Here is a 230,037-nt window from a genome sequence, read left to right as displayed (position 1 = left end):
GACGATTGCGCGCGCGATTGTCAGACGTCCCGAAATTTACATTTTTGACGATAATTTTTCAGCGCTGGATTACAAAACCGACGCCGATCTCAGACACGCGCTTCAAACGGAAATCAAAGACGCGGCGGTTCTCATCGTCGCGCAGCGCGTCGCAACAATTCGAAATGTTTCTAAAATTATCGTTTTGGATAACGGTGAGATTGCCGGAATCGGAACGGATGCCGAATTAACGGCAAACTGCGAAGTGTATCGAGAAATTGTCGCATCCCAAACCGGCAGCACGGAGGCGGAAGAATGAGCACGCCGCAAACATCACAGTCTCCAAAAGCGCAAAACCGCACGTTTACGGGACGGAAAAGAAAAGGTCCGGACGGCCCCGGCCCGGGATTTCTCGGAACGGTTGAAAAACCGAAAAATTTCAAGACAACGCTGAATCGATTGCTGGGATATTTAAAACCGCATCGAGTCGGAATCACGGTTGTTTTGGTTTTGGCGATTTTAAGCACGGCTTTTACAGTTTTAGCGCCGCTCGTCATCGGCGATATCATTAATGTTTTATTCGAAGGCATCGTCAACGGCGGCACCGAAGGTTTTTCAATTGATTATTCTTCCGTGACAACGCTGCTTCTTTTGCTGCTTGGTTTGTATGTCGGAAGCTCGCTTTTCGCGTACGCTCAGCAATATATTATGGCGAATGTGACGCAAAAAGTTGTTTCCGATTTGCGTTCCGAAGTCGGCTCGAAATTGTCGCGCCTGCGCCTGAAATATTACGATACTCACACGCACGGCGAAATCATGAGCCGGATTTTAAGCGACGTGGATACGATCAGCAATACGCTTCAGCAGGGCATTGTTCAGCTGATTACGGCAACGGTCACGCTTCTTGGGATTATTCTCATTATGCTTTATTTGAATCCGCTGCTGACGTTTATTTGCTTTATGATTCTGCCGATTTCGGCGGTTTTGACAAAAATGATTGTCAGCAAATCTCAGCCGTATTTTAAGCAGCAGCAGGAGATGATGGCGGATTTGAACGGTCATGTCGAAGAAATGTATACCGGTCACAAAATTATCAAAGCGTTCGGACAGGAGCGAAAAGCGTCGGAAAAGTTTGACGGCGTCAATGAGGGTTTGTATGATGTCGGCTGGAAGGCGCAGTTTATTTCGGGAATTGCGATGCCGGTTTTGTTTTCCGTTCAAAACATCGGTTATGTGATTGTTTGTATCGTCGGCTGTCTGTTTGTTTTGGCCGGCTCGATGAATATCGGAAACGTTCAGTCGTTTATTTTGTATTCCAAACAATTCACGCAGCCGATTACGCAAATTTCAACCGTGATTAATACGATTCAGTCAACGCTTGCGGCGGCCGAACACGTCTTTGAAATTTTGGACGAAGATGAGGAACTTCTTGATTCTCCGGATGCTGAAGATGTTGTTAATCCGAAAGGCGCGGTTGTTTTCGATCATGTTTCTTTCGGCTACGAGCCGGGAAAGCCTGTCATTCGTGATTTGAATCTTCAAATTTCGCCCGGCGAATCGGTTGCGATTGTCGGTCCGACCGGTGCCGGCAAAACAACAATTTTGAATTTGCTGATGCGGTTTTATGAAATTGACGGCGGCCGAATTTTGATTGACGGCACTGATATTACCCGATTGAAGCGCCATGATTTAAGAGACTTGTTCGGCATGGTTCTTCAAACGCCGTGGCTGTTTAACGGCACCGTTCGCGAAAATATTGCTTACGGCAACGAAGACGCGTCAAATGACGAAATCATTCAAGCCGCTGAAGCCGCGTATGCCGACATTTTTATTCGAAAGCTGCCGCACGGTTACGATACCGTCATTAACGAGGATGCTTCCAACATTTCGGAAGGCCAGAAGCAAATGCTGACCATTGCGCGAGCATTTCTCTCAGACCCCGTCATTTTGCTCTTAGATGAGGCGACAAGCAACGTTGACACGCTGACCGAGGTTCACATCAAGAACGCGATGGCGACGCTCATGAAGGGCAGAACAAGCTTTGTGATTGCGCACCGCCTCTCCACCGTTAAAAACGCGGATTTGATCCTGGTGATTAACAAAGGCGAAATTATCGAACAAGGCAGCCACGACGAATTAATGGCAGCCGACGGGTTTTACGCGATGCTTTACAACAGCCAGTTCAGCAGCGATAATTTAGACGAAACCTTTGAACAAGTTGAAAAGAAAATGTCGGAAAAATCTTCTTCCGACGTTTAATTTTCTATTTTATTTTTTGAAAACGAATTTTCGGTTTTGTTTAATTTTTTGAAAAAAAGGGCTTCATTTTTATTTCATATATCTTAAAAGCGGAGCGGCTCGCGCGCGGCGGCGCTGCCGGCGGCAGCTGTGCCGGGCGGCAGGTGACAGCAGCAACGGAAACAGCAAGGTAGCCGTGCGAAACGGAAACAGTAAGGTAGCAGAAGTAAATGTAATTTCTTAAAAATCTGTCTTTAATGACAAATTGTCATGAAAATGATATATCTATTGAAAATTACCTTAATAGTTTTAATTCAACATTTTTTAATCATTTTGAATTAATCATTCAATTTGAAAATTTTAAAAGAAAAACCAAACATTCGTTTTTCAAAAATTAATAAAAAAAGTGCCGGGTTTTCAATCTTTATTTTTGATTGAAAACCGGCGCCGGTTTCATTAAATTGAATGAAATTCAATGTTTGTTTTTTTGAAAAAATTTAAAAATTCGGAATAAATTCTATCATTTTATTCCGAAACAACACAGCAAAGATTTTTGACTTTTTCTTTTTCACCGACAACGGAAACGATATCGCCTTCGTGGAAGACAAATCTGCCGTCAGGGTTCATAATCGTTTCTTCATCGCGTTCAACGCCGACAACCAAACATTCCGATTTGTCGCGAATCGCGCAGTCGCAAAGCGGTTTTCCGAGAAGCGGCGAATCTTCTTCAACCACGAATTGCTGAAGAATGACTTCTTCCTCTTCTTTCTTTTCAGGCGCAATCGAATTGTCTTCAATTTCCTGACGGAACGCGCTCATCTGCTCATCCGTTCCGAGAACGATAATTTTGTCCCACGCGTAAACGCGCATGCTTCCGCCCGGAATGTTGTAGCGTTGATCGCCTCTGATGATTGAAACCACATTGACGCCGTATTTCCTGCGGAAATCGAGTTCCGCAAGTGTTTTTCCGATTGCCGGCGATTCCGGGTCAACTTCAAACGTGTCCATGTGAACATTTTCCAAATCCGAAACATCAGCTTCCTTTTTCAATTTGCTTTCACTGCGCTCGTTTAAATTTTTCAGGAAACGCTCTTCAAACATCGTGTATTGTTTTTGAAGCGTTTTTGACCAAAGCGCAAAAGCAATCGCGAAAATTACGAAAATAGCAACCATGCCGGCTTTTGATGTAAATTCCATGAAAATGACATAGCCGACAATCAACGCCGCGATAAGGAATCGAACCAGCATGAGCGAAAACAAATATCCTTTCTTGAAATTCGGGTCGTTCCAAAGCGTTTGGAAATTTTTCGTCTTCAACTTGCTCATCAAAAGCGCGCTTAAAAACGGTGCCATTACCACAAGCGTCGCAACGACTGAAATTAACGAACCCTGCCAGCCGCCAATTTTTTCATTGAAAAACGGCGAAATGTATGTCACGGATAAAATCGCAATCGCGACCAAAATAACGCTGTAAATGACGATGACGAAAATATTGGATTTTAAAACTTTTTTCCAAGTATTGTCTTTGTTCAAAGTTTTGCTTCCCGATCCGTAATTGTTCAAAAAGTTGCGCGCGCGCGCCGGCAATATTTTGTTAAATGCGTCGTAAGCGCGATCGGAATACTTAATCATATACGGCGATGTGAATGTCGTAATCACGGAAACCGCAATGACAACCGGGTACAAGAAATCGCTTGTAACTTTTAAACTCACACCAAGCGCGGCAATAATGAACGCGAATTCTCCGATTTGCGCGAGTGAAAATCCGGATTGCATGGAAACTTTTAAATTTTGTCCGGAAATCAAAACGCCGAAGCTTGAGAAGAATGCTTTTCCGAGAATTGTTGCGACCGTGATGATGATGATCGGGCCGGCGTAGTCAACCAAAACCTGCGGGTTGAGCATCATGCCGACGGACACGAAGAAGACGGCACCGAATAAGTCTTTAATCGGTTTTGTGACGTGTTCGATTTTTTCGCCGTCAATGGTTTCCGCGAGAATGGATCCCATGATAAACGCGCCGAGCGCGGATGAGAAATGCGCTTCGACGGAAAGGACGACCATTCCGAGACACAGTCCGATGCCGACAATCAAAAGCGTTTCATCATTCATGTATTTGCGGATATATTTGAAAATCGTCGGTAAAATGTAAATGCCGGCAATAAACACCAAAACCAGGAAGAAAACCATTTTTCCGACGCTTTCGATGAGTTCCATTCCGAGAGACGATTGCGCGAGAACGATTGCCGGGAGCAAAACCATCATTAAAATGGCGATTAAGTCTTCGACAACCAAAACGCCGAAAACGACGTTTGTGAATTTTTGTCCTCTGAGTTTCAAATCTTCAAAGGCTTTGATGATGATTGTTGTTGAAGAAAGCGCGAGCATGGAACCTAAAAATAAACTGTCCATATAATTCCAGCCCATTAAATAGCCGATTGCAAAACCGACGACCAGCATGGAAACGACTTCGGTAATCGCGGTAATTGAAGCCGTTCCGCCGACTTTCATCAACTTTTTGAAACTGAATTCCAAACCGAGACCGAAAAGAAGGAAAATAACGCCGATGTCGGCCCAAACGGAAATGTTTTCCGAATCGGATATGGACGGTATATACTGCCCGATGGTTTCGGGAAGATATCCGGCCAAATATCCGCTGATGAGCAGCCCGGCGACGATATAACCCAAAACAAGCGGTTGTTTGAAACGCTTGAAAATAAGCGTCATAACGCCGGCGGCAATTAAAATCAATGCTAAATCCATAATCAGCGGCGACAGTTCCATTGACATGACGTAATTCCTCAACGATTGTAAGTGTAAATGCGATTGTAAGTGTAAAATTAAAATTTCCAATAAGCCAAAAATAAAAAGAAAATAAAGATAGTGAATAATTAAATGTAAAACAAATTTTAAAACATTTTTGCTTGACAGGTTTACAATCGAAAATATTTTGTAAAAAATGTAGGTCAGACTTGTTTAATCTTTTTGAAAAATGCAGTTCGTTTCATTTGTTTTTTTTGAAAAATGAAAGTCAGAGTCGTTTGATTTTTTTAAAAAATGCAATTCGGGTTTGTTTTATTTTTTTGAAAAAATGGTGTGGCTCGCGCGCGGCGGCGCTGCCGACCGCAGTGTTGGCGGCAGGCGCGGTGCAAAACGGAAACAGTAAGGTAGCTAGGCAGAACGGAACCGGAAAGGTAGCTGTGCCACGTTCGCGAAGCGAACGGCTGTCATAAAAAAGAGAAAATGCACGCGCAAACGCAAACCACACGGTAATAACAGCAAACGCAAACAGTAAAGTAGCAGAAAATTCAAACAAAAACAATCGTTTCGTTTTTCATTTAATTTATGGTGGCGAATCTCCAACATCTCCTTTCACTCGCTTCGCTCGCGAAACTCGTCGTTGGAGGTGGTTATTTCGTTTTTCCATTCATTTTTTCAAAAACAAACATCGTTTTTTCTTAAATTTGAAAAAAATTGAACTCCGTTTTTCTTTAAAATTTTTGTAATTTTTTGAATTTTATCGGGAGTTCGGGTTTGATAAAATTATGAAAAACGATGTTTTGGTTTAATAACAAAATAAAAAAAGAGAGAAAAATAAAAAGAAATAGAAAAAATGAAAAGAAAAAAGAAATGAAAAGAAAGCTTAAGCTTTCTTCTCCTTGATACCGATTGTCATTTGTACGCCTTCGATATCCCAATCTTTCACTAAATCGCCGGCGACAGCGCCGGAGTTCAATGTTAATTCGCCGGCGCGAACTTCGTTTGCGATTGTTTCGGTCATGTCTTTGATTAAATCGGAAACGTGTTCGTCTTTAATTTCAATGGCGGCGGTGATTTGAGCGTCAACGGCTAAATCCAATTCTTTTCTCATGTCCTGAATTCTGCGAGTGACTTCTCTCGTGTATCCTTCGGATTCCAATTCTCTGGTCAGTTTCGCGTCAACGTAAACCATGCCGCAGTCGGATTCGCTGCCCGCGATTCCTTCCGGAATCAATTCCTCAAAGATGACCATTTCAGCCGTCACGGTGACGGTTGAGCCGTCAGCCAAGGAAAGTTCCATTTCTGCCACGTGATCGAAAACTTCTTTTAAAGATTTGGCGCCGGCTTCGATGAGCGCGTCAGCAACCTTTTTCGCGTCCTGTTTAAACGACGGACCGAGAACGCTTTGGTTCGGCGTCATCTGAACGTCCAAATCTTTCCAAGCTTCGCCGACAGCTAAAACCTGAACGTCTTTGGCATTGGTCTGCTCAAGTAAAACGTCTCTCAAATGCGTCAACGCAGCAGCCACGTTCTCATCGGTCGGAACGACAACGATTCTGGAAATCGGCCATCTCAGCTTGCGGCCGGCTTTTTGGCGCGCGTTGGAAGATGCTTCGACAACGTTTCTGACGATTTTCATGTGTTCTTCGAGTTCGGCGTTTACGAAAATTTCTTTCGCGGCCGGCCAATCGTTCATATGAACGGAAATCGGCGCGGTTTCATCGACATTTCTCACCAAATTCTGATACATGGTTTCCGACAAATATGGCATGAACGGCGCCGTTAATTTCGCAAGCGTCACATACGTTTCATAAAGCGTCGCGTACACCGCAAGCTTGTCCGGATCAGTCGCGTCTGTCCATGTTCTCGGACGAATCAGCTGAATATACCAGCGCGACAAGTCTTCCAAAATGAAATTAAACAAACTGCGAAGCGCCTTGTGAAGCATTTTTTCATCCATCGCCTCCGTCACTTCCGTAACAGTGGACTGCAAACGAGACAAAATCCATTTGTCTTCTTCGCGCATACTTCCCGTTAAGGATTCCGCCGGATGTTTCAGCGGATCAAAGTTGTCTAAAACCATGTAGGGCAGCGGGAATTTGTAAACATTCCAAAGAATGTTGACAGTTCTGTTGACGGTTGCGACATCGTCCCAAACGAATTTCAAATCATCCCACGGCGCGCTGGAAGAAAGCGAATAAGCGCGAAGAACGTCCGCGCCGTATTTTTCAATCACTTCATCGGGCGCGACAACATTTCCGAGACTCTTTGACATCTTTTTGCCGTCTTTATCCATCGTAAAGCCGTGCATCAAAACACTTTTGTACGGCGTTTTTCCGAATGCCGCCATGGATGCGCCGAGCTGAGAGTAGAACCAGCCGCGCGTTTGGTCGTGTCCTTCCGTGATAAAGTCCGCCGGCCACATCTTTTCAAAGCGTTCGGTTTCACCCGGGAAGCCGAGCGTTGCAAAAGACGCAACGGCTGAGTCAAACCAAACGTCAAACACATCTTTTGTTCGAACCATTTTGCCGCCGCACTCGCAATCCAAAACGACTTCATCGACATACGGGCGGTGAAGCTCAATATCGCCGGTCAGCTGCGCTTTCGTAATCAATTCCTTTTTCGTGCCGAAGACGGCGCGCTTTTTACAGTCGGGACAGGTCCAAATCGGAACCGGAATGCCCCAGTAGCGCTGGCGGGAAATGCACCAGTCGCGTGCATCGGCCACCCAGTCTCTGAAACGGGCGGATCCGGCCCACTCCGGCGTCCATTCGATGTCGTTGTCAATCGCGTTGAGCATTTCATCTTTGATTTTTCCGACATCCAAGAACCACTGTTCGGTCGCTAAATAGATGATTGCGGTTTTGCAGCGCCAGCAGTGTCCGTATCTGTGCGTGATTTTGCCCTGAGAAAGAAGCAAATCTTTGTTCTTCAAATCTTCAATAATCACGCTGTTGGCATCGCGAATGTTCATGCCGGCGTATTTTCCGGCTTCTTTGGTGTAAGATCCGTTTGAGCCGACCGGGCAGAAAATTGGAAGACCGTATTTGGTACCGACGCCGAAGTCGTCCAAACCGTGTCCGGGCGCGATGTGAACAATTCCGGTATTGTCCAATGAAACATAATCGGCCGGATAAACGGCGTGCGCCATTTCAGCCTGCGCCGGAACTTCGTCAGCCAGCGGCGCCGTGTATTCGAGGCCTTGAAGGTCGGCGCCTTTTTTCGTTTCAAGAATTTCGTGAGACGTATATTTGCCTCTTTTCATGATGAGCGGAACGGATTCTTTGCCGATGAGAAGTTTCTCGACTTTTCCGTCTTCGCGCGTTGCTTTCACGACAACGTATTCCGCGTCGGGATGAACGGCGGCGGCAACGTTTGACGGAATTGTCCACGGCGTTGTCGTCCAAATCACGACATAAAAATTCTCTTCGCCTTTGACGGGGAATTTGACGTAAATCGAATCGTCGTCGCGGTCCATGTATTCCACTTCAGAATCGGCGATTGCAGTCTCGCAGCGCGGGCACCAGTTGACAACACGCTTTCCTTCTTCCAAAAGGCTTTTCTCATGCGCTTTCTGAATGACCCACCAGGCAGCTTCGATGTATTCGTCTTTAAGCGTCATGTATGGATTGTCCCAGTCCATCCAAATGCCGAGCGCCTTAAACTGATTGGTCATGTCGCCTTTCTTTTCAATAGCAAAAGACTTACATTCTTGAATGAAATTGCCGACACCAAACGTTTCGATGTCTTTTTTGGACCGGAAGCCGAGTTTTTCTTCGACTTTCACTTCAATCGGCAGGCCGTGCATGTCCCAGCCGGGCGTGTCCGTGACAGCGTCGCCGTTCATGGATCTGTATCTTAAAATAGAATCTTTAATGACTTTGTTCCAGGCCGTTCCCATGTGAATATGTCCGGTTGTGTACGGCGGACCGTCCACGAAAAAGAATTTTTTCCCGTTCTTGCGCCCTTCGCGTGTTTTACGATACGCGTCGGTTTCATTCCAAAATTGGTTGACTTGTTCCTCAACCTTTTGGGTTTCGTATTTCTCCGGTATTTCCTGAAGCATAAGTAATCCTCAATTAATGATAAATTAACTAAATTAATGATAAATTTGAATCATAAAATAATTTGAAATTCGACTGCGGAAAATCAAAAATGAATTTACATTAATTTATATACTGACATATAAAGGTGTGGAACAAATACCGCCTTTTCTTAAAAATATTTCGAGAAAAAAAGTTTGCCGTATCAATCTTTGTTTGAAGTTTGAAAAGAAAATCTCAAAAAATACAAAGCAAAACAAAAAGCAAAACAAAAAGCAAAACAAAAAGCAAAACAAAAAGCAAAACAAAAAGCAAAACAAAAAGCAAACAAAAAGCAAACAAAAAGTAAAAACAAACACAAAAAAGTGAAACGCAAAAAACAAAAACCTAAAAACAAAAAAATGAAACACGAACGCAAACGTGAAAACAAAAGAAAAAGGCGAAAAGTAAATTTTTAAAAATTTATGTTTAACTTTCTTTGTTTTTGATTTCTTTAATCTCCCAGCCGTCTATGTTTTTCAATTCATTGAACAGTTGAATGATGTTGTGATCTTTTCCGCTCCAATAGAAATCTTTTTTCAGTATTTTTCCGTTTTGAAGCTCGTCAAAGAATGAGACGGTCAAACTGTAAACGGCTTTTTCCGATGAAAATGGAACATTAAAAGTAACACGGTATCGGCCGTCGTGACGGCCATAGGAAACGAGTGTATAGCCCATACGCTGATAATTTTGAATGTCATCAAAATCGCATGAAATTTCGGTTTCGTGGGTTGCCGAATTATCAATTGTGGAAATCGTTTTTAAAATCAGCCCGATTGAGTAATCCGAAACGCCTTGACGGCATTGAAGCGTGATCTTTCCGTATGTGCAGATTAAATCAATATCCGGATTGCCCATCTCAAAAGAAACAAGTGTTTGCGGATCAATTCCCGACAACTTGATTTTGACTCTTTCTGCTGACTGCAATTCCCGACCCAACACGATAAACACCGCAATAAAAATGATCAAAATTCGATAAATTTGTAACAATTCAATAAGACTTTATTTCAATTTAAAATAATTTGTTTATCAAAATTATCTCGCTTATTTAGCTTACAGGCTATATATTATTTTCCGAAACAAATAAACAAAGTCGGGAAAGTAAAACAAAAAACAAAACGAAAGACATGAAAACAAAATGAAAATAACAAAATGAAAATAATAAAATGAAAATAACAAAATGAAAAATAAAACAACTGAAAAACAAAATAATGAAAAGCAAACAAACAAAATAAATTAAACGAAAAACAAAATTAAATGAAAAGCTCAAAAAAATAAAAAGAAAAGTGCTGTGTCATTTGGTTGACACGAGCGTGCTGATAAGCGAGTTGTCTTTTCTAAGTGTTTTTAATTGGTTTGCCGGGCCGATAACGGTTAATTTCTGTTGGCCGGCATCTTTTTTGAAGAGTTTGCCGAGGAATGAAGGTCCTGCGTCATCGCGCGGGTAACTTTCGATTTCAAGACCGTAGAAATCTTCTTCGATTTCCGTCATTGTCATTTCAATCAGTTTTGCTTCTTCCATCGGGTCAAGGCCTTTTTCCAAGACCATAATTTTTCCTTTGCGGACTTCGTCAATAATGTAGCGCACTTTTTCAGTGGAGCCCATTCTGGAAAGTTTCGCGTCGGAAACCAAATCAAGTTGAATATCACTCATTTAAATCACCCGAATTGTTTTGCAATTGCTTCGTAGAAAGATTCCATATTTGTTCCTTCCATTGCGGAAATGCCGATGAACGGGTGCTGCGGGAATGCTTCTTTGATTGCTTCCGGATCTGCTTCGGGAAGGTCGATCTTGTTGGCGACAATCAAAAGCGGTAATTTGCGCGCTTCCATGTTGCCAATCACTGTCACGTTCACTTGCGTGTACGGGTTTTCGGTCGCGTCCATCACTAAGATGACGCCGTCCAAATCATCAAGCCATTTGACGGATTCGATAACGCCTTCCGTTGCTTCTTTGGAACGCTGTTTGGATTCTTTTTCGCCCATGCCTTCTTTCATAAAGTCGTGGAAGTCGATTTTTGTCGCCAAACCGGGTGTGTCAACGATGTCCAAACAGATTTTGCTGCCTCTGGATTCGATTTCCAATTTGTGGTGGCGCTGCGCTTTTCTGGTTTCGTGCGCAATGTGGGAAACGGAACCGACAGGTTCGGATTCTTCATCTTTCCAGTCTTTGATGATACGGTTTGCGAGTGTTGTTTTGCCGGCATTCGGCGGTCCGTAAATGCCGATGCATGCATTTTTCTTTTTAAACAATTTGCCGAAAAAATTTTTGAATTGAGAAATTACGCCCATATTTTTCCTCCAAAGGAAAATCAGAATATAAATTGAATCGTCTCTGTCAATTGAAATTTAAAATAAATCAAAATAGTTCAAAATTTAATTTTTAATCATTTTGACAAATATTAAAATTCAATTGAGATACAATTCTAATAAATTTTCAATAAAACATTATCGGCATTGTCTTATTTGATTTTGCCGATGAAATGTAATTAAGCAAAAATGTCACAGCTAGTATTTATAATTCATGTCAAAAACGAAACATCGGTTTTTCAAAAATAATGAAACCCGAACTCCCGATAAAATTCAAAAAATAAAAAAAATTAAGAAAAAACGGAGTTCAATTTTTTTCAAATTTAAAAAGTCGATGTTTGTTTTTGAAGAAAATAATTGAAAAGACAAAACAACCGCCTCCAACGACGAGTTTCTCGAGCGAAGCGAGTGAAAGGAGGCGTTGGAGATTCGCCACCAAGAACTGAATGAAAAAAACGACAACTGATTTTGTTTATTATTATTTATTCGCCTCATGGTTTGTTTGTTTGTTTGTGCCGTTGCCGTTTACATTTGTGCCTGTATCAGCTTCTTTCAAGTGCAGCCGTTCGCTTCGCGAACGTGGTACAGCTACCTTCCTGTTTGCGTTTGCTGCTGCTACCTTCCTGTTTCCGTTTTGCCCGGCTACCTTGCCGTTTACGTCTGCGTCTCTGCGCAGCAACCGCCGCGCAGCACCGCTGCCGCGCGCGAGCCGCTCCGCTTTTTAAAAATTAAAACGAAAAGCAATATTCGTTTTTAAAAAATTAAAACGAAAAGCAACATTCATTTTTTAAAAATTTAAATAAAAAACAACCTTTGTTTTTTAAAAAACAAAAAATAAAACAGCATCTGCTTTTCTAAAATTAAAATAAAAAAAGGAAAAAGAAATGAAGCGGCGAATTACCACTTCGTATCCGGCGAATCAATCGCGGCGTCAATCGCCACTTCACCGACATTTGCCGCGTAATCGACAATTCTGCCGATACTGTCAATGACGGTACGAATGCCGATCATCGTGCCGAATGACAAATCCGTCGTTTTGTCGAAATAACTGCGGTTAAAATGCGTAATGAACGTATCCATATCGGCTTTGCTTTCAATGACTTGATTCGCCAATCTCGGATTTAAAGTCACCAAAGATTCAACGGCTTTTTTGAACGTGTCGGCGGCGAATTCAGCCATTTTTCTGATTTCCGCAACTCTTTTATCATCTAATTCCGGATGGAAAAGAATAACGATTTGCGCGATTCTGTGAGAGTGGTCGGCAATTCTTTCAATCGGCGCCGCCGCCATTCTGTAATTGTGATATTCTTCAATGGACGCCTCGGCGGTGTCAACAAATCCGGTGCCGCATAAAATGGATTTGAATTGTTTTGAAATAACCATGTACAAGCGGTCAACTTCGTTATCTCTTTCCATAACGTCAGTTGCCAAGTCTAAATCGCAATTGGTAACGGCTAAAATACTGTCGTTAAACATGGACGTTGTAATTAAAGCCATTCTCTGAACCGCTTTTTTGATTGACAGTTCATTCGGGCTTAAAATATCCTGAATGATAACGAAATTCGAACTTTCTTCGATAATTTCCGGACCGATTAATTTATGACAAACCGCACGAAGCGTCTTCTTTTGATCAGCCGTAATTTTTGGAGACGTAAATTCAATAATATCGTAACCGGCTAAATAAGTTGCAATAAACGCTCTTTCCAAACCGTTTTCGTTGACATTTGTAATGTCAATGGTTTTTTTGCGGAGCGGTTTTGAATCGATAACGGGACTGATTAATAATTTGCCGTTCGGCTGCGGTTGAACACCGACACGCGCACCGGGCGTGATTCCGACTTTTTCAGCCCACTGCTTCGGCAGTGAAATAATGTAGGTTGAACCACCCGTTTGTTGTACTTTTCGAGTTTCCATTTTTATAAACACCTGTTTTTATTCTAACAATAAATATGGTTTAAAAATCATAATTATTTATAATATACAAGTTTCTCATTTATATCTATATTTCATAGGTTTATTAATTTCATACGGTCAATTATTGTCTTTATAAATAATTTATAAATAATTAAAATCATCGCTATAGAATCTTGATTTTTTTAAACCAATATCAGTTTAATACCAAATGTAAAATTTTTTAAATAAACGGATTATTTACGTTTATTAAACTCGAAATAACGGAAATTAAAAATGACAACAATTCAAAAAGGATACGGATGCGCTTTTGGCGGCGGAACGATTATTAACGCCGTTGCGTCTTGGAAAGGATGCGCTTACGCAACACAGCTGAAAACGTACGCGGAAGTTTGTTTAACGGATACAAAATCCGTAAAACCCGCATCATCAGATTGTTTTGTCCGCGGCTCAATTTCCGGAAATCCCGACGCTGACACGCGTTTAATTGAGCTTTGCGTTCAATCCGTTTTGGAACAATTTGATTGTTCTAAAGAAGCGCTTGTTTTGACAAAAAGCGAAATTCCGATTGCCGGCGGTTTAAAAAGCAGCAGCGCGGCGGCAAATGCTTCCGTTATTGCGGCGCTTGACGCAATCGGTGAAGATTTGTCGCCGGAAGAAATTATCAAGCTCGGCGTTTGCGCGGCAAAGGAAGCCGGCGTAACAATTACGGGCGCTTACGACGATGCATGCGCGTCTTTTTACGGCGGCGTTGCGGCAACAAATAACAAAACAATGGAATTGCTTCAAAGAAATGAATTTCATTATGATGTTTTAATTTTAAATCCCGGACAATCTTTCAGTGCCGAAACTGATGTCTCGCGCTCGGTTTTAATGAAAGATTTGGTTGACATCGCGTTTGAAATCGCGCTTTCGGGAGATTATAAAACCGCGATGAAGCTCAATGGTTTGATTTATTGCGGCGCGCTCGGTTTTGATCCCGAACCCGCCGTTTCGTGTATGGCAATCGGTGAGAAATTCGGCGTTGCCGCCGGATTGTCAGGAACCGGGCCGTCGTTTACGGCGCTTCTTCCGGTTGCCGAATCTTTGCCGGAAACTCAGCGAAAAGAGTTGGCGGTTGTTGTTTCAAAAATTAAAGAAAACTGGGCGGCTCAATTTCCGAACGGAAAAATTTACGAAACGAAAACGTGCAATTCAAATGCGCTTGAAGAAAGCCGCCGCTTTTCAGAATTTATGAAAACAAACCGCTTGGATTTGAAAAATACGGAAATTTCCGATTTGAAATTTTAATTTATTTTAACGAATCGTTTTTATTTTACCTTTGATTTCATGAGGCTGTCTGCTTGCCGCCGATGCTGTCAGGTTTGTGTTGCTGCTTGCAGCCGCAACATCCGCGCAGCGCCGCCGCGCGCGAACGCATCAATTTTTCAAAAATAAATACAAACGGAATCGGGTTCAATCCGATTATTTTTAAAATTCAAGCTCGGGTTTTATCAATATTGAATTTTCATTTCCAAATTTTAAAAGATGAAAGTTTATATGAAATGGATTTTTAAATTAAAGAGATCAAAAATCTTTTGATTTTATTTAAGACGGAGGAGATATTATGCCGACAGGGATGTTAGAAACAACGCGCGAAAAAATCAGATTAATCGACCGCGAAATTATTGAATTAATTGAGGTCAGAACAAATTTAGCCGGTGAAATTCTCTCCTCCAAAAAAGAAATGGGAAAGCCGATTATTGATGAAGATCAAATTCAAAGCGTTTTAGACCGCGCTTCCGGCTTAGCGGTTGAAAAAGGATTAGATGTTCATTCCGTTCATCAAATTTTTGAAATTTTGATTCAAATGAGCATCGACAAACAAAACGAATACAGCGGTAAATCAAAATATTGATTACCTTTTCCTTTCATTTTTTTGTTCCGTAATCCCGAATATGATTCCAGGCGCGAATCAACCGTTCTTTTTTCTCGCCGCCGATTTCGGATTCGTTGTATATGCTGATGTTTCGGCGATCAAACAAAATACGATCTTTTCCGACGGGGCAAACTTTTATACAAACGCCGCAGCGTGACGTTCCTTTTTTGCCGAGCTCATCCAAATAAGCGGCGCATCGGCTTTTATCAGTTTTAACGACCGGATACGTGTTTTTTGAATCCCCGCCGATTGCCTGAATCGGACAAAACTTGGAACATGCCATACAATCAATACACAAGCCGTTTTTTTCAAATTTCTTTTTTTGAGCAATCGATTTCTTTTGTTTCTTTTTCGAAACTCCGAGCTCGCTTTGCGTCGCCGCCGTTAAAATCGTTGCGAATCTGACTCTCGGGCCGTATTTTTTTGTCAAAAAGACATTATTTCGACCAAACGCGCCGAGTCCGGCATGATAAGCCGCATGCCGATGAGAAAACGCCGCCATCGGCTTTTCAATCAAAACAGACATTTCCGAATAACCGCCGCGCGCAGTCGGCATCGAAGCAAAACCCAGGCGGTTCAAAAATGAAGAAAGCGTTATAATTTCGTTTTCCAAAACGACATTTAAATTATTTTGGTGTTCATTATAATAAACGGAAGGTGTCGTTTCTAAAATCGGCAAAACAACCGGAACTCCGATAACAATTACCGTTTTTGCCTCCGGAAAGATGTTTGTCGGATAAAAATCAGGCGCTGTCGGATATTTTGTTTCTTTTTCCCAGGCAGAAACATCTGCAAAGCCGAAAATCGGCAGAATGCTTTGCTTTTTCTTTTGAGAAAGCAGGTCATAAAAACTTTTCATAATGCAATCCACCTTAATTTTATTATTTTGCCGCTAAAAAACGGGTTTTATTTTTGATAATTTTATTTTTTAATCATTTAATAAATCCAAAATACGAATCGCCAAGTGCGCGCCGTTTGCGCCGTTATCGACACCGACAGCCGCAACCGGAACGCCGGGCGGCATTTGCGTTACGGACAAAAGCGCGTCAAGCCCGCCAAGCTTCGCACTGACGGGAACGCCAATCACCGGTTTTTTGGTTTTAGAAGCGACAACGCCCGGCAAAGCCGCGGAAAGGCCGGCAATTGTGATAAAAACAAGCGCATCCGAATTTTTAATGTATTCGTCCAAATCATCGGGGTTTCTGTGCGCGGAAATAACAACAACTTCGTAAGTGTAATCTGTTTTTTCAAGAACTGCGACAGCCCTGTCTGAAATTGATCGGTCCGATTCGGAACCCATGATAATTGAAATTTGAACCATTTATTTGCCACCTGTATTATAAATCGTATTTAAAAGCCGTATTTTTAAAAAAATAAAATTTTAGGATCATTCAAAATAATTTTTAAATTTTGGAAACTAAATTTGTTTAAAATTAAATAAAACTTTAGTAGGCTTAACAAGAGCTTCTCTTAATTAAAACATAACGGTTTCATGCTTATTTTTTTTGAATTTGTCATTTCAAATTAATGAATCGTGACGCCTTTGACACCTTTAACGGCTCTGATTTTATCAACCAGGCTGCCCGGAATTTTTTTATCCGTAATAATTGTCAGCCTCGGCGCGTCATTTAAAAAAGGATCATCGGAAACCGTTTGCCGAATGCTGTAACCGGCCTCTGAAATCACGCTCGTAACGCCTGAAATAATGCCGATTTCAGCGCCGTCCTCCGGAATAATAATTACAACGCCTAAATTCAAATGCGGCGCAACTTCCGCTAAAAACGGAATAGATCGAACGTGTTTAAAAAAATCAAAAAGCGTTTCGTCTTCGATAATATGTTTGGCGGTTGCGTCCACAACACGGCGATCAACGCCGATTTCTTTTGCAATTTGGACATGGGGAATTTCAATGTTTCCCGATACGACTTTTCCGGCGCCGCTGACCTGAAATCCGCGTTCCAAAAGAAGTTTGACAACCTTCTCCTGCGCCGGATATTTTTCAAATTTCTGATGAATCGGTTCCCACATATTTTTATTCCTAATTTTAAGCAATTTTTTATTTTTGTTCATTGAAACAATGTACATTTATATCTATTTTTGTTCGATTTTAAACGTTTGTTTTAAGCAAAAGCCTTATACTTCTTTTTTAAGTTTAAATTCTGATGTCAAAACCCGATTCTAACCAATTGCCGGCTTTATTTCTTTCAACCGTTTCAAAGGAATATGCTCCCAAAGACGTTTCGACATCTCTGCGCGTTGAAAATGAGTCCGAAAAAATAAGACAAATGCTTCTCGGCAAACAGAAATCCATGCAAAAAACAATCGGTACCGCCGGATTTTCATGTTTGATGTGCGGCAAATGCTGCGAAAGAGCGGAAGATGACAATTCCGTTTACATTTTGCCGGCGGAAATTGAAAAAATTGAATCAAAAGGCTTTTCTCGATCCGATTTCATTTTGCCGCTTCTGCCGGATTTTTATAATGACAGCAATGATATTTCATCCTCGTTTCAATATTCGACTTTCACGGAAACGCTTCGCGCTTTATCGGAACAGATTGATGAACACGGCCGTATTCATACATTCGGCTGGATGCTTCAGCGAAAAGAAGACGGCAGCTGCATTTTTCTATCAGAATCGAAAAAATGCCTGATTTATGACATTCGTCCGGCATTGTGTCACACATATCCGTTTTTTGCGGATGAAAACGGTGTTTCCAAATGCGAATGTGAAGGATTGGAGTCCGTCAGCCGAACGGAACCGGATTTGACAAACGAATTAACAAAAGCGCTTCAAAATCGTGTCGTTGCCGATCAGGCGGATTATATTCAAACTTCCGCCGGAATTAAAGAATATTATGAGCAATTTACATTTAACAGCGAATGCGGAATTGCGATTTTTGAAGAAAATTTAAAGAAAAATGTTGTTTCTTTTGTTGTTTATGACGGGACAGGCGTTTACGCCGCCGAAATTCAATTGAAATAAAAAAATGAGATTTTAATTTTTTTGTTTACTGCTGTTGTTTTTCTGTTTGCTGTCACTATCTTCCTGATGCATTTGTATCTGCTTCTTTTGAGTACAGCCGTTCGCTTCGCGAACGGGGGGACTGCCTGTCACTGCCGCGGCAGGCAGCTGCCGGCCGCGCGCGTCTGCACCAACTTTCAAAAATTTAAGAAAAACCAACCCTTAATTTTTAATTCAAAAAATGAAAATTAATTCAAATTCATTAAAATGATATAAATTAAACAAAATCGAATAAAATCTAATTTTCATTCAATTTTTTATCATTTCATTCCTAAAATCCAACCGTTTTCTTTAAGCTCCTGCCGTTTTTCTTTGTATTTCTGATCAATTGCACCGACTAAATTCCAAAAATCTTTGGAGTGGTCTTTATGGCGAATGTGGCACAATTCGTGAACAATGACATAATCAATGATCGGCGTGTTTGCTTGAATTAAAATCCAATTTAATTTTATTTCGTTTTGATAAGTGCAGCAGCCCCATTTGCTTTTATAAGACGCGGCTTTGACGGATTTTGGTTTTTCCCCGAGTATGTCCAAATATTTTTCAGCGAAATAATCGACGCGGGACGCGAAAAAAACGTCAGCCTGCTCAATATAAAACAATTCAATTGCCTTTTTGATTCTTTTTTCTTTTTCCAAATCCGGCAAATCAATCATTTTTTGCGGCAAATAAACTTGAAGCTGACCGTCCAATAAATGAACCCGAATCTTTTTTTCATTATTATCATAAAACAGTTTCAGCGAATAAGTGCGCCCCATGTAATGAAAAATGCTGCCGTTTTCGTAAGTCTGTTTTGATTTTTGAAGCGCAGCTTCTTCCTTTTTGGAAGCTTTTTCGAGTAATTCCAAAATATTTTTCTCGTTTTCAAAAAGGACGGACTGAATTTCTTTAACAGAAAGAGAAGCCGGCGCGCGAACAAATAAAATCGGTTTTTTATGATTGTCGCCAATATTATCAATTTCAGATTCATAACGAACCGTATAACTGATCGTTTTTTTTCGTTTTTTAGAATAAATAATCACAGCATTCAGCTGAACGGAACCTGCCGAAATGGTTGTCTGTTCCGTTTTTTCCCCGGCGGCAGGTCGAACAGGCGGCATAGCTGTAAAAATTATTTAAAACGGCGCGCAAGCTCCGCCGAAATGTCGTCAGGCGTGACACCGCATTCAAAAAGCATAACCAACAAGTGGAAAAGCAAATCCGAAGTTTCATAGATGATTTCTTCTTTGTTCCCGTCTTTGACGGCGATAATCGTCTCAGTCGTTTCTTCGCCGACCTTTTCCAGTATTTTATTGATGCCTTTTGGATCGTTTAACAAAGCGCAGACGTATGAGCCTTCCGGCTGTTCGCGGCTGCGTTCTTCAATAATTTTGTAAATCGCGTTTAAAATGGATAAATCAACAATTTCCGACAATTTTATTTCTCCTGTTTTTGATAAATTGAATTTGAATTTTAATTTAAAACTTTTAAATTTTAAAGATTTTGAGATTAAATCTCTCTCGGATCCGTAATTTCGCCCGTGATTGCGGATGCGCCGGCCGTTGCCGGTGAACTCAAATAAACAAATGATTTGGGGCTGCCTTGGCGGCCGAGGAAGTTTCTGTTTGATGTGGAAAGACCGACTTCGCCGTCTCCCAAACGACCGAATGAGCCGCCCATACACGGGCCGCAGCACGGTGATTCAACAATCGCGCCCTTTTCCATTAATGTTTCAACATAACCGGCGCGATAAACTTTCATATATTCGGTTCGGGAAGCCGGAACAACAATTAAACGAACGCCTTTTGCAATCGGATCGTTGCCCATCACTTCCATCATGATTTGAATGTCTTCGAAACGGCCGTTTGTGCACGAACCGACGAAAATCTGATCGATGTGTGTTCCCTCAACTTCCGTTACAGGTTTTACATTATCGACATTGTGCGGACAGGCGACTTGCGGTTCAAGCTCTGAAATGTCGTAGCCGCGAACTTCTTTGAAGTGAGCGCCACTGTCGGATTTCCAGTTTGAATCCAATTTGAAATCGGGAATACGTTCTTTGAGATACGCTTCCGTTGTTTTGTCAGGCTCAATTAAACCTGCTTTGCCGCCCATTTCAATGGCCATGTTTGACATCGTCATTCTTTCGGAAATGGAAAGATTCTGAACGGTTTCGCCGGCAAATTCGGCGGCCATGTAACGCGCGCCTTCAACACCGACATCGCCGATTAAATGAAGAATCAAATCTTTGGAATAAACGTGTTTCGGAAGCTTTCCTTCAACATTAAAACGAATCGTTTCCGGAACTTTAAACCACAATTTTCCGGTCGCCAAAACCGCCGCCATGTCGGTTGAGCCGAGTCCGGTTGAAAACGCACCGAGTGAGCCGTAAGCGCAAGTATGGGAGTCTGAGCCGACAATCAAATCGCCGGGCAAAACATGACCTTTTTCGGGCAAAACCTGGTGGCAGACACCTTCATAAATGTCATAATTCAAAATGTTCTGCTCTTGCGCAAATTTTCTCAAATAAATGTGATTCTGCGCTGCATTAACAGAATCGGCAGGTGATTGGTGGTCGAAAATGATGACAATTTTTTCAGGATCCCAAACTTTCTTTTCTTCTTTTCCCGCCATAATTTCATAAAAACCTTTCACGGCGAGAGGTCCCGTAATATCGTGCGTCATCGCGCGATCAATACCTGCGACAACAAATTCGCCGGCTGAAACAGGTTTTCCGGCAGCTTTTGAAAAGATTTTTTCTGCGAGCGTCATCGGTTTATTTCCCATAATATATCACCTGAAACTTGAAATTAAATGTTATTTTTTGTTTTTGTTTTGCTTTTTCCGTTTTTTGTTTTTAATTATTACTTTTATTATTATCGGGTTCTACTTTTCTTTTCTTTAAATAGTTTATTAAATTAATTCAAATTCGATTCATTTTTATCATATATTTAAAAAATGAATGAAATTCATATAAATACTAAATCCGATTTATGCATATCAATTATTTTTCATTCTCATATTTATACATTATAATTTTATTTTTAATCTTTCTGAACACTGCTTGCGATTCATGTTTTTAAACGCAGTTGTATTTTGACAGCTATAACAAGTTTAATTTACTTCGCAGATGAACCAAATCTTTTATAAACCATGTTTTTGTAAAGAAATAAGAAGTTGTATTTTTATAAAGCTTAGTTGATTTACGGGAAATGGAAATTATGGATACGAAACGTTTGCTTATTCTCGGAACTTCTTCAGATGCCGGAAAAAGTTCCATCGTCACTGCTGTTTGTAAAATAATGTCTCGGGATTACAAAACCGCGCCGTTTAAAGCGCAAAACATGAGCTTAAATTCATGGGTTAACCCCGACGGCAAAGAAATCAGCTACGCGCAAGTCATTCAAGCATGGGCCGCAGGCGCCGATCCGATTCCCGAAATGAATCCCGTTGTTTTAAAACCCAAAGGCGACAGCTTTTCTCAAGTCATTGTTTTAGGCGAACACTACGCCGACCGCAGCGCCGGCAACTATTATGAGTCCATTGACGAAATGTCTGCGATTCTCGACGGCGCGCTTTCAAAATTAGATGAAAAATATGACGTGGTTGTTATGGAAGGCGCCGGCGGCGCCGCTGAAATTAATCTTTATGACCGCGACATTGTCAATGTCGGAACAGCCCGCATTACGAACGCGCCGATTATTATTGTCGGCGACATTGAGCGCGGCGGCGTTTTTGCAAGCCTTTACGGCACTTACATGCTTTTGCCGGAAGATATTCAAAAGAACATCAAAGGCTTTATCATTAACAAATTCCGCGGTGATCCCGAAATTTTAAGACCCGGATTAAAACAGCTTGAAGAAATGACAGGCGTTCCTGTTCTCGGAATTATGCCGTATTTCCGTTTAAGAATCCCCTCGGAAGATTCGATGTCTTTCCGTGAAAAAGAAGGCGCGGGAACAGTTCCGGATGAGAAGAAAAACAGCAACAATTCCGTTGAAATCGCCGTGATTCAATTCCCGAAAATTTCGCATTTCAACGATTATGAAATTTTGGAATCGCAGGCGCGCGTTAAATATATTGATATTTATGATTCACTCGGCGCGCCCGACTTGATTATTTTGCCGGGCTCGGGAACACCTTTAAAAGATTTGGAAGCGCTTCGCGAAAGCGGTATGGCCGACCAAATTTTAAGCAAAGCCGGAAGTGTTCCAATTATCGGAATCGGCGAAGGATATCAAATGCTCGGCGCAAAATTAACCGGTCCGGACGGCAAAATCATTGACGGTTTGGGTTTATTGGATATTGAAACCGTTTATGAAAAAGAAGAAGGCTACAGCGAAAAACCGGTTCGCGTTTCTTCAAAAGCCAAAGGCTGTACACCGTATTTAAAAGCCATTTGGGGCGAAACCGTTGACGGATTTAACGTTTACAGCGGCAAAGTGACAACAAAGTCACCGGTTTTTGAAAATGACGGCGCTTGCAGCGCAGACGGCCTGGTTCTCGGAACGTCAATGCACGGCTTTTTTGACAACAAAAACCTTCGCGTCGCTTTATTAAAATATTTGGCCGAGAAAAAAGGTGTTCCGTACGTCGAAGAAGACGGTTTTACGATACAGGACGGCTTTGAAGAATTAGCTCAAGTGTTTGAGAAGAATGTTGATGTTGAAGCGATTTACAAAATCATGGGGTTAAAATAAAGGTGTAATGCCTTTATTTTTGTTTTCATTTTGCTTTTTATTTTGTTTTTTACTTTTCATTTTTATTTTGTTTTCATTTTTGGTTTTTGATTTTATGTTTTTCAAATTTTGCTGTTTATTTTGGTTTTGATTTTTATTTTAGCTTTGTCATTTTATAAAAAATATAATTTATTGCACTTCATACGTTTTTTTATAATATAATTTATTATGGAATTACGAAACCTTTATATTGAAAAAGATTTACTGTATGCTTATCGTATAATTTTTATGTAAATCAAACAATTTTAATTATCTTTATCAATTATTGTTTGAATTGTGTATACAAGACACGGGTGACACGAAATGAAAGGAAAAGGACTTTTAAGCCTGATTACATATTCTGAAAAAAGAAAGGATTTGCTTTTTTTAATTGATGAAAAACCGCGTACGCTTTTTGAAATCAAAGAGTTTTTTAACGTTAAAACGCCGGAAATTTACCCGCGTATCAAAGAGTTGCTTGAAGCGGATTTGATTCAAAAGACAAACAACGAATATTATTTAACGCCGATCGGCAAAGTCATTTTGAAATACTACACGCCGCTCGTTGAAATTTTAAACGTTTTTGAAGAAACCAGCGACTTCTGGACCGACCACGACACAAACGCGATTCCGCACCACCTTTTGGAACGCTTCAACGAACTTGAAAACAGCATTTTGTTCCAGGATCCGTCCAAAAACGTTTTCGAGCAGAACAAAATCATTGTCGAAAAATTGGATTCCGCTCAGAAAATTTCCGGCATCGTTTCCGTTTTCATGCCGTCCAGTCTTGAAATGTTCCAAGAAATGACCGCAAACAAAACGCCGGCCAGAATCATCATGACGCAAGACGTTTTTGATAAATTCAGATTGGATTACAAAGATGTTCTTTTACAGTTCCTTTCCTTAAAAGACAATGAACTTTATTTAATGGACAGCGTCAACTTGTTTATCATTACAACCGAAGGCTTCCTTTACTTCTCTTTATTCTACAAGAACGGCCTTTACGACGCCCAGAAATATCTTGTTGCAACCGACAGCCGCTCCTTAAACTGGGGTAACGACTGCTTCAAATATTTCGTCGAACACGCCAAAAGAATTGAAAAATTAGAATAATTAAATCGGCAAATTGCCGATTTTTCCTTTCTTTTTTAATTTAACTGTTTTTGATATATTTTTTTCATTTATTCCGTTTTTAATTAATTTTTGAAATTTAGCCGTTTTCGGATATTTTTAAATATTTAACTAAATAGGATTTATCAATGAATAATTAATCAAAATTGATATATCTGTTTTTTTGAAATTTATGAATAATCGGATTCGGTTTGTTTGAAATTTGTGAAAGTTGGTGCAGACGCGCGCGCAGGGAACGGCAGGCGGCAGGCGGCAGGCGGCAGGCGGCAGGCGGCAGGCGACAGCGGCAGCCTCCCGTTCGCGAAGCGAACGGCTGCACTTAGAAGAAGATACAAACGACTTAGAAAATATAGCCGGCAGCAATACAAACAGCAAGGTAGCAACAGCAAACATAAACAATAAGATACCAACCGGTGAATAATAAAAATGGCACCAGCAAACAAAAAATAATAAAAAATGAGATTAAAAATGAGATGAAAATTAAAATAAAATTGAAAATAAAATCAGTCGATACATTTCACTTTATTAAAACCAAGGAAAAATGTTCCTTTCTCATTCGATTTTTCAAAATGATAAACTTCGCGAATATATTCATCGCTCGGCGTCGACGGTGATCCTAAAACCGCGTCTTCGACTTCAAGCTCGCCTAAATCACAAGGTTTCGGCGGCAGCACAACAATCGGTTTTCCGGTTTTGCCGACCGTGTTTGCTTTGTTCATAATGAACGTGCCGATTACCATGTAATCAGGATGCTCTTCATATTTGCAAATTTCTTCGGCAGAACAATCAAAGCCGATCATCTCGCCGTCTTGCATCATAATGACATTCGGCGGCTCCGGCCAAATATAATCTTTGTTTGTCGTAAAGCATAAGATATGTTCTCTTTTGAAAACTTCGGCAATTCCCTGATTATCGCCTTCGCCCATGCCCATTAAAACATTTCCTTTCGCATCCTCTTCAAGCTGTTCAATGCTTTTTTTGTCTTCATCTGTTAAAACAAATACGTCTTCAACGCCTTTGACCTGAAGCATATATTCTTTAACAGCCTCGACGAGTTCATCTTGAGTACTGCAATCACACATTGACATCTGATTCCTCCGTATCAAATTCAAAAATTGTATGTTCTAATATCGTTTTACTGGTATTTAAAAAATCTTCTTCAACAATAATTAAAACAATGATAAATAAGTAAAAATAAAAAACAAAAATAAACAAAATCCGAATAATAAAAAACTTAAATCTTCATTTCAATAATTTCGGCATTCTCAACCGTTTTTTGAACCATTTCGTCAATGTCGAACACAAACTTTTCCTCTTCGGAAACGGCCGCCGTCAAAATCGCTTTAACCTCAGGCTTTTCGGGAACTGCCAAACACTCTTTTCCGCCGTCGGAGCGAATCGAAATATCAAAAGTGCCGATTCTTTGCGCAATATCCACGATTTCCTGTTTATCAAACGCAAGCAGCGGATGATAAAGCGGCAAACTTAAACCGTAAGTTTCGGAAAGCATGTTTTCCGCCGTCTGCGACGCCACCTGGCCGAGTGATGATCCTGTAATAATGCCGCTTGCTTTTTCTTTATCCATGACGGCACCGGCAACTCTGAACATGAAACGTTTGCACATCAGGCAAATGTTTTTCGTTCCCGTCGTCTGCATCATTTTATCCATATATTCGCCGTTTTTAATGCGATAAATTTTTTGGCGGCGTCCGGGGGTCCATGAAAATAAAACTTTGGCGTTTTCAATCGCTTTTTCAGAAACGATTGACCCGGCGTATTGTTCGTTATCAAAGAAAACCGGAATAATTTCAATACCGCGTTTCATCATCAGCCAAGCCCCAACCGGTGAATCGATGCCGCCGGAAAGCAAAACAACCATTTTTCCTTGCGTTCCGGTCGGAAAGCCGCCTGGCCCTTTAATTGTTTCAAAATAAACGTAAGAATTGGTTTGACGCACTTCGACGAAAATTTCTTTATCCGGATTCGTTAAATCAACGGCAGGCGTTTTTCCGGAAGCTGCCAGCTTTTCCCAAATCGCATCGCCGCATTGCCTTGCGATTTCATTGGACGTAAACGAATGGTTTCCGGCGCGGCGTGCGCGAACAGCAAACGTTTCGCCGTCGGCAATCATCTTTTCACCGGTGTTTGCGCAAAATGCTGTAATTTCGGCCGGATCGGAAGAACACAAATAAGCCGAAGACACGCTGACGACACCGAAAACAAGCGCCGTTATTTTTGCGGCGGCCGGGTCTGAAGAATGAATGAAAATGCGGCCGAAATCGCGCTGAATTTTTGAAAAAGAAACATTATGATACTCAAGCATTTGCTGAATATTGTTTTTTAAAATTTGTTCATAACGGTCGCGAACGCCTTTGCTTTTTAAAGACAACTCACCGTAGCGGACAATTACAATTGTTTTTTCGGGCTGCCCGGATTCGAAATTTTCAGAATCCGATTCAACAGTCAATGAGTCAGCCGGCGGAATTGACATAATCTTTCTCTACGCGTCGTTTATTGATAAATGTAATTAACGAATATAATACAAAAAAACAGAAATAAAGTAGCCCGGCACGGATTCGAACCGAGGTTACAGGATCCAGAGTCCCGTATGATTGACCACTACACTACCGGGCTTCGTTGTTTTCAGAATTAAACAGACCCTACTATTGTAAAATCCTATAAATAGTTTTCCGCCTGATTGTTGTTTTGAAATAAATTTTGATGAAAGTTGAAAATAAAAAATAATTAATTAAAAATAATTAAAACGACAGAGTTTAATCGAATTTAATTAATACAAATTTTTTAAATCAATTATGATTAATTAAAAGATAATCTGATAAAAATATAAAAAATTAAAAGAAATAACGGATTCAATCTTCTTAATCCATTGATTCTTCACTGTTTTCCAAAATCGCTGTCCACCACCAGCGTGCCATGTCCATTAAATCTTTTGAAAATTGACCTGAAAGGTGATATTTTTTATTTTTGACACTGATTAAACCGGCGCCCGTCAATTTATTTCTCATTGAATAAAATGAGGCGCGGCTGACTTCCAAATATTCAATAATCATTTGCCATTCATCCGTTCGAAGCGGATTTCCTTCCTTTTGCCGGGATTCGACCAAATTTAAAAATTTTTGACCCCGAATGGCGGTTGCATCTTCCTGAAACAAGCGCCGCATTAAACTGTAATACGGATCGCGCGAGCTGCTGATTCTCGCGCTTGATTCGGATCGAATAACAATGGTTGTTGCCGTTTTTGGCGCATTTTTAACAATGGACATAACAGCTTATTAGCGTCCTTTGTTTTTATTTCTTTTTGATGTTTTAATTATAATCATAAAAATCGCAAAAGCGAATGAAAATGAATGGAAAATAGATGAAAAACGAAATGAGATCACATCACGTAACTGAAATAAAAAGATAAGAGTTTGTATTAAAAGCGCGCCGAATCAAAAGTGGCGTTTATTTTTCAGATCGCGCTGACATTTTTCAAACAATTATTTATCAAAGAGACATATTCATCTTTGACCGTGTAAACCGTTGGCGTTTTATAAGATTCCTTGTGGGATTTTAAAATGCCGACTTTGGATTGAATATATCCGATCATGGAAGCAACTTCGTTACGTGTGACCTGATATTCTTCAGACAGTAAGTCGTGGATTTGACCGACCGTGAATTCTTTGACTTTAACGAAAAGGCCTAAGAATTTTTTCCGGTAACCCGTGACATCTGCCGCAATGAATTGTTCAAGGCGTGACATAATGCTTTCTTTCAAAGACATAACAGATACCTCTGAAAATGTTAAAATATAAAACAATTTGAATTGAAAGTTAAGAAATCAGAAAAATTACAGACATTTAAGGTTTTTATCTGCAAAATTTCTATAATAAACTTCAATAGACTGCATCATATAAAAACTTATCACAAAAAAAGAATCGGTTCAATGATATTTCAAAAAGTTCAAAATTTTGATTTGTTCAAAAAATCAAATTAACTTCGAAAAAATGTTTCGAAGATTTTTACGATTAATGACAACTTTAAAATAAGTCAATTTTTAATAAATCAAAAATTTCAAAAACCGGAATTGCAATTTTTCAAAAAAACTAAAAAATTGGAAATATTTTATTTTGCTCAAATTTCTAATATTTTTAACAATGTCAAACAAATCAATTTACGAATTATTATAATTTTTAAAAGATAGTTCGAAATTATTAAAATATTCGACTATATTTATACAAATGAATTTGCATTCAAACATATAGGCTCAATATTCAAAAAAAGGCGTTAAAAATATAGGCAAATTTTCGAAAATTTGATCATTTTTTTGAGAAAAATTTCAAAAAAAAATTAGAAATAATCCGGTTTTTTAAAAATTTTAGTTTTAAAAATTCAGATTCTAATGACTGTATGAACGGACATTTTCTCATAAGAAAATTCTTCAAAAAACAGGTCTTTTCTAAACTCAGCCGTTCCAATGACTCTATGAATATACAAGATCTGAACGATTTAATGGGTATTTACTGCAAAAAAGATTATTTGAAATAATTTTGACAAAAATCAGATGTATATTCTTAAAGTCTTTGGAATTATTCGAATTTATTGAAACTCAAAAAAAATCGGAAAAATAAAATTGAAAAAAATTGAATCAAATTTTTAAAATTTTGAAAATTGAGAAAAAAGTCCGAAATTTGAGCTAAAAGTGTATTTTGGAAAAACTATGTTTTCAGGTAGTTTTTCAAAACGAATAATCTGTACGAAATATTTCAAAAAATGTGTTTAAATTAATAAATCTTAGAGAATATACTTTTAACTAAATTTATGAATTTATTTAGAAAGATTGAAATTTATTTTTGAAAATAAAAATTTTAAAAAATTAATTTTTCTTTAATCACGTCAAAAAATGAAATTTTGAAAATATTTTTGAATTATTTTATTAAAGGTTTTAAAAATTTAAAAAAATTGAAAGACTTGAAAATAATAATTTAAAAACAAAATTATATATTTAATTCGTGACTATTATTCTATAAAAACAGGTGATGAAATGATTTCAGAAATAAAGCCGGATTTTTCGGAAAACACGGATTTTTCAGAGCTGATGAAAGAATACAGCGAAGAGCTCGGCATTTTACAAAGAGAAGCAAAAGAGCTTGAAATTCCGCTGATTATCGTTTTTGAAGGGTGGTATGACATTTTCATCGGAGAAGTCATTAACCGCCAGCTTTTGCCGCTCGATTCACGCGGTTTTGATTTTCATTTCACAAACGCGCCGACATCTGAAGAAAATAAAATTCCTTTCATTTTCAGATTCGCGCGCAAAGTTCCGCCGAAAGGAAAAATCGCAATTTTCGATCGCAGTTGGTATATGCGCGGTTTAATCGAACACCTGCTTAACGATTCCGAAAAATTCGGATGTTCCAATTTAACACTCAAAACAAATCTGGAAACCGTTTTAACAAAACCGGCAAACAAAGAAGTTATTCATACAGCTCAATTCGATCATTTGATGAAAACAATCAATGATTTTGAAAAAACGCTTTATGACAACGGAACCCGATTCATCAAAATTTATTTGGGCGCGCGCAAAGAAAAACGCGCCGAAAGTCAAAAAGTTTGGAAAAAAATCATTCCTTATGATATTGATAAAAGATCGACGGAAAAAATTTATAAAAAAGACATCACCGTCATTAAAGAAGTTCTCGAGCAAACCAATACCGATTACGCGCCCTGGAATTTGTATTTTATCAATCAAGATATTGACGAAGCAGCAGCCGGCACAATGAAAATCATTATCGATCAAATGAAAAGCATTATTTTTGAAGCAAAATCAAAACAAATGCCTGATGCCGGTGTAAACTCAACGAACACAAAAACAACCGCTCACGAGATTATTCCCGGGCCGCTTGATTCCGTTGATTTGTCCAAAACCTGCGCGAAAAAAGAATACAAAAAGAAATTGAAAGAATATCAAAAAAAGCTTGCCTTTTCCCATTATTCTTTATACCTGAATAAAAAGCCGATGGTTTTGGTTTTTGAAGGCTGGGACGCTGCCGGCAAAGGCAGCAGCATCAAGCGCATCGTTCAGGCAATGAATCCGCGCTACTATCGCGTTATTCCAATCGGAACGCCGACAGATGTTGATAAAAAATATCATTATTTGTGGCGATTTTTAGACGGCGTTCCCCCCTGCGGCAAAACATCTATTTATGATCGAAGCTGGTACGGCCGCGTCATGGTCGAGCGCATCGAAAAATTATGCACGGAAGAAGAATGGAACCGCGCTTATGAAGAAATGAATCATTTCGAAAAAGCGATGACTGAAGACGGCATTATTGTGATAAAATTCTGGATGCACATCAGCAAAGAAAAACAATACGAACGCTTCGTCGCCCGTTCTTTAAATCCGCTGAAGCAATGGAAATTAACCGACGAAGACTGGCGCAATCGCGAAAAATGGGATAAATATTACAGCGCCGTCAATGAAATGATTGAAAAAACGAACACAGAAGATGCGCCGTGGGTCATTGTTGAAGCCAATGACAAACATTATGCTCGAATTAAAGTATTGAAAACAATTGTTGAAAGAATTGAAAAAGAATTAGGCAGCAAAATGGAAGAAATCGATATTCCTTCCGGCGATTAATTCTTTTTTCATCTTTCAATTTATTTTTTAATAATTAAAGCCCAAGTCCGTTTTTCATTTATTTTTTTAATGTGCAGCTCGCGCGCGGCAGCGTTGCCGAAAAGATTTATGAATTAATTTTTCAAGACCGGAATCCAAATTTCACTTTTGTAATCTTCTTTTATCATATCCGGTCCTTCATTCCATAAAATTTCCGGTCCGTCACATAATTCATATCCCGATTCTGGCAGCCATTCTGAATAAATTCTTGCCCAGGTTTCTTGAAGTGCGTCCGGAAATTTGCCGCAAACTGAAAAAACAGCCCATGTGTACGGCAAAATATCAAGTTTGTCAAATTGATTAACTTGATCCGGCAATTTTGACACGGCAACGCCGATGTATTGATCCAATTCGCTTCCTTCTAAAATCCGATCTTCAAAATTTGCAGAAACGTTTATAATTCCGACCGGTTCCGAATCACATAAACTTTTTAATTTGGAAACAATTTCAGGCGTCAGTTTTTCATAAACAGATTTCACTTGCGTATTGATGCCGTTAAACTGAAGTGTTATTCGTTTTCTGAAACCGATAATATGAAACGCTTCTTTTTGAACAATTTTGTAATTCATTTTAGTTCCTCCTTTCATTTGAATTTGAAATGTAATCGGTGTAAATATTTTGACGGTTGCTTCAGCATTCCGCGCTTTTGACGGTGGCAGACCGTGAAATGATTGGAATGCTTTTGTAAAAGCGTCAACTGATTCATAACCTAATTGTGATGATAAATCCGAAACTTTAACATCGGAATCTCTTAAAATTTCGGCGGCGCAGCTTAATTTTCTTAAACGGACATATTCGCCCGGCGGCATTCCTGCCAGAAATGAAAAAATGCGGCGGAAGTGATATTCGGAACAGCCGGCAATTTCAGCCGCTTTTGAAAAATCAATCTTAGTCAACAAACCGCTTTCAATATATTCCATTGCTTGATTCATCTGTTTGAAAGAATCCATATTTTCACCGAATCCAAACAGAAACCGAAACAATAAAAAGGTTCGCCCGTCATTTATATTGCACCTATTGACGGATTATTTTTTTAATTATTAAAAAAAGAAAAGCCGAAAATTAAATTTCGGCTTTTTGTTTTTATTTAAGTTATTCTTCATTTCTGTAAACGAAAAGGAAAACCGCAATCGCCATCACAAACAGAAGAATGACTGTCGGCGGCGCGATGCCTTCAATATCCGGTTTCTCGCCTTCAGGCGTAATCGGCTCTTCAAATCCGGAATTGCCCGAAACCGAACTGCTCTCTTCCGTCATGGTTACGCCGCCGGTTCCTGATCCGCCGGGATTCGGCGTCGGATTTCCGCCGCCTGAAAATTCAAAAACGGCATGAATGGTGTTGCTGCCGGAAGCCAATTCACAGTAATCAACGTCTGTTATTCCGCCAACAACTGTTTTTGTAAATGTGCTGCCGTCGCCCGCCGTCAAAGTAACAGATTTCAAAGACCAATTGTCAGCCGCCTCTGCAACAATTTCAATTGCCGGATCGCCGGAATTTAAAGTGATTGTCGTGTCTGTCGGATAATCTTTGAAATAAAATTCGCCGCTGCCTTCATATGAAATTGTCAAATCCAGCGGCTCCGTTTTCACTTTTTTAAGAAGGACGATACCATAACTTGAAGCGCTGCCGGTAACCGGAATTTCAAAAGACAAAACGTCGGCGTCTCGGATCGGACGGACAAGTTCGGTATCCTGAATATTTAAACCGCTATCCAATGCCGCGATAACAACAGCATATTCATTGACATTGATGTCTTCATTCATATTCGAAAGGCTTGTTGTCATGCCGACGGTTCCGCTTGTCTTGGTTGATGCCGCCCACAAACTGCTGTTCGCGTTGACATAGCCGCTGAGATCTGCCGAAACAGATGCGTCGGCAACAATATCGGTTTCCAAACTCGGTTTTAAAGTACCGAGCCACAAATCACGATTTTTGTCGCTGTCAAAGTAAACGGCTTGTTTAAAACCGATAATGTTTGACGTGTTTGATTTGTTTGTTTGAGAAACACCGACCAGCTTGTCACCAATTACCGCATTTTCTCCGATAAACACATAGTGGCCGGAATCTTTTGATGACGGCGCATTATTCGACGCGAAAATTGCAATATCATGGCCGTAGTGAATATTACTGTTGGAACCGATACCCGTCGCTTTATTGTTTTGAATTGTACCGCCGTTGAAAATAAAGCTTGATCCGTTGTTTGCGCGCTCTCGTCCGGAAATCCAAACACCGCCGCCGACAACCGCCTCGTTGTTTTCAATCGTGCCGCCGTTCATGATAAACTGTCCGTCTTTACAAACAGCAACACCACCGCCGCCGTAAACTACACCTGTGACGAGATTCGGAATAACAATACCTTCTTTGCTGGCTGTATATGTGCCGGTCGCTTTGTTTCCTGAAATCAGGCCGCCTTCCATAATGAATTTGGATTCATCATTCACAAAAACACCACCACCGCTGGCTTTAAACGCGGTTGTAACTTTATTTTCGATGATTTTTCCGGAACCATATAAAGTCGCGGTGCTGCTGCCGATTAAATAAACGCCGCCGCTGCTGTCATTTGTACAAGTGTTGTTTGAAATTTCACCGTAAATATCAATAACACAGTTCGTTCGCAAATAAATGGCACCCGCAAAACAATTTGTATTATTTGAAACCTTACTGCCCTCATACATTGTAATTTGAGCTTTCGGATATCCTCGAATTGCAGAACCGTCATTTGTTTTGGCATTAAAATTACATCCGTCAACAACACCGTAAAAATCCAATGTTGAACCGACGGATGCGGCAGTGATGTTCAAAGCGCTCTGTGATTTCGTTAATCCGGAAATTGTTCCCGTGAAATTCAGATAGCCGCCGTTGTGTACTTGAATGCCATCCATCACGTCATCAATGTCTGAAATTGTCCCGGTGAAATGAATTTCTCCTTTATTTAAAGCTGTGATAACTTTTGTAACATGAATGTCCGGGCCGGAAACTTCACCGTTAAACTGAATATTGAATTCTCCGCCACTGCCGGCATGGTTTGTTGCATTGATAATATTTTTCGCTGTGATTTCGGTCAATGTCGCGTTAAATGTCAAATCAGCATTGTTATACATCAAAATCAAATCTTGACTGAAACTTGAATCGGTTTTAATGATGCTGTTTTCTTCAACAATACACTTCGCGCCGTTCGTGATGTGAATCGCGGAAAGTCCGCCGGGATTGACAATCTGAGCGCCTTCGCCCAACACGATTGTTGTTTGTTCGGCGTAAGCGGATAAGACAGAATCGTAAATGCGCTGATTCCAGTCACTCGGATATTTACTTGCGCCGCCCGGCTCCATAATTGTCATGACGGCACGATCCGGATTGTTTGCGTCATCGAGAGTGATGTTTTTCAGCGTCACACTTGAAGACAATTCCGGTCTGCTCGGATCAGATATGGCAACTTCCAGCATACCCGGATTAAAAGTGCTTCTGACATTGTCCTGCGCCGGATTGAAATTCGCGCCGCGCGTGATTGTAATTGACGAATCAGCGCCTTGAATAATTAGATGTTTGTCAGAAATGTAAGCGCGTTTTGTCATTGTCAAATTTTCCATGACAATAATCGTATCTCCCGATGCCGCACCCTGCACAGCATCTTCGAGCGTATCATAATCTTGGCCTGAGCCGACACTCAGTTCGGCAGCCGCTCCGATGGGCAAACACAACAAAATTAAAATGAAGATGAATGCCGCAAAAATGATAGGTTTCATTTTTCTCCCCAGTTGTTTTTCGTTTTTGTTTTTCGTTTTTTTCGTTTTTATTAAATATATCGAATATAATCAGTTACATTAACAGTATAAATATATTAGTTGATGATATTACAGTAGTTCAATAATATAAAAAATTCGATGGATATTTAAATCTATCTGATAATATCATTTATCATTACATTTTCGTTATAAAAGTCATGACAAACAAGATTTTACAAAAAAGGAAACAGCAGCAAACTTTAAGAGCAAAAACCAAAATCAAAATTAACAGAAATTGAAAAATGAAAAATGAAAAAGAAAAAAATGAAAAAGAAAAAATGAAAAATGAAAAAGAAAAAACGAAGAATTATTCCTCTTCGTTTTCAATAATATCTAATTTTCCGGTATGCGGGTCAATTAAAAATCCGTAAACATGAACATCTTTTGGTATCAGCGGATGATTTTTAATTAAGGCTGTTGTTTCAGAAACCGACACAACCGGATTTTCAAAACCGCTCAGCCATTTGTGAATATCAATATTGTCAGACTTTATGCTTTCGATTTCGTCTTGCGTAATTCCGCGCTCTCCCATTTTTTGAATCAGCTGAGACGCTTCAAGTCCTTTCATACCGCAGCCGTAATGTCCGATGACCATAATTTCCCGAACGCCGAGTTCGTAAATCGCAACCAGCAAGCTTCTCATGACACTGCCGTACGGGTGTGTTACCATGGCGCCGGCATTCGTAATAATTTTAATGTCGCCGTTTTTAAAGTTCAATGCCGCCGGCAAGAGTTCTGTCAGCCGCGTGTCCATGCATGAAAGAACGGCGATTCTTTTATTCGGGAAACGTGTTGTATCGAATGATTCATACTGTTTGTCGGCAACGAATTTTTCATTGTGGCTGAGTATTTCATCAATAATGTAAGACATATTTCACTCCAAGTTACAATTGTTTTTAAGTGCAGGGGACGGGATTCGAACCCGCGGATCTCTACAGAACAGGGTCCTAAGCCCTGCGCCTTTGACCAAGCTCGGCAACCCCTGCAAGCGATTCCGTAAATGAAAAACAGAACAAAAGGGTCAAAAAACAATATTTAAACAATAATAATATCAATAAATGAAAAGAAAAATCCGAATTACTCGGATTTTTTCGTAATTTCTTCTTCCGTGAAATAGCAAGCGGGGTCGTCGCCCCAAACGTTGCCGGTCACAGCTTCGGCGCGGACGCGGAAGTTGCCGTTACAGACGTCCAGCCATTGGCAGCGCGCGCATTTGGGCGCGTTTGCGCGAAGCAAATCTTTGCGGTCTTTGAGGCCTGCCATTAACGGGTCGCTTGTGTCGGTCCAGATTTCGGAAAACTTTCTTTCGCGAACGTTTCCAAACGTGTAGTGGCGCCAAAACTGATCGGGGTGAACGTCGCCGTTCCAGGAAACGCAGCCGATTCCGATGCCGGTTGAGTTGCCTTGGTTCATTTCCAAAAGCTCATAAACGTCGGCGGCGCGTTCGGGATTTTCTTTTAAAAGGCGCATGTAAATGTAAGGTGCATCGCAATGATTATCAACGGTTAAAACTTCGGCCGGAAATCCTTTGGCGTGAAGCTCGGCGGTTTTGTCCATGATTAAATCGACAACCGCGCGCGTTTCTTCGTGCGTTAAGTCTTCTTCAATCATTTTGCTGCCGCGACCGGCGTAAACCAAATGATAGAAACAAATGCGCGGAATTTTTTCGCGTTCGAGGAAATCGAAAATCGCGGGAATTTCGCCGGCATTGTGTTTGTTAATCGTAAAGCGAAGGCCGACTTTAATACCTTCTTCCTGACAATTTCTGAGACCGACGATCGCTTCTTCAAAAGCGCCGTCGTGGCATCTGAAAAGGTCGTTGACTTCGGGCATGCCGTCTAAGGAAATGCCGACATAAGACAAGCCGACTTCTTTGAGCTGGCGCGCCTTTTCTTTTGTAATCAGCGTGCCGTTTGTTGAAATCACAGCGCGCATGCCTTTATCTTTCGCATATTGCGCGAGTTCGACTAAGTCTTCGCGAAGCAACGGCTCGCCGCCCGAAAATAAAATAACGGGTGACCCGAATTCCGCTAAATCGTCAATAAGTGCTTTCCCCTCTTCCGTTGTCAGTTCCGTTTTATCTTCAACACTCGGATCGACCGCCTGAGCATAGCAGTGGACGCATCCTAAGTTGCATCTTTTTGTCATATTCCATACGACAACAGGTTTTTTGTCTTTAGAAAACTGAAGCAGATGTGACGGTAACTTTTTTGAATCACGGTTATATCGAAGCGCGTCAGACGGCTCGACAGTTCCGCAATATAATTTAGAAATACCAATCATAGCCCTATCTTATACAATAATCATTAAAAACCTTTCTCAGAAAAAGATTGTTTACGCCGTTGACAATTTGTAAAATCAAAATTTGTTCGCCGCACTCACAAATATTCAATCAAATCAAAATTAAAATCAATTAAAACAAAATTAAAATTGAAATCAAATTAAAAACAAAATCAAATTAAAAACAAAAAATTGAAATTAAAAAATAATCGAAATAAGTTAAAGTAAACAAAGTTAATCAAAAACGAAGAATCAAAAACTAATTAATACAAAACAATTAATTTTTAAAAAATGAATTTTTGATTAAAAAACGTAAAATAACAAATATATCAAAAATAAAAATGCGGTTTTAAATAAATCATTTAAAACCGTAAATTCAAAAATCAGTAAACTGCGAGCTCGTTCATGACATCCGTCTTGGACAAAATGCCTTTCGGAATGCCGTCAACAGTTACAACAAGTTGGCCGATGTTGTATTTGTGGAACAGGCGAACGACGTCGTAAAGCTGCATTTCGCCGTCGACCGTTATGAGTTCTTTGGTCATCACGTCTTTTGCTTTGACATCTAATTTGTTCATTGCGACTGCTTTTGTCACATCGGTTGTTGTAATGACGCCGACAATTTTGCTGTTGTCTTCAACGGCTGCGCCGTGTAAGTTTTTGGCGATAAAATGGCGGGAAACTTCCTGAAGGTCCATGTCGCTTTTAACAGCAAGCGTGAGCGGTTTCATATAGAATTTGACATTCTTTTTCGGAAGGGAAACCATTTCCGTGATGTTGATTAAAATGAGGTTGTTGCTGTCATCGCGGCCGTAAACTTCACCGCGAACGGTGAGGCGGTTAACGGGGGTCGGTCCGACTTGAATTGTGTCGCCGGCATTGAAATCTTTGATGGTGCCGATGATTTTGACAACGCCTTTGCATTTTTCGGGATTGCGGACGGTTGTGAATGAAATTTCGGCGGTCGTTGTGTTGCTGACAGCCGTTCCGTTGCGGTAAACAGGAACAATCATTTCTTCGTCCATGACTTCGATGTCAAGCGCTTGATATGCTTCGCCGGTCGGGCGGTAACCGCCTTTGGGTCCGGGAACGCCTTCCACAAGGCCGAGCGCTTTTAAAAGCTGCATTTGGTTTCGAATCGTGCCGGGATTTCGGTGAATCAAATCCGCAATTTCTTCGCCTTTGACGGCAGATTCTTTTTGACGCTGCAAGTTAACTAAAGCCGTTAAAATATCTTTTTGAATCGCTGTTAAATCCATGGTATCACTTTGCTGATCCGCGCAAATAAATCAATTTTGATTGACGCGGGTCTTTTGAATGAGGTGATTAATTAATACATAATCAAATATGTAAATTACAATTAGGACATTTATCTATATAAATCCATTTTAAATGGTTTACAAATGACAAATAAATTTACACAACAGCAACCGACATTTTTATTCAAAATAAAAAATTATATCGTTTTTTCAAAAAATTAATTTTTCCCGTGTTTGTTATTTTTATTTAACATTTTTAATGAAAATTGATATGTCGTTTAAAGAATAAATTCGACTTGAAATTATTACACAAAATGATTTTTTTTGAAAAATTATACCATAATTTTTCGGCAATTTTTCAAAACTGAAATTGATTTTTCAAAAAATAATCAAACTTTTTGTTGTTTTATTTTTCTATTATATTTCATTTTTGTTTGCCTGCGCTGCTGCCTTATGTTGTGCTATTGCTAATTCATGTGTTTGCATTTACATCTGCTTCTTTTGAGTGCAGCCGTTCGCTTCGCGAACGTGGGCGCTGTTACCTTACTGTTTGCGTTTGCTGCCTCGCAGAAGTCGCGCCGCTGCCACCGCCGCGCGCGAACCGCATCATTTTTCAGAAATGACACAAAAACCAACCCTCGTTTTTAAAATAAACAAAAAATGATAAAGCAGTCGAAAAAATAAGAAAGCTTATCTACTTCATTTATCTATTTAGCGTTTCTAAAGAAGATTTAAGGTTTTATTATGATTTTTGAAAAAATTAAAACAATTCCGACGTCGGAGGAGCTTTTAGATAAAGCTTACAGCCGTTCCGTCAGAACAATGGCCGGCAAAACAATTGACGGGCCGACAACACGCTGCGAAGCCAATGAAGCGATGCTTTTGACCGCCGCCAACATTTTATCCGACAATTTGGGAAGCATTAACAAAATGTTTCCGAGTTTTGATCATATTTCTCCTTTTTATTATGATTTGGCCGACATTTTAATCGGTGTCGACGACTTAAAAAAAGCGTTGAACAACGTCAAATGGGCATCCGATAAAATTCACACGATGTCACGCGAATACATCGGCAAAATCCGCGGCAATAAAACCCCCGACGTTCCGAGAAAAGAGGCGTTCGGCCGTATGAGTTCAATTATCGGCTCCGTCAGCAAAGATTTGCTTCTGCTCGGCGAAGCCCGAAACATTCTCAGAAAACTCCCTGATGTCCGTGAAGAACCGACGATTATTGTCGCCGGGTACCCGAATGTCGGCAAATCCAGTTTTGTCAAAGCCGTCACAAATGCGACACCGGAAGTCGCTTCTTATCCGTTTACCACAAAAGGCATTTTGATCGGCCACATGGAACAAAACAACATCAGATACCAAATTATTGACACGCCCGGACTTTTAGACCGCCCGATGTCTGAGCGAAACGAAATCGAACTTCAGGCAATTACCGCTTTGCGCCGTTTAGACGCGATTGTCCTCATTCTCATCGACCCGAGCGAAAGCTGCGGCTACGACATTGACGCGCAATTAAAACTGGCGCATGAAATTCAAGAACAGTTTGCGATTCCGTCAATTATCGCCGCCAACAAATCCGATCGCGACGAATTTAAAAAACCGGATGAAATCGAATACGTCATTTCAACAATGACCGGCGAAGGCGTTGAATCACTTGTCGAAAAATTAATTGATATGCTGCCGAAAGTTGAACCCAAATTCGATGACATACCGCCGCTTCGCGACGGATTTTAAATTTGATTTCATTTTTAATTTTACAACTATTTTATTTTTGTTTATTTTTTGTTCATTTTTTGTTCATCATATTGTTTCTCTTGATTTGTAAAAATCGCATATAAACTCACCGAATTTTAAAATTTCAAAGAATATTTATACTGTTTGGAGTTTAATGTGTTTTACAGAAATTACAAAAATTGAAAAGAGGAAAAATCATGATTATTCAAGCCAGAAAATACATTGCAACGGGTTTTGATCCGAATGATGCCGAAATTATTTCAAATTTGATTGATGATTTGCTTCAAAAAGAAGAGTTTGTTACAGTTGATTTTACCGGCATTGATTTTTACTGCACCTATTTTTTTAATTCGGCATTCACATTCCGACTTGAAACAATGTCTCAGGAAGAATATGATTCAAAAATAAAAGTAATCGGCTTAACAGATGTGGGCGAAGCTGCTTACAGTTTATCATATGATAATTCTGCAGATTATTACCGTTTAACACCGGAAATGAGAATCGCTTATGATAACGATATTGAAGAAATGCTTGAAGAACTTTAATTTCAGCATTTTTTATTTTTAATTTGAGGAATTTAAAATGATACATAATATTTCATCAGCGATAGCTATCGATTCATCAGAAGAATTCTTTGTCGATACAAATATTCTTTATTTAGTTTATTTTAAAAAAACAAAAAACAGTATCACTAAAAAGAAAACTGATGCTTACACACAATTTATTTCAAAATTGAAACAAAACGGAAACAAATTATACGTTTCTTCTTTAAATTTACAAGAAATATTGCATGTCATTGAAAAGGCAGAATATCGAGATTATTGCCGCCAAAAACATTTAAAAATTAATTGGAAAACATATCGAAAAAACATCTCCGAAAGACAAAAAGTGCGTAAAAAACTGCATAATGCAATGCGTCAAATTAATTTAATTTATTCAATAACAGATGATTCTGTTCCTTGTTTAAATATTTGGGAATTTGTCAACACTTTTGAAAAACATCAATTTGATCCGATTGATTTTTTGACAGTTTATCCGAAATACAATACGGCAAATGAAACCGGTAAAAATTTCAATTACATAACAGACGATTCCGATTTTAAAAACAATATTCAATTTCAATCATCTGTTTTTATGAATATTTACACATATGAAAATTAAAAAACACACAAATAAAACAAACAAAATAGAAAAACAAACAAAACAGAAATGAAATAAAACAGAAAGAAGAGTCCTTAAAGAACTCTTCCCATAATTTCCAGCGCTTTTTCAATATCCGCCATTGAAGCGGCATAAGAAATGCGGATGTGGTCCGCGCCGTTTTCGCCGAATGCCGTTCCCGGCGTGACGACAACATCATTTTTCAAAAGATTGGCGGCGGCTTCGTCGCAATTTTTGACTTCGGGGAAAGCGTAGAATGCGCCCTGCGGCATCACACAATTGATTCCGATGTCATGAAGGCCTTTGATAAGGAAATCGCGTCTCATTTTGAATTGATTTTTCATAATCGCCACCGATTCCTGCGGGCCGGTGATTGCTTCAAGCGCGGCTTTTTGGCCGATTGAGCTAGCACAGGCCTGCAAATATTGATGCACTTTCAAAATTTGTCCGACATAATCGCCTTTGGCGGCCAAATATCCGACGCGCCAGCCGGTCATGGAATAACTTTTGGAAAACGCGTTGATTGTAACAGCATTGTCGGTAAATTGCGCGGGGCTCGTGTGCGTTCCTTCGTAAATGAAATATTCATAAACCTCGTCGGAAATGAGCGTGATGTTTTTATCATCGGCAATTTCGGCAAGCGCTTTGATGTCTTCTTTAGAAGAGACGGCACCGGTCGGGTTTCCGGGAGAATTGAGAATCAGCGCTTTGGTTTTCGGCGTGATTTTTTCAAGAACGTCGTTCGGGTCAACCGTTAAATCATCTTTCATTTTGACGCTGACATCTTTGCCGTTGAGCATATTGACAATGGATTTGTATGCCAGAAATCCGGGATTCGGGATTAACACTTCGTCGCCGGGGCTGACCAATGCCGCCGTTGTAATGTAAAGCGCTTCTGACGCGCCGGATGTGACCATCACTTGATCAGGCGTTACAGTGAATCCGTTTTCGCGCTTGAATTTGTCGCTGATTGCATTTCTGAGCTCGGGAGTGCCGAGACCTGCGGTGTAGCCGGTAAATCCTTCTTCAATGGCTTTGATGGCTGCGATTTTGATATTGTCAGGCGTATCAAAATCGGGCTGTCCGATTCCCAAATTAATCGCATTCGGACCGGCGGCTTCAAAGAGTTTTCGGATGCCGGAAATATTAATGTTTGAAACGCCTTCTGAAAATTGAATATTTGACATAATGATTCCTTTGATTCTTTTTTCAAATTTTAATCCTTTTGTTTTTTACTCGGTATTTGCGTGACGAGCTTTCATTTCGTCTTCAGTCACGCCGGTCAGGTCAATTAATTGCATGATGACGGAATCTAAGAAAACAAGCGCCAAGATTTCAAAAGACGTTCCCATCGGCGTTTTTGAAACCGTGCTTTCGGAAGCGTCGTCTTTGGATTTTGCCGGCAAAATCACATTGGTTGCAGGCAGCGCTTTTAAGTCGGATCCGTCTTTAGAGGTGACGGCAATGACAGATGCGCCGATGCTTTTGCATTTTTTGCCGATTTCAACCACCGATTTTGTGTTGCCGGATCCGGAGATTGCAACCAGCACATCACCGCTTGAAACGGCGGGTGTTACTGTGTCGCCGACAACGTACGCGTTAAATCCCATGTGCATGAGGCGCATTGCAAAAGCACGTCCCATCAGGCCCGAGCGGCCGGCACCGGCAATAAAAACGGCGTTTCCTTTTTCTTTGGCTGCTAAAAGAATCGCCAGCATTTCAGAAATATCATTTTCGGAAACAGCGTTTGCCGTTTCTTTAATTTGGTCCGCTAAAACATTCATCGTTTCAATAACTATTTTCGTTGACGCTGACGCGTCTTTTGATTGACAGCCGCATGATGACATAATGAGATCTCCCAAAGTTAAAATAAATTAATATCGTCTTAATTTCAAATCATATAAAAGAACCGCTTTAACGGAATGAAAATGAAAAATAAAAAATGGGTCAAGATAAGAATAAAGGATTTTCTCTCAAGATTTTTAGGATTTTTTGATATAAATCTTCATTCCTATAATTGTACCTAAATTCACATTCTTTTAAATGAAGATAAAAATACTTTTTATGAACTCCGCGATGTTTACTCATCCTGGATTTTGAATAGCCCCAGAATCCTTCAATCCCATTAATGTGACTTTTCCCATTTACAAATTCATTTTTCCCATGGTTTACTCGATAGTGCTTATTGTAGCCGACATCTACCAATCCGTCATATCCATGCCAATTATCAGAGTAAATAACACTTTCAAGGTCAACTTTTCCTCGAATGATTGATTGCAAAGTTGATTTAGAACAATCCGGAACGATCTCAGTATAGACTTTCCCATTCCTTTTTCTCATCCCAAAGACAATTGTTTTGCTGCCTGCACCACGCCCACGCTTTCCTTTTACCCGTCTCGGGCCAAAATAGGATTCATCAACTTCAATTTCTCCTTGGAAAGGGGATTCTGCTTCGCAGAATCCGGCAATCCGCTCGCGGATTGCCATGAGATATCTGTTGATCGTAATACGGCTTACACCTGTAATTTGGGATATTTGAGTTGCATCTAAATCCAGAACAAAAAGTTTTACAATTTGTCTAAATTTAGCTTCAGAAATTTTAGAACGAAAAATGTATTTATTTTTCATTTGCATAGTCATGATTTTAACACCAAGTTATATGGTTGTTCTTATCATGACCCTAAAAAATTAATGAAAAAAACGCGGAAATATTTCAAGAAATTGAATAAAATACTCCGCCAAAAAGAAACGAGAGCCGAGAAAAAGATAAAACCGATACCGTTTTATTCAATTTTCGCGGCGGTTCGGGTTCAAAAAGAAAAAAAGTCAGCATTTTTGATGCTCGGCAACGATCTTTCAAATAAAGAGTTGCCGGAAGAATTCAAAGTTGAAACAGATGAATTAACGGTTAATACAAATGTTTCCGTAAAAATTAAAAAATGGCATTAAATAAAAACGATTAAAAATAAATGAATTAATTAAATTTGAATAAAATTCAAATTAAATATCCAAAAGAATACAAAAATTGTAGGACAAATTCATTTTTTGAAAAAACGAAGCGGCAATTTTTATTATTTTTTGAAAAACTTGTGCGGCTCGCGCGCGGCGGCGCTGCCGGCAAACGGCAAACCTGTAAGGTAGCTGCGCCCCGTTCGCGAAGCGAACGGCTGCTCTTAAAAGGAACAGATGCTTTTGAAATGCAAGATTGCAACAGCACAGCAAACCCAAAAACATTTTCACTTCAATGCGTTTCTGCAATCGCTTTTTTAACTTTTTGATAACAGTCTTCAAATAATTGCTGATGACCGCCGCCAAGCGGAATCACGTCCAATTGATATTTGTCGGCAAACGATTGAATATTTTCTTTCACATTCGGCGTATAATGAAGGCCGGTTTCCAAATCGGCGACTTGTTTGTAGCCGGATGTTTCAAACATAAATTTATTCAATTTGTACATTTGTTCATCCGAAAAACCGGCGGCGGCTTGTCCGAAACCAAACAAATTCGTTGCCGCGTAAGATGCGTACATCGGCGTTAAAATGAAAGTGCCGACACCGTTAAAACTTTTTAAAACTTTGGCGTACGCTTCGCGGCCGCCGAGCGCACCGCCGATACAATCGTCAATGATAACGCCGTCTCTGTCTCTTAAAATAATGACAGGGCAGGAATCAGATTTAAAATCAGTTTCAACATCCGCTAAAACATTGCCGCAAAGCCCGTAAAACAAGAAAATCGAATTGACTTTCGGCATCATAATCGGAATGTTTTCATAAACGCGTTCCTTTAAGAGTTTCGGCGTTTCATGAAGTCCTAAATCCAATTGCCAAATAACGAGCGTTAAAACCCCGTTATCGCCGGAATCCTTCTCCGAATTCGGCAAATCTTCGACTTTTTGAACCAATCGATAAGAAATTTCAAGTGCGTTCAATTTTTGAATAAATTCTTCATGCTCGCCGTTTTCAATAACGACAACATCAGAAATATCAGAGTCTTTCTGAATCAAATAAACAATTTCGTCCTGAAGCATTTTGCAGGCTAAAATACCCATCACAGTCATTTGTACACTTCCGTGCGCCGAAAATTCGGCTTTGTCGGATAATAGCCACTCAATTCGTTTTTAAAATCGTTTTTTACAACAAACATAGGCAATAAAGCGTTGATACTACTTGAAGTTATTTCAGAAATGTAAATTTTTGTTTTTCATAAGTATAAATATTCATAAAAACCGAAGATTGGAATCGGTTGTCGGTTTTAAAATCCGAATCATCTGTGATGTAATTAAATTTTTTCCCGGATTGGTTTGCTGAAATATATTTTGAATAAGTGACTAAAAAATCAATCGGATCAAGACGATGTTCTTCAAAGGATTGAACAAATTGAAAAAGATCAGAATAAAAAACAGAATCTTCTGCAATGATATAATTTGAATTAATTTGCTGCATTGCATTAAGCAATTTATTTCGGACTTTTTGCCGTTCAAAAATATTTTTCCGATATGTTTTCCAATTTATTCTCATTCGATTTTGACGGCAAAAATCTCGATATTCTTCTTTTTCAATAACATGAAAAACTTCTTGCAAATTTAAAGAAGAAATATACAATTTGTTTCCATTTTGCTGTAATTTTAAAAGAAAATCTGTATAAGCTTCAATTTTTTCATCGTTTTCATTTTTTTCTAATTTTTTAAAATATACAGAATACAAAACATTTGTGTCAACAAAAAAAACATCCGATAAATCAATAGCTTCCGCTAACTGAATATTAAATATCATTCATATCCCTCAATTTTTCTGAATTGGTTTTTCAAAATTATTTTTTCAAAATCAAGTTCAGAGTTAATTAATCAATTCTTCAACCAATTCGGCAATTTCTTCATTACGGGCTTTCCTCATTTCAAACGGTATTTTGAAATAATCAACGGAATTGTCATATGATAAATTATAAGCGGCTGTCCCGGTTTTATTTAACCCGATGATTTTTATTTTAGAATCATACTCTTCCTGAGACATTGTGTCAAGCCGGAAAGTAAAACCTCTGTTAAAAAAATAAGTGCAATAAAAATCAATTCCGGAAAAATCAATTGTTACCGATTCTTCTTTTCGAAGCAAGTCATCAATTAAATTTGAAATTGTTTTTGCGTCATTGGAACCGAAACCTGTTGAAATGTAATTTTTCGCTTGAATTATCATTTATTTCACCTGAATTATTCAAACAATACATCTGTATAAATATTTTTTCAAATAGCTCTATTCGATACGTTTTTATACAAATTTTGAAACAAAACGAATTCAAAAATAAATTAAAAATATAAATGAAAGAACAAAAAAAGAAAAATAAATAAAAATTAAAAGGAAAAAATGGAATATTAAACCGTTGCCGCCATTTCTTTCAAATTAATTTTCTCTTTTAATTTTTGGTAACAATCATCAAAAATCTCTTGGCTACCGTGTTCCTCTAAATCAAATATTTTAAAATTATAAGTGTCGGCAAATTTTTGAAGCATCGGCAGCGTGTCTTTCGTGTAATGCAAACCCGTATCCAGCCGGCCGATTTGCTGATAATTGGACGCCTCGAACATAAATTTATTCATTTCAATCATTTGCTCTTCCGTAAGACCACCGCGATTCTTGCTGTAATTGAAAAATTCGTCCACCGTCGCTTCATACATAGGCGTGAAAATAAAAGTGCCGATGCTGTTAAAGCTGCGCAGCAAACTCAAATATTTCCGGCGGCCGCCGACTGTTGCGCCGATACAGTCATCAACGACTTCGCCGTCGGAATCGCGAAGAATAATAACCGGGCAAATGTCTTTGAAATCTTCTTCCACATGACCTAAAACATTGCCGCACAAACCGTAGAGCAAATAGATGCCGTCGACTTTTTTCGCGAAAAATTCCAAATCTTTGTACACTTCTTCTTTCAAAATCTTCGGCTGCTCATGAAGACCAAGTTTCAAATTCCAAACAATTAAAGAAACGTCGGCATCGTTTTGGCCGCCGCCGGCAGCCGTTTCATCTCCCCTGTCTTTTAAATCCGGGAACGAATCAATCATCGGCACGGTTGTATAAGAAATGCCGTTTTCATTCAATTTTTGAACAAATTCTTCATGTTCACCGTTTTCAACAACGGTCACGCCTTTAATATTCGAATCGTTTTGAATCAAATAAATAATTTCATCCTGAAGCATTTTGCAATTTAAAATACCGATTACGGGCATAGTTTTCACCTCTCATTTGAAAATTAAACAAACAAAAATTAAATGAAATTGATTTGCCCCCGCAAGAATAAATATTCGATTTAAATCTAAATAAATCTATTGATTTCAGAAAATTCATTTAAAAAAAGAGTCAATTGAATCGTTGTAACAGAATCAATTACATAAGAGATGAAATTAAAAAAGATTTAAAAAAAGAAAAATAAATTAAAACTGATTTAAAAAATCAGTTTTAAAATTTCAACCATTTTAAAATTTCAACCGTTTTTGAATTTCAAATATTTTTTGAATTTTTAGACGCCGAGGTTTTCGGCGCTTTTTTCTTCGCGCCGCCCTCTTTTTCATCAGATTTCGGCGGCGCTTTGACCGCTTTCTCCATAACCGGCTTCAAATATTGCGCCGTATAGCTTTTTTTGCTTTTCATGACTTCTTCGGGCGTTCCTTTGGCGATAATCTGGCCGCCGTCGTTGCCGCCTTCCGGGCCCAAATCGACAATGTAATCGGCGCATTTAATCACATCTAAATTGTGTTCAATGACAATCACCGTATTTCCCATATCGACAAGGTCGTTTAAAACCGAAATCAATTTTTTAACGTCATGGAAATGAAGGCCGGTCGTCGGCTCGTCCAGCAAATAAATCGTTCTGCCCGTCGCTTTCTTCGAAAGCTCGCGCGTCAGCTTAATGCGCTGCGCTTCGCCACCCGAAAGCGTTGTCGAACTCTGGCCAAGCTTAATGTAATCCAAACCGACGCGCGCAAGCGTATCCAATTTATCGTGAATGAACGGCACCTTTTTGAAATGTTCCAAAGCTTCGGCCACTGTCATATCCAAAACTTCCGCAATGGATTTGCCGTTGAATTTCACTTCAAGCGTTTCTTTATTGTAGCGCGTGCCTTTGCATTCCTCACACTCGACATAAACGTCCGGCAGGAAATTCATTTCAATTTTAATCAAACCGTCGCCCTGACACGCTTCACAGCGTCCGCCTTTCACATTAAATGAAAAACGCCCGGGCGCGTAGCCGCGCACTTTCGCCTCTTTCGTTCCGGCATAAATTTCACGGATTTTATCAAAAATCTTCGTATAAGTCGCAGGATTCGACCGCGGCGTCTTGCCGATCGGATCCTGGTCAATGACAATGACTTTGTCTATTTTCGTATCAAATTGAAGAGACGTATATTCGCCGCCTTCCATTTTGGAATGATAAAGCGCATGCATCAACGCCGGATAAAGTGTGTCGTAAACCAAAGTTGATTTGCCCGATCCCGAAACCCCGGTGACCGCCGTCAAAACGCCCGTCGGAATTTCCAAAGACAAATTTTTCAAATTGTTTGCTTTCGCACCTTTCAGGCGAATAAATTGATCGGAAGAACGTCTTTCTGCAGGAATCGGAATATATTCGACACCTGACAAATAGCGGCCTGTCAGCGATTCTTTATCCAAAATGATTTCATCCGGCGTTCCGGCAGAAACGACGTGACCGCCCGTGACACCGGCACCCGGACCCATATCAATCACGTAATCCGCGTTTAAAATTGTGTCTTCGTCGTGTTCGACAACGACCAGCGTGTTTCCCAAATCGCGCAGATGGCGAAGCGTTTCAATTAATTTGTTGTTGTCGCGCTGATGGAGACCGATTGACGGCTCGTCCAAAACATAAAGAACGCCTGTCAAATTCGAGCCGATTTGCGTTGCCAGCCGAATGCGCTGCGCTTCGCCGCCCGAAAGCGTTCCGGAATTTCGGAACAGCGTCAAATATCCGATGCCGACTTGCTGTAAAAAGTGAAGACGCGCCTGGATTTCTTTTAAAATTAAAGACGCGATTTCCTGCTGTTTTTCTGTCAGCGGCAATTTATCAAAGAAATCAATCGCTTCCGCGACGGATAATTTTGTCACGTCAATAATATTATAGCCGTCAATCTTAACCGACAGAACTTTTTTGCTCAATCTGTCGCCGTCGCAGGACGGGCACTTGGAAACGCGCATGAATTTTTCAAATTCCTGGCGGCGGTAATCGGATTCCGTTTGAGAATACAAACGAATACACTGCGGCATAACGCCTTCCCATTTGTTCATCGACGTGTAATTAAATTCACCGTTATTCATTTTCATATTAAATTTAATTTTGTCATCGGAACCGTACATCAAAGCGTTGTACTGTTCTTCTGTCAAATCCTGAATCGGCGTCAACGGTGAGAAACCGTAATGTTTGGCAACCGATGCCAAATGCTGCTGGCGATAGCCGTCAAAATAATTTTTATAAACCGCGACCGCGCCGTCGGCAATGGATAAACTGCGGTCGGGAATAATCAAATTTTCATCAAATTCCATTTTAAATCCAAGACCGTTGCACTCGGAACACGCGCCGAACGGGCTGTTGAATGAAAACATGCGCGGCTGAAGTTCTTCGTATGCCAAACCGCATTCGGGACAAGCCATTTTGGAAGAATAAGTCACTTCAATGATTTCATCGGCATCTTCGGCATCGGCATCGTCGCTAAATGAATTTTCATCAATCGTTCTCTTTTTGTGAACTTTTTGATACAATCCGCGCGTTCCTTTTTCTTTTCTAAAGGAATTCGGTTTTCCGACGACATAAACCAAACCGCCGGATCGTTCCGTCGCGCGTTCGCACGCTTCAACCAAACGCGAACGCTCGTTTTCATCGTCCACGTCAATGCGGTCAACGACGATGTCAATGTCATGCATTTTATAGCGTTCCAAATCGATTTCTTCATCGGTTCTGTAAATTTCGCCGTTAATGCGAACGCGCATAAAGCCTTCGGCATTCAAATCATGAATCAGCTGCTGATAAGTTCCTTTTTTCTTTCGGATAATCGGCGCGAAAATCGTCACCATGCCTTCGAATTCGGCAAAAACCAAATCCGCAATTTTTTCGGGCGACTGGGATTCGATTTTTAAATTGTGATCGGGACAATACGGCGTTCCGATGCGCGCGAAAAGCAAACGGAAGTAATCGTAAATTTCCGTGACCGTTCCGACTGTACTGCGCGGGTTTTTAGATGTCGTTTTCTGCTCGATTGAAATTGCCGGCGACAAGCCTTCGATGCTGTCCACATCGGGTTTATCCATAATGCCTAAAAACTGGCGAGCGTACGAAGAAAGAGATTCCACGTAGCGGCGCTGGCCTTCCGCGTAAATCGTGTCAAACGCCAATGTTGATTTTCCCGAACCGGAAACACCTGTGATAACCGTTAATTGATTTTTGGGTATGGTGACGGAGATGTTTTTGAGATTGTGTTCTCGGGCACCTTTGATAATAAGTTCGTTCATAATAAATCCTGATTTTGTTTTTTGAAAAGCAGCCATTTTAAAATAAATTTTGAAACGAATTTGAATGAATTTGAAACAGGTTTGAAATAAATTCAAAAACAAATTGCAATATCACAATTTATAAAAAAAATTTAGCTTAAAATTTTTTCAATAATTTTCAATATTATTGTTTTGACCGACAATAAAGAATAAAAACTTACGCTTTGTACGGTGAAAGTAATAAAAATAAAATGGCTTCATAAAAAATAATAAAAATAAAATGGCTTCATAAAAAAATATAAAATTAAAAAATAAAAAAACGTTTAAACTGTTATCGAATAGAGATTTGAAATGACAGCAATAAATCTAAATAACTTAAAAATATAACTACCGCTAATTCTTATAGATTCAATCTGAAAATTAAACAGAGTCGAATAATATATATGAATAAATATCCAATTGCACTCAAAACATTATAATTTAAAATTTGTTTTCGTTCTTTCAAATCAAATTTCCAAAATTATATATAACCAATTGGATATAATTAAAATTTAATCATTATTATTAATCAATTGACAGAGGTTAAAATATGGTAAAAACAGTTCAAAGAAAAATCACGTCCGCTTATTCTCTGTGGCTTTTCGCAGTATTTATTGTGATGGTTGCATATTTATTGTTTACAGGTAACATTTTCGACACATACGAAGATGCAATGCCTTGGATTATCGCATACATCGCTCTTGCAATTCTCGGCAATATCGCTATGCTTGTTGCGATGTACAAACTTTTAGTTCCGAATCAGGACGGTTTAAAGTTTGTCGCCGTTTATGAGATCCTTTTCGTCGTCATCCTTGCTTTGACCTACATTGTTATGGCTTTGCAAATGCTTCCGAACGGCTGGGGCAACATTAACTTTGAAACAATTCTGAACGCGGTTTTACCGTTCATGTTCATTTTGTTGACATTGGCTGAATTCGCTTTATCCAAGGGTCTTCGTTTAATGCCCATCAAAGCTTAATACGAATAAAACCATAATAAAAGGTACAATTAAAAAGATCGGCATTGCCGGTCTTTTTTTTTAGATTTTTATTTAAATTTTTGAAAATTTTAACAAAACATTTGTAAATTTTAATAAAAATCGTTTATTTATGTCATTTATTTATGTTGTTTATTTATGTCGTTTGTTTTATGTTTTTATTTGTTGTGCGTTCATAAAATCATGAAGCGGGGTATATAATGAGTCTGTCTAAACAAGAAAAACTCGGTATTGTTAATTTTATTTTAACAATTGTTGCGATTATTTTAATCAAATATCTCTCCATGTACATTCCGTGGCTGCCGACGGCACCGGACGGGTCGACTGAAATTGTATCGCTTGCAATCATTACGATTATCGCGGTTTTGATTATTCACGCTGCGACATGGGTCATTTTAAGCCGTTATTTCGACATCAATGCCGATCAAAACAGCAAAAAAATGCTGATTATTTATGAAATTTTATTCCTGATTTCGATTGTTGTTTTATACATAAACGCCGCTTATGATTTCCTTCCGGCATTTATCAACGAAAATATGCTGGCCGGAATCGGGCTTTTCATCATAATTCAAATGGCGCTCAGCATTTTCTTTACTTACTCAATTTCGAAAATGCCGACAAAATAAATCAAAAATGAAAAACCGTTTTTTCATTTTTTAACCTTTTTTTCAAATCAGCAACTTTTAAATATGAATCATCTCATTTTCGAGCAGAGACTATGGTTAACTTTTTTGTCACACTGACGATGGCCTGCGATTTGGAATGCCGTTATTGTTACGGCGAGGTCTGCGATTGTTTTGATGATTTCGATGACGGCATCGCCGTTGATTATGACGTTCCCGAAAACATCAGTTACGAAACGTCGGCGCTCAGGGATTTTATTGCAAAAGACAAGGACGCGGTTGTCATTTTTTACGGCGGCGAGCCGCTTCTTGAAATCGAAAAGATGAAAGAAATGATGGATATGCTGCCGGCTAAAACTTTTTTGCTGCACACGAACGGCACGATGCTGGACCAGGTGCCGGCCGAATATGCGCAGCGTTTGCATACGATTTCAATTTCAATAGACGGAAATCGAGAATTGACGGATTATTATCGCGGCGACGGTGTTTATGATTTAATCGCAAAAAACGCGAACATCGTTCGTGAAAAAGGTTTCGGCGGCGAAATCATCGCGCGCATGACGGTTCAGGAAGAAACTGACATTTATGAAAGCGTCATGCATCTTTTTGAAAATCCGGATTTCTGCTTTGACAGTATTCACTGGCAGCTGAACGCTCTTTTTTGGAGAAATGATTATGAAAGACGCCGCGAAGGATTTTTGAAATGGGTCAATGAAAGTTACAATCCCGGAATTCAAAAACTGGCGGACATCTGGGTCAGCCGAATGGGAACAGAAGGCAGAGTTTTAAACATGTATCCGTTTGTCAACATTATGAATTCACTTTTACGCGGTGAAAAAACGCATTTGCGCTGCGGCGCCGCTTGGACGGAATACAATGTGCAAACGGACGGCAAACTTTCCCCCTGTCCCGTAATGAGCGGCATGAGCGACTACTACGCGGGCGACATTTACAACGGCCGGCCGGATCAGCTGCGCGTAATTCACGTCTCGGGCGAATGTTTAAAATGTGACATTTTAGATGTTTGCGGCGGCCGCTGTCTTTACGCAAACGCGACAATGAAATGGGGCGTTCAAGGTTTTCATGAAGTTTGCGGCACGGTGCGGTTTTTGGTTAATGTTCTTAAAGAAAAGAAACCGGAAATCGAAAAGTTGATTGAAGACGGAAAAATCAATTTAGACGATTTCTTGCAGGGAATTGAATACAACAGCTGCGAAATAATTCCCTGAAAACAATTTATTTTGCCGCCGCCGCGCGCGAACCGGGCAAGTTTTCAACATTTTTGAAAAACCGAATTGGTTCAATTTTTATTTTTTCGAAAAACGGCGGCGGATTCAATTACCACAATATTTAAATAAAATCAATTTCTCTATTGGTTGCTGTTTTGACAGCGATTTCAACTTGCATTGATGGTCTAGTGGCTATGACTGCGGCCTTCCAAGCCGCAAACCCGGGTTCGAATCCCGGTCGATGCACTTTGGGGGAAACATTTCAGAAACAAGAAATGTTTCCCTTTTTTATTATTGGTTCATAAATTCAAGAGGTAAAAAATGAGAATTCAATGCACTTGCCAATCTGCTTCTTTTATGGAAGTTAAAGACATGAACGTTCAGACAATCATTCTTCAATGCCCGTCTTGCAATGAAATTAAATTGCTGCCGATTGAAAATGTTTCGAAATCAGATATTATCGGAAACGAATAATTAAAAATCTTTTTTACTTATCCATTTTTATTGTATTCATTTTACTTTATTTTTACATCAATCACGACATGCCAAACACCCGGCGAATATTTTTTAATTTTCCTTGATTTCAAAATCAAAGCTTTTCGACCGCATATTTCTGCCGCATTTTGTATTCGTTCAATCGCCCTGTCCGGAAAATCGCGTTCATGAACGGTTTCGTGATAATGAAGAAAACCGCCTTCGTTTTTAATCGCTTGAATTCCGGTTTCCAAATATTCATGCGTTGTTCCGACGTATCCCATCAAAACCCGATCCGCGATACCATTGGGCGTCGATGTTTGGCAATCGCCGCAAATCGGCTCAATAACCGACTCTAAACCGTTTAAACGAATGTTTTCACACAAATACTCGTAAGAAACCGGATTCAGTTCTATCGCGATGATTTTAGCAGGATTTGAATGAACGGCAATCGGGATTGAAAAATAGCCGATGCCTGCAAACATGTCAACAATCGTTTCATCATTGCAAACAGCAGCAAGAACTCTTTTTTCCGCCAAATTGCCTTTGGAAAACATAATTTTTGAAACATCCAACTTGAATTTGCAGCCGTTTTCTTTGTGAATTGTTTCTGTCGAAGTGTCGGCATCACCCTCACGGATCGCAATAATTTCGCGCTGCGGGATTCGGAATTGACCGGAAATACCGCCGTCGTTTAAAACCAGCCGCGCTTTTTGATCCATCAATAAAAGAAGTTTGCCGATTTCTTTTTTTTTGTGAGAAATCGGTTCGGGAATTGAAACAATAAGAATGTCTCCGATTTTTTGTTTGTTTGCCGGCAGCATTTCAATTTCGGCCTCCGTCAAAAAAAGTCCGGCATCGTTGACAGCGTCCGGAAATTCCGAAAAATAATATTTTGCAAAATCTCTTAATTTTTGAGGTTTCATAATTGTTGCCGCCATCGTTTTGATTTAAAAATTCAATTAAGAAACAATTTTACAATTTTTCAAACAATCCTTTTCAATCTCGGATTCGGCTTGTATGTTCTGCCGACTTTCGCCGTCGGTTTCATTGAATCAAGCGTTTCGCCGACGGCGACAATATCCATTGTTGAATCGCGGGAATCATAAATGCCGCCGACGCCGAGGCTGTCAAAAAGCTTCATTCCGATTATTTTTTCGGCGCGCGTAAACGCTTCAACTTTTTTCACATCGCCAAAACCACTTGAAAGCATAATTTGAATCTTTTCAAAACCGTTTTCATTCAACGCTTTTCGAACGGCGTAAACGCCTGTGACAGAAACGCCGGTTCCGAACCAATATTTCTCATCACCGGCAGGAACTTTAATTTCGGATTCGGTGTCGAAGAATTCTTTCAGAAGGCTGTCAATTTCAGCTTGCGTTTTGCCTTCCAAATCTTTCATCGAAAGCGCGCCTTGCCCGATGTTTTCACCGCAGGTGTCAATTCGAACGGCTGCCAGCGGCGGAACAGCGGCGGCGGTTTGAAGCGTGTCGTCAATTTCGTGATTGTTATAATCAATTAAAGCGACGCGAACAACGTCTTTTGGCATATGTTTATCAAATGCGATTGTCGCATTTTTGACAGCGTTTTCTTTGCCGTCTTTCCAAGCGAAGATATTTTCAAGCGCGTGCGGAATTGTGCCGCTGCCTTCTTTATGGATGTATGCCGCGCCGATGTCGGTTGACGCGCCGACTGCGCCGCCGAGGACGGCGGTTTTTGAAATAGCCGCGTCGTCTTTGTAACACCAGTGACGCGCGCCGAAATAAGTCACGGGACGGTTTTCGGAGGCGTTGACGACCAAACGCATTCGGTTTTCAACTTCCGTGAGATTGAGTTGCTGATTATCGTTTTGAATCGCAAGAGACGAGCTGATGATGCCGAGATAAACGGTTTCTAAGCGAATAATGTCTAAAATCGGAGCTTCCAAAACTAAAATTGTCTCAAGGGAATCGTAAGAGTCGCCATCGGTGAGCGCGTAGATGCGCCCACCGTTTTTTTCCAAGTCGGAATTCGCGCGAATGAAAGAAACGGCTTCTGCCATTCCGGAGATGATTCCCGGACCTTTTCTGACAAAAATTTGAGCGCGGACGAACGGGTTTAAATTTTCTTTTTGAAGGATTTCATAAGCTCTTAAAAAATATTTATCGGTGTACTTTTCAAAATCAAATCGTTTTCCCTCTCCCATAAATAAACCCCGGAATTTTTTAAAATGCAGCTGCTTCAAATGTTAAATAAAAGTCAGAGTAAAGAAAGTGACGAAAGACATAAATATTTATACCCGTTTTTTTCTGTCCGATTAGATTTTACAACGATTTTTGATTTAAAAATGAATTATTATTCGAAACCCGTTTATTCTCGTTTTTGCTGTTTAAATTTAAGAATTGAATCGATTCATAAATATCATAATTATCCGTTTCATTCAAACTTAAAAAATTAAAAAATCAAACGTGAGAATCAAAAATAAAAAACAAACAAGGAACTCAAAAATGAAAAATGAAACTCATCATGAGGAGCAATATCCGGAATACTGCCGAAACAGTTTGATGGATTTTGTAAAAATCAAGGACATTGACATCGAAGTTTGCGATGTGACGCTCAGAGACGGTGAGCAGACGCCGGGCGTCGCGTTTTCAAAAGAGCAAAAAATGTCTATCGCGCAGCATTTGGACGATATCGGCATTGAAGTAATCGAAGCCGGTTTTCCGGTCGTCTCGGAGGCGGAAAGAGATGTCGTCAAGTCAATCGCCAACATGGGGCTTGACGCGCGGATTTGCTGTCTTTGCCGTTCGACGCAAAAGGATGTTGAAACCGCCGTCGACTGTGATGTTGATTTTGTCAGCATTTTTTTGGCGATGTCTGATTTGCATTTGAAATACAAATATCACAAGAGTTTGGAGGAAATGCTGGACGTTGCGATGAATGCTGTTGAATACGCGAAGGATCACGGCATCGGTGTCAGATTCGCGGCGGAAGATGCGACGAGAACGCCGATTCCGCGTTTGATTGACGCTTTTAAGATGGCGGAAGAGAGAAATGCGGATTATGTCAGCATCGCGGATACGGTCGGCATTTTAAATCCAATTACGGCGACTTATTTGGTGGATCAGGTTTACAACGCGATTGACACGAAAAAGACAAAAATTTGCATGCATTGCCACGATGATTTGGGTTTGGCAGTTGCAAACACGTTGGCAGCGGCTGAAGCCGGTGCATTTCAGATTCATACGACTGTGAACGGAATCGGCGAGCGCGCGGGAAACGCGGCGCTTGAAGAAGTTTTGATGAATTTGAGAATCCAATACGGTGTTGACCGTTATGATCTTCATAATTTGGTGGATTTGTCTGAAGAAGTCAAAGCCGCGTCCAAAATTGATGTGGCGATTAACAAATCCGTAGTCGGTCAAAACGCTTTTTCCCACGAATCGGGAATCCATGTTGCCGCGATTCTTGAAAATCCGAGAACGTACGAGCTTTTCCTTCCGGAAATGGTCGGCGGCAAAAGAAATTTAATCGTCGGCAAACACACGGGAACAAAAGCGCTTGCCGGAATCATCAAAGATATCGGCTACGAGCTTGGGGAAGCAGATTTTAACGCGCTTTTCGATCAGGTGAAAGTGATTACGGAAACCGAACAGCGAAGCGTTGACCGCGATGAATTGGAAGTTTTGGTTCAAAGCGTTTTGAAGAACAATTAAAACAAAAACGAAACATCATTTTTCATAAACTTTCAAAACCCGAACCCCGTTTTTTCATAAAAAGAAAAGAAAAAACGGGGTTCTTTTTTTCTTAAATTTTAAAAGAAACCGATGTTTCGGTTTTGAATAATAGAATTGAAAAACGAAATAACCGCCTCCAATCTCGAGTTTTGCGTGCGAAGCGAGTAAAAGGAGAGATTGGAGATTCGCCCCAAGACTTCAATGAAAATTCAAAAACTGTCTTTCTGTTACGATTCCCTTTGCCGCCGCCATCATGCGTTCCACAAGCACTTCTCTTTCTTATCACATCCGTTCGCTTCGCGAACGTGGCACAGATTACCTTACCGTTTCCCACCATTTCCGCTGTCTGCTTGCCGCTGTCGCCGCGCGCGAACGGCACCATTTTTTAAAATTTAACGAAAAACGAACCGCAAATTTTCAAATTAAATAAAAATGATTAAAATTTTTCGAATTAGACAAAAACGACAAATAAATGAAATAAATATAATTAAAAAATGATTTTGTCATGAAAAAAGAAAAATCAAAAAAATTGATTTTAATTTTTCATTTGAAGAAAAGCGGCAATTTTTCAAGATAAATCAAATCATCACGGTCGGCGGCATCGCCTTCCGCTAAAATCGCGGCTTTTCCGGCAATTGTACCGCCTGCGATTCTGCAAAGCTCTTCCATTGCCGCCATTGATTCGCCTGTGCTGACAACGTCGTCAACAAGGAGAATGCGTTTTCCTTTCAGATATTCCATGTCACCGGCATCCAAATAAAGTGTTTGAATTTTTTCGGTCGTGATGGATTTTACGTCAACGGCGACGGGATCACGCATGTAAAGTTTTTTGCCTTTGCGCGCCAAAATATATTTTTTGCCGGATTGACGGGACATTTCATAAGCAAGCGGAATACCTTTGGATTCGGCGGTGAGCAAAACATCGTGGTCGGGCAATTTTTTGAGAAGCTCGGTCGCGCAAGCGATTGTTAATTCAACGTCAGAAAAAATGACGAAGCCGGCAATGTCTAAATTTTCGTTGACGGGGCAAATCGGAAGATAGCGCGTGAGGCCGGCGATTTTGAGTTCGTAAGTGGGATAGGGTTGAGTCATATTATCTCTCAATATTTAATACAATCAGAAATCAAATTGAATCTGCTGTTCTTTTTGAAGTCGAGAAGCCAGTTTCTTATAACCATTAGACATGGCAGCAACTGAAAAAAGCTTTTTGTTTCCCGAATATGCTTTAAGCTCCCCATATCTTATTTTTACATTTGTTATATCACTGATAGCAAAATTTTTATTAATTCCGGCAAAGGGTGAATACGAAATTTGATCATTTTCAACGTGTACTTTCCACGAAATACAATAAATAAAGAAAAGTAAACTGAAGGCAAGATAGAGCAAAAAGAAAAGGTAAACCCATAAGTCAGCTGTATCATTAGGAAATACAATGGTCATTAATATAAGCATTAAAAAACCAAACAAAATTCCCAGTATACTTACCGCTAAATACACTCTTGGTTGGCGAACAGTAAAATTATAATCGTCCATTTTTTTTTCAGATCTTTTATTTTCCCACATTGCAATAAAAATCATAAGCAATACTGCAAAAAATATAATCAAGTACATAATAAAATCCATGCATTATCTCCTCCATAAAAATTACAATGATATGATAAATCATATTTTATTATAAAAATTAACGCTGATCTTTTTATCAGCTCTCGCCGCTATTTTTTCTTGCTTCTTTCACCGATTTTCATTTCGCCAAAACAACACCGAGTCGCCTTGTTAAAGAAGTGCCGATTGTTACCAAAAAATCACCAATTCGATTCAAAAAATTAAAAACATGAAGTAAAATAAATAAAAATAAAATTCAAATCAAAATTTGAAAATAACCGTTTTCGTTTCCAAATAATCGTTCAGCGTTTCATATCCGTTTTCGCGCCCGAAACCGCTTTCTTTAACGCCGCCAAACGGCAATTCGGGAAGCACTTTCGCATGCTGGTTCACCCAAACAATGCCGGCTTTCAATTCTTCGGCGCCGCGTTTGGCGCGGTTCAAATTATTCGTCCAAATCGAAGCTCCGAGACCGAAATCGGAATTGTTGGCAGCCGCAATCGCTTCATCCAAATTTTTCACCGGATTAATGACCATAATCGGGCCGAACACTTCCTCTTTTAAAAGACGGGAAGACGGCGGCACATTTGTAATAACGGTCGGCTCAAAGAAAAATCCGTTTTCAAGCGGCGTTTTATTAAAATCGGGAACCTTGCCGCCGATTAAAATTTTTGAACCCTCGGATTTTGCCGATTCAACGAATTCAATCATTTGCTTTTGGCCTTCGGCAGAACTGAGCGGTCCCATTGCAAATCCGCCGGCACCGTTTTCAAAGAAACCGTCACCGATTTTAATTTTAGAAACTTCTTCTGAAACGGATTGAATAAAATCATCAAAAATGGATTCAAAAACAAAAATACGTTTTGGTGAAATGCAAGCCTGTCCGGCATTGAAAAAACGCGCGGAAACGGCTTTTGCGGCGCAGCTGCCGACATCCGCGTCGTCGCAAACAATCATCGCGTCGCTGCCGCCAAGCTCAAGCGTGACGCGTTTGTTGAATTTTGCCGCCTCAGCATGAAGATTTCTTCCGGCCGAAACGCTGCCGGTAAACGAAATTTTTTGAATTTTCGGCGATGCCGCCAATTGTTTTCCAATTTTGTCGCCGGATCCGGTCACGACATTAAAAACACCGGCAGGAAGTCCGGCTTCATGAAACACGGCGGCAAGTTCTAAAACCGTCAGCGGACAAATCGACGACGGCTTAACAAGACACGTATTTCCGGTCAGAAGCGCGGGAATCATTTGCCAGGATAAAATCAGCGCCGGCATATTCCACGGCAAAACGGCGGCGCAAACGCCGAATGGTGCTTTTGTTGTAAAGGAATAACTTTGATTGCTTTTGTTTTCAAAAAAATCGGTATGAAAAGAAGATGATAAACCGGTAAAATAATCAATGACGCCGATGACGCCCTGAATTTCGCGGCGCGCTTCGGTAAGAGGCTTTCCCTGCTCTTTTGTCAAAGTTGCCGCAAGCTTTTCCAAGCACTTTTTTTCTTTTAAAGCGGCTGAAATTTGAGATAAAACGGCGCCCCGTTCTGCATAAGATTTTTGAGACCAGGATTCGAAAGCGAAAGCGCAGGATTCGATTGCTTTTTCGACATCATCGGGCACTGCCGAAGAAACGGATTCAATCAGCGCGCCTGTCGCCGGATTGATGACATCAATGCGTTCGGGATGAGAAGAAGTGTATTTTTCGCCGCCGATAAACATAATCATTGCCTTTTTTGAAATTAAAAATTGCGAAATAAATAAAAGATGAAATAATATTCGAAAATGACAGGCTTTTTATTTCAATCTTCTGATTTTAAAATACAGATAAATTAAATAAATCAGATTAAAAATATCAATTTAAATTCAAATAAATTAAAATTAAAAGAATAGACAAAAAAATTAATAAAAGAGATTAATTTAAGAAATATCAATACAATTCGGTTAATTATTCATTATTTAATTTTATTATTTAATTTCAAATAATTCAAGAGTGTCAATCATGTATTTTGCAGTTATCGGAAACATTATTTCTGCCGAGAAAATGGTCAATCAAGAACGGTATGAAATGCAAACCAAAGTCGATGAAATTTTAACAAAAGTCAATAAAGATTTTAAAAATGACATCGCCTTTGATTTCAAATTGACATTGGGCGATGAGTTTCAAGGATTAATCAAAAACGCCGAAAATGTTCTGACAATTTTGGACCGCATCGAATATTTAGCGGATCCGTTTGAACTTCGCTTCGGAATCGGCGTCGGTCCGATTTATTCCGGAATTAACAAAAGAAGCGGCAACCGTCCCGACGGCCCCGCCTTTTGGAACGCCGGATTTGCGGTACAGCAAATGAAAAAAAATAAAAGCTACACGCGGCCGAAAATTTTGTTTGAAACGGAAGATAACGAAAGAAACAAAGACATTTGGCTTGAAGTCATCAATGAAAGCCTCAATCTTTGTGATTTTATCGAACGCGGCTGGACGGACAAGCAAAAAAGCATCATCCGAGAAAGCATTTATCGCTACGGTTACGACACAAAAGTGCCGCAAAAAGAATTGGCCGATTTATTTGAAATTTCGATTCCGGCCGTCAATGTTCACATGAAAAGAAGCGGTTATTACAATTACATGAATTTAAGAAAAGCAATCAGCGACGCGCTCCAAAAAGAATGGGGCGAAATTGAAATTGATTAAAACCGCCATCGGTTTTTATTTTATTTTCTAAAAAACGGAGCAGCTCGCGAGCGGCGGCAGCCGCAGCACAGAAGCAGAAACAGCAAGAAAAGTTGATCAGAGATATTCTCTCGGATCAACAATTTCGCCTTTTAAAGCCGCCGCCGCAACGCTTGCCGGCGATGCCAGATAAATGAATCCGCCTTTTCCCATTCGGCCTTTGAAATTGCGATTGGCAGTTGAAATGCAGTTTTCGCCTTCGGCGATAATTCCCTGGTGCGCGCCGAGACACGGGCCGCAGCCGGGCGTAATGAAACTGACGCCGGCTTTAACAAGTATTTCATAAACGCCGTTTGAAACGGTTTCTAAAAGAATTGTTCTTGACGCGGGTGCCGCAATCGTTCGAACCGCTACTTTTTTGCCTTTTAAAATATCGGCGGCGATTTCCAAATCTTCAAGACGGCCGTTGGTGCAAGTTCCGAGAAATGCTTGATCGATGTGCGTCCCGGCAACTTTTCCGACGGGAACGACATTATCGACTTCGTGCGGACAAGCGATTTGCGGTTCGATGTCGTCGGCGTGATAAGAAACCTCGCGGCAATAGCTCGCGTCGGCATCCGCGTAAATCGGCTCAAAATCGGCTTGTGAGCGGTTTTTAAGATATTCAAATGTTTTCTCATCCGGCGGAACAATGCCGGCTTTTGCGCCCATCTCAATTGCCATATTGCAAAGCGTCATTCTTCCGGAAATCGAAAGATCGGCAATCGCATCACCGTAAAATTCAACCGCTTTGTAAGTCGCGCCGGCGATGCCTGTTTTTCCGATCAGATAAAGCGTCAAATCTTTCGCGTAAACGCCGTCGTTTAAAGCACCGTCAACCGTCATTTTAATCGTTTCGGGAACTTTAAACCAAAGTTTTCCGGTCGCAAAAATTTCCGCCATGTCGGTTGCGCCGACACCGGTTCCGAATGCACCGAACGCGCCGTAAGTACAGGAATGAGAATCGGCGCCGACAATTAATTTCCCGGGAAGCGCAAAACCCTGTTCGGGCAAAACCTGGTGACAAATACCTTCGCCGCCTTCATAAAAATGAGAAATTTTCTGTTCGCGAACCCATTCCCGAATATCTTTTTGAAGACCGGCGGCAACATCCGTGCTTGCCGGAATCAAATGATCGAACGGAATAACGATTCTTTCAGAATCCCAAACTTTTTCAGCACCCATTTCCCTGAAAGATTTCACGGCCAAAACGCTTGTGCCGTCGTGCGCCATCGCATAATCCACATTTGCCGAAACGAAATCATTTGCCGCCGCGTTTGTTCCGGAAGCACGGCTGAATATTTTTTCACTGATTGTTCCCAAAATGAAAACCGCCTGTTGTTTTTATTAATTTTTAAATTTTATCAAACTTTAATTTTTAATGATATTTTCGAAAAGTTCTATGTTCTCCTCCTCAAATCCATAAAAAAGTATTGTTCAATTCCGCTTTAAATATTTATATTATTAAAATTATATTATAAAATATGTCAGAAGATTACAGACCAATAAACACCGATAATTTAGCGAATGAAATTTCAAACGACAAAGCGGCGCAGATTATTGATGCCGAAGACAAACCGTCAAATTACGGCAAAAAACTGACGCCGGAAGAAGAACAAATCATTTTGTACAAAGACAAAGATGCAAAACCGCTTTCAAGAGTGTCATTAAACAGCGACGAAAAAGGCGTTTATAAATGCAAGGAATGCGGAAAACCGCTTTATTGTTCAAAATCCGAAGCCGATTTGAAAAACAAAACGGATTCAGCGGATTTAAAACTCAACCAGCTGAATTTTAACAACGAAATCCCGGGCGCCGTCAAATATTCGGAAAAAGCCGACGGTCTTCAAATGGAAATCATTTGCGCCAACTGCGGCGCGTCTTTGGGATACGTTTTTAAAGACGAATATATGGCGCCAAAAAAATCGGATGAATAAATTCCGCATTGGTAAAAACGATTTAAACCGAGATTTCGGTTTTTCAATTTATTTTAAAAAATGGTGCGGCTCGCGCGCGAGCGCGGCTGCAACCGGTATAAAAAATGTTTACAATTTTAATTTTGAAAAGTCTTCGGGATTTTCCAAGCAAAAAGAAGCCGCGTCAAGCTGGCGCACTTTGCTTAAAATGAAATCTCCGACCTCCTTTGTCGAATATTTACCGCCGAGGTCGGGCGTTATAATTTTATCGTGAACGGCGGCGGCAACCGCGCGGTTGACCAAACACGCTTCGCGCGTTTTTCCCATCCATTCAAACATCATTTTCAAACTGAGAATCGCCGCAATCGGATTGGCAATGCCTTTTCCGGCAATGTCGGGCGCGCTGCCGTGAACCGGTTCAAAAAAGGCTTGACTGTCGCCAATATTTGCGCTCGGCGCAAGACCGATGCTTCCCAGCAATGCAGCGCCGAGATCGCTTAAAATGTCGCCGAAAAGATTTGTCGTGACGACAACATCGTATTTTTCGGGATTCATGATTAAATCGTAAGCGAAAATGTCAACCAATTTGTTCGAGACGTTGACACCTTTTGATTCCGCCGTTTCTTTGCAGGTTTCCAAAAAAAGTTTGTCGGATTTTAAAACATTGGATTTGTGAACGACGGTTAAATAGTTTTTGCGTTCGGCCGCCAGGTTTGACGCAAATGACGCGATTCGTTCAGACGCAATTTTAGTAATGACGCGCGTCGTCGTTGATTTTTCATCGCCGAGCTCTTCGATTCCGGAATACAATCCTTCCGTATTTTCGCGAACGATGACGATGTCAACATCCGATTCTTTGCGGTCTTTGATTTTTAAAAGTTTGTAAATTCCGGGAATCGGCAAAAGCGGGCGAATGTTGGCGTAAAGATCCAATTCTTTTCGAATTCTTAAAAGAACGCTTTTGTAAGACGGATCGCTGACGGTTGTTATCGCGCCGAAAAGAATCGCGTCACAGGATTTTAAGAGAGAAATATCATCATCGGTGATGGCTGAGCCCGTTCGCTCCCATTTCCCGAAACCCACTTCAACCGGAACTTTTTCAATGCCCCAATCATAGGTTTCATTAAAATAATCCAATATCGCGACCGCTTCGGGAATCACTTCTTTTCCGATACCGTCTCCTTCGATGATTGCCGTTCTCATATCATTCACTCGATTGTTTTGTTTTTCGTTTAATTCAAAGCGTTCTGCTTTTTTCGGTGTTCGACAAGCCCGCCGTCATTTAAAATGTCCAATAAAAAGTCCGGCAGCTTTCCTGTCGGATATTCGCGGACATTTTCGGGATTGTCGGCAGATGTGACGCGGATTGTGCCGCCGTCTAAATCCACTTCAACCAAATCGCCGTCTTTGGCATCAACATCGGCTTCAATGATTAAAAGGCCGACATTCACAGCGTTTCTGAAAAAAATGCGAGCGAAATATTTCGCGATGATGCAGGAAACGCCGGCGTGTTTGAGCGCGAGCGGCGCCTGTTCGCGTGAAGAGCCGCAGCCGAAATTGTCACCGGCAACGATGACATCGCCTTTTTGAACATTTTTTGAAAAATCGGGATCGATGCCTTCCATTGCGTGATCGGCAAACACTTGCATGTCTGTCGTTCGAAGATATTTGCCGGGAATAATCACATCGGTGTCAATGTCGTCACCGAATTTCCAGGCTTTTCCTTTGAATTTTTTGTCCATAAAATCACAAAATCATTTTTAAAAAATCTAATTTAACTTTTAATTATATTTCCAATTCTTTTGAATCATAAAAATATTTTCCCAAAAAGCATTTTCGCCAAAAAAATTCAATTAATCAATCGGAAAGCATTCTTTTTTGGAAAGAATCATGTAAAAACGCGTGACCCAAACATTCATCGCCGCCGTTAGGAAAAACGCCAAAATCAAATGAACGGCAAACCCGAAATAAAAGGAGAAGCCGATGTAACTCAGTGCCGTGATGATGAAAATGCCGATAAAAGTAATCAGCAGCTGAATGACGGTTACCAAAAAAACAAATGATAGAACGCGAATCGGCCGCATCCTGAGTAATTTAAAAGATTTCTGATAGCTTTTGAAAACGCCCAAATCGTCAACGACGATGATGTATGAAACGAAATAAAACATAAACGAAACCAAAATGAGATAAGCGGAAGACAGCAAAACGGCTGCCAGCACGGGCGCTGCCAATGCATCAAACATCGGGGCAAGAAGCGCAGGATCATTATTGAGCGCATTAATAACGTAATCCGCCCCGTATTCCGAGTCGCCGATAATGTTTAAAACGGGTTTCCAAAAAATGGCGGAAACCAGGCGGATCAGGGAAATAAAAACCGCTGCCCAAACTAATTTCAGCGTGTATTTTTTCCCGTATGAGAAAAATTGTTTGTAATTTGCCGACCTCGATTCAATAACTTCTTTCGCCATCCCGATAGAGCCGGCGGTCGTAAAAGAAGAAATAAAAATAATTAAGATCAGGAAAAGACCGTAAAAAATTGAAAAGGCGCGCGCGCCGAAATAATTGCTGAAATCCGCCGCGAAAACGCCAAACAAAATCGCCAGAAAAACGGATACGGAATAGTAGGCAATGCCCGGAATAAATAAAACAGGATTGTCTTTCAGTTGTTTCAAACCGATGATGATTGTCACAAAAGCGTTTTCCGACGTGTTTTTCGATGGATTTGCCGCCGCCTTTTTTGCCATGTTTTCATCCTGTTTTTAAAAAAATAAGAAAAAGAAAAAAGAAAGGATTTTGCCCTTTCTTTTTGAATCGTTTAGTCGTTTCACGACGTTATTTTGCCAATTAAACCTGTTCGGGTTCATCGGTTAAAATGCCTTCTTCGATTTCGGCATATTCCGAAAATTCCTGTTCACAAACAGGCTGTTCATAAACGGTTTCGTCTGTCAGCATGTAGTATGCGCGTGTGCTCCAAACAGCACTCAACGCGGACAACACGGCGGTTACGATGATACTGATAATCAAAGAAAGAATCGCGCCGACAATCGGTATGATTCCGAGAATGCCTGTAAAGATGCCGACCACGAATGAAACGGCGAAGCTGATGATTCCGACAATCAAAATGAATATGAAAACATCGCCTTTGTTGTCCATGAAAATGCGGTAGGATTTACTGATACTGTCCATAACGCCCATTTCATCAATGACGATCGCGTACGGGATGAAGTAAAAGAACAAAGTGACGATCAACGCGACGATAATGATCAGAATCAAAAACACGAAATAAGCGAGAATCGCCAATGCAATTGATCCTGTTGCGACAATAACAGCAATAAATGCGATAAAAATGATGGCAATAATTGCAACGGGGATACCGACAATGATTCCGATGACAATTGAGTAAGCGAGGAATTTCAAGAAGTATTTCGCGCCGTAGGATAAGAAGTCTCCGAACGTTGTTGTTCCTTTTTCAACCGCTTCTTTTGCCATGCCTGTTAAACCGGCTTCAATAAATACTGAAACAATAACTAACAGAATCATTGAAACGATAAAAATCAAGAGGAAGCGAACAACATTAAACGAATCAATGAATGAATCGAAATAATTCGGGTCAAGAAACATGGTTGATGCTGTCGATGAGGAAGTCATTGCAATTGCCTGCATGATGTCGCCGAACATGGCCCAAAAGAGAACAACCGCGAATATGATTGAAAGACTGCCGGCCAGCAAACCCGGAACGAGAAGAATCGGATTGGACTTGAAATCGTCCCATCCTTTGGATAGAATTGTGTTTAACGAAAACATAAATATCACCTTTAAATTGCATTTCAAAACAACCGCAATTTAAAATTATAACGAAACGCCGTTCTTGAATTTTAAAAATACAATACGGTAATTGAATTTATCAACTATTTATATAAAAAACATACTGATGATAAATTGAAGAACAATTTATAAAAATGACTGAATGAATTTATTGGAAAAAATTGAATGAAAAACAATGGTGCGTTTTTGGAAAATTTAAAATGAAAATCAGATTGGTGTTTTGGAGGAAATTTGGAATAAAATGTTGCGGCTCGTGCGCGACGGCGGCGCTGCCGGCCGGTGCCGCGGCAACGCAGCAGTGACGGGAACAGAAACGGTAAGGTAACAGCAGCAAACGCAAACAGTAAGGTAACAGCGGCAAACGTAAACTGTAAGGTAATGTTAGCAAAACAAGTAACAGCAAAAATCAAAAAATGAAAGAAAAAAGAAGAAATAAAAAAGATGAAGAAAAAATCTGCCGCTTCATCTTTATTTTTCTAATTTTATTCTTTATAGATTGTTTCTTCAACAAAAATTTCGGGCGGATTTTCAGTTAAATTGTCCAAAATTTTCAAATCGATGTATTTACGGCCGGACCAAACGGCAACCAGCGCCGAAATGCAAGCGGTAATAAACAGATTGATGAGCGCGTAGAGCAAAACGCCGACAAACGGAATGAAGGCGAGGAGGAAGCCGAGAATCCAAACGACAAGAGCGACAACGAAGTAAATGACGAACATTGTCAGAACGAATCCGATGACGGAAGATTTGTTGTCGACAAAAATGCGGTACGATCTTTTGAAACTGTCAATAATACCAAAATCGTCATAGACCAGCGCGTATTCCGCGAAATAAAACAGGAAAGCGCAGAGAATCGCATAAATCAAGTAAAGAAGCATCAGCAAAAAGAATGCGGCGCCTGTTGCGGCAACGCTCGTCGAACTGACGGCGGCAACCAAAATGCCGACGATAATCATCGGAATAATCAAGATGAAATACATCAAAATGGATAAGCCGATCATTTTCAGGAAATATTTCTTGCCGTAAGCGGTCAAATCAGAAAAGTTTGTTTTTCCCGTTAAAATCGCTTCTTTGGACATACCGATTAAACCGGCTTGAAGAAAAGCCGAAACCAGAACAATAACAACAAAATAGACCAAAGCGAGAATCAAGTATGTTATCGCTGTTTCCGAAGAAATTTGAGTCATCATGTTAAAAATGTAATCAGGATTGCTGTAAACCGAAGATGCGGCCGAAGTCATCATTGAGCCGGCGGAACCGCTGACGAATGAATACGCGAAAAAAATAACAAAAATTGTTAAAAGGATAAATTCAATAAGTCCCAAAAGAATATTCGGGATAATCAGTATCGGATTGTTTTTGACGTCCTCAGTTCCTTTTGAGAGGATGAAACCAATATTAACCATAATTTTAATCTCCGTTATGTTGTTTTTAGAAAAATTGTGTTTTTAAGAAAGATGTTGCAAAGCAACATTATAAAATAACATTTTATTATATAAAAATTGAACTATAAAAAATAACGAAACCAGCATACTTATAAATTTCAACAATTTCAACAATTTCAACAATTTCGATTACGGACATTAAAATCTAAATGGCGATAAAATGATGAATCAATCAAAAGAAAAAATATATGTTATCGCGCATTGTCTTTTAAATTCAAAAACGCGCGTTAAAGGCATTCGCCGTCCCGATCCTTTTGATACAGAAAATAAAAAGATAATTCAATTGCCATGCCCCGAATTTATTTTTGCGGGGCCGAATCGCGAAAGAAAAACAAAAGAAGATTATGACACACCGGAATATCGAAAACTTTGCCGGAACCTGTTTTATCCGTACGCTTACATGATTGAAACGCTTGAAAAAGAAGGAAATGAAATCATAATCGCCGGTGTTCCAAAAAGCCCTTCCTGCGGCATTTTAACAACAACCGTTTCGGGATTCAAAAATAATGAAAACGAAGATGCTGAAAACGAGATTGTTAAAGGAAAAGGTATCTTTTTTGAAGAAATCGAAAATGAATTGAATAAACGCAAAATTCAGTATTTGATGACAGAATAATAATGAAAACACAATGAAAAACAGTAATGACAAAATAAAAAGATTTAAAACAAAACTATAATAAAAATTTTTAACGAAAAAAGAATTAAAAAACGCAAGCGTCAGAATCTTTATAATAGTTTCGATTTTTGAAATTTAAAAGCAGTTATATGCGTCCTTTGTCTTTTGAAATGTATGATGGAAATAACAGCAATAAAACCGAGAATGGAAATTAAAATGAGAGATTTGCCGGCTGCCGAGCGGCCGCGCGAAAGACTTTTGAAATACGGGCCTGAAACACTTTCCGATGCCGAACTTTTGGCAATTGTTCTCGGATCGGGAATGAAAGGCATGAATATTATCACAATCTGCCGTCATATTTTTACAAATATGTCTTTAAAAAAACTCAGTAAAACCACATCTGCCGAACTGACGAAAATTCCCGGAATCGGAAAATCAAAGGCATGTCAGATCATTTCCGTTTTTGAATTGTCCCGAAGATTAGAAACATACTCGGAAGAGCCGAAAAAGAAAATCGAAGAGCCGGCTGACATTTATCGTTATATTTATCCGAAAATACGCGAAGAGAAGCAGGAAAAATTCATTGTTCTCTGTTTGGATACAAAAAATCAGATAATATCCGACATTACGGTTTTTGTCGGCGGTTTGGATTGCAGTATCGTTCAGCCGAGAGAAATTTTTAAAACCGCTCTTTTGGAATCGGCCGCATCCATTATTTTAATTCACAATCATCCGTCGGGAGATCCCGAACCGAGCCGCGAAGACATTATTGTCACAAACCGGATTATTGAAAACGGAAAGCTTTTAGGAATCCGCGTTTGGGACCATTTAATAATCGGAGACGGTTGTTATGTCAGCTTGAAAGAAAAAGAATACATTTAAAAAATCGAAGGAAAATATATGAAAAAGAAGATTTGAAAAATTGTTCGAAAAATTTGAGAAATTGTTTGAAGAATTTGAGAAATTGTTTGAAGAATTTGAAAAATGTTTGAAAAATTTGAAAAATGTTTGAAAAATTTGAAAAATGTTTGAAAAAAAATTGATAGAAGATTTGAAAAAATGTGTGAAAAAGTTGAAAAAAAGAAGAAAAACTTCACAAAAAGGATAAAATCATTTCAAAGGAACTCAAAATATCTCAAAATTTGCCTTAAAGTAGAAATTATTTATAAAAAAAGACTCTTGTCACCACATCATTTATAACAGACTGATTCTTTTACAAGAAGAAACAAACGCCTGAGGTATATTTTGATGGAAGATCCCTATACAGTTCCTTATAAGGGCATTTATGCAATTTGCGATGAAAACGGCAGCAAAGCTGAAATTATCGAGCATTCGAATTGCTACGGCGGTGCCTGTTGGTCTTTGCACCATTACGCGAAATCGCCTGCCGTTACAAATGCGAAAGCTGTCGGCGAATGCATCCGCTATTCCGTCAAAACCGGACCGTCAACGCTTGAATTAAAATCATCGGTGGCGGCAGCAGGCATCGAATCCGTCATTTGCGACGATTCAAAAAATGAAGTTCAAATTACTTATATGGGAATCGGCGGCGGCGGCATCGGCGCAACAAAATGCCGCGCTTTTGCAAACGGCGTTTTAAGATTTGAAATTTCGGAATCAGGCGGTGGAAAAACAGCCACCGGAAAAATATTTGTTCCGAAACGAAAACGCGTTTTGATTGCGATTGACGACACGGATTCGTGTGATGAAGGCGCCACTTGGACGCTGACGCACAACATCGCAAAAGCAGTCAGCTGTGAAGATTCCGTTTATTTGTCGCAGGCTTTGGTTCAGCTCTATCCCGTTCCGGAAAAAACACAAAATTGTATGTCAACAGTTTTAGAATTCGGTTGCGTGTCAGATGCCGCGAAAGAAAAACTCGTTGCCGGCATTAAAGAACTCCTTTTAAAATACAGCGTCAGCGAAAATACGGGAATGCTTGTTTACACAGCTTTTGATGTCACTGAAGACTTAAAAGAATACAGTCATCTCGGCCGAACCATGCGTGTTTCAAGAGAAAAAACGCTTGAGACGGCAAAAACAAACAATGTTGAAATTGTTTTAGACGGCAACGGAATTATCGGGGCGATGGCCGCTTTTGCCTGGTTTGCGCAGCCGATTGAAGCCGTCAAACCCGAATTTGATGTCAATTCAATTTAATCAAATTCCAATTTAATCAAATTCAAATAAAATCAATTTGAGTAACATCTCGTTTTTAAAAAAAACGGCAATCAAAGTTTGCCGTGAACCGTTGCGTTTTGGCATTGACAGATTTTTCGGCCGCCGTTATTTTTACGATTTTTTAGAACCGCCGCAAGTGCAAATATGATTTCAAAAACCGTTTTTTGGTTCTTTTCAACGCCGACTTTAACTTCGTCGGCCGTCACCATATTTTGACTGAGCCCGGCGGCCGGATTTGTAATCGTACAAAGTGAAGCGTAGCACAAACCTGCTTCTTTTGCCAAGGAAACCTCAGGAACGCCGGTCATGCCGACAACGTCGGCAAAATGCGCGTACATCCGGATTTCCGCTTTCGTCTCAAAACGCGGGCCTTCCGTGCACAAATAGGTACCTTCCGAATAAGAAACGGATTTATCTTTTAAAACGCCGGACAATAAACTTCGAATATCCATACAATACGGGTCGGTCATGTCTGTGTGAATCGTTTCTTCGTTGTGAAACGTATCAATTCTGTTTTTCGTCAAATCAATAAAATCATTCGGAATAAAAAACGGAAAATCCAAAAAACTTTCAGGAGATGCAACCGTTTTTTGCTTCAGTTTTTCATTCATTTCAAAATTTTCAACAAGCAGCACGTTTCTCATCAAACCGACGGAATTGACGGATAAAACCGGCGTGCTGATTTGGCGCGCCGCGTCAATCAATGCCAAAAAATTAATTTTATGAGGCGGAACATGGTGTTTTCCCTGATGGCGGGAAATAAACGCGATATCGGAATTTTCGCCGGCGCACAAAACCGAAACCGAAACAGTCCCGTAAGAAGTTTGGACTTCGCAAACTCGAGCCTCCTCTGTCGATAAAGCGTCATAACCGACACCGCCGATAACCGTTAAAATAACATTTTTGAATGATTCCAAAATAACCAGCTCATAAATTTAATTTAAGATATAAAATGAATGAACGGCTTTGTATTTTAAAGGTGCTGGCTATTTTCAAAATAAATTAAAATGAAATTAAAAAGAAGATTCCAAAATAAAGATTTCAAAAAGAAAAAGGCAAAACAAAAAATCTCAAAAAAGGTTTCAAAACAAAAATCTCAAAAAAAATCAAAAAAAGATTTAAATTTTCTTCAAATTCTTCTGCGGATGTAATCCCACATGAATAAACCGGATGTCAGAACAACCAATATCGAGAAGACGGATAAATGTCCCTGAACTTTTGTGACAATGTCTGAGACAATGCTTTTAGGAATGTCGTTGCTGTAGGATTCCGGATTTTGAACTTCTTCTTCTTCCGGTTCGTTTTCAGGAACAATCGCGGCATGGCCGAAAGGATCGGAACTTGATGAAAGCGTTTTTTCAGATTCGACCGAAGCGATAACGAATGGTGAAAAACCGGTTGTATAAGCGGTTATAACAAAATACTTCTCATCACCGATGCCTTTTGAAGTAATTTTAGCGTTTAACTTCTCCATCGTTTGAACGCCGTCAACCTCAATAATGTGGAAAACTGTCAAATCGTCGCCGGAAATCGGGTTTCCGAGAGAATCAATGGCAGGGACTTCAAATTCCAAAACAACAAATTCGTTTTCGGAATTCAGCTGTTCGTTCAAAGAATCCTTAACGGCAGCGCTTGAGAAATCAATATTCAAAACGGAATGAATCGGAACTTCATCGGTTATCAAATCTGTTTCGATGTTTTCAATTGATTTTTCCGTCAGCGCATCAACAATTAATTCAACGTCGCCGCCTTCAAACAGGTCATTGACTGTTGTCGGGAATGCGAGTTTGGATAAATCAGGAACTTCCGGCGGTTCAGCGTCCGTTTTAAGAACCAAATTCAATTTATCGCCGTCGGAAACTAAATAAATCGGATAGCTTTGAGAAACACGTTTGATCGTAAACGGAATGGAAGAAGAAATCCATGTTAAATCGGGCTCGATTCCCTCATCAGAATTTTCATTCTTATTTTCATCGTCTTCGTTTTCACGGCCGGCATCGGGATCGTTTTCGGTTTCATCAATCAATTTCGGATAAACGGATAATTGAATCGTTTTTGATAAAGATAAATCATCACGCAACAAACTCAAATCGTTGAACAAAACGTAATGCGGATACAAATCTTCGAATTCTTCGTTTTCATTGCCGACACCATTTCCATTTTCGTTGCCGTCTTCATTTTCATCAGTTTCGTCATCGACATACGGCAAGAAGAAATCTGCCGAATTCTGTTTGAAACTGTCATTGACAAATGCCTGCCATTCAAAAACGGAATCGCATTTGGAAAATGAAACCGGAACGGATTCAAATGTTTCATTGACAATTTCCAAATCGGGCCGAGTGGATTTGACGTAAACGGAAGAATCATGATCAGAGCAAACAAAAATAAAGTTCAAATCAAGTTCGGGAATTTTGGAAACATTCACATTGATTTCAGGTTTATAATCTGAAATTTCAATTTTTCCGACAGGGGTGCCGCTGGAACTTCCGGAATATTCAATCGTTCGGTCGCCGGCGAGAGAAATCACTTTCAAACCGGAATCGTACCAGCTCACGGAACGCAAATTGTTTCCGTAGAGGTTAAGAATCACATCGTTTTCAGATAATTCTTCAGAGAAATCCGGATAGATTTCTTCGGAAAATAAATGGTTGTAATAAGAAGTATGGAAAATGCGATCTGTGCTGCCGCAAGTGTATGTAAAATAACTTTTATCGGGATAAATGAAAAGATTCGGTTCTTGATTTTCATCGCCTTCGTTTAAATCAACAACATTAAATGTAATATATTGACCGCGGTGAGTGCTTTCATAAACGGGGCTCTTGTATTCAGATTTCAAAAACGAACCGCATAAATGAACGACGTAACTGCCTGTTTTGGCGGCTTCAAACTGAATCAAATCAATTTTTGAATTATTGTAATAAATCATTCCGGATGAGCCGTCGGGGCCTGAAACGTCATAATAGTCAACGGAATAATAATTCGGAGAATCGGAAGAAATACCGTTATTCAGCTCAATTGTAACGGTTGTTCCGGAAATATAAACCAACGACGGATAATTTAAAACAGGTTCGATCGGTTCGGAATCAAAATCGTCATCTGCCGCAGCCACGGCTGTACCTGCGATAAAAATCGTCAGGAGTAAAAGGATTGTCAAAAAGAAAATGCGGTTTTTTGAATTCATTTTACTTACCGAGAGCTGGATTTATAGAAATTAATAAAAACGGTATAATGCGCGCGAATGTTTACAGAAGAATACTTTCTTCTGAGAGTATAGTACAAACATAATATTCAAATGTATATAAAGTTTATCGAAAATATATCAAATGTTTGTTGTCATACGAATTAATACTTGAATAATAAAAAAATTATTCTTAAATAATTTAGAAAAAAGAAATTAGAAAAAAATAAAAATTAGAAATTAAAATCAGAAAAATAAAATTCCGGCGCCGATTAAAACCAAATGAATGAGCATGAATAACGGAACCGCCCACGTAAAGGGTTTCTTTTGCGTTTTGTGTCTGAAAACATTCATGCCGGCATAAGCGCCAAAAGGTCCGAAAAATGCCAGAATCAAAAGCGTCTTTTCAGTCACGCGCCATTTGTTCATCGAAGCTTTCGCTTTGTCAAATCCGTACGCGCCAAAAGCAATAAGATTCAAAATTAAGTAAACCGCTGCCAAAATTACGATATTAGAAATGATTTCCACCATGAAAGGAAAGAAAACGCGTTCATATAAATATCTGATGCACGATTTTCATAAAAATTGGTCTCTTGATGACCATCAATTTAATTTGCGGAACCGGACGGACTCAAAAAAATTAAGAACTATAATAGAGAACAAAAATGAATCAAAAAAGAAAAACGAAAAACAGAAAAAAAACAAAATGGGAAGAAAAACAAAATGGGAAGAAAAACAAATTAAAAAAACAAAATGAGAAGAAGAATCCGCTTACAAGCGGATGTATTCGCCGGCATCGCCGAGTTCTTCTTCGATTCTGAGCAATTGGTTGTATTTGGCGGTTCTTTCGCCGCGTGCGGGCGCGCCTGTTTTGATCATGTCGGCACCGAGCGCGACGGCCAAATCGGAAATGGTCGTGTCTTCCGTCTCGGCGGATCTGTGGCTGACAAAAAGCGAGAAGCCGTTTCGGGTGGCAAGCGTTGCCGCATCAATCGCTTCGGAAAGCGATCCGATTTGATTGACTTTTAAAAGAAGGCCGTTTGCCGCGTTTTTGACAATTCCTCTTTCGATTCTTTCCGGGTTTGTCACAAACAAGTCATCGCCGACGATGATTGTTTCCCAAAGTTCGCTCGTTAAGTTTTCAAAATCGTCAAAAGAATCTTCATAGAACGGGTCTTCGATGGATAAAATCGGATAGCTGTTGACCAAATCAACGTAATAAGCCGTTAATTCTTCAGCCGTCATCAATTCGCCGTCAACGGTGTAATTTTCGCCGTCATAAAATTCGGAAGCGGCAGCATCCAAACCGATTTTAATTTCTTCGTCGGAATAGCCGGCACGGTCAATCGCAATCATTAAAGCGTCAAGCGCTTCCGTTGTTTTCTCCATTTTCGGAGCGTAACCGCCTTCGTAACCGACATTGGTTGAAGACGCGCCGTAGGATTCGGTCAAATATTTGCCGAGCGCGTGATACGTTTCCGCGCCCATTTGCATAGCTTCGGCAAAAGTTTCGGCACCGACGGGCTGAATCATAAATTCCTGAATCGCCAAATCATTGCCGGCATGCTTTCCCCCGTTTAAGACGTTCAATGTCGGAACGGGAAGCGTAAAAGAGTTTGCGCCGCCGAGGTATCTGTAAAGCGGCAATTTGGATTCGCTTGCGGCTGCTTTTGCGACAGCCATGGAAACGCCTAAAACGGCGTTTGCGCCGAGCACCGCTTTGTTGTCGGTGCCGTCCATTTCAATCATTGTCATATCGATTTCACGCTGCATTCTGCAGTCATATCCGACCAAAACTTCAGCGATGCGGGAGACATTTTCAACCGCTTTTAAAACGCCTTTGCCGTTATAGCGCGCGTCGCCGTCGCGCAGTTCAAGCGCTTCGTGCGTGCCGGTCGAGGCGCCGGACGGAACGCTTGCGCGGCCGAAGCCGTTTGCCGTGATAACGTCAACTTCAACAGTCGGATTGCCGCGGGAATCTAAGATTTCACGCGCTTTGATATTGCGAATTAAAAAACGGTCTGCATCATTGTAACCTAAAATTTTCATAAAAATCACCAGTTGAATAAATTTTTAGTAAAGGCATCACATATTATTAATCTATTGTTCAAAGAATGAAATTCAATATTATAAGAAAATCATCAAAATTATTTAAATCGCCGCGTCCGGAAAGTTTTTGGCGAAATCAACCAAGTCTTTGGGATAAATCAAATGATCCGCAAATGCGCTGTCATCCAAATCGTATAAATAAGCAATCGCTCCGGCTTCAAATGCCCAATAACCGTAATAACCGCCGGAACCGTCAGCCGCCTGTTCCAAATGACTGTCATAGAAAGCGGTTTGTTCCATTTCGGAATACCATTCTTTCAGATACAATTTCATATCTTCGATTTTTTCAGCCGCAGGCGTATCGGCCGTCACGTTCAGCAAATTAATGAATAAATCGTGATAACATTCCGATAAATACGGGCGATCCGGCAGATAGCGGCTCAGCAATTCTTCGACCAAAGCATCTTCGCCGTCCGGCTCACCGTCTTTAAACAGCGAATAAATATCGGCAATCCGATCTTCCCGCCGCAGCAGAATCGCAAATGAAATCAGCCGTATTACATCAAGATAATTTTCGAGATAGCCGAATAAAAACATCGGAAGTTCGGGTTCGTCCTGAAAGAGGCGGTCCTGTTTGATTGCTTCCAAATAAGCGTCTACGACTTCGTCAAATTGGTTCCGGAGATTTTCAATTGATTCACCGCCCGTGTACTGAAGCGTAAAAATCGTTGTCAGCAAAGTATTGGCATAAATTCTTGTCATGTCGGCCTTATTTTCAAGAGTCAGACTGTGATCCGTTTCCAAATCTTTTTTGTATCCGTTTAAAAAGGATTTGTCTCCCTGCAGTCTGGCCTTGTAATAGACTTCATCTAAGAATTGTTGTCTTCTTTTTTCATGAAAAGGCAGATTCATTGACTTGACCTCAATATTTACAAATTTATGATAATAAAAATGATAATAGAATATAATAGAAATTTAAAAGTGATAAAAATTGAATAATTTCAAATCGAATAATCAGAAATCAATATCCCCCGGACAAATGATCGGAATGCGGCAGCCGCAAACGGCACACAGAAATCCGTCGTCGTCTTTTTCAAGATCAATCGATTCGCCGAATGTGTAAACACGAGAAACTAATAACGCTTGACATTGCGGGCAAAATGTGTTTTGATATTCGGAAATCGTATTTCCGATATAAACATAATCAAGGCCGGCGTTCATGTAAACCGTTCTTAATTTTTCAAGAACGGAATCCGATGTTTTCATCACATTTTCCATCTGGTGGTGTGGGAAAAACGCATTTAAATGAACAGGCGTTTCGGCACCAATGTTTTGGACAATCCATGATGATGCGGATTCGGCTTCTTCGACCGTATCGTTTTGGCCGGGAATGACAAGCGTGACAATTTCGATATGAAGTCCGAGTTCTTTTGCTTTGAGAATGGAATTTAAAACCGGTTTTAAATGCGCCGCGCAGATGTCGGAATAAAAATCGTCTGAGAAGCTTTTCAAATCGACGCGGTAAGCGTCAACGTAAGGCGCAATCGTTTCCAATGCTTCGGGCGTCATGTAGCCGTTTGTTACCAAAATCACATAAAGGCCGTTTTCCTTTGCCGCGGCAGCCGTGTCGTAAATGAATTCAAACCAAACGGCGGGTTCATTGTAGGTAAAAGAAACGGATTTCGTATCCAGGAGAAGCGCACGCTGAACAACTTCATCGGGCGTGACGACTTCGCCGAATCGGCTGAGACCCGACTCGGTTGACATGGCATTATAAACGGATTCGCCGGGCATTGAAATTTTATGATTCTGGCAATGCCGGCAGCTGAAATTGCAGCCGAACGTGCCGAGCGAATAGGTTGTCGTTCCCGGCAGAAAATGAAAAAGCGGCTTCTTTTCAACAGGGTCGATTGCTTCCGATGACACGTAACCGTAATTCAAAGTGTAAAGCACGCCGCCGACGTTTTTTCGAACGCGGCAAAATCCGGTTTGATCGGGCGCAATCACACAGCGCCTCGCGCAAACGCCGCAGCGGACATCGCCGGACGGCAGCGTTTCAAACAACATCGCCTCTTTGAAACAGGAAACCATTTTTGACCCTCGGATTTCAATCATTATTTTCAATCATTATTATTAACATTTCAAATTAAATTTTGAAAAAAATTATCAGATTTTTATTCTTTTGAAATCAATTCCGCTTTTAAAATATCATAAAAACCGCGATTGCCATACCACCGAATTTCGGTTTGAACGGGATTAATTTTCTTTTTGAAAAAAGGCGCGTCAAGGACTGCGGTTTCAAATTCGCCGCCTTCGCCGGCGACGTGAACGTATTTCGTTTCATGAAGTTTGATTAAATCGGAAAGCGCCTGCCGGTCCAGCTGTCGGCCGAGCCAGCGCTCGTCAAGGCCGTCTGCTGCGACCGCCGCGAATCGGATGTCTGTTCCGGACTCAATCATTTCGGACAGAAGCGAAACGGGATCGGCTTTCCAGAGCGGCGCGAAAGCGGAAAGGTTGAGTGAATCGCAAATATTTTGAACGCGGCTGCGCTGGTATTCGGATTCGATTGCGCCGGAACAAACGCCTTCGGCGCGATATTTTGAAATCGCGATTGAAAACGCGTCTTTCATTTCGTTTAATTCTTCTTCTTTAACGCCTGACGTCGGCTGATAAATTAAAGGAATATCGGCGGCATTGGCGATGAATTTCACCAAATCCGTGTTGATTGAATGAAACATATAAGATTCTTTATTTTCGGGAACAAGGCAAATGAAACAAACAATTTCATGTCCGCTTTCAATCATTTTTTGAACTGCAAAAACCGAATCTTTGCCGCCTGAAACCAATGCCGCGATTTTCATAAAAATACCAAAATTTTCAAAGTAAATTATTTTTTCAATTATTCCAAATCCGAAATCGGAAAATGAGCGGCATAACGCGCTTTCATTTGGTCCCAGCTCGGAAGATTCGTTTGACAGCCGACTTTTTCAACGACAAAAGACGCGACGACGCTGCCAACTTGACAGCAAATTTTCGGCGCGTATCCTTTCAAATATGCCGTTAAAAATCCGGCTTTGTATGAATCGCCCGCGCCGGTCGGGTCAACCGACTTTGCCAAAACGGTTTTAATTTGTGTTTTGACGGAATTGACGCATTTGCCGTCAGCGATTTCATTTTCATAAAGAACGCTGCCGTCTTTATCACAAGTGACAATGATTAAACCAATCATGTTTTTGAGTTCGTCAAACGTTTTTTCCGAAACTTCCATAACACGCTTGATTTCATGACGGTTGGCGAATAAAATGTCGGTATTTTCCAAAATCGTATTCAACGGATCTTTTTTATAAGTCGCCAAATCCTGCCCCGGATCAAAAGAAACGAAATCAGCGGCTTGCGCCATTTTCGCGTTAAAATAACAGTCGGCCGTTACCATATGAACAAACGGAACGCGCGGCGGTTCCAATTCAGCCAATTTCGCGGCGGCGCCCCAATAAAAATAAGTCGTTTGGTTGGCGTGCGCGTCTGTGATGATAAACGCTTTTGAAAGCGATTGATCCGGAATGCAGTAGAGTTTTGAAAGATCCACGCCGAAATTTTTCAGTTGCTTATCATATCCTTTTTGAGAAAAATCGTTGCCGACGGGAGAAAGCAATTCAACCTCGCCGCCCAAACAAGCGATTGCCGCAGCCACGTTCGCCGCGCCGCCGCCGAAATATTCCTGACAATCCAAAACGGGAGATGAGGCGTTGGGCCCCGCCATTTCTTCAACAGATAACAAATAATCAATAGAAGTGTGACCGGTTACGGAAATTTTTTGACTCATAAACTCACCTGGAAAATAAGAAAGAAAAATTAAAAAATAATTACAGAAATATAAAATTAAAATGTATGAAAATATATAAAAATGACGGAATTATTCAAAATCCGCATCATTTTCGTTATTTTCATCGCGGTGAGGTTTCTCGAAACGCTCGCCTCTTTCGCGGCGGTCACCTCTGCCGTCGCCGTCTCTGTCACGGCGTTCCCCTCTGTCGCCCCTGTCACGGCGTTCACCGCGGTCGCCTCTGTCAGAACGCTCGCCTCTCTCGCGGCGGTCGCCGGCCGGTCTCGGCGGGCGGCTGTCTGAAACAAACTCGTCGGTTTCGACAACTTTTAACGGCACGTCCCGAAGTGCTTTTCCGATGACGGACGTCGCGATTCTTGAAGCATGTTCTTCGGATTCGGCTTCGTAAACTTTCATTTGGAAAAGCAAACCGACCAAAGCGGTGTCAGCAACAACGTAAACGCTCATCATCTCCTCATCGCAGCCGGCGCAGTTCATGGTGCCGACATCCACGCCGACAAACTCCAATTTCGGGTTTAATCTTTTACCGGCTTCGGAAATTGCAATTCCGATCGCGTCTTCACCGGTTGCAACATCTTTTACAAGCCAGGCTCCTTCCAAAAATACATTATAATTCGGCATCTTCATCGTCTCCACGAGTTAATCTCTATTAAACATCCGTCATTTCGGACAAATTCAATTCAATAATGAATGATTAGTATTAAAGTTAAATTGTTAAAAATTTTTGAATAAAATTGTTGTTAAATTGTAAGTCATATAATTGTAAATAAAATTTACAATTTGTTGTCATTAAATTGTAAACAAAACATCGTCGTCCACATCAAAAACACCGAGCTTCGCGCCCGCGTCCAGCCACGCGTGTCCGTAACTGAAAGACGCCAAAGCGTTGACATAATCCTCTTGTTTCAGAAAATGAAGGCCGTCTTTATGATAAGAGTCTGCCATCGTGCGATAATCTTCGGCAACGGCTCTCATATGAGACGCTTCAATCGAAGACGGAACGGCTTTTTCAAGGGCGGCGGCTAAAAGTTTTTCATAGCGCAATGTTTTTTCGTAAAGATCTGCCGGCATTTTGGATTCCTCTGGTTATAAATTTTACTCAAAATCTTCAAGCAAACGATTCGGAGCGCCTGCCAATTTGACGAGCGCTTCGGCTTCAATGAAATGAAGTTTTCCCGGAATGATTAAAATCTGAAGCGGTTCGCCCAAATCAAAAGCGTCAATGTTGTTTGCGAAATCCGCTTTCACCGAAACGGTGTCGGATCCGGCGCGCGCAATTCCGATCGCGATTTGGTATTCCATAATGCCTTCCTGTCTTTTTTCTTCGACTTCCAAAAGCAATGATAAAGCTTCCTGAACCGTCATGTAACCGTGTTCGCTGTTGATGTCTAAGAAAACAAGCGTGTGAAGTCCGTTTTCCAGATTGAATTTAATCGTGTCGTACGGGGTCTCCGTGACAACGCGGTTTCCGCGGCTGCTGACATACGGAAACGGGATGCTGACGGATTTTCCGAAACGATAATTTTGAAGCCCGGACAAACCGAAAACGGCGGAGGTGATTGAAGCGCCATGAATCAGGCGAGTTTCAATGCCCATGTCTTTCGCGCGGATTCTGAGATCGACGTGCGTTGTCGATGCCATTGTGTCACCGCCGGTCAAAAACACGACGTTTTGAGTTTTGGCGTTTTCCAGCCATTCCGGATTTTGTTCGACATCTTCGCGCATCAGGCGAATGATTTGTTTTCCGTAAAGCTCTTCCATCTTTTCGATTGTCGTTCCCATGAGATAAGAAGTATAAAATTCCAAATAAACGAGATCTGCCGCCTGAACAGCCTGAAGACCTTTGAGTGAAATATCTTGTTCGTCAAAAAGACCCAATCCGATGAAAGTAAGCATATCTGCATCAATTAACGGATGATATTTAATCGTTTTTAATCGTCGGGAAATGAAAAAAGTATAAATAGAATATGTGAGTTATTGAAAATAATTACCAATTAAGGATATTTTCTTAAAACAAAAACGAAAGAAAATAGCTTAATAGAAAAGATTGTAAACAAACTATAAATATTATATAAATTGATAATATAGCCAGGGGTATTATAATTATACAATTTGTGCAGGGAAAACATGATTAAAAGAAATACTGTTCAAAAAATGAAAATTATGGAATATTTAATGAATACCAAATCTCACCCGACGGCAGAAGCGGTTTATGCAGTTGTTTCAAAGGATATTCCGACAATCAGTTTGTCAACGGTTTACCGCAACTTAAATACGATGGCCGAAGACGGCGAAATTTTAAAATTCGAAGTCGGCAACGAAGCGCACTTCGATGCGGACATCAGCTTCCATCACCACGTTTACTGTAAAATCTGCAAAGGTGTTTTTGACCTTCACGACAGAGAAATTGCGGACTACATTAAAAACAACGCCAAGATTCCGAATTTTAAAATCGAAAGCACGAATTTAATTTTCGTCGGCAAATGCTGTGACTGCATTCCGCAGGAAGAAGTCGTGCAAAACACGCAGGCTGCGCCGGACGCGGCACCCGAAATATACGGCGGATTAAATTAAATCCGCTTTTATCTTTTATGAAAATCAAAGCAAACGAAGAGCTTTGCGTTTACAGTTATAACCCATATCAAAATATAAATATAATTAAAACAATAAAACAAAAACAATAAAAATAGAGGTTATTAAAACCGCTACTTATACAAAATTTCAAAAAACATTTTAAAAATATTAAAGGTGGATTAAAATGACAAGAACAGAAGAGAATTTAAAAGCAGCCTTTATCGGCGAGAGTCAGGCACGAAACAAATACGATTATTTCGCGAAAGTCGCAAAATCCGAAGGTCATCCGTTTATCGCAAAAGTCTTTGAAGAGACGGCGCTCAATGAAATGCAGCACGCAAAAGATGAGTTTAAAAAGCTCAACGGCATCGGCGACACGGCGGCGAACTTAAAAACCGCAATGGACGGCGAAGAATATGAAACAACGACAATGTATCCCGAATTCGCGGACATTGCCGATGAAGAAGGTCTTCCGGAAATTGCCAGAATGTTCCGCCAGATTGCAAAAGTCGAAGAACACCACAGACAGCGCTACGAAAAACTTTTGGAACAGCTTCAAAACGGAACGCTTTACAAAAGAGACGAGCCGATTCACTGGAAATGCATGAAATGCGGCTACGTTCACTACGGCACAGAACCGCCGGCAAAATGCCCGTCCTGCCAGCACCCGCCGGAATACTTCGAACCCGAAGATATTTTCTGATTTTTAAAACAAAGCCGGATTTATCCGGCTTTTTTTATTTATGATTTTTACAAATTTTAATTTTTATAATTTTAATTCATATTACCGAATTCGTTTTTTAATTGTTTAACCGTATAATTGAGTATTTTAAAATACATATATATAAAATAAAATCAATAATTTAAAGACTATAAAAGAAACGAAATCAAAATTTTCATCGTTTCTCATAAAAAATCAGGTCGTTAAATTATGGTTAAAGAAAAACTCAGCGGACAAGCTTATTTTATCGGCGGCGGCATCGCCTCTTTGGCAGGCGCCGTTTATTTGATTCGTGATTTCGGTTTCAAAGGTAAAAATATTCACATCATGGAAACGCTTAACATCCTCGGCGGCAGCAACGACGGCATCGGAACGCCTGAAAAAGGGTTTGTTTGCCGCGGCGGCCGTATGTTAAACGAAGAAACGTATGAAAACTTTTGGGATTTATTTCAATCAATTCCTTCATTGGAACAGCCCGGAATTTCCGTCACGGAAGAAATCTTGGATTTCGATCATGAACATCCGACGCACGCAAACGCGCGCTTAGTTGACAAAAACGGCTACGTTTTAGACGTCATGTCGATGGGATTTGACAGCAATGACCGCAAGAAATTAACAAAATTGATGATTGAACCGGAGAAAAACTTGGACAATTTAAGAATCCGCGATTGGTTTTCGCCGCATTTCTTTACGACGAATTTCTGGTACATGTGGCAGACGACTTTCGCGTTTCAGGAATGGTCAAGCGTTTGCGAGCTGAAGCGTTACATGAACAGAATGATTTATGAATTTTCCAGAATCCAAACGCTTGAAGGCGTGACTCGAACGCGTTTCAATCAATATGATTCGCTGATTCTGCCGCTGAAAAAGTATTTGGAAGAGCATGATGTTGATTTTGATTTGAAATGCACTGTAACAGATATTGATTTTAAAGACGGCGATGAAATCGCGGTTTCAAAAATTCATTACAAGCGCGGCAATAAAAGCGGCACGATCAGCCTGAAAAAGAAAGACATGTGTTTCTTGACATGCGGCTGCATTACGGACAATTCCGATGAAGGCGATTTCAAAACACCGGCGCGCTATCTTCCCGAAAACCCGCCGTCGGCTGATCTTTGGAGAAAAATTGCCGCCAAAAGAAGCGAATTCGGAAATCCCGAACCGTTTTTCGGGCATCCCGATGAAACGAAATGGGAATCCTTTACCGTTACTTCAAACGGCGACAAGCTTTTGAAAATGATTGAAAAGTTTTCCAGAAATATTGCCGGAAGCGGCGCTTTGATGACTTTTAAAGATTCGGCGTGGCGCATGTCAATTGTGGTTGCCGCGCAGCCGCATTTTAAAAATCAGCCGGAAAATCAAACAATCTTTTGGGGCTACGGCCTTTACACCGATCGTTTCGGCGATTTCGTGAAAAAACCGATGATTGACTGCACCGGCGAGGAAATTTTAACGGAACTTTTGCATCACCTTCATTTTGAAGAAGAAATTGATGACATTATGAAAGATGTCGTGAATGTGATTCCGTGTATGATGCCTTACATTGACGCGCTTTTCCAGTGCCGCGCCAAAGCGGACAGGCCGAAAGTCGTTCCCGCAAATTCCAAAAATTTCGCGCTCATCGGTCAATTTGTCGAAATTCCGAAAGACATGGTTTTTACGGAAGAATATTCCGTCAGAACCGCGCGTTACGCCGTTTACAAGCTGACGGGGTCAAATAAAAAAGTCTTGCCGGTTACACCTTACAATAAGCAGCCCGAAGTTTTGCTTCGCGCGCTGAACACGATGTACCGCTGAAAAACAAAAACAAAAAAAAAAAAAAAAAAAAAAAAAATAAAAAAATGTAAATCCGTGCTTTTGCGCGGATTTTCTTTTTTAATAAAACGACAAATAAAAAATAAAGGGTCAAGATAAGAATAGAGGATTTTCTCTCAAGATTTTTAGGATTTTTTGATATAAATCTTCATTCCTATAATTGTACCTAAACTCACATTCCTTTAAATGAAGGTAAAAATACTTTTTATGAACTCCACGATGTTTACTCATCCTGGATTTTGAATAGCCCCAGAATCCTTCAATCCCATTAATATGACTTTTCCCATTTACAAACTCATTTTTACCATGGTTTACTCGATAGTGTTTATCATAACCAACATCTACCAATCCATCATATCCATGCCAATTATCAGAATAAATAACACTATCAAGATCAACTTTCCCTCGGATAATTGATTGTAAAGTTGATTTAGAACAATCCGGAACGATTTCAGTATAGACTTTCCATTCCTTTTTCTCATCCCAAAAACAATTGTTTTGCTGCCTGCGCCGCGTCCCCGCTTTCCTTTTACACGCCTCGGGCCGAAATAGGATTCATCAACTTCAATTTCTCCTTGAAAAGGGGATTCTGCTTCGCAGAATCCGGCAATCCGCTCGCGGATTGCCATGAGGTATCTGTTGATCGTAATACGGCTTACACCTGTAATTTGGGATATTTGAGTTGCATCTAAATCCAGAACAAAAAGTTTCACAATTTGTCTAAATTTAGCTTCAGAAATTTTAGAACGAAAAATGTATTTATTTTTCAATTGCATAGTCATGATTTTAACACCAAATTATTTGGTTGTTCTTATCATGACCCAAAATAAAAATCAGAGCGGCGCTCTGTTATCAATCACTCTTTTCGCTTTGCCGCCCGTTCTTTCAATGCTGCCGAATTCGAGCAAATCGACGCCGGTTCGAATGGAAAGGACGTTCATTAATTCATTGACAACGCGCTGCTGAATTTTTTCGAGTTTGATTAAATCGTCGGTGAACGCGTCTTTTTCGAGTTCGACTTGAACCGTCATTTCATCTAAATTTTTGGCGTTTCGGGTCAAAATGATTTGGAATTGATTCGTCACTTCCGGAATTTTGGAAATCACGTCTTGAACCTGTGTCGGGAAAACGTTGATGCCGCGAACGATAATCATGTCATCGGCGCGCCCGATCATGCGCGACACGCGCGTTGAGCAGCGGCCGCATTCGCATTCGGGCTCAAGCAATCTTGTGATGTCGCCGGTGCGGTAGCGGATGTTGATTAATCCTTCTTTCGTGAGCGATGTGAGAACGAGTTCTCCTTTTTCACCCTCGGAGACTTGGTCGCCGTTTTCATCTAAAACTTCCACCAAAAAGTGATCGTCCCAGATGTGCATGCCGTCTTGACAGGGGCATTCAAAAGCGATTCCCGGGCCGAACATTTCGGAAAGACCGTAGGAGTCGTAAGCTTTGATTTCAAGCATGTCTTCGATTGTTTTCCTCATATTTTCCGACCAGGGTTCCGCGCCCAAGCAGCCGGTTTTGAGTTTGAGTTTGCCGACAAGATTGTTGTCAACGGCGGTTTCCGCGAGGTAAAGCGCGTACGACGGCGTGCAGTGAAGCGCGGTGACGCCGAAATCAACCATCATTTCAAGCTGGCGGAGGGTGTTTCCGGTACCGGCCGGAATGGCGGTTGCGCCGAGTGTTTCAATGCCATTGTGAATGCCGAGGCCGCCTGTAAAGAGGCCGTAGTTGACGGAATTTTGGAAAATATCTTTGTGAGACAAGCCGACCATCGTGAAATTGCGGGCCAAAAGGTTGCCCCAGTTTTCAATATCGCTTCTCGTGTAGCCGACGACTTTGGGTTTTCCGGTCGTTCCCGATGACGAATGAATACGGATGATGTCGTCCATCGGAACGGCGAACATGCCGAACGGATAATTGTCGGTAAAATCGGTTCGAAGCGTGTGCGGCAATTTGGAAACGTCGGAAAGCGAACGAATGTCTTCGGGTTTGATGCCGGCATCATCGAATTTGCGTTTGTAAAACGGAACGTTTCTGTAAACCGTTTTCACAGACTTTTTCAAACGCTTAAATTGGAGCGCTTCCATCTCCTTTCGATTCATCGTTTCAATTTTTGGGTCCCAAAATTTCATAATGACACTTGCTTTTGTTTTTAATAAATGATTAAAAGATAATTTAAATTTTGATAAAATGTATTCACAGAATAACCGTGATAATGACTGTCATGATATATAAAGTCACGGATGAAAATTGCGCCGCAGCACGCTGCGCGCGTGAGCGGTGTAAGTTTTAAAAATGATTTGAAAAAGAAGAGCGATTTTAATAAAAAACGAAAATAAAAAAGAAATAAATGAATTGAAACGGTTTCAAACAACCGTTTCATCATTCAAATTCCCATTCACGTCGCTTTTTTCGGCGGCGTTCGCGTCGGTTAATTGAACGCCGAGCGGCGCGCCGGTTGACAAAACATATTGAGGAAGCGGAATTGAAACATTCGGCTCGCTATCAAATCTCTTTTTGATGTTTTCGCGAATCGCGTATTCGGCGGAATAAGCGTTGTCGCGGTCGTTCACCCAGAAATCCAATAAAATATTAACACCGAAACTTGCCAAATCCGAGACGCGCGCGCGGACATCTTCGCTTGTTCCTGGCTTTTGGCGCGCCAAAACTTCCTTTGACAAAACATACGAATTTTTGCGCGCCTCTTCAATCATAATCGCGCGCGCACGGTCGATGTCTGACTCGTAGGAAATCTGAATCGTAAAAGACCAGCGCACAACCGTGTCGTCGTAAGTCCAATTGATAACGGTTTCTTTATTCAGGACAGAATTCGGAATCAGAATAATTCGGTCGTCGCTTGTTTTAATCGTCGTCTGCCGCAGATTAATGTCCGTGACGCGGCCGTAATTGCTGCCGACCGTAATCAAATCCCCGATGCGGAAAGGCTGGAAAAAGACAAGCGCGATTCCGGAAATAAGGTTTCCGAACGAATCCTGCGCCGCAATACCGAAAATGATACCCAGGACGCCGACGCTTGCCAAAATCGCCGTTGATAATTTTTGAAGCGGCGGAATCGTATAGAAAATCAAAACCAAACCGATCAAATAAACCAAACCGATGATGACGTGACGCAACATCACGAATTTCGTCGGTCCCACGCGCATCCTTTTTTGAAGGCGGGCCGAATATTTGGTAATTTTTTTATCTATGAATTGAGCGACAATGAATGTTAATATAAAAATAATCAAAGCAAAAACAATCTCAGGAAGATATTCGACAAAATTTTCAATCATCGCTTCCACATTGTCGTGAAATCTTTCCCACAAATTTAAATCAATCAAAAACGCCATAATTTCACCGCGTAAAAACTCTAAAATTGTTATAAATGAAATATTATACAATTGAAATATTACAAGGTTTTTATAAATATTTAACTTACAAAAAATGAAAACGCCAAAAAAGAATGATAAAAACAAAAGTAAAATTAAAAAAATAAAAATAAAAATAAAAAAAAGAATCAGCCTTTCGTGATAATATCGTAATCCACGTCGGCTTTCACAATTTTCGGAATCTTGCCGGCCATTCCGATATTTTCGCCCTGAATCAAAACCGCGCCGTCGATTCCGAAAATATTTGAAACCGCCGGCAGCGCTTTTTCAATATTTTCCGCGCCGCCTTCTTTAAGCGCGTTTCCGAGCGCCGTCGCCGCCGAATCGGCAAGCGAAACGTTCTTTGAAAAAACAATTGCGGCATCGGCTTTTCCGAAACTGATCGAAGGGCCGACCGTTCCCGATGATGTACAAATGCCGAGAATCTCATCGGAAGGCTCGATTGAAAAGCCCAAATTTTGAACCGCGCTGTTTCCCGCGTAAACGCCGACGACCGCCGGCCGATTTTCCGTATTGTAAATCGCGATGTCGCCGCCGTTATCGACGAGTGCAAAAGACGCGCCGCATTCTTTCATTTTCAAAACCGCGGCTTCGGCAATCGTTCCGGCAACCGCGCTCATCGGGCCGATGCCAAAAGTATTGCCGGCTTCAATCATTTTTTGAATTAAAGACGGCGCGGTTTCATCAAACTCATAAGCCTCAAGCGTCATTTCAAAAAAAGGATTTACGCCGATATAATTTTCAATAACCAAGCGGCTCTTGAGAATCTCCGCCTTCGCGATTTCAATGAAATCGGCCTTGTCCGCCAAAATCGTTACAATCGTCTGTTTAAACCGAAAAACTTCTTTTTGATGCATTTTTTGTCACAGATCTGAAAAATAAAAAAAGAAAGAATCGGAAGCTTCCGATTCATACGAAATGAATTAAAATTAAATTTTGATTTTATCCATTCGAGCAACCGCTTCGTTGATGCGGTCAACTTCCTTGGTGAGCGCGAAGCGGACATAGCCCTCGCCTGCGCTGCCGAAGCCGACACCGGGCGTTGCGACGATGCCTGCGTCTTCGAGTAAGAGCTTGGCAAAGTCCATCGAGTTCGTGCCTTCCGGAACCGGACACCAAAGGTAAAACGTCGCTTTCTGCGGCTTGACTTCCAAACCGATGGAAGCAAGACCTTTGACAAGAACATCGCGTCTTTCCTGATAGACTTTGTTCATGTCGGAAACGCACTGCTGAGAAGAGGTGAGCGCCGTAATTCCCGCGCGCTGAACCGCGTCAAAGACGCCGGAGTCGATGTTTGCCTTCACCTTGCCGAAGCCTGCAATCATCTCTTTGCTGCCGACGGCAAACGCAAGGCGCCAGCCGGTCATGTTGTAGGTTTTGGACATGGAATAAAGTTCGATGCCGAGATCTTCCGCGCCGTCAACTTCCAAAAAGCTCGGCGCTTTGTAATCGTCATAAACCATTTCGGAATACGCGTTGTCGTGAACAACCAAGATATCGTTTTCTTTGGCGAATTCAACGGTTTCTTCAAAGAATTTTTTGTCGGCAACCGCGCCCGTCGGATTGTTCGGGTAATTGATAAACATCATTTTCGTCTTGGCAAGAACGTCTTTCGGAATGGCTTCGTAATCCGGCAGGAAATCGTTTTCTGCGCGAAGCGGCATGTCGTAGGGAATTCCGCCGGCAAATTTCGTGCCGATTTCGTAAACCGGATAAGCCGGATTCGGGCAAAGAACAACGTCTCCCGGATTGACAAACGCGAGCGGAACGTGGGCGACGCCTTCTTTTGAGCCGATCAAAGACAAGACTTGCGTTTTCGGATCAAAGTCAAGGCCGCGAGATTCTTTGCACCATTTGGCGGCCGCCTCTCGAAACGCAAGCATGCCGGTGTAAGACGGATACTGATGGTTGGACGGATCCTGAACGGCTGCAACCATGGAGTCAACGATGTGTTTCGGTGTCGGTCTGTCGGGGTCTCCGACGCCTAAGTCAATCACGTCAACGCCTTTTTGAATCAAAGCTTGTTTGGATTCGTCAATCGAAGCAAAAAGATACGGCGGAAGGGTTTCAATTCGTTCTGCATATTTCATAATATCACGGATTAAAATTAAATCAATTTTTATAAATGTTTTATAAATTTCAAATAAATAATGAATAAATTTTATTTTCATTGGGGGTACGAGATTCAATATTTAATATTTTGCGCCTTGTTTTTGAAAACTTCGCCGCCGAATCCGCCGCGAAAATAAAATCAAAAGCCGACGAAACATTTTTAAAATGATAAATGGTTTGTTCTTTAAGGATTATCTGTTAATATCACGTTTTTTATTTATTTTTGAGCGGAGAGGTAAAATTATGCGTCATGTTATGGAAATGGTCGGAAACGCGCGCGTCGTCGTTGAAAACGGAAAAGTTGTCGAAGTATCGGAGCCCGAAATCAAATGGTGCTCCCTTTTTGAAAAAGCGCGCGGCATCAAAGAAATCACGCCCGAGAAAATCAAGGAAAACATGGAATTCCGCATTGAAAAATTCGGTCTTTTCACGCCGAACCGTCTCTTAGATGATTTTGAAGATTTCGTCGGCTTCGGCGCGTCCGAGACGATGATGTCCGGCCTTGAGCACGGCATCATTGACGCGTCCGTCAGCGTTTGTGACGGCGCGGGAACCGTCATTACCGCCAATCCGTCTTTGGTTCAGGGCATGGGCGCGAGAATGTCAGGTCTTGTCGAAACGTCGCCGATTCCCGAAACGATTCAAAAAATCAAAGATCGGGACGGCATGGTTTTAGATGAAAAAACCGCCGTCATCGATTCACTCGCCGGCGCGAAAAAGGCGGCCGAACTCGGTTATCAAAAAATCGCCGTGACAACGACGAATGCCAAAACTGCGGCCGCGATTCGAAATTTTGAAAAAGAAACGGACGGCGCGTCTTTTGTCATCATCGGCGTTCACACAACCGGCCTTTCCGGAGAAGATTCCAAAACAATGGCGGAAAACGCGGACATCATTACGCTTTGCGCGTCTCGCTGCCTGCGCGATGTCACGCCGCTGCTCCAGGTCGGCACGTCCGTCCCGCTCATCGCGCTCACGCAAGCCGGCAAAGAACTGCTTTTGGAACGCGCGAAATACGTGAACGCTTCTCTTTTGGTCAACACGATGCCGCTTCCGTATCTTCCCGAGCAGAAACAGCCGAGATAAAACGAAACGAAAAATCAAAAACGGAGAATTAAATTGATTTCCGAAACCGAAATTTATGATTTGATTATCGTCGGCGGCGGCCCGACCGGATCGACCGCCGCACGATACGCGAAACTTTACGGCATCGACCGTGTTTTGGTCATCGAGGAAAACGCGAGCATCGGAACGCCCGTTCAATGCGCCGGCCTTCTCAGCGCTGCCGCGATTCGGGAAACCGGCATGGAAGAGGAAATCAAAACAAGCGCCGCTTTTGTTTTAAATTCCGTAAAAGGCGCGAAAGTGTATCCGCCGTCCGGAAAACAATTAAAAATCGTCGGCAAGGAAACGAAAGCTTATGTCGTTTCAAGAAAAATGTTTGACCGAAGGCTTGCGGAAATTGCGGCAAACGCCGGCGCAAAATATTTGTTAAAAGCGCAAGTTGTCGGTTTAACGGACGGTGTTTTTGCAGATGACAGCGGCGATGTGAAAGTCAAAGCGCTTGAAGTGATTCACAGCGGCGAAATTCAAACGTATTATGCCAAAATTGTGATTGCGGCCGACGGCGTCAGAAGTCGGACAGCGAGTTTTGCCGGGCTTGCGCCGTGTGAAAAAATTTTATCGGGCATTCAAATTGAAGCGAATTACCGTTCGGAAGACACTGATTTTGTTGAAATGTTCGTCGGCCGGGAAGCGCCGGGATTTTTCGCGTGGTCGATTCCGGTTTCAGAAAATATTTCAAGAATTGGTTTGGCGGTTGATCCGAAATTGATTGAAAAACCGGCTTACGATTATTTAATTCATCTTTTAACGAATCCCGTGATTTCTGAAAAAATAAAAACCGGCCAAACCGATTTTGTTGTCGGCGGCATTCCGATCGGTCCGATGAAAAAAACTTACGCGAACGGACTGATGGTTACAGGCGATGCGGCCGGCCAATGCAAACCTGTCTCCGGCGGCGGCATTTACACGGGCGCGGTGGCGGCGAAAATCGCGGCGAAAGTCGCAGCGGAAGCAATTGCCGAAAACGATTTTTCCGAGAAGAAAATGGCGGAATATGAAAAACGCTGGAAAAAAGAACTCGGCCGCGAATTTGAAATCGGAATGCGGGTTCATAATTATAGAATGAAGCTGACCGATGAAGAAATGAACAAAATTTTCAATGAAATGAATGATCCCGAAATTCTGAATTTGATTACCGAATACGGCGACATGGATCATCCTTCCGTTTTGATTCAAAAACTGATGCTTTCGAAGCATTCGCTGAAAATGGCAAAATTATTCGGCACTTTTTTAAAAACGCTCTTATGATGAAAATCGAAAACGGATTCATTCAAAAAGAATCATTTTTTGAAAAAAACCGGAAATCGGAAGAAGTTATATATACAATAATATAATAGTAGTTTTTGAATCAATATGAGAAAATGTTTATACTATTTGTTTTTCGCAATTTTATTGGGCGCTTCTGTCTTTATGCTTCCCGGCAGTTTGGAAAATGCCGAGCAGAATGACCCGCGCGTTTACGCCAGAACAACTTGTTATGAAAACAACGGCGACATTCTTTGCCGTATTTCATATACGATTGACAACGGCGATTATGAAGCGGATAAAGCAAACGTGACAAGCGACATTATCGGCAGCGATATTAAAATCAATCTTCCGCTTAAAGAAAAAGAAGAAAACTCCGATTCTTCGACATCATCCGGCACGGTTGTCATCAATATCGGTTCGGAAGAATTGTTTGAAAAAGAAATCATGTACACCTTTTTTGAAAACGAAACAAAAATCGGATCCTTTATTTTTGAAGACGGCGAATTGTCTTGTTACACTTCGGCTCGCGTCGACGGCATTGAATTGATTTCAGACGGGGAGCAAATAAAAGCCGCCGTCCAAGTTTCGACCGGTGTCGGACCCGTTTATTCTGTTGACGCTCAAAACGTGACAATTTCAAACAGCTTGAATGAAAGCGGTTTGTACACGATTTCGCTTCCCGAAAAAGAAAAATTTACAAAAGATTCCGAAGCGATTCCGTTCATGTCCGTCATTTCCGTCTATACTTTTGAAATCGCAAACGCCGGCGATTTAAAAAACGGAGAATACACCGTCAAAATCAATGACAAAGAAACGTCGTTCACGATTAAAAACAGCGGCGTTTCAAACATGAATAATGTCGGATATGTTTGGATTTCCGATGATTAATCAAATCCTTTTTTGTTTTGAATCTACACTTTTTAAAAACAGATGAATATTTATTCAATTTGTTTTGTTTAATTAGTTAGGATTTATAACACCGGAGAATATTGAGCTGTTGATGCGAATTTGAACTCTGAATTTTAAAAAACGAATCTTAGAAAAATAAATGAGACTTGAGATTTATTTCAATCTCAAAAGTCTCATTGAATTCAAAACGGCAAGCAGCGTGACGCCGACATCGGCGAAAACCGCTTCCCACATGGTCGCGATTCCGAAAACGCCGAGAATCATGAAAACGGCTTTGATGCCGAGCGCGAAAATGATGTTTTGATAAACAATCGACTTCGTCTTTTTCGCGATGTCAAACGCGTCGGCGAGCTGAATCGGATCGCCGGTCATGAGAACCACATCTGCCGCCTCAACCGCCGCGTCGGAACCGACACCACCGACGGCAATGCCGATGTCCGCGCGCGTGAGAACGGGCGCGTCATTGATACCGTCGCCGACAAAAGCGACTTTGGATTTCGGATTCACCGATTTCGTTTCCGCTTCAATCTTTTCAAGCGCTTCGACTTTTTGATGCGGCAGCTGTTCTGTATAAACATCGTCGAGTCCGAGGTCGGCGGCAAACGCGCGGCCGACTTTATCGGTATCGCCTGTTACCATCACCGTTTTTTCAACACCGGACTTTTTCAAGCGCGCCAGCGCATCCTTGCTGTCCGGTTTTATCTTATCGGAAATCGAGATACGGCCTTCGAAAATGCCGTCAACGGCGACATAAATGTGCGTTTCGACATCAGATCCCGCCTCCGGCAAATCGGAAACGGAAACGTTTTCCTGCGCCATCAATTTCAAGTTTCCGATTGCAATTGTTTTGCCTTCAAAAACAGCTTTGATGCCGAGTCCCGGATATTCCGTGTGTTCCGAAACGTTTGAAACAACGCCGCCGGATTTTTCAGCTGCTTTGACAATCGAATGCGCGATTGGATGATTTGAATAAGATTCGGCGGCGGCGCTGAGTGTCATCAGTTCGTCATCGGAAAGCGTCGAGCCGGTCGACCTGTCAATTCGAACAACATCAAAAACGCCTTCTGAAAGCGTCCCGGTTTTGTCAAACACGACGGTTTTGACTTGCGTCAAACCTTCTAAATAGTTGCTGCCTTTGACAAGAATGCCTTTCTTGGAAGCGGCGCCGATGCCGCCGAAATAGCTGAGCGGAACGGAAATCACAAGCGCGCAAGGACAGGAAATCACAAGGAAAACCAAGCCGCGGTAAATCCAATCTTCAAACGTCGCGCCAGGAAGAACAAGCGGCGGAATGACGGCAATCAAAACGGCGGCCAGTGTCACGAGCGGCGTATAATATCTGGAAAAGCGTGTGATGAATTTCTCGGTCGGCGCCTTCTTAGACGCCGCATTTTCAACCAAATCCAAAATCTTGGAAACCGTAGATTCTTCAAACAATTGATCGACGCGGATTGTCAAGGTTCCGTTTTTGTTAATGCTGCCGGAAAGAATGGCATCGCCTTCGCGAACGGTTCGCGGAACGGACTCACCCGTCAGCGCGGACGTGTCAAGCATGGACGCGCCTGACAAAATCGTTCCGTCGAGCGGGATTTTTTCGCCGGGTTTGACAAGAATAGCATCGCCGATTTCAATGTCGTAAGGCGAAACCGTTTCATATCCGCCGCTGCCTGAATCGGTGATTTTGTGCGCGTAATCGGGGCGGATGTCCATCATGTCGTAAATGGATTTGCGGGAACGGTTGACGGCCATTTCCTGGAAAAGTTCGCCGACTTGATAGAAAAGCATCACGGCGACGGCTTCCGTATATTCGCCGAGCGCAAACGCGCCAAGCGTTGCAATCGTCATCAGGAAATTTTCATCGAAAAACTCGCGGCGAAGGATGCCGCGAACAGCTTTGTAAACAACGTCGCCGCCGATAATCAGATAAGCGATGATGAAAACGATGTATTCGACCGGCGTTCCGTGAATGATTTCAAGATTTGAAAGAAGCGGCAGAGTCGTATCGTGAGAAACATGAATCAAAATGCCGAGCAAATAAACAAGCGCGCCGATGATAATTCGAGCAGCTCTTTTTTTGTCAATGAATTGAAATGCGGAAAATCTGCTGTTTTTACCGGAATTTTTTGTATCGGATTTCTCGGATTTCGTTTCGAACTTCGTTTCACATTTCATTTCCGGATCGGATTCACACGATTCGGATTCGGACACCGCGCCGGTTTCACAGCAGGCGTCCCGGCATGTTTTGACGGTTTCAAATTCGGTTCGTTTGTTTTTTTCCAAAACCTCGACATGAGATTCAATGGAATGAACGATTTTTTCGATTTCGGGCAAAAGATCGACGCTGTTGTCTTTGAATCGAACCGTCAGCGTCGCGGTCGCGAAATTAACCGAAGCTTCCGAAACGCCTTCCGATTTGCCGACGGCCGTTTCAATTTTTGCGGCGCAGTTGGCGCAGCCGAGACCTTTTAAGAGGTATTCTTTGGGCGGACTTCGGCGTTTTATTTTTTCGGAAACCGTAACATCCGATTCGATTGAGTGAACGGTTTTTTCGATTTTCGGCAAAATGTCGCCGGCATACTCTTCTTTAAGATTGACAATGAGCGTCTCCGTCGCAAAATTGACTGTCGCTTCCGAAACGCCGTCCAATTTACCGACGGCGATTTCAATTTTTGCGGCGCAGTTGGCGCAGTCCAATCCTTTCAATAAATATTCTTTTTGAATCATTTGAACACCAAAATAAAACGGTGTGAAAAATTGTACCTATTTTTCATAAATTTATTAACTTTTGATTTAAAAGTATTACGAAATCTTAATCAAAATTCATAGAATATAAATATTTGCCAACAGAGTAACACGAATTTAAAATAAAAATAACAATAAAACAATACAAAATGAACCAAAAAATAACAAGCCGTTTAAAAAACGAAAAAAGTTTGAAAAAAAGTGAAAATCGTTTGAGAAAAAATGAAAAATATTCGGGAGGAATCATCTCCCGAGTTGGGCGTGCGCGCGCGCCAAATGTCCTGCCGCCTGCGCCGCAATAAGCGAGATTTCGCCTGCCAAAACAGCCGCTGTCACGATTTCCGAGAGAGCAAGCGCATTCTCGCCGGGCACCGCGCCTGCGCCGGCCACGCCGAGCAGCTTTAAGCATTCCTGCTGCGTTGCAATGGACGTGCCGCCGCCGACGGTTCCGACTTCAACAGCCGGCATCGTGACGGAACAAATGAGATCGCCGTTGTCGGCCAAATCCATTTCCGTAATACAAAGACTACCTTCAACAACGTGCGCCGGATCCTGACCGCAGGCAAGGAAAACGGCCGCGACGATGTTTGCCGCGTGCGCGTTAAATCCGAGCGCGCCCGCTCTCATTGAGCCGATGAAGTTCTTGCGGTAATTGACATCAAACATGGATTCCGCCGTGCATTTGAGCGTTTCTTCGATAAAAGCCGCCGACAAACGCGCTTCGGCAATCACGGTTTTACCGCGGCCGAGAATCGCGTTAATCGCGGTCGGTTTTTTGTCGGTGCACATGTTTCCGGAAAGCGAAATGCAGGGAACGCCTTTTTCGTCGGCGATGAGCTTTGTAATCGCTTCAGACGCGATTGTAATCATGTTCATGCCCATCGCGTCTTTGGTGTCAAAACCGAGGCGGACGTGGACATTGTTGCCGCTGACAAACGGCTGAGCTTCCAAGAGTTCGCCAAAACGGGAAGTTGCGTCCGCCGCCTTTTTCATTTTGGAAAAAGTTTCGGGAAGCAAAATCCAGTCGTAAAAGTCTTTGGTTTCTTCCAGACTGTTAAATTTAAAAACGGGCGCTCTTGTCATCATATTTTTAAACACGCGGACGGTCACGCCGCCGGATTTCGTAATGATGGAGCAGCCGCGGTTTACGCTTGCCACCAATGCGCCTTCGGTTGTCGCAAGCGGCAAATAATAATCGCCTTTGGCGTAATCGCCATTGATTTTAAGAATTCCCGCAACGCCGAGCGGAATTTGAACGGCGCCGACAAAATTTTCAATATTCTTTTTGGCGACCGCTTCGGTGTCAAACGAATAGGTGGAAACGTGATCCAATTCGACGTTTCTTTGGTTTTCCAAAAACGCGCGGCGAAGCTTGGCCGAGCCGTCTTTATCCAAATGTTCTTCAATTTTGCGTAAATTGATTTCGCCCGAAATCATTTTTTCAAGAAGCGCCTGCTCATCCGCGGTTAATTTTTCAGCTGTTGACATAAATATGGTCTCCGGAAATGATTTTAAAATTAATTCAAGAATTATTACTTAAAAAAACAGATATGAGTTTAAAATATGTATCGGTCTCTTTGCGATTTTGAAATAAATGATTAAACGAAAAATAAAATGAAATAAACAAAAACTGCAATAACCGAAATTAAACGATGAAAACAATTAAAAAAACGAAAAAGAAAAAATGTTTGATTCAATCAAACATACATTATCAACTGGCCTTCTTCCGTGTATTCGATTAAGGTGTTGGTCAGCTCTTTTGTGGTGATGATTTCGGTTCCCGGAATCATTTCATCCGGCATCATGCCGATGATGGATGCCGCGAGTTCGCAGCATTTGATTTTGACGCCGAGATCCAGGCATTCCTGAATCTTTTCGTCATAGTTTTGAGTACCGACTTTATTCTTTTTGGTTAAAATCGCCCCCATCGGGCCCCAAATCAGAATCGTGGCATCAATTCCGCGTTTTCTGTAACAGCGCGCAAAACGCAAGGCATGCTGCGGCGCCGTGCTTTCATACACCATATCGTTGAGTAATATCAAAACTTTTGTAACTTTGGACATGACGGACCTCTCGTCAATGAATAATCATGAAAAACGTTCCAAACTTTATCGGACATGTATTTATAGATAACCCCAAAAACGGCGAAAATGCGTGACAAATTCGATAATAAAATGACAATTAAAAAGAAAACGGGGTTCAGATTTTCGATTCATTTTTTGGAAAAAACAGATTGGGTTTTTCGATTAATTTTTGAAAAACGAATCCTTGTTTTTCAAAAATTAATCGAAAATGGAGCAACACGCGCGCGGCGGCGGCAACACAGAGCGGAAACGGAAAAAGAAAGGTAGCCGTGCCACGCTCGCGAAGCGAGCGGATGTGATAAGAAGCAGATGCAAACAGCAACACAAACAGTAAGGTAGCAGCGGCAAACAAAAACAGCAAGATAACAGTAACAAACACAAAATAAAAAATAGAATAAAAGAAAAATAAAAAAGAAAGTGATTGCGATTATTTCACAATCACGACAACCGCTTCATCGACGTGAAGGATTTCAACTTCACGGCCGGCGGAAACCATTTCTTTCTTAATTTCAATCGCGTCAGCGTCGAGTTCGATTTGTTCGCCGGCGACATCGACAACGACAATTCCTGCTTCTTTCATTTCTTCGGCCGTTTTCGGCGGCAGCGCTTTCAATGCACCGATTACCGCGCCGGCTTTGTCTCTGAACATCGGCCCGAGCATTCCCATGTTGGGTTTGACTTCAACCGGAATATATTCAAATTCGGGCGCGCCTTCAATCAAATCCGTCGGAGAAGTGACCGTATTGGAAATGTCAGCGGCATCAACAGCCGCGTTGTAAATCTCAATCTTTTTCAATGGCGCGTTTAACGCCATCTTGTTATCGGATTTGTAGCAGCGAATCGCGCTTGTAATGCCTTTGATGAGTTCGCCTTTTTCTTCGGCATCTGCCGGAAGACCATCAATCTTTGCCGGCCAGCTTTGCTGATGAACACTTCCCTCACCGACTCTGGAATACATTTCTTCTGCGAGGAACGGCGTAAACGGCGCAAGCAGTTTGGTCAGCGTTGAGACGGCTGTAAAAAGCGTGAAGCGAGCTGCATTCTTGCCATCCGAATCGTCACCGTACAAACGGCCTTTGACGAGCTCAATATAATTGTCGGCCAAAACATCCCAGGCGAAAACACGAATCGCTTTAAAAGCGTCGTCAAATTTGCAGGCTTCCATCGCGCCGGTGACTTCGTCAATCAAGCCGTTCAATTTTGAAATGAGCCAGTTGTCGATTTGTTTCAATTTTGATAAATCAAATGAACCGGCTTCCGCTTTGCCGAATCCGTCCATATTTGAAAGCGAGAAACGATAAATGTTCCACAATTTTTGAATCAATCGGGATGCGGAAACGACATCGTTCCAGCGGAACATGACATCCGATCCGACACTGCCGCCGAGCGCGCCCCATTGGCGGAAAGCGTCCGCGCTGTGTTCGACCAAAACGTCTTCGGGAGAAATGATGTTTCCGAGTGATTTGCTCATCTTGTGACCGTCGGGACCGAGCACCATGCCGTTAATCATGATCGTCTCCCACGGAATCTTGTTTTCAATCGCTTCGGCTCTGAGAATTGAATAGAACGCCCACGTTCGAATAATGTCGTGTCCCTGCGGTCTAAGCTGCGTCGGGAGGCGAAGTTCGTGTTCGCTGTCCCACCCGCTGACATGAAGCGCCGTCAGCGACGAGTCCATCCAGGTGTCAAAAACGTCCGTCTCACCGTGGAAATCGTTTGCGCCGCAAGAGCATGAAACCGGCGGCTTTTCCTGCGTCGGGTCAATCGGAAGCCATTCGTCCTTGGCAATCAAAATCTCATTGCATTTGTTGCAATACCAAACCGGAATCGGTGTTGCGAAAATGCGCTGTCTGGAAATACACCAGTCCCACTCCATCGTGTTCGTCCAGTTTTCAAGGCGGACCTTCATGTATTCGGGAATCCATTCGATTTGGTCGGCGCCGGCGAGAATTTCTTCGGGTTTGACCTTAACGAACCACTGCATTTCGGAAAGAATCTCAATCGGTGTTTTGCAGCGCCAGCAGAGACCGACGTTTTGATCTAAATCCTGCTGTTCGTAAAGGAATCCATCGCATTTCAAATCTTCAATAATGTTGGCTTTGCATTCTGGAATGCTCATTCCGACATACTTGCCGGCGGCAGCCGTCATCTTTCCGTTTCTGTCAATCGCTTTTGTAATTTTCAAATTGTGCGTTTTCGTCCAGCGAATGTCCTGCTTATCACCGAACGTACAAATCATAACGGCGCCGGTTCCGAATTCCGCATCAACATCGACATCGGCGATAATCGGCACTTTCTGTCCGAAAATCGGAACAATAAGCTCTTTTCCGACGAATTTGCCGTATCTTTCGTCTTCGGGATTAACGGCAACGGCTGCGCAGGCGCAAAGAAGTTCGGGACGCGATGTTGCGATGTGAACTTTTTCGTTTGCATCTTCGGCGAGCGTGAAATAAAGGAAATTGAGTTTTGAGACATTTTCCTTGTACTCAACCTCGGCGAGCGCGATTGCGGTTTCGCAGCGCGGGCACCAGTTGACCGGATGCTCTTCATGATAAACATAATTCATTTCATGCATTTTCAAGAATGAGCGCTGTGTTTTTACAAAATAAGACGGCTCCATTGTGATGAATTCGTTGCTCCAGTCGTTTGAAAACCCGAGCCTCTTCATCGTGTCTCTCATTTTGATAATATTTCCGTGCGTCATTTCTTCGCACATTTTTCGGAATTCCGCGCGCGGCACTTGATTCTTTGTGATTTTGTGCGTTTCTTCGACTTTGACTTCCGTCGGCAATCCGTGGCAGTCCCAGCCTTGCGGAAACATCACATTAAATCCGCGCATGCGCTTGTAACGCGCGACAAAATCGATATAACACCAATTGAGAGAGTTGCCGATATGGAAATTTCCCGTCGGGTACGGCGGCGGCGTATCAATAATATATTGCGGTCTTGTGTTGTCAGCCCAGTCAAAATGATACATGGATAAATCCCAAGCGTTCATCCATTTGATTTCGATTTCGGCGGCGTTATATTCTTTCGGAATTTCAGAGCCGGTCATAAAAATAAATCTCCTGTTTCTAAATGTAAATTGATTTTAAGAAATAGGAGTGTAAACATTACTTAGGTTATAAAAAGGTTTTATTTGGGAAGGCTTTGTCCGAAAAGTCCATAATTTAACTCACTTTTCGTGCAGCCTTTATATTTATCGAATAATCCTATATAATTTAAAAATTAGAAGAAATTCGTCATTAAACATTATTTCACATTTCAAGGTTTAAAAATTAAATAATATGGTATTATAAAATCTAGAAGAAGAACCACGACATTTTGAATAAAATAAAATTAATTTTTAGAATATTCCAAAATTTTGGCAAACCATGATTTTCTTGAATTTCCGGAAGAGTAGTTTCTCAAAACAACCGCACTTCTTCGCTTCGGAGGTTCGGAATTGGTCTTTTTTCCTTTTGAAGAAACGAATTCAAACTTTTGTTCCACGTTATCACGTCTCTGATTAAAGATTATAATTATAAAGTAAACAATAAATAATCGTCATAAATGCTGATACAAATGAGATAATAAACAATATAGTAGACCTTCTAATAAATTTTCCGTTCTTATCATTTTCTTCTTTTTTGCATTTTTGTATATCATCAAAGGTATTTACAACCAAAAGACTTGGATCTTCAAATTCTGAAATTATTTCACAAATCGTTTCATTAACTTCATTCGCAGATTGAATCGACTAATACGAATGCCGCCAAAAAGCACGAATTGAAAACAAAAAACTTACACCAAGCGGCAGAAATGTAAAAGCTGAAATTATCAAAACTTGATTTCTTTGAAAACCGCATGCTTTCAGCGAAATAAAAGCCAACAGAGCAACTGTAAAAACAGAAATTGCCATGAGCATTTTTCCGGCTTGATCCAAAAGACTTTGTTCTCTTTTGTCTTCCATCTCATAAGAATAAAGGCTTAGCTCCTTTGTAATTTCAATGATTGAATTTTGAGATAAATCAGACATACATATTCAAAAAAGCTGAAAATAAATAAGAACGCCGAAATTTTCAAAATCGGAATGTTCAAAAAGAATGACACAAAAACAGGCATGGCTTAAACACTAAATAATATGGAAAAGCATTGCATTTTATAATCAGGATTTAGATTTGAATTCAAAAAATTTAAAAACCTTTTTACGAATGATGATTTTTTAGAAATTATGACAAATTACACGCCGGAAGATTTGTTCGAAAAAACAAAAGAGCTTAGCTTGCTCACTTACGGCATTGAAGAAAAAAGAGAGCAAAACCTTTTTGATCAATCCGGAAAAATGCTGACTTCGATTTCGATTATTACGGTGGCGTTGTTGTCATTTATTTCTCTTGAAAAACTCGGATTTGATTCAAATCAAACGATTGCAATTATCGGTATGACGTTCACCCCTTTGATTTTTAGTTTTATTTTTGCAATAATTACTCAATGGCGATATGCTTATTAGAATTTAGGAAGTGCCGGAGAAATTGACAAGGCTTATAATGAAACGGTTGATGAAAGGTCGTCGGAGAATTTGTATTTGGGTTCGTTGAATGACATTCACATTTGCAAAAGAGAAATGAATAACAAAAGAGTAAATTATTTAAGGATGTCACTCATTTTGTTTTTAATCGCAGTTTGTTTGGCTTGCATGGCTGTGATTTATTTTTATTTTGAGAATAAACAAATGATTGGAGGAATTTGAATGCGAAACAAAAAAAGAGATGAAAATTCATTTCCCACGGGAGACAAAACAGCAACGGGAACAGATTATTCTAAAATGAGTCCGCTCGTGAGAATTCAAAATCCGTCTTTGCTTTCTTTATTATTTTCAAAAAACAGAAAATAATAAATTCAATTATTATTTTTAAAAAATCAAATCCGCGTCAAAACAATTTTATCCGACAATGTTTTTGATAAATGATGATCTTCTCCGCAGCGCCCGCATTTGATTAAATCACCGACTTCTTTTTCGATGATATAAATCCAATTACCGCATTTTCTGCATTTTCGGACAAGATTCATGACAACCAAACCTGATAAAATAAACCGCTGCAATTTGAAATAAATAAACATGTAATGATACATAAACCGTATTATTGGAAAGTTAAAAAATCAAATTGGAAATCTAAATAAGAATTATTTCTATTAAAGGTTAATCTTTTGTTTATAGCTTTCGCAGCCGATGATTTAAGTTTTCTTTATTTTTGCCGTTAAGATGTTACGATTTTTTTCGTTTGCTGTCGGCTATCTACCGTTATCGTTTGCTGCCGCTACCTTACCGTTGCCGTTTGCCGTCGCTACCTTACTGTTGCCGTTTGCCGCCGCTACCTTACCGTTACCTTTTGCCGTCGCTACCTTACCGTTACCTTTTGCCGTCGCTACCTTACTGTTGCCGTTTGCTGCTGTTACCTTGCTGTTTACGTTGCCATTTGCATCTGCTTCTTTTAACAGCCGTTCGCTTCGCGAACGTGGCGCTGCTACCTTACCGCTTCCAACTGCCGTCGCCGCGCGCGAGCTGCCCCATTTTTCAAAAAAATTAAATCAAATTAGACCCAAAATTTTTCAAAAAAATGAAATCAAATTCGGCCTAAAATTTTTCAAAAAAATTAAATCAAATTCAATCAGGATTTTTCAAAAAATTAAACAAATCCCAACCCTGTTTTTTAAAATTAAATCAATGCCGGATTCAATCTTTCAATGCTTTTTCTCTCAACTGTCGGTTAAACGTAATCGCGAATCTGTGCGCTTCGTCGCGAATTTCCTGTAAATAAAGCGACGCCTTTTCATTCTTTTTGATTGGAAGCGGGTCGGAAAGACCGGGGACGAAAATTTCTTCTTCGCGTTCGGCAAGGGAAATAACCGGCGTTTTGATGCCGAGTTTCTTGAGAACGGCAACGGCATATGAAAGCTGACCTTTGCCGCCGTCAATTAAAATCAAATCCGGAAGAGGTTTTTCTTCTTCAAGAAGCCGCGTGTAGCGGCGGCTGACAACTTCGGCGATGGAGGCAAAATCGTCAATGCCTTCGACCGTTTTGATTTTGAAACGGCGGTAATTGGATTTATCGGCTTTGCCGTCGCGGAATTGAACCATTGAGGCGACCGTGTGCGTTCCCGACAAGTGCGAAATATCAAAACATTCGATGACGCGCGGCGGTTCGGGGAGCATCAGGCGTTTTCCAAGTTCTTCGACTTTGGAAGTCGCGCTGAAGAAAGCGATTTCAATATTCTTTTCGGCAAGCGCGAGAAGATCTTTTTTATCACCCCGTTTGGGGATTGTGATTTTAACGGTTTTGCCGTGGCGCTGGGACAAGAAATCAATCAAAGACTGACTGATATCGCCGTCAGTCTCCGGAATATGTTTGGGCGCGGCATCTTCCGTTGACGTGTAAATTTCTTCTTCCAAAATTTCGGACGCGTCGGGCAGAATGATTTCTGACGGCGTTTCGTGTCCGGAATAGTATCGGACTAAGAATTCTTCGAGGAAATTCTGATGGTAGGGGAATGAAAACTCTTCTTTGCCAACAAGCGTTCCCTTCACGACATTGAAAACCATAATGTAAATTTTTCCGTCGCGGACGAGATAATTGATAACGTCTTCGTCGTGATTGATTTGGCGCGCGACATGTTGGCGATTGTTCAGGTATTCCAGCGCGTAAATTTGGTCGCGCAGGTCTTTTGCGATTTCAAATTCTTGCTTTTTCGCAAACATTTCCATTTCCGCGCGCAGTTTTTCGGCAAGTTCTGCGGAATTGCCGCGAAGAACGGAATCGGCTTTGTCAATCGCTTTTTTATATTCTTCTTTTGGAATGTTTCCGGTGCAGGGCGCCATACAGTTGCCGATGTGGTAACGCAGGCAGGGGCGCTTTGGCATGTTCCGGCAGGATCTGAGTTTGAATGTGCGTTTCACGACATCTAAAATTTCGTCGCGTTCTTTGGCGGAGACGAATGGGCCGTAGAGTTTGCCTTGCGCAGTCGCCCTCCGAAGAATTCCGATTCGCGGAAAATCATCGCCGCTGATGTGGATAAAAGCGTAGCTCTTGGAATCCTTTAAGTCGATATTGTATTTCGGGTTGTGCTTTTTAATCAGCGTGTTTTCCAGAATCAGCGCTTCCACTTCGTTAGCGGTGACAATGAAATCAACGGAATCAATATTTTTGACCAAAAGGCGTGTTTTCGGGTCAAGGTCGCGTTTTTGAAAATAACTGGAAACACGTTTTTTAAGATTTTTCGCCTTGCCGATATAGATAATTTCATCCTCTTTGTCGCGGTAAATATAACAGCCGCTGGATGTCGGAATAACGGATAAGTCAATCATTTCTGCTCAATAATTATAATTCAAATTTATAAATCAACAGTCAATAAACCAATTCTTCGGCGTTTTATTTATCTTTTTCCTAAAAAATCGTTTTTGTCAAAAAAACATTTTTTTAAGAGAATTTTCATCAAAAACCGTCTTCATCATCAAATCTGCCGTCAATATCATCTTCATCATGACCGTCATCGCCGAATTCATCGTCATCGAATTCGTAATCGACAACTTCAAGCGCCGTCAAATTTCCGCCTTTGTCAAACGCTTTCCAAGATTCGCGCGTGTACGGCTCGCCGACGATAATATTCACTTCGTTGGTTCGGAAAAAGATTAAATCCTGCTCGGACGGTCGAACTGCACCGCTCGGGTGGCTGTGAACGGATCCGGCGTGCGGCATATTCGGCATCATCCACGTTTTAAAACTGACGCTCCGGCTCGTCGAATCGGTTCCGGGAAGATAAATCACGTTGACAATGGTATCGCCGTCCGCTTCCAAAAGCGCGCCGAATTCACGCGGATGAGAAGCTTTGCAGGAAGCTAAAATAAAATCAAGCGTATCAGATGCGATTTTTTGAACAGCCATGTCAATCACGAATTGAATTTGAATCGAATGATACAAAATCAGTTTCATCGGATAAAACACTATTTGCGTTTGTTTTGATAAAAAAATAAAAAAAAGAAATGAAAAACAAAAAAAGAAATGAAAAGACAAAATCATCTTTTCATTCAAAACCGCTTATCTTTTCTTATTCAAGAAAAACGCAACACAGCCGACAACAATAATCAAACCGGTGCCAAGTAAAATATACAACGTCCTGTTAGAACCGCTTTCGTCGGAATAACTCTCGCCGGGCGCATTGTTCGCGTTTTGATCTTCGTTGGCATTCTTGTTTTCACCGCTTTCCGGAACAGGCGTTACGGAAACCGGCACCGGATCTTCTTTCACATTTGGAATTGAAGAAGCCGAATCAACAATTTTTGCCTGACCGAATCCGGAACCACTGCTGCCACGGTTTGTTTTCGGAAGGTAATTAGGGATTCCTTCATAAATTGAAGACAACTGCGGATACGTTTGTCCTTCGGTAATAAACCAGACATAATCCGGACTTTCAGAACTGAATATACTCCAGCTTTGATAAGTTCCGATTTTTTTCATCGCATCTGAAGAAACAGCTGTTCCGTAATTCTGCGGTGTTGCGCCTGTGGCTCCGGCATCAACAGAATCACTTGAGTAAAATGAATCTGTGACAGTTGGTGTTCCATAAGGATAACCAATGATTCCGCCGATATTGGAGCTGCTGTCTGCGCCGCTTCCGAGAGAAACGGTTCCTGCGAAATAACTGGAAGAAATATCACAAATATAAGAGGAACCGGCATAACCTCGACCGACTAATCCGCCGACAAAGCTTTTCGCTTCAATGGCTGCTGTCGAATAGCAATTTGTGATTGTACCTGAGAACTCACCGGCCAACCCGCCGGCATAACTATTTTCAGCAGTCACGTGAACATCATCGGAAACAGAACAGCTTGTAAAGTCGACAGTATCGATCCAACCGACAAGACCACCGGCATAATTATTTTCGGCAGTCACGGAAACATCGCCCGAAACAGAACAACTCATAAAATCAGCATTGTTGTAAACATAACCGACAAGACCGCCGGCAAAATCATAACCGGTAGTTACGGAAACATCGCCCGAAACAGAACAACTCGTAAAATCAGCGGCCTCAACATAACCGACAAGACCGCCGGCATAATCATAACCGGCAGTCACGGAAACATCGCCCGAAACAGAACAACTCATAAAATCAGCATTGTTGTAAACATAACCGACAAGACCGCCGGCATAATCATTTTCGGCAGTCACGGAAACATCGCCCGAAACAGAACAACTCGTAAAATCAGCGACCTCAACATAACCGACAAGACCGCCGGCATAATCATAACCGGCAGTCACGGAAACATCGCCCGAAACAGAGCAATCTTCAAAAGTACCATTGTAAACACAGCCGACAAGACCACCAACACCAAAATATCCTTTAATTTCAAAATTTCCGTTTGTGGTTAATGAACAATTGTTCATTGAAAAGTAATCAGAAGAGCTGACGTTAACATATCCGATTAAAGATCCGATACGATTATAATATGCTGAGCTTGCTTCGTTTGTCAAATTGGATTCAAGAACAATATTGACATTTTGAATTTCGATTATATCGGTTGAGGAAAAATCACCGACAGTTCCGAATAAACCGAATCCGTCGATATTATTACTGTCGCCGTCGAAATTCTTAAAAGTCGTCGTTCCCGTCAAACTTTCAAAAGTGATTGAATATCCCTGACCGTCAAAAGTTCCGAGGAACGGATTGCTTCGGTTGCCGATGGAATTCCATACAGCGTCGGTAATTTCAATATCATCTGTTAAATAATAATCCGCATCCATTGTGTACCAATGATTCGTCATTGTATCATAATCATCGGAGCCGATTTTTTTAAGTTCATCAACCGTTGAGATTGGAATTGCCTGTCTCAAAGAATAAAGCTGAGGATAACCGTTGTTTTCACAAATAAACCAAGTTTTGGAAGGATTGGGAACACTTGAAATATCCCAACTTGAATAAGTTGCAATTTCCTTCATTTCAGCAGAAGTTTTGGCAGTTCCGAGAAGTGTCGGTGTTGCGCCTGTGGTTCCGACATCAACCGAATTATCTTGATAGACACAATCAGAAACAGTTGGTGTACCGTCATAAGAACCAATAATTCCGCCGATTTTTGAACTTGTGCCTGCGCCGCTTCCAAATGAAACAGTTCCTGCGAAATAACTTGATGAAATATCACAAACATAAGATCCACTTCCATATCCGAATCCAATCAACCCGCCGACACCACTTTTTGCTTCAACGGTTGCTGTCGAATAACAATTTGCAATAGTTCCTGCAAAATTACCGACAAGGCCGCCGGCATAAATATTTTTAGCAATCACCGAAACATCGCCGGAAACAGAACAACTTGTAAGATCAGCAGTGGCAGCAAACCCGACAAGACCACCTGCATTATCATATTCGGCAGTCACCGAAACGTCGCCGGAAACAGAACAACTTGTAAGATCAGCAGTGGCAGCAAACCCGACAAGACCGCCGGCATGATTATTTTCGGCAGTCACGGAAACATCGCCCGAAACAGAACAACTCGTAAAATCAGCGGCCTCAACATAACCGACAAGACCGCCGGCATAATCAAAATCGGCAGTCACGGAAACATCGCCCGAAACAGAGCAATCTTCAAAAGTACCATAGTAAACACAGCCGACAAGACCACCAACACCAGAATATCCTTTAATTTCAAAATTGCCGTTTGTGGTTAATGAACAATTGTTCATTGAAAAGTAATCAGAAGAGCTGACGTTAACATATCCGATTAAAGATCCGATACGATTATAATATGCTGAGCTTGCTTCGTTTGTCAAATTGGATTCAAGAACAATATTGACATTTTGAATTTCGATTATATCGGTTGAGGAAAAATCACCGACAGTTCCGAATAAACCGAATCCGTCGATATTATTACTGTCGCCGTCGAAATTCTTAAAAGTCGTCGTTCCCGTCAAACTTTCAAAAGTGATTGAATATCCTTGGCCGTCAAAAGTTCCGACGAACGGATTGCTTCGGTTGCCGATAGAGTTCCATGTATCGTCAGTAATGTCAATATCGTTTATCAAAATGTAATCGCTGTCTAACGGAAACTCAGCATAGTTTCCGTAATGTCAATATCGTTTATCAAAATGTAATCGCTGTCTAACGGAAACTCAGCATAGTTTCCGATTTGTTTCAAATCGCTTGCCGAACCGATTTCAATCGGATCAGCCGCAAGAGCGATTCCGCTCATCAATACAAATGCAATTAAGAGAATTGCAATTAAAGAGAATAATTTTATAATTTTCATAAAAACACCATTTGTGAATTTTTATTAAACCAAATTAAATTTTTCATTAAAACAAAACAACCGGAATAAATGACTTCAATTATTTAATTGAAAGTAAGCATTTAAAAGAATTTGAAAAATATATACTTATTGTAAAACGATTGTAAATTGAAATGTTGAAAAATATTTTGGAAATAAAATAAGAAAAACGGGCCTATTGCGACTCGAACGCAAGTCGACGGATGTCTTCACAACTTGATTGTTTCGAAGTCCGTCAGGATATCCGCTACCCTATAGGCCCTTTTTGAATGAAAAATTCCAGGAATCATAAATAAAATAATGAATCGGGCTCAAAGACGGTGTCTTTGATTTTATAGTTTTTGCAAACGCCCGAAGAATCGGATTGATTCAGCGGATTGCTTGGAATCAGCTGAAAAGACCGATGACGAACGAACTGATGTACGGCCAAATGAACATCAGCAGGAATGACATGAAAATGAATCCCGACAAATATGTGGTAACGACGAAAGACAAGCGAAATGCTCTTTTCGGATTCATTTTGAGTTTTTCAGCGATTTTGACGAAATATGTTCTGAACAAATGGCCGCCGTCAAGCGGAAGCGCCGGCAGGCAATTGAAAAGGCCGACGTAAAAATTCAGCCAGCCGACCCAGTAAAGCAAATTTGCGATCCAAAAGATACCGATTCCGAGCGGTTCGGCCCATCCGACCGGCTCAAAGAATTGCATCATTGAACCCGAAAAGCCGCCGAATCCTTCGCCGAGAATGCTTAAAAACGGCATCATCATGACAAAAAGCCAAGCCGACAAAATCATCATCACGGATTCTTTCGGCGCGGAAAAGTCAAATGAATAAAGCAACGTCGGAAGCGTCTTTAAAAATTCAAGATAGCCGCCGGCGTTAAACTCGCCGACCGAAATTCCCAAAAGACCGATGTAAAGCGGGCCGGCGGAATAATAAATGCCGATGTATGCTTTGGATTCGTTTCCGGGTGTCTCGCCAAGTGTTACGGTGATGTCGCGAACGCCGGTTTCGGCACCGTCGCCGTCATATTCTGTGATCGTAAAAACAACGGTGTCACCTGGATTTTTCTCAGACATTGTCGCCGAGAAATATTCCGCGTCGGAAACATAATCGCCGTCGATTTTAAAAATCAGAGAATTCGGCAGAAGCCCTGCGTTTTCCGCCGGAGATCCGGAAGTCACCGATGAAATCAGAATACCTGCGTAATTGACATTTTCGGCCGTCGAATCCGTCACAATCGTATAATTTTCAATCACCCGATCGTAAGATGCCTGAACCGTCACGGAATCGCCGGGAGATACGCCGGCCAATGCTTGATTAACGGTTTCAATGTCCGACACGTTTTGACCATTAATGCCGACTAAAACCATTTCTTTTGTGAGTCCGGATGAAACGGAAAAGTCGCCGGAATCCGTAATTTGAAGACTGCCGATTGGTGCCATCGCGCCGATAACCGGTCCGAAAAACAACATCGCTGCGATAAAAGCGACAACAAAGTTGGACATGACACCGGCTGCCAAGATGCGCGAGCGCTGCGTTTTGGTTGCCGCTTTCGGCTTGTCGGCAGATTCCGTTTGCGCGGCAACTGCTTGGTTACCCATTGTTTGGCTGCCAATCGTTTGGCTGCTGATCGTTTGACTGTCGGCTGACTCGCCGACGCTTGCGGTTTGAGTTTCCGCAGGCATTGACTCGTACGCTGCCTGTTCTTTTTCCAGTCGCTCATGTTCGCGGATTTCTTCAATGGTTGCCGTCAAATCATCAAAATCGGATTCGGAATCTGCCTCGGGCTCGTCTAAAAGTTCAAATTCTTCGCCGTAAAGCTGCTGATCGTCAATTTTTGCGAAACCGCCGATCGGAAACAGCGCGACGATTAAGCCGACGGAATGAACGCGGACATCTTCGACGCGCGCGAGCACCGAATGCATCATTTCATGAATGAAGACGGCGACAATCAAAGCGATAAAACCCCAAACGAGCGGAATAAATTGATTCACGCCGGGAATCAGGAAAATGTTTTGAATTTCCGTGTATTCGTTCGGCTCAATCACTGTTCTGTCCATCATTGACTGAAGCAAAGAAATGTCTGAAAAAACAACCAGACCGAACATGAAAATCATGCCGGCGAACATCAAAACAATGCCGACATTTGCAAACAAGCGCCAAAATCGTTTTGGGAGCGCGATTTTATCCAATAAATGAAGACCTTTGGTTGTCTCAATCATTAAAATCGGCCCGGTCGCCGATATATTGTATTTGGCTAAAATACCTCTTTTCTTTAGCAGGTAAACGATTACCCAATAAACGAGAAAGGCAAGAATCAAAAGTTGTGTTGTTGTCTGCAAATAAATCACCGAAGAATTATCAAAAATTCGAATTGATAAAAAATTCAACGTATGTAATCAATAAAATTCAATGCTTTTGATAAATACGGATGTGTATTAAATGATTTTGTTTTCGCTGAATAAAGAAATAAGAAAAACATCAAAATAAAAAATCGAAAAAAACATTTAGAACGAAAATAAAATACAAAAAAGGAATCGGAAAGAATTCCGATTCATTAAAAATTAAATTTAAAGATTCAAGATTAGTGGCTGCCGATTTCGCCTTTCTTAATATTAACAATGGTAATTTCAAAGACCAATGTTTTGCCGGCGGTATCGGGGTTTAAGTCGATAACGACACCTGAATCCGTAACGTTTGTAACGACACCGACAACGGTGAGACCGGTGACTGTGTACATGGGAACCTGCGTTCCGACTTCAGGGACGGTACCAAGCGCTGCGAGAACTTCGTCCATACTGTATGTGATAACAAGGTCAGGATTGTATTGGTATGCGTCTTCCGGCGGAATTGTCACGGTCTTGGTTTCGTGCGCTTTCATGCCGTGAACCGCGTTTTCAAATCCGGGAATAACTTCGTGATTTCCCATAACAAATGTCAAGGGTGCTTTGCCGTTTTCGCCCTGATTGGAATCAAAAACAGTACCGTTTTCATATTTACCGATGTAGTGAACGGAAACGGTGTCACCGTCGGTAGCTTCAACAACAGTCGGTCCGGGGTAAAGGACGACTGAAATAAGTGCGAAAATCAAAAGGACGGCAAATAATCCGCCTACGATCGCCAACATTGGATTTACTTTTTTTGCCATATGTATAACCCGAGAGTATGAATTTTCATGATTTTGGTTTGAAATCATGAATGAATTTAATATGAATCTATGAAATCATGAGTAATAAACATGATAAATCAAAACCGCCGTCAAAAACGATGATTTTGAGAATAATTACAGAAACCGAAATAAGATAAACAAATTTCAGAAAAATCTGGTTCTTGCAGCCGTTATGTAAACGGTAACAGGTAATCAGTTGTTTATGAAAAGAATCCTTTATTTAAAAAAGTTACCTTCGAAAAGAATATTTTTCGCTGTATCAAACGGTTTTAAGCATCGGAATATATAAATAAAAACGAAATTATTTATCAGTGTATAATTATAAAATTCGAAAAACGAAATCAGAATTTTAAATCATACAAACTATACAAATCATGTAAATTAACAGACATGTAATTAAAAATGAATGAATGCAACTGAGAGAGGGCAAAAAATGGAAAAGCAATCCGGAAAAGAAATTGTGCACAGCATCGGCGAGAAAATGGGATTTACGCCGCATGTTCTTGAAACATTAGCTGCGATCGATGATGATTTTGTCAAAACGTACGGCCGCTGTGATGGCAGATTGTTGTCTGACGGCGTTCTCCCGGCGAAAACAAAGATTTTAATGGCGCTTGCGGTTGTCGCGTCCAAGCAATGCGAATCTTGCGTGATGTCTCAAATGAGAAGCGCAATCCATAACGGCGCAACCAAAGAAGAAATCATGGAAACGATGGAAGTCATTTCCATTACATCCGGCGCGCCTGCCGTTGCCGCTTGCCGCGAAGCATTGAAAGTGTTGATCTTGGAAGGCAACACTGCCGGCGGCAACCCGCAAAGAGATTAATTCGGTTTATATATTCAAAAAATGAAATCATTTCATTTTTTCGTTTTCATTTTTTAATGCAAATTTACGGTTTGTTTTTTTCTTATTTTGGATTTGAACTTTGCTGTTTCTATTATTCTTATTGTTTGTGTTTGCTGTCGCTACCTTGCCGCTTATGTTTGCTATTGCTACCTTGCTGTTTGCATTTCTGCTTGCATCTGCTCATTCTAAGTGCAGCCGTTCGCTTCGCGAACGTGGTGCTGCTACCTTACCGTTTCCGTTTGCTGCTGTCACCTACAGTTTGCGCTGCGCCTGCCGCGTCGGCCGCCGCGCGCGAGCCGTTCCATTTTTCAAAAATTAATTGAAAAATCCACCCGATTTTTCAAAAAATAATCGAAACCGGTCCTTGGTTTTCAAAAATTATTCTTTGGAAAAACCTTCCTTTTTGTACAGATAATAAATGCCGCCGATTCCGATGATATTAATAATCGCGATCAACAGGAAATAAATTGGTTTCTTGAACGGTAAAAATCCGGAATCGGAGTCGGAATTTGAATTTTGCCCGGATTTGAAATCCGGCAGAATCGAGGCGGCTGGTTTCGTTAAATAATCGGACAAATCAATCGTCGTGTCGGCGAAAATTTGAAAACGAAGTTCCGATTGCACGTATTTTGTTTTTGAATCGGCCGCCTCCCATTTTAATAAATAACTGCCGGGCGTTAAACCGGCGATTGAATAACCGGAAAAACCGCCGTTTCGGTCAAAGCCGAGCGAATTAAAAACAGATTCTTCACCGTCACCCGTTAATTTAAACAACTGAACCTGAACCGAATCCTGCGCTTGGATGTACAATGCCGGGTTTTCCTTTGCCGGCAGAATATTTCCTTTTGAAAAGCGCGGTTGTGCCGGAATATTAAAAAGAGACATCAGCGTCGGAACGACATCTTCCTGAGACGTTTCCGAATAATAAACGCTTTTTTGAATCGAATTGCCGTAAATGATGAACGGAATGTTCAGCGTTTCTTTTACTTTGGAATATTTCGTAGAACTGTGGCCGCCGCCTTTTTTATCCTGACTTTCAAAAGACATACCGTGATCCGACGAAAGTAAAAAGAAAATGTTATTGCGGCGGCATTTTTCAAATAATTTTTTCAAATCAGAATCCAGTTTTTCAACAACGTCCAAATAAGCGTAGTAGCCGCGGTAATGGCCTGTCGAATCAACCGCACCGACGCTGACAACGAGAATGAATTTCTGACCGGGATATTTTTCCATCACGGACAGCACTTCGTAAGCCGTATCCAAGCCCCAGCGATTGTATCCGGCATATCTTTCGCCGGTATCTTTAGAATCGGTGTAAGAAGACGCGCGGCTTTTCTGAGATTCAAAAACGGAAACGATGTCATTGATTATTTTTTGATTTGACCCGTCAAACGAATTGGTTTGAATCGTAAAATCCATGTTGTTGACCGAATTCGTTTTATCATAAATAATGACATCGAATTTGCCGCGCATAGATTCAAAATCGCCGCGCTGCATGATGCCGATGCAAAGAAAATCTTCCTGGCGCAAAATATCCATAATCGTTGAATCTGAATAGCCGACCATTACGGAATCCGCCGCCGGATTTCCGGTTACCAGAACGGAATGCCCTTTTTCGGTCACCGGAACAGGAACTTTCATTTCGGATATTCGAAACCCGCCGTTCCAAATTTCGGATAAAACGGGAACGGCCGCTTTTTGAACAGATTCATTCGAAAGCGTTTCACCTTTTAATTCCGGAAACAAATAATAAGAACCGAGACCGTCAACGATTAAAAAAACAGCGCCGTCGGGGGTGGAATTGTATTCGCTTAAATCCGTGTAAAACACACCGTCCGAAACAGCCGCAGCGGGACAAACACCGGAAAACAAAAAGAATGCCGATAATGTCAATAAAAGAAAAACGGACGGATTAAACTGAGCAGATAAATTGAATGGAGTGATTTTTGCAGATGTCATAAGTTTGAAAAACTGTTTGAAACATAATTAACTGCCGAAATTTTCAAAAAGGGAAACTATAAATAAGTATAAATAAGCAGGAAGTGAATTTTTTATCAAAGGACTGTCACTCATGAAAATCAATCCCAGATGCACTTATTGTTTGTTATCGCGCGTTCATTACCAATCCGATTTGGTAACGGACGACGCGAATTTGATTCACCGTGTCATGAAAGAATGTATTTCGACGCTGAACGACGAATACGACCCGTCTCGAACATCAACGCATATCGGAACCGCAGTTCACCGCCGCTGTTTTGAAGTTCTCGGAAATCATGACCCGTACAAAGAAGTCAAAAACATCAACAATCAAACCGCTTTGGAGCTTTTGCCGGCAATTCAAAAGATGATTTACGGTGAAAACGAAAACGGAGAAGCGCACACGATTGAAAACAGTTCGCAGCCGCTTGAAGAAAGTTTTGAAAAAGCTATGCTTGCCGCCGTCATCGGGAATTATTTTGATTTCGGTGTCATGGGACTCGATGCATCAGACGATGATTTTAAACTGAAATTCAAATCCTACTTTGAAAAAGGCCTCGATGTCAACGATACAAAAGAAATGATGAAAATGCTTCAAAATGTCGTTTACATAACGGACAACTGCGGCGAAATCGTGTACGATCGCGAAGCTTTAAAAGTAATTCGCCATATTCAGCGACTCAATTATGAGACAGAAAAAACGGCAAATCCCGAAACGAATGCACCGGAATTGATTTTGGTTGTCAGAGGCGCGCCGATTTTAACGGACGCAACGTTGGAAGACGTTGAAAAACTCGGAATGGAAAACGCAGCCGACAAAGTTTTGACAACGGGAACAAATGCTGTCGGTGTCATTTTAGAAGAAGCGCCGCCCGAAACCGTCAAAGCGATGGAAAACGCGACGCTTATCATCAGCAAAGGCATGGCGAATTTTGAAAGTTTGTCGGACGAAAAATCCGTGCGGCCGATCGCGTATTTGCTGCGGACAAAATGCGAATCGGTTTCCGAAGCGCTGGGCGTTGAGCTTGGAAAATCCGTCGCGAAACTGGAAAGGAACTAAAAACAAGGAAACGGAATGCGAAACAGACTTAAAGATTGTTAGAAATTTTCTCAACAAATCATTTAAATAACCAGTTTGCCTTGTCTTTTCAAATTGTATTTTTATTTTTTATTTGACTTATTTTTGATTATTCTTTAAATTATAAACAGGTACAGATGGACATGTCTAAAGTTAAAGTTGCTATTAACGGGTACGGTACAATCGGAAAACGCGTTGCGGATGCTGTTGCGCTCCAAGATGATATGGAAATAATCGGAATTTCAAAAACGCGCCCGAACTTTGAAGCCAAAACGGCCGCAATGAAAGGATATGACATTTACACGCCGGCCGATAAAATCGATTCGTTTAAAAAGGACGGATATACGATTGCAGGCTCCGTCGAAGACATGATCAAAGCTGCCGACATCGTTGTGGACTGTACGCCCGGAAAAGTCGGCGTCTCCAACAAAGCGCTTTACGAAAAAGAAGGCGTCAAAGCCATTTGGCAGGGCGGCGAAAGCAAAGACATCGCGCCGATTTCATTCAATTCAGAAGCCAATTACGCCGACGCGCTCGGCGCGGATTATGTTCGCGTCGTTTCATGCAACACAACCGGCCTCTGCCGCGTGATTTATCCGCTTGACCAAAAATACGGCGTTGAAAAAGTCCGCGTCACGATTGTCAGAAGAGGCGGCGATCCGGGCGACATTAAAAGCGGCCCGATTGACGCGCTCGTCCTTGATCCGATCAAATTGCCGTCACACCACGGCCCGGACGTCAAAACCATCATGCCTCACATCAATATTACATCCGCGGCGATGAAAGCGCCGACTTCTTTTATGCACCTTCATGTGCTCAACATTCAACTCAAAAACGAATGCACTGCCGATGAAGTGAAAAATCTGTTCGCGACGCGCCCGCGCATTCAAATGATTGCGGACGGCATTTCCGCAACGGCGCAAATTATCGAATACGGCCGCGACTTGGGAAGACCGAGAAACGACATGTGGGAAAACTGCGTCTTTAAAGAATCCGTCTCGGTTGACGACGGCGAACTTTACTTCTTCCAGGCGATTCACCAGGAATCGGATGTCATTCCCGAAAATGTCGACGCGATCCGCGCTATGATGTCGCTTGAAAAAGACAATTTGAAATCGATTGAAAAGACAAACAAATCGATGGGAATCGGCATTTAAAATTAAATTGTAATTGTCGGCTGTAAACATGTCCGCTGAAATTTCGATTCAAACCGATTGGGCTGAAAAATACCGCCCGAAAACGTTTAAAGACTTAATCGGCAACAAAAAAGCAATTCATGAGCTTCGCTTGTGGGCGGAAGAGTGGGAAAGAGGCGTTCCTGAAAAGAAAGCCGTCATTCTCTACGGCGCGGCAGGCATCGGAAAAACATCTTCCGCAGCGGTTTTGGCGGCGGAAATGGGATGGGAATATGTTGAAATGAACGCCGGCGATCAAAGAACGGCGGACGTGATTGAGCGCATTGCAGGCGCGGCCTCTAAAACGACGACGCTTTTCAGCCACGAAACAGATGCGGGCGGGAATAAATCTTCCGGGAAACGTTTGATTGTTTTAGACGAAGCGGACAATCTGCACGGCACTTACGATAAGGGCGGCAGCAAAGCAATCGCGGACGTAATTGATAAAACGACGCAGCCGATATTGTTAATTGCGAATGACATTTACGGCATGACGCAAACGATTCGCGCGAAGTCTTTGGAAATTGAATATTCCAAGATTCAAACGCGGTCTTTGGTTCCTGTTTTAACAAAAATTTGTCAAACGGAAGGCATAACGGCAACCGAAAACGCGGTTTTGAAAATCGCGGAAAATGCCGGCGGCGATTTAAGAAGCGCAATTAATGATTTGCAGGCGGTAACAGTTGGCAAAACGGAAATCGCGGAAGACGATATTGTTGTCTCGGGAAGAGACGTAAAAGAAACGATTTTTAAGGCGCTTGTGAAGGTTTTCAAAGGACATCACAGATCGGAAGCGTTGGACGCTGTCAAAACGCTTGACGAAACACCGGATGATTTAATTATGTGGGTGGATGAAAACCTGCCGATTCAGTTTCCGAACAGAGACGGCAGCGGAAAAGACATCGGCGGCACAAATCCAGATGTTGCGAACGGATATAAGGTTCTTTCAAAAGCAGATTTATACCTCGGGCGCGTGCGCCGCCGTCAAACGTATCGGATGTGGCGTTACGCGAGTTTTCTGACAACTATCGGCCCGATGTCGGTTCGCTCAAAGGAATATTCAGGTTTTATCAAATACAGTTCGCCGACAAGATGGAAAAGGCTGGGACAATCGCGCTCCGTTCGGAATATGCGCGACAACATCGCCGTTAAGATTTCGGCGCGCCACAGAAAATCTATGCGCGTTTCCCGAAATGAAATGATTCCGTATTACCGCCGTTTAATGGAAAATGAAGATTATGCCGTCGCGCTTGCCGGCGAATCCGATTTTGATATGGACGAGCTTGTTTATATGCTCAAAGCGAAATCCGCGACAAAAAAAGTGCAGTCGGTTTACGAAAAATCAAGATTTATCGCCGACGCGAAACGTCCCGCCGAAACGGAATTTTTCAAAACGCCTGAATCGGAAAAAAGAAGCACGGCGGCATCTGCCGATAAAAACCAGCTGACGCTTGAAGATATCGCCAAGAAAAGCGAAGAAAAGAAAGCGGAAGAAGTAAAAGACGAAAAAGCGGCGGAAGAGAAAACGAAAAATCAGAAGAGTTTAGCAGATTTCTTCTGATTTCTTTTTTAAATTTTTTTGAAAAACGGATATTATTTTTGATTTGTTTTTGAAATAATGGACATCGTTTTTGATTGATTTTTGAAAGATTTGTGCGGCTCGCGCGCGGCGACCGCAATTGGTAGCGGTAAGGTAGCAGCGCACACGTTCGCGAAGCGAACGGCTGCTCAAAAAAGCAGATGCAAACTAAAAACAGCAAGGTAGCGGCAGACGCAAACAGCAAGGTAGCGGCAGACGCAAACAGCAAGGTAGCGGCAGACGCAAACAGCAAGGTAGCGGCAGCAAACGCAAACGGTAAGGTAGCAACAGCAAACAGAAACGGTAAAACAGCGGCAGCAAACAGAAACAGTTAAAGTAAAAACACTGTCAGCAAACCGCCGCAAAAAAATAAAAAATAAAAAATTAATTCAACTTTTTCCTCACCGTATCATAGAAACAAGCGTCGGAGAATTTAACGAATCGGCCGGGGTAGCGCGCGCGCTTAATCGTCACAACATCGTCTTCATTGACGTGAATGAAATCTTCCTGGCATTCGGTTTCAATTTCGGGCGGCGTCACGACTTTGCCGTCGGTGACAATTACGATTTCTTTTTTGGGCATTTTCACGCGGACGGTAATTTCGCTGTCAAACGGAACGATCCATGGTCTTGACGAAAGTTTGAACGGCGCGATCGGAACGATTAAAATCGCGTCAACTTCGGGCGTGACAATCGGACCGCCGGCGCTCAGCGCGTAAGCCGTCGATCCGGTCGGCGTCGCGAAAACGATTCCGTCGGCGCGAATTTCACCGAGAAGACGGCGGTTGACTAAAATTTCGTAAGTAATCATTTTCGCCGGGTACGCCGATGTCGCGACAACTTCGTTGATCGCGTTTCCGATGAATTTGCCGTTGATTGAAAGTTCCAGACGCGGGCGTTCGTCATACATGAATCCGGAAAGCGCTTTGTCGATTGCCGCAATCGCATCTTCCGGATCGACGTCCGCCAAAAATCCGAGCGTTCCCATATTGATTCCGAGAATCGGAATCGGATCGGGCATTTTAGACATATTTCGAAGAATTGTTCCGTCGCCGCCGAGTGAAATGACAAAATCGATTCCGGCCTCTTTCATTTTTCCGACGGCGATGCCGCGCTCTTCCATGTTCAAATATTTTGCCGGCGACGAGGATAAATAAACTTCGACACGATCCTTGAAAGCGTCGACGATTTTTCGAATCATTTCAAGCGCGGCAGCACTGTCACAGCGCGAGACGATTGCGATTTTTTTAACGGTTCCCTGATAATAATACCAGTCGCCGCGGCAGTCGATTTCAGGAAAAGAAATCAAATTCAAAACTTCCTGATGAATCCTGCCGTTTGTCGCGACCAAATTAACCGGCTTAATATGATTGTCCGGCAAAAAAAGCGTATTTCCGGCACCGTCCGTCACAATGCCCCCGGCTTCGCGAGCAATCAGCTGCCCGGCACCGATGTCAATGAGACGAAGCATGCGGCGAACATCAACAAAAGCGTCGATTTTGCCGGCCGCAACGTAGCAGAGTTCCAGCGCGACGCTTCCGAGAACGCGCACTTTCTGAACGCGCGAACACAAATTGGCTGTCCGGTCTGTGTTTTGGCGGTATCCGTAAGCGCTGATTGTCATTTCGCGAACGGTGGAGATTTTAGATGTTTCAATCCTTGCGCCGTTCATATATGCGCCTTTTCCGTCTTCGGCGTAAAACTCATCGCCGTTGGCCAAATTACAGACATAGCCGAAGAAAATTCCTGTCAAATCGGGTTTTGAAAACGCGATTGAAACGCTGTAAAAAGGAATATCGTGAATAGCATTCGTCGTCCCGTCCAGCGGATCAACGATTGCAGCAAATTCGATGTTATTGACATCGCCGATAATCGTTTCTCCCATTTCTTCGCTGATAATGCGAACCGAATGTCCCGATGATTTAAAACGCTTCAACATCGCGTCTTCGGCCGCCAAATCAATGCGTTTCGTGTCCGTTCCGTCCGCGCCGACAAACATAAACTCATCGGCTTCGTTCGTTCCTTCAAGAGATGAAATTGCCGAGCGGATATCATTGTAAACGGCGCGGCAAAGCGCCAATAATTCGGGATTCGGAGAATCGGAATTTGAAGAACATGAAGATGAAAGATTTTGATTTTCGGACATGATAAAACCCAATTAAAATAAAAATTCAATAAGATTCATAAATTCAATAAGATTCATAAATTCAATAAAATTCATGAATTCAATATAATTTCAATAAAATTCAATGTTTAATGAGATGAAATTCATTCTTTTCTTTAAATATGTGCCGTTTTGGATTAAAATGAGAAAAATATCAAATAGAGAATCATACCGAAATAAGATGCGTCGAACCGAAATGAGAGATGAAAAAAGAACAGTTTTAAGTATAAGAGACAGATGTAACATTATAAAATAATAAATAAATCGAATAAATTAAAAAAAGGATTAATGGCATGAAACACAAAATTTTATTTTTCGCGGCGGCGGTATTGATTATTTCATTAATATCCTGCGCGAGCGCGGCGACAATCAATATTAATTCAGGAATGACCGAAACAGAAATTCGAACTCTTATTGACGGAACCAATGCAAACGACATCGTTATTTTCGCGGACGGGACATACAGCATTACAAATTTACATATCAATAACTCAGTCACCCTTCGCGGAAGCGGAAATACTGTGTTAAACGGAACCGGCGGAAATACAATCACATCAAATTCGGGATTGATTATAAACGCAAATAACGTACGCATTGAAAATTTTAATTTAACAAATTACAGTGCCGCAATCAGAAGTGCTTCGACAACGACAAGTCAAAACGTTAACACTGTCATTGACAACAATACCTTGTACAACAACAGTATCGGCATTTTTATAACCGATTCGGACAGCAAAATTCAAAATAATAGAGTTCAGGACAGTACGACTGCCGCAGTCACCGATTTGGATTTTGCCGAAGGATATGCCATTACGGGATTCAGCCACTCAAATTCAACGGCAAATATCACATATTTGAATAACACCGTCAACAAAAGCAAATATGGAATCGCGAATTATGCGACAAATTCAACCATAAAGGACAACACGATTAATCTTACAGGATATGGAACTCTTCTCACGCGCGACGGTATTGCAAATACCCTTAACGGAACAGACAGCGTCATCATTAATAATACGGTTTCGGGAGCCAATGCCCGAGCAGGAATCCGAAATGATTGTGATTCTGTTCGTATCGAGTATAATACCGTTTTTAGAAACATGAACGGAATCAATAATTCGGATACGAATCACGGAACATCGGGTACCGGAAATTATGTAACCATCTGCAACAACAAAATTCATAACAACAGCGCATTCGGATCAGGAATCCTTGAAAAAGGAGCGAACGCAACAATTTATGATAATGAGATTTATTACAACGGAAACGGAGTTAATGTAACTGCGACCGGAGAAAACACCGTAATCCATTCAAATACGATTTACAATAACAGTAATGTAAGCATTTATTATACGGGAGTGGAAGGAAGCATTTATAATAACGCAATTACGGGAAACGCATCTTCCGTTGCAGGAATTTCCATACGCAGTCCGCTTCTGAATGTCAATAACAACCGAATATCCGGATTTTCAAATACGTCAACAGACACAGGAATCGGTCTTCTCGTTAATTTCAGTTCTTATACCGGCGACAACGGGGACGGAGTCGGCGGGCAGTATCCTGCCGACGGCGTTCAGTTGAATGTTTTCAGCAACGACATCAAAGATAACCGTCTCGGCATCGACATTCTCGGAGAAAATATTTCATTAGGAAACGCTGCCGGAAATGATTTTTATAACGATGTTTCGGGAAACGTAAACGGTGTCAGAATCAGAGGAAGCAACAGCATTTTCAGTCATCTTCGCGTTTTTGATAACGGCGGCAGCGGAATTATTATCGCGTCCGGCAACAACAATACCGTCAAAACATGCAATTTGTTTGACAATCTGATCGGAATCTCCATCGAATCGGGTGTTACCAACGGAATTGTTCAATTCAATCGTTTTTACGGCAATACAAATTTCGGTCTTGACGATTCGGGAACAAATACGGATGCCGATTACAATTGGTGGGGGCAGAACAGCGTCGACGGATACAACGGTGTATCCGACCCGGCCAGCTGGTACGCGGTTCAGTTGGCGGCTGACACTTATGTTGCCGTATCAGATAACGAATTACTGACTTCGCCTTCGGGAAACTATGATTTAACATATTCATTGGCGCTTTATGATCTTCTCGGACAGATTGTCGGCGACCCGAAAGATGATTCCGGCAAACTTCCGCTGTTTAATGTGTCCGTTGAATTTGATTCGGGAACGCGGACGATTGGAACGGTTGATGGCGATTCAAGATTAACGCATATGAAAAGGATGACGCTTAACGGAAATAACAATCCGATTCAAATAAATGCGGTTTTAGATGATGAAGACCGAACGCTGACGCTTCAAACAACGGATTCGCCAACAACACCCGGCGGCGGCTCCACAGGAAACGCGTCTGTCGGCAACGGCACGGGAAGCGCAAACATAACGCAGGGATATGAAGAAGTCAAAAAACCGGATGAACCGGGACCGTTATCGGCATCACTTTTGATAATTTTCTTATGGCCGATTGCAGTCGCAACATTTGTTTTCAGAAGAGAGCAGGAATCAGAAAATTAAAGGCGTTGAAAAATTCAAAATAACCTAAAAACGAAATTAAAAAACAAAAATGAAGATGCCAAAAATTCAGAAATAATAAATCAAAAAACGAATTCAAAAACAAAACAAATTCAAAAACGAAAGCACATTAATGAAAGAATTACGAAAAACAATTGCAAAAAAACAATTGCAAAAAACAATCAAAAGAAGTAAAATGAAAAAAGCAAAATTGAAAAAAAGAACAAAGATTAATTTTCTTTGTTCATTTTGGCGCTGATTTCGTCAAGGAGCTGATCGTCGGTTTTGCCGGCGGTTTCAATGCCTTGTTCTTTTGCCATTTTTTGGATTTTGGATTCTTTTTCATCAGGGGTTGTGTCTTTTAAGCTCTTTTCAAATTCCTGGTATGAAATTTCAGCTTCTTTTTGCGCTTTTTTGAATTCGCCGGCAGATTTTCCGGCGGAGCGAGCGAGTTCGGGAAGCTTAGATGCTCCGAAAAGCAAAACAATCACTGCAACAATGAGAATAATTTCTCCGGTTCCTGGTGTCCACATAATTTTAAACCTCTCTTATTAAAATGAAATATATCAATCTGATGTTTGTCAATGAATAATAATCATATAAATTTTATTGTTGCGAATCAACAGATTCGGTTTTTGAATTGATTTGCGGTTCAAGTTTTTCGGCTTTATCAACTCCTTCTGTTTTTGAAACATCTTCCGAATCCGTGCTCATCTTTTCGGAAATTAAAACCAGCAATTCGTCCGCTGTTTTTCCTTCCGTTGAAATACCGGCCTCATCCGCCATTTTGATGATTTTTTCATTTAAGGCGGCTGTTTCTTTCTTTTTCGCTTCGGCATTTTCGCGGTTCAGCGCGTCAAATCCGCTTAAATCAAATTCGGCCGCTTTTTGCGCGGTTTTGAATTCGCCCATAGCGCCGCCGACCGCGCGCGCCAATTCAGGAATTTTATCCGGCCCGAATAAAACCAAAACGACAATGATAATAAAAAGAACTTCAAGTCCGCCAATCATAGTAAAGTTTAGAGTTTAATCAATGCTTATAAAGATTTGCATTGTCTGTCATTATTTTCTGTTTTAAATAAAGCCGCCGTTAATAAATTTTAAAAACTCAAACGAATTTCAGCAGAATCAAACTGAATTCAAATAAAACTACGAGCGCGACACCGGCAAGCAGTTGTGAAATCATTGTCGGATCGGGTGCGATTAAAAAGGCGAAACCGATTAACGTGCCGTAAACGACGAGTCTTCCTTTGCGAAGCGTTTTTTCTTCAACGATTCCCATACGAACGACGGAAACCATTAAGAGCGGCACTTGGAAAACCAATCCGAATCCCAAAACCAATGAGATAATTGTGTTAAACGTTTCACCGAGACCGATTTGAGCAATCGCCGTCTGATCGGAATAAAACAAAACATAATTCATGAACAAAGGCAAAATAATGAAATAAGCCAGCGACGCGCCCAATACAAATAAAATGAAAGACAGCGGCACGACTTTAATTAAAAACTTGCGCTCATTCTGATAAAGTCCGCGAGACATGAATTTAAACAATTCATACATCAAAAACGGGAAGAAAACGCAAATCGCCGCGGCGATAGACAATTTCAATCGCGTCACTAAATATTCCGTCGGCGAATAAATCGACATGATGACGCTTTCCGGAATGAACTGGTCCCACAAATAAGCAATCAAATCCCCCGAAAAAGGATAAGCGATCAACGCGCCGACCAACAAAACGAGACCGGCTATAATAATACGGTTGCGAAGTTCTTTTAAATGCCCGACAACATGTTCTTCATAATCGCTCTCGGGTCTTTTCTTTTTGAATTCTTCCTGCGGCGACAGGAATTCGGGTTTAGATGCGGCTGATATGCCGGCGGCAGGCGCTGATGCCTGCTCAGCGTTGGCAGCAGGCGCAGCAGCCTGACCGGCGTTAGCGGCAGGCGCAGCAGTCTGACCGGCGTCGGCGGCAGGCGCAGCGGTCTGTCCCATATTGGAGACCGGTGTCTCAGACTGTTTGGACTGATTCTCTTCCGAAGATTGGGAAAAATCAAGTTTATTCAGCTCGTCGGATAATGAAGTCATTCAGCCTCAAGTTTATGATTTGATGATTTGCAATGAGATAAAAATCAGATTTTTCATAAATAAACACGGTAACATTTAAACATAACCGTGAATTATTGAATTAGATTATCAGATTGAGTTCTTTTATAATTTGATAAAATGATTCATTCCTTTCAAATTGACACAACATTTTTATGGGTCGGTCTTGTTCCATTCACGGGTAAGTTTTAAAAGTCCGAAGGATTTTTTAGAAAAACAAAACATTAAAAATCGGGATTGTGATTATCGTGGAATTATCGGAAGGAATTCGGTTCATCTTGAATTTTATAGAATCTATAAAAAAGAAACTGATGATTCTCTTCGCGGTTTTTTTAATTGCCGCAGTGATTGCATACCCCGTCACGGATTTTATTATTAATGATGCGATTGACCGCAGTTTGCCGCACAATCTCAGAAAGTCCGATTTAAGAGACAATTTCGATCAGCTGGTTGTCATTTATGACGGACCGTTTACCATTGACGACTTGGATATTGACGCGCTGCTCGGAGATCCGGATAAAAAAGTGCTGATATATACGCCGCCCGTAAACGTATCAGATTCCGGCGAGCTGATTTACGATGTTATCATTTCCAATACGGAAAAACAATCGGTTTTGGATATTATTTCACTTTACATCCTCGGTGAAAGCGATTTGAACCTCAGCATGGTTTTAAATGCCGTTATGCAGGGCGGAACCGAGAAAATGACATACGAAGATTTGTCAAACACATCGGAAGTCATTATTTTTCAGTCTGTTTTGTATGAAGAAGACCTCGCCAAAACAAACACGATTGCAAATATCGGAAAAGAGTTTGAAAACATTACGGGACGCGAACCTGTAACAACAATCGTGCATTCGGAAAAAGACGAAAAAAGCGATTCTACAAACCCGATTGTCGTTTACACAAAACCGCTTGAAGTGCCGCTGTTGAAGCTGAAAATGTCTGTCATTCTCGCAATCATCGCCGTTTTGCCGTTTTTGTTCTTTTTGGCCGGCAAAGAAGTGACAAAGTATGTCGACACCAAAAAGCTGAATTTGAAAGACAAAATACCGTTTAAAGCAAGCTGGTTAATTTTAATCGTCATCATTATGTTTATTTCATTTATCATCGGCGCGGCTTATTCGTATTTCTTCATGGCGCCGCTCTTCATTCAATTCCTGTATCTCAGCGCCGCCGCATCGGGCGCGCAGGCGACATATTCCATTTACGAGTTCGTCAGCTTCATCGCTTTGCTGACATTGATTTTCGGATTCATTTTTGAATTTCCGATTGTCATTTTCATTCTCAACCGCGTGGGACTCGTTCAAAAAAGAATGTTAACCAAATACAGAAAACACGCTTACGTTCTCTTTGTCATATTGGCCGCTATAATTACGCCGCCCGATGTCATCAGCCAGATTATTGTCGCAATTCCGATGGTTTTCTTTTACGAGCTCAGCGTCGTCATTGTCAAATTATTCGGCAGAAAAGATCCGCCTGCAGAAACAAATCTGGTGTGAATACCATTCGTGTTCCCGTTTTTTTGGAATTATCAAGCCGGAATTGGTGTTTAAAAAATCATTTCAAGCTAAAACAACAAAAATAATGTAATAAACAACAAGTACCGCCAAAACACTGTAAAGCGTTCCGATTAAAAAATATTCAGCGAACAATTTATTTTTTGAGATTTGATCGTAACGCGCAATGGATTTTGCCGCGACAACCAATCCGAGAGCAGCAAACTGACCGATTCCGATAAATATTCCCATGACAAGACGCTCAAGTGTCCCGATAATTGCGCCGGCACCTGAAATTGAATCAATACTTTCAAGATTTTCATTAGATTTTTGAGTCGGCTGATATTTTTCAAAAATTTTCTTAAAACTGATATTAACCGGCTTTGAAATAATGACAATAAAAAGAAGGCATTTTAAAAGCATATACGCACCGGAAGATATTTCAAAAACCGCTGAACCCGACAACAAAAAGGAAGCCGTAACAACAACAATAAGATGCAGAATCTGATCGGCAATATAACCTGTTCTTTTGATATCGCTTTCATTTTCAAACTGTTTAACATTCAACTTTTTTTCACAAACACATTTTATCAAATCAATAACGGCATGAAGAAGAACTACTCCGATTACAATTCCTGTCGTCATCAGATTGAGTGAGCCGGAGAATTCCAGTCCGAGAAGAAAAAAGATAAACGGAACGGCATAAAGAATCGAATGAATAATCGTATTTCGAATGTTGTTTTCTTTGATTCTTGCCATTTTATTTGTCTGTAAATAATAATCTCCGATAAAATGACAGAGAAGAAGCATAACCAAGTAAAAAGAGAAATCGGAAGAAGCAGAAAAAGAAGAAAACAAAAATGAGAACTCACCGACTGACATTATTTTTCACCCCAATGATTTTGCAGTGTCATACAAACAGATTTTTTTAAGCGTAAATAATTGTAATATCCTGTACTTTGAATTTTTAGATTCACAGTTGGCGTTGTAATACTTAATAAATCTGCCAGTTTTTTTTGCGGAACTTGCGTATCATATCCGAAATTTAAAACACTTGTTTTAACCAATTCTTTTTGAGTGCCTCTCCATTTGCTTTCCGTAAAATCGCACATTTTTAAACTTTCGTTAACAGTTTCCATAAAATCCGTTTGGTCGTATGATTCAATCATGATTTTTGATTTTTTGTAATCGTTATGATTATGAATTGTATGAATCGCATTTCGGGCGCACCAATAAGCCGGTCCGTCTGCGCCGATGCTTGAATAATAATTAATATCAGTATCAATTTCACCGATTCCGACACCGAATCGGACCTCAACGGGATCCAACATGAATTTAATTTTATCCGTAATTTCAAGCAGTCTGTCCGCTCGCTTTAAAAGACCTTGGAATTCATCCCCCAAAGTAATTACAAAAAAAGAAGCGAGATCTTCTTTATAGGAAGCATTAATTTCATCAAGCACTTTTTTTAAATGTTTTTGGAACTCGTTCCGATTTTTAAGTTTCCGAGATGTAACGACATCACCAATAACAGCGAAATAAATCATTAAAACGTCCTCATCTTTCTTTTTGGTTTTATATTTTGATTTATCTGTGAATTTGAATAACAAAAATTAGTAGATAAATACTAATTTTTGAAATATAAGTAATTAACTACTAATTTTTAAAAAATTAGTAAATAGATACTAATTTTTGAAAATTTTAAGAAAACAGAAAGGAGAAATTAATTTTAGAATACTTAAAAAACGTTGCACAAATTCGAATTTAGTTTTCAAAAAGACTTGCACACTCGTGGATGTCTCACAACAGTAATAATTGCGAGGCAGCAGACAAAAAAGTAAAACAAAATAAAAATAGAAAAATGAAACGGGAAAACGAAATAAGAAAAGAAAACAAAAAAAGGAAATTAGTTTTCGATTGCTTTAACAACCGCTTCGCCGAATTCGGTCGCACATTCCGGACCGTCTCCTGTGACGATTTTCCCGTCGGTGACAACGGCTTCTTTTTTTAAATCTGCGCCTGCCGATTTCATTTCAGCAATCGCAGCATCGTCGGGGAAAACGCACGCGCTTTTTCCGTTTAAAAGTCCGGCTTTTGCCAGGACGACGGGAGAAATACAAATTGCAGAGACGGTTTTTCCTTTTGAAAACGCGTCATTTAAGAGCGCGTGCAGTTTCGGATTGTCCCAAAGGAAAGCTTTGGAGCCGCCGCCGCCTGAAATCGCAATCGCGTCATAGTCATCGGCAGATGCGTCGTCAATCAAAATATCGACATCAACTTCGCCGCCTTTAACGCCTTCCGCTTTGTCGAGGCGCGTTGATCCGACCGTGACATCATAACCGTTTTGTTCAAAAACCGCGCGCGGTTCAAAGAATTCTTCATCTCTGAAACGTTCGGGCGCGACAATCATCAAAATTTTTTTCGTTTCCATTGAATCACCTTTTTTCATATTTTGTTTTAATTTTTTGATTTTGGTTTTTTACTCGTTTTTTTTGGTTTCGTTCACTTTTTCGTTCCGAGCAAAACGCCCATCTGCGACGGCAAAACTTTTCCGATTGACGCGACGATTCCGGGACCGTCGGTCTTTTCTTTGCAAACGATAACGCATTCCGTCAAACCGATTTTTTCAACGCCGTAAACATCACGGCCGTGCCCTTTCTTTTGAAGCGCGGCTTTCACTTGAGAACGCGTCGCGCCGTTTACAAAAATACGATCCGTTGATGTTTTCTGCCATGCCCACCACTGGTCGACCTGATCTTTCGTAAAAACCGCGGTGTTGTCCGGCAAAACACGGACGGTGACGGGAAGGTACAGAATCATGCCAAAGCGCGCCGCAACCTGACCGGCGCTGCCTGCACCAAGCTGTTCGACGGATTCGGCGGCAACGGGAAGGTCAAATCCGATATGAATCGTGATTTGATCGGGTTCAATTTTCAGAATAAATCCTTTGTAAACGGTTTCAGAGTCAATTTCATTCATTGAAACCGGTTTTCCGAATTCCCGATAAAGAAGATTTGCGCAAACTTCGGCATCTTCACCGTCTAACGAAACGGAAAAGCGTTTGTTTGAAACGGTCACGTCATAAGTCGCGGCAAGGTCGCCGAATTCGGAATCGGCAAATGCTTTAAAAGAACGGACGGCGTTTTCTTCGGAAATATAAACCGGTTGGAGTAATTCAATTTTCATAAAAATCATTCAAAGTTTTAATTTGTAAGTTAATAATCATAATAAGCGCAATCATAAATAAAAACGATTCATAAAACAGCTCAAAAATAAAAATGAAAACAAATAAATCATTTTTCCAAATAAAATGAATATTGCATTTCTGCCGCCCGGTATGCCGCCAGCAATTCTTTTTTGGATTCATCGTCCGACCCGAGTTTTTCGATTTCAGCGCCGATTATTTTCAATTCGCGATCAAACTCGCCGAACCGTTTTTGAAAAAGATCTTTATCGGCATCGGCTTCAATCAATTCGTCATAAATTTCTTTGATTTTAAGACCGAAAACTTTGATTCGATCCATTATCGAAAGCGGCGCGCCGGATAAATTTGATTTTGACTTCGGCTTCGGATTCACGAATTTGTTTTCGAAAACGGGCGCGCTGTTTCCCGACAGCGCGGAAGCGGAAAGAGAATCAGTAAAATCCTCGTCAGCCGTTTGAATTTTTCTCTCAGGAACATAGCCTTCCGGAAATTCAAATGTTTCATCGGATTTGCAAACTTCAAAAGCCGCCGACAATTTTTGAGCGAAAGCGTATCCTTTCGGCGTTAATTTTAAAAAACGGCTCCGCCCTTCGAAAACGGAAGACAGAAAGCCCATGCTTTCCAATCGTTTGATGATTTTATTTGTATGAGCGAAATTGGATTCGATGTTTTCAGAAACTTCCGAAATGTAAGTCACTTCTATCCGATAAATGAAAAGAAGCGCGGAAACTGTTTTTTCCTGAAATAAAAATTTTTCATCGGCGGTAAGTTTCATAAAAATCCTCTTTATGTTTTGTTTGAAGCATAATGCAAAACAGAATACAAACAAAATAGAGAACAGAGAAATAAAAACATACCGCACTTCATGAAATGAAATTATTTTAAAAAAGCAAAAGCTGAAAGAAATAAACCGAAAACCGGACAAAAAGCAAAACGGACGAAAAATGAACAAAAAGTAAAACGAACAAAAAGTAAAACAAACGAAAAGTAAAAAATCAACCGGAAATTGAAAAATCAATTTCCGAATTGAATTTAATTATGAAATTATGCGACAGTCACTGTCAAGACAGATCCTGCGTCGTTGAAGGGCTCTTCTGTGTAGTAGTTGAGCAAGTCAATCTTGTAGGTACCTGCAGCGTCGAATGTCAATGTTGCAGAGTATCTGGGGTTAAGGTTGAAGTCTTCAAAGGCACCGTTTTCAGAGTGGTAAAGGTGTCTGAAGTTTCTGGTTTCCGTGTTCATGAATCTGACAGTTTCGCCCTTGTTGATGCTCAAGGATGTTGTGCCGAATTTCTGGTCTTTGATTGTCACGAAGTAGGAAGGTTCAGGACCGTCTTCGCCCAAAACAACTGTCACGGAGTTTCCGGACGGTGCAGGTGCGGGTGTTTCTTCGGACGGCTGGGGCGTCGGCGCGGGTGTTTCAGTCGGTGTGCTGTTCGTTTCGTTGTCTGTTGTGTTGGTGTCGTCGCCGCCGAGACAGCCGGATAAGCTGACTGCCGCGAAGAGCAAAACCAAAACAGCAAGAATCATTAATGCTTTAGATTTAACCATTTGATCCCTCTTTGATATTGGATTGTAAGAGCAAACAATTCATTGTCATCGTTAAAATTCGAATCCGTTAAATGAATAAGAATCTTAAAACAATATAGAAACAATAAATTGAAAGTTGATGAATAAACGAGACTTAAATATATAAATATTTTCAACTGAGAAAAACAATTTCAAATCAGAAAGACACTTTTAATTTTAAAAATGTTCGATTTGAACAAATTTTTTTTCAAAACTCAGAAATTTCACGGCGACAATTTACTTCGTTTTTTTAAAATTGCATTTTGAATCTTTCAATTCATTAAAATCCCATTTCCGGTTCAATCGAATCAATTATATTTACAGATAGAGGCGCACCGGCGTTTGCAGCCGGCGGCGCTGCCAACGCCAACTGTGCCTGTCACCACCCGACTGCGCCTGCCAACGCCAACTGCGCTGCCGCTGCCGGCTGCGCCGCGCGCGAGCCGCTCCGTTTTTCAAAAAATTGAAGAAAAGAAAGGATTGAATTTTCAAAAAAATAAAGAAAAAAAGAGTCGGATTTTAAAAAAACAAAAGAAAAAGAAACTTACTGTTCCTTTAAAATATCCAAACAAGCTTCAACCGTCGCGTTTGTTTTAAAAGACGTTCCGGAGAAATGCGTTCGCGTCGCGATATAGCCGGCTTTTCGAAGAGATTCCAAAAACGATTCCATTGGCGGTGCCGAGATTTTCAGCATTTCGCACAGCAAATGCTGATCGTAGAAAAACGGAATGTCGGCTTCATCGCGGCAAACGGTCAATAATTTGACCGCTTCGTTTTTTTTATTCAATGGCAGCGATTCGAGTTCGGAAATGACATCGTTACAAAAATCGATGTCTTTAAAAGTGCCGAGCCAAAGCGGTCCCGACATTTTTCTTTTATCGCCGCAGACAGGACATTCTTCGTTCATGAAAACGGCGAGACCGTTTTTTGTTTCGGAATTTTTGCACTGCGGACACCACGCCAAAAAACCGAGTTCTTTGAGCGTTTTATCGGCGTTTCCGGCACCGTTTAAGATTTCGGCGTAAACACGAACGTAGTGACGTGTCGCATGTGAAAAAAGCGGCCGGATTCCTTTATCAAACTTGGATGCCGCTCTTGCGATGCTGCCGATTAAAATGCGAAGTCCCATTTCGCTGTGAAATTCGTTATTCAGCGGAACGGCGGCGTATTTACGCATTCCGGATTTGAGATGCGCGCCGCACAGCGGCGCTGTGTCGGTTGCCGTAACGCCGAGGAAAAATGAAGCGGACGAAACCGCGGAATCGAGGAACGGCGCAGGCGTTCCGAACGGGTCGATGTCAACAATCGCGAATTTTTGGCTGTGAAGAAGCTTATCGGCGCCCATGCAAGTCGCCGTCACGTTTGACAAATGATTCAGCTCGATGTTTTTTTGAATTAAAGAAACGGCTTCCTCTTTCCAATCATTAAGAACGGCGGCAATGCCGACTTCTTTGGCAACGCGGAGACCGCGGATTCCGGAAGCGGAAAACGCATCGGCGTATGTGATTTGAGACAAATCAAAACCCTTGCGCGCCGCCAATTTTTTCGCGTAAACGGAAGTGACGGCAACATTGATGTCGCGGTTCATTTCCATTGCCGGATTGTAAAAAACGGAAGCGGACGCTAACGGAACATCGGGATCGTTGTCTTCGGGAATATAAACGTCGGTTTGCCCTTCTCGAATTAATTTCATAATTTCACTCAAAAATAAAAATTAAAATAAAAATTAAAAATAAAATTCAGTTGAACTCTTTAATCTTCGAAGATTTTTTCAGCAAACCATTCGGGATCGAATTTCAGCAAATCATCATACTCTTGACCGACACCGAAAAAGAGAATCGGTTTTTGAGTGATGTATGCGATTGAAATTGCGGCGCCGCCTTTGGAATCGGCGTCCAGTTTCGTGAGAATCGTGCCGCTGATCGGAACCGCGCCGTTAAATTGAGAAGCGCGCTCAACCGCGTCGTTTCCGGCGGTGGCCTCGTCAACGAAAATGATTAAATCCGGCGTGCTGACGCGGCAAATTTTTTCAAGCTGCGCCATCAAATTAACGTTTGTGTGCATTCGGCCGGCGGTATCGGAAAGCAAAACGTCGGATTTGTGCGCCTTCGCATATTGAAGCGCGTCATAAATAACGGCGGCCGGATCGGAGCCTTCCTGGTGTTTAATGACTTTGATTCCCAAACGATCGGCATGAATTTGAATTTGGTCAATCGCGCCGGCGCGGAATGTGTCGCCTGCCGCGATTGTCACGGAATAACCGTTCTTTTGAAGACGGTTTGCGATTTTTGCAATGCTTGTCGTCTTTCCGGTGCCGTTAATGCCGACAAAAGCGATGTGAACAGTTTGTCCCCGGCGCTGCTCTAAGAACTCGTCAAAATCAAAAACGTTGGCAGACATGACTTCCAAAATCGCGTTTTTCAGCGCTTCTTCAACGATGCTGCCCGTATTCTTTCCGATGCGTTTGCGTGTTCCGCTGAGCTGTTCGCGAACGGACGCGACAATCGCGTCGGTGACAGTCAGCGCGAGATCGCTTTCAAGGAGCGCGATTTCAAGTTCCATGAGCGGGCCTTCCAAATCGTTGTCGTCTAAAATGACTTCCCGATCGAAAATGAGCGCTTTGGCTTTTCCGAAAAAGCCGGCTTTTTCCTTTTTCATTTCACTTTCCGTTTCATCCGGTTCAAAGCGTTCCGTGTTTTCGGCGCCGGTTTTTGAATCGGAAACGGTTTCGGATGTCATTTCAAGAACATTGTTTGAAGACGGCGTTTCTTCGATTTTTCCTTCAACGGAAACTTCAATCTCGTCACGGTTTGTTTTCTCGACCGTTTCAAGCGTTTCTTCTTCCAAAATTTCGGCAATGGCTTCGGCTGCATCTGCCGTTTCAGCCTCGGACAATTCCAAAACGGAACCGTCTGCCGCATCTGTTGTTTCAGCCGCTTCAATGACGACTTCCTCTTCAACAACGACTTCGGGCTCCTCCAATTCAACGGCTTTTTCCTCAACCGTTTTATCCAAAGATTTGGTAAAGCTCGCCAGTTTTTCTTTTAATTTTCCGAACAAGAAATAATCTCCTGAAATTGATTTAAGAATTTTAATTTGTAAAGAAGTAAAGAGAAACCGAATATAAATAAATGTTCAAAAAAAAATATGGAAACGAAAATGAAAAAAAATAAAAATGAATGGAAAAACCCAAAAAATGAAAGGTTTTCGTTTTTTCAAAAATAATTTAAAAATTTAAACAAAAGCCGACGGACACATATCCCAAATCGCGCAAACATCGCATTTCGGCTTTTTCGCATCACACACGCGCCGCCCGTGGAAAATTAATGTGAGCGACATGTCGTCATAATCTTTTTTGTCCGTCAATTTCATTAAGTCTTGTTCGATTTTGTCGGGGTCTTCCTGTTCGGTAAAGCCGATTTTATTGGACAGGCGTTTCACATGCGTGTCAACGGCGATTCCGTCATTGATTCCAAATCCCCTCGACAAAACGATGTTCGCGGTTTTTCGGCCGACGCCGGGGAGCTTTACCAATTCTGTCATCGTGTCCGGAACTTGACCGCCGTAATTATTTAGAATCATATTGGCGCTGCCGATGATGTGTTTGGTTTTGGAATTGTAAAAGCCGGTGGAATAAATGTCTTTTCCGAATTCGGCCGGATCGGCGTTCGCGTAATCTTCAATCGTTTTGTATTTTTTAAACAGCACTTTCGTGACTGTATTGACCTGACGGTCGGTGCATTGCGCCGAAAGAATCGTTGCCGCCAGCACTTCAAACGGCGTTTCAAAGTTTAATTCGACATCGGGCTTCGGGTAAAGCTGCTGCAGAATTTCCCAAACCGCGTTGAAATTTTGGCGGTTGTCGGGCTTTTTTGAAATCGGAAATTTCGGAAGGTCTGAGAGCGGAACAGGTTTGATTGTACGCTTGACTGCCGGCATTTCCGTAACGGTTTGGCGCGGGGTTTTATTGTCGGGTTTTGCCGTTGATTTTTTGAAAGCTTCGGGATTGGATTTTTTTGCCGATTTGACTGCCTGTTTTGCAGTTGATTTTGCAACCGGTTTTGCAGTTGCTTTGGTTGTTGCTTTGGCTGTTGATTTTGTCACCAGTTCTGTTTTTGCAGATTTCGTTTTTGTTTCTTTTTTCGCGGTTGCCATATTAATCCCCTGTTTCCTTTTGAAAATGTAATTCATTTTTAATGAAACTTATATTTTAAATAATTAAAGACCTTTTGAATCTCCATGCTTAAAATTACGTTTCTCGGAACGGGCGGCGCGCTGCCGTCAAAGGAGAGAAATCCGGCCGCAATCATGGTCAACAGAGAAGGCGAGCTTTTGCTTTTTGACTGCGGCGAAGGCGCTCAGCAGCAAATGATGCGCGGCAAAACGGGTCTCGTTAAAATCAGCGCGATTTTTTTATCTCACTATCACGGCGACCACATTTTGGGTCTCCCCGGCCTTCTTCAAACGATGGGATTTTTCGACCGTGAAGAAAAATTGGAAATTTACGGTCCCGCCGGGCTTTTTGAAGTGATGGAAGCATTTGAAAAACTCGGAACGCACAAACTTCAATATCCGATTATTCCGAAAATCCTTTCGCCCGGCGATGTTGTTCAACGCAGCGGCTACACAATCAAAGCCGTCCGCGCCGATCACGATCGTCCGGCGCTCGGTTTCGTTTTGGAAGAAGAAATGCGCCCCGGCCGATTCAATCGTGAAAAAGCAATCGAACTCGGCGTTGAGCCCGGCCCGAATTTCGCCAAGCTTCACCGCGGCGAAAACATCACGCTTCCGAACGGCACAATCATTCATTCCAAAGACGTTGTCGGCCCCGACCGCCCCGGCCGCAAGATTTCGTACAGCGGCGACACACGCGAAACCGACGTTTTCTTCTATGAATCCGAAGGCGCCGATCTCGTCATCCACGAAGCGACATTTATGTCCGACATGGCCGACCGCGCACATGAATACGGCCATTCCACCGCGAAAGGCGCCGCGAAAATGGCAAAAAAATACAACATCCGAAAATTGGTGCTGACGCATATAAGTCCGAGACTGACGGATGAAGAAGAAAGCGTTTATGAAGATGCGGCAACGGATTTTGAAAATGTGATTGTTGCCGAGGATTTAATGGAAATTGAAGTTGAGTTAAGGGACGAATGATTTTTAGTTCGTCCGTCTCTTTTTCAATAGTCTCATTTTAAAATTTAACAGCATGATGAGCCGGTTTTTGCGGATTCTTTGCTGTTGTCGGCGCCGTCGGAACAGCCGTCAAATTTGCCGTAATGCGTCTTCTTGTCACCGATTATTTTGAATGCTTTTTTGTATCTTGTTTCAGAGAGCATGGAAGCCGTGTTTCCGCAGACAAGCATCGGTTTTCCGGTGAAAAAACGATGGTGGTCGTCAAGATCAAAGAAATGCGGAAATCCGGGGATACTGCCGTCATAATAAGCGACTTGCCCGTAATCTTCGCAGACATCTTCCAGTGTGCCCAACTTAAAAGCGCGAACCGTTCTTGAAGAGAAAGCGGCGAAACCGAGTTTGTTTTCAATTTCTTCGTTCTTCAAATTGATGCTGCTGATGCTTGTATAACGAAAATCCGCCCAGCCGCATTTATTCATCAGCCGGCGGAAATCTTCGATATACAGCGCGCCGCCGAGACATTCACCGCGCAGAACCGGGTCTGTTGTCAATGATTCGGGAATGCGGCGGTCGGCAAAAACGTCTGAAAAGAACAATTCGCCGCCGGGTTTGAGGACGCGGTAAATTTCCTTGAAAACTTGTTCTTTCGCAGGAGAAAGATTGATGACGCAATTTGAAATCACAACATCGACGCTGTTGTCTTCAATGCCGAGCGCTTTCAAATCTTCGATGTAGCCTTGCAAGAATTTGACGTTTGACGTTTTGAACCCGAAACGTTCGGCTTGTTCGTCCTGATGTTTGGCTGCCGTTTCAATTTGTTCCGGCGTCATGTCAACACCGATGACGGTTCCCGATTCTCCGACCAATTTGGACGCGATGTAAACGTCTCTGCCGGTTCCGCAGCCCAAATCTAAAACGGTCATTCCTTCCAGCAGCGGCGGCAGAGGCGATCCGCAGCCGTAAAATCGATTTAAGATTTCATTTGAAATCAAAGGCAAAATTTTCCGAATTTCAGCCGGCGGTTTTTCAGAGCAGCAGCATGAATTTGTTTTCAAATCGTCTTTGCTTTGCAATTGCTTGCTGTAATAGTCTTTTACATTTTCAATAATATTGTCCATTCTTATTTCTCCTGTTTTCGGTTTCGAATTTTGTTTTTCACTTTTGGTTTTTATTTTGTTTTTATTAATTCTCATTTTTAACAATTGGGTATTTATTTACAACAATCGCCCTCGCTATGGCAAATACAATTTTCTTTTGTCGTTGTCAATTCTTTCAAAAAAGTTTGAAAATCTTGCATGGTTTCATCATTTAATGAATAATACGTCCATTTTCCTTCTTTGCGGCTGTTTACCAATCGGCAGTCACAAAGCGTTTTCATATGATGAGATAACGTCGGCTGCGTAATCTGAAATTTTTCTAAAATAACGCAAGCGCAAAGCTCGCCGCAGGAAAGCATATCAATAATCATAAGCCGATTCGGGTCGGACAGCGCCTTGAAATATCCGGCATATTCTTTGTAATTCTCATTCATTTTTTCACACACATAGATGAATATCTATATGTATTTAACTTTTCGGCTGATTTCAAATTTTGAAACAGAAATATCAACTCCAAAATTAAAAAACCCGAACGCTCCTTTCATTTCATAAAAAAATCAAAAAGGGCGTTCGGGTTTAAAAAAAATAAATGAAAAAGATATTTCGATTTTAAAAAAGCGAATTGAAAAACGAAAATAACCGCCTCCAACGGCGAGTTTCTCGAGCGAAGCGAGTGAAAGGAGAAGTTGGAGATTCGCCGCCAAGAAATAAATAAAAATGGCACCTGATTATTCATTCTGATTTTGAAGCAGGAAACCCGTATCAAAAATATTTTTCATTTTTAAAAACCTCTCCAAATTTCGTTTTCACTCGCGCTGCTCGCGAAATCCGAAATTAGGAGTGGGTTTGCTGTATTATTTTTAAACGAAATATCGTTTTTTCAAAAAAATTGTAAAAGCCCGAACGCCGTTTTCATTTCTTTGAAAAACGAAAAAGGGCGTTCGGGTTTTAAAAATTGGAAAAAACGATATTTCGGTTTTTGAAAATAATAAAAAACTGCAAAAAAAAAAAAATTGAAAAAAAAGAAATATTGAAAAAAGACTGAAAAAGCTCGAAAATTGTTGAAAAAAATATTGAAAATATTGAAAAACTCAATAAATCAAAGTCCAATCCAGCTTGTTGTCTTCTTCGTCATAAAGATAAACTTCCATGCTGCCCTGATCTTTTTCTTCACCGAGCGGCTTTGCGCCGATAAACAAAACATCGCCGACTTCAATGTCAATGTCCGCCGGGACTTTGCCGAAATAAACACGACCTTTGGAAAACGGCTCTTCGATCGTAATTCCCTGATACGTCATCGTTTTGATGACATTGACGACAAGGCAGTCAAATCTGTCCGTTTCTAAAATTTCAATATCCGCGTCCATAATTTTTCCTTTCCGATTTGTTTTAGATAAAATTTAAAGTGAATTAAAAATAAAAAATAAAATTTAAGATAAATAAAACTTAAAAATCCAATCCGTTTTATTTTAAAACCCTACGGATTCAAAAATAAAAAGAATGACGGTCATCAAGCATAAAACTGCTGACAATCATCACCGGATCCGATCTTTTTCAATTCCGCAAGCGCCGTGTTGAAATATTCGACTTCAACAAACGCTTTCTCTTCAATAATCGCGCGATGTAAAGCCGTCTTCAGCACTTTTTGAACCAAATCCCTGCCGGAAAAACCGACAGCTTCTTTTGAAAAGCGCTTCACATTGAAAGCCGGGTCGACCGGAAGCGGAAATACATCCAAATTCGTTTGCAGAATCTGCTCGATTTCATCGGCGTTCGGCAAAACAAAGCCGATTTCCTCTTCAAAACGGCTTCTGACGGCGGAGTCCAAAGACTGAATCCGATTCGTCGAGCCGATCGTACAAATTCCTTTGCGATCAGACAAGCCGTCCATTTCCGTAATCAGCGCGTTGACGATTTCAACGACATCGCCGCGCAATTCCTGATATTTGCGGTCAAGCGCAATCGCGTCAATCTCATCAATAAAAATGATGCACGGCGCAACGCTTTCCGCGCGTTCGTACAATTCATGAATCTGACGCGCGCCTTCGCCGACAAATTCACCGATCAACTGCGTGGCTTTAATCGGAATCAGCTGCACATTCGTTTTGCCGGCAAGCGCTTTTGCAAGCATCGTTTTGCCTGTTCCCGACGGACCGTGGAACAACACATTTCGCGGCGCCCACTTCCCAAAAGCATCAGGATATTCCAAATAACGTTCAATCAAACGGCATTTCTTTTTCGCGGCATCCTGCCCGATAATATCATCAAACGAAACGATTGCCGGCGTTTTTTCAACGCGTTCCGGCTTGGGCGCGGACGGCGCAAGCATCATTTTCGTCTTCGGGCCGATTGCAAAACCTTCCGGCTCAACCGAAATCACGCGGCAAGCGAAGCCTTTGAACATTTTGCGGTCAAAAAGATGCGTTCCGGCCTGAACTTTCCGGCCTTCCCACTGATTGCGGATTTCATGAATATAAGCTTCGAATAAACGCGGGTCATCGATGTACGGATCGTCATCAATGAGACTGACGAGCGGATATCCTGCCGGCTTTAAAACAACCTTTTGAGCGAATTTGGTTCCTGATTTTTCAAAACAAGAATCCTTATCAAACTTCTTTTTCGAATTTGATTTTTGAGAAGCGCGCATGTCTATCAACTCGTTTTTGCTTTTTAATTTAAAATATGAATGAAATAAATATGAAAATAAAAATTGAATTATTAGTGAATGAATATTGAATATCTTATTAAAACCCAATGCAATACGGTTATATATCTAAAAAATGAGTCGAATGAATGGAATTTATAAAATCATAAAAATGAATCTAAGCATGAGTTTTTATTATATCCGAAAAATAACAGAGTATATCTGTGAAATCACAATTTTCGAAACAGAAATAAAACGCATTAATGGTTTAAAAACGCATAATACCAAAATCGGAGAACAAAATTATGAAAAAGATGGATTCAAAAACACGCGCCATTGTCAGTTTGATTTTGACGGTGATTTTTGCCGCAATTGATTTTTATTTCACGCTGCCGGCTTTGAATATTCGATCGACGGATTTGTATTTCTTTTTAATTACAATCGTCATCGCATATTTCGCAATTTATATGCTCCTCAGTATGCAGAATATGAATGTCAAGCGTACCGTTGACGAAAACGGCCGCGTTATTTTCACAACTGAAACAACGGATGACGATTATTCAAATGTTGAAAAAGATCCGTATCTCGCCAAAAAAGCAGTATCAAAGCAAAAAGCGCCGATTTACATAGTCGGTCTTTTATTTGCGATTCTCGTTGTCGGAACGGTCGTTTCAAGCCCGATTTTCTACGCCGATTCCTACACCAAGCTCATCGACATTGAGCCCGGCAATTTCGAAGAAGACATTGACGAGCTTTCTTTTGACCAAATTCCCTGGCTGGACAGAGCCTCCGCACAGCGCCTCGGCGACAGAAAAATGGGTGAACTTGCGGATATGGTGTCGCAATTCGAAGTCGCGACGGATTACACGCAAATCAATTACAACGGCCGCCCTGTTCGAGTCACACCCCTGCTTTACGGCGACTTTTTCAAATGGCTGAACAATGTCGGCGAAGGTCTTCCCGGATACATCACGGTTGACATGGTGACGCAGGAAGCACAAGTTGTCAGAATGGGCGAAGGAAACGGCATCAAATACTCACAATCCGAACTTTTCTTCAGAAATATTGACCGCTACATCCGCGTCAATTATCCGACTTACATGTTTGAAAGACCGGTGATGGAAATTGACGAAGACGGCCATCCTTATTGGATTTGCCCGAAAGTCATTAAAAGAATCGGTTTGTTCGGCGGCGCCGACATCGAAGGAATCGTCATCGTTGATGCCGTCACGGGCGAGCACGCGTATTACGCGCCCGGCGACATTCCCGGCTGGGTTGACAACGTTTACCGCGCCGAACTTTTGATTCAGCAATACGATTATTACGGCGCCTACGGCGGCGGTTTCCTGAATTCGATTTTCGGCCAGCGCGGCGTTACAATGACAACCGACGGCTACAATTATTTGGCGATGAACGATGACGTTTACATGTACACCGGCATCACTTCTGTCGGCGGCGATGAGTCCAATGTCGGTTTTGTTTGGATCAATCAGAGAACCAAAGAATCCAAATATTACCAAATCGCCGGCGCGCACGAATATTCCGCAATGGATTCGGCAGAAGGCGCGCTTCAGCATTTGAATTACAGAGCGACATTCCCGCTGCTATTGAACATTCACGGTGAACCGACGTATTTCATGGCGATGAAAGACTATTCCAACCTCGTCAAACAATACGCAATGGTCAACGTGCAGCAGTACACCGTTGTCGGAACGGGCGAAACGCTCAAACAATGTGAGGATGATTACATCAGCAAATTGGGTTCGTCCGGCATTACCGTCCCGTCCGAAGAAACAAAAGTTTCGGGAACAGTTGAGGACATTCGAATCGCCGTCATCTCCGGCAATTCGCAATATTACCTGAAACTGTCAGGCGATCCGACTTATTACGCGATGTCGGCCGGATTTGATCCGCGCGCCGTGTTGATAAATGTCGGCGACCGCGTCGAATTGTCTTACTTGGATACGGAAACGCAAATCAAAGTCGTTCAATCCTTTGAATGGCTGACGTAATGAAATAAAAAGGCATAACCGATCGGTTATGCTTTCTTTTTTTTTATTTATCGAAAATCCGAGGGGCATTTTTCATTTGATTTTTTGAAAAGCGGAGCGGCTCGCGCGCGGCGGCAGCTGCTGCGGCCGGCACAGCGACGACAGCAATGCAAACAGCAAGGTAGCGGCAGCAAATGCAACCGGTAAGGTAACAGCACCACGTTCGCGAAGCGAGCAGCTGCTCTTAAAAGCAAATGCAAGCGGAAACGCAAACCGCCAAGCACGACGACATCCAAAATAGACAGCAAAACAGCAAAGCAAACAAAAGAAAATTAATGAAAACAAGAAACGGGAAAACAAGAAAATAGGAAAACAGGAAAACAGAAAATCCGTTTATAATAAACAATTAGATTGAAAATGAGGTTGAAATTTCCAATCTTTCGTTTCGCCCGTTTTCGATTGCAAAACTCAAGATTGGAGGTGGTCATTCGATTTTAATTATTATTTTGACTTTGATTTTTTTAATTTTTGTTCTGTATTCACCTCAATTTTTAACTTTTTCCTGTTCTTGTCCTTTGCCGATTTTCATTTCCTTTCGAACCGTTTCCCAGTCTTTTCCGGCCGCAACCGCCTGCGCGATTTTAACCGCATCAAGCGGGCTCTTGCCGTAAATCGAATTCGTAAACGTCTCGACAAAATGATCGTCAACAGCCGCGCCGCCGCAAGCCACCGGAACACCCGATGCTTTCAATTCTTCCGAAAGCGCTCGAAGACCTTCTTTTGTCGTGCTCATCAGCGACGTTCCCGTCACCAAATCGATTTTTTCTTTTTTGACCAAATCTACAACATCTTCAACCAAAACATCGCGGCCCATGTCAATGACTTCAAAACCGTTCGCGCGAAGAATCGCGGCGACAATGTTTTTACCGATATCATGAACGTCGCCTTCAATCACAAGAGACGCAACACGGCCGGCCGACGGCATATCGCCGAGTTTGTCCTGGCAAAGCGCAACGCCTGCGACCATCGCGTCATTTGCAAGCAAAATTTCAGGAACAAACGCGTCGCCATTGTCATAAATTTCACAAACCGTTTGAATGCCCGGCATCAGCGCGTCAACGACAATCGCTGTCGGATCGGTTCCATTTTCCAAAAGCGCCGCCGTTAATTTCGCCGACTCCTTGACTTCGCCTTCAATAACAGCATTCGTCAAAGCCGCATAATCCGGATTTTTCGGTTTGTATTTCGCGCGAACCTGATCGGGCGTCAAAATTTCTTTTCCTTCCGTTTCAGGAAATTCGCCAAAACCGATTTTGATTCCGACTTCAATCAATTCCCGATAACGCTGCGGATTTTTCTCTTTGTATTCAAAAATCTCGGCCGCCGCCGTATCAACATGACGAATCATTGAAAAGCCCTCCCTGTCGTTTCTTCAATTGTTTTCCCGTCTGCTTTTCCAAGTTTTCCGATGCCGACGCCGATCTCGCGAATCATCGCTTCCGTGTCGTCCGGCTGCGGAACAGGCGTTTCGCGGCAGGCACGAACGTAAGCTTTCAAATTTTCAAGCGGCGTTCCGAAAGAAACATCACAAGCCGTTCCGACGACATCCGTTCCTTGCAAAATGCATTCCTTCGTCCGGTTGTAAACGTCCTCGGGCGTTCCGTTCGGCATCAAATCAATGACATCCAAGCTGCCGAGAATCGACATGCTGTTGCCGAGCACTTGCCGGCAGTACCAAACCGGAACGGCGTCAAACGAAAAACAATCCATGCCGCTTTTTTTCACATACGGAAGCAATTTACTTGTATTGCCGCACATGTGAAGAATTTTCGGCGCGCTGACTTCGCGTGCCATTCTCTGATGCGCCGGCAAGACGAATTCTTCATAAGTTTCACCGGAAATCAAATCGCCTGAGGCCGACGGGTCGGCCGGGAACAAAATGTGCGCGCCGGCAGCAACCTGAAGCTTGCCGTATTCAATCACGAAATCCGTCGCCGCGTCAATGAAAGCGTGCGCCTTTTCAGGATCCGTTCGTGTCCAGCGAACCAAATTTTCAACGCCGGCAATGTGTCCGGCAACCGTAAACGGCGCGGTGATGACGGGAATAATCGGAAGCATTCCGGCGTATCTTTCGCGCAGAATTGAAATTGCTTCCAAGACAACGGCAGCGCGGCTGTTTTTCGCGAAATCCTGATCCCATGTCACTTCTTTCGGATCCGTGTACGCGTGGTCGGCAACCGGCGGCCGATCGGGTTTGTTCCAGTCCAGCGGGCAGCCCAAAACTTCCGCCTCAAGCGAGATGTCAAATTGAGGGCGAGCGGCTTCAATGCCGCACACTTCGTAGGGCGCTGCCGCCAAGTCTGCCATCATTTTCGGGTTGCGGTGCGCTTCGGGCCAAGTCGCGCCGACATGCGCCATCAGCTCGGCCGTTGTCTGCGCCAAAGGATTTGCAGGCGGCACATAATCGACACGGCCGCCGAGGACGGCTGCAAGAACGCGCCGCGTCGGAGTCATTTCTGAAACCATTATTCTATCCTCCATATTAAAAAAATAACACACAATTAATTAAACACACAACAGAAATGAAAACCGCTTTGTTTCGATTTTGTTCAAATTCGCTTTCGATTTATTTTCGAATTTACTTTCGAATTTGTCACGAACGATTTTCTTCTGCAATATGAATTGCGATTGAAAAATATATAAAAAAAACCAACTCGAATAATCAACCGTGATAAATGACCGGGTTTTGAAAAAATAAGATTCATTCAACGAATGAAATGAAAGGAACGGCAACGGTTGTCAACGTTAAAAAATGCAAAAAGAAACGGAAATGTTAACATTTCCGAAAACAAAATATCAAAATTTTTGGAGTTTATTTCAAATTAAATTGTTTAAATTTAAAATGTTTAAATTTAAAATATTGTTTAAATTTGTCAAATTTTCATTTGTTTTGTTCTTCGCCGATTTCAGCCGCGCTTTTTCCGACCGGGCTGAAAATCAGGCGAATGCCACTGTTTTGAATATATTCGCGAACACGTTTCATGGTGTGAGAAACCATTCCTTCGCTTGTCAGAATCAAACATCGGCTTCCTGTAATCGCATTTAAGATGGATTTGTCAATCACGCCGGAATTGCAAACCACGTTAATGCCGTTACTTTCCGCCGTATCTTTGCTTTTTTTGCCCATCGCGCCGATGAAATCAATATCGTATTCCTCAATAATTTTATCAAATTCTTCTCTGTCAAAATTATCCATGTCGTAAACATAAATCGCGCCCGGTTTGAGAACGCGACGCTTAAGCTCGACGACAGCCGTCCCGTCATCGTTTCGGAACAAAACGCGCGAATTGACCGCTTCGTAAAGTCCTTCCTGCGTGAAATCACCGAACAGAACGCCTAAATTAACGCACTCGCCGACTTTGATTTCCGGGTTGACTTCGACGCGCATCAAATCAATGGAGCGCAGCGTCTGAACGAGTTCGGGAATGTCTTTGGGCTGTTCGTTTCCGGTCGCGAGCCACCTTTTTTCAAGTTCTTTGTAAACGTCAAAAATGAACGGGCTTTTCAAAGACGAATTGCGAACTTGCTCTTCTTTTGAAAACACGGCACCGGAAGATCCTTCGTCAACCAATTTGCTGTCCGCCAAAAGATAAACGTAATCCGACCATTTGTATGCCAAATCAACATCGTGCGTCGAGATAATGATTGTTTTTCCGAGATCGTTCAGCTCATTCAGAATATCTAAAATTTCATCGGCGCCGACCGGATCCAAATTGGAAAGCGGCTCGTCTAAAATGATAATGTCGGGATCCATTGCAAGAACGCCGGCGATGGCGACGCGTTTTTTTTGCCCGCCGCTGAGATGGTGCGGCGGTTTGTCTTTAATCGCCTGAAGACCGAAATGGTCCAGCATTTTGCCGACAATTTCGCCGACTTCTTCTTTGGAATAGCCGAGATTCAGCGGCCCGAATCCGATATCCTGATAAACCGTCGGCGCGAAGAGCTGATCGTCGGAGTTTTGAAAAACGATGCCGACTTTCTTTCGAAGCTCGCGAAGACCGGAGGCGGAATAATTGACTTCTTTCCCGTCAAGCAAAACTTTGCCGCTTTTGGGCTTCAGCGTGCCGTTGAGCAGTAGGAACAGCGTGGATTTTCCGGAGCCGTTTTTGCCGACGAAAGAGACTTTTTTGCCTTCGGGAATTGTAATCGAAATATCGTCGATGGCTTTGGTTCCGTCAGGATAACTGAATTCCAAGTTTTTCGTTTCTAAAATCATAATACAGCTCCGAATAATGAATAATAAATGAATTGTGAATGAATTAAATTAATTTTGATAAATCAGAAGAATTGATACCCTCGCGTATATACAAAAACAATCGCGATTGACGCGACGAAAAGAATTGACAAAAGCGCGTCTGAAAACATGATTTTGTATTTGACATCATAATAAGGTAATTTGCCGTCGTAGCATCTTGAATTCATGGAAAGGTAAAGGCGGTCGCCTTGTTCGAGTGTTTGAACAAAAAGACTGCCGACCAAAAGTCCGGTGGAATGCAGGCTTGTTTTAAAATTGCAGTAACCGAATCGCATGGCTTGGGCGGACTGAATGTTTAAGAGCAGCGCCAAAAAGACGAAAATATAGCGGTAAATCAGCATGACGAGTTCCATGAAGACATCTAAGAATGAAAATCGCTTGAAATAAGAAAACAATTCAAGCATCGGCGTCGTCATGGACAGGAAATACAAACAGGCCAAGCCGTTCATGGATCTGGCGAAAACCAAAATCGCTAAATTCGCGCTTCCGGTCGTGATTGAAATGACCCAGCCGAAAAGATTGACGGACCAAAGCGTTTCGCCGCCGTCGCCGTATGCGAAAAACGCCAAAATGAATGCGCTGACGACCGCAAATCCGAGAACCGATAAAAACAATTTGAAATAAAGTTTGAGCGGAATTTTTCCGAAAATGAGCGTGGCTAAGATCATGCAAACGGCAATGAAGAACGGCAAAACCGGTGATGATGAAAATAACCCCGCCAACAGCCCGACAAAAACCAACACCACTTTCAGCGTTGTGTTTTTGTATCTCAAAGGGCTGAGAAGCGCAATATCGTCTAATGTTCTCATGCTTTCCACTCAATAATAAATGAATTGATTCGTTTTTAATCAATAATATTTGACTATTTATGAAAAACGTGATTCTTAAAGCTTACGGATAATTTTTGAAAAATCAATTTAAATTAATATGTTTCGAAAGATTTGTAACACAGATATGCGAAAATGAAAACAAAGACGAAAATGAAAATAAAGAAAACAAAAAACCCAAACATCGGTTTTTCAAAAAATAACAAAACCCGAACGCCGTATTCCTTTTAAAAAAATAATGAAACAGGGCGTTCGTTTTTCAAAAAATTAAATAAAACCGATGTTTCTGTTTCATAAAAAACGAATTAAAAACCGGAACAACCACCTCCAATCGCGAGTTTCGCGAGCGTTAGCGAGTGAAAGGAGTGATTGGAGATTCGCCGCCATGATTTAATGAAACAATTGCTACCGTGAGTTTATTTTTGCTGCTGCTCCAATCAGATTTGTGTTTGCTGCCGCTACCATCAGGTTTGCGTTTACCGCCGCTACCATCAGGTTTGCGTTTACCGCCGCTACCATCAGGTTTGCGTTTACCGCCGCTACCATCAGATTTGTGTTTGCTGCCGTTACCATCAGGTTTGCGTTTGCCGCCGCTACCATCAGGTTGTTTGCGTTCGCATCTGCGTCTTTTAAGTGCAGCCGTTCGCTTCGCGAACGTGGCACAGATTACCTACCGTTTCCGTTTGCCATTGCTACCTTACCGTTTCCGTTTGCCACCGTCGCCGCCGCGCGCGAGCCGCACCAATTTTAAAAATTAAACGAAAAGCGAACCCGATTTTTCAAGAAGGATAAACGAAAAACGAACCAAAGTTTTCAAAAATAATACACAAAAAATGAATCAACCATTTCAAAAATAAATGAAAACGGATAGCGTTTGAATAAAAAATAAAAAAAGATTGTAAAAATTTAGGAGAAATTTAAATCAAAAAAATAAGAAAAGGAAGCTTAAATTAAATTTAAGCGTTTCCGATTTCTTTTTTACATTTTTTCATGGCGTAGTAATAACCGAAGAATAAACCGATGATTAGCGCGCCGATCGCTCCCTGGAGACAGAAGAGCAAACTTTCGGTTTCGCCTCCCGGCGGTTCCCAAAGCGGTTCTGCAATCGGTTCATAGTCAGGGTTTAATTCGTAAATCAAATCTTCAGCTTCTCCGTCGGCGCCGCCGAATTCGGAATCCGAAATCGTTGTCACGTAGACAAAGAAAATAGCGAAAAGCACGAGGGCGATTACTAAAAGATATTCAACTTTAAATTTCATTTTTTGTCACCTCATTCGTTCATTTTTGCGACCTGTTCTTCAGAGAGCGTTCCGCTGCTGATGAAGAATTCGCCTTTGACTTTCGCGATAAACTTAACGGCGACGACAATAATCAAGCCTTCCAAAACCGCGAGCGGGATTTGCGTCAATGCAAAAATGCCGAGGAATTCGGGAAGCGTCTCAAGACCGAAGGCAAGAGCCAGCTGGAAAGATGTCATCACATAGGTCGCCAAATCCGCAACGAACGCGGCAATGAAAACCGTAACGTAAATGTTGAATTTGGTTTTCTGAAGCGCCTTATAGATCAGCCATGCCAAAAGCGGGCCGAAGAATCCCATCGAGAAACAGTTTGCGCCAAGCGTTGTCAAACCGCCGTGGGCAAGCAAAAGCGCCTGGAAAAGCAAAACAATTGCGGACATGACAGCCGTGATGGCCGGACCGAATGTAATTGCCGATAAGCCTGTACCGGTCGGGTGAGATGAAGACATCGCGATCGGCGACGGTATTTTTAAACTGGACAAAACAAAGATAAAAGCGCCGGAAACGGCCAATAACGGTAAAACTTCTCTGTTTTTGCGGACAACTTTGTTGAGTTGGATAATACCTGCAATCAAAATGATGATTGTCAGACCCCACCAAAATAAAGCCCATTCCCAGGGAAGCGCACCTTCCATAATGTGCATATTATGATTACTCCTTTTTATGTACAAACGTGTAAAACGCGCAGATTATTCTGCGTCAACCAAAATAAAACCGAAATCAAGTTTATTTAAAACGAGCACATAAGCCCGAAATAAATCCAAATGATTTATAAATCGGTATGAAAGCAATGCTTTAATATGAAGTTGATTGAATATAAACACTGTAGATTCGGGTGAGATATGTAATCCTCAAAGATAACACAAAAATATTCATTCATCACACCGCAGATATCAATCGAATGCGTTTTCAATCAAAATCTGTTTTTTTCAAAAAAGAATCAAACTTTTAATTCCGATTCAATTTGAATCCAAAAGCGGACAAATTTACTTGACATAATATAAAAATTAAGGGCGGATTCCGAAAATTAAGGAAAAGATATAAAACAAATTAAGAGGATTATAGCCTTTAAAATAATCTTCAAAAATAAACGGAGCAGAATCAAATATGCCTGAATTAATCGGTGTTTCGGGGGGGCCGACGAAACCTGAAATCATTGCCGTTTCCCTTTTTAAATTAGATCTTCGAGACGGAGACGTTTTTGCCGATGTCGGCTGCGGTACGGGATTAATTTCAATCGAAGCCACTCGACTTGCGAAAAATCTGAAAATTTACGCGATGGACGCGCGCGACGTTGCGGTTGACGCGGCGACGCAGAATTTTAAAAATTTCGGCATCGAAAACGCCGAAGTGATTTCCGGCGAATCATCCGCAGTCATTTCAAATCTTGAAAAAGTCGACTGCGCCTTTGTCGGCGGCACGAAAAATATCACCGCCGTTTTGGACGCGCTGATTGAAAAAGGCGCCAGGTCTATTATCGTGAACGCCGTCCGCATCGAAACCGTCGTCCGCGTGATTGAACACATGAAAAAGCGCGGCGTGTTTGATGAAGCTGTTCACATTATTGCGTCCCGCGGCGAAGAGCTGACGGGCGAGACGATGTTTAAGCCGGAGAATCCGGTTTATATTATGTCGGCGAAGCGAAAGGATTGAATTTATGTTTTTTTTGAAAATTTAAATTCAAAAATTGAAATTGTTATGAAATTTATCATAAGGTTTTATTACGATTTATTACATTTACTCTAATCATTACATTAATAATTACATTAACATTACGAAAAAAAGGTTCGCTTGAGAGGAATTACATATGTTGTATGGCATCGGATTAGGTCCGGGAGATCCGGAATTATTAACGCTGAAAGCAGTCAGAATCTTAAAAGAAAGCATTAAAGTTTTTGTTCCCGGCGAAATGGCCGCCGAATTAATTCGCCCGTATGTGACGGAAGAGCCCGAAATATTGGATTTTCCGATGATTTATGACGAGCAGAAACTCAAAGAAATCTGGACGGAAAATGCAGAAAACGTTGCCGAATACGCCCGAAAAGGAGATGTCGCATTCTGTTTAATCGGCGACCCGAACTTTTTTTCAACTTTCACGCACATGAAAAAAGTCATGGCGGAAGTCGCACCGGACGTTGAAGTCGACACAGTTCCCGGAATCAGCTCCATTACATCCTGCGCGGCGCGCATGGGCGTTGCGGTTGAAACCTCTTTTGAAGTTCATGACGGCGTTTCCGACATCAATTATTTGATTCATTTGAAAGCCCGCAAGCCGCAGGAAATTATCGAGCGTTTTGAAAAAGAAGGCTACAACGAATTTATCTTCGCCGAGCGTTTGTTCTCCGACCGCGAAGTCATCATCAAAGGCAAAGAAAACATTCCTGAAGAAGGCAATTATTTCAGCATCGTTTACGGGAAGAAAAATTGAGCAAAGCGAAAAAATAACGATAAAAGCAATGAAAAAGAAAATGTCGGAGAATTAAAATGAGTGAGAAGAAAATTTATATCGTCGGCGCAGGCCCGGGTGATGAAAAACTCATCACGGTCAAAGGAAAAGAACTCCTTGAGCAAGCCGATTTGGTCATTTACGCCGGATCTTTGGTGAACCCGAAAGTGCTGGAATACACGAAGGGCGAATGCATTGACAGTTACGGTTTAACGCTGGATGAGACAACGCAGCTGACGGTGGACGCCGTCAATGCCGGCAAATTTGTTGTGCGCCTGCACAGCGGCGACCCTGCGCTTTACGGCTCCATTGTCGAGCAGACGGAAGAGCTGAAGAAGTTCGGCATCACTGCCGAGCGTGTTCCCGGCGTCTCCTCCGTTTTCGCGGTGGCGGCCGCGCTTGAGACGCAGTTTACGCTCAACAATGTCTCAGATTCGCTGATTATTACAAGACCTGCCGGCACAACGCTTGAGCAGGATCAGATTCCGGAATTTTCGGAAATGGGTTGCACGATGGCAATCTTTTTGGGAACGCAGAAGATTGAAGAAATCATGGAAAAGGTCAGATGTCCGAGAGACACGCCTGTCGCCGTTGTTTTCCACGCGTCCTGGCCGAATCAAGAAGTTATTCGCGGAACGGTTGACGACATTGCTCAAAAAGTGAAAGAAGCCGGCATTAAAAGATCGGCGATGATTATTATCGGCGACGTGGTTGACCCGAAAAATTACGCCAAATCCTATCTTTACGGCGTGAAACAGGGCCCGTTGGACTGAAACCGATTGATTAATTGTAAAAAAATTGAATCGAAAACAATCAAAATTGAGATTGAAAATGGATTTGAAAATTGCCGTTGTCACGTTTGAGCGGAATATGGATGCCGCTCAAAAGCTGGCCGATCATTTGAACGGGGAGGTCGTTCTTTATGAGAAAGGCGTTTTCAAAGATATTTTTTCAAAATTTAACGCGGTTGTCGCGGTTTTTGCAAGCGGAATCGCGATTCGTGAAATCGCGCCGTATCTCGGAAGCAAATGGGAAGACCCGGCGCTGATTGTTGTTGATTCGGGATTGAATTTCGCGATTCCCGTTCTCGGCGGCCATCACGGCGGCAATGAAGTTGCCCGGCGGATTGCCGATCTCGGCGCGGTTCCCGTGATTACGACCGCAACGGAAGTTCATCAAAAACCGTCGGTTGAAGGCATCGCCGAAAAACTCGGCTGCGACGTTCGAAACCGGAAGTCAACGATTGAAGTGAATTGCGCGCTTTTGGACCAAGAAGTTGAAGTTCTGGAAGTGAAAGGCCCGAAAATTATTGTCGTTGATGAAGATGTTTCCGTTTTGGTGAAACGAAAGGACGGAACGACGGCGACCTTAGATGAAATGGATTCGGTCAATCCGAAATAAAAACATCAAAAATGTGTGATAAAATGATTGTCGGAATCGGCGCGCGCCGCGGTGTAACAAAACAAGAAGTGATTGATGCCGTTTCTGTTTGTCTTTCCGATTTGAATTTGTCACTAACCGATGTTGATTCGTTTGCGTCTTCCGTTTTGAAAGCGGACGAAGCGGGTTTAATTGAAGCGGTCGCAGAACTTGGAAAAAGTATTCAATTTCTGCCCGATGATGTTTTGAATGAAACGGTTCCCGAGTCGGAATCACAGGCGGAGCGCTTCGGCCTCAAAGGGGTTGCTGAACCGGCCGCATTAGCTTTATCTATTCATAAAAAATTAATTTCAAAGAAAAAAGTTTACGGGAGAGTTACAATTGCCGTCGCAGAGTGAAAAGAAAGGAAAATTATACATTGTCGGAATCGGTCCGGGATCGGTCGAACAGCTGACAGTGCATGCCAGAGATGTTATTTTAAACGCTGATTATGTTCTCGGAAATGATACTTATTTGGATCAAATCGAAGAATTGCTGACAACGCAAAACATTTACCGCAGCAGCATGGGCAAAGAAGTGGACCGCGCCAAAGAAGCGGTGAAACTTGCCGAAAACAATGTTGCGGTGATGGTCAGCGGCGGCGATGCCAACGTTTACGGCATGGCCGGCATTGTGATTGAGGTTGCCGAGAGCAACAATCTGGATGTCGAAATCGAAGTCGTTCCGGGCGTCACGGCGATGCTCGCATCGGCCAGCGTTCTCGGCGCGCCTGTTGTCGTGGATGCGGCAACAATCAGCTTAAGCGACTTGCTCACGCCTTGGGAAGTTATTGAGAAGAGACTTTCGGCCGCGGCTGACGCGGGATTCATTATTTCGCTTTACAACCCGAAGAGCCGCCAAAGAACTTCCAACTTTGAGCGCGCAATCGAAATTATTCGCAAGTTCAGAGAAGACTCCGTTCCGGTCGGTCTTGTGAAGAACGCGCTTCGCGGCGACGAACAGGAATACATCGTGACGACGCTCGGTGAAGTTTTGGAATACAACGACTGGGTGGACATGAGAACGGCGATTGTCATCTGCAACAGCGATTCGCGCATTTGGAACAGCCCGAACGGCGATAAAATTATCACGCCGCGCGGTTATCACAGAAAATATGAGTATTAATTTCTGAAATATTTTTATTATCAAATAAGGGGAAAAACATGACAGACACAAACAAAAATTACGGCACTTTGGACGAATTGGCAACCGTAACGATTGAAATTGATCAGGATTTTGCTGATTCTTGCAAGGATTTCGGCGCGGGAACGGACGAGGCCAAAACCATTTACATGAAGAGCCGAACGTACATCGAAGGCGTTGTCGGCAACAAAACGCCTGAGGACAGAATCCGCCAGCGCTGTGCGGTTGCAACCGGCGACATTTCCGTTGCCGATATCATGGAATTCCGCCATGACCCGATTGCGGCCGGTGTTGCGGCAATCGAAGCCGGCGCGCCGATTTTTACCGACATCAGCATGGTGAAAGCGGGAATTACCCGCAGCGGTCACAATTCCGAAATCATTTGTGTTTTGGACGAAGACAAAGACGCTGAAATCGCCAAAGAATACGGCATCACCCGAACTTCCGCCGGCTACCTGGCCGCGCGCGACAGATTAAACGGCGCCATCATCGCCATCGGCAACGCGCCTTCTGCTGCGATTACGGTTTCAAGATTGATTGAGCGCGGCCTCAGACCGGCGCTCATCGTCGCGACACCCGTCGGTTTTGTGAACGCTGCCGAATCTAAGGAAATAATTCGGGACATGGAAGTTCCGATTCCGTCAGTCACTTGCGTCGGAACCCGCGGCGGAACGCCGATGGCGGTTGCAAGCGTGAATGAAATCATTGCGATTGCCAACGAAAAGAAAAAGCAGTAAACTCAAAATAATAAAATCATAAAATAATAAAATAACTGTCAGTTGTGATTGATTATAAATTGTCATTCAATTACAATTTTTCAGTTGTTTTTTATTTTGTATTTTTGCTTTAAAATTATTTTTTTGAAATTTGATCATTATGAAAGATCCCGTCAATGATTTTGAAATTCCGGAAGAATGGATTGAAAAGGCATCTCTTCCGAAAGCCGAGGTTGAGGATTTGGTCAGCCGCGGTCTTATTGTTGTTTTAAGCGACGGATCTTTCTTAAAGCGCGGTTTTACGACGGGAACAACGTCAGCCGCGGCCGCCAAAGCAGCCGTTCTTTCGCTTGCCGGAAAATTGGAATCCGGAACAATTATTTCCGTTCCGACGCCGATCGGTCTTCGCGCCGAAATGCCGGCGGAATCCGGGACCGGCGGAAATGCGTGTGTTCGAAAAATGTACAACGATCACGAATCCGACATTACGCGTGACGTTTCGTTTTGCGCGAAAGTGAAAAAAACCGCCGCCATTGATCCAGAATTTTCAAAAGAAAAAGCGGTTGACAATATTTTCATCACCGGCGGCGAGGGTGTCGGAATCATTCAGCGCGCCGGCTTTGAAACGCGCGTCGGAGAATACGCGATTAACCCGAAACCGCTTGCCCAGATTCGAGAATCGGTGAAGGAAGGACTCAAAGAAATCGGTCTTTTCGATGAAATTGAAAAAGGTGAATCGGTTTTGATTGTCACAATTTACATTCCCGACGGCAAGGAGCTTTCCAAAAAAACGCTGAACGAAAGAATCGGCATTGTCGGCGGCATTTCCGTTCTCGGAACGACGGGTTTCGTTGAGCCTTGGAACGATCACCTCGGTGAAATGAAAGATGTTTTGATTCAAAACGCGAAAAAAGTGGTTCTGACAACCGGCCGCCAGGGAATGGCGACATCAAGCATGCTTTTCCCCGGTTATGAAATTGTGATGGTCGGCAGCCGAATTTCGGAAGGCATTGACGCGGCGGTTTCGGCTGAGGAAATTATTGTCTGCGGTCTACCCGGTTTGGTTTTGAAATGGGGCAATCCGGATATGCTCAAAAACAGCGGTTTTGCGACCGTCGTTGAAGTGATTGAAAAAGATCCGAAAAATCCGCTTTTGACACAGGCATTTGAAATGTGCGTTAAGAAAGGAAAAGGCGCCAGGATTGTTGTGATTGATCGGGACGGGCTTGTTTTGATGGACAGCAAGGGCGAATTTGATTATTTGATGAAAAATTAAAAGTTTAAAATGAGTAAAGCCCCGTGCGTGACTTGAACTTTCAATATCAGAAGGTGAAAAAATGGCTATTGATATTAAAAAAATAATGCCGGCATTATTGCTTGCGCTACTCGGTTTAATTTTTGTATTTTGGAATATTTACGTTATTTTAAAATCAAATGCCGCTTCATTATGGGATTTGAAGGGTCCGATTGTTTTGATTATCACCGGCCTGTTATTGTTCGTTTTCGCTGTTTATTACGCGCGAAATGAGGATCGTCAATACAAAGACGAAGATGATCCCGAAGACGAAATTGAGATTATTTATGAATTTGATGAAGTTGGCGAATCGGATGAATCGGGCGAAATGATCGATTCCGACAAAATTGAACCGGAAAGTGAAAACGCGGAGGAAGAAAAATGATTGTTGTCGGTGTCGGCGTGGGTCCCGGAATGCTCACGGAAGAGGGAATTGCAGCGATTAAAAGCGCTTCTGTTGTTTACGGCTCGGGACGGGCGCTGGAACTTGCAAAGCCGTATATTTCCGAAAACACGCCGGTTGATACGATTAAGGATTACAAAAACATTCATCTTTTGCCGGCAGACGCTGTCATTTTGTCAACGGGCGATCCGATGTTTTCGGGGCTCGGGAAATTCGCGACAGAGAATGATGTTGTGATTCCGGGAATTTCTTCATTTCAAGTGGCCTGTGCGCGTTTGAAAGTGAATCTGACGAATTTTTCGTGCGTGACAGCTCACGGGCGAAAAGAAATTGATTCGGCGCGGGATGAATTGATTCGTGAAATTGGGTTTGGGAAAAATGTTTTTTTGCTGCCGGATGAAAAGTTCGGGGCGGTTGAAGTTTGTTCGGTGTTAAAGGAACTTGGCGTTGAGGCAGATGTTTATTCTTTGGAAGAGCTTGGATATCCTGAAGAGCGGATTATTAAGGGGAATGTTGAGAATCCGCCGGAGCCTGAGTCAGATTTGTACGGGTTGATGATTGTTTTGAAGAATTAAAATAAATTTCTTTCTTGATTAACATCTATTTTTTTTCAGTTGTAAAGAAAAACTTGACAAATGCTTTTCAAACTTTTAATTAAACCCCGAGAACGACCGTTCGCTGCCGGCGCCGCCGAAGGTGGTGACAAAGCGAACGGATTACACAAATAAAAATAGTTCAAAGAAATGCTGTGTTCTGTTTTTCAAATCATTTAATTTGACAGTGAATCCGTTTTCTTTAAATCATGGGTACGAATCCGCAAATTCCGATTTCGTCCTTCGCTTCGCTCAGCCCGAAATTCGGAATTAGCGGGCGGTTGTTTGGGATTTATTGAACTATCCGGAAATTCTGGATAGTGGCTTTTGAGAAAATGAAAAAATGTAAATTTGAAAATATTGAAACATTCGGTGAGTGACGATTTGAACTATTCGGAAATTCCGAATAGTTGCTTTAACGGAAAAACAAAACAACCGGCAACCGTTTGTTTACACCAAATATTCCGCCTGACTTTCTCTCACCATTCTGTCGAAATCGCTTTCATATTCCCGATCTTGAACAATTCTGTATTTCTCAAATTCGCTCTCGGCAAATGCTTTGGCGATTTCTGCCGTCACCCGGCCGCCGTCTTTTAAAATTTCCTGTTCGTTAAATTTTAAAAACGCATTCAGTTTTTCCGCCCAATCCTGCATCGTCATCGGTATTTTCTTTTTTGCCTGCATTTCCGCGTAATCCAAATACATGGAAACGATGAGGTTCAATTGGTTGGATTCATCAGCGGTCAGGTAGTTTTTGGCAACAGCGACATCGCTTCGGATGATTTTGCCTTTGGGGGCGTTTTTCCAAGTTGTTAAACCCATATGCTTCTTTTCGCTGTCGGCACGGTTCATAATGAGTTCGGCGGCGGTGTTGCCGTGAATTGCGAAATGAAGTTTATTCTGAACGTTCGCAAAAAATTGTTTTGTTGTCGGCGAATTCGGATTGTAATCCATTGCCGTTGCGTAAATATCCGTGATTTTTTGGTAGAAACGGCGCTCGCTTGTTCGAATTTCCCGAATCTCATCAACGAGCTGATCAAAATAAGATTCGTTTAAGAAGCTGCCGTTTTTCATTCTTTCTTTGTCAATCACATAACCTCGCAGGGAGAAGTCGCGAAGGACTTGAATCGCCCATTGCCGGAATTGAACGGCACGGTCGCCGTTGACTTTAAAACCGACAGCGATGATGGCATCTAAGTTATAGAATTTCGTGTTGTAATTTTTGCCATCGGGAGAAGTTGTAAAGAAATCCTTTACAACTGAATTTTGATTCAGTTCATTGTTTTCAAAAACTTTTGTCAAATGCATGCTGATGTTTTGCTTTGTTGTTTCAAACAATTCCGCCATCAGTTTTTGGGTCAGCCAAACGGTTCCTTCGGCAACGCGAACTTCAATCGTATTTTCACCGGATTGCGATGTGAAAATCAAAAATTCCGCCGTACTGTTCTTGATTTGAAGATCGTTTGCCGACTTTTTCATATTGTTTCTCCTTTGAATAATTGATATTTGGATGATGATGTTTTCATTCAAATATGTTTTTAAATCTCAAAAGCCTTGAAAAAATGAGATATATAAAAACGAATTACCTTAAAATTCGGAAATAAAATCATGACTGAAAATCTGCCGGCGAAAAAATCATCCCGCTATTACGAACTCGACGTTTTCCGTGGAATCGCCGTCATTCTCATGGTCATTTATCATTTCCTTTTCGACCTCGACTATTTTAACATCAGAGAAATGCCCGCCTGGTTTTGGCCGCAGCAGCTTTACGGTTTCCCGATTACAATGATGTTCATCGCAGCCGCCGGAATTTCGCTTTCTCTGACAGCTTCAAGAACAAATGACGCCAAAACTTTAACAAAAAAATTAATCAAACGCGGCGCCTTTCTTTTCGCCGTCGGCCTTCTCATCACGGCCGTGACTTGGATTTATCCGCATGACGGGGCGATTCTTTTCGGCGTTCTTCATCTCATCGGGCTTTCCACGATTCTGGTCGTGCCTTTTTTAATCGGAATGACAAAAGAGGCGCCGTTTTTCGGGAAATATAAAGAAACGTTGGCGTGGTTGATTCCGCTTGTCTTCGGGATTATTGTTATTTTGGCTTCAAATGTTGTGGGAAAAATGAGCGGGCCGATTTGGATGGTTCCTTTGGGAATTCATCCGTACGGGTTTTATTCGCTGGATTATGAACCGCTGTTTCCGTGGTTTGGTGTTATTTTGATGGGAATTGCGGTTGGAGCGTGGTTGTATCCGAAAGGGGAAAGGAGATTTGATTTTTCTTTTTTGAAAGAGGAATCTTTGTTTTTGAAACCTGTTACGTTTTTGGGAAAACACTCTTTGGTAATTTATTTGATTCATCAGCCGATTATTTTGGCAGGAATGATGTTGATTTACTTAATTCTTGGATAATATGGAATTTATTTTTAGCTTTCTGAATCCTTTTTTAATGAAATATCAAAAATATTTTGTGATTTCCTTTTCTTTTCTTCTCTTATAAAATTAACAATATTATAAACATAATACATTGACAATAAGAAGTAAAACAAACTGACAATTATGAAATATATTGATATGAATTCAAAAAAACTTATTTCAGTTGAAATCAGAAATATGTCCACAATTGAGATTAAAATGGACAATGATGAAAACACAAATCCTAATTCATGACTCAAAATAATTTTATTAAGGTAATTTGAACGTTCCATTAATTCTACTGTTTTTGTATCATATAATCCAATTAATAAACAAAAACTGCTAAATAAAAAACCGGCAATAATTGAACTTAAAGTAAGCAAATCAAAAGAATCAATTTTTCCAAAAAAACTAAATTTCATCGGATTTTTAAGTTCAATTATACACAATATAATTAATGTACCAAATAAAAATAAAAGATTGTAAAAATACAATTTTTTATTCTTATTTATTATTTCCATTTTAAATCACTCATTTAAACTCGTGCCGGTCTGAATATAGTTTCAATTCATTTTTTCTTTCTTTGTATGCCTTAAGCATACTGGGATATAATTCATTTTTGTAAGCTTCTCTTCCCGCAACATCTTCAATCTTAATTTTTTGTCTTGAGAATTGTTCAAATAAGTCAAATGATTCAACACACCCATCGGTTTGTTTTGCTCGTATTTCTAATTGTTTGAATTTTTTTTCATCAGCAGTTTTTAAAAGTTTTGGCAAATATTTTCTCATATCTACATTTTCTAACAACGGAATTCGAGGTTCATTCTTAAATTCGCCGATTAAAGTAGCTTGACCTCTTTGAATGTCTTTTTGAGGTATATTAACCAAATCTGCCAATTCAGGGCTTGGCATAGGCAATTCATATTTTATAGAATAAATCGAATTGGATGAATATAATCTTTTAAGCACATCTTCTTTAGCTATTATAATTCGAACGATGTCACAATGGTATTCTTCTCCCATTTCTTCAACAACTTTGCAAACTATACCAAGACTTGGAGCACCGCTGCTGGAAACTGAACAAATTATTCCGGTTTCGAAATCAATTAAAAAATATGAGAAGATTTCAACTCCTTTTTCTTTAGCAGCTTCCTTATCGAAAATATCACCAACTTCCATGGTGACTTTATTTCTTGCTTGTATTGAATGGTTTTCTTTTAATCTGCCAAATCTTCCATACAATATATTTCCCTTTTCTTCAATTTTGTCAACAAACAGATTTTCATCAAATCTCAAAGTTAAAATACCGTTATGGGGGATTCCTTTCTCTTTGAATATCTTTGAGAATATTTCCTTGAGATTTTTATAATTGCCCTCTGCCCCATCAATTTCATAGTACATTTTGAAAAAAAACATATTTTTCGTTATTTTTTTTGCCATAATTCTCACTTTTTAATAGCCCATCATTTTTATGACTATATAATTTTTAAAAAACAAATATTAATAATCGTAAAAACTCTTCGAAAACCTAAAATGTGTGAAATTAATTTTTAAAGAGCTTTAACCGTTCTTTTTTTGATTATACTTTGGATTTTTTCCACTATGGTTTTTTCGATATGTTTCAAGTGATTTCTGTTCCCATTTCCGGGCACTTTCTTCAGAACACGCTCGTCCGACTTGAGCCATGGATGTAAATTTTTTGTCTTGTTGATGTTCTTGTTTTCTGCGATTTAAATCGTTTGTAATCCCGCGATAAACAACTTTGTTTCCATCCCGTAATTCGTATTTTTTACAATTTTGTACTTTTTTCATATTACACTCCTTTTTATTTATCCCTAAAATGAGCACCTTTAATTGGTTTTTTAATTTATATATTTTTGTAGCTTATTATACTTAATATGCAGAATGTTCAAGTAGTTTAATATATAAACATAGAATAGAGAACAAGTATGCAAAAAATAGAAAATATCTTACGAGTTCATATTGCAGTTGTGGGATTCGAAGTTGATCGGATTAGTCAAGCAGCAATTGATCAAAAAGCGGATGTTGTTTATTTAATTTCAAAAAAAATTGACGAAAAAGGATCCAAATACGTGGCAGAAAATAAAAAAAAGCTAAAAAAATATAAAATAGCCACACCAGAAATAAAGATTGATGAAGTACATAATGTACTCGATGTATTAAAAGCCATGAAAAAAATTATACAAAAAGAAAAAAACAATCTTATATACATTAATGTTTCATCGGGAAGCACTCCCGCGGCGATTGCGGGGACGATTGTAGCAACAATGTTTGAAAAAGAATGCCAAGTGAGGCTTTATTATGTAAAACCTAAAGAATATCTTACTTATAGTGAATATACCGATGATTTACAACCGCAAACAGAAGGGGTCGAGGAAATTCAAGCGATTAATATTTTCCCGGCATTATTACCTGATGAACGATTAATTAAAGTATTAATCGAGTTACATAATAACGATCAAAAAAATATTCAATTAACAAAACAAGATTTAATTGAATTTTCTGCAAAAGAATTGGATTATAAAACTGAAACTAATAAAGACAATAAAAATAAGGGTAAATACGGCCCGAGAGAATATGCTTGGCTTAACAAAAATATACTTGAAAAATTGAACAAATGGGAATTTATTAGCACCCAGAAAAAAGGAAAAAATACAATTATTTTATTAACCGATAAAGGAAAAACAATGGTTGAATATTTATTGTAATTTACCAATGAAAATTTGATGAATGAAATATGAATGAAATGCCTTTTGATTAGGCATTTCTTTAAAGGTAATCCGGCCCGCAGTATTTTTCGATAAACTTGTTAAAATCATCAACAGGTTCAAACGTGACATTAACATTCATTTCTGCATTAATAGCTTTAAAATGCTCACGGCCATATCCTATTTTTAATGATTCTGAAGGATTAATCTGGTCCGTATCGATATTTCCTTTTGTTTCCAAAACGAAATACAGTTTTTTTGTTCCACAATCATTGATTAAAACCGCCCAATCTGGATTATAAGCATGAAGCGGCGTATTAATTTTAAACCAACCTGGTAACTTGACATAAAGTTCAACACTTTTATGATTTTCAAGTTTATTAGCAAAGTTTTTTTCAACGGCGCTTTGGTAAATCGTATGATCATATACCGATCGTTCGCTTTTAATCATATTCTGTTCAAGATAACCCGTTAACTCTTCGGTTTCAAACAATTCTTGAGCGTAATATTCATGGTCACCAATTCTTGTGTATTTGATACCATCGACAATCATGCTTTGCATCGTTGATTTAATAATACGGGAAACTTCTTCCATGAACTTTTGAGGATTTCTTTGAAACAAATTCAGCTGATCGCTTTGAATTAAAATTTCGGCAATTGTTTTGCGCGTTAAGTTTGTTGTATTTTGTAAATAGGAAATGATATCGGGAAGGTTTCCGGAAAACTCGGTGATTTCTTCAGTACGCCGGTCAGTTTCCGTTGTTTTAATTCCGCTGCTTTCAATATCATATTTGGATTTGCTGTAAACAATTTTCATCTTGGGAATTGTAAGATTTTTTAAACCTTTACAACATTCTTCAATCAGTTTTTCGCTGTCAAAATTCACGGAATACGTTGTTTTATATTTAATCCGGTCCCATAAATCTTTGAAATCCTCACTTAAATAAACGGCTTTATTTAATTTGATCGTTTCTTTTTTAGCATTATTTTTAATATTCAAGTTTTGGCTTGCTTTTAGACAACGATTCTCAATTTCCGGGCGATAATCTTCAAATTCAGACGGCAAGTCTAAAGAATTTTTATCCAGAGCTTCTTTTAATTCGGATTGAATTTTTCCCTTTGAATCAATGTATTTTTTGTCAATCATGAATTGATACAATGTTTCAGATTTTCCCTGCCCGAGAACCATGTCTTCCGTAATCGACTCACCCATGTAAGAGGCGCGTTCTTCTCTGCCGACATTTTCCAATATAATATCGGCAAAAATATGCGGTTCGATAAATCCGAATCGGATACCGCTGTCTTCTTCATACTCTTTCTGAAGTTTTTCGGCAAACTCTTCATAACTTTCGTTTGCCATAACGGTTAAAGTATTGATTTCAAAACCGAATTGGCGTTCGCCGTTTTGATTAACGCATAACCGAAGACCGCGGCCGATTTCCTGTCTCTTTTTAAGATCTTTTTCAGTTTTATTTAAGGTACAAATTTGGAAAACATTTGGATTATCCCACCCTTCACGAAGTGTGGAATGTGAAAAGATAAATCTGAGTTTTGAATCAAAAGAAAGCAAGGTTTCCTTGTCTTTCATAATTAAATTGTATGCGTCCTCATCTGCTACTGTAGACCCTGATGTATCTTTAATGATCTTTTCGCCTTGCTTATCTTTTTTCGCTTTATCTACTGAAAAATACCCGTTATGAACGCTTTTGACATCGTCATCCAGCCATCTTAATTCTTTATATTTTGGAAGCCGAATCAGATCCAGATAATTCTTTTCAAACAAATCCGCATAGATTCCGTTTTGACGATTACCTTCTTCATCATATATACGATAATTTGAAACGCGATCAATAAAGAAAAGAGAAAGGACTTTGATTCCTCTTTTATTCAAAATAACTTCTTTATCTAAATGTTCTTCAATTGTTTTCCTTATTTGAAGTTCTTTTAAAGCAAGCGTATCGGCATCACCGATGACCTGCCCGACTTCAATAATATCGGATTTTCCGGTAAAACTGATATAACCGAGATCGCCACAATAGATTTCACGAATCATATATCCTTCATAAACACCACGATTCCCTGATTTTTCAAAAAGGTCATCTCCTTGTTTTACCGTAATCGTTTTACGCGTAACAATGCCTTTTGATTTAACATCAATTTCAACTTTGGCTTTTATCGGCGATTTTTTATTATCAACGCTGATTAATCGAATGTAAGCCGTATTATGCTGATCTGACGTTTCCAGTCCGGCCACTTCAATTTGTTTGACTAATTTTTCATTGTAACTGTCAACCGCATCCAATTTGTAAACCATATGATGTTTTTCAACATGTGTTGCCGAGTATCTTAAAATACACATCGGATTCAAAGATTTAATCGCTTCTTTTGATTTTGTCGTTGTGTCTACGGATTGAGGCTCATCGATGATGACAATCGGATTTGTTTCTTGAATGATTTCAATCGGTTTAAAGCCGTCCAACTTTTCATTCACCCTATGAATCAAATTGGATTTACTTTCTTTTTCAGGCTCATCAAAACTTTTTCGGAAAGCATCGATGTTAATAATCATAATTGAAATATTATCATTGGCAGCATAACTTCGAACTTGATCCAGTTTACTGCTGTCGTAAATAAAATAATCATAAATCGTATTATCGTAAAGAGATTTGAAATGTTCTTTTGTAATTTCAAAAGATTTGTAAACACCTTCTTTAATTGCGATATTCGGAACAACGACAATGAATTTGGAAAAACCGTATTTTTTATTTAATTCCAAAATAGACCGAATATAAACATAAGTCTTCCCGGTCCCCGTTTCCATTTCAACCGTAAAATTCATCGGCTTTTCCAAAGATTGTGATTGCGACAAACGATTTACTAACTGAACATGTTTCAGATTTTTCAAAATGTCTTCTTCATCCAATTCCAAACGATTGCCGATACCAAAACCAAGTTCACCCAGACGAGACTGTTTTTCGTAATAAGGAATGGTAAAGAAAGTTTGTTTCGGCAACTGCCCTTTAAACAAATCAACCACCGATGAAACGGCCTGATGTTGATATTCCAAATCGGCATCAAATTGAAGTTTCATTTAAATCCCCTTCATTTAAATTGTTGTAAAACTTTCTTCCGCCAATCCGGCCGTTTTCAAATTCTCGCGAACATTTGTCTTCACGCTGTCCGTTGCAAATCCGTTATCCTTAAAAACAACTTTCCACACTTCCGGTTGAAGTTTTTGATGCAATTCAATCATACCTTTTGAAACATCTTCCGTAATATCGTCATCAACGCAAATCATAAGAGCCCCGAATCCGGCAGAATAAACTTTCTTGCTGTTAAAATCGTATTCCTCAACGGGAACTGTCAGTTCCAATCCCATTTTCAAAATAATTTCATAAACGACATCTTGTTCAGTTCTGCCTTCAACATAATTGTCAACAAAATCCGAAAGCGACATTTTTAAATTCTCTGTATCAGGCTGCCACTTTCTAATGTTGGAACTGTCTAATTTGAAAACTTTAAAACCGATATCTAAATCGTCTTTACCTGTTTCAGTTTTAATTTTCTCACCCGCGCGGCGAATACGCTCTTTGCCGATTTCGCAAATGTTTTTGTATCCTGCTTTATGAATATTGGAGTCTGCCAGAATCGGTTCTGGAAGTTGAATCATAATATATTTGCGATTGCCACCGTCTTCTGCGTTGAGTTGCATTACTGCATGCGCAGTTGTTGCTGAACCGGAGAAAAAATCAAGAATAATATCTTTTTTATTAGTTGAAAATTTTATTAAATTATAAATAAAAAGACTAGGTTTAGGGTAACTGAAATAAGGAACATCGAAAAGCCTTGAAAGTTCTGTTGTTGCATTTTGATTCATATAATTATTTTCAATTGCAAATAAACTATTTACTGGATTTGTCATTGAAGAAGAATCTTTTTTATAGCGTTTGAAAATAAAACCTCTTTCATTTTCAGAATAATTTTTTTTAAAGGATATTTTTCCGGATTGAATATAAGTTTGAAGAGTTTCTTTTGAAAAAGCCCAATATCTACCATTTGGAGGGTAATCAGGTTTACCTGTGTAAGGATTTATAATTTCAAAATATGTAGATTTACCACCGCTTTTTGCACTGGGATCACCAGTACACCAATCACCGTTAGGATCATTATCTGGATTCGAATAATTACTGAAGTCTTTTTCTTCACCTTTTAGAATAAGATGATTAACATTTTTCGCATAAAGTAATAAATTTTCATGTTGAAGATTAAAACCAATACCACTATCACCCGTCATTGATTTAGTTTTCCGAATAATTTCGCCGGCAAAATTCTGGAAACCAAATACTTCGTCACATATTTTTCGGAGATTGGCAACCTCATTATCGTCAATACTAATAAAAATAATCCCATCTTCCGACAACAAATTCCGTGCTAATCGCAATCGTGGATACATCATATTTAACCAATCTGTATGAAAACGACCACTTGTTTCGGGATTAGAAAAAATAGATTTTCCATCGTTATCAATTTGACCTGTTATTTTTTCATAATTTCCAATAGTATCTGAAAAATTATCCTTATAAACAAAATCATTACCGGTATTGTAAGGCGGATCAATGTAAATCATTTTCACTTTGCCATAGTAACTTTTCTGCAACAGTTTTAAAACTTCAAGATTATCGCCTTCAATATACAAATTATCGGTTGTGTCCCAATTTTTGCTTTCTTCAACACAAGGTCTCAAAGTTGCCGAAGAGGGAGTTTGTGCTAAACGGAGCGCTTTTCCTTTGCCGTTCCAGGTGAAATTGTAACGCTCTTTGTCATCGTCAACATAGTCGCCTAAAACTTGTTTTAATTTGTCAAAATCAATTTTGCCTTCTTCAAAAACGTCGGGGAAAAGAGTTTTGAGAGCGGCAATGTTTTCTTCGGCAATGTCAGGCGTTAAACCGGTCAGCTTTGTTTCTGTCATAATTAAACCCTTTAAAAATTGAATGTTGAAATTAATATTAAATAAATCTTAAAAATGATAAATGAAAACGATTGGAAATTGATAAGTGATTATAATAAAATAATAAAATCAAACAATAATATAAATTCAATCCGTGGAAGTCAAATATTGTTCTTTCTCTTCTTTAAGTTTATGAATGCGAATATTCAAATTGATTTGTTCGGCGGCTGATGTTCCACTGTTTTTGATTTTGGACTTGAGAGATTCAATTTCATCATCGATTGATTGGATCTTGTTTAAAACATCGCGGGCGGATTCGGAATTGTTGAATAAAGCAGGATTTATTTTTTTCTGTGCTGCGTTGTGTAAATGAATTCGATTGATGTAATCGGAATACAAAGAATACAAATCTTTTTTATTTAGATTTTCAAGAGAGAGATGATTTAAAAAATCCGAATCCAGAGAAAACCACTCTGTCAAAACAATTTCTTCTAAAACATTTTTGGAATCGTCACTTAAATTTGTTCTTTGATGAGCAGCAGCCAATTGAATCATTTCGCCGTTGTTGAAAAACAAAAGAACGGGATAAAGAATGACTTTCATAAGCATTTCAGCAATTTTCTTGGTATTTTCGGAAGAATAAATATAAAGTTCAATCACAAGGAGTTCGGAATATTCTCTTTCATCATCTTGATATGGTTTTATGTAAACTGTGTTTTCTCTGAGACTGAAATGACAAAAAACCTTTTTGACATCTTTATTGAAGACTTTCCGTTCTGTTGTGGTTTTAAGTTCCTGTTTAACCAATTCTTTTGTAATTAAACTTTCATCTTTTGAAATATTGCACCGCGGAGGGTAGTCTAAAATTTTCAGATAATCCGAAGAATAAGTAACCAACAAATCACCAAATAATTGTTTAAAAATCCATTACATGTTCCTAAATTATTTAATCACCAAGAAACTCACCAATTCAAAATCTTCCGTTCCGCCGGAAGAACTGTTATGAAAAGCAGTTCCGCCTTTTGAAAAAATACTGGCTGCGCCGATTTCACGTTTCTTGCCGATTAAATGATGAATTGTATCCGCCAGCAGCTCTGAATAATGGTCCATTTTAAAACCGTCATTCGTTTCAGCGTTAAAAGCGTCAACCAACTCTTTTAAAACGGATTTTTGCCCCGAACATAATTTTTTGTAAATATCTAAAATCTTTTTCCCGTGCTGGAATGAAAGTTTAACTTCTCCGTTATTTGTAATGTAAACCATATAATAAGGGAAAAGTGAATTTTGACTTTTTGTCTGTTCCGCCCCGCGAATCTGGCGAAGCGTAAAAAGGACGCCCGGCTCAACCTCTTCTAAATCCTCATCCGTACGCGTAATCGCATACATTCCGGTCGGCGCTTTTTCAAGAGTTCCCGGACTTTCTTTTAAGAAATTCGCCAAATCGCGTTTAAAGTCATTAAAAGTCAAATCCGTAATCGAAATGCCGCCGGAAATATCTTCCAAATCAATAACTTCCTCTTTCAAACGTTCCAACTGTTTACGGCGATATTCCAAATCTTTCATTTCCTTTTCTTCAAGCATCACATTATCTTCGCCGGTGGCTGAAATATCTGCCATAACCATTCGCCCTTCAACCCGGCGTTTCAAATTAATGTAATCATCCAAACTCTCCATCGGCCAGAAATTCACCAGCTGAATACTTTCATTCGGCGATCCGATTCTGTCAATACGCCCGAATCTTTGAATAATCCGAACCGGATTCCAATGAATATCATAATTAATCAAATAATCGCAATCCTGTAAATTTTGACCCTCAGAAATGCAATCCGTCGCGATTAAAATGTCAATTTCCCGATCCATATCCAGAAACATGACATACCCGTCTTTCGAACGCGGTGAAAAAAGAGTTAAAACCGTACTGAATGTTTGGTTTTGTTTCTCGTTTTTAGTTGCTTCCCTTTTAGTTTCGCGGGTGCTTTTAGGCAACGGCAAATTTGTTTTGTTTTGCCCCGAACCCGTAACAATTGCCGAATGGTAACCGCCCGCTTTTAATTCATCAGCCAAATTCTTATACAAATATTCAGCCGTATCAACAAAAGCCGTGAAAATGAGAATCTTCCTATTCCCGTTATTTCCAGGAATCGGATTTTCAATTTTCTTATAAATCATTTCCCTCAAATCAATCAACTTTTGATCTTTATCGGGCGTTACTTTTCGCGCTTCTTCCAAAATATCGGAAAGATAAGACCGATCAGATTCCAAATCCTGGCGCCATTTAATCAAATCAATATCTTTTAAAGAAACCTTAACCTTACCGCCAACCATAATATCATCCGAGAAATCAGAATCATCCAAATCCGGATCAAAAAACTCGCTGCTGTCAAGATCCGTTTCTGAAAGACCGCCGTAAGAAAAATCGGATTCATTCTTATCAATTGCTTCCAACGTCCGATCGATTTTATACAAAATTTTTCCGACCGTAATTGAAAAAGAATGAATCGAACTTTCCATTCTTTTTAAAAGATTAACCCGCATCAAGCCAATCAAATTCTTCTCACGATCCACCTGTTTAAAAACAGAACGGCCTGACCCTGAATTCAAAACCGTGTCATATTTTTCTTCGTACTTGTGAATTTTATCTTTACGCAAATAACTCAAAGGTGAATAAATACAAAGAGTCAAACGTTTGATGTTTTTATTAACATCCCCGATCGGCGGGAAATTACCCGAAGCATCAATTTCAGAACAATGATTTTTCGGCGGCAATCTTTTAGGGAAACGACCGATTTCATCCATGCTGTAATATTTTTGAATATGCCGTCTGGATCTTGCAATTGTAATAATATCTAAAAGTTTGAAATAATCAATATCCATCATTTCAACAAATCTTTCCGATGTCCGCTCATCATCAGGCAAAGCCGACCATTTATTGAAAATCTTTTGAGCATTATTCAAAACCAAATCCAATTTCGGAAGACCCACGAATTCAAAGGCATCATTTCTGCCTTCCGTAATAAAAGAGATTTGATTTTTAATATCATTCATCCGATTATTAACAGGCGTTGCCGAAAGCATCAAAACTTTTGTTTTAACACCCGCTCTAATGACGTCATTCATCAACCTCTCATATCTTGTGACACGATCTTTTGCCGGTTCATTATTCCTGAAATTGTGACTTTCATCAATAACGACAAGATCATAATTAGACCAGTGAATTGTTGATAGGTTGATGTCCCCGGAAAAACCGCCTGTACGAGATAAATCTGTGTGGTTTAAAACATCATAATTAAACCGATCACCTGAAAAAATATTCAGAATGTCATTTTGCGTGTAAATCGTCCAATTTTCCCTCAATTTCTTAGGACAAAGAACCAAAACCCGATCATTCCTTAATTCATAATACTTAATGACTGCCAAAGCCGTAAATGTTTTACCCAATCCGACACTGTCAGCAATAATGCAGCCGTTATATTTTTCAATTTTCTCAATTGCTCCGATTGCCCCATCTTTTTGAAATTTATACAATTTATTCCAAATAGATGTTTCTTTAAAGCCTGTTTGAGTTTTGACAGTATTTTCTTCCGTCAACTCGTCCAAATAATCATAAAAAATATTATAAAGCGTGACGAAATAGATGAATTCTGGTGTGTTTTCTTTATAGAGGACCAACAACTGTTCTAAAATTTCCTCTTTTATATCTTTAATAATTGATTCATCTTCCCAAAGCGAATTAAACATTTCTAAATAAATCTGAGTAAACTCTGAACCGTAAACACAAGTATTTGAATCGATCCGTTCAGAAGGTGTAATACCGAGACCATCGGTTGTAAAATCAACAGAACCGTTAATAGAAGTATGGTCATCACCATTATCAATATAGATCAATCGGGATTGAGCAGGATTTGGACGGCGAAGAGTTTTGATTTCTGCTTTTCTTTCAAACCAGGCCGCACATTCTTTTGAAATAGCTGCTTGTTTCATTTCATTGCGGAGCTTAATTTCATATTCATTTCCGAAAATATGATTATTTTGTTTTTGGTTGATGAAATATTCCCGTGATTCTTTATCAGTTTTTAAAAAAACAGGGTCTGTAAAAAGAAAACGAACGGAGTCAATTTTATCTAACTCATTTTTAAGTTCTGCATAAGCATAAATTGTAAAATAAGCCGAAATAACAGAAAGTTTAGATTCTTTCGTCAAATTTAAAACGAGTTCATCAACAACTTTGCCGTTCAATTTGTTATCCAGCAATTTGGGAGTTTTAATCATAATTGTCCTTCAAAATCTCGAGTAAGAATTATGGATTAAATAGAATATAGAGAATAAAAAGCTTATTACAAAATAGGTATGAAAACCATGCACAAATTCAATTTTATTGTAGAAAGTTATGTTAATCCTCTTCATTCCATCTTTTTAAATACCCTCAACTCCTATAAATCTCCCCAAATAAAAGGTGACAAAAATGCCCGACCACAAACTCATATCCGAAATCAATACAACTTTCACAACAAGCATTCTCAAATACCACGACGAAGACCTCGACATCTGTCTCGCCCTAAAAATCCCCGAAAACCATGAATTCATAAAATTCTACGACGAAGCCGGAAACGAAACCGATGACGAAAAAAATGCCGTCGTAAAAGAATACCAATCCGAAAACATAACCGTCACCCGTAATTTAAAAACAAAAGACATTCAAATCAAAGCAATACCTGAACCCTATGACAACGACCTTTTCAGAAAATTATTCATTGTCAAAAGCTATTACGGTAACCCTTACGAATTGTCCGAGGTCAAATTTATTGAAAATTACAATATTTCAGGATCTTCCGACATTCTTAAAAAGTTCTTTGAAAACGAGGTTCTTGTCTACGAATACATCCAAAAGAGATACAGATATCTTCCGAATGATGTGAAAGAACTTGCTTTTGAAATCAATGACGGAAAACTTGAAATTAAAATCAAAACCAAAAATCAGAACTCATTGACCGAATTAATTGACCTGCTTTTAGAAAATAAGATTATTTTGCAGCATTAAGCTGCAAATACGATTTTTTTGGCAGGTTTAAAATTAGCGAGAGTGAATTTTATCCAGTAATTCGTCAGCTGTTTCTTCTGCATCATCACTTTCCATAATCGCCGACATAACGGCAAACCCGCCAATTTTCAAACCGGCCAGCAAAGGCAAAGTTTCTAAATTAATTCCGCCGACTGCAATAATCGGAATGGAAACCGCTTTTTGAATTTCTTTGAAAATTTCAAAAACTTCAACAGCTTCCTGCTTCGTTCCGGTTTGAAAAGCAGCAACGCTCAAATAATCCGCGCCGTCCTTTTCAGCTAAAACCGCTTCTTCAACAGATCCGACGGAAACCCCGAGAATCTTATCTTTCCCGAGAAAGTGCCTGCAAACAGAAGCCGGCAAATCATTCTGTCCGACATGCAAACCGTCGGCATCAACCGCCAGCGCAATGTCAAGTCGGTCATTAATCAAAAAAGGAACTTTTCTGCCGATTATGCTCCGCATTTCTTTCAAAAGTGCGGAAACCTCAAGCGCCATTTCATAAAATTCAAGAGAAGGCGTATCTATTTCCCGAAGCTAAACAATCGTCACGCCGCCGAAAACAGCCTGCTGGACTTTGTACAAAAATCGGTCCGGCGGAAAAAACCTGTCGGTCACGAGATAAAGCGAATAATCGGGCTTTCGTTTATTGACCAAATATTGTGCCGGTTCTTCCGTCATTTTTCGCCGCCGTTTGAATAGAAATTAAAAATATTTAAAAAAGAATTTCGAATTGTTTTAATAATGAAATTATGACCATCTTCATAAACTTTCTCATTTTTCAAAAATTATCGGTTGATTGAGTTGAAAGCGCGCCTATGTTATTCGACAGGGAAACTTTTCAAAGAAAAAATCCGTTATAAAATACAAATTTCCCGTTGATAATTTCATTTAACTGCACCTTTGAAAATTTTGAAAATGAATGAGTTATGTTTTTTAAAACTTAAACCGGCAATTTATTTGAGGTCCGCCGCCGGTGAGCGGAGGTACATTTAGCATCAATAATGATTGAATCATTACTGAAAACGGAAATATCGCGAATTGTATTCCGTTATTTCTAAAAAAGAACCATGTCTATAAATATCTTTTTTAATATTTTTAAAAAAGATTTATTCCGATAAAATAAAAAAAAGAAAAGAGCACACCGCCCTTTTCCCCCTAAAACAAAACAATTTAAGAAACGAATTCAATCAAACAAACTTCGCTCTCTTCGACATATATTTCGGCAGCGCCAAACCTCTGTAAGGCATGCCGGCAATTTCTTTTTCGACTCTGTCGTTGAGTTCTTCAACCGTCATTTCCTGCTGGAACGGTTTGTTCGGCTGAGATTCGGCGCGAATCGTCACGGTCAACTTGCCGGTTTCAGCTTCTTTGTCGCCGATAACAACCGTGTACGGAATCCATTCGGTTCCGGCTTCTCTCACTTTTTTGCCGAGTGTGAGTTCGCGGTCATCGTAATCCACTCTGCATTTGAGTTCGGAGACGATTTTTTCAGCCGCTTCGGCGTGCTTTTCAGAGACCGGAATCACGCGAACCTGAGTTGGTGACAGCCAAACAGGAAGCGTCGCGATTTGTCCTTTCGCGCTGTTCATCGCGGCTTTTTCAAGGAGGCCGTAAATGCAGCGTTCGATGGCGCCGCTCGGCGAGCAGTGAAGGACAGTCGGGCGTTTGATTTCGCCGTCGGAATCCGTGTACGTAATGTCATAGCGTTCCGCGTTTTCAACATCTATCTGAACGGTTGAAAGCGCGCTCGCCTTGTCGGATGAGTCGACAAAGTTGAATTCGAATTTCAAAACGAAATAGAAGAAACGGGTGTCCCACATTTCAACAAGAACCGGCTTGTTGACTTTTTGAACCATCTTTTCGATAAGCTCTTTGTTTTCTTCATAGAAATCCTTGGTAAAGCGAATTGCGATTTCAAAGTCGTCAAGCTCGATTCCGATATTGTCCAAAACGTCAATACAGAATTCATACTGCTCAAAGAATTGCTCCTTCGCTTCATCCATGCCGCGGCAAAGCGTATGCATGTCCGGCATCGTAAACGCGCGGAGGCGGCGGAGGCCGACAAGTTCGCCGCGCTGTTCTTTTCTGAAACTGTAGCGCGTGAGTTCAATCATTTTAAGCGGCATGTTTCTGTAAGAAATCGTCATGTCGTGATTCATCAAAAATTGGCCGAAACAGGCGGCGAATCTGAGGAACATGTGACGCTTGTCGGATTCGATGGAATATTGTCTTGCCGGGAACCGGTCCAGATACTTTTTCAAAGTCGGGTGGTTCATATCATACATAATCGGCGTTTCAACTTCCATCGCGCCGAAATCCGAAACGCTTCTTTCGACGACATAATTTTCAAGAAGCGATTTCATGAGACGGCCTTTCGGATAATATCTCATATTTCCGGAATCGGATCCGGGTTCGTAATCCGCAAGCTCAAGCTTTTTCATGAGTTCAACGTGCGGCGGCGGCGCGCTGACCGCTCTGTTTTTAGAAACTTCATAGTTGATGAATTTGCCGAGTTTTTCACGGCCGGTCAAATCAAAATCAGAAACGTCGTGCATTGCGCCGGACGGGTCCATAATTTTAAAATAAGATTTCGCAACGCTTTCCGCTTTCAAAGCTTCGGAAACAACGTCGCTGTCTTCGGAAAGTTTAACACTTGCGCCGCAAGCGTTTCCTTTCAAAGCCGCAACGCTTCCGCCGGCCGGCTGACCTGCGCCGTCCGCCGTCTCATCCACGCAAATGTGCTTGGAAAGTTCCGAGAGGGGGTGGCCTTTGCAGCTGATTTGGAAAGCCTTGTACCAGCCAAACGGCGCGCGTTTCACGGTGAGACCGTCTGCTGCAAGCGCCGCTTCAATTCCTTTTAAAACGGAAACACCGACATCCGGCGCGGAAAGGCTTGAGCTGAGATGCGCATACGGGTAAACCATCACTTTATCGGTTTTGACCTGCTCCAATGTGTTTTTAATCTGAGCGACGGCGGCAGCCACCGTGCCGTCAGGGTTTGCTTCATCGCATTTTTCGACCGCGATGAATGCTGTCAGCGCCTCTTCGAGGCGACCGGCTTTCATATCATCGCTGATTTCCTCAGCGATTTTCGTTTTCTTTTTGGTTTCATACTCGATGTAATCCGAGTGAATGAGAAGCATTTGCATAAAATTTTACACCTGAAATTTTGAATTTTTCAAATAATCTAACAGTCTTAGAGATGGGAATTGAATGCGGTTCAATTATTTAAATATTAATGAAACAAAAAAGAAGCGTAAAAGGTTTTTTCTTTGAAAAAACCCGGGTCAGGATTTGACGAATTGACTCTAAAATTTGTGCGGCTCACACGCGCAAACGGTCGCAGAAGCCGATTCAGTAAATTTTATGATTCATGCGCTCATTCTTTTTTTCTTCTTTGAGCGCTTCAGCTTTTGATTTCGTTTCTTCTTTCGGCGGTTCCTTTTGTTTTCTCAAAAAATAAATCGCGTAAGTCAAAGCCGCGATGATTGTCGGAATGCTCCATAAAACAAAGTTTCCGGCAAACGAAATCAAAATGTTGACGACTGCCGAATCGTTTTGAAGATAAACAACCGTGTATATTGTCAAGCCGAGCGCCGCTAAAAATGAAAAGGCGAGCGCCGCGTAAAGCAATTTTTTCGCGTCGTTTTTTCGGTTTCGGGCGCAAAGAAAAATCTGCCGGGCGACGATAAAAATAAACCAAAGAAGAAACAGATAACTGAAAACGCTCAGAATCAAGTCTCCTTCAAATGCCATTTACTTCCTCCTTATCTCTTTTTTCCGAAATAAAGCGAGTAAATCGCGGCTAACATAATCGTTATGACATTCAGGCGAATGAAATAAGAAATCGCCGTAATCACGCGGCCGCCGTCAGGGAAATCCATGAAAAAGAACGCGTAAGCGGCGGCGATGATTGAAAGAACGAACGGGACGGCTAAAAGCTGAAGCCCCAATTTCGCTTTTCCTTTTTTTCCGAAATAAAGCTGAATCGCAATTAAAACCAATGCAAGCGCGAGCAAAAGGATCGTTTGATCCATTCCGAGTTCCAGTCCTTCAATTAAAGCCATTTATAAACCCCCATTTATAATCTTAACAATTCTTCAATTTTTACATTCTTCGACCGTGGTATAAAACATAAATTCCCGCCAAAATCACGGTCGGAATATTCATCATAATAAAAACCTGAACCGCGGAATAAAGCATGCTGATTAAATTCGGCGGCGCCGTGTAAAAATGCATTCCGATAACGGCCAGGATTGACACGACAAAAGACGCGGCCGGCAAAATTAAGCCGACGCGTCTGTTTTCACGCCGGCAAAGATAAACCTGAAGCGTGGCGATTGCGACTATGATGATGATAAGCGCGACTGTTTTGTACATATTTCAACCTTTATTTTTCCAAATATTCGAATTTAGAAAAATACTCAAAAGTAGTATTAAAATTCATCCGATACGAAATCGGATTATTTTTTCTTTCCGCTCGGCAAATAAACAGCATCTTTTGCCGCCAATTTCTTATTGGCGTTTGGAGAGATTTGTTTCGCGCCGCCCGCCGGAAGCTGCTTTGCGCCGCTGCCTGCCACCTGCTTGGTGCTGCTGCCTGCGACCTGTTTCGGCCCGCCTGCCGGAAGCTGTTTCGCGCTGCTGCCTGCAACGCGCTTCGTTGCATCGCCTGCCACCTGCCTCGGCCCGCCTGCCGGAAGCTGTTTCGCGCTGCTGCCTGCAACGCGCTTCGTTGCGTCGCCTGCGACCTGTTTCGCGCCGTTTGCCTGCACCTGCCGGACACCGTTTGCCGCGACCGTCTTTTGCGGTGTTTTTCCTGCCGGAAGCTGTTTGGATCCGCTTGCGATTTGCGGTCTCGGCGCTCCCGAGAGCGCCGGTCTTCTTGAGTTCATCGTCAGAACCGGACCTTCTTTTTTCGGCGGAACCCTCGGCGCAGCCTGAGGTTTATTGACTTTGTCGATTTCAATCGTTTTGAATTGGAAACCGGCGCCGTCACGAGATTCTGTAATTTTGGTGATGTAGAAAAGTTCCATCTTTTCAAAAAGACAAACTTCCATTCTGTCACCGTGTTCAAACGGCGTCATTAAGTCGCGAACAACGATTGTGAAAGTTTGAAAAGGCTATCCGCTGAATATGATATCGGAAAAGACGCGGCCGTCTTTTTTAACTAAATTAATTTTAATGTCTCCCGTCCTGAAATTAATCATATCCAAAGCCTCCGTTTTTGATGAATGTATGAGGAAAGAATGAAGATTATGATATTTATAATGTTTTCATTCTAACCTATTATATTGATGAATTATCATTTATTCAAACAATGTTCATTCTCATAATTCATATTTGAATCAAAGTTCATCGGATTCACGACGAAGATCAATTTTCAACTCGTCCGCCAGCTTAATCATTTTCGGCGGCAGCTGTTCCCAGCGCCAGAATCCGTGACGAATATATTCTTCCGACACTTCCTCTTTCTTCGCCCAGCCGGCCAAATATGTTTCCCAGCGTTCGGCGAGTTCCGGATGAATTTCCCTCATGCGTTCATATTCCGCCTGGAACGCCGCCGGACACATCCAGCAGCCGATGCGTTCCATTCCTTTGTCGTAAAGCACGTTGTACGGCAGTTTTCGCCAGTGGATGTAAAGCCAAACTTCAATCGCGCGCCAGTCCCGAATCGGGAAAATATTGAGCTGCCCTTCCACATTCGGATTGGTGTCCATCGTCGGAATCCGGGATCGCATAAACGATTCCTGTCGGCGTTTGCCGTCAAGCGACAAATGCGGAACGCCGTCGGCGAGTCTGTTGCTTGAATTGAGTTTGCAGACTTTGCAGCACCAGCGCGAATCTTTCGTCGGGTGATCTTGAACTTTCAACGTTTTCCAGAAATCATCGCCGGCACTCATTTCTTTAAACGGAATGTTTCGGCTTTCACAATGCGTTTTTGCAAACTCAACCGTTTCAGGATAATCGATTCCGGTATTCAAAAACACGGCTGTAAATGGTCGGTGAACCAGCGCCGAGGCCGCCAAATCCAAAACGACAAGACTGTCTTTGCCGCCGCTGAAAGAAACAAAAACCGGCTTATCTTTATTATCTTTTAAATTCACGGCGCCCTTAATCGTATTCATCGCGTCCTTGCCGAGCGCTTTGATATAATTAACATTCGCAGCGACAACGTCTTCCATCGACGGCTTTTTATCGGAGAGCAAAAAGAGCGCGGAATCGTCTGACGTAATGTTTTTCACCTTCAAAATCTGTGCCGCTTTAATTTCCGCGTCAGACTTTGTCGACATTACCGCCGCCTCGCTTTCATTTTCCTTTTTGACGCGATAAAATTCTTCGCTGTCCGCGTGCGCGATTCCGTATCCGGTTAAATTGCCGCTGACAATCAGAACCGGTTCACCCTTTTTAATTCCGGCCGGATATTCTTCAACCAAATCGTAAGTGACATTTTTGCCGTTCAAATGCGTTTTCACTTTGCCGATTTTAACGACGCGGCCGGCCGATGCGAAACTAAACGGCTCATTAAAGAACAATTTCGATCCTTCAAGCGTCGGCTCAAAAACGAAATCCAAAATTTTCAAATCAAACCGAAGCGTTCCGACAACGCGGCCGTCCGCGATGATTTCCATCGTCTGATCGTCGCCCGGAATTTTATTCAGCAAAAGAACGTGGTCTTTGAGCGGATTGCAGGAAAACAGATTCAGCATATGCTTTTCAATTAATTCGTAATCATACCCTTGCGCGAAACGAACATCCGCCGGTTGTGAAAGCGTAATTTTGTCGCCGGTTGACCCGCAAACGCCGCAAATTTCTCCGATCAGCGGCACATTGCATTCGCGGCACCAATAAATGAAATCATTGTCATAATGAACGCGATTGGAACCGCCTTTTTTAAAATCCGTTTTTCGGGATTCGGAGAGTTTTCCAAGCTCTTTTGCGCTGTAGCCGTCGCTGTAACGCTTTTGTTTGCCGTCTCCGCTGCGGTTGCCGCCGCCCCGGCTGCTGCCGCTATTGCCTGCGCTGCTGCTGTTGCCTGCACCGCTGTTACCTGCACTGCTTCCCCTTGCATTTTTTTGAACGTCTCTTCCGGCTTTGAGCCCTTTTTGCTCCCCTCTGCCTTTGACGCGGTAATTGTCCTTTGAATTTTTTTGAGTCGGCGGTCTTTTTGCCATAATTTCACCCATATTTGAATTTATGATTGGAACGCATTTCTGCTATTAAAGGCGAACTCTTTGAGACAGGAAAAACCAAAGAATCAAAATAATCAAAAAGAAAACAAGAGCGTATTTGAAAATCCCTTTATCAAACCCGATTTTACCGTTTCCGAAGACAATCGGAATCGGGCCGACCAAAATCATGCCGCCGGTTTTCGTATGTGTTGTGCCATCCGAATCAGCATCTTCAAAATCATAATCCAACCCTGCGTCGCCGGGATTATTTTCGTGACAGAAATCTTTGGACATTTGTTTTCTCGCGTACCAATTCAAGCCGATTGTCAGCAAAATTGAAAGGACGATTGAAATGAGGATTGAATAAATCAGCCCCGGTCCGAAAAAATATATGTTTACATCAGCCATTGCTCTCACGCTTTATGTTTTAATGCGCCGGTTTCATTTATTTCTTTTGTTGAGAGAAAATATTAATAGAGCTAAAACCGTCAAGGATACACTATGTCAGAAAACGATTTTGAATATGTGCAAAATTCGGATTCGGTTGAAAATTTAATCGAAACCGGGCAGCCGTCATTGGAAGATGAACTGCAAAAAAAAATCAGGCTGCTGACGGAAGAAGTCTCGGCCGCTCAGATTGAAAACGGGGAATTGAAAGCGAATGTTTTGAAAATGACGCAAATCATTGAGGACCACCGCTGGGAAATCCGCCGCTTGAAAGGCCAAATCGAAGATTTAACGAAAACGCCGTTTTTCATCGCGACCGTCATGGAAATTTTCGACGATGAGATTCTCATTAAACTTCACGGCAACAATCAGGAAATTTTAACGCACACGGCACCGGACTTTGAAGACCGTTTAGAGCCCGGAATGCGTGTTGCCGTCAACGGCGCCGCTTACATTATTATGGATATTCTCAGCCAATCCACGGATGTTCGCGCTCAGGTGATGGAATTGATTCAGTCGCCTGATGTCAGCTACGATCAAGTCGGCGGTCTCGGCGACGTGATTCAGGAAGTCATTGAAACGGTTGAACTGCCGCTCACGCAGCCGGAATTGTTTGAAAAAATCGGAATCGAGCCACCTTCGGGCGTTCTTCTCTACGGAAGCCCGGGAACCGGCAAAACATTAATTGCAAAAGCGGTTGCAACGCAAGCAAACGCGACATTTATCCGAATGTCCGGCTCCGACCTTGTTCAGAAATTTGTCGGCGAAGGCGCGCGTTTGGTCAAAGATATTTTCGCGATGGCGCGTTCAAAAGCACCCGCGATTCTTTTCATTGACGAGATTGATGCTGTCGGCGGCACGCGAACTTTTGACGGCACCAGCGGATCGGCCGAAGTGAACCGAACGATGCTTCAGCTGCTCGCGGAAATGGACGGTTTTGACGGACGCGGCGATGTCAAGATCATGGCGGCAACCAACAGAAAAGACCTGCTCGACCCCGCGCTTCTCCGTCCCGGCCGTTTTGACCGCGCAATTGAAGTGCCGATGCCCGAAGAGGCAGCACGCCTTGAAATTCTTCAGATTCACACAAGTAAAATGAATTTGGCGCCGGATGTTGATTTGGCAAAACTTGCAAAAGAAACCGCAGGATTCAGCGGCGCCGATTTAAATGCGGTCGCCAGAGAAGCCGGCATTTTCGTCTTAAGAAGACGCGGCAATACGATCACCGCGGATGATTTGAAAAACGCCGTTAAAAAGGTTAAAAAAGACGAAGAAGAAAACCGCTTGAATGCGCCGAATGATATGTTTGCTTAATAAGCAAACATTCTTTTTTCATTTATTTTTATTAGTTATTAAAAACGTCATTGGCTCTTCATTTTTTCATCAAAACGTGTTGCTTGCGCGCGCGGACTGCCGCGCAAAAACCGTATGCCCTACAAGTTCAAGACAAATCTTTTGAATAATTCGCCCAATCGTAATATAAAAAGAAACTCGCAATTCCGCCTTTGTTCGTCACTTTAAGCGCGCTTGTCCATTCTTCTTTGCTGATTTTTCCGCATTCCGCCCAAAAATCAACTTTTCTTTGGCGCTCTTCTTCAATCCATTTTTCCAAATTTTCAGCGCCGTTGTCTTTGACATAATCATAAACTTTGACGAAGTCAATTTTTGCTTTCATATCTTTAGATGAAATCCGGCGCTTGAGTTTTCCCGGAAGAACAACAGCGCCGTGGTTCAATGTTGTCGCGCCGTCTTTGTGTTCGAAATAAAAAAGGTCGAGCGGATTTTTCCCGAGAATTTCTCTGCCTGTTTTGACAACGTCTTCGGCGTTGTTGAGATAAACGGCGAGAAAGGCGTTTTCGCGGCGGAAACTTTCATCAATCATTTGAAGGCAGAAAGCGTTTTCAAAAGTATGTTTGCCGATAAAAACGACTGTGATATCGGTTTCATTCAACAGCGAACGAATTTCATCGGGATCAACCGATTCTTTTTCAGCGATTTTTAAAAAAGAATTAAGGGAATCAAAAGAACCGAAAGAAACAAAATCAGAATCAAACCAATTCAAATTCGCTGCAATATCTCCGACTCTTTCCGAATCTTTAAAATCAAAACAAATCGACGCTTTTTGAGGCATTTGAATCATCTCCGATACAGTTTGAACTGTGAGATGAAGAGATTTTGAGAATGAAAAAATGGTGCTCCGATCGGGATTTGAACCCGACCATCGCACTTATCCATTTCAAAACCTCGACTAAAAAACATACTCGGGAAACGCAGGAAGCTAACACAAAAGCATAACATTTCCTTTTCTGTTCTTTATAAGAGTTCACGGCTCTCAGAGCGGTTTTAAATGTAATTTGAAATTGGTTTTAGGCTATATAAAGATATCCTTTTATACTTTAACTTAAAATCATTCATTAACAACGGGTCACGCCGTTGATTATTCACAACAGGAAATTGACACAATGAACACAAAACCAACTAGCGCAAGCTATACACGAACCATTTTAACAGAAGATTTCGAACTCGTTTATTTCAGAGAACTCTATGAAATGGCGAAATCGAACGCGGAAACGCACAAAAAAGACCGTGAATATCACGCAAAAAAAGAACGTGAAGAATCCGAAGCCGCATTTTATTGGGAACAAGCCGCGTCGGCAATCATGTTCGCAGTCCCCGAAGTCATCGACATTTTGAAAACGGAGGAAGAATAATGCCTCTTTTTGAAACACTCCGCGAAATCCAAGAGATCGTCAAACTCCAAAAAACTTTAACCGCTCCGGCAATCGCAAGTCTTTTCGAAATCAAAGACCAAGAACGTCTCGAACGCATCATGAAACTCGCTGCGGAAACGTCGACCGTCGTCGGCATGTCAACAAACCGACAAACGAACACGCCTTATCTGTTTTACAAAACGCGAATGCACTCGCATCAAGGGGAGTGCCTCGAATGACCGTTTTCACGACATTCATCAACTGCAAAGACGAAAACTGCGACTTTATGCGCGAATGCGGTTGCAGTGTCCCTTATTTGATTTTTATCAACGTCGAAAGCGGTAAACTCATTTTCGACTGCCCAAGACAGACAGCAGTCACACCAACAGTCGAACAATCACGCAGAGTGGAATCTACAAATTGAGGAAATTATGCCGGCGCCCGAACGGCGCGGTACCGCCGCGGATCATCAGCTGTTCCACGCGGATCACCGCGGTCCGCGGCGCCGGCGGTAAGAACAAAAATTGAGGAAATTATGCCGGCGCCCGGACGACGCTGCACCGCCGATCACCCGGCGGACCGCGCGGATCATCGCGGCGCCGGCAAGAACAAAAATTGAGGAATTTAAAGAACAGGAGAAATGAAAATGGCAGGATTCTTGTTAAGACTTACAGATGTCAAATGTTGCAGCTGCGGAGAAAATGAAATTGTGCTTGATGCAAACAACATGAGGATGGAATGCAAATGTGGGGAAAAATGGAAAATTATTCCCGAAAATAAGAATGAAAAATGAGGAGTTTACAGCATGGCAGACATTGAAAAATGCGAAGTGAGGGAATGCCCTTTCAGAAACGAAAGAGACGAATGCACACAAGAACATCACGCAGTAATTTACATTGAATACATACCCGATGAAAAACGATATGATGCGGTTGTTTTTTGTGAAATGAATTTTTATGAAGACGAAAAAACAAGAAATGAGCGAAGAAAAGAGATTTTAGATGAAATCGGAGGTGCCTGAATAAATGGCAACAAAACCACTCGAAAGACCTGTCACAGACATTCAGAAAGACATCGACGACATCTTATCGACTCAAAAACGTTCAAGTCGGATTTTCTCACCTCTCGAACAGAGATCAGTTAAAATCACCCGGATTTTAGCTGAAAAAAAATCCATGACGATGTCAGAAATTCAGTCCGAAGCCGAATACCAATATCGTTCCGGTGCTGTCAAGCTCGCAGAACGACTCTGTCAAGACTTTCCTCACAAATACGAAATCATTAAGGGCAAAGGCAACAATACGACAATTCTAAAATTGACAGACGACTATCAACGAACAACACCGCAACCAAAAATTAGTTACGTCCGTGACTGAAAAACGCCGAAGACTCTCAGAGTCTTTCCACTGGAGATTTGAAGACTCTCAGAGTCTACAAGTCTCCTAAAAACGGTTTAACCCCCATTTTTACCTTATTAAAAAAAATTCTCATTAAAAATACTGCCGACTTCTTGCTGTTCCACTGGAACGACTCTCAGAGTCTCTTTTCCCGAATCAAAATGTATGAGAAATTATTTGCAGGTTTTAGTCTGCTGCTTCATAACGATTCCTTTTCTTGAATGCGGCATCATTAAATACGCAATTAGCCGCTTGCGTTTTTTTAATAAAAAAAACAAGGTTACACCTCTCTCGCGTATATTAGTATGCAGTTACCGTATAAAAAGGTTACACCTCTCTCGCACAATTTTCCGCCGCCTGCGGCGGCTGATGTCGTTTTCGTGCTTACGCACGAATACAACGGTTTTTACTCGCTTCGCTCGTCGGGATTGGTTGAGGGGAGTCCGTTGCCGTTTACGGTAACTCAACTTTACTTGATTTAAAAAATGTTATAAATGATTAAACAAAAATTAAACAATTGTTATTATTTTTTAAATAATAACAAACCGACTTAACAAGAGGTTAAACCAATGACAGACGAACCGAAAAAGAAACGCTTTGTGTGTGACCTTTGCGAAAAAGAGTTCGCCTCGAAGCAACGCCTCAATTACCATTATGAACAAAAGGTATGCGGAGACCCGAACGAAATGCCCGAACCACCCGAACCAAAACCAACACCAAACGACACACCAAAAGAAGACGACTTTGAACAAAAAGCAACAGCGCACTTGAAAAAGCTCGGCTTATACAAAGAACAAAAAGAAGACCTTGACCCGACTGTCTACAAGTGCGGCAGCTGCGGACACAAACAAGAAACGAAATACAAACACTGCCCAAGCTGCGGAGATGTTAACGAATGGGACTGATTGACAAACTGCTCGGCAAAGAGCCGGAAACGACGGAACAAATGATTGACAGAGCGTTCAACCTCTTAAAACCGAAAATGGATAAAATGACCGAAGACGAACTCGACAAAGCCACCGACTACCTTTTCGAAAAAATCGCCGAATACGGCGCAGATAGAGGTTTTTGTAATGACTGAACCAATCACACCCGAACAGCTCGCCGAATACAACGAACTGAGACAGGAACACGGCGCAAAAGTCTCAAAAATGGATTATTTGAACGGCAGCATCAGAGAAGACGAAGAATCCGTCAAAATCATTCAAACCCGAATCAAAGCGCAGAAAGCGGAACTCAAAAAACTCGAAAAAGAAGTCCCGGCACTCGGCGAAAAACTGAAAACATTCAAAATGAACAGCTGGTAAGGTGAAAAACAATGTCAGAATCATTTACCCTTGACTCATTCTCTGAATCCATAACAGATGAAGCCGCAAAAGGTCTCGCTGACGAAATTATCCCGAAAATTTACGAACTCGTCCCAAAATCGACAGTGGACAGAGTGAATAAACTCATTGACAAATTCGTCGAAGATCCCGAAGGCACATCAAAAGCGGTTGAGAGAATGCTGCACGCAAAACACACAACCCCAAACACGTTGACGCAAGAACCCCATTTCGCAAAACCCGAAAACCTCCAAAGAAACTTTAATCAAAACGGCAACGGCGTAAATGGTTCTGACACCACCGACCAACAATCACAAAACCCGATCCAAAAAACCGACGATGAAAAATTCAACACCATCTTTGACGGCATCGTCGAAGAACTTGAAGAAGCGCAATCAATCCTCGGAGACCTCACAATCGCTGACCTACTCACAATGATGAAAGAGAAACCCGAAGAATCAAAACAATTCATCAGACCGTATTTTGACGTTATCCGGAGCTATTAAAATGGGCACAGGCGAATTTATCAACAAAACTCTTTACGTCGGTCTTCAAGGATCCGGCAAATCTTACGCAATCAAAAAAGTGCACATGGAACGCGACCCGGACACATTCACGATTGATCCTTTAAACGAACACCCCGAATCAAGGTTCAGATACATTCCAAAACACACAGATTTTGACGGCATAAACAAAGAGGTCGAACTTGCAATAAACAACATCATTATTCCAAACTGCAACGTCCTCGAATCCAAAAAACGATACAAAGAAGCTTTAAACACCGTCATTTTCGATGAAGCCGATCTCTACTTCAAAAGCGGTCAAAAAATCTCTCCGATCGCTCAGTCATTTTTCGTCAAATGCAGACACTATATGCTCTCAAACGTCGTCAGCGCAAGCAGACGACTCATGGACATAAACTACTACGTCAGGAACACCGCCGACTTCATTGTCGCTTTCAAACAGTCCGGCGCCGACGACCTCAGCATTCTCAACAAAATGGCAAAAGGCGCAGACAAAGTCATGGAATCCGAAATCGAATACGGCAAACGAAACTTCATTCTGTTTGACCGCTCTCGGAACTTCGTCGTCATGGACGATTACAACGAACTCACCAAAGCCGGCCCGGCAGAGGACTGGGCAACTTTAACAAAAAAATAACCAAAAATCAACAAAAATACACAATTGTTAAACAAAATTTAACAATTGTTAAACAACCTTAACAAATTGTTAAGGAAAACGCCCAACCGATAACATTTTAACCCCAAGTTATTTTAAAAAACGATATAACAAATGTTAAACATCTGTTGAACTGATGCCGAAAAACACATTCAAACGGCATTAGGAAATTCTCAATGGCAGAACAAACAGGAAAAATCAAAGTCGGCGCGAACGGTCTCGTTGAATCGTTCGGTCTCGCTGGTTACAAAATCGCATCAGAACAGCTTTTAAAACCCGTCATCGGTGACGGTTCAATCAAATCCGGTCTCATTAAACTCGGCATCGGTGTCGGCGCAGGTCTTTTAATCCCTTCCGGCAAATACGCAAGCCCTGTCCGCAGAATCGTCTCAGGCGGTTCAATCCTCGACGGTTGTGAAGACATCGTCTATGGCAGTGGAATCTTCAACTTCCTCGGCGGCGCAGCAGCCAACAGAAACACGGCTCTCTCCGGCGCACGTGCGAACCCGGCAGCAACAACTCTGGCGGTGGTCTAAATGGCACAGGTCTTAATCCCCATGCCCGACGGCACTGCGGTCGAAGCAAAATCCAAATACGACATCACAAGCGTGATTGGTGACTGGACTGGAATCGGCAACGGCAAAACAACCGACAACACCGAATTTTTGCCAATCATGGAAATGAGAACAGGCGCACAATCCGTCAACGCATTCGGCTTCGGCGCTCTTGAAATGGCAAACGACCTCCGCGGCGACATGAAGCTCGTCGTTAAGGACAGCACCGGCGCAGTCATTCCCGGCACAGTCCGTCTTTGGGTCACCAACGCAAGAAAATTCGGCGTTTCTCCGATTATGGAAGACAGAACCGAACGAATGTCTGAAAGCGACAAGAGAACCGCTTACAAACTCGGTCTCGTCATGCCGGCAGCAAGAGAGGACTCTTACCTCATGATTTCGTTCCGCGCGGACACGTCCGGCAAAACAATCGACCTTACAAAATCAGAGATGTTGATGCCGATTACGTCTTACATGGTCTGAGGTGACAGAAATGTCTGCCTTTATCGGAGAGGGGAGATACGATACATCTCCTCTTAAAATTTTTAACGTCCAAAAAGGCGCAGCGGAAGGTCTGATTTTATCTCACAGCTTCGACCCAAAATCCGACATGGATTTCGGCAAATACGGCTTCCCGAATCAGATGCAAATCAGAAACGGAAGTACGAACAAACTCGAACTCGAAGTCAACGGCGACGAAAACAAAACGTTTCAAATTCCGCCTCTTCTCTTCGAAACTTACAATTTCGAAGACGAAACGATCAAATATTTCCGCATCAGGAATCTTGACGATTTCGACACAGACGACTTGATTCAAGTTGTTGTCGCGAAAGAGATCACTCAGAACATGGTCAACAAATTGATTTACGAAAAATTGAACGGCAGGTGATAACTTGGGATTTTTTGACACAATCTCAAAAACATTAACGCAGAACGTCAATCTTGACCAAAACGTCAGCATGTTCGACAACCTTCTCGGCGGCGGCATTGCAAACAAAACGCAAGACCAACGGCAATATCAAAACACACAAACGACCTACACGACGAATTATAATCAAAACACATACGACTACTCGGTCAACATGATTTCAGATTCGCCGTTCGCAAGTCTCAAAAAAGGCGACATGGGAACACTGGCGGCAGAACCGACACAGAACGTCAGCCCATCGACGTCGATGGAAGCGGCACAAACCTCTAAAACCGACATGACCGGTCTGCTCGTAATCGGCGGCATTGCGGTCATCGCACTCTACGCCTACAAGGAGTTTATGACATGAACCAAAAAACAAAAACAGTTGTTGCAGGCGGCGCAATTATCCTCCTCTTAGTCGCAGCCGCCTCTTACGCCTCAAAAGGCACACTCTCCGGAGGCACTGCCGGCGGCGGCGGATTCCAAGACGGCGGCAGCCTGTTATCAAACCCGACACAGGAAATACCAACCGTCGCGGAAATTGTCGCAGCAGCGGATTATCCGGTCGCTTATAAAAAAGGCGGCACAACAATCTACGACACAGGTGTCTCAAACGACATCCGGACGACAACCGCGCTTAAAGCGGATTGGTCGTCAAACTACATGGCAAGCGCAAACATCGGAAACGCAGGAAGTGCAGCCACATCGACCGCAAGCGGCACATCTACCGCAAGCGGCGGAAGTAACACAGTAAGCAAAAAATCCACATCGTCCTCAATCGTAAGCGCGGTCAAAACGGCAGCATCTTACCACCCCGTCGGCGCGACAATTAAAGGAATCTCAAATCTCAAAAAAGGAAACTGATAAAATGAGTATGCCCGAATCAACACCACTTTACAGAAAAAACAGGGTTGACAGCGGTCTTGACGCAGATAAAGACCCTAACCCACAACCCGGCATGAAATACATCGCAACAGACTCAGAAATGGAATATAACTGTTACCAAACAGGCATCTGGAAAGTCGCAAGCCCACTCTCGACTGATGAAAACGGCGTATTACTTTACAACGGCGCAGTTCTCACACCGCACACGAAAGAACTCATGTTATCCGGTCAACTCCGGCCAATGTACATAGAGCTTCCGGGGACGGAAAACAAAACAGGGCAACTAAAAACGCTCAGAATCCGCAGAAACGGCAGCACCGGGACAACAATCTACCTTACTATGGTTGACAAAAACAACGCGCAGTTAGTCCCTGTCGTCTCACAAGGGATCCCGACGGGCGCAACGGGGGATTACAACATGGACCATCTCGTCCTACCTTTTAATAAAAAGTCAAGTACCGACCGCATTTTAATCCGTTCGAACGGAACTAATACGGCAGTATTGCCGACAACATTGTTCGAAACAGGATATATCCAAACAGGGGGCACGCCATGAACGCAAAAATAAAACTCGCTTTAATCGGTGCAGCCTTTGCCGCGTTCGCGCTCGTTGCGCTGCTGTCTTGCATTTACGGCGACAACGCAAACACCCTCACGGAACTCTTCGGCATGTTGGTCGGCTTCTTTCGTGGGGCTGGCGCTCCTGCCGGATATATTACAGTATATGCGCTCTCTGCTCTCATGAGCGCATAACTTTTCTTTTTTATTTTTTCTCTCCACCTCAACCCTTCGTTTTACTTCGTAAAACGACAGCAGAAGCTCACTTTTTCAACAACAAAAAATAAATAGGATTTGAGCCAATCTTTTAATTGGTGATTAAAAATGATTAGCTCAATTAGTGAAACTCAACCATTTTATTTAAACGTTGATTATTTTAGAAACGCGCTTGAAACCGACACAATCCTCAGAGACAGAGAACCAAGAACCGCCTCACAATACGCCCGAATCTCTTCGGACTACATTTCCCTCACCGGAACAGAACAATTCGTTTATGACGCGGAATATTTGGATTTCCGGCCACACCTTTTAAGATTCTTAGAATCACTCCGGAAAAAAAATCTTTCACACAACACGATTAAATTCTATTTTTCGGCTCTTGATTCTCTTTTTTCATTCATGAAAGATGAAGGATTCATCAAAATAAATCCGCTCGATGACACTTTCAGAGAACGGTATTTGACGCGATACAAACCCGACGAACCACCCAAATTCCAACAATGGAAACCCGAAGAGATTCAACTCCTCATCGAAACAGCACCAAACGCTTTATGGCGCGCAATTATTGCGATGTATGCAGCGACAGGAATGCGACGGGGTGAACTCATCGCACTCAACATCAAAGATGTCGATTTCGAAAACAGAGTCCTTTATTTGCACGACCATAAAAAACGCTCAAATAAAGCCGTGATTTTCTCAGATTGGGCACTCAGTTATCTTTTGGACTATCTCGAACTCAGAATCGAATAGGGTCATGAATTAAGAGACGACGAACCTCTTTTTTTAGGTTCACACTGTCGAACACGCATGACCGGCAACATCGTTTATGAAAACATCAGAAGAATTGGCAGAAAAGCAGGTCTTCATGTCGACGGCGGAAGAACCGACCAACGCGCAATGGTCAAATGCACACGACACTCACTGACTAAAAACACTAAGAAAAACGGCATGGACACCGACTTCGTCGCAGAACAAAGAGGCGACCGACGAAAGAACTCACAAGACATTTATTGCAGAATCGACACCGACGAACTGCGTGAAGAATACGATAAATACATTTATGACTTGCCAATAAACTGCCAAAAAGTAAAAGTATAAATAATTAACTCAAAAAACGATGAAAAGAAAAGAGGTTTTGAGAATGAAGAAATGCTCCGATCGGGATTTGAACCCGAGTCTTCGGCTCGAAAGGCCGGAATGATTGGCCGAGCTACACTATCGGAGCATATTGATTATGCTTTCGTTTTTTATTTAATGAGGTTCACGCGCCCTTATTTTAAGTCTTGTGAACAGAGCATAACAAGGAATCACTGGTATATATACATTTTGGTTATCCCGACTGAATTTCTTTTTTAATAAAAACGAAATCCCAATCATCATTTTGTAATAAAACCAAAATCCAAATCACCTTTTTGAAATTTAACGAATACCCGAAATTACCGCCTCCAATCACGAGTTTCGCGAGTGCAGCGAGTGAAAGGAGTGATTGGAAATTCGCCCCCATGATTCAATGAAAACGAAAACACCGCCATTGCTGCTACCAATTATGATTCTGTTTTGTATTTGTTGCCGTTACCCACAGGTTTGTGTTTGCCGCTGCTACCTTCAGGTTTGTGTTTGCCGCTGTTACCTTCGGGTTTGCGTTTCCAAATGCATCTATTTCTTTTTAGTGCAGCCGTTCGCTTCGCGAACGTGTGCGCTGCTACCTTGCTGTTTCCGTTTGCTGTTGTCACCTTACGGTTTATATCGGCAGTGCTCGCCGCGCGCGAGCCGCACCAATTATTCAAAAATCAACTGAAAAAACAAGTCTTGTTTTTCAAAAAAATTAAAAAATCAATCTCGATTTTCAAACACCCTAAAAACCGAATCCTGTTTTCAAAAAAATAGAGAGATAAATCACGTATTAAAAATAATCAAAAAAGAAAAAATGTTTTTGAATTTTTCAATTATTCAAAAACACTATCTCCGTCGCCCTCGTCGCCGAAATCGTATTCGCCGGCTTCCATCTCTTCCAAGAATTCAGGCGGCATTTCAACTTCTTCGTGTTCGGGCTCTGCATTGCTGTTGTAACCCATCGCAGCGTAAAGCTCTTCGGGGTTGTTATGGATATTCATAATCCAAAACGTCAATGCCGGGCAGTATTCGGGACGGCATTCGCCCATGCAGCCTGTGCATGGCGAGAACGTTCCCTTGACCATTAAAACATCGTAATTTCTCTTGCGCTCTTCTGCGACCGTCTTTAAAAGAAACGTCTTTGTTCCGCCGGCAACCGCTTCTTCGCGGAGAATCTGGTCGGAATCAAGCAGTTTTTTCAAAATGCGAGAACATTTGCGGCTGTCAATATCCAGCTGCTTCCAAATTTCATTCTGATAAACGCCGCCGGGCGTATTCTTAATCAGATTATAAACTCTGGTTTCAATATCCGCGCCGTCATCAGACGCCGCCGCTTCGGCTTCAATATCCTTTTTACTTCTGCGGCCGGGTTTTTTCGCAGGCGGTTTCTCAACGGCCGACTCAACAACCGATTCAGTTTCTGCCGGCGCGTCTTCTTTCGCTTCGGCATCATCCGTTTTCTTTCTGCGCGTGTATTTGCGTTTCGGCGCAGGTTCTTCCACCCCTGTTTCGCCATCGGATTTTAATTCCGCATCCGGCTGTGATTCGGATTCGGCCTCAGGTTCGACCTTGGATTCCGCCGCAGCATTAGGCTTGCGCGCAGCTGGGGGTTTTTTAACAGGTTCTTCTTCAACCGGAATTTCTTCCGCTGTCTTTGCTTTTCTGCCGCGTGTTTTCTTAACAGGCTCTTCTGCAGCGACTTCCGGTTCGTCGGCGACAACTGCTTTCTTAGCTGTCGTCTTTTTAGCAGGCGCTTTCTTGGCAACCGTTTCCGTTTGTTCTTTGACAGACTCTGCATTTGCAGTTTCTGTCTTGACGGTTTCCGCTTTGGCGCTTTTCGTACTCTTTTTCTTCGTACTTTCTTTTTTAACAGGTGTACTCATATTGTTCTCCTTGAGGTTTAGCTTGAATTTTTCGGTCAAACCGACAGCTAAAGGGAGGCTGAAGAGAAAATTACTCATCAACCGGCGTAATCAATATGATATTGTTGCCTCTCAAAACGACTGATTTCAATGATCTTTCTTTTTGACCGTTGACGATTTCAAAGGTGTCGACCAAATGCAGATTCATATAGTCATCAACCGTGCTGAGCGTTCCTTCAAGGAGGTTGGTGTCGCCTTTCATTTCAACAAGAACGCGTGATCCGACAATTTTCTGAACTTTTTTATTTGGGAACAAAATCAATCCCTCTCTATTTGACTTGAATAAAAATCGTTAATGCGAAATCCTGTTTCAAAACGTATAATTTTCAGAAATATATTTAATTTTTCAAAAAATTATTTAGATTTCGGCATTTCAAATTGTATTTATTGCATATAAAGGTTTATAATGTTTAAGCGATGCTGTTTTTAAAAAATCAGGCGTACCCGTCCAAAACCGTGCTGTCATCATCCGACGTGCCTTTAGAACCGCCTTTCGCCCCGGTCTGCCCTTTGATTTCACCGAATTTATTTTCATAATCTTTGACATTTTGCATCAGCCAACGCGCCAATTCCTTAGCGGCGACAGGTGACAAAATAACTTCCGTCCCGATTTTCCGGTGAATCTTTTTCACACCGTTGCGCTGTCCGATTTCGGGATCGTCGTTGTAAAAGCTGACTCTGAAATCGTAAATGTTGTTCACGCCGATGGCACCGATGGCATAAAACCGTTTAAAATCTTCTTCTTTAGAAACTTCGATTACAATTTCAAGCGGCTGTCCGGGCTGCGCCGGCGCATTTGTTTGAGGAATATTTTCGTCCGTCATTTATATCTCCTGTTTTTTATGAATTAAAGATATGACTGAATGATTTCATTATTATTTTAAAGTATTCGTTTTTTCTTCATTTTAAAAAATAAATTCATATGATTTGAATTAAAAAAAGAATAAATATTGAATCATTTCATCCAATCAATTAAGAGACGAACACGACATCAATAAAAGAAATAAAAAATCCCGGCCGCTACGATAAGAATCAAACAAATCAAAAGAATTACAGCATAGTGAATCGGTTTTAACTTTGTATTTTCGTCTTCCATTTTTTATCACCTGTTTTTATAAATATAATAACCAAAAAGAACGCCGAATTATTTATATTTATTTGGCGAAATTAAAATAGAAAATAGAATCAAAAATTAAAAAAGGAAAACGAAATCAAATAAAAAAGAAAAAATTGAAGTTAAAAAACTTCAAAATTACTTTTTATTCTCTTTCGCCGCCTTCACCAATGCCGTGAAAATCGGCTCGGCGCGCTGCGGTCTGGATTTAAACTGCGGGTGATACAAAGTGCCGATGAAGAATTTTTTGTCGGGCAATTCAACGATTTGCTTGGCACCGTTAATATCGCCTGAAAAGACAAGACCTTTTTCTTCAAGAGTTTTCACAAATTCATTGCTGACTTCGTATCTGTTTCTGAATCTTTCGGAAATCGCGTCTTTGCCGTAAATCTTCTTGGCAAGCGTCCCGTCTTTGATTGCCACTTCATATTCGCCGACTTTCATAATGCCGCGGAATCCGGAAATGTCACTTTCCTTAGCGGTAACGTCAATAACAGGATATTCCGTTTTTTCATCAAGCTCCGTTGTATTGGCACCCGCCATGCCGGCAACATTTCTTGCGAAATCAATGACTGCTGCTTGCATGCCAAACCCGATGCCGATGAACGGAATGTCATTTTCACGCGCAAACGTCACAGTTTGGAAAATGCCGTCTGCCCCCCTTTCGCCAAACGCGCCCGGAACGATAATACCGTCGTAATCTTTCAAGCTTTCCAATACGGATTTATCGGTTTCAATTTTCTCGGAACTGATTAAATCGATGGATGCTTTAATGCCGGCAGCGGTTGATCCGTGTTTGACGGCTTCAAAAATACTGATGTAAGAGTCGGGAAGATCCGTGTATTTGCCGACCATTGCCAAGCGAACGGCTTCTGAGTCGGGCTGTTTTGCGACTTCTCTCATCTTTTCAACCATTTCGTCCCAATCAGTCCCCGGCGGATTTTCGGGGGCGGAAAGATTGAGAGATTGAATCAAGTGATCCGTTAAGCCTTGGCCGTCAATGGCTTTCGGGATTTCATACAAATTGCTGATGTTGTAGGCGCTGATAACGCATTCTTCCGGAACGTCACAGAAAAGAGAAATCTTTTCTTTCGTTTCCTTTTTCAGCGGAAGCGTCGATCGGCCGACAATGTAATCGGGAGACAAGCCGAGCGTTCTCATTTCCTTAACGGAATGCTGCGTCGGTTTTGTTTTCTGCTCGCCCTGCGTGTCGTCAAAGAAAAGCGTGACATGAACGAATTTCATATTTCCCGGCGGCTCTTCGTTTTTCATTTGACGAATGGCTTCCATGTAAAACATACTTTCATAGTCACCGACCGTTCCGCCGATCTCAATCAAACAAACATCGGCGCCGCTTCTTTTGGCGGCTGTTCTGAGTTTATGTTTGATTTCGTTTGTGATATGCGGAATAATCTGAACGGTTTTTCCGAGGAATTCACCGCGGCGCTCGCGATCTAAAACAGTGGAATAAACATTACCGGTCGTAATATCGTGATCGGCCGTTAAATCGACATCTAAAAAGCGTTCGTAGTTGCCGAGGTCCAAGTCGACTTCGCCGCCGTCATTGAGAACGCAGATTTCGCCGTGCTGAAGCGGTGTCATGATACCCGCATTGACATTTAAATAAGGATCAATTTTGATCGCCGTTACTTTGTAACCTCTGTTTTTCAGGTTTCTTCCGATTGAAGCTGACGTAATCCCTTTGCCGAGACCGCTGATCACTCCGCCTGTAACAACAATATATTTCATATTTTAAACTCCTGCCTTAAATTGATCCGAATAATAATTTCGATAATATCCGACTTAAATTTAAAGATATTAAAATGGTCGTATAAATAATTTGTCAGCGCGAAAAGAAAAAAAAGTGTCTGTGAGATGTTTTTAGAACAATATGAAAAAACCTTTTTGTTTTATTTTCTGAAAAAGAGCGAAGATTTCAAATATTTATAAAACCGCAAGCGTTTTTCAAATATTTTTTTGAAAATGAGACGGTTCGCGCGCGGCGCAGACAGCTGCGGCCGGCAGCGGCAGCAGCAAACGCAAACCTGAGAATAAACGGCAAACAGCTCCGCTTCATAAAAAATTGACATTTTAAAAAAGAATTGAAAATTAAAAAATGAAAACAAAAAATAAATGAAAGCAAAGGATTGCTCCTTTGCAAATGACTTTTTTGAAACTTTTATCAATACGACAATCAGAAATTCAAAAATCAGAATTTCATCGACGGCGAAAAGGAATTGAAACAATAGTCGTCAAAGACTTCATCTTCCACTTCCGCCAATTTTTTCTTATAATCTTTTGATTTCGGATCGTATTTTTTCATTTTTTCTTTCACGTCGGCGTTCATTTGATCAAGAACTTTTTGACTGAACCCTTCCGTGTTTTCTGCCGTGAACATAGTTCATCATTTCTTTAATATTAAATTTCAATAATTGATGATTCCGCGCAATTTCCCCGTGCGCAAAAACCGCAGAGCGGACAGCAGCGCAGCCGCCAAACCCCCGTTTGCCGGCAATTAAAAACTGCTGCATCAATGTCAGATCCAATTCATGATGAAATGAAAATAAATCCCGGATGAACGGTTATCGTTCAACCGTATTGATATCGCCTTTAATGTGATATATATTTGCTGATTTACATTAAATTTGAACCGTTCGTTAAAAATTTGTTAAAACGCAATCAGTTTAAAACGATCAAATCCTTTTCATTTTTCAGGACAAGCTCAAGCGCGCCGTCATATTCCTCAACCAATCCCAAAACACCGATTGAATCATCAACATTCACTTTTGAATGAATCGAAGACGCGCCCGTGGATTTAGGAATGAAAATCGGCAGAACGGTTTTGTCGGAACACTCGATTTGAATAATTAAATGATCGCCCGTAAAAGTGTTTCTTTTGCTCAGAACTTTTCCCTCCGTGTAAACCGTTTTTCCGATGTCTGCATTGGTCGGCACAACAGAATTTCCGGCAGACATCATCGATTCGTTGTCGGCCGAAATGACGGCGTACAACAAAAAAAGCGTTGAAAACGCCATCAGAAATAAAATAATCATAAGTTTGTTTTCCGTTTTCATTTTGATTCCTCAAACCAAAATAACACGTTAAGAGGATATAAGTTCCGAAATTTTCAAAAACGGAAGGTTTAATATGGGCAAAATGGAAAAATCGCATTCAACCACGATTTTTAAAGATGACAAAAAAATATCAGAAAATGTAATCATTGAAAAATTAATTTAGGAGATAAATGTCATAATTATTCATAAAAACATTATATTTAATGATTACAAATTACCACATTTTCAATAGCATATCGCAGATTTAATTAAAAAATTGTCGTTTTTCCAATTTATAAAATATATCGAATAAGACATAATTTTTGACCAAAAATATTAAATAAAACAGAATTTTTCAATTTATTGTCGGCAAAAAAAAGAAAGTTTTTTTTCAAATTTTTTGCCAAAAACAAGATCGGAATAACGGCTTAAAAATATTAAATAAAGCATCAAAAAACATCAAACAAAGCACTAAAAGAATCAAATAAACACCAAAACATCGAAAACACAAAAATTAAAACATACTTTTGACCGAAATCCCCAATGTTTACCGGTTTTAAAATCGGTAAACAAATCGGTCATGTATCGCCGTTAAATATCAAACTCAATCGATTTTGAAATTTTAATATTCGTTTAAAATTTTTAAAAAATTAAAAATTCGATTTAAAATTCAGGACGAGACAATTAAAAATCCATTTCAAATTCAAATCAATAAACAATTCAACTTAAAAAATAAGGTGAAATTTTTGGCAATCGACAGTGGCTCAACAGCTTTCTTACTGATTTGTACAGCACTTGTAACCCTTATGATTCCGGCTTTAGGGCTTTTCTATGGCGGCCTTGTCCGTAAAAAAAATATAATTTCAATGGTTTTCCTAAGCTTTCTTGCACTTTCAATTGTCAGCATCCAATGGATTCTTTTCGGCTATTCATTAGCTTTCGGACCAGATATCGCAGGCTTAATCGGCAATTTAGATTATGTCGGATTAATCGGCATCGGTCTTGAAGATACAATTATTGAAGGAATTCCGGATCTTCTTTTCATTGCATTCCAAATGATTTTTGCAGGCATTTCTCTTGCGATTATCACTTCCGGATTTGCCGAGCGTGTTAAACTCGGCGCATTCATTCTTTTCGGCTTGCTTTGGACGACGCTCGTTTATGATCCGCTGGCTCACTGGGCATGGGGCGGCGGTTGGGCGCACGCACTCGGTGCGCTTGATTTTGCCGGCGGAACAGTGGTTCACATCAGCGCAGGGTTCGGCGCTCTTGCAGTGGCTTTTGTAATCGGCAAACGTTCAGGATTCGGCGAGGCGAAGATGGTTTCAGCACCCCAGAACATTCCATTGACACTTCTTGGAGCCGGTCTTTTGTGGGTCGGCTGGTTCGCTTTTAATGGCGGTTCCGCGCTTGCCGCTGACGGTGTGGCGGCACTTGCCGTTATGAACACGGCACTTGCAGCAGCAGCCGGCGCACTTGCATGGATGGCAATCAGCTCAATTAAAGGGAAGCCGGGTGCGGTCGGCCTTGTGTCAGGCGCATTGGCAGGGTTAGTCGGCATTACCCCTGCCGCCGGATATGTAAATGTTTTTTCAGCGATAATCATCGGCGGTATTGCTTCACTCATTTGTTATTACGCACTCATTTTCCGTGTCAAACGGGGGTGGGATGAAAGTTTGGATGCATGGGCAATTCACGGTGTCGGCGGTCTTTGGGGCGCAATTGCAACCGGTATTTTCGCATCGTCCGCGCTTGCCGGTGTCGGCGGTTTAATGGAAGGAAATATCATGCAATTCGCCGTCAATACAGGTGATGCAATCATTGCAGTCATTTTTTCGTTTACTGTCACCTACGTCATTGCGATTGCCATTAAAAAGGTAATGGGACTACGGGTTTCAGAAATAGAAGAAGAACTCGGATTAGACATTTCAAATCACGGCGAACGTGCTTAACCAAAATCAGTATCGTCAAAAAATAAATGAAACAAAGAAATTCAAAATTTGGTGAAAATATGAAAATGATTATGGCAGTCATCCGCCCCGAAAAATTCGAGGCGGTCAAACAAGCGTTGGCTGATAAAGGTTATTTCGGCATGACCGTAACAGAAGTTTCCGGACGCGGTGAACAAAGAGGTGTTTGTCTTCAGTACAGAGGAAAACCCGTATATGTTGACGTGATTCAAAAAACCGAAATCCAGCTTACAACCTGTGATGAAAAAGCGGATGAAGTCATCGAGATTATTCGAATGGCAGCACATTCCGGAAAAATTGGTGACGGGCGAATATTTGTCGTACCGGTTGAAAAAGCAATCACAATCAGAACAGGTGAAGTGTTTTACTGAACTTTAAAAATGAAAGGAAGAGAAATCTTTCTTTCATTCATTCCTCCAAAAATGAATTTTTATTATTGTTTTCATTTGAAAATTGAAAAAACGTGTCATACGCACGCGGCGACGACACTGGTGGAAGCAGTAAGGCAACAGTGTCCGTTTGCAAAACGGTTCAGCGGTTCAAAAAAAAAACGGATTATTCGCAATCCGTTCCTTCAATTGAAAGCGCCTGATGCGGGCACATGTCAATGCAAAGACCGCATCGGATACATTTTTGCGTGTCCATCGTCAGGCTCCAATCCGCGTCGTAACCGAAAACATGAGACGGGCAAACCGAAATGCAGGCACCGCAGTCAACACATTCTTTTTTGTCTCTGCAAATAAGCGTGTTCAAAAGCGTGACTTTAACGCCGCGCGCTTCCAATTCGTCTTTGATGAGTTCGTAATTCTTGTCAATGACTTCGATGATAATTTCGCCGCCGGTTGAATCCACGTGAGAAGAAACAATACTGACAAGAATGCCGGTTTTAAGAATAATCTCCGATAAAATCGGCGACTTCACACGTTCTTCCGGAAAACTGATTTTAAGTTTCATTCGTGTTTCCCCCTTGTGAAAAGTTTACTGATATGCTCGCTCGTCAGCATGCCGACAACGTTTTGATTGTCATCAATGACAGGAATTGCCGAAATCTTAAATTCCGCGAGCCGCTTGGCGACAACATCGACCGTTTCGTCGGGTGAACATGTAATCACATCTTTTGTCATGCCGGCTTCAACCGTATCGGTCTTGCCGTCGGCAACCGCTTTTGAAATGTCCCAAGACGTGATGATGCCGACAAGTTTGCCGCCTGAGACGACGGAAATATGATTCCGCTCGCTCTGCTTCATCAGTTTGGCCGCGTCAATTACGCTGTCCGTCAACTCGACCGTCACGATTTTTTTGCTCATGATATCACGGACGATAGGTGTTTTGTTCGTCTCTTTCATCGGATTCGTTGACTGATTCAAAGGCAGCGTCGTCGTATTCGCACCGAGGAAGAATTTGCCCGCGACAATGCGGCTCTTTAATTCTTCCGCAACTTCACGAGATTTCTTAAAGCTTGACATACAGGACGTTGCGACTTCCTTGCCGTTGATTTGAATGCTGCCGGAGCGAAGTTCTTCATAATTTGCTTTTCGGACGACCGGCCTGTCGCGTTTTCCGATGCTGTAATCTTTGATACTGATTTCAATGTCGGCATCGCGGACAGCTGCTGCCTGCGCCATTTCCGCATCCAAAATCGGAATCGGAATGCCGATGCCGAGGAACAGCGAAGTGCCGTATCCTTCAAAGCTGGCGGCATTGACATATTCTTTTGTCATCTCTTTCAGATTTGCCGTTGTCATGAGTGTTGCAAATCCGGAGGCTGTTGAGCATTGTGTGCCTTCGCCGACAATGGTTCCCTCAGCGCCGCCCATGAAAATTTTGGTTCCTGCGCCGATGGTTCTGTAAGTCGGATCATTTGAAAGCGGCGATAAAATGCCGGCGCCGGAATACGTCACGTTTTTGAAATCGGGAAGCAGTTTTCCCATGTAAGTGTGAATAATCTTTTTAGATCCGTTTGTCGCGCCGTCATAGCGCTGGTAAGCGTTTCTCGGATTCACCATGATCGCTTGATTCAAATCATCAAGCGTAATCGTCGTCGTCAATTCCTTTCGCGGATAGCAGTCCGTACCGTAAGAATGCGCGACGATTTCGATTTCTTTGCCGCAAATTAAATCTTCAATGACATGCGCGCCGCCGTATTTGATGCCGAGCTTTTCCGACACCTGTGTCGCGCCCAAATAAGAGTCGACAGCCGCAATTCCGCTGTACGCTTCGACATCGTTCATGAACATTTTCGTGATTTTAATCGGCACTTCGGAGTGACCGAAATTGAGGAAAACGCCTGAGGAACACATCGCGCCGAAAGTCCCCGTGGTCACCACGTCAACCTCTGCAGCCGCCTTTTCGGCACCGATGTCGTCAACAATGTCGGACATTTCTTCAGCCGTCACGACACAAACTTCACCGGATGCGATTTTTTCATTGATTTCAGCAATCGTTTTCGCCATATATTCGTCTCCTTTTCAAAAAACCGCATAAACGGTTTTAATATAAATTTTATTTTTATTGTGTTTGCATTCTATTAAAATTGTATTCATAAACAGCTTTGATAAAAAATCAAATTGCAAGAGATGAATGTCAAATTACAAATCATATTGCAAAAACTGTTTTTTAATGTTTGCGCTTTTGATTATTAATCTGTTGCATGTTTTTTGCAGGAATAAACCAAGAGCAAAATAGAGAGGAAATTATAGTATATAAATTTTCCAATGAAATATAACTAATAGTAATAATGTGTTTGACATTTTCAAAACATTTCAAAAAAAAAGATGAAACGCATAAAACCAAATAGAAATAAAATAAGAATAATAAAAAACGAACAGAAAAGATTTGAGTAACAATATAAAATAGTCTCAAAAATATTATCAGATAGACCATTCATATTAAATAAAATGTTGCAGTTATATTTTTCAGATTCAAAGAAATGAAAAATATTCGTTGAAACGGTGAGCCTATGAATAAAAGTGAAAAGTATCCGGATGTCACATTATTAAACCCTGAAGGGTCAGTTATGGACACATATACAAAACGATATCTTGAGCTTGGAAGCCGTTTTTATGATTTGTTTAAACATGATTTAAAGAATTATCAAAATGCCATATTCATGGCGCTTGACTTATACAGAATCAAGAACGAAGAACGATATTTGGAATTGGTCGAAGAAGCGTCTCAAAAAAGTCTGGAACATATCGAAGTTATCAAAGAGATTGAGCCGTTTGTTTACAGCGGCGGAAATCTCGGTTTTTATTCATTTTATTCCTGCATTCACAGAATTATTGAAAAATATCCGGACAACGAATTTGAATTGATCGGCGAAGACGTGTATGTTTTTGCGGACGGCGCTTTTCCGAAGCTTTTTGATTTATTGATTCAAGTAACGCTTGAAAACGACAGCCGTTACAAGATTTCATTTATAACGTCAGAGTTTGAAGAAAACGGTTTAAACAAATGCAGCATTCAAGTCGACATTCATAATTTTTCAGTTCCCGGAAATACGCTTGAAGCGATCTTAAACGAAGACGCGAACAGTGTGACCGGCGATATGATGAGTTTGACATTTTATATCGCGAAAATGATTCTTTATCGCTATTCCGGCAACTTAAAACTGACGGAATCATCGGATGACAAAACCGCATTATGCGTTACGTTTTTGAGCGCGGAAAACTCTGTTTTTCAGCCGTGTTTAAAACCGTTTGAATAATTCGGCCGGTTAATTTTTTATTTTATACAACCCTTTGATTTTTGGTGACACCTTTGACGCGCGTTTTGGCAACAGGAACTTTTGACATTCTTCATCCCGGCCACCTTTATTTTTTAGAACAAGCGAAAATGCTCGGCGACGAACTTTATATCATTATCAGCCGCGACGTCAATGTCAATCATAAACCGACGCCGATTGTTCCCGAAGAACAGCGTTTGAAAATGGTCGCCGCGCTTAAGCCGGTCGATTTTGCGATGCTCGGAAGCCTGACGGATTATTTTGAACCGATTGCGGAAATCAATCCCGATGTGATTGTTCTCGGTTTTGATCAAAATTTTCAGGAAAACGAATTGGAAAACGCATTAAACCAACGCGGTTTTTTCCCGAAAATTGTTCGCCTGCAAAAAATCGAAGGCGAATATTACAGCAGCCGCGCAATCGCGGCTGAAATTGCCGAAAGAAAAAATAAATAAGGCACCTTATCATGGCTTTTTTAAAAACGATTGACATGTTTTCAGTTAACAGATTGAATGTGGGAGCTGCCGACAGCAGCGCAGCGGCGAGACGGCAGCGGCGTGGCGGCGGCAACGCGGCAGGCGCGCGCGAGCCGGTCAGATTTTTCAAAAAATTATCAAAACCAAATTGCGATTTTTTAAAAAGAAATCAAAACCAAATTGCAGTTTTAAAAAAAGAAATCAAACCCAAGCCCCGATTTTGAAATAGATTTATCAAAGAACTTTTTTTAAATTAATGAAAAGCGGAAGCTGCATCGTAAGCGGTTTGAATCAGCCTCAGCCATGTGTTTAGCGCCGAGCGCAATGAAATGATATCGCTGCTTTGAATTTCTAAAATGAGCCCGTCGTTTTCCATAATTAATGAAATCGCGGAGCGGTCTGAAATGGATTCATTCGTTTCCGGCAGGAGGCTTTGATAAATATCGGAAATCAGTTCCGGCGTTTCCGATGCGAATGAAAAACGGGCTAAAGCTTTCATAAAACCGCCTCAATGAACGGAAAGTTCGGATTTGATGCCTTTGATATACAATCTTAAAAACAAACGATCATTGGAATAAAAATCCAAGCGGTCATCCTGAACGTAAAGACGGCGGACATAAGCCGCGTTCGGCTTTGGTTTGGGATCGCCTTCCAAAACCCAAGGAACAGCGCGGACACCGCCCTCGCTTTGAGGCTCTTTCTTATTGTGTTTAAACAATTCGTTCAGCGAATCCGGCGGCATAATCAAGCCCTTGTCTTCAATCATGAACGTATTCAGCAAATTAAAAAGCGCCGAAGATTCCGGACCGTAGAAAATACGCTCGCCGTAACGAAGCTCAGCCTGCGGCACAGACTCAAAAGAAGTTTCTGAAAAACGAAGTGAAATAAACAAACGCCCCGTTGGGTCGTAAAAAGATAAGCTGCCGGGGTTGCCGTGGTATTCCCCGACGACGCATAAGACGGCTCCGCTCCCTCGCTCCAAAACTTCGGACATGGACATTTTGCCCCGTGTCATATAAGCGGCATCACAAAAAAGGGCCAGCTTTTTGCACAAAATTTTGGTTTTAAACGAGGGTTTTCGAGAAGACGTCAGAAGCATCATTGTTACTCGGCCTTGATTCTTTTGATGGTTGCCGGGCGTTTTTTAACGAGAATTCTGTGACCGCAATAGAAACAGCGAACACCGGCATTTTCGTAATCGATGTCGATTTCTCTTTTGCAATGGGAACAATAATAAGACAAATAAGTCACCTTTTTAATTCATTCTGAAAATAATTCATTCTGAAAATTAATCCAAAAGCCGAATCATAATTTATAATCCGACAATATAAAATTAATGTCAATACCGAAAATCAAAAAAATAAAAAGAAAGAAGAAACAGATATGGCTCTCACAGCCTCTGTTTCATTATTCTTCGTCTTCTTCTTCTTCGTCCAAGAAATCGTAGTGGTATTTCATGGAGCTGTCGGTAAGCGCGTTCTTCATTGTGTTTTGGAAGGACTTGCCGACTGCAGTCTGCGGAATGTATGTGCCGCCTGCGAATTTGAAGCCGCATTTCTTGCATTCCCAAATGCCTGTTCCTGTTCTTCTGACGGACGGAAGGTCACATTTTGCGCATGTGTGCGGGCCTCTTGTACGTCCTTCAAGATCTGCGACGAGCTTTCTGTCTCTTCTGCCGTATCTGACACCAAATCTGCCTGCAGATCTGGAAACTTTACCTTTGCGTGAGTTTTTTCTAACCATAATGTTTCACCTAAACTAAAGCGCTGAAAAGCGCGGTAATTTTGAAAATTTAAACTTGAATGACTCAAAAAAACGGTAAAAACCGCGTCGTTTGAATCAAAAAGGTTGAATGTTAAAACAAGATTCAACCTCTTATAGAAAGATTAGATAAATATCTTTCCCTTATTTCGGCTCCTTTCTCCCTGGCGAGATTGACCATTTCAATGACCGTCTCGGGGAGCAAAGGTTCTGCGCCGCTCTTCTGCATGCCGGAAAGCGCGCCTTCATTTTCGGTAATAATCGTCAGCTTTGTATCGCAAACGTTTTCCTCGTCCAAAGACGGGTCCAAAATGAGCGTGTTGTCAATGCTGGCAACGGTCACGCCGACCGGAATGTTTTGCATCGGAAGCGGAATGGATTCAAAACCGTTCGCGTCGTCTGCCGGAACAGTCGTCGTCAACAAAGCGGCAATCGAAGCCAGCGCAGACGCGTCAACAATGTTTCCGGCATCGTTAATCACGCTGATGTCAACGAAAACCATCCAAACGAGTTCGCCTTCTCTGATGCAGAGTTTTTCCAAATCAATGGAATGAGACTCGCGGATTCCGCGGTCAACGATTCTGGACATTTCAATGGCTTCTTCTTTCGGCGGGCCTGCTTCGAAGTTGGGTGATGCAAGCGGGTTTAATTCCATGCCGGTCATGATGATACCGGAATTCGGAGAGTCAGGGAAAGGCGTTCCTTTTTGGAGCTTAATGCCGACTAAAATTTTGGTTTCGCCGTATTTTACGTAAGCGGAACCTTCGGCTTTGGCAATGACATGCGTTTGGACGGAAATGTCGCGCATTTCTCTGAAATCGCGACCGTCGGCGCGTTTGCCTTCGACAATTAAATTGTGAATAAAATCTTTCTTTAATGCGGAAAGTACTGCGTCGGTCATAATTATTCCTCCTCCTCATCTTCATCAAAGTCGTCGTCAAATTCCGCGTCCTCGTCAGCGTCCGACTCATCTAAGTCGTCCGCTTCAATGATAAAAATATCTGTTTCTTCATCGTCGGATTCTTCATCGGAATCGTCATCAGAATCATCGTCGAAATCGGAAACGAATTTTTCGATTTCTTTTAAGTCATCGGCATCCATTTCCTCGTCTTCGATGACAACGATGTCCAAATCATCGTCTTCAATGTCGCAGTCTTCGTTTTCATAGCTGCGGATGATTGCGGAAACGTCTTTTGCGAGGCGTTCTGAAACTTCGGCGACAAAAGCATTGATTTCATCGTCGAGATCGGCGGAGCCGCCTTCTGAATCGTTTTCAAAATCATCGAAATCGTCATCGTTTTCGGCAGCATTTCCTTTGCCGCTGTTTTCGATTTCATCTTCGTCTTCGATTTCTTCTTCGATCACTTCTTCGTCATCGTCGTCCATGACGGACGCGAATTTTTCAAGAAGCGCCGCCTTTTGAATTTCAAGAACCTGGCGGCAGCCTTTTTGAACGAGGTCCATCGCTTCTTCGAATTCGGACGGCGTTAAGTGTCCGTCCATTTGAATTAATGTGATTTTGCCGTCTTCGGTCATCGCAATCGGCAAATCGGCATCGCCGTAATTGTCTTCGGGCTTGTTCAAGTCCAAAACGATTTTGCCGTCAACTTTTCCGGCGGCGCAGGCGGAAACAAGTCCGCGCATCGGAATGCCCGCGTCGACGAGCGCCAAGGACGCTGCGTTGATTGCGGCCGTTCTCGTGCCGGCGTCCGCTTGAAGAACCTCGACGAAAATGTCAATCGCCGCTTTCGGGTAATCTTCCGGGAAAAGAACCGGTTCAAACGCTTCGCGGCTGACTTTTGAGATTTCGCTGCTGCGGCGGCTCGGTCCGGGACGGGCGCGATCTTCCACAGAGAAAGACTGCATGTTGTATCTGTAGCGGATGACTGCTCTGTTGGCCAGCTGGATGCGGCGCGGGTGCGCTTCACGCGGGCCGTAAACGGCGGCTAAGATTTTATTTGCGCCCCATTCCAAATAGCAGGAGCCGTTCGCGCGCGACAGAACGCCGATTTTAATTTTCATCGGGCGGATTTCGTCGGGCTTTCTTTGGTCTGTTCGAAGACCGTTTTCATCAAAAAAAACCACATCGGTTTGGTTTGAACTCATTTCAATTTCTCCAAGAATAAATGTCAATTAATTATTTTTTAAATTCTGCGTTATCTGTCAGATTTGTTGCCTTCAAATGCGGGCGGCCGTGTAAAATAGACGCTTTTAAAGCAGGAACAGTTTTCTTGTCTGTATGCTTCCGGCTGCGTTAAACGAGGCCTTCTGACAGGCGTTTTCTGACCGGAACCGGCCGGCGCGACAGATTCGTTTTGAACGAAATCAAAGCCGACGGCGGCATTTTCAACGGAATTTCCGACAACGACGGATTTGCCGACGGCCGGAATCAATTTTTCATCGGATTCCGCTTCGGATTTCGGTTTTCGCGCTTTTCGGGGAAGCGCTTTGAGAGCCGCCTCAGAGGATTCGATTGCCGGCGCGTCCTGTTCGGCTGCGACGGTATCGCTTTTCTTTTTGCGCGGAACAGATTTTGCTTTGGGCGCGGATTTCGTATCCTTTGTTTCAGATTCGGTTTCGTCAGCCGAGTCGGCAAAAGCTTTCGATTTTGCCGCGTCATGCGGTTTGAAACCTGCCGCTTCGTATTGTTCGTCGATAAAAGCGGCCGTTAAGTCGGTGAGTCCCGAAAGACGCGCGTCGGCTTCGATTTTCTTTAAAGCCGCCATTAAAATGTCCATGTCTTCGGAATTGCCGTTCATCCAAATGCGACCGTTGCCGCCGACAAAAATATCGCAGCCGGTTTTGGCTTTCAGCATTGAAATCATCGCGCCGGAACGTCCGATTATGCGTGAAACTTTCGAAACCGGAACTTCGAAGAGGCGTCCTCTTGTCAGTTTTTTGCAGATCGGGTCTTTGTAAGTCAATTCAACTTTCATTTCCGAGTTGACGTCTGTCACTTTCAATAAAACCGTGTCACCGATAGCGAAGTGCTGAGTCATTTCTTCAGACGGAACGCGCAGCGGATATTCGGTGACGTGCAAAAGCCCCTCGTAGGGGCAATTAATATCAAAAATCCAATTCGATGATGTCACAACCGTTGTATAACCGATGATGAGATCATTTTTTTTCGGCATGTAAGGGCCGGAAAGCGGATGAACAGAAAGTTTTCCTTTCTGAGCCAAAAGTCCGCATACGGATGCGTAGACTTTTCCGCCGGAAATATAAGTTCCTGAACCCGACATTGCCGGGTCATCGGACAGCAATTCTCCGGGTATAACAATTCTTTTTTTATCCATTCTATCCTCTGTTCGTCCTAGTTTGAGTTTTATATCGTACGTTTTAATCATTTTTATAGTCTTTCACGAAAATGAAAAAAAGGCGGCAAAAATAAAAATCAACGGAATAAAAAATGAGATAAAAATTAAACAAAAAAGAAGAAAAAAATGAAAAGTGAAGAAACAAAAATAAAGAAAAAAGAATGAAAAGAAATGAAAATTGGAATTATTGAGACGGAGAGTCGTCTCGAATCAATTTCGTTTCCGCTTCGCCTTTTGTGATATGATTCAGCAAAGCGTAGAAATCGGTTTGCATGCCGGCCGGGATTCGGATAACGGCAATCCATGAGCCGTCTGCCTGCCATTCGTTTTTGAGCATTTTTCCGAATGATGAGACGTCGCCGAATGCTTTCGGCGCGTAAAGCGACGGGATTCTGACGGCGACGCTGACTTCTTCGAAGCGGATTGGGATGAGCGGACGAATCGCTTTCATCGTGATTTGAACGAGCTCGTCAACGCTTTTCATCGGGTCGATATTGACTTTGGCTTCTTCCATCGCAATTTCAATGCGCTGCGGCGGGTGCGGTGCCATTGTTTGCGGGTTGACGGCGTTTTGAGAAATAAATGTGACAACCATTCGTCTTTTTTCTTCCAAGAAACGCTTGCGCTGCTCTTTTGTCAACTGAATTTCGCCGTCTTTTAAAATGATTGCAGCGATTTGAAGAACGTCATCGGTTTGAAACGTCGAAACCAAATCGGATTCGGCGATTTTATCGCCGCGGCTTGCGTTTTCAAAAACCGTTTCAACCGCCAGAATGTCGGCGATATTGATGTCGTCGCCGCGCTTGTACGCAAGCGCGAGCTCGGGGTCGACGAGAATTTCAAATTCTTTGCTTCCTTTTTTAATATGCGCCGTCACGGCGTCGTCGAGTGAAACCATAAATAATCAAATCCTGAATTTTTATAATATTTAGGCGGACTTCGTTTAAAGCATTTCGGTATTTTTGAAAAACGAAAACGATTTGATTTATATTTTGAAATGGGGGAATAGTTTTCGAGTTATTTTTTAGAGAAAGAGGATTGGCTTTCGATTTAATTTTTTGAAAAACGGAGCGGCTCGCGCGTGGCGGCGGCACTGCAGACGGAAATGGGGAGGTAGCAGCGGAAAACGAAAACGGTAAGGTAGCCGTGCCCACGTTCGCGAAGCGAACGGCTGCTAAAAAAAGATGCAGATGCACGCAGAAACGCACTCTGCCCCATCGGCAGCAAACGACAGCCGACAGCAAAAAAACAAAACATTAGCGGTTTATATTTTTCATTGAATCATGTGGTGAATCTCCAATCACTCCTTTCATTCGCTTCGCTCGCGAAATTCGTGATTGGAGGCGGTGATTTCATCTTTTCAATTCGTTTGAAATGAAACCGAAACATCGCTTTTCAATTATTTTATGAAAAACGAACGCCCGTTTCATTAAATTTTAGAAAAGAAAAACGGCGTTCGGGTTTTTGAATTTTGAAAAAAACGATGTTTCGGTTTGAATGAATTAGAAGAAACAGAAAAATAGAAAAAGAAAAAAATGAAGAAAAGATTCGATTAAATATCGAGGTCTTCTTCCTTTGCGTCGGCGCCGGTTGAATCTTCTTCTTCCGTTTTCGGGTATTTTTCAAAAATTTTGTCGGCGTAAACTTTGACTTCTTCGGTTGTCAATTTTCTGAAATCCGTTTCGGAAACCGGAATAATTCCGACTTCAAGGGTTTCGGGCTTGAATTTGCCGTCGGCGGCTTTGTAAAGCGCTTCGACACCGAGCAAAATCGCGTCGTCCAAAGACATATCTTCGTCATAATCCGCCTCGAAAACTTCGATGACAGGCGCGCGGCCTGCGCCGATTGCGGTTGCTTTGTATTCCAAAAGCGCGCCGCTCGGATCAGTTTCGAAAAGTCTGGGCGTGTTGTCTTCAACGCCTGCAATCAAAAGAGACGTTCCGTACGGGCGCGTGCCGCCGTATTGCGTAAAAGTCTGCTTGTGGTCGCAGATTTTCTTGGAAATCACTTCAACGCCAATCGGTTCATCATAAGAAACGCGATTGACCTGCGCTTCGACACGAGCGCGGTCGATAAGCGCACGCGCGTCGGCGACAAGGCCGGAAGTGGCAGCGCCAATGTGATCGTCAATTTGGAAAATTTTCTCAATTGAATTGGATTCAATCAAACGGCTGGAAACACGTTTGTCCACCAATAAGACAACGCCTCCATTGACCTTAATACCGACAGCGGTTGTGCCTCTTTTGACAGCTTCTCTGGCGTATTCCACCTGATAAAGGCGGCCGTCCGGAGAAAAGACAGTGCTCGCGCGGTCATACATTTGAGGGGCCATATCTTTCATAATTTTAAGTCTCCTTGTTTTGTTTTTAATTAAATAAAATATTTTATTGTATTCGAATTTAGTTGAATTTAATTTGAATTAATTTTTATTTTTAAAGTTAAATTGTGTATTTAAAAATAAATGTGAATTTACTAATTTTGATTTTATACGAATCAAACGATATAAAGATTCGGAAAGAAAAACCGATATTCAAGCTTTAAATTTCGTTTTTCAAACCACATTTCGAAGAAATTTCGTTTCCGCGCCCTTAACGGTTCCCGACACGCCGATTGTTCTGACAATCACCCTTTGATTGTCAATCGCTGAAATAAACGCCAAAGCACCGATCGTTTCCGAAACGGAATCGTGTTTGCATTTAACGATACCGATATTGTTTTCAAAACCGAGAACGGAAATGCCGCAGCCGGCAAAACCGACATCGCCGAGAACAGCGCATCCGGTTTGAGAAACAGCGCCGATAAAAGCATTTCTTTGAACGGGAGCATCACTGATGATTTCAACGGCAATGTATCTTTTTCGATTTCGAAGTGTCGGTAAGAGCGGTTCCAAATGAATACACCTGTTTTTAAAATAATACAGATAAAAGGAACATGGGAATTTAAGAATTTTGTTCGAACTGAAAAAGAATCAGCCGAATCCTGCGTTTTTCACAATATATTAAAAAATGAATACGGTTTTTAGTTAATAAATATACCGATATATAACAAATATATCAACTGTTTGTTTTAATCATTCATTTCATCTTCAACAATTTCGACACCCGACATGATAATTTGTCCGGATTTTTGTTTTTTGCGGCGTTCAATGATTTCTTCAAAATAAAGAGAAACGGCTGCTTTTGTTTCATCCTGTGACAAGCCGAGAAGTCTTCCAAACGCCTCGGATTCGTACGGCCCACGCATATCGTAAAACGAATCCGCGCCGCTGAAAAGCAAAACAGGAACCTGATATTTTCGAAGAATCGGAATCATGTCCATCGCATCCGCAAAAATTTTACTTCGCCGGTATCCTTTCGTTTGCAAAAACGGATAAATATCAAACCCGAACGCCGTCTTTTTATCACGCGCAATTTTTGCAACGATATGATTAATCCGGCCGCCGCTGACATGAATGCTGCCGGCGCCATAAGTTTTTCCGGCGGAATCAGAAACAGAAATCGGGATCACAAGATCAGCATCAGAAGATTCGGCTGCCGCACGAATGACTTTTTCATCAGAAGAACGAACCGCAATAAAATCCGCGCCCGGCCTTTCTTTTCGAATCAAAGCGGAAAGCGTGTTTTCATTCTCGGCTTCGATTTCAACGCCGCGATAATAACGAACAGAAGGCTCGCCGCCGTTGCCGTTGAAAAGCGCGTCACAGACACCGCTGAAACCGCCGGTGGATTTGTCCTTTCCGACCTTTTTGAAAATAATGACATCCGTTAAACCGAATCGTTTAAAAAAGGAATGAATCTCTTCCGAGTATGAAAAGAAATCTTCGGGATCAAGCCCTTCGGCTGCCCGAAAACATAATTCTTCAATAAAATCAGCGGAAACAAAATCAAAATAACGCTTGCCGGAATCAGATTGAAAATTTCGGTTTCCGGTTTGACTTGAATTTTGATTTGCGGTTTTATTTGCTGCCAAACAATTCCTCCACGATGGGACCTGCTTTTTCCCATGATTTCGGATAGGTTTCAATTTTGACGCGAACGAAAATCGCATCGGAGGATTCCGTGAATTTGAGTTTTCCGGCGGCTGCTTCCTGCTTTGAAAAACGCATATAAAAATTTAAATCGTCATCCAACCGCTCCGGCATTTGTTCGCGAAGGATTTGAACGTCTTCTTCGCTGATGTTTTCTTTAAAAAACTGAACGAATTTGGAACAAGCGCCTTTCTTTTTGAGAACGGCGGTTTGAATGGTAATCGGATTATTAAAATGCCCTTCGGTCTCGATTGTTTCTTTCAGATCGCAAAGCTGATCCTTTGGAGACAGGCAGGGCGCCAAAAAAAAGTCCAAAGCCGAATCGACTTTGGACAAATCTTCTGTCGCGTGCGCAATGACGCGAAAATTGATATGATGAATCAATCACTTTCCTCTGTTCATGTGTGCGCGAAGACTCGGTCTGTTCTTTTCAGAACCGTTTCCGCGAACCATTAAACCTCTGCCTTTCTTGCCGGCGCTGGTCAGACCGCGCTGTGCTCTTCCGCGGTTTGCGGGTTTGCAGATCCAGTTCAGGCGTTTGTCGCTCTGAATCACGGGGTGGCTGGGGTCAACGAGAATAACTTCGTACCACTTGAATTTACCGTCCTGAGCAACCCAGTAGGAGTTGAGGACTTCCATGTTCGGATATTTACGTCCGGCACGTTCTTCACAGATTCTCTGGATGCTTTTGCCGGCGGTAATCTTTTTCATACCCATGTTGTGAGTACGTCTTCCGCGGATGTATCTGGATTTTCTGAGACCGCCGCGTCTGACTTTGACACGTGCGACAACGATGCCCTGCTTGGCTTTGTAGCCGAGTGATCTGGCACGGTCGATTCTTGTCGGTCTTTCGATTCTTGTAACGGAACCTTCCTTTCTCCAAACCTGGAGGCGTTCCCATCTGAGTTCATCCACGTAGGTTTCGTCCGGCTTTTTCCAGGCGTCCCTAACGTATCCATAGTAAGATTTTACCATTTTGTTTCACCAAATTTTTATAGTTTCACGGTTCAGCCGCACTTTTTACGGCCACATTCCAACGGGACGGATCCCGAAATGAAACATGTGCCATATCCGTTCATTACATTTAAAGGTTTTTAAAAAACGGAGGTGAAAAGAAATGTTTAAAAGAATGATGGATATTATTCGAGAAGATGACTGAACAGAAAATATTTGTCGAACTTGATCAAAACGGCATCAAATCAAATTTCGAAATCGACCTTTCAAAACTCAAAACTGCCGGCGATATTCTCAAAGAATTGAAAATAAATGAGGAAACCGCGCTTCTTTTCTTTAAGGAAAAACCGATTCCGTTTGATGAAAAAATGGAAAAAATAATTGAAGAAACCGGAATCGAAAACATTCATGACGGCGATTTCCGCATTTTAAAAGTTATTTTTGACGAATGATAAAACTGAATGATAAAAGCTATAAGACAATAAGTCTAATTGAACAGAAATTATCCCATTCAAATATTTTCAAAATTTTTCAGTAAATTCAATTTAATTTTTACAATTTTTTAATTTCAAATTACAGTTTTACAGGTATGATCAAAAAATGACCGAACCTCCGGAAAAAACGGAGAAGCTTGTTTTCATTTTCGATGTTGACAGTCTTCCCGAAAATAAAATTTCCCTGATTTTTAAAAGAAGTTTTACGCCTTCCAAAATTGAATGTCCGCTTTATCGTTTAACGCACGGCGCGAAAGGATTGAAACCCGAAGTCGTTGAATATATGGAATCATTCGGCTTGGAATACGAAATCCTTTACAAAGACGAATTTATCAAAAAATATGAAGGCTTTGAAATCTTCGGCACGTTTAAAATTGCCGACGCGACTTATCCTTCCGTATATATCGTCATCGGAAGCAACCGTGAAGAACGCCAGGTTTACGAATTGATTGCCGCGCGCTATTTCAACAAATGCGAATCGCTTTCCTGCTTCGGCCGCGTCTTGGAGCGCAAATATGCGCAATTCAAAGAACTCGGGCCTGCCGAATACAAAAAAGTAAACACGCCCGGTTACAAGAAAAACGATTCAAGCGAAATTGATGAAAAAGAAGAGAAAAAACAGAAAATTGAAAATGCTCATCAAAAAATCGTAGACATGGAAAACGAAATGAAGAGAAAACAAAACGAATAAAAACGATAAAATAAAACGAAATATAAAATAAAAACAAAACTGGAAAACGGATTATTATGACAAAAGCAAAACGATTAAACTCTGATTTTTACACCCGCGATGTTCTAGAAGTTGCACCCGATTTGATCGGCAAGATTCTCGTCCGCCGTCTGCCGACAGGCGAAGAATTGCGCTTTCGAATTACCGAAACGGAAGCTTATCGAGGCGTTGAAGACACGGGCTGTCACGCCAAAGCCGGCAAAACGAAGCGAACGGAAACGCTTTACATGAAAGGCGGGCACACTTACGTGTACCTCTGCTACGGCGTCCACCACCTGATTAACGCTGTCACCGGACAGGAAGAGCAACCGCAAGCAGCGCTTCTGCGCGGTGTCGAAGGCTTTTACGGCCCGGGGCGGCTGACAAAAGCGATGCAGATTACAAAAGATTTAAACGCCGTCGATTTGACGGTGTCTGATGAAATTTGGATTGAAGACGACGGAACGAAACCGGAATATGTCACCGGAAAGAGAATCGGAATTGATTACGCCGATGAATATTACAGAAATATTGGATGGCGGTTTACCGCGCCGAGCGAAATTAAACCGAAAAAAACGGTCAAAGTTCAATCTTCTAAAACCACGGCAACCGCGCGCAAAAAAACGAAAGATGAAGATAAAAAATAAAAAGGATTGCGTCTGCCGCTTCGCCGCGCGCGAGCCGCACCGTTTTTTAAAAAATGAATTGAAAAAACCGAGTTCGGTTTTTAAAAAATATAAATTTTAATGATGCGTCCGCTCGACAATTTCAAGTCCGGCGGCCGAAATTCTTTTTTTGATCAAATCAATGTTCGGGCACAAATACTCATCGTCTTTTCCTTTGCACATGCAGGAAGAAAGATGAACGGTCGTCGCCCCGTGTTTTTTGATCGATTCGCATAATCGGGTGACGCGCCTTCCGCTGCAGCCGCCGCAAGTAAATACGGCAATCAAGCTGTCGGTTTCATCGTAATCTTTGAAAAACGCGGTTTTGTTGTTAAAAGAATTCACACAAGCAAACCCGGGGCAGGTTTCCGAAACAATATTACAGCGAACAATCGCGATTTTTTGAGAAGACATATTTTCCACCATAAACAAGACAATAACAAGATAATAATAACAACAATAAAAATAAACGGATGCCGATCCGTTTTTGAAAAAGCATCCGTTCTATTGATTTTGTTTGGTTAATCCATGTTCGTTTTTATCGTTTTTGGTTCGTTTTTATTCGTTGGGATTTATTGTTTATCGTTTCTATTGAAATCTTTCGTTTTTGTTTTTAGAGGATATGATGAATCGAATCCGAAAGAGAAATCAGAGTGTGATTAATCTCTTCATATCAGATTCGACATCAGTGTTTTTGCTGACATTAAACGTCTTGACCAAGACATCTAAAACGTCCGGCGAGATACAGGCCGGAAGCGTCGGACCGATGACGATGTTTTGAACGCCGAGGGAGAGGAGCGACAAAAAGACAAGCGTTGCCTTTTGCTCGTACCAGGCGATGTTAAAGACCAGCGGCAAATCGTTGACCGTTTCGACGCCGAATGCCTTGGCAAGCTCCAAAGCGATGACGACGAGCGAATAACAGTCGTTGCACTGCCCTGCATCCAAAACGCGCGGAATGCCGCCGATATCGCCCAAATCCAGTTTGTTGTATCTGTATTTGGCGCAGCCGGCCGTCAGAATAACCGTGTCGTGCGGAAGCGCCTCGGCAAATTCAGTGTAGTATTCGCGTTCCTTGCGGCGGCCGTCACAGCCGGCCATCACGACGAATTTTTTAATGTCGCCGGCTTTCACCGCGTCAATCACTTTGTCCGCAACGGAAAGCACTGCGGCGTGCGCAAAGCCTGTCATCACGGTTCCGTTTTCAAGTTCTTCCGGCGGCGGACATTTCTTGGCAAGTTCGATGATTTCGGAGAAATCTTTGCTGCCGTCAGCGTTTGCTGCGATGTGTTTTAACTGGGATTTGTCATCCGCGTAGCCGACCATGTTTGTCGTAAACAGTCGCTCGGCGTAAGTTTCCTTGGGCGGAACCAAACAATTCGTTGTCATCAAAATCGGACCATTGAATTTTTCAAATTCCGATTTCTGGTGCCACCAGGAATTGCCGTAATTGCCGACGAGATTTTCATATTTTTGGAAGAACGGATAACCGTGTGCCGGAAGCATTTCACCGTGCGTATAAACGTCAATGCCGGATCCTTTTGTTTGTTCCAAAAGCATTTCCAAATCTTTCAAATCGTGTCCGCTGATTAAAATGCCCGGATTCTTACCGACGCCGGTTGACACTTGTGTCGGAACAGGGCTGCCGTAAGCGCCGGTGTTGGCCGCATCCAACATGGACATAATCTTAACGCCGATGCTTCCGCATTCCATTAAAAGCGCAATCATGCCGTCTTTGTCGGGATTTCCGAGTGGGGACGCGTCAATGGTTGAAACAAGCGCTTTTTCAATGAACTGATAAACGTCTTCGCTTTCGGAGCCGAGGATGTGTGCATGCATTCCGTAAGCGGAAATGCCTTTCAAGCCGTAAATTAAAGTTTCCCGAAGCGAGCGCGTGTCAATGTCGGCGGTTGACAAAACACCGATTTCATCAGCCGTTTTTGTCATTAATTCGTCATAAGTAATGGTCGCGACATTCGGCGCTTGAGGTCCGGGCGGCGCGCCGTCGTGAACCGCGTTTCGAACAACATCACGGCGGTCAAGCGTTTCCTGAATTTTCTTTTCAAAATACGCGCCGTCGAAATTGACATTGGTCAGCGTTGCGAATAAAGCTTCCATGACAAACGGTCCGAAATCGGAATCGTTGCAGCCTTTTTGGCGGCCGCGGCTGTTGCAGAAAGCATATCCTTTCAGCGCGTAAATTAATCTGTCCTGAAGGACAGCGACTTCACCTTTTTTACCGCACATGCCGTTCATTGTACAGCCTGTGCCGTTCATTGTTTCTTCACATTGATAGCAGAACATTAAATTCCTCCGGAATTTTGTTTTCGTTTTAATTCCGTTTTTCACATTATTATATTAATAAACATATATTAATACATTCGTATAATCCATTCGTATAAATGATTTATTCTTCAAAAGATACTCAATCGAAGTGAGCGAAAAGTATCATTTTGATACTTGCTATTATGAAGATAGTCATTTAAATAGGAGGAAGTTTCATATCGGATACTATGAAAGAATGTACAATTTACAAAATAACGGATCTTGTCGGAAAAAAATGGACGCTTTGCATTCTTCATGAGCTTTACAAAGGGAATATGTGTGACAAGCGATTCAATGAGCTGAAAAGCCAATTAAATGACATCACGCCGAAAACGCTTTCTGCGCGCCTGAAAGAAATGGAGCAGGAAGGATTAATTACAAAAACAGTCGATTCATCGTCTTTTCCGATTAAATGCGAATATTCGCTGACGGAAAGCGGAAAAGAATTAATCGAAATCGTCCAGGCATTAAAAGACTGGGGAAATAAATGGATAACGAATAACGAAACCTGCCGCCGGACATTATGCATTGAATGCAAATCTTAAACATTTGATAAAAAAAAGAAAAACGCATGCAAAAGATGAAAATTCAAAATTGCTTTTAATGAAATTTCAAAATCGTTTAATGAATTTTCAAAATCGTTTAATGAATTTTCAAAATTGTTTAATGAATTTTCAAAATTGTTTAATGAATTTTCAAAATTGTTTAATGAATTTTCAAAATTGTTTTGATGAAATTTAAATTGATAAAAAAATCGGAAGAAAATGAATTAAACTTTTGAGAGGTGGCTGTAAAGCATTCCATTTCCTTCCGAATTAATTTGCTCGAATCCGACAGTTCCGGATTGGCGACGTGAAACTGTTGAAAATCCGGCAATCGTGTTGTTTTAATCGGCATGAATATGCTTTTTAAAACAATCGTTTAGATAATTGTGATGAAATTCGTTTTTTCAATTTTTAAAAAATGTTGATTTATAAATTTTTCAAAAGCGGTTGATAAAGCTTGATAAAATTTGATAAATTGATAAAAGTTGCCAAAACTGAATAATAAAGATAATTTCGGAAATTATCTTTTAATTGTTTTCAATTCATCTTCTTTTTTATGTGCCGCGCCGCCGCAGCACTCGCTGCCGGTCGTCTTGGAACAGCCGCCGCCGGAAGAGCAGCCGACACAGCCTGTGTCGCCGCGCATCAGCTTGCGGACCTGCCGGAAGAGAATGTACACCGCGAAGAGAAGCAGCGCGTAAACCAAAAGCTGCGGAAGAAGAGCAGCAATGTCAGCCATAATCAAACCTCCGTGAAAAAGGAAAAGCTTTCATTTAAATGAATACCGCCGAGATGAATACCGCCAAGGTGAATCCCTTCAAAGCGGATGTTATCGAGATGAATACCGGAAGACCCGGATTTTGTGACACAGATTCCTGTCATATTGAAATCTCCTGAAATTGAATGTTTTTATGTTTTTTGTTTTTGACAAATAAGAAAAAAGCTTCCCGAAAAATCGGGAAGCTTCTTTGCTGTATTTGTTTTGTATTTACTTTAATTGTATTTTGTTTTTTGACTTTTAATGTATTTGAAATTGTTTAAAATTGAACAATTCCAATCACAGGAACTGAACAACCAAAAGACCGACACGGTAGACGATAAACGCCGCGATGTAAGCCACTGCCGTCTGGTAAATTGCTGCAAGAATTGCCAATTTCCAGCTGTTGAGTTCACGCTTAATTGTTGCGAATGCTGCCAAACAGGGAAGGTAAAGCAATGTGAATACCATGAACGCAAGCGCGATAACCGGCGTAAAGAGCATTTCAAAGTCTTCGGGCGTGTACAAAATTTCAATCGTTGAAACGACCGCTTCTTTGGCGATGAAACCTGTAAAGAGAGACATTGCTGCGCGCCAGTCACCGAATCCGAGCGGCTCAAAGATCGGCGCAATAACGCTTCCGATAACACCGAGGATACTGTCTGCCGAATCTTCAACAGCGGCGAATGAGAAGTCATAGCCCTGTAAGAACCAAATCATAACGGATGCCAGGAAGATAATCGTACCGGCTCTGATAACGAATCCGCGTGTCTTTTCCCAGATGTGTTTGAGGTAGGTGTACAAGTCAGGGAAACGGTACGGCGGAAGTTCCATAATGAACGGAGAGGACGGGCCTTTGAAGATCGTCTTCTTCAAGAGCCAGGCGGAACCGATGGCAACGAGAATACCGAGGACATACAGGAACAACATGGTAAGTCCGTAGTATGCGGTAAAGAACACGCCGACAAACAAAGCGTAAATCGGAAGACGTGCACCGCAGGACATGAACGGTGTAATGAAGATGGTGGTCTTGCGGTCCATTTCATTATCGAGTGTTCTGGCTGCCATGACAGCGGGAACGGAACAGCCGAATCCGAGAATCAACGGAATGAAACTTTTGCCTGAAAGGCCGATGTATTTGAAGATGCGGTCAAGCAGGAAAGCGACACGGGCCATGTAACCTGTATCTTCCATGAGCGTGAGGAACACGAAGAGAATGAAGATCTGCGGAACGAATGTTAAAACGCCGCCGACACCGGCAATAATACCGTTGATGACTAAATCGATCATCCAATCGGAAGTTCCGGCGGAAGTGAACCATTCTTCGACAAATTCGGCTAATGTTTCATTGAAGAAAACGTCAATTAAATCGGTAAAGATACCGCCGACTGTAAATGAAAGTTCGAAAACGATAAACATAAGGACCAAGAAAATCGGAATGCCGATCCATTTGTTTGTTAAAATGGCGTCGATCTTTTTGGTACGATCTTGCTGGACCTGTTTTTCACCTTCGCGAACGGTTGCCGACACGATTTTGCTGATTTCGGAATAGATTTCAGCGGAATGCGCGTCATAATCGATGTCGTCCGCATTTTTCAAAAGCGTCGGGTCGAATTTTTTCTTTTCGAACGCGTCTTCGGAAATCGCTTCTTTTTGAGCGACCGGTGTTGCTTCGGGGTGTTCGCTGAAATATTTCACGCTGTGGTCCAAAATGTCATTGGATTTCGCGATTAATTTTTCAACGCCGCCTTCAGCGACTTTGGAGGATTTGTATCCCATGAGTTTCGCAACTTTTGAGGAGAAGCTTTTGCCTTCGATTGCGGAAATCGGAATAACCGGAACGCCGAGCATTTCGGACATTTTCTCAAAGTCGATGACGGTGCCGTTTTGTTCGACTTCGTCCATCATGTTCAACGCGACAATCATCGGGCAGCCCAATTTTTTAAGCTGGAATGTCAGGTAGAGGTTACGTTCCAAGTTGGTGGCATCAACGATGTTAATGACCAAGTCGGGATTTTCGTCAACGATGTAATTGCGGGCGATAATTTCTTCCGCAGAATAAGGCGTTAAAGAATAGATACCGGGCAAGTCAACGACATTGACGGTTTCTTTTTCGGCGGTGCCGGGTTTTGTTTTAACATAGGAACCGACTTTTTTCTCAATCGTAACACCGGGCCAGTTTCCGACTTTTTGGTTGGATTTGGTCAAACGGTTAAAAAGCGTTGTTTTACCGCAGTTCGGGTTGCCTGCAAGTGCAATTGTGTATTTTGCAAGGTCTGCCATGTTTAAGCATCTCCTTTGAATTCGCCGGTTGAGGCGGAACAGCAGCATTTGTCAGGGTCTTCGACGAAAATGCTTGAGGCTTCTTTTTTGCGGATGGAGAGGTTGTAATTGCGGATTTTAAGTTCCATCGGATCGCCGAGGGGCGCAACTTTAACGACTTCAATTGTTGTGCCGGGCGTAACACCCATGCAGAGCAAACGATTCTTTAGAATATTATTGCCGCCGATGTTCACGACTTTACAGGAACATCCGGGCTTGACTTGATTTAATGTATTTGTCATTGCCAATCACTGAATTTGCCAATCATTGATTTAGGATTTTAAGTTACTAAGCTATACTAAAATTTACTAAGATTACTAAAGCCGACCCATTCGTTTATCAAGATAAGAAAAACAATAACAGTTTTTTTCAAAAACAAATTCAACTTGTGAAGAAAAGAAACCGGCCTGATTGAACAAACCGGTTTACTTTTTTTCGGAGTTATCTGCTTTCAAGTTTTTTTGGGTGGATTATACGTTTTTGTTTTTGAAATGATTGAATGAGACACAAAATTATTGTGCCATTCGTTTTCTCACATATTTTATCGGAAAAAATCGTAAGATTTTAACCGGGTGAAATAAATCAAACAAACGAAAATGAGATCGAACAAAAATTAATGTCATGAAGAGAGGGTTTTCTGAGAGGCAATAATTTTTGAATTGGACTTATCATTTTTTGTTTATTCAAAATATTTCGTTTAGACGAAAACAAACCTTAATCAAACGTTAAAGTATATAAAGCTGTTGAACAAAAAATCGAAATATATTCGCCGATACAAAAAACATTAAACATACTGAAAAGGTGAAACCACTGTTGTTTTTTTAAAAGTTCACCCAACAAAAATGTATTCGAAAACAATTAAAATTGTAAAATTTAAAAGAGCCGAATAAAACAAAAACGATATTTTTTGAAATTTTGTGAGAGGCGCGGCAAAAAAGAATCATTAATAAATGAAAAGGGTATCAACATCACGTAAGAATTTTAACTTTTAAATTTTTAAATTTTTAAATTTTAATTTCATGAAAATTAATTTAATTTTTATGAAAAATTTCACGAATAAACGGACGGATAAAATGGATTTGGAAGGCTATGCCGCGCGGCTGATACAAAATAAGGAAAATGAAAAAACCGCGCAATCAAAATTAAAAGATAAAATCATTGAGCTGAAAAAGGTCGGCGAGTTGGAAGCGGCAGAGCTTACCGTGGCGATTTTTGAAGAAACGAAAGCCGCGATTTCCGTCAAGGGTGATGTTTTTGAGTATTACAAAAGCGGTGTTTCAATGGGCGAATTCGGGATAGGATCACGCGGCGCCGGCGATTTTTATGTTCATGAAAAAATCGGCCGTGTGATTGGAAAAACAACGGCCGTCTTGGATTCGTCAAATTTAGATGATTCCGGCGTCGTTTCTTTGAAGAATTATAAATCCGCCGGCGCGGCAAACGGTGAAAATGACGCGGAATATTTGGTTGTCACCGTCGACGGCATGCATTCCCGGCTCAGCGCGTTTCCGTTCCTGGCAGGGTTTCACGTTGCAAAAGCGGCGCTTCGCGACATTTACGTGATGGGCGCGGAACCTGCCGCGATGCTTTCAGACATTCACGTCGCCGATGACGGCGACGCTTCAATGATTTTCGATCATTTGGCCGGCATTTCAGCCGTTGCCGAGCTTTCAACGATTCCGCTTGTGACCGGAAGCACGCTTCGAATCGGCGGCGACATGGTCATCGGCAACCGGATGACGGGCTGCGTCGGCGCTGTCGGCGCCGTGAATGCTGCCGGCCTGACCGCGCGAAACAAAGCGAAAGCCGGCGATTTGATTTTAATGACCGAAGGAACCGGCGGCGGCACGGTGACGACGGCCGCGATTTATTCGGGATATGAAAAGGCGGACGCGGTTGTTGAAAAAACGCTGAACATTGATTTTCTCATCGCGGCGCAAGCGCTTTTGGATTCAAAAGAGAATTTGCATACGAAAATTCACGTCATGACGGACGTGACGAATGGCGGTGTTCGCGGCGATGCTTTTGAAATTTCAAAAGAAGCCGGTATCCGCCTTGTTTTTGATGACGGCGCGCTTGTTCAATGCGTCGAACCGACAATTTTGGAAATGTTTGAAAAACTGGAAATTGATTTCCGCGGCGTTTCAATCGATTCGCTGCTTGTCATTTGTCCGCCGGAAATCGCGGACAAGATTATTCAAACAATTGAAGCCGCCGGCGTTAAGATGTTTGTTGTCGGCCGCGTCGAAGAAAAACAAGCCGGCAAATTTGACACGGCGCTGCTCGTCAAAGACGGCGATTCCGTTGTTGAAAAAGAATTTAAGCCGATGTTTCGGGAAGCTGCTTACACCCCGCTGAAAAAAGTTATCGGCGAAAAAACGCCGCCGGATTTTGATGAAATGAAAAAGGAAATTGACACGGCGGCGGATGCGGCGATCGAAAAGAAAGACCGGTTTGTTGAGAAGATTCGAAAAAAATCATAATTTTTCTAATTTACAAATCCATTCATGAAAATGACAACATTCGTTTCGGAGTTTAGGTAAACCTATGACTTTTGCAACATTATTTCCAATCACTGGTTTTGCATATCCATAATCATTGAAATGAGACATAATTCGTTTAGAGGGAGCAGTGGTGGGACCATTGTCAATGTGTTCAGGTGTTCGATGTTGCGAGCGAATTAGATTCAAAGCACTAATTTTTGATAAATCTGCTGATTTTGTATAATGAGTGGAGAAAGCATTGACATCTGAAAATAACAAACTTTCAAATTCATGCAACATAAGATGAGGAAGGAAATTAGTTTTTCCAATATCAGTTGAAAACTCTGTTTCAATTCCTGTAATTCCATCATAGATATTTCCAGAAAAAGTGAGGGAAAAAGGAGCATCATTTGGGAAAGCATAATAATCAATCATGGAAGTAACCCATTCTCGAGGATGTTCATTACAAAGATTTAAAAGCTCTTTTCGAATTTTACTATAAGAACTAATACCGCCGCTAAACTTTCGAGTAGAAGTTCTTTTTGTTTCTGCAACTATGGGAATAACAGTAATATCATAAACTGATAAATGATCACGAAGCAACGAGGTAACAAATCTTTCTTCAGTTTGACCTTCACAATAGATATACAATCGTGTCATTCAGATGGCCTCCCACCAATTATATTTTTATTCCATAACTCACTCAATGAATAGTCATCTTCAAGCCAAATCTTTAATTCTTTGCTGTCCAACCGCCTAAAAACAGAAGAATTGTCAACCCTATCAACAACAATAATATCTTCTGCATTGAATTGATCAAGTAATTCAACAGATTGGGTTGAAATAATAATTTGTTTATTTTGTGAAACGGTTTGAATTAAACTTCCTAATGCTGCAATAGCCGCAGGATGAAGACCCAACTCAGGTTCGTCAATAATAATTGTTTCTGGTTGTAATTTTTCAGGTTGAAGCAATAAAACAGCTAAACATATGAAACGAATTGTTCCATCAGAAAGTTGAGAAACACCAAAAGGAATATCACTTTCCCAAGATTTCCATTCCAAATAAATAAGATCAGAATTGTGTCGAGACGGGACAAGAATAAAATCTTCAAAAAATGGAGCTATATATCTAATAAAGTTTACAATTTGTGTATAACTTTGTTTTTCCGTTTCATCCTGAGAATTCTTCAACCGATACAAAAAAGCCGCAATATTTCGAGCATTTGTTGTAAATTCAATGTTATCATTTATTCTGCATTGTTGTTTTACAGGAGCATTATTGCCTACATCATGAAAATGAAAAATTCGCCATTTTAAATTATTAAAGATAGGCTGAATAAAAGCATCAATATCAGTCCCAGTTCCTTTTTTCCAATTAGACTCAGTACCGCCCGCGGGAAGATAATAATTGCCAATAAGATTCCAATAGAAAGATTCTTCTTGAAAAATTAAATTATGATCAGAAGTGGGAATTAAAGAAAAATTATATCCATTATTCCCAAACCGAAATTCAACATTAATTTCTTCAGCCTTTTTATCTTTATAGGTATAAAGTAAAGAATTTCTGCCATTAACACCAACATAAACTTTTAGTTTTTCATCAATAATAGATTGTAGCATGTCAAATATTGAAATGAAATTAGATTTACCTGCCCCATTGCTACCGATAAGAACGTTTAAATTCTTAAGTTCGACTTTAGTAGCTTTTATGGATTTAAATCCGGATATTGAGATATTTGTTATCTGATTTTCGTTCAACATGCTTAAAATCACCCACTTTGATATTGACAAAGCATTTACATTAAATATATTTTTTCAAAACTTCTTTCAAATCATCAACATTATCCACAAAATCGCTCAATGTTTCCTGAATCATCAAATTAACGCGTTCATCGGGCGTTTGAATCCGGAAATCCGTTCGAATCCCGACAATCGGCTTTTTCTGAGCATAAGCATAACCGAGTTCCCAAGCGGTCCCGGAATCGACGTCAACGCCTTCTAAAACGGCGACAACGAGATCACTTTTTTGAAGCCCGCCGAAACAATTGTTAAAAATGCCGGATTGATTGCGGTCATTGCGCTGATCTTTATTGTCTTCCGCGTCTTCCTGCGGCAGAAAAACGGAAAAACCCATTTCAGTCATGATTTTTTGAAGATTTTTATTAAATTCGCGCTCGGCTTGTGAAAAAAGAGCGCCGGCTAAATAAATTGTTGTCATAACCGAAAAAAGAACTTGAAAAAATAAAAAGCTGATGATTTGAAAAATTAGAAAATCAAAAAATCACGAAACATCATTTTTCATAAATTTTCAAAAAAACGAACTCCGTTTTTATAAAATCAAAAATTATTTTGGATTTTACCGGAGTTCGGGTTTTATTAATTATTTCAAAACCGATGTTTCGGTTTCGCCGAAATAAAAGAAAATCCCAAATACGACCGCAACGCGAAATTTTGTGAGCGAAGCGAGCAAAATTGAGAGTTGCGGATTAATACAACGACAAAAATGAATTTTTAAAAAACCGTTTTGTTTTGAAAAATTTGAGAGAATATTGTGTTTTAATTAAAGTCGTGAGCAAATCTCCAACGTCTCCTAACACTTGCTTCGCTCGAGAAACACGCCGTTGGAGGCGGTTGTTTTGTTTTTTATTTCATTTTAATAAAACAAAACATCATTTTTCTTTAATTTTACGAAAAAACGAACTCCGTTTTTTGAGAATTAATTTTTGCTTTTAAGGTTTTATCGGGAGTTCGGGTTTGCCGAAAATTTATCAAAATTTGATGTTTGGGTTTGTAAAAATTAAAAAAGAAAGAATTGAAAAAAGAAAAAATGGAAGAAAAGTAAAATGAAAGAAAAAAATAAAATACAAAATGACATTTCACTCTTCATCCGCTGCAAATCGGCCGCATTTTGTCGGCATCGTATTTGAAACGATTTTGTCATTATTGACAGGAACCGGCGCTTCCGTTTCATTTTTGTTTTCATTTTTGTTTGCATTCTTATTTTTCTTGCTTTCATAATTTCTGTCGTAAAGCAGCGCCGCATTCAAAACGACAAGAACAGAACCGACGTTGTGAACAAGCGCACCTGTTACCGGCGTCAAATATCCCATGACCGAAAAATAAATCGCAATCGCATTGATGATCATCGAAAGGACGATGTTAAATTTAATCGTTTTAATCGTCGCATTTGAAAGCCGCTTCAAATACGGAATCTTTTCAATGTCATCGCCCATCAGCGCGATATCGGACGCTTCAATCGCGATGTCGCTTCCCATGCTGCCCATCGAAACCCCGACATCCGCTGTTTTCAGCGCGGGCGCGTCATTAACGCCGTCGCCGATCATACAAACAACGTGACCCGCATTTCTCAGTTTCTGAATTTCAGAAACCTTATCCGCCGGCAAAAGTTCGGAATGAACCTCCGTAATGCCGACTTTTGACGCGAAATAATCCGCCGTCTGTTTGTGATCGCCGGTCAGCAAAACGACGTTAGTGTTCATTTCCTTCAACTCGGCAACCATGTGCGCCGCCGCCGCGCGCAGCGTGTCGGAAAGCGCGACAACGCCGATGATTTTGCCGTCAGCCGCAATCAAAATAGAAGCTTTCCCCTGTTTTCTTAAAACTTCCGATTTCTTCGAAACAACATCGTCAATCACGATTCCGTTTTCCTCCAAAAATCCGAAATTGCCGCAAAAAACGGATTTGCCGTCAACGATTGAGCGAATGCCTTTTCCCGGAATCATTGAAAAATCGGAAGCTTCCGGCAAATGCAGCCCGCACTCTTTGGCGTGCACCGTCACCGCTTTTCCGAGAGGATGTTCGGAAAAAGATTCCGCGGCGGCCGTGAGCGCCAAAATATCGGATTCCGACAAATCAGAATCAAACGAAACAACATCACTGACTTCCAAATTGCCGTGCGTCAGCGTTCCGGTTTTATCAAACGCGATGCTGTCAACTTTTCCCATATTTTCAAGTGCTTCGCCGGATTTGATAATGACACCGTGCTTCGTCGCCTGCCCGATGGCCGCAATAATGGAAGTGGGCGTTGCCAGCACGAGCGCGCACGGACAAAAAACGACAAGAACAGTCACGGCGCGGACGAGCTCGCCGGTCCAAAGATAAGCCGCAACCGCAATCCCGAGCGCGATCGGAACAAGCCACGTCGCCCATTTGTCAACAATGCGCTGCATCGGCGCCTGATTATTTTCAGCTTCCTGAACCAGGCGAATCAATTTTTGAAGAGAAGAATCTTCGCCGACTTCGGTTGCGCGAATGTCGATGGCGCCGAAACGATTGATCGTGCCGCAAAAAACGCTGTCACCGGCAGTTTTATCAACGGGAAGAGATTCGCCGGTGATGATAGATTGATCGACGGAAGTGTTGCCGACAATGATTTCGCCGTCAACGGGAATGGTTTCGCCGGGAAGAACGCGAAGAATGTCGCCTTTTTGAATCGTTTCCGCCGGAATCATTTCTTCAGAAGACACACCGTTTTTCGTAATCAACCGGCGGCCTTGCGTCGGCGCCAAATTGATTAATTTCTTAATTCCCTTTTTGGAACGCTCGATGGTTTTTTCTTCCAAAATCGCGCCGATTGCCATGATAAAAGCCACTTCGCCGGCCGCGAAAACTTCGCCGATGTAAATAGACGCAATCATTGCAATCGTAA

At 41.5% G+C, this 230,037-nt stretch carries 231 protein-coding genes, 5 tRNA genes and 4 pseudogenes (2 of these 240 only partly in view); 89 read left to right on the top strand and 151 right to left on the bottom strand.

What is annotated here, in order from left to right:
- Together MmiEs2_RS03380 and MmiEs2_RS03375 are read left to right on the top strand one after the other, a co-directional pair.
- Positions 1–298 carry the 3' end of an ABC transporter ATP-binding protein gene (locus MmiEs2_RS03380; RefSeq protein WP_316560025.1) on the top strand. 1,445 nt of this gene lie to the left of the window's left edge, so the window shows 298 of its 1,743 coding nt (coding positions 1,446–1,743); its start codon lies beyond the left edge, outside the window; its stop codon occupies positions 296–298.
- Positions 295–2,238 carry an ABC transporter ATP-binding protein gene (locus MmiEs2_RS03375; protein WP_316560024.1) on the top strand — a complete coding sequence of 648 codons (1,944 nt, stop codon included), beginning with the start codon at positions 295–297 and terminating at the stop codon, positions 2,236–2,238. Before MmiEs2_RS03380 ends, MmiEs2_RS03375 begins: the two co-directional genes overlap by 4 nt.
- Before the next feature lie 504 nt (positions 2,239–2,742).
- On the opposite strand, the gene MmiEs2_RS03370 is transcribed toward MmiEs2_RS03375, so the two are convergent.
- From MmiEs2_RS03370 to ileS, 3 genes are all read right to left on the bottom strand, one after another.
- Positions 2,743–5,007, bottom strand: a complete 2,265-nt coding sequence (locus tag MmiEs2_RS03370) for a monovalent cation:proton antiporter family protein (protein ID WP_316560023.1) — start codon at positions 5,005–5,007, stop codon at positions 2,743–2,745.
- Positions 5,008–5,248: 241 nt separating this feature from the next.
- Positions 5,249–5,533, bottom strand: coding sequence for a hypothetical protein (locus tag MmiEs2_RS03365; protein ID WP_316560022.1), 285 nt, complete (start codon positions 5,531–5,533; stop codon positions 5,249–5,251).
- A gap of 327 nt (positions 5,534–5,860) precedes the next feature.
- Positions 5,861–9,043 carry an isoleucine--tRNA ligase gene (gene ileS / locus MmiEs2_RS03360; RefSeq protein ID WP_316560021.1) on the bottom strand — a complete coding sequence of 1,061 codons (3,183 nt, stop codon included), beginning with the start codon at positions 9,041–9,043 and terminating at the stop codon, positions 5,861–5,863.
- Positions 9,044–9,170: 127 nt separating this feature from the next.
- Between ileS and MmiEs2_RS03355 the strand changes: the two genes are divergently transcribed.
- A complete protein-coding gene (locus MmiEs2_RS03355; RefSeq protein WP_316560020.1) occupies positions 9,171–9,389 on the top strand; it encodes a hypothetical protein in 219 nt (72 codons plus the stop codon).
- Positions 9,390–9,488: 99 nt separating this feature from the next.
- On the opposite strand, the gene MmiEs2_RS03350 is transcribed toward MmiEs2_RS03355, so the two are convergent.
- The 3 genes from MmiEs2_RS03350 to MmiEs2_RS03340 form a co-directional block, all read right to left on the bottom strand.
- The gene (locus MmiEs2_RS03350; RefSeq protein WP_316560019.1) at positions 9,489–10,001 is read right to left on the bottom strand and encodes a hypothetical protein; all 513 of its coding nucleotides are present in this window, start codon (positions 9,999–10,001) and stop codon (positions 9,489–9,491) included.
- Positions 10,002–10,353: 352 nt separating this feature from the next.
- A complete protein-coding gene (locus MmiEs2_RS03345; protein WP_316560018.1) occupies positions 10,354–10,713 on the bottom strand; it encodes a DUF2073 domain-containing protein in 360 nt (119 codons plus the stop codon).
- 5 nt (positions 10,714–10,718) lie between these two features.
- A complete protein-coding gene (locus MmiEs2_RS03340; protein WP_316560017.1) occupies positions 10,719–11,351 on the bottom strand; it encodes an Era-like GTP-binding protein in 633 nt (210 codons plus the stop codon).
- 574 nt (positions 11,352–11,925) lie between these two features.
- Between MmiEs2_RS03340 and MmiEs2_RS03335 the strand changes: the two genes are divergently transcribed.
- Complete coding sequence (locus MmiEs2_RS03335; RefSeq protein WP_316560016.1) at positions 11,926–12,126, top strand: hypothetical protein; 201 nt, start codon at positions 11,926–11,928, stop codon at positions 12,124–12,126.
- Between the two features lie 140 nt (positions 12,127–12,266).
- On the opposite strand, the gene MmiEs2_RS03330 is transcribed toward MmiEs2_RS03335, so the two are convergent.
- The gene (locus tag MmiEs2_RS03330) at positions 12,267–13,283 is read right to left on the bottom strand and encodes a phosphate uptake regulator PhoU (RefSeq protein ID WP_316560015.1); all 1,017 of its coding nucleotides are present in this window, start codon (positions 13,281–13,283) and stop codon (positions 12,267–12,269) included.
- 273 nt (positions 13,284–13,556) lie between these two features.
- On the opposite strand from MmiEs2_RS03330, the gene MmiEs2_RS03325 reads away from it, so the two are divergent.
- Both MmiEs2_RS03325 and MmiEs2_RS03320 read left to right on the top strand, forming a co-directional pair.
- Positions 13,557–14,570: a shikimate kinase gene (locus MmiEs2_RS03325; RefSeq protein WP_316560014.1), complete on the top strand. Its 1,014-nt coding sequence runs from the start codon at positions 13,557–13,559 to the stop codon at positions 14,568–14,570.
- 316 nt (positions 14,571–14,886) lie between these two features.
- Positions 14,887–15,177 (top strand): chorismate mutase, encoded by a 291-nt coding sequence (locus MmiEs2_RS03320; protein WP_316560013.1) that lies wholly within the window; start codon positions 14,887–14,889, stop codon positions 15,175–15,177.
- A 13-nt stretch (positions 15,178–15,190) separates the two neighbouring features.
- On the opposite strand, the gene MmiEs2_RS03315 is transcribed toward MmiEs2_RS03320, so the two are convergent.
- From MmiEs2_RS03315 to MmiEs2_RS03305, 3 genes are all read right to left on the bottom strand, one after another.
- Complete coding sequence (locus MmiEs2_RS03315) at positions 15,191–16,057, bottom strand: 4Fe-4S dicluster domain-containing protein (RefSeq protein WP_316560012.1); 867 nt, start codon at positions 16,055–16,057, stop codon at positions 15,191–15,193.
- Between the two features lie 69 nt (positions 16,058–16,126).
- On the bottom strand, positions 16,127–16,519 hold the full coding sequence (locus MmiEs2_RS03310; RefSeq protein WP_316560011.1) for a 5-(carboxyamino)imidazole ribonucleotide mutase: 393 nt from the start codon (positions 16,517–16,519) through the stop codon (positions 16,127–16,129).
- A gap of 203 nt (positions 16,520–16,722) precedes the next feature.
- A complete protein-coding gene (locus MmiEs2_RS03305) occupies positions 16,723–17,226 on the bottom strand; it encodes a TrpY family transcription regulator (protein ID WP_316560010.1) in 504 nt (167 codons plus the stop codon).
- A gap of 134 nt (positions 17,227–17,360) precedes the next feature.
- On the opposite strand from MmiEs2_RS03305, the gene MmiEs2_RS03300 reads away from it, so the two are divergent.
- Positions 17,361–18,182: a YkgJ family cysteine cluster protein gene (locus tag MmiEs2_RS03300; protein WP_316560009.1), complete on the top strand. Its 822-nt coding sequence runs from the start codon at positions 17,361–17,363 to the stop codon at positions 18,180–18,182.
- A 12-nt stretch (positions 18,183–18,194) separates the two neighbouring features.
- On the opposite strand, the gene MmiEs2_RS03295 is transcribed toward MmiEs2_RS03300, so the two are convergent.
- The 4 genes from MmiEs2_RS03295 to MmiEs2_RS03280 form a co-directional block, all read right to left on the bottom strand.
- Positions 18,195–18,362 (bottom strand): hypothetical protein, encoded by a 168-nt coding sequence (locus tag MmiEs2_RS03295; protein ID WP_316560008.1) that lies wholly within the window; start codon positions 18,360–18,362, stop codon positions 18,195–18,197.
- Between the two features lie 119 nt (positions 18,363–18,481).
- Complete coding sequence (locus MmiEs2_RS03290) at positions 18,482–19,321, bottom strand: M48 family metallopeptidase (RefSeq protein WP_316560007.1); 840 nt, start codon at positions 19,319–19,321, stop codon at positions 18,482–18,484.
- An 11-nt stretch (positions 19,322–19,332) separates the two neighbouring features.
- Complete coding sequence (locus MmiEs2_RS03285) at positions 19,333–19,635, bottom strand: phosphoribosyl-ATP diphosphatase (RefSeq protein WP_316560006.1); 303 nt, start codon at positions 19,633–19,635, stop codon at positions 19,333–19,335.
- 74 nt (positions 19,636–19,709) lie between these two features.
- Positions 19,710–20,972, bottom strand: a complete 1,263-nt coding sequence (locus MmiEs2_RS03280; RefSeq protein WP_316560226.1) for a 3-isopropylmalate dehydratase large subunit — start codon at positions 20,970–20,972, stop codon at positions 19,710–19,712.
- A gap of 449 nt (positions 20,973–21,421) precedes the next feature.
- Here MmiEs2_RS03280 and MmiEs2_RS03275 point away from each other — a divergent pair, with 449 nt between their 5' ends.
- Together MmiEs2_RS03275 and MmiEs2_RS03270 are read left to right on the top strand one after the other, a co-directional pair.
- Complete coding sequence (locus MmiEs2_RS03275) at positions 21,422–22,900, top strand: cobyric acid synthase (protein ID WP_316560005.1); 1,479 nt, start codon at positions 21,422–21,424, stop codon at positions 22,898–22,900.
- Positions 22,901–23,242: 342 nt separating this feature from the next.
- Positions 23,243–24,031: a helix-turn-helix transcriptional regulator gene (locus MmiEs2_RS03270; RefSeq protein WP_316560004.1), complete on the top strand. Its 789-nt coding sequence runs from the start codon at positions 23,243–23,245 to the stop codon at positions 24,029–24,031.
- A gap of 188 nt (positions 24,032–24,219) precedes the next feature.
- Here MmiEs2_RS03270 and MmiEs2_RS03265 read toward each other — a convergent pair whose 3' ends face one another.
- The 6 genes from MmiEs2_RS03265 to MmiEs2_RS03240 form a co-directional block, all read right to left on the bottom strand.
- Entirely contained in the window at positions 24,220–24,384 is a 165-nt protein-coding gene (locus tag MmiEs2_RS03265) for a hypothetical protein (protein WP_316560003.1), read from the bottom strand.
- 168 nt (positions 24,385–24,552) lie between these two features.
- Positions 24,553–25,137, bottom strand: a complete 585-nt coding sequence (locus MmiEs2_RS03260) for a hypothetical protein (protein WP_316560002.1) — start codon at positions 25,135–25,137, stop codon at positions 24,553–24,555.
- 146 nt (positions 25,138–25,283) lie between these two features.
- Entirely contained in the window at positions 25,284–26,540 is a 1,257-nt protein-coding gene (gene thiI, locus MmiEs2_RS03255; RefSeq protein ID WP_316560001.1) for a tRNA uracil 4-sulfurtransferase ThiI, read from the bottom strand.
- Positions 26,541–26,610: 70 nt separating this feature from the next.
- Positions 26,611–26,683: transfer RNA gene (locus MmiEs2_RS03250), tRNA-Gln, on the bottom strand.
- A 245-nt stretch (positions 26,684–26,928) separates the two neighbouring features.
- Positions 26,929–27,333, bottom strand: coding sequence for a hypothetical protein (locus MmiEs2_RS03245; RefSeq protein WP_316560000.1), 405 nt, complete (start codon positions 27,331–27,333; stop codon positions 26,929–26,931).
- 188 nt (positions 27,334–27,521) lie between these two features.
- Complete coding sequence (locus MmiEs2_RS03240; RefSeq protein ID WP_316559999.1) at positions 27,522–27,833, bottom strand: DUF2551 domain-containing protein; 312 nt, start codon at positions 27,831–27,833, stop codon at positions 27,522–27,524.
- Between the two features lie 1,260 nt (positions 27,834–29,093).
- Here MmiEs2_RS03240 and MmiEs2_RS03235 point away from each other — a divergent pair.
- Positions 29,094–30,692 (top strand): phosphate--AMP phosphotransferase, encoded by a 1,599-nt coding sequence (locus MmiEs2_RS03235; protein WP_316559998.1) that lies wholly within the window; start codon positions 29,094–29,096, stop codon positions 30,690–30,692.
- 113 nt (positions 30,693–30,805) lie between these two features.
- Here MmiEs2_RS03235 and MmiEs2_RS03230 read toward each other — a convergent pair whose 3' ends face one another.
- The 6 genes from MmiEs2_RS03230 to MmiEs2_RS03205 form a co-directional block, all read right to left on the bottom strand.
- Complete coding sequence (locus tag MmiEs2_RS03230) at positions 30,806–31,681, bottom strand: AraC family transcriptional regulator (RefSeq protein ID WP_316559997.1); 876 nt, start codon at positions 31,679–31,681, stop codon at positions 30,806–30,808.
- Positions 31,682–31,823: 142 nt separating this feature from the next.
- The gene (locus tag MmiEs2_RS03225; RefSeq protein WP_316559996.1) at positions 31,824–34,475 is read right to left on the bottom strand and encodes a hypothetical protein; all 2,652 of its coding nucleotides are present in this window, start codon (positions 34,473–34,475) and stop codon (positions 31,824–31,826) included.
- Positions 34,476–34,821: 346 nt separating this feature from the next.
- Positions 34,822–35,385, bottom strand: coding sequence for a beta-class carbonic anhydrase (locus MmiEs2_RS03220; RefSeq protein WP_316559995.1), 564 nt, complete (start codon positions 35,383–35,385; stop codon positions 34,822–34,824).
- Between the two features lie 30 nt (positions 35,386–35,415).
- Positions 35,416–35,500, bottom strand: a tRNA-Leu gene (locus MmiEs2_RS03215).
- Positions 35,501–35,591: 91 nt separating this feature from the next.
- Positions 35,592–36,797, bottom strand: coding sequence for a 12,18-didecarboxysiroheme deacetylase (ahbC, locus tag MmiEs2_RS03210; protein WP_316559994.1), 1,206 nt, complete (start codon positions 36,795–36,797; stop codon positions 35,592–35,594).
- 380 nt (positions 36,798–37,177) lie between these two features.
- Positions 37,178–38,053 (bottom strand): CBS domain-containing protein, encoded by an 876-nt coding sequence (locus MmiEs2_RS03205; protein WP_316559993.1) that lies wholly within the window; start codon positions 38,051–38,053, stop codon positions 37,178–37,180.
- Between the two features lie 744 nt (positions 38,054–38,797).
- Here MmiEs2_RS03205 and MmiEs2_RS03200 point away from each other — a divergent pair.
- The 3 genes from MmiEs2_RS03200 (at position 38,798) to MmiEs2_RS03190 (ending at position 40,957) form a co-directional block, all read left to right on the top strand.
- Complete coding sequence (locus MmiEs2_RS03200; protein ID WP_316559992.1) at positions 38,798–39,796, top strand: NOG1 family protein; 999 nt, start codon at positions 38,798–38,800, stop codon at positions 39,794–39,796.
- Positions 39,797–39,993: 197 nt separating this feature from the next.
- Complete coding sequence (locus MmiEs2_RS03195) at positions 39,994–40,341, top strand: STAS-like domain-containing protein (RefSeq protein WP_316559991.1); 348 nt, start codon at positions 39,994–39,996, stop codon at positions 40,339–40,341.
- Positions 40,342–40,378: 37 nt separating this feature from the next.
- Positions 40,379–40,957 (top strand): hypothetical protein, encoded by a 579-nt coding sequence (locus tag MmiEs2_RS03190; RefSeq protein WP_316559990.1) that lies wholly within the window; start codon positions 40,379–40,381, stop codon positions 40,955–40,957.
- Positions 40,958–41,031: 74 nt separating this feature from the next.
- Here the strand turns inward: MmiEs2_RS03190 and MmiEs2_RS03185 are convergent, their stop codons facing one another.
- The 8 genes from MmiEs2_RS03185 to uvrA form a co-directional block, all read right to left on the bottom strand.
- Positions 41,032–42,144 carry a pyridoxal phosphate-dependent aminotransferase gene (locus MmiEs2_RS03185; RefSeq protein WP_316559989.1) on the bottom strand — a complete coding sequence of 371 codons (1,113 nt, stop codon included), beginning with the start codon at positions 42,142–42,144 and terminating at the stop codon, positions 41,032–41,034.
- Between the two features lie 45 nt (positions 42,145–42,189).
- Positions 42,190–42,804, bottom strand: coding sequence for a 6-phospho-3-hexuloisomerase (gene hxlB, locus MmiEs2_RS03180; RefSeq protein ID WP_316559988.1), 615 nt, complete (start codon positions 42,802–42,804; stop codon positions 42,190–42,192).
- Positions 42,805–42,904: 100 nt separating this feature from the next.
- Positions 42,905–43,591, bottom strand: coding sequence for an IS1595 family transposase (locus MmiEs2_RS03175; protein ID WP_316560225.1), 687 nt, complete (start codon positions 43,589–43,591; stop codon positions 42,905–42,907).
- 607 nt (positions 43,592–44,198) lie between these two features.
- Positions 44,199–45,014 (bottom strand): DUF1638 domain-containing protein, encoded by an 816-nt coding sequence (locus MmiEs2_RS03170; RefSeq protein WP_316559987.1) that lies wholly within the window; start codon positions 45,012–45,014, stop codon positions 44,199–44,201.
- Positions 45,015–45,129: 115 nt separating this feature from the next.
- A complete protein-coding gene (locus tag MmiEs2_RS03165) occupies positions 45,130–45,729 on the bottom strand; it encodes a hypothetical protein (protein ID WP_316559986.1) in 600 nt (199 codons plus the stop codon).
- A gap of 63 nt (positions 45,730–45,792) precedes the next feature.
- Entirely contained in the window at positions 45,793–46,146 is a 354-nt protein-coding gene (locus MmiEs2_RS03160) for an STAS-like domain-containing protein (RefSeq protein WP_316559985.1), read from the bottom strand.
- Between the two features lie 176 nt (positions 46,147–46,322).
- Positions 46,323–47,174: a DUF1638 domain-containing protein gene (locus MmiEs2_RS03155; protein WP_316559984.1), complete on the bottom strand. Its 852-nt coding sequence runs from the start codon at positions 47,172–47,174 to the stop codon at positions 46,323–46,325.
- Between the two features lie 271 nt (positions 47,175–47,445).
- Complete coding sequence (gene uvrA, locus MmiEs2_RS03150) at positions 47,446–50,466, bottom strand: excinuclease ABC subunit UvrA (protein ID WP_316559983.1); 3,021 nt, start codon at positions 50,464–50,466, stop codon at positions 47,446–47,448.
- Between the two features lie 568 nt (positions 50,467–51,034).
- On the opposite strand from uvrA, the gene MmiEs2_RS03145 reads away from it, so the two are divergent.
- From MmiEs2_RS03145 to MmiEs2_RS03125, 5 genes are all read left to right on the top strand, one after another.
- A complete protein-coding gene (locus MmiEs2_RS03145; protein WP_316559982.1) occupies positions 51,035–51,463 on the top strand; it encodes a hypothetical protein in 429 nt (142 codons plus the stop codon).
- A 218-nt stretch (positions 51,464–51,681) separates the two neighbouring features.
- On the top strand, positions 51,682–52,107 hold the full coding sequence (locus MmiEs2_RS03140) for a hypothetical protein (protein WP_316559981.1): 426 nt from the start codon (positions 51,682–51,684) through the stop codon (positions 52,105–52,107).
- A gap of 92 nt (positions 52,108–52,199) precedes the next feature.
- Positions 52,200–53,333 carry a TIGR04084 family radical SAM/SPASM domain-containing protein gene (locus tag MmiEs2_RS03135; RefSeq protein ID WP_316559980.1) on the top strand — a complete coding sequence of 378 codons (1,134 nt, stop codon included), beginning with the start codon at positions 52,200–52,202 and terminating at the stop codon, positions 53,331–53,333.
- 174 nt (positions 53,334–53,507) lie between these two features.
- Positions 53,508–53,579, top strand: a tRNA-Gly gene (locus tag MmiEs2_RS03130).
- A gap of 75 nt (positions 53,580–53,654) precedes the next feature.
- Positions 53,655–53,807, top strand: coding sequence for a hypothetical protein (locus MmiEs2_RS03125; RefSeq protein WP_316559979.1), 153 nt, complete (start codon positions 53,655–53,657; stop codon positions 53,805–53,807).
- A 41-nt stretch (positions 53,808–53,848) separates the two neighbouring features.
- Here the strand turns inward: MmiEs2_RS03125 and MmiEs2_RS03120 are convergent, their stop codons facing one another.
- Together MmiEs2_RS03120 and MmiEs2_RS03115 are read right to left on the bottom strand one after the other, a co-directional pair.
- The gene (locus MmiEs2_RS03120) at positions 53,849–54,733 is read right to left on the bottom strand and encodes a class I SAM-dependent methyltransferase (RefSeq protein ID WP_316559978.1); all 885 of its coding nucleotides are present in this window, start codon (positions 54,731–54,733) and stop codon (positions 53,849–53,851) included.
- Between the two features lie 59 nt (positions 54,734–54,792).
- Positions 54,793–55,992: a beta/alpha barrel domain-containing protein gene (locus MmiEs2_RS03115; RefSeq protein ID WP_316559977.1), complete on the bottom strand. Its 1,200-nt coding sequence runs from the start codon at positions 55,990–55,992 to the stop codon at positions 54,793–54,795.
- 301 nt (positions 55,993–56,293) lie between these two features.
- Here MmiEs2_RS03115 and MmiEs2_RS03110 point away from each other — a divergent pair, with 301 nt between their 5' ends.
- Complete coding sequence (locus tag MmiEs2_RS03110) at positions 56,294–57,502, top strand: homocitrate synthase family protein (protein WP_316559976.1); 1,209 nt, start codon at positions 56,294–56,296, stop codon at positions 57,500–57,502.
- 274 nt (positions 57,503–57,776) lie between these two features.
- Positions 57,777–57,953 (top strand): hypothetical protein, encoded by a 177-nt coding sequence (locus MmiEs2_RS03105; protein WP_316559975.1) that lies wholly within the window; start codon positions 57,777–57,779, stop codon positions 57,951–57,953.
- A 113-nt stretch (positions 57,954–58,066) separates the two neighbouring features.
- On the opposite strand, the gene MmiEs2_RS03100 is transcribed toward MmiEs2_RS03105, so the two are convergent.
- The 3 genes from MmiEs2_RS03100 to MmiEs2_RS03090 all read right to left on the bottom strand — a co-directional run bounded on the left by MmiEs2_RS03100 (position 58,067) and on the right by MmiEs2_RS03090 (position 60,841).
- A complete protein-coding gene (locus MmiEs2_RS03100; RefSeq protein WP_316559974.1) occupies positions 58,067–58,615 on the bottom strand; it encodes a phosphoribosyltransferase family protein in 549 nt (182 codons plus the stop codon).
- Between the two features lie 24 nt (positions 58,616–58,639).
- Complete coding sequence (locus MmiEs2_RS03095; RefSeq protein WP_316559973.1) at positions 58,640–59,146, bottom strand: DUF6560 family protein; 507 nt, start codon at positions 59,144–59,146, stop codon at positions 58,640–58,642.
- Positions 59,147–59,386: 240 nt separating this feature from the next.
- Positions 59,387–60,841, bottom strand: coding sequence for an aldehyde dehydrogenase family protein (locus tag MmiEs2_RS03090; protein WP_316559972.1), 1,455 nt, complete (start codon positions 60,839–60,841; stop codon positions 59,387–59,389).
- 274 nt (positions 60,842–61,115) lie between these two features.
- Between MmiEs2_RS03090 and MmiEs2_RS03085 the strand changes: the two genes are divergently transcribed.
- Positions 61,116–61,805 carry a SatD family protein gene (locus tag MmiEs2_RS03085; protein WP_316559971.1) on the top strand — a complete coding sequence of 230 codons (690 nt, stop codon included), beginning with the start codon at positions 61,116–61,118 and terminating at the stop codon, positions 61,803–61,805.
- A 96-nt stretch (positions 61,806–61,901) separates the two neighbouring features.
- On the opposite strand, the gene MmiEs2_RS03080 is transcribed toward MmiEs2_RS03085, so the two are convergent.
- Positions 61,902–63,146, bottom strand: a complete 1,245-nt coding sequence (locus MmiEs2_RS03080) for a 3-isopropylmalate dehydratase large subunit (RefSeq protein ID WP_420891234.1) — start codon at positions 63,144–63,146, stop codon at positions 61,902–61,904.
- A 161-nt stretch (positions 63,147–63,307) separates the two neighbouring features.
- Here MmiEs2_RS03080 and MmiEs2_RS03075 point away from each other — a divergent pair, with 161 nt between their 5' ends.
- Positions 63,308–63,760, top strand: coding sequence for a peptide-methionine (R)-S-oxide reductase (locus MmiEs2_RS03075; protein ID WP_316559970.1), 453 nt, complete (start codon positions 63,308–63,310; stop codon positions 63,758–63,760).
- 108 nt (positions 63,761–63,868) lie between these two features.
- Here the strand turns inward: MmiEs2_RS03075 and MmiEs2_RS03070 are convergent, their stop codons facing one another.
- The 5 genes from MmiEs2_RS03070 to MmiEs2_RS03050 all read right to left on the bottom strand — a co-directional run bounded on the left by MmiEs2_RS03070 (position 63,869) and on the right by MmiEs2_RS03050 (position 68,970).
- On the bottom strand, positions 63,869–64,942 hold the full coding sequence (locus MmiEs2_RS03070) for an isocitrate/isopropylmalate dehydrogenase family protein (protein ID WP_316559969.1): 1,074 nt from the start codon (positions 64,940–64,942) through the stop codon (positions 63,869–63,871).
- A gap of 29 nt (positions 64,943–64,971) precedes the next feature.
- Positions 64,972–65,481: a homoaconitase small subunit gene (gene hacB / locus MmiEs2_RS03065; protein WP_316559968.1), complete on the bottom strand. Its 510-nt coding sequence runs from the start codon at positions 65,479–65,481 to the stop codon at positions 64,972–64,974.
- A gap of 111 nt (positions 65,482–65,592) precedes the next feature.
- Positions 65,593–66,483, bottom strand: coding sequence for a DUF7847 domain-containing protein (locus tag MmiEs2_RS03060; protein ID WP_316559967.1), 891 nt, complete (start codon positions 66,481–66,483; stop codon positions 65,593–65,595).
- A 100-nt stretch (positions 66,484–66,583) separates the two neighbouring features.
- Positions 66,584–67,543 (bottom strand): DUF7847 domain-containing protein, encoded by a 960-nt coding sequence (locus tag MmiEs2_RS03055; RefSeq protein ID WP_316559966.1) that lies wholly within the window; start codon positions 67,541–67,543, stop codon positions 66,584–66,586.
- Positions 67,544–68,046: 503 nt separating this feature from the next.
- Complete coding sequence (locus MmiEs2_RS03050; RefSeq protein ID WP_316559965.1) at positions 68,047–68,970, bottom strand: DUF7847 domain-containing protein; 924 nt, start codon at positions 68,968–68,970, stop codon at positions 68,047–68,049.
- Between the two features lie 199 nt (positions 68,971–69,169).
- Here MmiEs2_RS03050 and MmiEs2_RS03045 point away from each other — a divergent pair, with 199 nt between their 5' ends.
- From MmiEs2_RS03045 to mmp11, 3 genes are all read left to right on the top strand, one after another.
- A complete protein-coding gene (locus MmiEs2_RS03045) occupies positions 69,170–69,625 on the top strand; it encodes a hypothetical protein (RefSeq protein ID WP_316559964.1) in 456 nt (151 codons plus the stop codon).
- Positions 69,626–69,841: 216 nt separating this feature from the next.
- Positions 69,842–70,507, top strand: a complete 666-nt coding sequence (gene radC, locus MmiEs2_RS03040) for a RadC family protein (RefSeq protein WP_316559963.1) — start codon at positions 69,842–69,844, stop codon at positions 70,505–70,507.
- A gap of 366 nt (positions 70,508–70,873) precedes the next feature.
- The gene (mmp11, locus tag MmiEs2_RS03035) at positions 70,874–71,785 is read left to right on the top strand and encodes a methanogenesis marker protein 11 (protein WP_316559962.1); all 912 of its coding nucleotides are present in this window, start codon (positions 70,874–70,876) and stop codon (positions 71,783–71,785) included.
- Between the two features lie 71 nt (positions 71,786–71,856).
- On the opposite strand, the gene MmiEs2_RS03030 is transcribed toward mmp11, so the two are convergent.
- From MmiEs2_RS03030 to MmiEs2_RS03020, 3 genes are all read right to left on the bottom strand, one after another.
- A complete protein-coding gene (locus MmiEs2_RS03030) occupies positions 71,857–72,723 on the bottom strand; it encodes an MTAP family purine nucleoside phosphorylase (protein ID WP_316559961.1) in 867 nt (288 codons plus the stop codon).
- 212 nt (positions 72,724–72,935) lie between these two features.
- A complete protein-coding gene (locus MmiEs2_RS03025; protein ID WP_316559960.1) occupies positions 72,936–74,987 on the bottom strand; it encodes a hypothetical protein in 2,052 nt (683 codons plus the stop codon).
- A 243-nt stretch (positions 74,988–75,230) separates the two neighbouring features.
- Positions 75,231–75,464: a DUF1294 domain-containing protein gene (locus tag MmiEs2_RS03020; RefSeq protein WP_316559959.1), complete on the bottom strand. Its 234-nt coding sequence runs from the start codon at positions 75,462–75,464 to the stop codon at positions 75,231–75,233.
- A gap of 37 nt (positions 75,465–75,501) precedes the next feature.
- Between MmiEs2_RS03020 and MmiEs2_RS03015 the strand changes: the two genes are divergently transcribed.
- Positions 75,502–75,741 carry a hypothetical protein gene (locus MmiEs2_RS03015; protein ID WP_316559958.1) on the top strand — a complete coding sequence of 80 codons (240 nt, stop codon included), beginning with the start codon at positions 75,502–75,504 and terminating at the stop codon, positions 75,739–75,741.
- Between the two features lie 14 nt (positions 75,742–75,755).
- Here MmiEs2_RS03015 and eno read toward each other — a convergent pair whose 3' ends face one another.
- The 8 genes and pseudogenes from eno to dph5 all read right to left on the bottom strand — a co-directional run bounded on the left by eno (position 75,756) and on the right by dph5 (position 82,773).
- Complete coding sequence (eno, locus tag MmiEs2_RS03010; RefSeq protein WP_316559957.1) at positions 75,756–77,033, bottom strand: phosphopyruvate hydratase; 1,278 nt, start codon at positions 77,031–77,033, stop codon at positions 75,756–75,758.
- 102 nt (positions 77,034–77,135) lie between these two features.
- On the bottom strand, positions 77,136–77,945 hold the full coding sequence (locus MmiEs2_RS03005; RefSeq protein WP_316559956.1) for a PoNe immunity protein domain-containing protein: 810 nt from the start codon (positions 77,943–77,945) through the stop codon (positions 77,136–77,138).
- Between the two features lie 102 nt (positions 77,946–78,047).
- Positions 78,048–79,124, bottom strand: a complete 1,077-nt coding sequence (amrS, locus tag MmiEs2_RS03000; RefSeq protein ID WP_316559955.1) for an AmmeMemoRadiSam system radical SAM enzyme — start codon at positions 79,122–79,124, stop codon at positions 78,048–78,050.
- A gap of 83 nt (positions 79,125–79,207) precedes the next feature.
- Positions 79,208–79,894 carry a diphthine--ammonia ligase gene (locus tag MmiEs2_RS02995; RefSeq protein WP_316559954.1) on the bottom strand — a complete coding sequence of 229 codons (687 nt, stop codon included), beginning with the start codon at positions 79,892–79,894 and terminating at the stop codon, positions 79,208–79,210.
- A 38-nt stretch (positions 79,895–79,932) separates the two neighbouring features.
- A complete protein-coding gene (locus MmiEs2_RS02990; RefSeq protein WP_316559953.1) occupies positions 79,933–80,856 on the bottom strand; it encodes a carbohydrate kinase family protein in 924 nt (307 codons plus the stop codon).
- A gap of 303 nt (positions 80,857–81,159) precedes the next feature.
- Positions 81,160–81,498, bottom strand: a pseudogene (locus tag MmiEs2_RS02985) (DUF555 domain-containing protein); the annotation flags it as partial.
- A 168-nt stretch (positions 81,499–81,666) separates the two neighbouring features.
- A complete protein-coding gene (locus MmiEs2_RS02980) occupies positions 81,667–81,948 on the bottom strand; it encodes a DUF357 domain-containing protein (RefSeq protein ID WP_316559952.1) in 282 nt (93 codons plus the stop codon).
- A gap of 24 nt (positions 81,949–81,972) precedes the next feature.
- Positions 81,973–82,773 (bottom strand): diphthine synthase, encoded by an 801-nt coding sequence (dph5, locus tag MmiEs2_RS02975; protein WP_316559951.1) that lies wholly within the window; start codon positions 82,771–82,773, stop codon positions 81,973–81,975.
- A 231-nt stretch (positions 82,774–83,004) separates the two neighbouring features.
- Here dph5 and MmiEs2_RS02970 point away from each other — a divergent pair, with 231 nt between their 5' ends.
- The 3 genes from MmiEs2_RS02970 (at position 83,005) to MmiEs2_RS02960 (ending at position 85,969) form a co-directional block, all read left to right on the top strand.
- On the top strand, positions 83,005–83,451 hold the full coding sequence (locus MmiEs2_RS02970) for a Fur family transcriptional regulator (RefSeq protein ID WP_316559950.1): 447 nt from the start codon (positions 83,005–83,007) through the stop codon (positions 83,449–83,451).
- A gap of 184 nt (positions 83,452–83,635) precedes the next feature.
- Positions 83,636–84,154: a rubrerythrin gene (gene rbr / locus MmiEs2_RS02965; protein WP_316559949.1), complete on the top strand. Its 519-nt coding sequence runs from the start codon at positions 83,636–83,638 to the stop codon at positions 84,152–84,154.
- 228 nt (positions 84,155–84,382) lie between these two features.
- Entirely contained in the window at positions 84,383–85,969 is a 1,587-nt protein-coding gene (locus MmiEs2_RS02960; RefSeq protein WP_316559948.1) for an oleate hydratase, read from the top strand.
- Between the two features lie 108 nt (positions 85,970–86,077).
- On the opposite strand, the pseudogene MmiEs2_RS02955 reads toward MmiEs2_RS02960, so the two are convergent.
- The 5 genes and pseudogenes from MmiEs2_RS02955 to MmiEs2_RS02935 all read right to left on the bottom strand — a co-directional run bounded on the left by MmiEs2_RS02955 (position 86,078) and on the right by MmiEs2_RS02935 (position 91,469).
- Positions 86,078–86,763: pseudogene (locus MmiEs2_RS02955) on the bottom strand (IS1595 family transposase).
- Positions 86,764–86,820: 57 nt separating this feature from the next.
- Positions 86,821–88,122: a phenylacetate--CoA ligase family protein gene (locus MmiEs2_RS02950; RefSeq protein WP_316559947.1), complete on the bottom strand. Its 1,302-nt coding sequence runs from the start codon at positions 88,120–88,122 to the stop codon at positions 86,821–86,823.
- Positions 88,123–88,356: 234 nt separating this feature from the next.
- Entirely contained in the window at positions 88,357–89,340 is a 984-nt protein-coding gene (locus MmiEs2_RS02945) for a mechanosensitive ion channel family protein (RefSeq protein WP_316559946.1), read from the bottom strand.
- 167 nt (positions 89,341–89,507) lie between these two features.
- Positions 89,508–90,236, bottom strand: a complete 729-nt coding sequence (locus MmiEs2_RS02940; protein WP_316559945.1) for a UPF0280 family protein — start codon at positions 90,234–90,236, stop codon at positions 89,508–89,510.
- Between the two features lie 72 nt (positions 90,237–90,308).
- Entirely contained in the window at positions 90,309–91,469 is a 1,161-nt protein-coding gene (locus MmiEs2_RS02935) for an LL-diaminopimelate aminotransferase (RefSeq protein ID WP_316559944.1), read from the bottom strand.
- Between the two features lie 265 nt (positions 91,470–91,734).
- Between MmiEs2_RS02935 and MmiEs2_RS02930 the strand changes: the two genes are divergently transcribed.
- The 3 genes from MmiEs2_RS02930 (at position 91,735) to MmiEs2_RS02920 (ending at position 94,752) form a co-directional block, all read left to right on the top strand.
- A complete protein-coding gene (locus tag MmiEs2_RS02930; RefSeq protein WP_316559943.1) occupies positions 91,735–92,577 on the top strand; it encodes a methanogenesis marker 8 protein in 843 nt (280 codons plus the stop codon).
- Between the two features lie 33 nt (positions 92,578–92,610).
- Positions 92,611–93,864: a geranylgeranyl reductase family protein gene (locus tag MmiEs2_RS02925; RefSeq protein WP_316559942.1), complete on the top strand. Its 1,254-nt coding sequence runs from the start codon at positions 92,611–92,613 to the stop codon at positions 93,862–93,864.
- Positions 93,865–93,969: 105 nt separating this feature from the next.
- Positions 93,970–94,752 (top strand): hypothetical protein, encoded by a 783-nt coding sequence (locus tag MmiEs2_RS02920; protein WP_316559941.1) that lies wholly within the window; start codon positions 93,970–93,972, stop codon positions 94,750–94,752.
- Positions 94,753–94,926: 174 nt separating this feature from the next.
- Here the strand turns inward: MmiEs2_RS02920 and MmiEs2_RS02915 are convergent, their stop codons facing one another.
- The 5 genes from MmiEs2_RS02915 to MmiEs2_RS02895 form a co-directional block, all read right to left on the bottom strand.
- Positions 94,927–97,497, bottom strand: coding sequence for a heavy metal translocating P-type ATPase (locus MmiEs2_RS02915; protein WP_316559940.1), 2,571 nt, complete (start codon positions 97,495–97,497; stop codon positions 94,927–94,929).
- Positions 97,498–97,758: 261 nt separating this feature from the next.
- A complete protein-coding gene (hmgA, locus tag MmiEs2_RS02910; RefSeq protein ID WP_316559939.1) occupies positions 97,759–99,003 on the bottom strand; it encodes a hydroxymethylglutaryl-CoA reductase (NADPH) in 1,245 nt (414 codons plus the stop codon).
- Between the two features lie 209 nt (positions 99,004–99,212).
- Entirely contained in the window at positions 99,213–99,578 is a 366-nt protein-coding gene (locus tag MmiEs2_RS02905; protein ID WP_316559938.1) for a DsrE family protein, read from the bottom strand.
- Between the two features lie 448 nt (positions 99,579–100,026).
- The gene (locus tag MmiEs2_RS02900) at positions 100,027–102,654 is read right to left on the bottom strand and encodes a valine--tRNA ligase (RefSeq protein WP_316559937.1); all 2,628 of its coding nucleotides are present in this window, start codon (positions 102,652–102,654) and stop codon (positions 100,027–100,029) included.
- A 684-nt stretch (positions 102,655–103,338) separates the two neighbouring features.
- Entirely contained in the window at positions 103,339–103,617 is a 279-nt protein-coding gene (locus MmiEs2_RS02895) for a hypothetical protein (protein ID WP_316559936.1), read from the bottom strand.
- Between the two features lie 195 nt (positions 103,618–103,812).
- Here MmiEs2_RS02895 and MmiEs2_RS02890 point away from each other — a divergent pair, with 195 nt between their 5' ends.
- Together MmiEs2_RS02890 and MmiEs2_RS02885 are read left to right on the top strand one after the other, a co-directional pair.
- Complete coding sequence (locus MmiEs2_RS02890) at positions 103,813–104,091, top strand: hypothetical protein (RefSeq protein ID WP_316559935.1); 279 nt, start codon at positions 103,813–103,815, stop codon at positions 104,089–104,091.
- A 753-nt stretch (positions 104,092–104,844) separates the two neighbouring features.
- Positions 104,845–105,396, top strand: coding sequence for a hypothetical protein (locus MmiEs2_RS02885; protein WP_316559934.1), 552 nt, complete (start codon positions 104,845–104,847; stop codon positions 105,394–105,396).
- Here MmiEs2_RS02885 and uvrC read toward each other — a convergent pair.
- The 7 genes from uvrC to MmiEs2_RS02850 all read right to left on the bottom strand — a co-directional run bounded on the left by uvrC (position 105,316) and on the right by MmiEs2_RS02850 (position 114,047).
- Entirely contained in the window at positions 105,316–106,944 is a 1,629-nt protein-coding gene (gene uvrC / locus MmiEs2_RS02880) for an excinuclease ABC subunit UvrC (protein ID WP_316559933.1), read from the bottom strand. The two genes, MmiEs2_RS02885 and uvrC, sit on opposite strands and share 81 nt — an antisense overlap.
- Before the next feature lie 127 nt (positions 106,945–107,071).
- Positions 107,072–107,569, bottom strand: coding sequence for a Mov34/MPN/PAD-1 family protein (locus tag MmiEs2_RS02875; protein ID WP_316559932.1), 498 nt, complete (start codon positions 107,567–107,569; stop codon positions 107,072–107,074).
- A 105-nt stretch (positions 107,570–107,674) separates the two neighbouring features.
- Positions 107,675–110,653, bottom strand: a complete 2,979-nt coding sequence (locus MmiEs2_RS02870; protein WP_316559931.1) for a GLUG motif-containing protein — start codon at positions 110,651–110,653, stop codon at positions 107,675–107,677.
- 14 nt (positions 110,654–110,667) lie between these two features.
- Complete coding sequence (locus tag MmiEs2_RS02865) at positions 110,668–110,877, bottom strand: hypothetical protein (RefSeq protein WP_316559930.1); 210 nt, start codon at positions 110,875–110,877, stop codon at positions 110,668–110,670.
- A gap of 188 nt (positions 110,878–111,065) precedes the next feature.
- A tRNA-Arg gene (locus tag MmiEs2_RS02860) sits at positions 111,066–111,157 on the bottom strand.
- A gap of 125 nt (positions 111,158–111,282) precedes the next feature.
- Positions 111,283–113,241, bottom strand: a complete 1,959-nt coding sequence (locus MmiEs2_RS02855; protein ID WP_316559929.1) for a site-2 protease family protein — start codon at positions 113,239–113,241, stop codon at positions 111,283–111,285.
- A gap of 242 nt (positions 113,242–113,483) precedes the next feature.
- Positions 113,484–114,047, bottom strand: coding sequence for an FKBP-type peptidyl-prolyl cis-trans isomerase (locus MmiEs2_RS02850; protein WP_316559928.1), 564 nt, complete (start codon positions 114,045–114,047; stop codon positions 113,484–113,486).
- A gap of 454 nt (positions 114,048–114,501) precedes the next feature.
- On the opposite strand from MmiEs2_RS02850, the gene MmiEs2_RS02845 reads away from it, so the two are divergent.
- Complete coding sequence (locus MmiEs2_RS02845) at positions 114,502–114,894, top strand: carboxymuconolactone decarboxylase family protein (protein WP_316559927.1); 393 nt, start codon at positions 114,502–114,504, stop codon at positions 114,892–114,894.
- 191 nt (positions 114,895–115,085) lie between these two features.
- Positions 115,086–115,238: a hypothetical protein gene (locus MmiEs2_RS02840; protein WP_316559926.1), complete on the top strand. Its 153-nt coding sequence runs from the start codon at positions 115,086–115,088 to the stop codon at positions 115,236–115,238.
- A gap of 55 nt (positions 115,239–115,293) precedes the next feature.
- Here the strand turns inward: MmiEs2_RS02840 and MmiEs2_RS02835 are convergent, their stop codons facing one another.
- The gene (locus MmiEs2_RS02835) at positions 115,294–116,874 is read right to left on the bottom strand and encodes a sulfatase-like hydrolase/transferase (RefSeq protein WP_316559925.1); all 1,581 of its coding nucleotides are present in this window, start codon (positions 116,872–116,874) and stop codon (positions 115,294–115,296) included.
- Positions 116,875–116,986: 112 nt separating this feature from the next.
- Between MmiEs2_RS02835 and MmiEs2_RS02830 the strand changes: the two genes are divergently transcribed.
- The 3 genes from MmiEs2_RS02830 to MmiEs2_RS02820 all read left to right on the top strand — a co-directional run bounded on the left by MmiEs2_RS02830 (position 116,987) and on the right by MmiEs2_RS02820 (position 120,706).
- Complete coding sequence (locus tag MmiEs2_RS02830) at positions 116,987–117,952, top strand: damage-control phosphatase ARMT1 family protein (RefSeq protein ID WP_316559924.1); 966 nt, start codon at positions 116,987–116,989, stop codon at positions 117,950–117,952.
- A 161-nt stretch (positions 117,953–118,113) separates the two neighbouring features.
- Complete coding sequence (locus MmiEs2_RS02825) at positions 118,114–119,127, top strand: type II glyceraldehyde-3-phosphate dehydrogenase (protein WP_316559923.1); 1,014 nt, start codon at positions 118,114–118,116, stop codon at positions 119,125–119,127.
- A gap of 28 nt (positions 119,128–119,155) precedes the next feature.
- Entirely contained in the window at positions 119,156–120,706 is a 1,551-nt protein-coding gene (locus MmiEs2_RS02820; protein WP_316559922.1) for a replication factor C large subunit, read from the top strand.
- A gap of 167 nt (positions 120,707–120,873) precedes the next feature.
- Here MmiEs2_RS02820 and MmiEs2_RS02815 read toward each other — a convergent pair whose 3' ends face one another.
- A complete protein-coding gene (locus MmiEs2_RS02815; RefSeq protein WP_316559921.1) occupies positions 120,874–121,089 on the bottom strand; it encodes a hypothetical protein in 216 nt (71 codons plus the stop codon).
- Between the two features lie 19 nt (positions 121,090–121,108).
- The gene (locus tag MmiEs2_RS02810) at positions 121,109–122,869 is read right to left on the bottom strand and encodes a bifunctional fructose-bisphosphatase/inositol-phosphate phosphatase (protein ID WP_316559920.1); all 1,761 of its coding nucleotides are present in this window, start codon (positions 122,867–122,869) and stop codon (positions 121,109–121,111) included.
- 311 nt (positions 122,870–123,180) lie between these two features.
- Between MmiEs2_RS02810 and MmiEs2_RS02805 the strand changes: the two genes are divergently transcribed.
- On the top strand, positions 123,181–125,427 hold the full coding sequence (locus MmiEs2_RS02805; RefSeq protein ID WP_316559919.1) for a right-handed parallel beta-helix repeat-containing protein: 2,247 nt from the start codon (positions 123,181–123,183) through the stop codon (positions 125,425–125,427).
- A gap of 227 nt (positions 125,428–125,654) precedes the next feature.
- On the opposite strand, the gene MmiEs2_RS02800 is transcribed toward MmiEs2_RS02805, so the two are convergent.
- The 3 genes from MmiEs2_RS02800 to tatC (MmiEs2_RS02790) form a co-directional block, all read right to left on the bottom strand.
- Positions 125,655–125,957: a Sec-independent protein translocase subunit TatA/TatB gene (locus MmiEs2_RS02800; RefSeq protein ID WP_316559918.1), complete on the bottom strand. Its 303-nt coding sequence runs from the start codon at positions 125,955–125,957 to the stop codon at positions 125,655–125,657.
- A gap of 73 nt (positions 125,958–126,030) precedes the next feature.
- Positions 126,031–126,435 carry a Sec-independent protein translocase subunit TatA/TatB gene (locus MmiEs2_RS02795; protein ID WP_316559917.1) on the bottom strand — a complete coding sequence of 135 codons (405 nt, stop codon included), beginning with the start codon at positions 126,433–126,435 and terminating at the stop codon, positions 126,031–126,033.
- A gap of 97 nt (positions 126,436–126,532) precedes the next feature.
- Positions 126,533–127,510 (bottom strand): twin-arginine translocase subunit TatC, encoded by a 978-nt coding sequence (tatC, locus tag MmiEs2_RS02790; RefSeq protein WP_316559916.1) that lies wholly within the window; start codon positions 127,508–127,510, stop codon positions 126,533–126,535.
- A gap of 329 nt (positions 127,511–127,839) precedes the next feature.
- Here tatC (MmiEs2_RS02790) and tatC (MmiEs2_RS02785) point away from each other — a divergent pair, with 329 nt between their 5' ends.
- Positions 127,840–129,030: a twin-arginine translocase subunit TatC gene (tatC, locus tag MmiEs2_RS02785; RefSeq protein ID WP_338140865.1), complete on the top strand. Its 1,191-nt coding sequence runs from the start codon at positions 127,840–127,842 to the stop codon at positions 129,028–129,030.
- Between the two features lie 63 nt (positions 129,031–129,093).
- Here the strand turns inward: tatC (MmiEs2_RS02785) and MmiEs2_RS02780 are convergent, their stop codons facing one another.
- The 6 genes from MmiEs2_RS02780 to MmiEs2_RS02755 all read right to left on the bottom strand — a co-directional run bounded on the left by MmiEs2_RS02780 (position 129,094) and on the right by MmiEs2_RS02755 (position 133,783).
- Positions 129,094–129,837: a DUF3307 domain-containing protein gene (locus MmiEs2_RS02780; RefSeq protein WP_316560223.1), complete on the bottom strand. Its 744-nt coding sequence runs from the start codon at positions 129,835–129,837 to the stop codon at positions 129,094–129,096.
- A 71-nt stretch (positions 129,838–129,908) separates the two neighbouring features.
- The gene (locus MmiEs2_RS02775; protein WP_316559914.1) at positions 129,909–130,574 is read right to left on the bottom strand and encodes a SatD family protein; all 666 of its coding nucleotides are present in this window, start codon (positions 130,572–130,574) and stop codon (positions 129,909–129,911) included.
- Between the two features lie 359 nt (positions 130,575–130,933).
- Entirely contained in the window at positions 130,934–131,458 is a 525-nt protein-coding gene (locus MmiEs2_RS02770; protein ID WP_316559913.1) for a DJ-1/PfpI family protein, read from the bottom strand.
- 71 nt (positions 131,459–131,529) lie between these two features.
- Entirely contained in the window at positions 131,530–132,213 is a 684-nt protein-coding gene (locus tag MmiEs2_RS02765) for a DUF2110 family protein (protein WP_316559912.1), read from the bottom strand.
- 107 nt (positions 132,214–132,320) lie between these two features.
- Entirely contained in the window at positions 132,321–133,007 is a 687-nt protein-coding gene (locus MmiEs2_RS02760) for a hypothetical protein (RefSeq protein ID WP_316559911.1), read from the bottom strand.
- Between the two features lie 269 nt (positions 133,008–133,276).
- Complete coding sequence (locus tag MmiEs2_RS02755; RefSeq protein ID WP_316559910.1) at positions 133,277–133,783, bottom strand: cupredoxin domain-containing protein; 507 nt, start codon at positions 133,781–133,783, stop codon at positions 133,277–133,279.
- A 360-nt stretch (positions 133,784–134,143) separates the two neighbouring features.
- On the opposite strand from MmiEs2_RS02755, the gene MmiEs2_RS02750 reads away from it, so the two are divergent.
- On the top strand, positions 134,144–134,398 hold the full coding sequence (locus tag MmiEs2_RS02750; protein ID WP_316559909.1) for a hypothetical protein: 255 nt from the start codon (positions 134,144–134,146) through the stop codon (positions 134,396–134,398).
- Here the strand turns inward: MmiEs2_RS02750 and MmiEs2_RS02745 are convergent.
- The 3 genes from MmiEs2_RS02745 to nth all read right to left on the bottom strand — a co-directional run bounded on the left by MmiEs2_RS02745 (position 134,346) and on the right by nth (position 137,956).
- Positions 134,346–135,494: a tRNA (guanine(10)-N(2))-dimethyltransferase gene (locus tag MmiEs2_RS02745; protein ID WP_316559908.1), complete on the bottom strand. Its 1,149-nt coding sequence runs from the start codon at positions 135,492–135,494 to the stop codon at positions 134,346–134,348. The two genes, MmiEs2_RS02750 and MmiEs2_RS02745, sit on opposite strands and share 53 nt — an antisense overlap.
- A 59-nt stretch (positions 135,495–135,553) precedes the next feature.
- Positions 135,554–136,861: a signal recognition particle-docking protein FtsY gene (ftsY, locus tag MmiEs2_RS02740; protein ID WP_316559907.1), complete on the bottom strand. Its 1,308-nt coding sequence runs from the start codon at positions 136,859–136,861 to the stop codon at positions 135,554–135,556.
- A 174-nt stretch (positions 136,862–137,035) separates the two neighbouring features.
- The gene (nth, locus tag MmiEs2_RS02735) at positions 137,036–137,956 is read right to left on the bottom strand and encodes an endonuclease III (RefSeq protein WP_316559906.1); all 921 of its coding nucleotides are present in this window, start codon (positions 137,954–137,956) and stop codon (positions 137,036–137,038) included.
- A gap of 84 nt (positions 137,957–138,040) precedes the next feature.
- On the opposite strand from nth, the gene rnz reads away from it, so the two are divergent.
- Entirely contained in the window at positions 138,041–138,961 is a 921-nt protein-coding gene (rnz, locus tag MmiEs2_RS02730) for a ribonuclease Z (protein WP_316559905.1), read from the top strand.
- 44 nt (positions 138,962–139,005) lie between these two features.
- Here rnz and MmiEs2_RS02725 read toward each other — a convergent pair whose 3' ends face one another.
- The 4 genes from MmiEs2_RS02725 to MmiEs2_RS02710 all read right to left on the bottom strand — a co-directional run bounded on the left by MmiEs2_RS02725 (position 139,006) and on the right by MmiEs2_RS02710 (position 142,684).
- Positions 139,006–140,058 carry a methyltransferase domain-containing protein gene (locus MmiEs2_RS02725; RefSeq protein WP_316559904.1) on the bottom strand — a complete coding sequence of 351 codons (1,053 nt, stop codon included), beginning with the start codon at positions 140,056–140,058 and terminating at the stop codon, positions 139,006–139,008.
- A gap of 92 nt (positions 140,059–140,150) precedes the next feature.
- The gene (locus MmiEs2_RS02720; RefSeq protein WP_316559903.1) at positions 140,151–140,471 is read right to left on the bottom strand and encodes an ArsR/SmtB family transcription factor; all 321 of its coding nucleotides are present in this window, start codon (positions 140,469–140,471) and stop codon (positions 140,151–140,153) included.
- Positions 140,472–141,128: 657 nt separating this feature from the next.
- Positions 141,129–141,404 (bottom strand): hypothetical protein, encoded by a 276-nt coding sequence (locus MmiEs2_RS02715; protein ID WP_316559902.1) that lies wholly within the window; start codon positions 141,402–141,404, stop codon positions 141,129–141,131.
- A gap of 143 nt (positions 141,405–141,547) precedes the next feature.
- Positions 141,548–142,684: an AAA family ATPase gene (locus tag MmiEs2_RS02710; RefSeq protein ID WP_316559901.1), complete on the bottom strand. Its 1,137-nt coding sequence runs from the start codon at positions 142,682–142,684 to the stop codon at positions 141,548–141,550.
- Between the two features lie 302 nt (positions 142,685–142,986).
- Here MmiEs2_RS02710 and MmiEs2_RS02705 point away from each other — a divergent pair, with 302 nt between their 5' ends.
- Complete coding sequence (locus MmiEs2_RS02705) at positions 142,987–144,693, top strand: hypothetical protein (protein WP_316559900.1); 1,707 nt, start codon at positions 142,987–142,989, stop codon at positions 144,691–144,693.
- A gap of 523 nt (positions 144,694–145,216) precedes the next feature.
- Here the strand turns inward: MmiEs2_RS02705 and MmiEs2_RS02700 are convergent.
- The 6 genes from MmiEs2_RS02700 to MmiEs2_RS02675 all read right to left on the bottom strand — a co-directional run bounded on the left by MmiEs2_RS02700 (position 145,217) and on the right by MmiEs2_RS02675 (position 151,756).
- On the bottom strand, positions 145,217–146,080 hold the full coding sequence (locus MmiEs2_RS02700) for a cobalamin-dependent protein (RefSeq protein WP_316559899.1): 864 nt from the start codon (positions 146,078–146,080) through the stop codon (positions 145,217–145,219).
- The gene (locus MmiEs2_RS02695; protein WP_316559898.1) at positions 146,077–147,198 is read right to left on the bottom strand and encodes an MtaA/CmuA family methyltransferase; all 1,122 of its coding nucleotides are present in this window, start codon (positions 147,196–147,198) and stop codon (positions 146,077–146,079) included. Before MmiEs2_RS02695 ends, MmiEs2_RS02700 begins: the two co-directional genes overlap by 4 nt.
- Positions 147,199–147,613: 415 nt before the next feature.
- Entirely contained in the window at positions 147,614–148,951 is a 1,338-nt protein-coding gene (locus tag MmiEs2_RS02690; RefSeq protein WP_420891239.1) for an energy-coupling factor ABC transporter ATP-binding protein, read from the bottom strand.
- 59 nt (positions 148,952–149,010) lie between these two features.
- Positions 149,011–149,796: a cobalt ECF transporter T component CbiQ gene (gene cbiQ, locus MmiEs2_RS02685; RefSeq protein WP_316559896.1), complete on the bottom strand. Its 786-nt coding sequence runs from the start codon at positions 149,794–149,796 to the stop codon at positions 149,011–149,013.
- A gap of 974 nt (positions 149,797–150,770) precedes the next feature.
- Positions 150,771–151,073, bottom strand: coding sequence for an energy-coupling factor ABC transporter substrate-binding protein (locus MmiEs2_RS02680; protein WP_316559895.1), 303 nt, complete (start codon positions 151,071–151,073; stop codon positions 150,771–150,773).
- A gap of 11 nt (positions 151,074–151,084) precedes the next feature.
- Complete coding sequence (locus tag MmiEs2_RS02675) at positions 151,085–151,756, bottom strand: energy-coupling factor ABC transporter permease (protein ID WP_316559894.1); 672 nt, start codon at positions 151,754–151,756, stop codon at positions 151,085–151,087.
- Positions 151,757–152,219: 463 nt separating this feature from the next.
- Between MmiEs2_RS02675 and cbiT the strand changes: the two genes are divergently transcribed.
- The 10 genes from cbiT to MmiEs2_RS02625 all read left to right on the top strand — a co-directional run bounded on the left by cbiT (position 152,220) and on the right by MmiEs2_RS02625 (position 159,108).
- On the top strand, positions 152,220–152,765 hold the full coding sequence (gene cbiT / locus MmiEs2_RS02670; protein ID WP_316559893.1) for a precorrin-6Y C5,15-methyltransferase (decarboxylating) subunit CbiT: 546 nt from the start codon (positions 152,220–152,222) through the stop codon (positions 152,763–152,765).
- Between the two features lie 154 nt (positions 152,766–152,919).
- The gene (locus MmiEs2_RS02665; protein WP_316559892.1) at positions 152,920–153,540 is read left to right on the top strand and encodes a cobalt-factor II C(20)-methyltransferase; all 621 of its coding nucleotides are present in this window, start codon (positions 152,920–152,922) and stop codon (positions 153,538–153,540) included.
- Positions 153,541–153,596: 56 nt separating this feature from the next.
- On the top strand, positions 153,597–154,331 hold the full coding sequence (gene cobM / locus MmiEs2_RS02660; protein WP_316559891.1) for a precorrin-4 C(11)-methyltransferase: 735 nt from the start codon (positions 153,597–153,599) through the stop codon (positions 154,329–154,331).
- A 58-nt stretch (positions 154,332–154,389) separates the two neighbouring features.
- Positions 154,390–154,959, top strand: coding sequence for a cobalamin biosynthesis protein CbiG (locus MmiEs2_RS02655; RefSeq protein ID WP_316559890.1), 570 nt, complete (start codon positions 154,390–154,392; stop codon positions 154,957–154,959).
- A 23-nt stretch (positions 154,960–154,982) separates the two neighbouring features.
- On the top strand, positions 154,983–155,336 hold the full coding sequence (locus MmiEs2_RS02650; protein WP_316559889.1) for a cobalamin biosynthesis protein: 354 nt from the start codon (positions 154,983–154,985) through the stop codon (positions 155,334–155,336).
- A complete protein-coding gene (cobJ, locus tag MmiEs2_RS02645) occupies positions 155,320–156,102 on the top strand; it encodes a precorrin-3B C(17)-methyltransferase (protein ID WP_316559888.1) in 783 nt (260 codons plus the stop codon). Before MmiEs2_RS02650 ends, cobJ begins: the two co-directional genes overlap by 17 nt.
- 38 nt (positions 156,103–156,140) lie before the next feature.
- A complete protein-coding gene (locus tag MmiEs2_RS02640; RefSeq protein ID WP_316559887.1) occupies positions 156,141–156,857 on the top strand; it encodes a precorrin-8X methylmutase in 717 nt (238 codons plus the stop codon).
- A gap of 139 nt (positions 156,858–156,996) precedes the next feature.
- Entirely contained in the window at positions 156,997–158,112 is a 1,116-nt protein-coding gene (locus MmiEs2_RS02635; protein ID WP_316559886.1) for a cobalt-precorrin-5B (C(1))-methyltransferase, read from the top strand.
- 61 nt (positions 158,113–158,173) lie between these two features.
- Complete coding sequence (locus tag MmiEs2_RS02630) at positions 158,174–158,515, top strand: hypothetical protein (RefSeq protein WP_316559885.1); 342 nt, start codon at positions 158,174–158,176, stop codon at positions 158,513–158,515.
- Positions 158,512–159,108 carry a cobalt-precorrin-7 (C(5))-methyltransferase gene (locus tag MmiEs2_RS02625; RefSeq protein ID WP_316559884.1) on the top strand — a complete coding sequence of 199 codons (597 nt, stop codon included), beginning with the start codon at positions 158,512–158,514 and terminating at the stop codon, positions 159,106–159,108. The genes MmiEs2_RS02630 and MmiEs2_RS02625 overlap by 4 nt, the downstream gene beginning before the upstream one ends.
- Before the next feature lie 468 nt (positions 159,109–159,576).
- Here the strand turns inward: MmiEs2_RS02625 and MmiEs2_RS02620 are convergent, their stop codons facing one another.
- Positions 159,577–160,605 carry a virulence RhuM family protein gene (locus MmiEs2_RS02620; protein WP_316559883.1) on the bottom strand — a complete coding sequence of 343 codons (1,029 nt, stop codon included), beginning with the start codon at positions 160,603–160,605 and terminating at the stop codon, positions 159,577–159,579.
- A 129-nt stretch (positions 160,606–160,734) separates the two neighbouring features.
- Here MmiEs2_RS02620 and MmiEs2_RS02615 point away from each other — a divergent pair, with 129 nt between their 5' ends.
- A complete protein-coding gene (locus MmiEs2_RS02615) occupies positions 160,735–161,535 on the top strand; it encodes a heparan-alpha-glucosaminide N-acetyltransferase (protein ID WP_316559882.1) in 801 nt (266 codons plus the stop codon).
- Positions 161,536–161,549: 14 nt separating this feature from the next.
- On the opposite strand, the gene MmiEs2_RS02610 is transcribed toward MmiEs2_RS02615, so the two are convergent.
- The 3 genes from MmiEs2_RS02610 to MmiEs2_RS02600 all read right to left on the bottom strand — a co-directional run bounded on the left by MmiEs2_RS02610 (position 161,550) and on the right by MmiEs2_RS02600 (position 163,350).
- A complete protein-coding gene (locus MmiEs2_RS02610; protein WP_316559881.1) occupies positions 161,550–162,059 on the bottom strand; it encodes a hypothetical protein in 510 nt (169 codons plus the stop codon).
- A 10-nt stretch (positions 162,060–162,069) separates the two neighbouring features.
- Positions 162,070–162,978 carry a hypothetical protein gene (locus MmiEs2_RS02605; protein WP_316559880.1) on the bottom strand — a complete coding sequence of 303 codons (909 nt, stop codon included), beginning with the start codon at positions 162,976–162,978 and terminating at the stop codon, positions 162,070–162,072.
- Between the two features lie 120 nt (positions 162,979–163,098).
- Positions 163,099–163,350, bottom strand: coding sequence for a GIY-YIG nuclease family protein (locus MmiEs2_RS02600; RefSeq protein WP_316559879.1), 252 nt, complete (start codon positions 163,348–163,350; stop codon positions 163,099–163,101).
- 137 nt (positions 163,351–163,487) lie between these two features.
- Here MmiEs2_RS02600 and MmiEs2_RS02595 point away from each other — a divergent pair, with 137 nt between their 5' ends.
- Positions 163,488–164,267, top strand: coding sequence for an HFX_2341 family transcriptional regulator domain-containing protein (locus MmiEs2_RS02595; protein WP_316559878.1), 780 nt, complete (start codon positions 163,488–163,490; stop codon positions 164,265–164,267).
- A gap of 61 nt (positions 164,268–164,328) precedes the next feature.
- On the opposite strand, the gene MmiEs2_RS02590 is transcribed toward MmiEs2_RS02595, so the two are convergent.
- The 5 genes and pseudogenes from MmiEs2_RS02590 to MmiEs2_RS02575 all read right to left on the bottom strand — a co-directional run bounded on the left by MmiEs2_RS02590 (position 164,329) and on the right by MmiEs2_RS02575 (position 173,196).
- A complete protein-coding gene (locus MmiEs2_RS02590; protein WP_316559877.1) occupies positions 164,329–166,569 on the bottom strand; it encodes a restriction endonuclease in 2,241 nt (746 codons plus the stop codon).
- Positions 166,570–166,611: 42 nt separating this feature from the next.
- Positions 166,612–167,358, bottom strand: a pseudogene (locus MmiEs2_RS08355) (DEAD/DEAH box helicase family protein); the annotation flags it as partial.
- A gap of 15 nt (positions 167,359–167,373) precedes the next feature.
- Entirely contained in the window at positions 167,374–169,236 is a 1,863-nt protein-coding gene (locus MmiEs2_RS02585) for a site-specific DNA-methyltransferase (RefSeq protein ID WP_316559876.1), read from the bottom strand.
- A 126-nt stretch (positions 169,237–169,362) separates the two neighbouring features.
- Positions 169,363–170,112, bottom strand: coding sequence for a DUF4391 domain-containing protein (locus MmiEs2_RS02580; protein ID WP_316559875.1), 750 nt, complete (start codon positions 170,110–170,112; stop codon positions 169,363–169,365).
- 45 nt (positions 170,113–170,157) lie between these two features.
- Complete coding sequence (locus MmiEs2_RS02575) at positions 170,158–173,196, bottom strand: helicase-related protein (RefSeq protein ID WP_316559874.1); 3,039 nt, start codon at positions 173,194–173,196, stop codon at positions 170,158–170,160.
- Between the two features lie 481 nt (positions 173,197–173,677).
- On the opposite strand from MmiEs2_RS02575, the gene MmiEs2_RS02570 reads away from it, so the two are divergent.
- Positions 173,678–174,253: a hypothetical protein gene (locus MmiEs2_RS02570; RefSeq protein WP_316559873.1), complete on the top strand. Its 576-nt coding sequence runs from the start codon at positions 173,678–173,680 to the stop codon at positions 174,251–174,253.
- A gap of 33 nt (positions 174,254–174,286) precedes the next feature.
- Here MmiEs2_RS02570 and MmiEs2_RS02565 read toward each other — a convergent pair whose 3' ends face one another.
- The 9 genes from MmiEs2_RS02565 to MmiEs2_RS02525 all read right to left on the bottom strand — a co-directional run bounded on the left by MmiEs2_RS02565 (position 174,287) and on the right by MmiEs2_RS02525 (position 181,857).
- Complete coding sequence (locus MmiEs2_RS02565; protein ID WP_316560222.1) at positions 174,287–174,802, bottom strand: thiamine phosphate synthase; 516 nt, start codon at positions 174,800–174,802, stop codon at positions 174,287–174,289.
- Between the two features lie 9 nt (positions 174,803–174,811).
- The gene (locus MmiEs2_RS02560; protein WP_316559872.1) at positions 174,812–174,955 is read right to left on the bottom strand and encodes a hypothetical protein; all 144 of its coding nucleotides are present in this window, start codon (positions 174,953–174,955) and stop codon (positions 174,812–174,814) included.
- Between the two features lie 509 nt (positions 174,956–175,464).
- The gene (locus MmiEs2_RS02555) at positions 175,465–177,426 is read right to left on the bottom strand and encodes a threonine--tRNA ligase (protein ID WP_316559871.1); all 1,962 of its coding nucleotides are present in this window, start codon (positions 177,424–177,426) and stop codon (positions 175,465–175,467) included.
- A gap of 205 nt (positions 177,427–177,631) precedes the next feature.
- On the bottom strand, positions 177,632–178,033 hold the full coding sequence (locus tag MmiEs2_RS02550) for a hypothetical protein (RefSeq protein WP_316559870.1): 402 nt from the start codon (positions 178,031–178,033) through the stop codon (positions 177,632–177,634).
- A gap of 11 nt (positions 178,034–178,044) precedes the next feature.
- Complete coding sequence (locus tag MmiEs2_RS02545; protein WP_316559869.1) at positions 178,045–178,344, bottom strand: hypothetical protein; 300 nt, start codon at positions 178,342–178,344, stop codon at positions 178,045–178,047.
- A 40-nt stretch (positions 178,345–178,384) separates the two neighbouring features.
- Positions 178,385–178,657, bottom strand: coding sequence for a hypothetical protein (locus MmiEs2_RS02540; RefSeq protein WP_316559868.1), 273 nt, complete (start codon positions 178,655–178,657; stop codon positions 178,385–178,387).
- Positions 178,658–178,740: 83 nt separating this feature from the next.
- Positions 178,741–179,364 carry a hypothetical protein gene (locus MmiEs2_RS02535; protein ID WP_316559867.1) on the bottom strand — a complete coding sequence of 208 codons (624 nt, stop codon included), beginning with the start codon at positions 179,362–179,364 and terminating at the stop codon, positions 178,741–178,743.
- 261 nt (positions 179,365–179,625) lie between these two features.
- On the bottom strand, positions 179,626–181,452 hold the full coding sequence (locus MmiEs2_RS02530) for a phosphoadenosine phosphosulfate reductase domain-containing protein (protein WP_316559866.1): 1,827 nt from the start codon (positions 181,450–181,452) through the stop codon (positions 179,626–179,628).
- Between the two features lie 45 nt (positions 181,453–181,497).
- Positions 181,498–181,857, bottom strand: a complete 360-nt coding sequence (locus tag MmiEs2_RS02525; protein ID WP_316559865.1) for a TIGR00304 family membrane protein — start codon at positions 181,855–181,857, stop codon at positions 181,498–181,500.
- A gap of 93 nt (positions 181,858–181,950) precedes the next feature.
- Between MmiEs2_RS02525 and MmiEs2_RS02520 the strand changes: the two genes are divergently transcribed.
- Positions 181,951–183,210, top strand: a complete 1,260-nt coding sequence (locus MmiEs2_RS02520) for a proteasome-activating nucleotidase (RefSeq protein WP_316559864.1) — start codon at positions 181,951–181,953, stop codon at positions 183,208–183,210.
- Positions 183,211–183,337: 127 nt separating this feature from the next.
- Here the strand turns inward: MmiEs2_RS02520 and MmiEs2_RS02515 are convergent, their stop codons facing one another.
- Positions 183,338–184,027: a TIR domain-containing protein gene (locus MmiEs2_RS02515; RefSeq protein ID WP_316559863.1), complete on the bottom strand. Its 690-nt coding sequence runs from the start codon at positions 184,025–184,027 to the stop codon at positions 183,338–183,340.
- A gap of 331 nt (positions 184,028–184,358) precedes the next feature.
- Here MmiEs2_RS02515 and MmiEs2_RS02510 point away from each other — a divergent pair, with 331 nt between their 5' ends.
- Genes MmiEs2_RS02510 through MmiEs2_RS02500 form a run of 3 tightly spaced genes read left to right on the top strand, consistent with a single transcriptional unit; the run spans position 184,359 to position 185,031 of the window.
- The gene (locus tag MmiEs2_RS02510) at positions 184,359–184,607 is read left to right on the top strand and encodes a hypothetical protein (protein ID WP_316559862.1); all 249 of its coding nucleotides are present in this window, start codon (positions 184,359–184,361) and stop codon (positions 184,605–184,607) included.
- Positions 184,607–184,846, top strand: a complete 240-nt coding sequence (locus tag MmiEs2_RS02505) for a hypothetical protein (RefSeq protein ID WP_316559861.1) — start codon at positions 184,607–184,609, stop codon at positions 184,844–184,846. The genes MmiEs2_RS02510 and MmiEs2_RS02505 overlap by 1 nt, the downstream gene beginning before the upstream one ends.
- Positions 184,843–185,031, top strand: coding sequence for a hypothetical protein (locus MmiEs2_RS02500; protein WP_316559860.1), 189 nt, complete (start codon positions 184,843–184,845; stop codon positions 185,029–185,031). The genes MmiEs2_RS02505 and MmiEs2_RS02500 overlap by 4 nt, the downstream gene beginning before the upstream one ends.
- 5 nt (positions 185,032–185,036) lie before the next feature.
- Here MmiEs2_RS02500 and MmiEs2_RS02495 read toward each other — a convergent pair whose 3' ends face one another.
- Entirely contained in the window at positions 185,037–185,168 is a 132-nt protein-coding gene (locus MmiEs2_RS02495) for a hypothetical protein (RefSeq protein WP_316559859.1), read from the bottom strand.
- 85 nt (positions 185,169–185,253) lie between these two features.
- On the opposite strand from MmiEs2_RS02495, the gene MmiEs2_RS02490 reads away from it, so the two are divergent.
- The 18 genes from MmiEs2_RS02490 (at position 185,254) to MmiEs2_RS02405 (ending at position 192,732) form a co-directional block, all read left to right on the top strand.
- Positions 185,254–185,400: a hypothetical protein gene (locus MmiEs2_RS02490; protein WP_316559858.1), complete on the top strand. Its 147-nt coding sequence runs from the start codon at positions 185,254–185,256 to the stop codon at positions 185,398–185,400.
- A 12-nt stretch (positions 185,401–185,412) separates the two neighbouring features.
- The gene (locus tag MmiEs2_RS02485; protein WP_316559857.1) at positions 185,413–185,628 is read left to right on the top strand and encodes a hypothetical protein; all 216 of its coding nucleotides are present in this window, start codon (positions 185,413–185,415) and stop codon (positions 185,626–185,628) included.
- 4 nt (positions 185,629–185,632) lie between these two features.
- Positions 185,633–185,983 carry a hypothetical protein gene (locus MmiEs2_RS02480; protein WP_316559856.1) on the top strand — a complete coding sequence of 117 codons (351 nt, stop codon included), beginning with the start codon at positions 185,633–185,635 and terminating at the stop codon, positions 185,981–185,983.
- Positions 185,984–186,309: 326 nt separating this feature from the next.
- A complete protein-coding gene (locus MmiEs2_RS02475) occupies positions 186,310–186,486 on the top strand; it encodes a hypothetical protein (protein WP_316559855.1) in 177 nt (58 codons plus the stop codon).
- A gap of 87 nt (positions 186,487–186,573) precedes the next feature.
- On the top strand, positions 186,574–186,909 hold the full coding sequence (locus tag MmiEs2_RS02470; RefSeq protein WP_316559854.1) for a hypothetical protein: 336 nt from the start codon (positions 186,574–186,576) through the stop codon (positions 186,907–186,909).
- Positions 186,900–187,085 carry a hypothetical protein gene (locus MmiEs2_RS02465; protein WP_316559853.1) on the top strand — a complete coding sequence of 62 codons (186 nt, stop codon included), beginning with the start codon at positions 186,900–186,902 and terminating at the stop codon, positions 187,083–187,085. The genes MmiEs2_RS02470 and MmiEs2_RS02465 overlap by 10 nt, the downstream gene beginning before the upstream one ends.
- Complete coding sequence (locus MmiEs2_RS02460; RefSeq protein ID WP_316559852.1) at positions 187,078–187,311, top strand: hypothetical protein; 234 nt, start codon at positions 187,078–187,080, stop codon at positions 187,309–187,311. The genes MmiEs2_RS02465 and MmiEs2_RS02460 overlap by 8 nt, the downstream gene beginning before the upstream one ends.
- A gap of 11 nt (positions 187,312–187,322) precedes the next feature.
- Complete coding sequence (locus MmiEs2_RS02455) at positions 187,323–187,835, top strand: hypothetical protein (protein WP_316559851.1); 513 nt, start codon at positions 187,323–187,325, stop codon at positions 187,833–187,835.
- Position 187,836: 1 nt separating this feature from the next.
- Positions 187,837–188,490, top strand: coding sequence for a hypothetical protein (locus MmiEs2_RS02450; RefSeq protein ID WP_316559850.1), 654 nt, complete (start codon positions 187,837–187,839; stop codon positions 188,488–188,490).
- 194 nt (positions 188,491–188,684) lie between these two features.
- Positions 188,685–189,044 (top strand): hypothetical protein, encoded by a 360-nt coding sequence (locus MmiEs2_RS02445; protein ID WP_316559849.1) that lies wholly within the window; start codon positions 188,685–188,687, stop codon positions 189,042–189,044.
- On the top strand, positions 189,045–189,545 hold the full coding sequence (locus tag MmiEs2_RS02440) for a hypothetical protein (RefSeq protein ID WP_316559848.1): 501 nt from the start codon (positions 189,045–189,047) through the stop codon (positions 189,543–189,545). It begins immediately after the preceding gene.
- Between the two features lie 10 nt (positions 189,546–189,555).
- Complete coding sequence (locus MmiEs2_RS02435; RefSeq protein WP_316559847.1) at positions 189,556–189,951, top strand: hypothetical protein; 396 nt, start codon at positions 189,556–189,558, stop codon at positions 189,949–189,951.
- 4 nt (positions 189,952–189,955) lie between these two features.
- Positions 189,956–190,339 (top strand): hypothetical protein, encoded by a 384-nt coding sequence (locus tag MmiEs2_RS02430; protein WP_316559846.1) that lies wholly within the window; start codon positions 189,956–189,958, stop codon positions 190,337–190,339.
- Positions 190,336–190,836 carry a hypothetical protein gene (locus MmiEs2_RS02425; protein WP_316559845.1) on the top strand — a complete coding sequence of 167 codons (501 nt, stop codon included), beginning with the start codon at positions 190,336–190,338 and terminating at the stop codon, positions 190,834–190,836. The genes MmiEs2_RS02430 and MmiEs2_RS02425 overlap by 4 nt, the downstream gene beginning before the upstream one ends.
- A gap of 262 nt (positions 190,837–191,098) precedes the next feature.
- Positions 191,099–191,413: a hypothetical protein gene (locus MmiEs2_RS02420; protein WP_316559844.1), complete on the top strand. Its 315-nt coding sequence runs from the start codon at positions 191,099–191,101 to the stop codon at positions 191,411–191,413.
- Positions 191,410–191,610 (top strand): hypothetical protein, encoded by a 201-nt coding sequence (locus MmiEs2_RS02415; RefSeq protein ID WP_316559843.1) that lies wholly within the window; start codon positions 191,410–191,412, stop codon positions 191,608–191,610. Before MmiEs2_RS02420 ends, MmiEs2_RS02415 begins: the two co-directional genes overlap by 4 nt.
- Before the next feature lie 129 nt (positions 191,611–191,739).
- Positions 191,740–192,384, top strand: a complete 645-nt coding sequence (locus MmiEs2_RS02410; RefSeq protein ID WP_316559842.1) for a tyrosine-type recombinase/integrase — start codon at positions 191,740–191,742, stop codon at positions 192,382–192,384.
- A 57-nt stretch (positions 192,385–192,441) separates the two neighbouring features.
- Positions 192,442–192,732 (top strand): site-specific integrase, encoded by a 291-nt coding sequence (locus tag MmiEs2_RS02405; RefSeq protein ID WP_316559841.1) that lies wholly within the window; start codon positions 192,442–192,444, stop codon positions 192,730–192,732.
- 52 nt (positions 192,733–192,784) lie between these two features.
- Here MmiEs2_RS02405 and MmiEs2_RS02400 read toward each other — a convergent pair.
- The 8 genes from MmiEs2_RS02400 to MmiEs2_RS02365 all read right to left on the bottom strand — a co-directional run bounded on the left by MmiEs2_RS02400 (position 192,785) and on the right by MmiEs2_RS02365 (position 198,858).
- A tRNA-Glu gene (locus MmiEs2_RS02400) sits at positions 192,785–192,859 on the bottom strand.
- 319 nt (positions 192,860–193,178) lie between these two features.
- Complete coding sequence (locus MmiEs2_RS02395) at positions 193,179–193,421, bottom strand: hypothetical protein (protein ID WP_316559840.1); 243 nt, start codon at positions 193,419–193,421, stop codon at positions 193,179–193,181.
- 159 nt (positions 193,422–193,580) lie between these two features.
- On the bottom strand, positions 193,581–194,630 hold the full coding sequence (locus MmiEs2_RS02390; protein WP_316559839.1) for a helix-turn-helix transcriptional regulator: 1,050 nt from the start codon (positions 194,628–194,630) through the stop codon (positions 193,581–193,583).
- A 70-nt stretch (positions 194,631–194,700) separates the two neighbouring features.
- Positions 194,701–194,925: an LSM domain-containing protein gene (locus tag MmiEs2_RS02385; RefSeq protein WP_133516581.1), complete on the bottom strand. Its 225-nt coding sequence runs from the start codon at positions 194,923–194,925 to the stop codon at positions 194,701–194,703.
- A 178-nt stretch (positions 194,926–195,103) separates the two neighbouring features.
- Entirely contained in the window at positions 195,104–195,493 is a 390-nt protein-coding gene (locus MmiEs2_RS02380) for a DUF3467 domain-containing protein (RefSeq protein ID WP_316559838.1), read from the bottom strand.
- A 428-nt stretch (positions 195,494–195,921) separates the two neighbouring features.
- Positions 195,922–197,532: a CTP synthase gene (locus MmiEs2_RS02375; RefSeq protein ID WP_316559837.1), complete on the bottom strand. Its 1,611-nt coding sequence runs from the start codon at positions 197,530–197,532 to the stop codon at positions 195,922–195,924.
- Positions 197,533–197,992: 460 nt separating this feature from the next.
- Positions 197,993–198,181 carry a hypothetical protein gene (locus MmiEs2_RS02370; RefSeq protein ID WP_316559836.1) on the bottom strand — a complete coding sequence of 63 codons (189 nt, stop codon included), beginning with the start codon at positions 198,179–198,181 and terminating at the stop codon, positions 197,993–197,995.
- Between the two features lie 281 nt (positions 198,182–198,462).
- Positions 198,463–198,858 carry a hypothetical protein gene (locus MmiEs2_RS02365; RefSeq protein ID WP_316559835.1) on the bottom strand — a complete coding sequence of 132 codons (396 nt, stop codon included), beginning with the start codon at positions 198,856–198,858 and terminating at the stop codon, positions 198,463–198,465.
- Between the two features lie 725 nt (positions 198,859–199,583).
- Here MmiEs2_RS02365 and MmiEs2_RS02360 point away from each other — a divergent pair.
- Together MmiEs2_RS02360 and MmiEs2_RS02355 are read left to right on the top strand one after the other, a co-directional pair.
- Positions 199,584–200,789 (top strand): ammonium transporter, encoded by a 1,206-nt coding sequence (locus MmiEs2_RS02360; protein WP_316559834.1) that lies wholly within the window; start codon positions 199,584–199,586, stop codon positions 200,787–200,789.
- A 59-nt stretch (positions 200,790–200,848) separates the two neighbouring features.
- Positions 200,849–201,178, top strand: a complete 330-nt coding sequence (locus MmiEs2_RS02355) for a P-II family nitrogen regulator (RefSeq protein WP_316559833.1) — start codon at positions 200,849–200,851, stop codon at positions 201,176–201,178.
- A gap of 184 nt (positions 201,179–201,362) precedes the next feature.
- Here the strand turns inward: MmiEs2_RS02355 and MmiEs2_RS02350 are convergent, their stop codons facing one another.
- A complete protein-coding gene (locus MmiEs2_RS02350) occupies positions 201,363–201,761 on the bottom strand; it encodes a 4Fe-4S dicluster domain-containing protein (protein ID WP_316559832.1) in 399 nt (132 codons plus the stop codon).
- The gene (locus MmiEs2_RS02345; protein WP_316559831.1) at positions 201,758–203,260 is read right to left on the bottom strand and encodes a homocysteine biosynthesis protein; all 1,503 of its coding nucleotides are present in this window, start codon (positions 203,258–203,260) and stop codon (positions 201,758–201,760) included. The genes MmiEs2_RS02350 and MmiEs2_RS02345 overlap by 4 nt, the downstream gene beginning before the upstream one ends.
- A gap of 506 nt (positions 203,261–203,766) precedes the next feature.
- On the opposite strand from MmiEs2_RS02345, the gene MmiEs2_RS02340 reads away from it, so the two are divergent.
- Genes MmiEs2_RS02340 through MmiEs2_RS02330 form a run of 3 tightly spaced genes read left to right on the top strand, consistent with a single transcriptional unit; the run spans position 203,767 to position 205,169 of the window.
- On the top strand, positions 203,767–204,513 hold the full coding sequence (locus tag MmiEs2_RS02340; RefSeq protein ID WP_316559830.1) for a hypothetical protein: 747 nt from the start codon (positions 203,767–203,769) through the stop codon (positions 204,511–204,513).
- A gap of 53 nt (positions 204,514–204,566) precedes the next feature.
- A complete protein-coding gene (locus tag MmiEs2_RS02335) occupies positions 204,567–204,986 on the top strand; it encodes an FAD synthase family protein (RefSeq protein ID WP_316559829.1) in 420 nt (139 codons plus the stop codon).
- A gap of 57 nt (positions 204,987–205,043) precedes the next feature.
- Entirely contained in the window at positions 205,044–205,169 is a 126-nt protein-coding gene (locus MmiEs2_RS02330; RefSeq protein ID WP_316559828.1) for a hypothetical protein, read from the top strand.
- 91 nt (positions 205,170–205,260) lie between these two features.
- On the opposite strand, the gene MmiEs2_RS02325 is transcribed toward MmiEs2_RS02330, so the two are convergent.
- From MmiEs2_RS02325 to MmiEs2_RS02265, 13 genes and pseudogenes are all read right to left on the bottom strand, one after another.
- On the bottom strand, positions 205,261–205,506 hold the full coding sequence (locus MmiEs2_RS02325) for a KEOPS complex subunit Pcc1 (RefSeq protein ID WP_316559827.1): 246 nt from the start codon (positions 205,504–205,506) through the stop codon (positions 205,261–205,263).
- Positions 205,507–205,515: 9 nt separating this feature from the next.
- Positions 205,516–206,007, bottom strand: a complete 492-nt coding sequence (locus tag MmiEs2_RS02320) for a Brix domain-containing protein (protein WP_316559826.1) — start codon at positions 206,005–206,007, stop codon at positions 205,516–205,518.
- Between the two features lie 104 nt (positions 206,008–206,111).
- On the bottom strand, positions 206,112–206,258 hold the full coding sequence (locus MmiEs2_RS02315; RefSeq protein WP_420891233.1) for a DNA-directed RNA polymerase subunit P: 147 nt from the start codon (positions 206,256–206,258) through the stop codon (positions 206,112–206,114).
- A 156-nt stretch (positions 206,259–206,414) separates the two neighbouring features.
- The gene (locus MmiEs2_RS02310) at positions 206,415–206,750 is read right to left on the bottom strand and encodes a 50S ribosomal protein L37ae (RefSeq protein ID WP_316559824.1); all 336 of its coding nucleotides are present in this window, start codon (positions 206,748–206,750) and stop codon (positions 206,415–206,417) included.
- Between the two features lie 124 nt (positions 206,751–206,874).
- Positions 206,875–207,669, bottom strand: coding sequence for an exosome complex protein Rrp42 (gene rrp42 / locus MmiEs2_RS02305; RefSeq protein WP_316559823.1), 795 nt, complete (start codon positions 207,667–207,669; stop codon positions 206,875–206,877).
- A 2-nt stretch (positions 207,670–207,671) separates the two neighbouring features.
- A complete protein-coding gene (gene rrp41 / locus MmiEs2_RS02300) occupies positions 207,672–208,874 on the bottom strand; it encodes an exosome complex exonuclease Rrp41 (protein ID WP_316559822.1) in 1,203 nt (400 codons plus the stop codon).
- A 458-nt stretch (positions 208,875–209,332) separates the two neighbouring features.
- A pseudogene (gene rrp4 / locus MmiEs2_RS08350) lies at positions 209,333–210,064 on the bottom strand (exosome complex RNA-binding protein Rrp4); the annotation flags it as partial.
- A 205-nt stretch (positions 210,065–210,269) separates the two neighbouring features.
- The gene (locus MmiEs2_RS02290) at positions 210,270–210,983 is read right to left on the bottom strand and encodes a ribosome assembly factor SBDS (protein WP_316559820.1); all 714 of its coding nucleotides are present in this window, start codon (positions 210,981–210,983) and stop codon (positions 210,270–210,272) included.
- A gap of 654 nt (positions 210,984–211,637) precedes the next feature.
- The gene (gene psmA, locus MmiEs2_RS02285) at positions 211,638–212,426 is read right to left on the bottom strand and encodes an archaeal proteasome endopeptidase complex subunit alpha (RefSeq protein WP_420891232.1); all 789 of its coding nucleotides are present in this window, start codon (positions 212,424–212,426) and stop codon (positions 211,638–211,640) included.
- 210 nt (positions 212,427–212,636) lie between these two features.
- Complete coding sequence (locus MmiEs2_RS02280) at positions 212,637–212,975, bottom strand: Rpp14/Pop5 family protein (protein WP_316559819.1); 339 nt, start codon at positions 212,973–212,975, stop codon at positions 212,637–212,639.
- Positions 212,976–213,151: 176 nt separating this feature from the next.
- Positions 213,152–214,054, bottom strand: coding sequence for an RNase P subunit p30 family protein (locus MmiEs2_RS02275; protein ID WP_316559818.1), 903 nt, complete (start codon positions 214,052–214,054; stop codon positions 213,152–213,154).
- Positions 214,041–214,496, bottom strand: a complete 456-nt coding sequence (locus MmiEs2_RS02270; protein ID WP_316559817.1) for an RNA-binding domain-containing protein — start codon at positions 214,494–214,496, stop codon at positions 214,041–214,043. Before MmiEs2_RS02270 ends, MmiEs2_RS02275 begins: the two co-directional genes overlap by 14 nt.
- Positions 214,497–215,087 (bottom strand): 50S ribosomal protein L15e, encoded by a 591-nt coding sequence (locus MmiEs2_RS02265; protein ID WP_316559816.1) that lies wholly within the window; start codon positions 215,085–215,087, stop codon positions 214,497–214,499.
- A 176-nt stretch (positions 215,088–215,263) separates the two neighbouring features.
- On the opposite strand from MmiEs2_RS02265, the gene MmiEs2_RS02260 reads away from it, so the two are divergent.
- The 3 genes from MmiEs2_RS02260 to MmiEs2_RS02250 all read left to right on the top strand — a co-directional run bounded on the left by MmiEs2_RS02260 (position 215,264) and on the right by MmiEs2_RS02250 (position 216,916).
- Positions 215,264–215,518 carry a hypothetical protein gene (locus MmiEs2_RS02260; protein WP_316559815.1) on the top strand — a complete coding sequence of 85 codons (255 nt, stop codon included), beginning with the start codon at positions 215,264–215,266 and terminating at the stop codon, positions 215,516–215,518.
- Between the two features lie 148 nt (positions 215,519–215,666).
- Positions 215,667–216,251 carry a hypothetical protein gene (locus MmiEs2_RS02255; RefSeq protein WP_316559814.1) on the top strand — a complete coding sequence of 195 codons (585 nt, stop codon included), beginning with the start codon at positions 215,667–215,669 and terminating at the stop codon, positions 216,249–216,251.
- 56 nt (positions 216,252–216,307) lie between these two features.
- Positions 216,308–216,916, top strand: a complete 609-nt coding sequence (locus MmiEs2_RS02250; protein WP_316559813.1) for a DNA-3-methyladenine glycosylase — start codon at positions 216,308–216,310, stop codon at positions 216,914–216,916.
- A gap of 96 nt (positions 216,917–217,012) precedes the next feature.
- On the opposite strand, the gene MmiEs2_RS02245 is transcribed toward MmiEs2_RS02250, so the two are convergent.
- Both MmiEs2_RS02245 and hcp read right to left on the bottom strand, forming a co-directional pair.
- On the bottom strand, positions 217,013–217,348 hold the full coding sequence (locus tag MmiEs2_RS02245) for a CGGC domain-containing protein (RefSeq protein ID WP_316559812.1): 336 nt from the start codon (positions 217,346–217,348) through the stop codon (positions 217,013–217,015).
- 234 nt (positions 217,349–217,582) lie between these two features.
- A complete protein-coding gene (gene hcp / locus MmiEs2_RS02240; protein WP_316559811.1) occupies positions 217,583–219,238 on the bottom strand; it encodes a hydroxylamine reductase in 1,656 nt (551 codons plus the stop codon).
- 209 nt (positions 219,239–219,447) lie between these two features.
- On the opposite strand from hcp, the gene MmiEs2_RS02235 reads away from it, so the two are divergent.
- Positions 219,448–219,804, top strand: coding sequence for a winged helix-turn-helix transcriptional regulator (locus MmiEs2_RS02235; protein ID WP_316559810.1), 357 nt, complete (start codon positions 219,448–219,450; stop codon positions 219,802–219,804).
- Between the two features lie 520 nt (positions 219,805–220,324).
- Here the strand turns inward: MmiEs2_RS02235 and MmiEs2_RS02230 are convergent.
- From MmiEs2_RS02230 to MmiEs2_RS02215, 4 genes are all read right to left on the bottom strand, one after another.
- Positions 220,325–220,543, bottom strand: coding sequence for a hypothetical protein (locus MmiEs2_RS02230; protein ID WP_316559809.1), 219 nt, complete (start codon positions 220,541–220,543; stop codon positions 220,325–220,327).
- Positions 220,544–220,545: 2 nt separating this feature from the next.
- Positions 220,546–220,686, bottom strand: coding sequence for a hypothetical protein (locus MmiEs2_RS02225; RefSeq protein WP_316559808.1), 141 nt, complete (start codon positions 220,684–220,686; stop codon positions 220,546–220,548).
- 175 nt (positions 220,687–220,861) lie between these two features.
- A complete protein-coding gene (gene feoB, locus MmiEs2_RS02220) occupies positions 220,862–222,844 on the bottom strand; it encodes a ferrous iron transport protein B (RefSeq protein ID WP_316559807.1) in 1,983 nt (660 codons plus the stop codon).
- Positions 222,845–222,846: 2 nt separating this feature from the next.
- The gene (locus MmiEs2_RS02215; RefSeq protein WP_316559806.1) at positions 222,847–223,125 is read right to left on the bottom strand and encodes a FeoA family protein; all 279 of its coding nucleotides are present in this window, start codon (positions 223,123–223,125) and stop codon (positions 222,847–222,849) included.
- Between the two features lie 831 nt (positions 223,126–223,956).
- Between MmiEs2_RS02215 and MmiEs2_RS02210 the strand changes: the two genes are divergently transcribed.
- Complete coding sequence (locus MmiEs2_RS02210; RefSeq protein ID WP_316559805.1) at positions 223,957–225,366, top strand: AIR synthase-related protein; 1,410 nt, start codon at positions 223,957–223,959, stop codon at positions 225,364–225,366.
- On the opposite strand, the gene MmiEs2_RS02205 is transcribed toward MmiEs2_RS02210, so the two are convergent.
- From MmiEs2_RS02205 to MmiEs2_RS02190, 4 genes are all read right to left on the bottom strand, one after another.
- Positions 225,361–226,026 (bottom strand): DUF4276 family protein, encoded by a 666-nt coding sequence (locus tag MmiEs2_RS02205; protein ID WP_316559804.1) that lies wholly within the window; start codon positions 226,024–226,026, stop codon positions 225,361–225,363. The two genes, MmiEs2_RS02210 and MmiEs2_RS02205, sit on opposite strands and share 6 nt — an antisense overlap.
- The gene (locus MmiEs2_RS02200) at positions 226,023–227,129 is read right to left on the bottom strand and encodes an AAA family ATPase (RefSeq protein ID WP_316559803.1); all 1,107 of its coding nucleotides are present in this window, start codon (positions 227,127–227,129) and stop codon (positions 226,023–226,025) included. Before MmiEs2_RS02200 ends, MmiEs2_RS02205 begins: the two co-directional genes overlap by 4 nt.
- Before the next feature lie 40 nt (positions 227,130–227,169).
- Positions 227,170–227,586 carry a nucleoside 2-deoxyribosyltransferase gene (locus MmiEs2_RS02195; protein WP_316559802.1) on the bottom strand — a complete coding sequence of 139 codons (417 nt, stop codon included), beginning with the start codon at positions 227,584–227,586 and terminating at the stop codon, positions 227,170–227,172.
- 658 nt (positions 227,587–228,244) lie between these two features.
- On the bottom strand, positions 228,245–230,037 hold the 3' portion of the coding sequence (locus MmiEs2_RS02190; protein WP_316559801.1) for a heavy metal translocating P-type ATPase. It continues 250 nt past the right edge of the window; 1,793 of the gene's 2,043 nt are visible here — the last part of the coding sequence; the start codon falls outside the window, past its right edge — the gene reads right to left on this strand; its stop codon occupies positions 228,245–228,247.

This window comes from Methanimicrococcus stummii, from assembly GCF_032594435.1.
GTDB lineage: Archaea > Halobacteriota > Methanosarcinia > Methanosarcinales > Methanosarcinaceae > Methanimicrococcus > Methanimicrococcus stummii.
Note: the sequence above shows the minus strand (reverse complement) of the source record. Positions and strands in the feature narration are given on the sequence as shown.

Excerpts from the sequence above, each read along its gene's own strand:
- MmiEs2_RS03375 (WP_316560024.1), top strand. The coding sequence starts at position 295 with ATGAGCACGCCGCAAACATCACAGTCTCCAAAAGCGCAAAACCGCACG.
- MmiEs2_RS03370 (WP_316560023.1), bottom strand. The coding sequence starts at position 5,007 with ATGTCAATGGAACTGTCGCCGCTGATTATGGATTTAGCATTGATTTTA.
- ileS (WP_316560021.1), bottom strand. The coding sequence starts at position 9,043 with ATGCTTCAGGAAATACCGGAGAAATACGAAACCCAAAAGGTTGAGGAA.
- MmiEs2_RS03345 (WP_316560018.1), bottom strand. The coding sequence starts at position 10,713 with ATGAGTGATATTCAACTTGATTTGGTTTCCGACGCGAAACTTTCCAGA.
- MmiEs2_RS03340 (WP_316560017.1), bottom strand. The coding sequence starts at position 11,351 with ATGGGCGTAATTTCTCAATTCAAAAATTTTTTCGGCAAATTGTTTAAA.
- MmiEs2_RS03330 (WP_316560015.1), bottom strand. The coding sequence starts at position 13,283 with ATGGAAACTCGAAAAGTACAACAAACGGGTGGTTCAACCTACATTATT.
- MmiEs2_RS03325 (WP_316560014.1), top strand. The coding sequence starts at position 13,557 with ATGACAACAATTCAAAAAGGATACGGATGCGCTTTTGGCGGCGGAACG.
- MmiEs2_RS03320 (WP_316560013.1), top strand. The coding sequence starts at position 14,887 with ATGCCGACAGGGATGTTAGAAACAACGCGCGAAAAAATCAGATTAATC.
- MmiEs2_RS03315 (WP_316560012.1), bottom strand. The coding sequence starts at position 16,057 with ATGAAAAGTTTTTATGACCTGCTTTCTCAAAAGAAAAAGCAAAGCATT.
- MmiEs2_RS03310 (WP_316560011.1), bottom strand. The coding sequence starts at position 16,519 with ATGGTTCAAATTTCAATTATCATGGGTTCCGAATCGGACCGATCAATT.
- MmiEs2_RS03305 (WP_316560010.1), bottom strand. The coding sequence starts at position 17,226 with ATGTGGGAACCGATTCATCAGAAATTTGAAAAATATCCGGCGCAGGAG.
- MmiEs2_RS03300 (WP_316560009.1), top strand. The coding sequence starts at position 17,361 with ATGTCAAAACCCGATTCTAACCAATTGCCGGCTTTATTTCTTTCAACC.
- MmiEs2_RS03290 (WP_316560007.1), bottom strand. The coding sequence starts at position 19,321 with ATGCCGCCTGTTCGACCTGCCGCCGGGGAAAAAACGGAACAGACAACC.
- MmiEs2_RS03280 (WP_316560226.1), bottom strand. The coding sequence starts at position 20,972 with ATGACGCTCGCAGAAAAAATCTTTTCAAAAGCTGCCGGAAAACCTGTT.
- MmiEs2_RS03275 (WP_316560005.1), top strand. The coding sequence starts at position 21,422 with ATGGATACGAAACGTTTGCTTATTCTCGGAACTTCTTCAGATGCCGGA.
- MmiEs2_RS03270 (WP_316560004.1), top strand. The coding sequence starts at position 23,243 with ATGAAAGGAAAAGGACTTTTAAGCCTGATTACATATTCTGAAAAAAGA.
- MmiEs2_RS03260 (WP_316560002.1), bottom strand. The coding sequence starts at position 25,137 with ATGTCAATGTGTGATTGCAGTACTCAAGATGAACTCGTCGAGGCTGTT.
- thiI (WP_316560001.1), bottom strand. The coding sequence starts at position 26,540 with ATGTCAATTCCGCCGGCTGACTCATTGACTGTTGAATCGGATTCTGAA.
- MmiEs2_RS03245 (WP_316560000.1), bottom strand. The coding sequence starts at position 27,333 with ATGTCCATTGTTAAAAATGCGCCAAAAACGGCAACAACCATTGTTATT.
- MmiEs2_RS03240 (WP_316559999.1), bottom strand. The coding sequence starts at position 27,833 with ATGTCTTTGAAAGAAAGCATTATGTCACGCCTTGAACAATTCATTGCG.
- MmiEs2_RS03235 (WP_316559998.1), top strand. The coding sequence starts at position 29,094 with ATGATTTCAGAAATAAAGCCGGATTTTTCGGAAAACACGGATTTTTCA.
- MmiEs2_RS03230 (WP_316559997.1), bottom strand. The coding sequence starts at position 31,681 with ATGGATTCTTTCAAACAGATGAATCAAGCAATGGAATATATTGAAAGC.
- MmiEs2_RS03225 (WP_316559996.1), bottom strand. The coding sequence starts at position 34,475 with ATGAAACCTATCATTTTTGCGGCATTCATCTTCATTTTAATTTTGTTG.
- MmiEs2_RS03220 (WP_316559995.1), bottom strand. The coding sequence starts at position 35,385 with ATGTCTTACATTATTGATGAAATACTCAGCCACAATGAAAAATTCGTT.
- ahbC (WP_316559994.1), bottom strand. The coding sequence starts at position 36,797 with ATGATTGGTATTTCTAAATTATATTGCGGAACTGTCGAGCCGTCTGAC.
- MmiEs2_RS03205 (WP_316559993.1), bottom strand. The coding sequence starts at position 38,053 with ATGGATTTAACAGCGATTCAAAAAGATATTTTAACGGCTTTAGTTAAC.
- MmiEs2_RS03200 (WP_316559992.1), top strand. The coding sequence starts at position 38,798 with ATGATTTTTGAAAAAATTAAAACAATTCCGACGTCGGAGGAGCTTTTA.
- MmiEs2_RS03195 (WP_316559991.1), top strand. The coding sequence starts at position 39,994 with ATGATTATTCAAGCCAGAAAATACATTGCAACGGGTTTTGATCCGAAT.
- MmiEs2_RS03190 (WP_316559990.1), top strand. The coding sequence starts at position 40,379 with ATGATACATAATATTTCATCAGCGATAGCTATCGATTCATCAGAAGAA.
- MmiEs2_RS03185 (WP_316559989.1), bottom strand. The coding sequence starts at position 42,144 with ATGTCAAATATTCAATTTTCAGAAGGCGTTTCAAACATTAATATTTCC.
- hxlB (WP_316559988.1), bottom strand. The coding sequence starts at position 42,804 with ATGTCATCATGCGGCTGTCAATCAAAAGACGCGTCAGCGTCAACGAAA.
- MmiEs2_RS03175 (WP_316560225.1), bottom strand. The coding sequence starts at position 43,591 with ATGCAAATGAAAAATAAATACATTTTTCGTTCTAAAATTTCTGAAGCT.
- MmiEs2_RS03170 (WP_316559987.1), bottom strand. The coding sequence starts at position 45,014 with ATGACTGTGATGGGTATTTTAGCCTGCAAAATGCTTCAGGACGAAATT.
- MmiEs2_RS03165 (WP_316559986.1), bottom strand. The coding sequence starts at position 45,729 with ATGATATTTAATATTCAGTTAGCGGAAGCTATTGATTTATCGGATGTT.
- MmiEs2_RS03160 (WP_316559985.1), bottom strand. The coding sequence starts at position 46,146 with ATGATAATTCAAGCGAAAAATTACATTTCAACAGGTTTCGGTTCCAAT.
- MmiEs2_RS03155 (WP_316559984.1), bottom strand. The coding sequence starts at position 47,174 with ATGCCCGTAATCGGTATTTTAAATTGCAAAATGCTTCAGGATGAAATT.
- uvrA (WP_316559983.1), bottom strand. The coding sequence starts at position 50,466 with ATGAACGAACTTATTATCAAAGGTGCCCGAGAACACAATCTCAAAAAC.
- MmiEs2_RS03145 (WP_316559982.1), top strand. The coding sequence starts at position 51,035 with ATGGTAAAAACAGTTCAAAGAAAAATCACGTCCGCTTATTCTCTGTGG.
- MmiEs2_RS03140 (WP_316559981.1), top strand. The coding sequence starts at position 51,682 with ATGAGTCTGTCTAAACAAGAAAAACTCGGTATTGTTAATTTTATTTTA.
- MmiEs2_RS03135 (WP_316559980.1), top strand. The coding sequence starts at position 52,200 with ATGGTTAACTTTTTTGTCACACTGACGATGGCCTGCGATTTGGAATGC.
- MmiEs2_RS03125 (WP_316559979.1), top strand. The coding sequence starts at position 53,655 with ATGAGAATTCAATGCACTTGCCAATCTGCTTCTTTTATGGAAGTTAAA.
- MmiEs2_RS03120 (WP_316559978.1), bottom strand. The coding sequence starts at position 54,733 with ATGAAACCTCAAAAATTAAGAGATTTTGCAAAATATTATTTTTCGGAA.
- MmiEs2_RS03115 (WP_316559977.1), bottom strand. The coding sequence starts at position 55,992 with ATGGGAGAGGGAAAACGATTTGATTTTGAAAAGTACACCGATAAATAT.
- MmiEs2_RS03110 (WP_316559976.1), top strand. The coding sequence starts at position 56,294 with ATGAAAAATGAAACTCATCATGAGGAGCAATATCCGGAATACTGCCGA.
- MmiEs2_RS03105 (WP_316559975.1), top strand. The coding sequence starts at position 57,777 with ATGCGTTCCACAAGCACTTCTCTTTCTTATCACATCCGTTCGCTTCGC.
- MmiEs2_RS03100 (WP_316559974.1), bottom strand. The coding sequence starts at position 58,615 with ATGACTCAACCCTATCCCACTTACGAACTCAAAATCGCCGGCCTCACG.
- MmiEs2_RS03095 (WP_316559973.1), bottom strand. The coding sequence starts at position 59,146 with ATGGATTTTATTATGTACTTGATTATATTTTTTGCAGTATTGCTTATG.
- MmiEs2_RS03090 (WP_316559972.1), bottom strand. The coding sequence starts at position 60,841 with ATGATTATGTTTATCGGCGGCGAAAAATACACTTCTTCTCATCCCGAA.
- MmiEs2_RS03085 (WP_316559971.1), top strand. The coding sequence starts at position 61,116 with ATGTATTTTGCAGTTATCGGAAACATTATTTCTGCCGAGAAAATGGTC.
- MmiEs2_RS03075 (WP_316559970.1), top strand. The coding sequence starts at position 63,308 with ATGTCAGAAGATTACAGACCAATAAACACCGATAATTTAGCGAATGAA.
- MmiEs2_RS03070 (WP_316559969.1), bottom strand. The coding sequence starts at position 64,942 with ATGAGAACGGCAATCATCGAAGGAGACGGTATCGGAAAAGAAGTGATT.
- hacB (WP_316559968.1), bottom strand. The coding sequence starts at position 65,481 with ATGGACAAAAAATTCAAAGGAAAAGCCTGGAAATTCGGTGACGACATT.
- MmiEs2_RS03060 (WP_316559967.1), bottom strand. The coding sequence starts at position 66,483 with ATGGCAAAAAAGGCGGCGGCAAATCCATCGAAAAACACGTCGGAAAAC.
- MmiEs2_RS03055 (WP_316559966.1), bottom strand. The coding sequence starts at position 67,543 with ATGTTTTCGTTAAACACAATTCTATCCAAAGGATGGGACGATTTCAAG.
- MmiEs2_RS03050 (WP_316559965.1), bottom strand. The coding sequence starts at position 68,970 with ATGGTTAATATTGGTTTCATCCTCTCAAAAGGAACTGAGGACGTCAAA.
- MmiEs2_RS03045 (WP_316559964.1), top strand. The coding sequence starts at position 69,170 with ATGATGAATCAATCAAAAGAAAAAATATATGTTATCGCGCATTGTCTT.
- radC (WP_316559963.1), top strand. The coding sequence starts at position 69,842 with ATGAGAGATTTGCCGGCTGCCGAGCGGCCGCGCGAAAGACTTTTGAAA.
- mmp11 (WP_316559962.1), top strand. The coding sequence starts at position 70,874 with ATGGAAGATCCCTATACAGTTCCTTATAAGGGCATTTATGCAATTTGC.
- MmiEs2_RS03025 (WP_316559960.1), bottom strand. The coding sequence starts at position 74,987 with ATGAATTCAAAAAACCGCATTTTCTTTTTGACAATCCTTTTACTCCTG.
- MmiEs2_RS03015 (WP_316559958.1), top strand. The coding sequence starts at position 75,502 with ATGATTTCCACCATGAAAGGAAAGAAAACGCGTTCATATAAATATCTG.
- eno (WP_316559957.1), bottom strand. The coding sequence starts at position 77,033 with ATGAAAATTTTAGGTTACAATGATGCAGACCGTTTTTTAATTCGCAAT.
- MmiEs2_RS03005 (WP_316559956.1), bottom strand. The coding sequence starts at position 77,945 with ATGAATCTGCCTTTTCATGAAAAAAGAAGACAACAATTCTTAGATGAA.
- amrS (WP_316559955.1), bottom strand. The coding sequence starts at position 79,124 with ATGGTTTCCTGTTTCAAAGAGGCGATGTTGTTTGAAACGCTGCCGTCC.
- MmiEs2_RS02995 (WP_316559954.1), bottom strand. The coding sequence starts at position 79,894 with ATGAAAATCGCGGCATTGGTTTCAGGCGGCAAAGATTCGGTTTTTGCA.
- MmiEs2_RS02990 (WP_316559953.1), bottom strand. The coding sequence starts at position 80,856 with ATGAGTCAAAAAATTTCCGTAACCGGTCACACTTCTATTGATTATTTG.
- MmiEs2_RS02980 (WP_316559952.1), bottom strand. The coding sequence starts at position 81,948 with ATGCCGGCAGATCTTTACGAAAAAACATTGCGCTATGAAAAACTTTTA.
- dph5 (WP_316559951.1), bottom strand. The coding sequence starts at position 82,773 with ATGCTTACTTTCATCGGATTGGGTCTTTTTGACGAACAAGATATTTCA.
- MmiEs2_RS02970 (WP_316559950.1), top strand. The coding sequence starts at position 83,005 with ATGATTAAAAGAAATACTGTTCAAAAAATGAAAATTATGGAATATTTA.
- rbr (WP_316559949.1), top strand. The coding sequence starts at position 83,636 with ATGACAAGAACAGAAGAGAATTTAAAAGCAGCCTTTATCGGCGAGAGT.
- MmiEs2_RS02960 (WP_316559948.1), top strand. The coding sequence starts at position 84,383 with ATGGTTAAAGAAAAACTCAGCGGACAAGCTTATTTTATCGGCGGCGGC.
- MmiEs2_RS02950 (WP_316559947.1), bottom strand. The coding sequence starts at position 88,122 with ATGAAATTTTGGGACCCAAAAATTGAAACGATGAATCGAAAGGAGATG.
- MmiEs2_RS02945 (WP_316559946.1), bottom strand. The coding sequence starts at position 89,340 with ATGGCGTTTTTGATTGATTTAAATTTGTGGGAAAGATTTCACGACAAT.
- MmiEs2_RS02940 (WP_316559945.1), bottom strand. The coding sequence starts at position 90,236 with ATGCATCAAAAAGAAGTTTTTCGGTTTAAACAGACGATTGTAACGATT.
- MmiEs2_RS02935 (WP_316559944.1), bottom strand. The coding sequence starts at position 91,469 with ATGAAATATGCAGAACGAATTGAAACCCTTCCGCCGTATCTTTTTGCT.
- MmiEs2_RS02930 (WP_316559943.1), top strand. The coding sequence starts at position 91,735 with ATGCGTCATGTTATGGAAATGGTCGGAAACGCGCGCGTCGTCGTTGAA.
- MmiEs2_RS02920 (WP_316559941.1), top strand. The coding sequence starts at position 93,970 with ATGAGAAAATGTTTATACTATTTGTTTTTCGCAATTTTATTGGGCGCT.
- MmiEs2_RS02915 (WP_316559940.1), bottom strand. The coding sequence starts at position 97,497 with ATGATTCAAAAAGAATATTTATTGAAAGGATTGGACTGCGCCAACTGC.
- hmgA (WP_316559939.1), bottom strand. The coding sequence starts at position 99,003 with ATGTCAACAGCTGAAAAATTAACCGCGGATGAGCAGGCGCTTCTTGAA.
- MmiEs2_RS02905 (WP_316559938.1), bottom strand. The coding sequence starts at position 99,578 with ATGTCCAAAGTTACAAAAGTTTTGATATTACTCAACGATATGGTGTAT.
- MmiEs2_RS02900 (WP_316559937.1), bottom strand. The coding sequence starts at position 102,654 with ATGACCGGCTCTGAAATTCCGAAAGAATATAACGCCGCCGAAATCGAA.
- MmiEs2_RS02895 (WP_316559936.1), bottom strand. The coding sequence starts at position 103,617 with ATGTCTGATTTATCTCAAAATTCAATCATTGAAATTACAAAGGAGCTA.
- MmiEs2_RS02890 (WP_316559935.1), top strand. The coding sequence starts at position 103,813 with ATGACAAATTACACGCCGGAAGATTTGTTCGAAAAAACAAAAGAGCTT.
- MmiEs2_RS02885 (WP_316559934.1), top strand. The coding sequence starts at position 104,845 with ATGTTACGATTTTTTTCGTTTGCTGTCGGCTATCTACCGTTATCGTTT.
- uvrC (WP_316559933.1), bottom strand. The coding sequence starts at position 106,944 with ATGATTGACTTATCCGTTATTCCGACATCCAGCGGCTGTTATATTTAC.
- MmiEs2_RS02875 (WP_316559932.1), bottom strand. The coding sequence starts at position 107,569 with ATGAAACTGATTTTGTATCATTCGATTCAAATTCAATTCGTGATTGAC.
- MmiEs2_RS02865 (WP_316559930.1), bottom strand. The coding sequence starts at position 110,877 with ATGAAAATTATAAAATTATTCTCTTTAATTGCAATTCTCTTAATTGCA.
- MmiEs2_RS02850 (WP_316559928.1), bottom strand. The coding sequence starts at position 114,047 with ATGGCAAAAAAAGTAAATCCAATGTTGGCGATCGTAGGCGGATTATTT.
- MmiEs2_RS02845 (WP_316559927.1), top strand. The coding sequence starts at position 114,502 with ATGGAAAAGCAATCCGGAAAAGAAATTGTGCACAGCATCGGCGAGAAA.
- MmiEs2_RS02835 (WP_316559925.1), bottom strand. The coding sequence starts at position 116,874 with ATGACATCTGCAAAAATCACTCCATTCAATTTATCTGCTCAGTTTAAT.
- MmiEs2_RS02830 (WP_316559924.1), top strand. The coding sequence starts at position 116,987 with ATGAAAATCAATCCCAGATGCACTTATTGTTTGTTATCGCGCGTTCAT.
- MmiEs2_RS02825 (WP_316559923.1), top strand. The coding sequence starts at position 118,114 with ATGTCTAAAGTTAAAGTTGCTATTAACGGGTACGGTACAATCGGAAAA.
- MmiEs2_RS02820 (WP_316559922.1), top strand. The coding sequence starts at position 119,156 with ATGTCCGCTGAAATTTCGATTCAAACCGATTGGGCTGAAAAATACCGC.
- MmiEs2_RS02810 (WP_316559920.1), bottom strand. The coding sequence starts at position 122,869 with ATGTCCGAAAATCAAAATCTTTCATCTTCATGTTCTTCAAATTCCGAT.
- MmiEs2_RS02805 (WP_316559919.1), top strand. The coding sequence starts at position 123,181 with ATGAAACACAAAATTTTATTTTTCGCGGCGGCGGTATTGATTATTTCA.
- MmiEs2_RS02800 (WP_316559918.1), bottom strand. The coding sequence starts at position 125,957 with ATGTGGACACCAGGAACCGGAGAAATTATTCTCATTGTTGCAGTGATT.
- MmiEs2_RS02795 (WP_316559917.1), bottom strand. The coding sequence starts at position 126,435 with ATGATTGGCGGACTTGAAGTTCTTTTTATTATCATTGTCGTTTTGGTT.
- tatC (WP_316559916.1), bottom strand. The coding sequence starts at position 127,510 with ATGACTTCATTATCCGACGAGCTGAATAAACTTGATTTTTCCCAATCT.
- tatC (WP_338140865.1), top strand. The coding sequence starts at position 127,840 with ATGATTCTCTTCGCGGTTTTTTTAATTGCCGCAGTGATTGCATACCCC.
- MmiEs2_RS02780 (WP_316560223.1), bottom strand. The coding sequence starts at position 129,837 with ATGCTTCTTCTCTGTCATTTTATCGGAGATTATTATTTACAGACAAAT.
- MmiEs2_RS02775 (WP_316559914.1), bottom strand. The coding sequence starts at position 130,574 with ATGATTTATTTCGCTGTTATTGGTGATGTCGTTACATCTCGGAAACTT.
- MmiEs2_RS02770 (WP_316559913.1), bottom strand. The coding sequence starts at position 131,458 with ATGGAAACGAAAAAAATTTTGATGATTGTCGCGCCCGAACGTTTCAGA.
- MmiEs2_RS02765 (WP_316559912.1), bottom strand. The coding sequence starts at position 132,213 with ATGAAAATTGAATTACTCCAACCGGTTTATATTTCCGAAGAAAACGCC.
- MmiEs2_RS02760 (WP_316559911.1), bottom strand. The coding sequence starts at position 133,007 with ATGAAACTTACCGCCGATGAAAAATTTTTATTTCAGGAAAAAACAGTT.
- MmiEs2_RS02755 (WP_316559910.1), bottom strand. The coding sequence starts at position 133,783 with ATGGTTAAATCTAAAGCATTAATGATTCTTGCTGTTTTGGTTTTGCTC.
- MmiEs2_RS02745 (WP_316559908.1), bottom strand. The coding sequence starts at position 135,494 with ATGAAATTAATTCGAGAAGGGCAAACCGACGTTTATATTCCCGAAGAC.
- nth (WP_316559906.1), bottom strand. The coding sequence starts at position 137,956 with ATGGCAACCGCGAAAAAAGAAACAAAAACGAAATCTGCAAAAACAGAA.
- rnz (WP_316559905.1), top strand. The coding sequence starts at position 138,041 with ATGCTTAAAATTACGTTTCTCGGAACGGGCGGCGCGCTGCCGTCAAAG.
- MmiEs2_RS02725 (WP_316559904.1), bottom strand. The coding sequence starts at position 140,058 with ATGGACAATATTATTGAAAATGTAAAAGACTATTACAGCAAGCAATTG.
- MmiEs2_RS02720 (WP_316559903.1), bottom strand. The coding sequence starts at position 140,471 with ATGAATGAGAATTACAAAGAATATGCCGGATATTTCAAGGCGCTGTCC.
- MmiEs2_RS02715 (WP_316559902.1), bottom strand. The coding sequence starts at position 141,404 with ATGGACGCGGATATTGAAATTTTAGAAACGGACAGATTTGACTGCCTT.
- MmiEs2_RS02710 (WP_316559901.1), bottom strand. The coding sequence starts at position 142,684 with ATGCGCGCTTCTCAAAAATCAAATTCGAAAAAGAAGTTTGATAAGGAT.
- MmiEs2_RS02705 (WP_316559900.1), top strand. The coding sequence starts at position 142,987 with ATGAAAAAGATGGATTCAAAAACACGCGCCATTGTCAGTTTGATTTTG.
- MmiEs2_RS02700 (WP_316559899.1), bottom strand. The coding sequence starts at position 146,080 with ATGATTCGTCATGTTGATACGGCGGCGGCCGAGATTTTTGAATACAAA.
- MmiEs2_RS02695 (WP_316559898.1), bottom strand. The coding sequence starts at position 147,198 with ATGGTTTCAGAAATGACTCCGACGCGGCGCGTTCTTGCAGCCGTCCTC.
- cbiQ (WP_316559896.1), bottom strand. The coding sequence starts at position 149,796 with ATGAGAACATTAGACGATATTGCGCTTCTCAGCCCTTTGAGATACAAA.
- MmiEs2_RS02680 (WP_316559895.1), bottom strand. The coding sequence starts at position 151,073 with ATGAAATTTAAAGTTGAATATCTTTTAGTAATCGCCCTCGTGCTTTTC.
- MmiEs2_RS02675 (WP_316559894.1), bottom strand. The coding sequence starts at position 151,756 with ATGCACATTATGGAAGGTGCGCTTCCCTGGGAATGGGCTTTATTTTGG.
- cbiT (WP_316559893.1), top strand. The coding sequence starts at position 152,220 with ATGCCTGAATTAATCGGTGTTTCGGGGGGGCCGACGAAACCTGAAATC.
- MmiEs2_RS02665 (WP_316559892.1), top strand. The coding sequence starts at position 152,920 with ATGTTGTATGGCATCGGATTAGGTCCGGGAGATCCGGAATTATTAACG.
- cobM (WP_316559891.1), top strand. The coding sequence starts at position 153,597 with ATGAGTGAGAAGAAAATTTATATCGTCGGCGCAGGCCCGGGTGATGAA.
- MmiEs2_RS02655 (WP_316559890.1), top strand. The coding sequence starts at position 154,390 with ATGGATTTGAAAATTGCCGTTGTCACGTTTGAGCGGAATATGGATGCC.
- MmiEs2_RS02650 (WP_316559889.1), top strand. The coding sequence starts at position 154,983 with ATGATTGTCGGAATCGGCGCGCGCCGCGGTGTAACAAAACAAGAAGTG.
- MmiEs2_RS02640 (WP_316559887.1), top strand. The coding sequence starts at position 156,141 with ATGACAGACACAAACAAAAATTACGGCACTTTGGACGAATTGGCAACC.
- MmiEs2_RS02635 (WP_316559886.1), top strand. The coding sequence starts at position 156,997 with ATGAAAGATCCCGTCAATGATTTTGAAATTCCGGAAGAATGGATTGAA.
- MmiEs2_RS02630 (WP_316559885.1), top strand. The coding sequence starts at position 158,174 with ATGGCTATTGATATTAAAAAAATAATGCCGGCATTATTGCTTGCGCTA.
- MmiEs2_RS02625 (WP_316559884.1), top strand. The coding sequence starts at position 158,512 with ATGATTGTTGTCGGTGTCGGCGTGGGTCCCGGAATGCTCACGGAAGAG.
- MmiEs2_RS02620 (WP_316559883.1), bottom strand. The coding sequence starts at position 160,605 with ATGAAAAAGTCGGCAAACGATCTTCAAATCAAGAACAGTACGGCGGAA.
- MmiEs2_RS02615 (WP_316559882.1), top strand. The coding sequence starts at position 160,735 with ATGACTGAAAATCTGCCGGCGAAAAAATCATCCCGCTATTACGAACTC.
- MmiEs2_RS02610 (WP_316559881.1), bottom strand. The coding sequence starts at position 162,059 with ATGGAAATAATAAATAAGAATAAAAAATTGTATTTTTACAATCTTTTA.
- MmiEs2_RS02605 (WP_316559880.1), bottom strand. The coding sequence starts at position 162,978 with ATGGCAAAAAAAATAACGAAAAATATGTTTTTTTTCAAAATGTACTAT.
- MmiEs2_RS02600 (WP_316559879.1), bottom strand. The coding sequence starts at position 163,350 with ATGAAAAAAGTACAAAATTGTAAAAAATACGAATTACGGGATGGAAAC.
- MmiEs2_RS02595 (WP_316559878.1), top strand. The coding sequence starts at position 163,488 with ATGCAAAAAATAGAAAATATCTTACGAGTTCATATTGCAGTTGTGGGA.
- MmiEs2_RS02585 (WP_316559876.1), bottom strand. The coding sequence starts at position 169,236 with ATGACAGAAACAAAGCTGACCGGTTTAACGCCTGACATTGCCGAAGAA.
- MmiEs2_RS02575 (WP_316559874.1), bottom strand. The coding sequence starts at position 173,196 with ATGAAACAAGCAGCTATTTCAAAAGAATGTGCGGCCTGGTTTGAAAGA.
- MmiEs2_RS02570 (WP_316559873.1), top strand. The coding sequence starts at position 173,678 with ATGCCCGACCACAAACTCATATCCGAAATCAATACAACTTTCACAACA.
- MmiEs2_RS02560 (WP_316559872.1), bottom strand. The coding sequence starts at position 174,955 with ATGACGGAAGAACCGGCACAATATTTGGTCAATAAACGAAAGCCCGAT.
- MmiEs2_RS02555 (WP_316559871.1), bottom strand. The coding sequence starts at position 177,426 with ATGCAAATGCTTCTCATTCACTCGGATTACATCGAGTATGAAACCAAA.
- MmiEs2_RS02550 (WP_316559870.1), bottom strand. The coding sequence starts at position 178,033 with ATGGCATTTGAAGGAGACTTGATTCTGAGCGTTTTCAGTTATCTGTTT.
- MmiEs2_RS02545 (WP_316559869.1), bottom strand. The coding sequence starts at position 178,344 with ATGGCTTTAATTGAAGGACTGGAACTCGGAATGGATCAAACGATCCTT.
- MmiEs2_RS02540 (WP_316559868.1), bottom strand. The coding sequence starts at position 178,657 with ATGTACAAAACAGTCGCGCTTATCATCATCATAGTCGCAATCGCCACG.
- MmiEs2_RS02535 (WP_316559867.1), bottom strand. The coding sequence starts at position 179,364 with ATGACGCCGTTTGAACACGGTGACAGAATGGAAGTTTGTCTTTTTGAA.
- MmiEs2_RS02530 (WP_316559866.1), bottom strand. The coding sequence starts at position 181,452 with ATGGCAAAAAGACCGCCGACTCAAAAAAATTCAAAGGACAATTACCGC.
- MmiEs2_RS02525 (WP_316559865.1), bottom strand. The coding sequence starts at position 181,857 with ATGGCTGATGTAAACATATATTTTTTCGGACCGGGGCTGATTTATTCA.
- MmiEs2_RS02520 (WP_316559864.1), top strand. The coding sequence starts at position 181,951 with ATGTCAGAAAACGATTTTGAATATGTGCAAAATTCGGATTCGGTTGAA.
- MmiEs2_RS02515 (WP_316559863.1), bottom strand. The coding sequence starts at position 184,027 with ATGCCTCAAAAAGCGTCGATTTGTTTTGATTTTAAAGATTCGGAAAGA.
- MmiEs2_RS02510 (WP_316559862.1), top strand. The coding sequence starts at position 184,359 with ATGAACACAAAACCAACTAGCGCAAGCTATACACGAACCATTTTAACA.
- MmiEs2_RS02505 (WP_316559861.1), top strand. The coding sequence starts at position 184,607 with ATGCCTCTTTTTGAAACACTCCGCGAAATCCAAGAGATCGTCAAACTC.
- MmiEs2_RS02500 (WP_316559860.1), top strand. The coding sequence starts at position 184,843 with ATGACCGTTTTCACGACATTCATCAACTGCAAAGACGAAAACTGCGAC.
- MmiEs2_RS02490 (WP_316559858.1), top strand. The coding sequence starts at position 185,254 with ATGGCAGGATTCTTGTTAAGACTTACAGATGTCAAATGTTGCAGCTGC.
- MmiEs2_RS02485 (WP_316559857.1), top strand. The coding sequence starts at position 185,413 with ATGGCAGACATTGAAAAATGCGAAGTGAGGGAATGCCCTTTCAGAAAC.
- MmiEs2_RS02480 (WP_316559856.1), top strand. The coding sequence starts at position 185,633 with ATGGCAACAAAACCACTCGAAAGACCTGTCACAGACATTCAGAAAGAC.
- MmiEs2_RS02475 (WP_316559855.1), top strand. The coding sequence starts at position 186,310 with ATGCAGTTACCGTATAAAAAGGTTACACCTCTCTCGCACAATTTTCCG.
- MmiEs2_RS02470 (WP_316559854.1), top strand. The coding sequence starts at position 186,574 with ATGACAGACGAACCGAAAAAGAAACGCTTTGTGTGTGACCTTTGCGAA.
- MmiEs2_RS02465 (WP_316559853.1), top strand. The coding sequence starts at position 186,900 with ATGGGACTGATTGACAAACTGCTCGGCAAAGAGCCGGAAACGACGGAA.
- MmiEs2_RS02460 (WP_316559852.1), top strand. The coding sequence starts at position 187,078 with ATGACTGAACCAATCACACCCGAACAGCTCGCCGAATACAACGAACTG.
- MmiEs2_RS02455 (WP_316559851.1), top strand. The coding sequence starts at position 187,323 with ATGTCAGAATCATTTACCCTTGACTCATTCTCTGAATCCATAACAGAT.
- MmiEs2_RS02450 (WP_316559850.1), top strand. The coding sequence starts at position 187,837 with ATGGGCACAGGCGAATTTATCAACAAAACTCTTTACGTCGGTCTTCAA.
- MmiEs2_RS02445 (WP_316559849.1), top strand. The coding sequence starts at position 188,685 with ATGGCAGAACAAACAGGAAAAATCAAAGTCGGCGCGAACGGTCTCGTT.
- MmiEs2_RS02440 (WP_316559848.1), top strand. The coding sequence starts at position 189,045 with ATGGCACAGGTCTTAATCCCCATGCCCGACGGCACTGCGGTCGAAGCA.
- MmiEs2_RS02435 (WP_316559847.1), top strand. The coding sequence starts at position 189,556 with ATGTCTGCCTTTATCGGAGAGGGGAGATACGATACATCTCCTCTTAAA.
- MmiEs2_RS02425 (WP_316559845.1), top strand. The coding sequence starts at position 190,336 with ATGAACCAAAAAACAAAAACAGTTGTTGCAGGCGGCGCAATTATCCTC.
- MmiEs2_RS02420 (WP_316559844.1), top strand. The coding sequence starts at position 191,099 with ATGTACATAGAGCTTCCGGGGACGGAAAACAAAACAGGGCAACTAAAA.
- MmiEs2_RS02415 (WP_316559843.1), top strand. The coding sequence starts at position 191,410 with ATGAACGCAAAAATAAAACTCGCTTTAATCGGTGCAGCCTTTGCCGCG.
- MmiEs2_RS02410 (WP_316559842.1), top strand. The coding sequence starts at position 191,740 with ATGATTAGCTCAATTAGTGAAACTCAACCATTTTATTTAAACGTTGAT.
- MmiEs2_RS02405 (WP_316559841.1), top strand. The coding sequence starts at position 192,442 with ATGACCGGCAACATCGTTTATGAAAACATCAGAAGAATTGGCAGAAAA.
- MmiEs2_RS02390 (WP_316559839.1), bottom strand. The coding sequence starts at position 194,630 with ATGAGTACACCTGTTAAAAAAGAAAGTACGAAGAAAAAGAGTACGAAA.
- MmiEs2_RS02380 (WP_316559838.1), bottom strand. The coding sequence starts at position 195,493 with ATGACGGACGAAAATATTCCTCAAACAAATGCGCCGGCGCAGCCCGGA.
- MmiEs2_RS02375 (WP_316559837.1), bottom strand. The coding sequence starts at position 197,532 with ATGAAATATATTGTTGTTACAGGCGGAGTGATCAGCGGTCTCGGCAAA.
- MmiEs2_RS02370 (WP_316559836.1), bottom strand. The coding sequence starts at position 198,181 with ATGTTCACGGCAGAAAACACGGAAGGGTTCAGTCAAAAAGTTCTTGAT.
- MmiEs2_RS02365 (WP_316559835.1), bottom strand. The coding sequence starts at position 198,858 with ATGAAAACGGAAAACAAACTTATGATTATTTTATTTCTGATGGCGTTT.
- MmiEs2_RS02355 (WP_316559833.1), top strand. The coding sequence starts at position 200,849 with ATGAAAATGATTATGGCAGTCATCCGCCCCGAAAAATTCGAGGCGGTC.
- MmiEs2_RS02350 (WP_316559832.1), bottom strand. The coding sequence starts at position 201,761 with ATGAAACTTAAAATCAGTTTTCCGGAAGAACGTGTGAAGTCGCCGATT.
- MmiEs2_RS02345 (WP_316559831.1), bottom strand. The coding sequence starts at position 203,260 with ATGGCGAAAACGATTGCTGAAATCAATGAAAAAATCGCATCCGGTGAA.
- MmiEs2_RS02340 (WP_316559830.1), top strand. The coding sequence starts at position 203,767 with ATGAATAAAAGTGAAAAGTATCCGGATGTCACATTATTAAACCCTGAA.
- MmiEs2_RS02330 (WP_316559828.1), top strand. The coding sequence starts at position 205,044 with ATGTGGGAGCTGCCGACAGCAGCGCAGCGGCGAGACGGCAGCGGCGTG.
- MmiEs2_RS02325 (WP_316559827.1), bottom strand. The coding sequence starts at position 205,506 with ATGAAAGCTTTAGCCCGTTTTTCATTCGCATCGGAAACGCCGGAACTG.
- MmiEs2_RS02320 (WP_316559826.1), bottom strand. The coding sequence starts at position 206,007 with ATGTCCATGTCCGAAGTTTTGGAGCGAGGGAGCGGAGCCGTCTTATGC.
- MmiEs2_RS02310 (WP_316559824.1), bottom strand. The coding sequence starts at position 206,750 with ATGGTTAGAAAAAACTCACGCAAAGGTAAAGTTTCCAGATCTGCAGGC.
- rrp42 (WP_316559823.1), bottom strand. The coding sequence starts at position 207,669 with ATGACCGACGCAGTACTTTCCGCATTAAAGAAAGATTTTATTCACAAT.
- rrp41 (WP_316559822.1), bottom strand. The coding sequence starts at position 208,874 with ATGAGTTCAAACCAAACCGATGTGGTTTTTTTTGATGAAAACGGTCTT.
- MmiEs2_RS02290 (WP_316559820.1), bottom strand. The coding sequence starts at position 210,983 with ATGGTTTCACTCGACGACGCCGTGACGGCGCATATTAAAAAAGGAAGC.
- psmA (WP_420891232.1), bottom strand. The coding sequence starts at position 212,426 with ATGAAAGATATGGCCCCTCAAATGTATGACCGCGCGAGCACTGTCTTT.
- MmiEs2_RS02265 (WP_316559816.1), bottom strand. The coding sequence starts at position 215,087 with ATGGTAAAATCTTACTATGGATACGTTAGGGACGCCTGGAAAAAGCCG.
- MmiEs2_RS02260 (WP_316559815.1), top strand. The coding sequence starts at position 215,264 with ATGACTGAACAGAAAATATTTGTCGAACTTGATCAAAACGGCATCAAA.
- MmiEs2_RS02255 (WP_316559814.1), top strand. The coding sequence starts at position 215,667 with ATGACCGAACCTCCGGAAAAAACGGAGAAGCTTGTTTTCATTTTCGAT.
- MmiEs2_RS02250 (WP_316559813.1), top strand. The coding sequence starts at position 216,308 with ATGACAAAAGCAAAACGATTAAACTCTGATTTTTACACCCGCGATGTT.
- MmiEs2_RS02245 (WP_316559812.1), bottom strand. The coding sequence starts at position 217,348 with ATGTCTTCTCAAAAAATCGCGATTGTTCGCTGTAATATTGTTTCGGAA.
- hcp (WP_316559811.1), bottom strand. The coding sequence starts at position 219,238 with ATGTTCTGCTATCAATGTGAAGAAACAATGAACGGCACAGGCTGTACA.
- MmiEs2_RS02235 (WP_316559810.1), top strand. The coding sequence starts at position 219,448 with ATGAAAGAATGTACAATTTACAAAATAACGGATCTTGTCGGAAAAAAA.
- MmiEs2_RS02230 (WP_316559809.1), bottom strand. The coding sequence starts at position 220,543 with ATGGCTGACATTGCTGCTCTTCTTCCGCAGCTTTTGGTTTACGCGCTG.
- MmiEs2_RS02225 (WP_316559808.1), bottom strand. The coding sequence starts at position 220,686 with ATGACAGGAATCTGTGTCACAAAATCCGGGTCTTCCGGTATTCATCTC.
- feoB (WP_316559807.1), bottom strand. The coding sequence starts at position 222,844 with ATGGCAGACCTTGCAAAATACACAATTGCACTTGCAGGCAACCCGAAC.
- MmiEs2_RS02215 (WP_316559806.1), bottom strand. The coding sequence starts at position 223,125 with ATGACAAATACATTAAATCAAGTCAAGCCCGGATGTTCCTGTAAAGTC.
- MmiEs2_RS02210 (WP_316559805.1), top strand. The coding sequence starts at position 223,957 with ATGGATTTGGAAGGCTATGCCGCGCGGCTGATACAAAATAAGGAAAAT.
- MmiEs2_RS02205 (WP_316559804.1), bottom strand. The coding sequence starts at position 226,026 with ATGACACGATTGTATATCTATTGTGAAGGTCAAACTGAAGAAAGATTT.
- MmiEs2_RS02200 (WP_316559803.1), bottom strand. The coding sequence starts at position 227,129 with ATGTTGAACGAAAATCAGATAACAAATATCTCAATATCCGGATTTAAA.
- MmiEs2_RS02195 (WP_316559802.1), bottom strand. The coding sequence starts at position 227,586 with ATGACAACAATTTATTTAGCCGGCGCTCTTTTTTCACAAGCCGAGCGC.